General features: G+C 46.9%; 225 protein-coding genes, 3 tRNA genes, 1 rRNA gene, 1 other RNA gene, 3 pseudogenes, 1 riboswitch and 1 other annotated feature (1 of these 235 cut by a window edge). Of the genes and pseudogenes, 189 read left to right on the forward strand and 44 right to left on the reverse strand.

The features are described from left to right. The 26 genes from RWO08_RS03125 to dnaA form a co-directional block, all read right to left on the reverse strand. Positions 1-972 (reverse strand): 16S ribosomal RNA (locus RWO08_RS03125); the annotation flags it as partial. A 435-nt stretch (positions 973-1407) separates the two neighbouring features. Beyond that, positions 1408-2772, reverse strand: coding sequence for a D-alanyl-D-alanine carboxypeptidase family protein (locus RWO08_RS03130; RefSeq protein ID WP_306486126.1), 1365 nt, complete (start codon positions 2770-2772; stop codon positions 1408-1410). An 11-nt stretch (positions 2773-2783) separates the two neighbouring features. Then, complete coding sequence (locus RWO08_RS03135; protein WP_306486127.1) at positions 2784-3905, reverse strand: cell wall metabolism sensor histidine kinase WalK; 1122 nt, start codon at positions 3903-3905, stop codon at positions 2784-2786. Between the two features lie 28 nt (positions 3906-3933). Next, on the reverse strand, positions 3934-4632 hold the full coding sequence (locus RWO08_RS03140) for a response regulator transcription factor (protein ID WP_291430494.1): 699 nt from the start codon (positions 4630-4632) through the stop codon (positions 3934-3936). Positions 4633-4759: 127 nt separating this feature from the next. Continuing rightward, positions 4760-6238, reverse strand: coding sequence for an IMP dehydrogenase (gene guaB / locus RWO08_RS03145; protein ID WP_306486128.1), 1479 nt, complete (start codon positions 6236-6238; stop codon positions 4760-4762). A gap of 184 nt (positions 6239-6422) precedes the next feature. Next, positions 6423-7163: a DUF1129 domain-containing protein gene (locus RWO08_RS03150; RefSeq protein WP_083316328.1), complete on the reverse strand. Its 741-nt coding sequence runs from the start codon at positions 7161-7163 to the stop codon at positions 6423-6425. Positions 7164-7181: 18 nt separating this feature from the next. Next, positions 7182-8282, reverse strand: a complete 1101-nt coding sequence (ychF, locus tag RWO08_RS03155; RefSeq protein WP_070756487.1) for a redox-regulated ATPase YchF — start codon at positions 8280-8282, stop codon at positions 7182-7184. A 21-nt stretch (positions 8283-8303) separates the two neighbouring features. Continuing rightward, complete coding sequence (locus RWO08_RS03160; protein ID WP_023392593.1) at positions 8304-8504, reverse strand: DUF951 domain-containing protein; 201 nt, start codon at positions 8502-8504, stop codon at positions 8304-8306. A gap of 11 nt (positions 8505-8515) precedes the next feature. Then, positions 8516-9409, reverse strand: a complete 894-nt coding sequence (locus RWO08_RS03165; protein WP_070756482.1) for a ParB/RepB/Spo0J family partition protein — start codon at positions 9407-9409, stop codon at positions 8516-8518. After that, entirely contained in the window at positions 9402-10163 is a 762-nt protein-coding gene (locus RWO08_RS03170) for a ParA family protein (protein ID WP_023392591.1), read from the reverse strand. The genes RWO08_RS03165 and RWO08_RS03170 overlap by 8 nt, the downstream gene beginning before the upstream one ends. A 10-nt stretch (positions 10164-10173) precedes the next feature. Further along, the gene (rsmG, locus tag RWO08_RS03175; RefSeq protein WP_023392590.1) at positions 10174-10896 is read right to left on the reverse strand and encodes a 16S rRNA (guanine(527)-N(7))-methyltransferase RsmG; all 723 of its coding nucleotides are present in this window, start codon (positions 10894-10896) and stop codon (positions 10174-10176) included. Between the two features lie 184 nt (positions 10897-11080). Further along, on the reverse strand, positions 11081-11533 hold the full coding sequence (gene rplI / locus RWO08_RS03180) for a 50S ribosomal protein L9 (protein ID WP_306486131.1): 453 nt from the start codon (positions 11531-11533) through the stop codon (positions 11081-11083). Further along, positions 11533-13389 carry a DHH family phosphoesterase gene (locus RWO08_RS03185; RefSeq protein WP_314211217.1) on the reverse strand — a complete coding sequence of 619 codons (1857 nt, stop codon included), beginning with the start codon at positions 13387-13389 and terminating at the stop codon, positions 11533-11535. Before RWO08_RS03185 ends, rplI begins: the two co-directional genes overlap by 1 nt. 272 nt (positions 13390-13661) lie before the next feature. Next, entirely contained in the window at positions 13662-13907 is a 246-nt protein-coding gene (rpsR, locus tag RWO08_RS03190; protein ID WP_023392587.1) for a 30S ribosomal protein S18, read from the reverse strand. 22 nt (positions 13908-13929) lie between these two features. After that, positions 13930-14448 (reverse strand): single-stranded DNA-binding protein, encoded by a 519-nt coding sequence (gene ssb, locus RWO08_RS03195; RefSeq protein ID WP_314211218.1) that lies wholly within the window; start codon positions 14446-14448, stop codon positions 13930-13932. A 36-nt stretch (positions 14449-14484) separates the two neighbouring features. Beyond that, the gene (gene rpsF, locus RWO08_RS03200; RefSeq protein WP_070756477.1) at positions 14485-14784 is read right to left on the reverse strand and encodes a 30S ribosomal protein S6; all 300 of its coding nucleotides are present in this window, start codon (positions 14782-14784) and stop codon (positions 14485-14487) included. A gap of 386 nt (positions 14785-15170) precedes the next feature. Continuing rightward, the gene (locus RWO08_RS03205) at positions 15171-15902 is read right to left on the reverse strand and encodes a hypothetical protein (RefSeq protein ID WP_311468041.1); all 732 of its coding nucleotides are present in this window, start codon (positions 15900-15902) and stop codon (positions 15171-15173) included. After that, on the reverse strand, positions 15899-16753 hold the full coding sequence (locus tag RWO08_RS03210; protein WP_314211219.1) for an ABC transporter ATP-binding protein: 855 nt from the start codon (positions 16751-16753) through the stop codon (positions 15899-15901). Before RWO08_RS03210 ends, RWO08_RS03205 begins: the two co-directional genes overlap by 4 nt. A gap of 159 nt (positions 16754-16912) precedes the next feature. Further along, positions 16913-17914, reverse strand: coding sequence for a LytTR family DNA-binding domain-containing protein (locus RWO08_RS03215; protein WP_291454707.1), 1002 nt, complete (start codon positions 17912-17914; stop codon positions 16913-16915). 15 nt (positions 17915-17929) lie between these two features. Next, positions 17930-18655: an ABC transporter permease gene (locus tag RWO08_RS03220; RefSeq protein WP_291430485.1), complete on the reverse strand. Its 726-nt coding sequence runs from the start codon at positions 18653-18655 to the stop codon at positions 17930-17932. 134 nt (positions 18656-18789) lie between these two features. Beyond that, positions 18790-21306, reverse strand: a complete 2517-nt coding sequence (gene gyrA / locus RWO08_RS03225; RefSeq protein WP_311466450.1) for a DNA gyrase subunit A — start codon at positions 21304-21306, stop codon at positions 18790-18792. Positions 21307-21338: 32 nt separating this feature from the next. Beyond that, on the reverse strand, positions 21339-23261 hold the full coding sequence (gyrB, locus tag RWO08_RS03230) for a DNA topoisomerase (ATP-hydrolyzing) subunit B (RefSeq protein WP_070756471.1): 1923 nt from the start codon (positions 23259-23261) through the stop codon (positions 21339-21341). After that, on the reverse strand, positions 23227-24381 hold the full coding sequence (gene recF / locus RWO08_RS03235; protein WP_311466453.1) for a DNA replication/repair protein RecF: 1155 nt from the start codon (positions 24379-24381) through the stop codon (positions 23227-23229). Before recF ends, gyrB begins: the two co-directional genes overlap by 35 nt. Then, the gene (gene yaaA / locus RWO08_RS03240) at positions 24371-24601 is read right to left on the reverse strand and encodes a S4 domain-containing protein YaaA (RefSeq protein ID WP_023392577.1); all 231 of its coding nucleotides are present in this window, start codon (positions 24599-24601) and stop codon (positions 24371-24373) included. The genes recF and yaaA overlap by 11 nt, the downstream gene beginning before the upstream one ends. Positions 24602-24750: 149 nt before the next feature. Beyond that, a complete protein-coding gene (dnaN, locus tag RWO08_RS03245) occupies positions 24751-25902 on the reverse strand; it encodes a DNA polymerase III subunit beta (protein WP_291454894.1) in 1152 nt (383 codons plus the stop codon). Between the two features lie 173 nt (positions 25903-26075). Further along, positions 26076-27440 (reverse strand): chromosomal replication initiator protein DnaA, encoded by a 1365-nt coding sequence (gene dnaA, locus RWO08_RS03250; RefSeq protein WP_291454895.1) that lies wholly within the window; start codon positions 27438-27440, stop codon positions 26076-26078. Between the two features lie 488 nt (positions 27441-27928). Here dnaA and rpmH point away from each other — a divergent pair, with 488 nt between their 5' ends. From rpmH to RWO08_RS03265, 3 genes are all read left to right on the forward strand, one after another. Further along, positions 27929-28063 carry a 50S ribosomal protein L34 gene (gene rpmH / locus RWO08_RS03255; protein ID WP_023392574.1) on the forward strand — a complete coding sequence of 45 codons (135 nt, stop codon included), beginning with the start codon at positions 27929-27931 and terminating at the stop codon, positions 28061-28063. 85 nt (positions 28064-28148) lie between these two features. After that, positions 28149-28811, forward strand: a complete 663-nt coding sequence (locus RWO08_RS03260; protein WP_314211220.1) for an NAD(P)H-dependent oxidoreductase — start codon at positions 28149-28151, stop codon at positions 28809-28811. A gap of 27 nt (positions 28812-28838) precedes the next feature. Beyond that, positions 28839-29360, forward strand: coding sequence for a methyltransferase (locus RWO08_RS03265; RefSeq protein WP_314211221.1), 522 nt, complete (start codon positions 28839-28841; stop codon positions 29358-29360). A gap of 75 nt (positions 29361-29435) precedes the next feature. Here RWO08_RS03265 and RWO08_RS03270 read toward each other — a convergent pair whose 3' ends face one another. Then, on the reverse strand, positions 29436-30083 hold the full coding sequence (locus RWO08_RS03270) for a metal-binding protein ZinT (RefSeq protein ID WP_070756463.1): 648 nt from the start codon (positions 30081-30083) through the stop codon (positions 29436-29438). Positions 30084-30303: 220 nt separating this feature from the next. On the opposite strand from RWO08_RS03270, the gene rnpA reads away from it, so the two are divergent. From rnpA to treR, 7 genes are all read left to right on the forward strand, one after another. Then, positions 30304-30651, forward strand: coding sequence for a ribonuclease P protein component (rnpA, locus tag RWO08_RS03275; RefSeq protein WP_023392569.1), 348 nt, complete (start codon positions 30304-30306; stop codon positions 30649-30651). A 9-nt stretch (positions 30652-30660) separates the two neighbouring features. Continuing rightward, positions 30661-31482 carry a YidC/Oxa1 family membrane protein insertase gene (locus RWO08_RS03280; RefSeq protein ID WP_070756461.1) on the forward strand — a complete coding sequence of 274 codons (822 nt, stop codon included), beginning with the start codon at positions 30661-30663 and terminating at the stop codon, positions 31480-31482. 27 nt (positions 31483-31509) lie between these two features. After that, positions 31510-32325 (forward strand): RNA-binding cell elongation regulator Jag/EloR, encoded by an 816-nt coding sequence (jag, locus tag RWO08_RS03285; RefSeq protein ID WP_314211222.1) that lies wholly within the window; start codon positions 31510-31512, stop codon positions 32323-32325. Positions 32326-32503: 178 nt separating this feature from the next. Next, entirely contained in the window at positions 32504-34018 is a 1515-nt protein-coding gene (gene treP / locus RWO08_RS03290) for a PTS system trehalose-specific EIIBC component (RefSeq protein ID WP_291427623.1), read from the forward strand. A gap of 56 nt (positions 34019-34074) precedes the next feature. Then, positions 34075-35736: an alpha,alpha-phosphotrehalase gene (gene treC, locus RWO08_RS03295; RefSeq protein WP_314211223.1), complete on the forward strand. Its 1662-nt coding sequence runs from the start codon at positions 34075-34077 to the stop codon at positions 35734-35736. A gap of 212 nt (positions 35737-35948) precedes the next feature. Then, positions 35949-37043: a GerMN domain-containing protein gene (locus RWO08_RS03300; RefSeq protein ID WP_314211224.1), complete on the forward strand. Its 1095-nt coding sequence runs from the start codon at positions 35949-35951 to the stop codon at positions 37041-37043. Positions 37044-37119: 76 nt separating this feature from the next. Further along, positions 37120-37839 (forward strand): trehalose operon repressor, encoded by a 720-nt coding sequence (treR, locus tag RWO08_RS03305; protein WP_070756456.1) that lies wholly within the window; start codon positions 37120-37122, stop codon positions 37837-37839. A gap of 84 nt (positions 37840-37923) precedes the next feature. Here the strand turns inward: treR and mnmG are convergent, their stop codons facing one another. From mnmG to mnmE, 3 genes are read right to left on the reverse strand one after another with little or no spacing between them, the layout of a single operon-like run. Beyond that, positions 37924-39840, reverse strand: a complete 1917-nt coding sequence (mnmG, locus tag RWO08_RS03310; protein WP_314211225.1) for a tRNA uridine-5-carboxymethylaminomethyl(34) synthesis enzyme MnmG — start codon at positions 39838-39840, stop codon at positions 37924-37926. Between the two features lie 20 nt (positions 39841-39860). Continuing rightward, positions 39861-40337 (reverse strand): 8-oxo-dGTP diphosphatase, encoded by a 477-nt coding sequence (locus tag RWO08_RS03315; protein WP_314211226.1) that lies wholly within the window; start codon positions 40335-40337, stop codon positions 39861-39863. A gap of 12 nt (positions 40338-40349) precedes the next feature. Then, positions 40350-41732 (reverse strand): tRNA uridine-5-carboxymethylaminomethyl(34) synthesis GTPase MnmE, encoded by a 1383-nt coding sequence (gene mnmE, locus RWO08_RS03320; RefSeq protein WP_311467835.1) that lies wholly within the window; start codon positions 41730-41732, stop codon positions 40350-40352. 205 nt (positions 41733-41937) lie between these two features. On the opposite strand from mnmE, the gene dnaB reads away from it, so the two are divergent. After that, on the forward strand, positions 41938-43329 hold the full coding sequence (gene dnaB, locus RWO08_RS03325; protein WP_314211227.1) for a replicative DNA helicase: 1392 nt from the start codon (positions 41938-41940) through the stop codon (positions 43327-43329). Positions 43330-43463: 134 nt separating this feature from the next. Here dnaB and RWO08_RS03330 read toward each other — a convergent pair whose 3' ends face one another. Next, positions 43464-44921 carry an alpha-amylase gene (locus RWO08_RS03330; protein WP_314211228.1) on the reverse strand — a complete coding sequence of 486 codons (1458 nt, stop codon included), beginning with the start codon at positions 44919-44921 and terminating at the stop codon, positions 43464-43466. 187 nt (positions 44922-45108) lie between these two features. Further along, positions 45109-46221 (reverse strand): ABC transporter ATP-binding protein, encoded by a 1113-nt coding sequence (locus RWO08_RS03335; RefSeq protein WP_070756450.1) that lies wholly within the window; start codon positions 46219-46221, stop codon positions 45109-45111. A gap of 234 nt (positions 46222-46455) precedes the next feature. Between RWO08_RS03335 and RWO08_RS03340 the strand changes: the two genes are divergently transcribed. The 20 genes from RWO08_RS03340 to RWO08_RS03435 all read left to right on the forward strand — a co-directional run bounded on the left by RWO08_RS03340 (position 46456) and on the right by RWO08_RS03435 (position 63376). Next, on the forward strand, positions 46456-47022 hold the full coding sequence (locus tag RWO08_RS03340; RefSeq protein WP_314211229.1) for a dUTP diphosphatase: 567 nt from the start codon (positions 46456-46458) through the stop codon (positions 47020-47022). 36 nt (positions 47023-47058) lie between these two features. Beyond that, positions 47059-48447 (forward strand): DNA repair protein RadA, encoded by a 1389-nt coding sequence (gene radA, locus RWO08_RS03345; protein ID WP_314211230.1) that lies wholly within the window; start codon positions 47059-47061, stop codon positions 48445-48447. 40 nt (positions 48448-48487) lie between these two features. Then, positions 48488-49606, forward strand: coding sequence for a PIN/TRAM domain-containing protein (locus RWO08_RS03350; protein WP_314211231.1), 1119 nt, complete (start codon positions 48488-48490; stop codon positions 49604-49606). Positions 49607-49622: 16 nt separating this feature from the next. Beyond that, positions 49623-51095: a glutamate--tRNA ligase gene (gene gltX / locus RWO08_RS03355; RefSeq protein WP_314211232.1), complete on the forward strand. Its 1473-nt coding sequence runs from the start codon at positions 49623-49625 to the stop codon at positions 51093-51095. Between the two features lie 84 nt (positions 51096-51179). Next, complete coding sequence (locus tag RWO08_RS03360) at positions 51180-51833, forward strand: uracil-DNA glycosylase (protein ID WP_291454789.1); 654 nt, start codon at positions 51180-51182, stop codon at positions 51831-51833. Positions 51834-51869: 36 nt separating this feature from the next. Continuing rightward, on the forward strand, positions 51870-53294 hold the full coding sequence (gene cysS, locus RWO08_RS03365; protein WP_314211233.1) for a cysteine--tRNA ligase: 1425 nt from the start codon (positions 51870-51872) through the stop codon (positions 53292-53294). Next, entirely contained in the window at positions 53291-53686 is a 396-nt protein-coding gene (locus RWO08_RS03370) for a Mini-ribonuclease 3 (RefSeq protein WP_070756442.1), read from the forward strand. Before cysS ends, RWO08_RS03370 begins: the two co-directional genes overlap by 4 nt. Before the next feature lies 1 nt (position 53687). Further along, positions 53688-54533 carry a 23S rRNA (guanosine(2251)-2'-O)-methyltransferase RlmB gene (gene rlmB, locus RWO08_RS03375; protein WP_314211234.1) on the forward strand — a complete coding sequence of 282 codons (846 nt, stop codon included), beginning with the start codon at positions 53688-53690 and terminating at the stop codon, positions 54531-54533. A 12-nt stretch (positions 54534-54545) separates the two neighbouring features. Beyond that, positions 54546-55061, forward strand: coding sequence for an NYN domain-containing protein (locus RWO08_RS03380; protein WP_070756441.1), 516 nt, complete (start codon positions 54546-54548; stop codon positions 55059-55061). A gap of 61 nt (positions 55062-55122) precedes the next feature. Further along, the gene (locus tag RWO08_RS03385) at positions 55123-55749 is read left to right on the forward strand and encodes an RNA polymerase sigma factor (RefSeq protein WP_070756440.1); all 627 of its coding nucleotides are present in this window, start codon (positions 55123-55125) and stop codon (positions 55747-55749) included. 54 nt (positions 55750-55803) lie between these two features. Continuing rightward, positions 55804-55956: a 50S ribosomal protein L33 gene (gene rpmG / locus RWO08_RS03390; protein ID WP_070756439.1), complete on the forward strand. Its 153-nt coding sequence runs from the start codon at positions 55804-55806 to the stop codon at positions 55954-55956. A 14-nt stretch (positions 55957-55970) separates the two neighbouring features. After that, positions 55971-56144 (forward strand): preprotein translocase subunit SecE, encoded by a 174-nt coding sequence (gene secE, locus RWO08_RS03395; RefSeq protein ID WP_023392543.1) that lies wholly within the window; start codon positions 55971-55973, stop codon positions 56142-56144. Positions 56145-56241: 97 nt separating this feature from the next. After that, positions 56242-56739, forward strand: a complete 498-nt coding sequence (locus RWO08_RS03400; protein ID WP_070756438.1) for a phosphatidylglycerophosphatase A — start codon at positions 56242-56244, stop codon at positions 56737-56739. A 141-nt stretch (positions 56740-56880) separates the two neighbouring features. Next, positions 56881-57420 (forward strand): transcription termination/antitermination protein NusG, encoded by a 540-nt coding sequence (nusG, locus tag RWO08_RS03405; protein WP_023392541.1) that lies wholly within the window; start codon positions 56881-56883, stop codon positions 57418-57420. A gap of 246 nt (positions 57421-57666) precedes the next feature. Continuing rightward, the gene (locus RWO08_RS03410) at positions 57667-58989 is read left to right on the forward strand and encodes a uracil-xanthine permease family protein (RefSeq protein WP_306486152.1); all 1323 of its coding nucleotides are present in this window, start codon (positions 57667-57669) and stop codon (positions 58987-58989) included. Between the two features lie 222 nt (positions 58990-59211). Beyond that, on the forward strand, positions 59212-59637 hold the full coding sequence (gene rplK, locus RWO08_RS03415; RefSeq protein ID WP_035364969.1) for a 50S ribosomal protein L11: 426 nt from the start codon (positions 59212-59214) through the stop codon (positions 59635-59637). An 80-nt stretch (positions 59638-59717) separates the two neighbouring features. Next, positions 59718-60407, forward strand: a complete 690-nt coding sequence (gene rplA, locus RWO08_RS03420; protein ID WP_070756436.1) for a 50S ribosomal protein L1 — start codon at positions 59718-59720, stop codon at positions 60405-60407. 58 nt (positions 60408-60465) lie between these two features. Continuing rightward, positions 60466-60587: a sequence feature (ribosomal protein L10 leader region), on the forward strand. A 36-nt stretch (positions 60588-60623) separates the two neighbouring features. Next, positions 60624-61124, forward strand: coding sequence for a 50S ribosomal protein L10 (rplJ, locus tag RWO08_RS03425; RefSeq protein WP_070756435.1), 501 nt, complete (start codon positions 60624-60626; stop codon positions 61122-61124). Between the two features lie 35 nt (positions 61125-61159). After that, complete coding sequence (rplL, locus tag RWO08_RS03430) at positions 61160-61525, forward strand: 50S ribosomal protein L7/L12 (protein ID WP_023392535.1); 366 nt, start codon at positions 61160-61162, stop codon at positions 61523-61525. A gap of 252 nt (positions 61526-61777) precedes the next feature. Further along, positions 61778-63376: an ABC transporter ATP-binding protein gene (locus RWO08_RS03435; protein ID WP_314211235.1), complete on the forward strand. Its 1599-nt coding sequence runs from the start codon at positions 61778-61780 to the stop codon at positions 63374-63376. A 317-nt stretch (positions 63377-63693) separates the two neighbouring features. On the opposite strand, the gene RWO08_RS03440 is transcribed toward RWO08_RS03435, so the two are convergent. Then, entirely contained in the window at positions 63694-65091 is a 1398-nt protein-coding gene (locus RWO08_RS03440) for an HD domain-containing protein (RefSeq protein ID WP_314211236.1), read from the reverse strand. 12 nt (positions 65092-65103) lie between these two features. Further along, entirely contained in the window at positions 65104-65967 is an 864-nt protein-coding gene (locus RWO08_RS03445) for a lipoyl protein ligase domain-containing protein (protein ID WP_314211237.1), read from the reverse strand. Between the two features lie 161 nt (positions 65968-66128). Here RWO08_RS03445 and RWO08_RS03450 point away from each other — a divergent pair, with 161 nt between their 5' ends. From RWO08_RS03450 to RWO08_RS03470, 5 genes are all read left to right on the forward strand, one after another. Continuing rightward, on the forward strand, positions 66129-66563 hold the full coding sequence (locus RWO08_RS03450; RefSeq protein ID WP_314211238.1) for a DUF1934 domain-containing protein: 435 nt from the start codon (positions 66129-66131) through the stop codon (positions 66561-66563). A 43-nt stretch (positions 66564-66606) separates the two neighbouring features. Then, positions 66607-67284: a DNA-directed RNA polymerase subunit delta gene (rpoE, locus tag RWO08_RS03455; RefSeq protein WP_291427639.1), complete on the forward strand. Its 678-nt coding sequence runs from the start codon at positions 66607-66609 to the stop codon at positions 67282-67284. Positions 67285-67429: 145 nt separating this feature from the next. Then, positions 67430-69031, forward strand: coding sequence for a CTP synthase (locus tag RWO08_RS03460; RefSeq protein WP_291427640.1), 1602 nt, complete (start codon positions 67430-67432; stop codon positions 69029-69031). Positions 69032-69228: 197 nt separating this feature from the next. After that, on the forward strand, positions 69229-70086 hold the full coding sequence (gene fba / locus RWO08_RS03465; protein ID WP_070756429.1) for a class II fructose-1,6-bisphosphate aldolase: 858 nt from the start codon (positions 69229-69231) through the stop codon (positions 70084-70086). A gap of 179 nt (positions 70087-70265) precedes the next feature. After that, a complete protein-coding gene (locus tag RWO08_RS03470; RefSeq protein ID WP_314211239.1) occupies positions 70266-72245 on the forward strand; it encodes an acyltransferase family protein in 1980 nt (659 codons plus the stop codon). Between the two features lie 40 nt (positions 72246-72285). Here the strand turns inward: RWO08_RS03470 and RWO08_RS03475 are convergent, their stop codons facing one another. Continuing rightward, positions 72286-73002: a prepilin peptidase gene (locus RWO08_RS03475; RefSeq protein ID WP_314211240.1), complete on the reverse strand. Its 717-nt coding sequence runs from the start codon at positions 73000-73002 to the stop codon at positions 72286-72288. A 134-nt stretch (positions 73003-73136) separates the two neighbouring features. On the opposite strand from RWO08_RS03475, the gene RWO08_RS03480 reads away from it, so the two are divergent. The 25 genes from RWO08_RS03480 to trxB all read left to right on the forward strand — a co-directional run bounded on the left by RWO08_RS03480 (position 73137) and on the right by trxB (position 91888). Beyond that, positions 73137-73209, forward strand: a tRNA-Lys gene (locus RWO08_RS03480). Between the two features lie 22 nt (positions 73210-73231). Beyond that, a tRNA-Thr gene (locus tag RWO08_RS03485) sits at positions 73232-73304 on the forward strand. A gap of 10 nt (positions 73305-73314) precedes the next feature. After that, positions 73315-73386, forward strand: a tRNA-Gly gene (locus RWO08_RS03490). 187 nt (positions 73387-73573) lie between these two features. Next, positions 73574-73663, forward strand: an RNA gene (ffs, locus tag RWO08_RS03495) — signal recognition particle sRNA small type. A 293-nt stretch (positions 73664-73956) separates the two neighbouring features. Beyond that, on the forward strand, positions 73957-75927 hold the full coding sequence (dnaX, locus tag RWO08_RS03500) for a DNA polymerase III subunit gamma/tau (protein ID WP_314211241.1): 1971 nt from the start codon (positions 73957-73959) through the stop codon (positions 75925-75927). Between the two features lie 25 nt (positions 75928-75952). Then, the gene (locus tag RWO08_RS03505; RefSeq protein WP_211234432.1) at positions 75953-76276 is read left to right on the forward strand and encodes a YbaB/EbfC family nucleoid-associated protein; all 324 of its coding nucleotides are present in this window, start codon (positions 75953-75955) and stop codon (positions 76274-76276) included. A 31-nt stretch (positions 76277-76307) separates the two neighbouring features. Then, positions 76308-76904: a recombination mediator RecR gene (gene recR, locus RWO08_RS03510; RefSeq protein ID WP_070756424.1), complete on the forward strand. Its 597-nt coding sequence runs from the start codon at positions 76308-76310 to the stop codon at positions 76902-76904. A 25-nt stretch (positions 76905-76929) separates the two neighbouring features. Next, the gene (gene tmk, locus RWO08_RS03515; protein WP_070756423.1) at positions 76930-77562 is read left to right on the forward strand and encodes a dTMP kinase; all 633 of its coding nucleotides are present in this window, start codon (positions 76930-76932) and stop codon (positions 77560-77562) included. Between the two features lie 26 nt (positions 77563-77588). Next, on the forward strand, positions 77589-77918 hold the full coding sequence (locus RWO08_RS03520) for a cyclic-di-AMP receptor (RefSeq protein ID WP_035364067.1): 330 nt from the start codon (positions 77589-77591) through the stop codon (positions 77916-77918). 12 nt (positions 77919-77930) lie between these two features. Continuing rightward, positions 77931-78884 (forward strand): hypothetical protein, encoded by a 954-nt coding sequence (locus RWO08_RS03525; protein WP_314211242.1) that lies wholly within the window; start codon positions 77931-77933, stop codon positions 78882-78884. Positions 78885-78928: 44 nt separating this feature from the next. Then, positions 78929-79321 (forward strand): initiation control protein YabA, encoded by a 393-nt coding sequence (locus RWO08_RS03530; RefSeq protein ID WP_314211243.1) that lies wholly within the window; start codon positions 78929-78931, stop codon positions 79319-79321. A gap of 9 nt (positions 79322-79330) precedes the next feature. Then, complete coding sequence (locus tag RWO08_RS03535; protein ID WP_291428873.1) at positions 79331-80083, forward strand: tRNA1(Val) (adenine(37)-N6)-methyltransferase; 753 nt, start codon at positions 79331-79333, stop codon at positions 80081-80083. After that, positions 80073-80405, forward strand: coding sequence for a GIY-YIG nuclease family protein (locus RWO08_RS03540; protein ID WP_023391524.1), 333 nt, complete (start codon positions 80073-80075; stop codon positions 80403-80405). Before RWO08_RS03535 ends, RWO08_RS03540 begins: the two co-directional genes overlap by 11 nt. Further along, positions 80386-81258 (forward strand): 16S rRNA (cytidine(1402)-2'-O)-methyltransferase, encoded by an 873-nt coding sequence (gene rsmI, locus RWO08_RS03545; RefSeq protein ID WP_314211244.1) that lies wholly within the window; start codon positions 80386-80388, stop codon positions 81256-81258. Before RWO08_RS03540 ends, rsmI begins: the two co-directional genes overlap by 20 nt. 16 nt (positions 81259-81274) lie before the next feature. After that, a complete protein-coding gene (locus RWO08_RS03550) occupies positions 81275-81469 on the forward strand; it encodes a hypothetical protein (RefSeq protein WP_314211245.1) in 195 nt (64 codons plus the stop codon). Beyond that, entirely contained in the window at positions 81432-82022 is a 591-nt protein-coding gene (locus tag RWO08_RS03555) for a DNA-3-methyladenine glycosylase I (RefSeq protein WP_314211246.1), read from the forward strand. The genes RWO08_RS03550 and RWO08_RS03555 overlap by 38 nt, the downstream gene beginning before the upstream one ends. A 100-nt stretch (positions 82023-82122) precedes the next feature. Beyond that, complete coding sequence (uvrA, locus tag RWO08_RS03560) at positions 82123-84951, forward strand: excinuclease ABC subunit UvrA (protein WP_314211247.1); 2829 nt, start codon at positions 82123-82125, stop codon at positions 84949-84951. Between the two features lie 405 nt (positions 84952-85356). Further along, entirely contained in the window at positions 85357-87051 is a 1695-nt protein-coding gene (locus tag RWO08_RS03565) for a DUF4097 family beta strand repeat-containing protein (RefSeq protein ID WP_314211248.1), read from the forward strand. Between the two features lie 13 nt (positions 87052-87064). After that, positions 87065-87244, forward strand: a complete 180-nt coding sequence (locus RWO08_RS03570; RefSeq protein ID WP_156905288.1) for a PspC domain-containing protein — start codon at positions 87065-87067, stop codon at positions 87242-87244. Between the two features lie 30 nt (positions 87245-87274). Next, the gene (locus tag RWO08_RS03575) at positions 87275-87655 is read left to right on the forward strand and encodes a PspC domain-containing protein (RefSeq protein WP_291428867.1); all 381 of its coding nucleotides are present in this window, start codon (positions 87275-87277) and stop codon (positions 87653-87655) included. Next, a complete protein-coding gene (locus RWO08_RS03580; RefSeq protein WP_291428866.1) occupies positions 87655-87990 on the forward strand; it encodes a phage holin family protein in 336 nt (111 codons plus the stop codon). Before RWO08_RS03575 ends, RWO08_RS03580 begins: the two co-directional genes overlap by 1 nt. Positions 87991-88148: 158 nt before the next feature. Continuing rightward, complete coding sequence (hprK, locus tag RWO08_RS03585) at positions 88149-89084, forward strand: HPr(Ser) kinase/phosphatase (RefSeq protein WP_303823256.1); 936 nt, start codon at positions 88149-88151, stop codon at positions 89082-89084. Further along, positions 89085-89906 (forward strand): prolipoprotein diacylglyceryl transferase, encoded by an 822-nt coding sequence (gene lgt / locus RWO08_RS03590; protein ID WP_291428862.1) that lies wholly within the window; start codon positions 89085-89087, stop codon positions 89904-89906. Between the two features lie 4 nt (positions 89907-89910). Next, positions 89911-90939, forward strand: coding sequence for an NAD(P)H-dependent glycerol-3-phosphate dehydrogenase (locus RWO08_RS03595; RefSeq protein WP_314064586.1), 1029 nt, complete (start codon positions 89911-89913; stop codon positions 90937-90939). Between the two features lie 16 nt (positions 90940-90955). Beyond that, positions 90956-91888, forward strand: a complete 933-nt coding sequence (trxB, locus tag RWO08_RS03600) for a thioredoxin-disulfide reductase (RefSeq protein ID WP_314211249.1) — start codon at positions 90956-90958, stop codon at positions 91886-91888. A 467-nt stretch (positions 91889-92355) separates the two neighbouring features. On the opposite strand, the gene RWO08_RS03605 is transcribed toward trxB, so the two are convergent. Next, positions 92356-94077 carry a phospho-sugar mutase gene (locus RWO08_RS03605; RefSeq protein WP_314211250.1) on the reverse strand — a complete coding sequence of 574 codons (1722 nt, stop codon included), beginning with the start codon at positions 94075-94077 and terminating at the stop codon, positions 92356-92358. A gap of 318 nt (positions 94078-94395) precedes the next feature. Here RWO08_RS03605 and rapZ point away from each other — a divergent pair, with 318 nt between their 5' ends. The 66 genes and pseudogenes from rapZ (at position 94396) to RWO08_RS03935 (ending at position 164392) form a co-directional block, all read left to right on the forward strand. Then, positions 94396-95283: an RNase adapter RapZ gene (gene rapZ, locus RWO08_RS03610; RefSeq protein ID WP_314211251.1), complete on the forward strand. Its 888-nt coding sequence runs from the start codon at positions 94396-94398 to the stop codon at positions 95281-95283. Then, a complete protein-coding gene (gene yvcK / locus RWO08_RS03615; protein WP_291428854.1) occupies positions 95280-96305 on the forward strand; it encodes a YvcK family protein in 1026 nt (341 codons plus the stop codon). Before rapZ ends, yvcK begins: the two co-directional genes overlap by 4 nt. A gap of 34 nt (positions 96306-96339) precedes the next feature. Beyond that, the gene (whiA, locus tag RWO08_RS03620; RefSeq protein WP_268442500.1) at positions 96340-97266 is read left to right on the forward strand and encodes a DNA-binding protein WhiA; all 927 of its coding nucleotides are present in this window, start codon (positions 96340-96342) and stop codon (positions 97264-97266) included. Positions 97267-97496: 230 nt separating this feature from the next. After that, complete coding sequence (locus RWO08_RS03625; protein WP_314211252.1) at positions 97497-97949, forward strand: single-stranded DNA-binding protein; 453 nt, start codon at positions 97497-97499, stop codon at positions 97947-97949. Between the two features lie 115 nt (positions 97950-98064). After that, a complete protein-coding gene (locus RWO08_RS03630; RefSeq protein WP_268442498.1) occupies positions 98065-98781 on the forward strand; it encodes a response regulator transcription factor in 717 nt (238 codons plus the stop codon). After that, the gene (locus tag RWO08_RS03635) at positions 98781-100307 is read left to right on the forward strand and encodes a HAMP domain-containing sensor histidine kinase (protein ID WP_314211253.1); all 1527 of its coding nucleotides are present in this window, start codon (positions 98781-98783) and stop codon (positions 100305-100307) included. The genes RWO08_RS03630 and RWO08_RS03635 overlap by 1 nt, the downstream gene beginning before the upstream one ends. Positions 100308-100332: 25 nt before the next feature. Then, entirely contained in the window at positions 100333-101028 is a 696-nt protein-coding gene (locus RWO08_RS03640; protein ID WP_314211254.1) for an NAD(P)H-dependent oxidoreductase, read from the forward strand. Positions 101029-101034: 6 nt separating this feature from the next. Continuing rightward, on the forward strand, positions 101035-101208 hold the full coding sequence (locus RWO08_RS03645; protein ID WP_311467779.1) for a hypothetical protein: 174 nt from the start codon (positions 101035-101037) through the stop codon (positions 101206-101208). A gap of 196 nt (positions 101209-101404) precedes the next feature. Further along, positions 101405-102778, forward strand: coding sequence for an MBL fold metallo-hydrolase (locus tag RWO08_RS03650; RefSeq protein WP_311467777.1), 1374 nt, complete (start codon positions 101405-101407; stop codon positions 102776-102778). A 132-nt stretch (positions 102779-102910) separates the two neighbouring features. Further along, the gene (locus RWO08_RS03655; RefSeq protein ID WP_291454487.1) at positions 102911-103951 is read left to right on the forward strand and encodes an ABC transporter ATP-binding protein; all 1041 of its coding nucleotides are present in this window, start codon (positions 102911-102913) and stop codon (positions 103949-103951) included. Beyond that, complete coding sequence (locus tag RWO08_RS03660) at positions 103952-104857, forward strand: carbohydrate ABC transporter permease (RefSeq protein ID WP_070756395.1); 906 nt, start codon at positions 103952-103954, stop codon at positions 104855-104857. Between the two features lie 3 nt (positions 104858-104860). Beyond that, entirely contained in the window at positions 104861-105691 is an 831-nt protein-coding gene (locus tag RWO08_RS03665; protein ID WP_070756394.1) for a carbohydrate ABC transporter permease, read from the forward strand. Between the two features lie 42 nt (positions 105692-105733). Further along, positions 105734-107008 (forward strand): ABC transporter substrate-binding protein, encoded by a 1275-nt coding sequence (locus RWO08_RS03670; RefSeq protein ID WP_314211255.1) that lies wholly within the window; start codon positions 105734-105736, stop codon positions 107006-107008. 550 nt (positions 107009-107558) lie between these two features. Continuing rightward, positions 107559-110192, forward strand: coding sequence for a Spy0128 family protein (locus tag RWO08_RS03675; RefSeq protein ID WP_314211256.1), 2634 nt, complete (start codon positions 107559-107561; stop codon positions 110190-110192). Positions 110193-110475: 283 nt separating this feature from the next. Then, positions 110476-119511, forward strand: a complete 9036-nt coding sequence (locus RWO08_RS03680; RefSeq protein WP_314211257.1) for a MucBP domain-containing protein — start codon at positions 110476-110478, stop codon at positions 119509-119511. 320 nt (positions 119512-119831) lie between these two features. After that, positions 119832-125525, forward strand: a complete 5694-nt coding sequence (locus RWO08_RS03685) for a Spy0128 family protein (protein ID WP_314211258.1) — start codon at positions 119832-119834, stop codon at positions 125523-125525. Between the two features lie 607 nt (positions 125526-126132). After that, on the forward strand, positions 126133-128382 hold the full coding sequence (locus RWO08_RS03690; RefSeq protein ID WP_314211259.1) for a Spy0128 family protein: 2250 nt from the start codon (positions 126133-126135) through the stop codon (positions 128380-128382). 164 nt (positions 128383-128546) lie between these two features. Further along, a complete protein-coding gene (gene metG / locus RWO08_RS03695; RefSeq protein ID WP_314211260.1) occupies positions 128547-130571 on the forward strand; it encodes a methionine--tRNA ligase in 2025 nt (674 codons plus the stop codon). Positions 130572-130585: 14 nt separating this feature from the next. Continuing rightward, positions 130586-131374: a TatD family hydrolase gene (locus RWO08_RS03700; RefSeq protein ID WP_306486758.1), complete on the forward strand. Its 789-nt coding sequence runs from the start codon at positions 130586-130588 to the stop codon at positions 131372-131374. Then, a complete protein-coding gene (gene rnmV / locus RWO08_RS03705; protein ID WP_306486759.1) occupies positions 131371-131955 on the forward strand; it encodes a ribonuclease M5 in 585 nt (194 codons plus the stop codon). The genes RWO08_RS03700 and rnmV overlap by 4 nt, the downstream gene beginning before the upstream one ends. Then, the gene (gene rsmA, locus RWO08_RS03710; protein WP_291429181.1) at positions 131952-132842 is read left to right on the forward strand and encodes a 16S rRNA (adenine(1518)-N(6)/adenine(1519)-N(6))-dimethyltransferase RsmA; all 891 of its coding nucleotides are present in this window, start codon (positions 131952-131954) and stop codon (positions 132840-132842) included. The genes rnmV and rsmA overlap by 4 nt, the downstream gene beginning before the upstream one ends. Before the next feature lie 100 nt (positions 132843-132942). Further along, positions 132943-133179 (forward strand): Veg family protein, encoded by a 237-nt coding sequence (locus RWO08_RS03715; protein ID WP_070756164.1) that lies wholly within the window; start codon positions 132943-132945, stop codon positions 133177-133179. A gap of 397 nt (positions 133180-133576) precedes the next feature. After that, positions 133577-133885, forward strand: coding sequence for a 30S ribosomal protein S10 (gene rpsJ / locus RWO08_RS03720; RefSeq protein WP_023391485.1), 309 nt, complete (start codon positions 133577-133579; stop codon positions 133883-133885). 24 nt (positions 133886-133909) lie between these two features. Further along, entirely contained in the window at positions 133910-134545 is a 636-nt protein-coding gene (gene rplC, locus RWO08_RS03725; protein WP_023391484.1) for a 50S ribosomal protein L3, read from the forward strand. 23 nt (positions 134546-134568) lie between these two features. Further along, positions 134569-135192 carry a 50S ribosomal protein L4 gene (gene rplD, locus RWO08_RS03730; protein WP_023391483.1) on the forward strand — a complete coding sequence of 208 codons (624 nt, stop codon included), beginning with the start codon at positions 134569-134571 and terminating at the stop codon, positions 135190-135192. After that, the gene (gene rplW, locus RWO08_RS03735; protein WP_023391482.1) at positions 135192-135488 is read left to right on the forward strand and encodes a 50S ribosomal protein L23; all 297 of its coding nucleotides are present in this window, start codon (positions 135192-135194) and stop codon (positions 135486-135488) included. Before rplD ends, rplW begins: the two co-directional genes overlap by 1 nt. A gap of 35 nt (positions 135489-135523) precedes the next feature. Beyond that, positions 135524-136354 carry a 50S ribosomal protein L2 gene (gene rplB, locus RWO08_RS03740; protein WP_291431277.1) on the forward strand — a complete coding sequence of 277 codons (831 nt, stop codon included), beginning with the start codon at positions 135524-135526 and terminating at the stop codon, positions 136352-136354. A gap of 38 nt (positions 136355-136392) precedes the next feature. After that, positions 136393-136674, forward strand: a complete 282-nt coding sequence (rpsS, locus tag RWO08_RS03745; RefSeq protein WP_035364047.1) for a 30S ribosomal protein S19 — start codon at positions 136393-136395, stop codon at positions 136672-136674. A 19-nt stretch (positions 136675-136693) separates the two neighbouring features. Continuing rightward, a complete protein-coding gene (gene rplV, locus RWO08_RS03750) occupies positions 136694-137050 on the forward strand; it encodes a 50S ribosomal protein L22 (RefSeq protein WP_023391479.1) in 357 nt (118 codons plus the stop codon). Between the two features lie 3 nt (positions 137051-137053). After that, a complete protein-coding gene (gene rpsC, locus RWO08_RS03755; protein WP_023391478.1) occupies positions 137054-137710 on the forward strand; it encodes a 30S ribosomal protein S3 in 657 nt (218 codons plus the stop codon). Positions 137711-137713: 3 nt separating this feature from the next. Next, complete coding sequence (gene rplP / locus RWO08_RS03760) at positions 137714-138148, forward strand: 50S ribosomal protein L16 (protein ID WP_023391477.1); 435 nt, start codon at positions 137714-137716, stop codon at positions 138146-138148. Then, positions 138138-138344, forward strand: coding sequence for a 50S ribosomal protein L29 (rpmC, locus tag RWO08_RS03765; RefSeq protein WP_023391476.1), 207 nt, complete (start codon positions 138138-138140; stop codon positions 138342-138344). Before rplP ends, rpmC begins: the two co-directional genes overlap by 11 nt. 23 nt (positions 138345-138367) lie before the next feature. Next, positions 138368-138634: a 30S ribosomal protein S17 gene (gene rpsQ / locus RWO08_RS03770; protein ID WP_023391475.1), complete on the forward strand. Its 267-nt coding sequence runs from the start codon at positions 138368-138370 to the stop codon at positions 138632-138634. Positions 138635-138668: 34 nt separating this feature from the next. Next, positions 138669-139037, forward strand: coding sequence for a 50S ribosomal protein L14 (gene rplN / locus RWO08_RS03775; protein ID WP_023391474.1), 369 nt, complete (start codon positions 138669-138671; stop codon positions 139035-139037). Between the two features lie 28 nt (positions 139038-139065). Beyond that, positions 139066-139368 (forward strand): 50S ribosomal protein L24, encoded by a 303-nt coding sequence (gene rplX, locus RWO08_RS03780; RefSeq protein WP_291428063.1) that lies wholly within the window; start codon positions 139066-139068, stop codon positions 139366-139368. A 28-nt stretch (positions 139369-139396) separates the two neighbouring features. Then, positions 139397-139939, forward strand: coding sequence for a 50S ribosomal protein L5 (gene rplE / locus RWO08_RS03785; protein WP_023391472.1), 543 nt, complete (start codon positions 139397-139399; stop codon positions 139937-139939). Between the two features lie 20 nt (positions 139940-139959). After that, a complete protein-coding gene (locus RWO08_RS03790) occupies positions 139960-140145 on the forward strand; it encodes a type Z 30S ribosomal protein S14 (RefSeq protein WP_083316294.1) in 186 nt (61 codons plus the stop codon). A 32-nt stretch (positions 140146-140177) separates the two neighbouring features. Then, on the forward strand, positions 140178-140576 hold the full coding sequence (rpsH, locus tag RWO08_RS03795; RefSeq protein ID WP_023391471.1) for a 30S ribosomal protein S8: 399 nt from the start codon (positions 140178-140180) through the stop codon (positions 140574-140576). A gap of 55 nt (positions 140577-140631) precedes the next feature. Next, positions 140632-141168 carry a 50S ribosomal protein L6 gene (gene rplF, locus RWO08_RS03800; RefSeq protein WP_291428058.1) on the forward strand — a complete coding sequence of 179 codons (537 nt, stop codon included), beginning with the start codon at positions 140632-140634 and terminating at the stop codon, positions 141166-141168. A 42-nt stretch (positions 141169-141210) separates the two neighbouring features. After that, positions 141211-141573 carry a 50S ribosomal protein L18 gene (gene rplR, locus RWO08_RS03805; RefSeq protein WP_291428056.1) on the forward strand — a complete coding sequence of 121 codons (363 nt, stop codon included), beginning with the start codon at positions 141211-141213 and terminating at the stop codon, positions 141571-141573. Between the two features lie 20 nt (positions 141574-141593). Continuing rightward, positions 141594-142097: a 30S ribosomal protein S5 gene (gene rpsE, locus RWO08_RS03810; RefSeq protein ID WP_023391468.1), complete on the forward strand. Its 504-nt coding sequence runs from the start codon at positions 141594-141596 to the stop codon at positions 142095-142097. A gap of 13 nt (positions 142098-142110) precedes the next feature. Beyond that, positions 142111-142290 carry a 50S ribosomal protein L30 gene (rpmD, locus tag RWO08_RS03815; protein ID WP_023391467.1) on the forward strand — a complete coding sequence of 60 codons (180 nt, stop codon included), beginning with the start codon at positions 142111-142113 and terminating at the stop codon, positions 142288-142290. Positions 142291-142324: 34 nt separating this feature from the next. Further along, positions 142325-142765: a 50S ribosomal protein L15 gene (gene rplO, locus RWO08_RS03820; RefSeq protein WP_023391466.1), complete on the forward strand. Its 441-nt coding sequence runs from the start codon at positions 142325-142327 to the stop codon at positions 142763-142765. Then, a complete protein-coding gene (gene secY, locus RWO08_RS03825) occupies positions 142765-144054 on the forward strand; it encodes a preprotein translocase subunit SecY (RefSeq protein WP_070756167.1) in 1290 nt (429 codons plus the stop codon). The genes rplO and secY overlap by 1 nt, the downstream gene beginning before the upstream one ends. 35 nt (positions 144055-144089) lie before the next feature. Beyond that, positions 144090-144749: an adenylate kinase gene (locus RWO08_RS03830; protein WP_070756168.1), complete on the forward strand. Its 660-nt coding sequence runs from the start codon at positions 144090-144092 to the stop codon at positions 144747-144749. Between the two features lie 34 nt (positions 144750-144783). Next, complete coding sequence (infA, locus tag RWO08_RS03835) at positions 144784-145002, forward strand: translation initiation factor IF-1 (protein ID WP_023391463.1); 219 nt, start codon at positions 144784-144786, stop codon at positions 145000-145002. 38 nt (positions 145003-145040) lie between these two features. Next, positions 145041-145154, forward strand: coding sequence for a 50S ribosomal protein L36 (gene rpmJ / locus RWO08_RS03840; protein WP_083316295.1), 114 nt, complete (start codon positions 145041-145043; stop codon positions 145152-145154). A gap of 21 nt (positions 145155-145175) precedes the next feature. Continuing rightward, the gene (gene rpsM / locus RWO08_RS03845; protein ID WP_023391462.1) at positions 145176-145538 is read left to right on the forward strand and encodes a 30S ribosomal protein S13; all 363 of its coding nucleotides are present in this window, start codon (positions 145176-145178) and stop codon (positions 145536-145538) included. Positions 145539-145572: 34 nt separating this feature from the next. Beyond that, positions 145573-145968 carry a 30S ribosomal protein S11 gene (gene rpsK / locus RWO08_RS03850; protein WP_023391461.1) on the forward strand — a complete coding sequence of 132 codons (396 nt, stop codon included), beginning with the start codon at positions 145573-145575 and terminating at the stop codon, positions 145966-145968. Positions 145969-146038: 70 nt separating this feature from the next. Next, entirely contained in the window at positions 146039-146983 is a 945-nt protein-coding gene (locus tag RWO08_RS03855) for a DNA-directed RNA polymerase subunit alpha (RefSeq protein WP_070756169.1), read from the forward strand. Positions 146984-147025: 42 nt separating this feature from the next. Then, a complete protein-coding gene (rplQ, locus tag RWO08_RS03860; protein ID WP_023391459.1) occupies positions 147026-147406 on the forward strand; it encodes a 50S ribosomal protein L17 in 381 nt (126 codons plus the stop codon). Positions 147407-147694: 288 nt separating this feature from the next. Beyond that, entirely contained in the window at positions 147695-148534 is an 840-nt protein-coding gene (locus RWO08_RS03865; protein WP_070756170.1) for an energy-coupling factor ABC transporter ATP-binding protein, read from the forward strand. Beyond that, positions 148504-149400 carry an energy-coupling factor ABC transporter ATP-binding protein gene (locus RWO08_RS03870; RefSeq protein ID WP_314211261.1) on the forward strand — a complete coding sequence of 299 codons (897 nt, stop codon included), beginning with the start codon at positions 148504-148506 and terminating at the stop codon, positions 149398-149400. Before RWO08_RS03865 ends, RWO08_RS03870 begins: the two co-directional genes overlap by 31 nt. Next, the gene (locus RWO08_RS03875) at positions 149390-150199 is read left to right on the forward strand and encodes an energy-coupling factor transporter transmembrane protein EcfT (RefSeq protein WP_268442470.1); all 810 of its coding nucleotides are present in this window, start codon (positions 149390-149392) and stop codon (positions 150197-150199) included. Before RWO08_RS03870 ends, RWO08_RS03875 begins: the two co-directional genes overlap by 11 nt. Before the next feature lie 4 nt (positions 150200-150203). Further along, positions 150204-150977, forward strand: a complete 774-nt coding sequence (gene truA / locus RWO08_RS03880; RefSeq protein WP_291428038.1) for a tRNA pseudouridine(38-40) synthase TruA — start codon at positions 150204-150206, stop codon at positions 150975-150977. 122 nt (positions 150978-151099) lie between these two features. Continuing rightward, positions 151100-152713, forward strand: coding sequence for a peptide ABC transporter substrate-binding protein (locus RWO08_RS03885; RefSeq protein WP_314064511.1), 1614 nt, complete (start codon positions 151100-151102; stop codon positions 152711-152713). 310 nt (positions 152714-153023) lie between these two features. Next, a complete protein-coding gene (locus tag RWO08_RS03890; RefSeq protein ID WP_023391453.1) occupies positions 153024-153956 on the forward strand; it encodes an ABC transporter permease in 933 nt (310 codons plus the stop codon). Continuing rightward, entirely contained in the window at positions 153953-154873 is a 921-nt protein-coding gene (locus tag RWO08_RS03895; protein ID WP_291428033.1) for an ABC transporter permease, read from the forward strand. The genes RWO08_RS03890 and RWO08_RS03895 overlap by 4 nt, the downstream gene beginning before the upstream one ends. Before the next feature lie 9 nt (positions 154874-154882). Next, a pseudogene (locus RWO08_RS03900) lies at positions 154883-155944 on the forward strand (ABC transporter ATP-binding protein). Further along, a complete protein-coding gene (locus tag RWO08_RS03905; protein WP_268442457.1) occupies positions 155937-156851 on the forward strand; it encodes an ABC transporter ATP-binding protein in 915 nt (304 codons plus the stop codon). Before RWO08_RS03900 ends, RWO08_RS03905 begins: the two are co-directional and overlap by 8 nt. Positions 156852-157004: 153 nt before the next feature. Continuing rightward, positions 157005-157496, forward strand: a complete 492-nt coding sequence (locus tag RWO08_RS03910) for a GNAT family N-acetyltransferase (protein ID WP_070756178.1) — start codon at positions 157005-157007, stop codon at positions 157494-157496. A gap of 106 nt (positions 157497-157602) precedes the next feature. Continuing rightward, entirely contained in the window at positions 157603-159015 is a 1413-nt protein-coding gene (locus tag RWO08_RS03915) for an amino acid ABC transporter substrate-binding protein/permease (RefSeq protein ID WP_314211262.1), read from the forward strand. Between the two features lie 22 nt (positions 159016-159037). Beyond that, positions 159038-159769 carry an amino acid ABC transporter ATP-binding protein gene (locus RWO08_RS03920; protein ID WP_314211305.1) on the forward strand — a complete coding sequence of 244 codons (732 nt, stop codon included), beginning with the start codon at positions 159038-159040 and terminating at the stop codon, positions 159767-159769. A 257-nt stretch (positions 159770-160026) separates the two neighbouring features. After that, entirely contained in the window at positions 160027-160719 is a 693-nt protein-coding gene (locus RWO08_RS03925; RefSeq protein WP_314211263.1) for a hypothetical protein, read from the forward strand. After that, positions 160716-162455, forward strand: coding sequence for a serine hydrolase (locus tag RWO08_RS03930; RefSeq protein ID WP_314211264.1), 1740 nt, complete (start codon positions 160716-160718; stop codon positions 162453-162455). The genes RWO08_RS03925 and RWO08_RS03930 overlap by 4 nt, the downstream gene beginning before the upstream one ends. A gap of 359 nt (positions 162456-162814) precedes the next feature. After that, positions 162815-164392 (forward strand): ABC transporter ATP-binding protein, encoded by a 1578-nt coding sequence (locus RWO08_RS03935; protein WP_314211265.1) that lies wholly within the window; start codon positions 162815-162817, stop codon positions 164390-164392. A 227-nt stretch (positions 164393-164619) separates the two neighbouring features. On the opposite strand, the gene RWO08_RS03940 is transcribed toward RWO08_RS03935, so the two are convergent. The 4 genes from RWO08_RS03940 to RWO08_RS03955 all read right to left on the reverse strand — a co-directional run bounded on the left by RWO08_RS03940 (position 164620) and on the right by RWO08_RS03955 (position 169258). Beyond that, the gene (locus tag RWO08_RS03940; protein WP_306486778.1) at positions 164620-165801 is read right to left on the reverse strand and encodes an MFS transporter; all 1182 of its coding nucleotides are present in this window, start codon (positions 165799-165801) and stop codon (positions 164620-164622) included. Between the two features lie 179 nt (positions 165802-165980). Beyond that, positions 165981-166856 (reverse strand): helix-turn-helix domain-containing protein, encoded by an 876-nt coding sequence (locus RWO08_RS03945; protein ID WP_306486779.1) that lies wholly within the window; start codon positions 166854-166856, stop codon positions 165981-165983. Positions 166857-167046: 190 nt separating this feature from the next. After that, on the reverse strand, positions 167047-168678 hold the full coding sequence (locus RWO08_RS03950) for an ABC-F family ATP-binding cassette domain-containing protein (RefSeq protein ID WP_303886316.1): 1632 nt from the start codon (positions 168676-168678) through the stop codon (positions 167047-167049). Between the two features lie 88 nt (positions 168679-168766). After that, positions 168767-169258, reverse strand: coding sequence for a nucleoside 2-deoxyribosyltransferase (locus RWO08_RS03955; protein WP_070756186.1), 492 nt, complete (start codon positions 169256-169258; stop codon positions 168767-168769). A 192-nt stretch (positions 169259-169450) separates the two neighbouring features. On the opposite strand from RWO08_RS03955, the gene RWO08_RS03960 reads away from it, so the two are divergent. Then, complete coding sequence (locus RWO08_RS03960; protein WP_291428014.1) at positions 169451-170008, forward strand: QueT transporter family protein; 558 nt, start codon at positions 169451-169453, stop codon at positions 170006-170008. Between the two features lie 702 nt (positions 170009-170710). Here the strand turns inward: RWO08_RS03960 and RWO08_RS03965 are convergent. Beyond that, the gene (locus RWO08_RS03965) at positions 170711-171088 is read right to left on the reverse strand and encodes an HIT family protein (protein WP_314211266.1); all 378 of its coding nucleotides are present in this window, start codon (positions 171086-171088) and stop codon (positions 170711-170713) included. Positions 171089-171328: 240 nt separating this feature from the next. On the opposite strand from RWO08_RS03965, the pseudogene RWO08_RS03970 reads away from it, so the two are divergent. Continuing rightward, positions 171329-171598 (forward strand): annotated as a pseudogene (locus RWO08_RS03970) (ATP-binding cassette domain-containing protein); the annotation flags it as partial. On the opposite strand, the gene RWO08_RS03975 reads toward RWO08_RS03970, so the two are convergent. Next, the gene (locus RWO08_RS03975; RefSeq protein WP_314211306.1) at positions 171522-171755 is read right to left on the reverse strand and encodes a hypothetical protein; all 234 of its coding nucleotides are present in this window, start codon (positions 171753-171755) and stop codon (positions 171522-171524) included. The pseudogene RWO08_RS03970 and the gene RWO08_RS03975 sit on opposite strands and share 77 nt — an antisense overlap. A 329-nt stretch (positions 171756-172084) precedes the next feature. On the opposite strand from RWO08_RS03975, the gene RWO08_RS03980 reads away from it, so the two are divergent. The 46 genes and pseudogenes from RWO08_RS03980 to RWO08_RS04205 all read left to right on the forward strand — a co-directional run bounded on the left by RWO08_RS03980 (position 172085) and on the right by RWO08_RS04205 (position 215992). Further along, positions 172085-172660, forward strand: coding sequence for an NAD(P)H-dependent oxidoreductase (locus RWO08_RS03980; protein ID WP_314211267.1), 576 nt, complete (start codon positions 172085-172087; stop codon positions 172658-172660). A gap of 77 nt (positions 172661-172737) precedes the next feature. After that, complete coding sequence (gene coaBC / locus RWO08_RS03985; RefSeq protein WP_314211268.1) at positions 172738-173955, forward strand: bifunctional phosphopantothenoylcysteine decarboxylase/phosphopantothenate--cysteine ligase CoaBC; 1218 nt, start codon at positions 172738-172740, stop codon at positions 173953-173955. Next, positions 173952-174689 carry an ABC transporter ATP-binding protein gene (locus RWO08_RS03990; RefSeq protein ID WP_303766400.1) on the forward strand — a complete coding sequence of 246 codons (738 nt, stop codon included), beginning with the start codon at positions 173952-173954 and terminating at the stop codon, positions 174687-174689. The genes coaBC and RWO08_RS03990 overlap by 4 nt, the downstream gene beginning before the upstream one ends. Next, positions 174686-175942, forward strand: coding sequence for an ABC transporter permease (locus RWO08_RS03995; protein WP_314211269.1), 1257 nt, complete (start codon positions 174686-174688; stop codon positions 175940-175942). Before RWO08_RS03990 ends, RWO08_RS03995 begins: the two co-directional genes overlap by 4 nt. Before the next feature lie 491 nt (positions 175943-176433). Then, positions 176434-177915 carry a carbohydrate-binding domain-containing protein gene (locus RWO08_RS04000; protein ID WP_314211270.1) on the forward strand — a complete coding sequence of 494 codons (1482 nt, stop codon included), beginning with the start codon at positions 176434-176436 and terminating at the stop codon, positions 177913-177915. 26 nt (positions 177916-177941) lie between these two features. Next, positions 177942-178097: a hypothetical protein gene (locus RWO08_RS04005; protein WP_314211271.1), complete on the forward strand. Its 156-nt coding sequence runs from the start codon at positions 177942-177944 to the stop codon at positions 178095-178097. 151 nt (positions 178098-178248) lie between these two features. After that, a complete protein-coding gene (locus RWO08_RS04010) occupies positions 178249-178452 on the forward strand; it encodes a hypothetical protein (protein ID WP_291430282.1) in 204 nt (67 codons plus the stop codon). Between the two features lie 468 nt (positions 178453-178920). Beyond that, positions 178921-179901, forward strand: a complete 981-nt coding sequence (locus RWO08_RS04015) for a LacI family DNA-binding transcriptional regulator (protein ID WP_314211272.1) — start codon at positions 178921-178923, stop codon at positions 179899-179901. A gap of 149 nt (positions 179902-180050) precedes the next feature. Next, positions 180051-181427: pseudogene (locus RWO08_RS04020) on the forward strand (sucrose-specific PTS transporter subunit IIBC); the annotation flags it as partial. A 125-nt stretch (positions 181428-181552) separates the two neighbouring features. Next, positions 181553-182971, forward strand: a complete 1419-nt coding sequence (locus tag RWO08_RS04025) for a glycoside hydrolase family 32 protein (protein WP_314211273.1) — start codon at positions 181553-181555, stop codon at positions 182969-182971. A gap of 770 nt (positions 182972-183741) precedes the next feature. Beyond that, positions 183742-184896, forward strand: coding sequence for an ABC transporter substrate-binding protein (locus tag RWO08_RS04030; protein WP_291454241.1), 1155 nt, complete (start codon positions 183742-183744; stop codon positions 184894-184896). A 154-nt stretch (positions 184897-185050) separates the two neighbouring features. Then, a complete protein-coding gene (locus RWO08_RS04035) occupies positions 185051-185935 on the forward strand; it encodes a branched-chain amino acid ABC transporter permease (protein ID WP_311467571.1) in 885 nt (294 codons plus the stop codon). Between the two features lie 10 nt (positions 185936-185945). After that, on the forward strand, positions 185946-186905 hold the full coding sequence (locus RWO08_RS04040; RefSeq protein ID WP_311467573.1) for a branched-chain amino acid ABC transporter permease: 960 nt from the start codon (positions 185946-185948) through the stop codon (positions 186903-186905). Next, positions 186905-187681, forward strand: coding sequence for an ABC transporter ATP-binding protein (locus RWO08_RS04045; protein ID WP_023391421.1), 777 nt, complete (start codon positions 186905-186907; stop codon positions 187679-187681). The genes RWO08_RS04040 and RWO08_RS04045 overlap by 1 nt, the downstream gene beginning before the upstream one ends. Beyond that, a complete protein-coding gene (locus RWO08_RS04050; protein ID WP_070756321.1) occupies positions 187681-188385 on the forward strand; it encodes an ABC transporter ATP-binding protein in 705 nt (234 codons plus the stop codon). Before RWO08_RS04045 ends, RWO08_RS04050 begins: the two co-directional genes overlap by 1 nt. Positions 188386-188389: 4 nt before the next feature. Next, the gene (locus RWO08_RS04055; protein WP_070756322.1) at positions 188390-189034 is read left to right on the forward strand and encodes a CBS domain-containing protein; all 645 of its coding nucleotides are present in this window, start codon (positions 188390-188392) and stop codon (positions 189032-189034) included. A 194-nt stretch (positions 189035-189228) separates the two neighbouring features. After that, complete coding sequence (locus RWO08_RS04060) at positions 189229-189549, forward strand: hypothetical protein (RefSeq protein WP_070756323.1); 321 nt, start codon at positions 189229-189231, stop codon at positions 189547-189549. Between the two features lie 76 nt (positions 189550-189625). Continuing rightward, complete coding sequence (locus RWO08_RS04065; protein ID WP_314211274.1) at positions 189626-189982, forward strand: hypothetical protein; 357 nt, start codon at positions 189626-189628, stop codon at positions 189980-189982. Between the two features lie 37 nt (positions 189983-190019). Continuing rightward, entirely contained in the window at positions 190020-190361 is a 342-nt protein-coding gene (locus tag RWO08_RS04070; protein WP_311467579.1) for a hypothetical protein, read from the forward strand. A gap of 425 nt (positions 190362-190786) precedes the next feature. Continuing rightward, entirely contained in the window at positions 190787-191182 is a 396-nt protein-coding gene (locus tag RWO08_RS04075; RefSeq protein ID WP_314211275.1) for a DUF1310 family protein, read from the forward strand. A 162-nt stretch (positions 191183-191344) separates the two neighbouring features. Further along, positions 191345-191905 carry a hypothetical protein gene (locus tag RWO08_RS04080; protein ID WP_311467583.1) on the forward strand — a complete coding sequence of 187 codons (561 nt, stop codon included), beginning with the start codon at positions 191345-191347 and terminating at the stop codon, positions 191903-191905. Positions 191906-191942: 37 nt separating this feature from the next. Beyond that, on the forward strand, positions 191943-192494 hold the full coding sequence (locus RWO08_RS04085) for a hypothetical protein (protein ID WP_314211276.1): 552 nt from the start codon (positions 191943-191945) through the stop codon (positions 192492-192494). Positions 192495-192569: 75 nt separating this feature from the next. Further along, complete coding sequence (locus RWO08_RS04090; RefSeq protein WP_314211277.1) at positions 192570-192962, forward strand: DUF1310 family protein; 393 nt, start codon at positions 192570-192572, stop codon at positions 192960-192962. A 1-nt stretch (position 192963) separates the two neighbouring features. Beyond that, the gene (locus RWO08_RS04095) at positions 192964-194358 is read left to right on the forward strand and encodes a hypothetical protein (protein WP_314211278.1); all 1395 of its coding nucleotides are present in this window, start codon (positions 192964-192966) and stop codon (positions 194356-194358) included. Positions 194359-194370: 12 nt separating this feature from the next. Beyond that, positions 194371-194652: a hypothetical protein gene (locus tag RWO08_RS04100; protein ID WP_314211279.1), complete on the forward strand. Its 282-nt coding sequence runs from the start codon at positions 194371-194373 to the stop codon at positions 194650-194652. Between the two features lie 18 nt (positions 194653-194670). Then, positions 194671-194934, forward strand: coding sequence for a hypothetical protein (locus tag RWO08_RS04105; RefSeq protein ID WP_314211280.1), 264 nt, complete (start codon positions 194671-194673; stop codon positions 194932-194934). Between the two features lie 149 nt (positions 194935-195083). Continuing rightward, a riboswitch (TPP riboswitch) is annotated at positions 195084-195189 on the forward strand. A gap of 68 nt (positions 195190-195257) precedes the next feature. After that, complete coding sequence (locus RWO08_RS04110) at positions 195258-196073, forward strand: ABC transporter permease (RefSeq protein ID WP_291453839.1); 816 nt, start codon at positions 195258-195260, stop codon at positions 196071-196073. Between the two features lie 21 nt (positions 196074-196094). Beyond that, positions 196095-197096 carry an ABC transporter substrate-binding protein gene (locus RWO08_RS04115; RefSeq protein ID WP_311469093.1) on the forward strand — a complete coding sequence of 334 codons (1002 nt, stop codon included), beginning with the start codon at positions 196095-196097 and terminating at the stop codon, positions 197094-197096. 43 nt (positions 197097-197139) lie between these two features. Next, a complete protein-coding gene (locus RWO08_RS04120; RefSeq protein WP_311469096.1) occupies positions 197140-197853 on the forward strand; it encodes an ABC transporter ATP-binding protein in 714 nt (237 codons plus the stop codon). Beyond that, positions 197840-199333, forward strand: coding sequence for an amidase (locus RWO08_RS04125; RefSeq protein WP_314211281.1), 1494 nt, complete (start codon positions 197840-197842; stop codon positions 199331-199333). Before RWO08_RS04120 ends, RWO08_RS04125 begins: the two co-directional genes overlap by 14 nt. Before the next feature lie 109 nt (positions 199334-199442). Continuing rightward, positions 199443-200537 carry an aminopeptidase P family protein gene (locus RWO08_RS04130; protein WP_314211282.1) on the forward strand — a complete coding sequence of 365 codons (1095 nt, stop codon included), beginning with the start codon at positions 199443-199445 and terminating at the stop codon, positions 200535-200537. Positions 200538-200720: 183 nt separating this feature from the next. Next, positions 200721-201335 carry a TVP38/TMEM64 family protein gene (locus RWO08_RS04135; protein ID WP_291428270.1) on the forward strand — a complete coding sequence of 205 codons (615 nt, stop codon included), beginning with the start codon at positions 200721-200723 and terminating at the stop codon, positions 201333-201335. Between the two features lie 4 nt (positions 201336-201339). Continuing rightward, positions 201340-201633: a membrane protein insertion efficiency factor YidD gene (gene yidD / locus RWO08_RS04140; RefSeq protein ID WP_291430359.1), complete on the forward strand. Its 294-nt coding sequence runs from the start codon at positions 201340-201342 to the stop codon at positions 201631-201633. A 141-nt stretch (positions 201634-201774) separates the two neighbouring features. Then, the gene (locus RWO08_RS04145) at positions 201775-202809 is read left to right on the forward strand and encodes a PTS transporter subunit IIC (RefSeq protein ID WP_291453834.1); all 1035 of its coding nucleotides are present in this window, start codon (positions 201775-201777) and stop codon (positions 202807-202809) included. Between the two features lie 22 nt (positions 202810-202831). Further along, positions 202832-203764: a 2-dehydropantoate 2-reductase gene (locus tag RWO08_RS04150; RefSeq protein ID WP_306486245.1), complete on the forward strand. Its 933-nt coding sequence runs from the start codon at positions 202832-202834 to the stop codon at positions 203762-203764. A gap of 141 nt (positions 203765-203905) precedes the next feature. Next, a complete protein-coding gene (locus tag RWO08_RS04155) occupies positions 203906-205546 on the forward strand; it encodes a Na/Pi cotransporter family protein (RefSeq protein ID WP_314211283.1) in 1641 nt (546 codons plus the stop codon). A gap of 119 nt (positions 205547-205665) precedes the next feature. Then, positions 205666-207051 (forward strand): DEAD/DEAH box helicase, encoded by a 1386-nt coding sequence (locus RWO08_RS04160; protein ID WP_314211284.1) that lies wholly within the window; start codon positions 205666-205668, stop codon positions 207049-207051. A 12-nt stretch (positions 207052-207063) separates the two neighbouring features. After that, on the forward strand, positions 207064-207828 hold the full coding sequence (locus tag RWO08_RS04165; protein WP_314211285.1) for a ComF family protein: 765 nt from the start codon (positions 207064-207066) through the stop codon (positions 207826-207828). Between the two features lie 133 nt (positions 207829-207961). Then, positions 207962-208522, forward strand: a complete 561-nt coding sequence (gene hpf / locus RWO08_RS04170) for a ribosome hibernation-promoting factor, HPF/YfiA family (RefSeq protein ID WP_035364003.1) — start codon at positions 207962-207964, stop codon at positions 208520-208522. Positions 208523-208752: 230 nt separating this feature from the next. Further along, complete coding sequence (gene secA, locus RWO08_RS04175; protein ID WP_314211286.1) at positions 208753-211140, forward strand: preprotein translocase subunit SecA; 2388 nt, start codon at positions 208753-208755, stop codon at positions 211138-211140. 152 nt (positions 211141-211292) lie between these two features. Continuing rightward, positions 211293-211508 carry a helix-turn-helix transcriptional regulator gene (locus RWO08_RS04180; RefSeq protein WP_023391371.1) on the forward strand — a complete coding sequence of 72 codons (216 nt, stop codon included), beginning with the start codon at positions 211293-211295 and terminating at the stop codon, positions 211506-211508. Beyond that, positions 211486-212073 carry a DUF3278 domain-containing protein gene (locus tag RWO08_RS04185; RefSeq protein ID WP_314211287.1) on the forward strand — a complete coding sequence of 196 codons (588 nt, stop codon included), beginning with the start codon at positions 211486-211488 and terminating at the stop codon, positions 212071-212073. Before RWO08_RS04180 ends, RWO08_RS04185 begins: the two co-directional genes overlap by 23 nt. Beyond that, positions 212063-212260: a hypothetical protein gene (locus tag RWO08_RS04190; protein WP_291430375.1), complete on the forward strand. Its 198-nt coding sequence runs from the start codon at positions 212063-212065 to the stop codon at positions 212258-212260. The genes RWO08_RS04185 and RWO08_RS04190 overlap by 11 nt, the downstream gene beginning before the upstream one ends. Positions 212261-212284: 24 nt before the next feature. Next, positions 212285-213028 (forward strand): ABC transporter ATP-binding protein, encoded by a 744-nt coding sequence (locus RWO08_RS04195; protein ID WP_314211288.1) that lies wholly within the window; start codon positions 212285-212287, stop codon positions 213026-213028. Next, positions 213018-215348, forward strand: a complete 2331-nt coding sequence (locus RWO08_RS04200; protein WP_314211289.1) for a type II CAAX endopeptidase family protein — start codon at positions 213018-213020, stop codon at positions 215346-215348. The genes RWO08_RS04195 and RWO08_RS04200 overlap by 11 nt, the downstream gene beginning before the upstream one ends. Positions 215349-215458: 110 nt before the next feature. Further along, positions 215459-215992 carry a DUF1697 domain-containing protein gene (locus tag RWO08_RS04205; protein WP_023391366.1) on the forward strand — a complete coding sequence of 178 codons (534 nt, stop codon included), beginning with the start codon at positions 215459-215461 and terminating at the stop codon, positions 215990-215992. Between the two features lie 40 nt (positions 215993-216032). Here the strand turns inward: RWO08_RS04205 and RWO08_RS04210 are convergent, their stop codons facing one another. Then, a complete protein-coding gene (locus RWO08_RS04210; RefSeq protein ID WP_314211290.1) occupies positions 216033-216356 on the reverse strand; it encodes a hypothetical protein in 324 nt (107 codons plus the stop codon). Positions 216357-216433: 77 nt separating this feature from the next. Here RWO08_RS04210 and RWO08_RS04215 point away from each other — a divergent pair, with 77 nt between their 5' ends. From RWO08_RS04215 to ftsX, 4 genes are all read left to right on the forward strand, one after another. Beyond that, on the forward strand, positions 216434-216796 hold the full coding sequence (locus RWO08_RS04215; RefSeq protein WP_180363286.1) for a MerR family transcriptional regulator: 363 nt from the start codon (positions 216434-216436) through the stop codon (positions 216794-216796). A gap of 109 nt (positions 216797-216905) precedes the next feature. Further along, positions 216906-218019 (forward strand): peptide chain release factor 2 gene (gene prfB, locus RWO08_RS04220; protein ID WP_291430385.1). Its coding sequence is split into 2 segments (ribosomal slippage): positions 216906-216977 and positions 216979-218019, totalling 1113 coding nucleotides; the frame shifts between segments, so codons are not numbered across the junction. A gap of 95 nt (positions 218020-218114) precedes the next feature. After that, the gene (ftsE, locus tag RWO08_RS04225; RefSeq protein ID WP_268442382.1) at positions 218115-218801 is read left to right on the forward strand and encodes a cell division ATP-binding protein FtsE; all 687 of its coding nucleotides are present in this window, start codon (positions 218115-218117) and stop codon (positions 218799-218801) included. Then, the gene (gene ftsX / locus RWO08_RS04230) at positions 218788-219678 is read left to right on the forward strand and encodes a permease-like cell division protein FtsX (RefSeq protein WP_291430386.1); all 891 of its coding nucleotides are present in this window, start codon (positions 218788-218790) and stop codon (positions 219676-219678) included. The genes ftsE and ftsX overlap by 14 nt, the downstream gene beginning before the upstream one ends. A gap of 86 nt (positions 219679-219764) precedes the next feature. On the opposite strand, the gene RWO08_RS04235 is transcribed toward ftsX, so the two are convergent. After that, positions 219765-221021 carry an MFS transporter gene (locus RWO08_RS04235; protein ID WP_314211291.1) on the reverse strand — a complete coding sequence of 419 codons (1257 nt, stop codon included), beginning with the start codon at positions 221019-221021 and terminating at the stop codon, positions 219765-219767. Between the two features lie 205 nt (positions 221022-221226). Here RWO08_RS04235 and RWO08_RS04240 point away from each other — a divergent pair, with 205 nt between their 5' ends. The 10 genes from RWO08_RS04240 to pstA all read left to right on the forward strand — a co-directional run. Continuing rightward, the gene (locus RWO08_RS04240) at positions 221227-222057 is read left to right on the forward strand and encodes a phosphotransferase family protein (RefSeq protein WP_291430387.1); all 831 of its coding nucleotides are present in this window, start codon (positions 221227-221229) and stop codon (positions 222055-222057) included. Between the two features lie 3 nt (positions 222058-222060). Next, complete coding sequence (gene trmB, locus RWO08_RS04245) at positions 222061-222702, forward strand: tRNA (guanosine(46)-N7)-methyltransferase TrmB (RefSeq protein WP_303886842.1); 642 nt, start codon at positions 222061-222063, stop codon at positions 222700-222702. A 132-nt stretch (positions 222703-222834) separates the two neighbouring features. After that, positions 222835-223011, forward strand: a complete 177-nt coding sequence (locus RWO08_RS04250) for a hypothetical protein (protein ID WP_303823519.1) — start codon at positions 222835-222837, stop codon at positions 223009-223011. Between the two features lie 60 nt (positions 223012-223071). After that, positions 223072-223683, forward strand: a complete 612-nt coding sequence (locus RWO08_RS04255) for an NUDIX hydrolase N-terminal domain-containing protein (RefSeq protein WP_314211292.1) — start codon at positions 223072-223074, stop codon at positions 223681-223683. Positions 223684-223772: 89 nt separating this feature from the next. Continuing rightward, entirely contained in the window at positions 223773-225779 is a 2007-nt protein-coding gene (gene tkt, locus RWO08_RS04260; protein ID WP_314211293.1) for a transketolase, read from the forward strand. A 165-nt stretch (positions 225780-225944) separates the two neighbouring features. Beyond that, positions 225945-226577, forward strand: coding sequence for a sugar O-acetyltransferase (locus tag RWO08_RS04265; protein WP_314211294.1), 633 nt, complete (start codon positions 225945-225947; stop codon positions 226575-226577). Then, positions 226570-228117, forward strand: coding sequence for a cardiolipin synthase (gene cls, locus RWO08_RS04270; protein ID WP_314211295.1), 1548 nt, complete (start codon positions 226570-226572; stop codon positions 228115-228117). Before RWO08_RS04265 ends, cls begins: the two co-directional genes overlap by 8 nt. Before the next feature lie 39 nt (positions 228118-228156). After that, complete coding sequence (locus RWO08_RS04275; protein ID WP_314211296.1) at positions 228157-229605, forward strand: cell division site-positioning protein MapZ family protein; 1449 nt, start codon at positions 228157-228159, stop codon at positions 229603-229605. A gap of 161 nt (positions 229606-229766) precedes the next feature. Next, positions 229767-230627, forward strand: a complete 861-nt coding sequence (gene pstC / locus RWO08_RS04280) for a phosphate ABC transporter permease subunit PstC (protein WP_314211297.1) — start codon at positions 229767-229769, stop codon at positions 230625-230627. Continuing rightward, positions 230627-230686, forward strand: partial view of a phosphate ABC transporter permease PstA gene (pstA, locus tag RWO08_RS04285; protein WP_314211298.1) — the start only. It continues 759 nt past the right edge of the window; 60 of the gene's 819 nt are visible here — the first part of the coding sequence; the start codon lies at positions 230627-230629; its stop codon lies off the right edge, out of view. Before pstC ends, pstA begins: the two co-directional genes overlap by 1 nt.

The following is a 230686-nucleotide window of genomic DNA, read 5'->3' on the forward strand; positions in this document are numbered from 1 at the left end:
TTAAACCACATGCTCCACCGCTTGTGCGGGTCCCCGTCAATTCCTTTGAGTTTCAGCCTTGCGGCCGTACTCCCCAGGCGGAGTGCTTATTGCGTTAACTCCAGCACTGAAGGGTGGAACCCCTCCAACACTTAGCACTCATCGTTTACGGCGTGGACTACCAGGGTATCTAATCCTGTTTGCTCCCCACGCTTTCGAGCCTCAGCGTCAGTTACAGACCAGAGAGCCGCCTTCGCCACTGGTGTTCCTCCATATATCTACGCATTTCACCGCTACACATGGAATTCCGCTCTCCTCTTCTGCACTCAAGTCTCCCAGTTTCCAATGACCCTCCACGGTTGAGCCGTGGGCTTTCACATCAGACTTAAAAGACCGCCTACACTCCCTTTACGCCCAATAAATCCGGACAACGCTCGCCACCTACGTATTACCGCGGCTGCTGGCACGTAGTTAGCCGTGGCTTTCTGGTTAGATACCGTCACACGCATAACAGTTACTCTATGCGCTGTTCTTCTCTAACAACAGAGCTTTACGATCCGAAGACCTTCTTCACTCACGCGGCGTTGCTCCGTCAGACTTGCGTCCATTGCGGAAGATTCCCTACTGCTGCCTCCCGTAGGAGTTTGGGCCGTGTCTCAGTCCCAATGTGGCCGATCACCCTCTCAGGTCGGCTATGCATCATCGCCTTGGTAGGCCTTTACCCTACCAACTAGCTAATGCACCGCGGGTCCATCTCTTAGCGATAGCTTGCGCCACCTTTCCTCACGGAATCATGTGATTCCATGTCCTATGCGGTATTAGCAGTCGTTTCCGACTGTTATCCCCCACTATGAGGTAGGTTACCCACGTGTTACTCACCCGTTCGCCACTCACCTTGACTTAGTGCAAGCACTTAGTCGCGGTTCGTTCGACTTGCATGTATTAGGCACGCCGCCAGCGTTCGTCCTGAGCCAGGATCAAACTCTCATGAAAAATTTCATAAGTCTACTTGACTCATTTCTTTACTAGCTTGTTTTTTACCCAGCTTGTCTGCTGCTGAATTGTTGGTTGTTCATCAAGTTTACCTCGATGACCCTCACATTCTTGGTGTGTCTTTGTTTAGTTTTCAATGTGCTCGTTGCCACCACGTGACAACTTCTATATATTAGCATGAATCCTTCTCTTCGTCAATACTTTTCCTACATTTTTTTCGCCTTTTATTAACTTTTTCTCCACCTACTATATCTAGTAGTTTTAATTTTTAGTCTTCCCTAAATATAGTGCTATAATTCTTTTTTTCTTAACTACTTTGCCTTTGGCTCCGTATAGCTATTCTCTACATTTTATAGCTTAAGCCATTGTGTATTACCACAATATATTGCCTATTCAATATATTAAAGGGGAAGCCCTAAAGCTTCCCCTTCAAAATTAATTGAATAGTCTGGTAAAGAACTGCCGAATTCCTTCTGCTAGACCGCTGAAGAAACGGCCAAGCCCGCGCCAAAACTTGGTCATAAAACCTGCTTCCTTAATGTCATGGCTGAGCTTGACACTGACACGGTTGGTCTTACTTGTAGGAAGAAACTGCATAGCATGTTGCTTAATAACTGCCTGCACCTGTCCAATTGCTTGTCCACCCGCTTGCGGCGCCTGAATATTCCAACCATTGTCAATGGCTGTCACTAGGTTAGAATCTGGCTCAAAGAGATAATCAATGCGAGGCGTGGTATCAACAATAGGAATTGCGAGGTCTAAATTTTCGCCATAATAGGCCTGTACTTGCTCAGGTTCACCATCGTGAGCTAACAATTGAGTAATCTGCGTGACCGAATCTCCTGTAGAGATAACGCGTTTAAGCTGATAGGTCCCATATACATAATCTAACAGTTTCTTACTATCATGATAGCTTTGAGCTGACTCGCTATTTCCTAGTGTGAGAACAATAACGCGAAAATTATCGCGCGCCATGGTCTGGACCGTTCCATAGCCATCGTGAGCTGTCGAGGCACTTAGTAGCCCATCAACTTGGTCATATTCATAGGCTTGGCCGGCTAACATTTGGTTGCTGTTATGCATCTCAAACTGATCATCAGTCCCTTGGCGGAAGAGCTTAGCAGCTATTTTGGTATTGTCTAAGAGTTCAGGATGGCGACTGACTAATTGGTAGCTTATAGCTGCTAGAATGATAGCATTGAGCTTATTCTGCTGCTTGCTTGCCACACCTTCTTCTTGTTCTACAAGGCCCATTAGATTAACAAGCTCAGGAACTAGGGCCTGCCACTCTCCTCGGTCAACCTCATCAATCTTATCTGAATCCACTAGTATGGATTGAACCTTGGCTTGCATTAAGTCTTGGAAAGCTTCTTTGCTACCTGCTGTGTGCTCAGCTAGGGCTAGGAGAGCCCCGTTAGCAGAGCCAATTTCAACCGCCTCTAAAAGTTCGGCGACAGAGTAATCTAAGTCTTGTCGTAACGGTACATTGGACAATTCATAATTTTGACTCAGGGCATAAGCCTCATCAGATAGGGTCACACGATCATCTAAATGAATGCTTTCTTGGTCTAGCGCATCATAGATGATTAGCAAACTAAGCAGCTTGGTCAAATTCCCTACTTCTAATAGTGCCATTGGATTCTTCTGATATAAAATTTGCCCACTAGCAGCATCTACCGCAATCGCAGACTGAGCGTTGAGATTTGGCTCTGTCCCAACTGCTTGAATAGCAGTTGTGGCTATAGCCTGTAGACCTAGCCATAGACCTAAAAAGGCTAGGAAGAAATTACGTTTTTTCATAGTACACCTTATTATTGGGGGGATTTTTGGGGGATTTCAATAGTAAAAATTGTTTCTTTTCCTTCTACCGTGGCATAAACATGGCCATGGTGAAGTTCGACGATATTACGGACGATGGCTAACCCTAAGCCTGTTCCAGGTTGGTTAGCACTGCGTGACTGATCAGCTCGATAGCTTCTTTGAAAAATGTCTTCTAATTCAGTCTTATCAAGCGGTTGTCCGTCGTTTTTAACTTTAAAATAAATATAGTCTTCCTCTTGATAAGCTAATAACTCAATATAATGTGCGCCAGCACCATATTTAAGTGCATTGGATAAAAGGTTATGGAAAACGCGCGCCATCTTATCGACATCAAAGCTAGCAAGCAGGTTCTGCGGCCGGATATCCAAGCGTAGTTCAATGGCTTTTTCTCTGGCGTTAAGTTCGAAGTCAGCCACTAACTGTTCCATGAAACGTAGTACCTGAACCTGAACTGGTCTGATTTCCGTTGTCGTCTGACGAGTAGCTGTATAAGTAAAGAGGTCCTGAACCAAGCTCTGCATCTGCTGGGCCTTCCGATAGGCAACGTGGGCATAACGGGCTAGTTCTTCCTGACTATGATATTGTTGGTTCTCAATCAAACCTAGGTAACCTATGACAGAAGTCAAAGGCGTACGGATATCATGTCCGATATTAGTAATAAGCTCATCCTTCGACTTTTCAATCTTCCGTTCTTCTTCAATGGCCTTGACCGTGCTATCTACCAAATGATTGATTGAGCTGACCACTTCATCCATCTCACCTAAGTCTGTCTGAGGAATACGAATCTCATAGTGGCCTTGCGCAATATATTTAAGATAGTCCAGAATGTGGGCTAACTTCATTTGATTAATGCGTCGCTTGACCCGCCAATTGGTGACAAGGATAGCAACCACACAGGAGGCAAGAGAAAAAATATAGACGGAGACAATAATTTGCTGGCGTGTTAAGCCTAGCATATGGCGTAGCGTGGTATCTAGGCCAAAGAAGTTTAATTTATAATCAATGGCTTGGCGATAGATCAAGAGAGCGCTGAGATAGAGTAAGAAGATTAAACTCATGGTAATAATGGCTTCTACGATGAGTTCGCTCCGCTCGCTTCGTGTCAAGCGCATGCTGAGTCGTTGAGGCGATTTTTTATCCTTATCCTTCAATCTTATAACCTACTCCCCATACGGTCTGAATGACACGTTCACCTTCTGTGGCCGCTTCAATCTTATCCCGCAAATGGCTGACATGGACCATAACCGTCTTGGCTGACACAATACTTTCTTGGTTCCAAACGGCTTCAAATATTTCTTCGGCACTAAAGACTTGGTTGGGATGGCTAGCCAAAAGATATAGAATACCAAATTCTAAAGCCGTCAGCTGAATGTCCTTATCCGTTAAGGTCTTTACTTCGTGGGAAGCGCGTCGAATAATTAAAGGGCCTATCTCAATAACATCCGGCTCTGCTACTTCCTTCTGATAGGTGGACTGGCGACGCAAGATGGATTTGACCCGCGCAATAATTTCTAATGGGTTGAATGGCTTGGTGACATAGTCATCAGCCCCACTGGTCAGTCCTTGAATCTTGTCTTGATCTGAACTTTTGGCGCTCAACATTAAGACGGGTGTCTCATAGTTTGCGGCACGTAACTTATCCAGTACCTGCATTCCATCAATTTTTGGCATCATAATATCCAAAATGATTAGGCCAATTTCATGGTCCACATCGTTTTTAATGTAACTTAAGGCTTGATGGCCGTTATAGGCCTTAATTACGTCGTAACCTTCATTATGAAGATAAATATTGAGTAATTCAACAATTTCGCGATCGTCATCTGCTACCAAAATTCGCATCTTGCTGTCCTCACTTTCTTATCAAGTCTCCTTCATTATACATCAAACCAGATGCCCTGTGTCTTAAGTTTTATTAAAAGTTATAGACAAAGAAAAGATGCCCCTAGGGGCATCTCATTTATAATCTTTAGCTACGAGAGTAGTTAGGTGATTCCTTGGTGATTTGAACGTCGTGTGGGTGAGACTCAATCAAGCCTGCACCACTCATGCGGATGAATTGCGCATCTTCACGCAGGGATTGGAGATTTGGTGTTCCACAGTAGCCCATACCTGAGCGAAGGCCCCCAATCATTTGGAAAACAATATCTGCTACGCTTCCCTTGTAGGCAACGCGACCTTCAATCCCTTCAGGTACACGTTTGTTGGCTTCGTTGGTAGCTTGGAAGTAACGGTCGCTTGAACCTTTTTCCATTGAAGCTAAGCTACCCATACCACGATAAACCTTGAAACGACGGCCTTGGTAGATTTCAAATTCACCTGGTGACTCGTCCGTACCAGCCAACATGCTCCCTAGCATGACCGCATGGCCGCCAGCGGCAAGGGCTTTAACGATATCCCCTGAATATTTAATCCCACCATCTGCAATAATAGCCTTGCCGTATTCTTTGGCAGCTGTCGCACAGTCATAAATAGCAGTTAATTGAGGCACACCAACACCGGCTACAACCCGGGTAGTACAGATAGAACCTGGTCCAATCCCGACTTTAACGACATCTACCCCTACTTCAAAGAGGTCCCGAGTGGCTTGAGCAGTTGCCACGTTACCAGCGATGATGGTGACATCTGGAAAGGTCTCACGAATTTCCTTAATCTTACGAATAACCCCAGCACTGTGGCCATGGGCAGTATCAATGACCAAAGCATCTACTTGCTCAGCAATGAGGGCACTTGCACGATCGAAAGTATCACTGGTAATCCCTACAGCTGCCGCAACTAAAAGGCGACCGTGTTGATCCTTGGCAGAGTTAGGGAATTGAATGACTTTCTCAATATCTTTAATGGTGATTAAGCCGGATAGTCGACCTGATTCGTCGACAATTGGTAATTTTTCAATCCGGTGTTGATGAAGAATCTTTTCTGCCTCTTCTAGGGTCGTCCCAACCGGAGCAGTTACCAATTTTTCATGCGTCATGTATTCCACAATCTTATGGCTATAATCTGGAATGAAACGGAGGTCACGGTTGGTAATAATCCCGACTAACTTACGGCTTTCAAGGCTCTCTACAATCGGTACCCCACTAATCCGATAACGGCTCATTAATTCTTCCGCATCCTCAATCGTATTGTCAGGTGTTAAATAGAAAGGATCGATGATGACGCCATTTTCTGAACGTTTTACCTTACGAACTTCTTCAGCCTGTTCTTGAATGGACATGTTTTTATGGATGACACCCAGTCCACCTTGACGGGCCATAGCGATTGCCATGGTCGAATCCGTCACAGTATCCATGCTAGCACTAATAATTGGAACATTCAATTTTAGATTAGGCGCTAACTCAACTCTTAAATCCACATCATTTGGCAATACCTCGCTGCGCGCTGGCACCAGCAAGACATCGTCAAATGTGTATCCTTCACGTACAAATTTTGTTTCCCAACCTGACATTCTATTTCCTCCTTTGACTTCTCAGCAACAGTTATTTTTAATAAAATACCACTTTCGCCCCTTAGGAGCAAGCCTAAAGGCTCATTCTTTTTAAATTCTAATCTTGTTGCTTTACTCTAATCTCCTAGATCTTGCATACTAAAAAACCGACTCAGTTTACGACTGAATCGGTCTTTCAATTTTGTTAGAAAAGGCCACCCTTGATATTCCACCGCTTTTTGAGATAGAAGCGCAAGAGGAAGGTTAAGCCCCCTATAATGAAGTAGATATCATATGGAAAGACTGGGTTGATAGCCGTTGGGAAGATGACGCTCGAGATGCTGACAGCAACAATCCACCCTAGCATAGCCAGAGAAGACACAGAGAAGTATTTAAAGTAGCCGCGCTTACCTTTAGGCGCATCCATGTCTGGTAGCACCTTGGACACAATCAGCATGGCAATCCCTGCCACTAAGTAGTTAACGATTAAGGTGATTAAGCCCATATTGTTGATTGTTGCTTCACTATGTTCCCCTTGACGCATAAGCGAGAAGCCCGTAATCAAAGTAAAGACAGATCCTAATAGCAAGCCACCATCGAGGGCAATCTTCCAATCGGCCGAGCGCTCGCCTTCGTCATCACTAGGAAACTGTTGTTCTAAGATAACAGCCGTACATTCAGTCGGCGTGCCGTATAATTGACGGGCAGTCTGCCCGGTCTGTTGGCCTTCTTCCAAGGTTTCGCACATTTCTTGATAGATTTGTTGGCGAATGGACTCGGTTAGATTAGCAGCCGCTAAGTTTCTATCTAAAGTCAACATGTATTGTTGGTTGCGTTTGGTTAAACGGCCAAAAATTTCTGACTCTGTTAAGCTGGCAGAAGCCTCCTCAACTGCAACCTCTGCTTCCGTCTCTACTTGCTCTGTTTGTTTAATTTCTTCAGTCATGATTTTTCCTCCTATAGGCTATACGTTAAAGCGGAACAGCATAATGTCGCCGTCTTGTACAACGTATTCTTTACCTTCTGAACGTACACGACCTGCTTCTTTGGCGGCCTGCATACTTTGGTAAGTGACTAAATCTTGATAAGAAACCGTCTCAGCTCGGATAAAGCCACGTTCAAAGTCAGAGTGAATAATCCCAGCTGCTTGTGGCGCCTTCATACCTTGTTTGAAGGTCCAAGCTCGAACTTCTTGTTCCCCAGCCGTAAAGTAAGTGGCTAGTCCTAAGAGGCTATAGACATGTTGGATAAGACGGTCCAAACCAGATTCTTGCAAACCGAAGTCTTCCAAGAAGACAGCCTTCTCTTCATCATCCAATTCAGCAATTTCTTCTTCCAAACGCGCACAAATTGGTACGACATCTGCACCTTGGCTAGCCGCTAGCTCGCGCACCTGAGCTAAATATGGGTTATCCGAAGGATCCACCACTTCATCTTCACCAATATTGGCAACGTAAAGCATCTTTTTGCGTGTCAAGAGGAAGAGGTTGCGTACATAAGGTAGTTGTTCATCGTAGAAGTCAACAGAATTAGCCAGTTGATTGTCTTCTAGCGCAGCTTTTAACTTTTCTAGAACCTCTAATTCCGCTACTGCATCTTTATCTTTAGATTTAGCTAGTTTGGCTACACGTCCAATGCGCTTATCGATGGTTTCCAAATCGGCCAGAATCAATTCTAGGTTAATAGTCTCAATATCTGAAAGTGGGTCTACCTTACCTGAAACGTGCGTAATATTGCCATCGGCAAAACAACGGACCACGTGACAAATGGCGTCAACTTGGCGAATATGGCTTAAGAACTTGTTACCCAGCCCCTCACCACGGCTTGCACCTTTTACAATCCCTGCGATGTCAGTAAATTCAATCGCCGTTGGCACTGTCTTTTTAGGTTTAACAAGTTTGGTAATTTCAATCAGACGTTGATCAGGAACTTCAACAATCCCGACGTTTGGATCGATGGTAGCGAAGGGATAGTTAGCCGCTTCGACACCTGCTTTTGTAATTGCATTGAATAGGGTAGATTTCCCAACGTTAGGAAGACCTACAATACCGGCTGTTAATGCCAATGTCATTCACTCTTTCTTTAGCTAGATTTTTTCGGGCGCTTTTTCTTTGATTTTCTTAAGTCGTTTTTCAAAGTCGCGCCGGGTTAAGGTCACAATATGTCCGCAGTGACAGCATTTGATTCGGATGTCCATGCCCATACGGATAATCTGCCAACGGTTAGTTTGGCAAGCATGAGGCTTTTTCATCTCGATAATGTCATGAAGATCATAGTCTTTTTGCATATGGTTTCCTCCTAGGCTTGAATTTGTAGCAAATCTAGGATACGCATGAGGTCAGATTCATCCATGTATTCAATCTCAATCTTACCCTTGTCACCCCGCTGTTGAATCAAGGCCATGGTGCCAAAACGTTCTTGCAGTTTTTGCTCGCAAGCTAAGATATAAGATGGCTTTTTGTCTGCTTTCTTGGTCTTTTTGATTTGTTTGGCTTGGGACTTCTCATTGAGTTGTTGTACCAAGTCTTCTAACTGACGGACTGTTAGTTGTTCCTTGATGACACGTTGTGCTAGGGTCACCAACTGCTTCTTATCCTTAAGTGACAGCAGGGTTCTTGCTTGGCCCATAGATAGTGCTTCTTTTTGAACCAATTTCTTCACTTCATCTGGTAAAGTTAAGAGTCGTAGATAATTGGCAATATAAGGCCGACTCTTTCCCATACGTTCAGCCACTTCTGCCTGGGTCAAATTCAACTTGTTCATGAGCATGTCGTAGGCTTCCGCCTCTTCCAGTGGACTCAAGTCCTCCCGTTGCAAGTTTTCCAAAACGGCAATCTCAATCATAACCCGTTCATCAAGTTGACGGACAATGGCCGGAATGGTGGTGAGCCCCGCTAGACGACTAGCTCTAACCCGACGTTCGCCGGCTACTAGTTCATAGCCTTTGATGGCTGACTTACGGACGATGATAGGTTGGAAGACGCCATTATTCCGAATGGAGTCGGCCAATTCATTGAGGGCATCTTCATTGAAATGCTTACGCGGCTGATGAGGGTTAGGGCGAATAGCCTCTAAGCTGATTTCTTCAACTTGTTCAAACTCAGATGGCGTTTCTTCTAAAGGGGTAAATAAGGCATCCATGCCCCGACCCAAACCACTTCGTTTTTGCTTAGGTTTTGGTTTATTAGCCATTTGCAGCCACCTCCTTGGCTAAGTCCATATACATTTCAGCTCCACGAGATTTTGGATCATAGTCAATGACTGACTGACCATAGGATGGCGCTTCAGAGAGTCGGACATTACGTGTAATGATTGTCTGATAGACTTTTTCTTGGAAATATTTACGCACTTCTTCAACCACTTCATAACCCAAATTGGTTCGAGCATCCAACATGGTCAAGAGTACGCCTTCAATCCGAAAGTTCTTATTATAGGTACGTTGAACCAAGCGAATAGTGTTCAAGAGTTGGCTCAAACCTTCTAAGGCATAGTATTCGCACTGTACTGGAATCAAGATGGTATCACTCGCTGTAAATGCATTGAGCGATAACTGGCCGAGTGATGGTGGACAATCTACTAAAATATAATCGTAGTCAGCCTTAATAGGTTCAATAGCCTGTTTGAGCCTTGATTCGCGGTGGTCTGCTGTTGCCAGTTCAATCTCTGCCCCAGCTAATTGGAGGGTAGACGGTAAAATCCAGAGATTCTCGCGAGAAGTAGGCAAGATAGCTCCCGCTGCTTCAATTTGATCGACTAGGACTTCGTAGACGCTTTGCTTAACGTCAGCTCGTTCAATCCCTAAACCACTGGTTGCATTCCCCTGTGAGTCCATATCAATAATCAGGACTTTCTTGCCTTGGAAAGCCAGGGCAGCTCCCAAGTTGACGGTAGTCGTTGTTTTACCAACGCCACCCTTCTGATTTCCGATTGCAATCATTCTTCCCATAGCTTACCTCCTAGGCTTTTATTGGATTCTTCGCAGGTTTACCTGCCTTACGCGGATACTTATTAGGCGTCTCTTTTGTTTTTTGAATCAGAATATAACGGCGGTCTGCTGACTCAACGGGTAACTGGTCTTCCGTTACCTTGATTAGTTTAGCTCCCAGAATGCTGATAGCAGCCCTAGCTTCTTCTAATTCTTGGTCAGATTTCTGTGCTTTTAACGCTAAAAACTGGCCTCCAATCTTAACTAAAGGAAGGCAGTATTCTGCTAGAACATTGAGGCTTGCGACCGCACGAGCTGTTACTAAGTCAAACTGTCCTCGATAGACAGGATTTTGCCCTACATCTTCGGCACGTCCATGGACACAGGATACCCCTTCTAAACCAAGTTCCTCAGCCAAATGTTCAATGAAGGTTAGACGCTTTTGGAGCGAATCGACAATAGTCACTTGTAACTCTGGATGCGCGATTTTTAATGGGATACTTGGAAATCCTGCGCCGGCCCCAACATCACAGAGTTGGAGGGCGTAATTATCCAAGGGCATATTCCATAGAGCCATTAAGCAGTCATAAAAATGCTTGAGGTAGACTTCTTCACGTTGGGTAATGGCTGTTAAGTTCATCTTCTCATTCCACTCAACCAAGAGTTGAAAATAGCGCTCAAATTGGGCAATTTGCTGGTCATTCAGCACTAGTCCATGTGCGGCGCATTGGGCAATAAATGTCTCTGGATTCATGGATGAGAGCCTTCTTTCTTGTGAATAATCCGTGAAACAAAAAAGTTTCACAACCACTATTTACTTTACCGTATATCCGAAAAAATAGCAACTGATAGCTGCCCATTTTTGTCTCTAATTAGGTCGAATGTTTCACGTGAAACAATAAAGGGACTGACTAGGTCAGTCCCTTTAAGATGTAAACTTAGGCTTCAACAACATGAACATTAAGTTTGGCGGTCACGTCATGATGTAACTTAGCCGCTACATGGTGGTGGCCTAAGGAAGCTAAGTTTTGTTCTAGCTGAATCTTGCGTTTATCAATACTGAGGTTATACTGTTTTTTAAGTTCTTCAGCGATTTGTTTCGATGGGATGGTCCCAAAGAGACGACCATCTGCGCCTGACTTTGCTTTAATTACAATCACAGTTTTTTCATCTTCGAGTTTTTCTTTAAGGTCTTTTGCTTGAGACAATTCTTCAGCCTCTAAGCGAGCCTTAGCTTTATTTTCAGCATTTAATTGATTAACTGCAGCATTATCAGCAAGTTTAGCTAAGCCATTCTTGATTAAGAAGTTACGGCCATAGCCCTCCGATACTTCAATCAATTGACCCTTTTTTCCTTGTTTTTTTACGTCTTGTAGTAAGATTACTTTCATCAACTTTCCTCCTTATTACGTTGAATGGTCTCTACTAAGTCCTGATAGACTTGATCAAGACTTGATTCCTTTATTTGAGTTGCAGCAGTAGTCAAATGACCACCCCCACCCATTTCTTCCATCAAGGTCTGGACATTAAGCCTACCCATGGAACGGGCACTAATCCCGATTGTTTGATCAGGGCGCTCAAATATAACAAAAGAAGCTTCTACTTTTTTAAGTGTTAGCATGACATCCGCTGCTTGAGAGGCTGTCACATTGTCATAAACTTTTCCCTCTTGAGCCTTAGCTACAATAATATCTTCACCGATATAATGGGCCTGAGCTATAATCTCGTTGCGCTCTAACAATCGCTTAAGATCTTCCTTAAGCAACTGCTGAATTAAGTGTTCATTAGCACCACGAGACTTAAGATAACTTGCTGCATCAAAAGTTCTCGACCCTGTGCGACTGGCAAAGTTATTAGTGTCCACAATAATACCAGCTAAGAGAGCTGTTGCCTCTGTTTTGTTCAGTGTTTCGTGACTGTTCCGCATATAGATGAAGAATTCCGTAACTAATTCTGATGTTGATGAGGCATAAGGCTCAATGAAGGTTAGAACTGGCTTAGTAGGGAAATCTTCACTTCGGCGGTGATGATCAATGATGACCACCTCATGCTCATTCACTAGTGGGCCAGCAGCAGATAAGCTAGGTCTGTGGTGATCCACCATGACAACGAGAGTACGATTATCAACAATCTCTTGAGCTTCCTCTAAACTAATGAATAGATTGGAGGCCTCATTCTTGATTGCAGGAAATTCAAGAAGCTGAGCCACATCATCAGATAACTCCTGGCGATCAAGGATAATTCTAGCAAATTTACCCTGTTGGCTTACTATTTTATGAATTCCTAAGGCTGACGCAACAGCATCCATATCAGGATATTTATGGCCCGCAATAATCACACGGTTGGCTTGTTCGACAGAGGTCAGCAGGGCCTGATAAACCAATTTAGAACGTGTAATTGAGCGTTTTTGGTTAACGTTCAACTTACCACCATAAAAACGGGCTTGTCCGTTGTGTGAGCGAACTACAGTCTGATCACCCCCACGCGCTAAAGCTAACTCTACATTAAGTTGAGCTTGATTGGCTAGTTCATCAAGCCCATAATAGGTGTCCTCTGAGTATGCAAGCCCTACACTTATCGATACAGGGATCGACTGTTTAGCTTCTGTTTCTTTTATGCTTTCTAGCGTTTTGAATTTATCCTTCTCCAACACATCTAGGGCTGCTTGATTAGCTAATACTAAAAATCGATCATCTTCTAAACGTTTGAGATAAAGGTTGAATTGATTGGCCCATTCTCGCAAACCATTTAATAGTTTAGCATCAAAGAGCGAAGTCTCACTGTCATCCATGGACTGTACTAATTCATCGTATTCGTCAATGAGCAAGTAGCCAAAGACTATACGATCATACGCTCTTTGAGCTACCATCTCATGTTCGGGCGTTTGATCAATAAAGTAAATCGCCTGATAGGACGGCTGATGTAGATAACGGTAAAACTTTTGATTTATCTCAATAGTTTGCCATTGTTTTTCTGGATTTTCTTGGTTTATAATTTCACCTAAACCTGAATGTAACTTAGCAAGTGGCTGTCCCAGAAGTTGTAGATTCCCATAATGATGCTGAAACTCTGGGTTAACCCAGGCTACCTCGTGCTTATTATTGTAGATAAGCACCGCAATAGGAGCACGATACAAGGCATCTTCTTGCGCTAAGTGCAAGGTTGGTGCCACACTAGAGTACTGCTGTTCTAAATATTGCATGTAACCTTCAAAATGATTAAATCCAATCAGTATGAATAAGAACATTAACACTAGCATCAGAAGTGCTATCCAAGGCATATAAGCAAGCGTTGCTAGAATAATAGAGAGATAAAAGACGGTAAAAAACAATACTGGCCACTTCATTGAAGAGCGGTCCAACAGTTTTATAAACTGCCTTATTCTATCTTTTTTCACTGTCCACCTCCTAGTAGTTTTATTCTCCTCTATTTTACCACATTTATTCTAGTTTCTCTAGTTGGCGAGGAATGTTTCACGTGAAACAAAAAAGACTAGAACCGAAGTTCTAGTCAGTAAAATTAGTCTTGTACAGTAAATGGTAAAAGACCCATAATCCGTGCACGTTTAATAGCAACGGTTAAAGCACGTTGGTGCTTCGCGCAAGTCCCAGTTACACGACGTGGTAAGATTTTCCCTTTTTCAGAAATGAAACGTTTGAGTAAATCTACGTCTTTGTAGTCAGGATGATCGATATGGTTTGCGCAGAAGAAACATACTTTTCTACGACGGCGACGGCCGCCACGGCGTTGTTGTTGTTCAGCCATATGTCATACTCCTTATTAATTCTTAGAATGGTAAATCATCTTCAGAAATATCAATTGGGTGACCTTCATCCATAAATGGAGAAGTATTTGATGAAGAAAATGATTGATTATAGTTATTTTGATTCATTTGTGGCTGTGATTGGTATCCGCCTCCACCACCTACACCATAAGCACTTGCTTGATGATCAGTATTTGGACTAGAGACAGGGCGTTGCTCAGTCACAGAGCGAGATTCTAGCAAGTCGAAGTTGTTAACAACCACTTCGGTTACATATACTCGTTGGCCTTGTTGATTATCGTATGAACGTGTTTGAAGACGTCCATCAATAGCAATCAAGGAACCTTTACGCGTGAAGTTAGCTAAGTTTTCAGCTGCCTTCCGCCAAATCACACACGAAATGAAGTCCGCTTCACGTTCACCTTGTTGGTTAGTAAAATTACGGTTAACCGCAATGGTAAAAGAACCGACTGCAGTGCCAGATGAGGTAAAACGTAATTCAACATCACGGGTTAAACGTCCGACTAATTGTACAGTATTCATGTTGGTTCCTCCCTCAAGATGTTTCACGTGAAACAATTAAGCTTCGACTTTGACGATCATGTGACGTAAGATGTCACGGTTGATTTTCGCAAGACGGTCGAATTCGTTAATGCCTTGTGCGTTTTCAGCGACAACATTCACGATATGGTAAATACCTTCTTTGTAGTCGTTGATTTCGTAAGCAAAACGTTTTTTCGCCCAGTCTTTCGATTCAACAACTTCAGTACCGTTCTCAGTTAAGATTGAATTGAAACGCTCGACCAATTCTTTCTTAGCATCATCTGTTAAATCAGGACGGATGATGTACAAGATTTCGTATTTAGTTGCTTGACTCATTGACTGCACCTCCTTTTGGACTATTGGCTCATAAAGAGCAAGGAGAGTATGGAAATAGTCACATACTCACATCTATTAATTATACGCGAGCCTAGCAAGAATTGCAAGCTATAATCAGAAGAATCTCCCATAAGTCTATTAACAAAAATATCCCCCAAAAAGGGGGATGGAGTTACTTAGCATTCCTGACGACACAACTTATAGCAAAAGTTCCCAATGATGGCCATGGCGATGGCACGCTGCAAGTATGGATTTCCTAAAATGGATAACCAAAGGCTGGTGCTTGATCCTATCGTGACTTCTATCAAAAGACTTAAGAGAAGGACAACAAGTAAAACCATATTGATTAGCCGATTAGGACGAGTACATGACATAAGAGTTTCCCCCTATTCTTTTTCTAATCCATTGTGACGATAGAGTAGAACGAAAACCAGACTAAGACCTAACAACCAAGCTAAAGCTACTAAGACTTCTCGCAGAGGCAAGCTAGCATCAGCAAAGTTACGCGCCCAACTGAAGAAGAAGTTAGTGTATAGATAGGGCGCAACCTTAGCCAAAGGTTCACTAAACATGGAATAGAAAGGAACCAAGATTAAAATCATCAAAGGGAAAATACTGTAGGCTGTAGCCTCAGATGAATTTTTAGCAAAAATCCCTGAAATAAAGCCAATAATAGATCCAGAAACAATGGTTGATAAGCTGACAATCCCATACTTAAGAAGAGATAAATCAGAAAAACTCATACCTGATAAAGGAATTAAGAGGTAGCTGAGTAACATTAAGAGAACAACCGTTGGCAGTAGGGTAGCAATGAGAAATTCTAAGCTTGTTACCGTTGAAGTCATCAAAACCCGCAAGGTTTTCTTTTCCTTTTCCTCAACTAAGCTCATCATGCCAGTCATGGCACTTCCCATCCCTGCGATAAAGATGAAACCCATGGAAATAATCATGATACTACGTACATTTCCTTGAGCAAATTCATCCGTTCGAGGCAAGATAAAATTCATAGCAACCGGCATAATCATACCCATTAACAAAATAGGTAAAATCTGCATATTAACAACGATTTGGTAGATTTTGAATTTTGAAATAGTCCAGATTTTGTGTAAGTTCATCATAGTAATTCTCTCCCTGTCTTAGCAATAAATACTTCTTCTAACGTTGGTTCATTGGAATGGATGGTTTCGACTAAATCTTGACTTAACCATTCATTCAGTTGCGCAATCCCTGCCGAGTCCTGATTAATAACTACCTGACTCTTATCTCTTAAGCCTACTTCTAACTTGCGTTCTCGCTTAAAGTTTAAGCAAGTATTTCTTGGCGTATCGAGCGAAACAATCTTCCCATCATTGAGAAGAGCCACTCGATCACAGAGTTTAGTCGCTTCTTCCATATTATGTGTTGTGAGGAAGATGGTGGTGCCTTCAGCTTGCACTTCCTTCAGTAACTTATGAATGGCTTGAGCAGTTGCTGGATCCAAACCGGAAGTTGGTTCATCTAGGAAGAGCACCTTAGGCGAATGGAGAAGGGCACGGGCCAATACTAGACGCTGACGCATCCCTTTCGATAAACGGCGAGCAAGTTTCTTCTTATCTTGAGCCAATCCAACGCGTTCAAGTAAGAAGTCAATCCGCTTCTTATCAACTTTAAGTAAATCGGCGAAAAACTTCATATTACGATAGACAGAAACATTTTCGTAGAGACCTGAGTTATCCGTGACGATTCCGACTTCCTGATAGATATCTTGAGTCAGAGCATCAGTTGCTATTCCTAATAATTTAGTTTCACCTGAACTAGCTAGTAGTTGACCGGTTAAGATTTTAATGGTGGTTGTTTTACCTGCACCCGATGGTCCTAAAAATCCAAAAATTTCTCCAGATTCAACTGAAAAATCTAAATGATTGAGCGCGGTTTGATTTTTAAATTGTTTGACGAGGTCGCGTACCTCGATAACAGATGTGTGTGACATGTGACTGCCTCCTTCTGATATTTGCTTTGATGACTATAGTCTACACCGACTTTTGACTTTTGACGCAAAAAGTCGCCCAATTGTACGGCCAAAAAGTCAAAAAGAGGCCCACTCGGCCCAAGTGTGGAAAAAACGGGCTGAGTGGTACCTCAGAAATGGCTATAATTCAATTAATTGTCGCAAAGAGTCCAATCGACTACGCGACAGAGGTAAGAGTGTTTCTTTAGGTTTCTTGAGAATCAGGGTATAAGAATTCTTAGAATAGGACACCAATTCGTTAATTCGCTGGAGATTAACCAGGTAAGATCGATGACATCTGAAGAAGCCAAAGTGCTTCAACTTATCTTCTAAGTCAGACAAGGTCATGGCAGTCGGATAAGAATCACCATTAACTTGAACAGTCGATACGCTATTAATGCTTTCAATATAATCTATTTCATTTGGATTAAAGTAAACAGTTTTATCACTGAGTTTGCAGGCAACCTTAAAGACGCGGTTGAGTTCAGTCGCCGTTAATTCCTCTGCTTCCTTACCTTCTGAATCCGATTCTTCCTCTGAAACATCTACCAATTCTAATCCATCTTGAACCTGGTAACGATAGGTCACGATATTAAGGAGAACTAATTCTTCTAGCGAGGTAGCCGTTATCAAGAGGGTTAGGGGTAGAGACTTGAGATAATCCAAAGCCTTAAGATAGAGCCCCACACCGTCATGACTTAAGAGCGAAATGGGACTTTCTAGGTAGAGCAAATCTGGTTGCTTAAGAGTAGCTCGTAGCAACTGCAAGCGATGACGCTGATCAGACGTCAAATCCTTGATACGATAATTTACTAAATCCGATAAGGCGAAGGCCTCATAGAGCTCTGACAAATTTCCAGCATAGCCAGTCAAACGACTAAAAAGAGTGACAGCTACTTTAACTGTCTGACCTTCATAGACTCCGTCATCTAAGCGACAGCTTGCCATCGACTTAAAACTACGGTTGATTTGACCGCTAGTTGGTCGCTCGCGCTCCACCAAAAGCTCATAGAATATTTGCCGTTCATCTTGCGTGAACTTAATTCCTAGATGCTGCCTTGCTTCAATACTAAAATTCAAATCCTTGAGTAACATGCCATTCTGCGACTGCTTCATCACATCTTGCCATTCACATAACTTCATGGCCTCATCCTCCTTTTATAGATAGAGTCGATTCCGTTTTTGTCGATAAGAAATTGTCAAAACAATCAGACTAGCTAGTAGCCAAACGCCATAAACCAACAAATCTATCCCCAAACCACCATAATCTAAATGAAGTAACCAGGCATTGGCACGTCCAGTATAAAAATAAGGCATCAATCCTGCTAAATGGTCATTCATTCTACTAAATAAAGGAATAAAGGCTATGGCTAACATGGGGACTATACTTGCAGCATTTGCTGTTGCAGACCGATCAAAGATTAAACCAAAAATCAATCCCAAGATACTAGAAATTAGAAAGCACATACCAAAATGGAAAATCATGCCAAAAATAGAGCCTAAATACTGATAATCTAGGTTCATTAAAGGCAAGCTTATCATTACTGTCACCCACATAGTAATCTGTGTCATAATGACTAGGGACAGTAAATAAACCCAAGGCCTAACATGACTATCTAATAAAATACGTAAAGTTTTATGCTCCTTATCCTCAGTTAAATTCAACATAGCAAGCGTAATAGGAGACACGCTACCTAAAAAGGAAAAAAACATAATCATAACAAAGCCTTGTCGTTCTATAGAACTCACATCGTTTGGAAGAATAAAATTCATTATTACTGGATATAAAATCGTTATATATATCATAGGTGATATTTTGACAGACGCAAAACTCTGCTTAAATTTTACTCCAACCAGAGTCCAGACTTGTTGCCAAGTTTTCATGGGATAATCCCCCTCTCTCAAAACCTTTCTCTAAGTCTTAATCTTATCCCTTCTTAACTATCATGTCAAATTATGCTAAGACAACAAAAGAAGTTGGCTCCCAATAAAGGGACCCAACTTCTTGATTGAACTTCTTATTCTTCTTCAGAATCCGAGTCATCCTTGGCTTCTTCGGTATCTACTTCCGTTTCAGCCAGTTCTTGAGTTTCTTCACCTGTCTTCATGATCTTGGTAATAGAACTTACCTTAGCTCCATCATCTAGACGAATCATTTTGACCCCAAGGGTAGCGCGTGAAGTGACAGAGATGCTAGCAATATTGAAGCGGATTACAACCCCTTGATCTGTCATGACCATGAGGTCCTCATCGCCTTCGGTCGCTACGATACCAGCAAGCTGACCAGATTTAGCAGAAATATTAGAGGTCTTAATCCCTTTACCGCCTCGGTTCTTAACAGCATACTCGCTAGCTGGGGTTTGCTTACCATAACCACGCTCGGTTACAACTAAGACATTAGATTCAGGGTTTAAGACGGCAGCCCCAACGACATAGTCACCCTCACGCAGTTTCATCCCACGAACACCAGTCGCTGTCCGGCCCATGATACGGGCATCTGTTTCTGAGAAAGTCATAGCATAACCATTGTGACTTCCGATAATAATGTTTTGCTGACCATTCGTCACTAGGACGTTGATTAATTCATCGTCTTCGCGCATGTTAAGGGCAATCAAACCATTATTGCGGATGTTGGCATAGGCGTTAACGTCAGAACGCTTCACAATCCCATTCTTGGTTACAAAGAAGAGGTATTGATTTTCTTCACTTGGATGAAGGGCAATGATTTCCTTAACGTATTCTTCCTTCTCGATATTGAGGAGGTTGACCACTGGAATCCCCTTGGCAGTCCGACCATACTCAGGAATATCATAACCTTTACTTTGGTAGACCTTCCCTTTATTGGTGAAGAAGAGTAGGCTGTCGTGAGTCGAGCAAGAAACAAGGGTCTGGATATTATCATTATCACTCATACCCATACCTTTGACCCCACGGCCACCACGGTTTTGGACTTGGAATTCATCCTGGGTCATACGTTTGATGTAACCATTAGAGGTCAAGGCAATCAAGACATCTTCTTCCTCAATCAAGTCTTCATCTTCGATACTGGTTAATTCGCCAACACGTAATTCCGTCCGACGCTCACCTGGGAAGCGATTCTTGATATCTGCCAATTCGTCTTCAATAATGGCCATAATGTTAGCTTCTGAACTCAAAATTTCAGTTAAGCGACGAATTAATTCCATCAAATCGTTATATTCTGCTTCAATCTTCTCACGTTCCAAACCAGTCAAGCGAGCTAGACGCATGTCTAGGATCGCTTGGGCCTGAATTGGCGAGAATTCAAAACGTTCAATTAACTGAGCCTTGGCTACTTCTGTATCGTGAGAGCCACGAATAATGGCAATAATCTCATCAATGAAGTCTAATGCCTTACGCAAACCTTCTAAGATGTGAGCACGATCTTCGGCTTTGCGTTTTTCAAACTCAGTCCGACGACGAATAACTTCGATTTGGTATTCCAAATATTTGGTCAAGATTTCCTTGAGGCTCATAATCTTTGGAACACCTTTGTCAATGGCTAACATATTGAAGCCAAACGTAACTTGAAGGGCAGTGTATTTATAGAGATTGTTGAGCACGACATTGGCACTGGTGTCGCGTCTTACTTCTACGACAATCCGCATACCTTCACGGCCTGATTCATCGGCCACATAGGTAATCCCTTCAATTTTTTTCTCCCGAGCTAATTCGGCAATCCGTTCTACTAACTTAGCCTTGTTGACCCCATAGGGAATCTCGGTCACAACAATTCGTTCCTTGTCATGAGCCATTTGCTCGATTTCGACGCGACTGCGAACAATAATCTTGCCTTTACCAGTTTGATAGGCCTTGCGGATACCTGATTTACCCATGACAATCCCACCTGTTGGAAAGTCAGGTCCAGGTAAAGCTTCCATCAGCTCATTAACTGACACCTCTGGATTTTTCATCAAGAGGCTGAGGGCATCAATGGTTTCGCCTAAGTTATGAGGCGGAATATTGGTTGCCATCCCGACCGCAATCCCGGCTGCCCCGTTGACTAAGACGTTAGGGAAACGAGAGGGAAGAGTTACAGGTTCTTTTTCTTCTTGAGAATAGTTGTCCTTGAAATCAACGGTATCCTTATTGATATCTTTGAGCATTTCCATGGCAATCTTAGACATACGCGCTTCAGTATACCGCATCGCGGCTGCCCCGTCGCCATCGACAGAACCAAAGTTACCATGCCCATCAACTAGTAGTTCCCGATAACTAAAAGGTTGGGCCATCCGGACCATGGCTTCATAAATCGCCGAGTCCCCGTGTGGGTGATATTTACCCATAACGTCCCCGACGATACGAGCAGATTTCTTATAAGGTTTATCCGGAGTAACTCCCATTTCATTCATCCCGTAGAGAATACGGCGGTGAACCGGCTTAAGTCCGTCACGTACATCAGGCAAAGCCCGAGAAACGATGACGCTCATAGCATAATCTAGGAAGGAAGTCCGCATCTCGTTAGAGAGATTGACGACCTCATAATTATGCGGTGTATGATCAAAGCTTTCACTCATACTATTAGTTCCTTTCTCCTTGTCGCAGCCTGCTAGATATCAAGGTTTTCGACATAGACAGCATTATCTTCAATGAAGGCCCGCCGTGGTTCTACATCGTCACCCATCAACATTTCCAGGACGGCTTCCGCTTCAATAGCATCTTCCACCGTCACCTGTAACATACGGCGATTTTCTGGATTCATGGTTGTTTCCCATAATTGATCTTCGTTCATTTCCCCAAGACCCTTATAGCGCTGAATAGTGTAGCGCGCGTTAGGATTTTCTTCTTGCCACTCCTTGAGTTCTGCATCAGTATCTAGGTAAATAGCACGCTTACCTTGTTTAACTTGATAGAGCGGTGGTTTAGCAATATAAACATAACCTGCATCTAAAAGTGGACGCATATAGCGATAAATCAAGGTCAGGAGTAGGGTTCTGATGTGAGCCCCATCGACGTCCGCATCGGTCATAAGAATAAGTTTATGATAACGAGCTTTAGCGACATCGAATTCTCCCCCGAAGCCAGTCCCCATGGCAGTAAAGAGGGAACGAATTTCTTCGTTATTAAGGATTTTATCCATGGAGGCTTTTTCAACGTTAAGAATTTTACCACGAATAGGTAAAATGGCTTGGTACATACGCGAACGACCCTGCTTAGCCGAACCGCCGGCTGAGTCCCCCTCGACGATAAATAATTCGCAGAGTTCAGCTTCACGGCTAGAACAGTCAGCTAATTTACCAGGTAGGTTACTAATTTCCATGACTGACTTACGTCTTGTCATTTCCCGTGCACGCTTAGCCGCCATACGAGCCTTAGCCGCTAAAATCCCTTTATCGACAATAATGCGTGCCACTTTAGGATTTTCCATCAGGTAAACATCAAACCCATTGGAGAAGAGTCGGTCTGTGATAGCCCGTACTTCAGAGTTACCTAATTTTGTCTTGGTTTGCCCCTCAAATTGAGGATCTGGGTGTTTGATAGAGAGAACCAAGGTTAAGCCTTCACGGACATCTTCACCGGTTAGGTTCTCGTCATTATCCTTGATTAAGTTCATCTTACGGGCATAATCATTGATAACCCGCGTTAAACCAGTCTTAAAGCCGGCTTCATGAGACCCACCCTCATGGGTGTGAATATTGTTGGCAAAGGACAGAATGGTTGTATGATAACTATCCGTATACTGCATGGAAATTTCGACTTGGATATCATCGACTTCGCCTTCAATGTAAATTGGTTCTTCAAAAATTGGCGTCTTATGTTGATTAAGATGTTGTACATAGCTCTTAATCCCACCCTCATAGTGGAAGCTATCTTTTTCTTCTTGATCCAGACGCTTATCTTCAATGGTAATCCGCAAACCCTTGTTAAGAAAGGCTAACTCGCGAATCCGTTTCTTCAAACGATCATATTCAAAGACCGTTGTTTCAGTAAAGATAGCAGGGTCTGGTAAAAAGTTGACCTTGGTCCCTGTTTCTGTAGCTTGACCGATAACTTCGAGGTCGCCTTCAACGGCTCCACGGTGGTAACGTTGTTGATAGAGTTTCCCGTCACGCGAAACTTGAACGGTTAATTCAGTAGACAAGGCGTTTACGACAGATGCCCCCACACCGTGGAGACCACCCGACACCTTATAACCGCCACCGCCAAATTTACCACCGGCATGGAGGACCGTAAAAACTGTCTCAACCGCTGGACGGCCTGTTTGAGGTTGAATATCAACAGGAATCCCCCGCCCATTATCTTGAACGGTAATACTATTATTGGCTTCAATGGTTACTTCGATATGGTCACAATAACCAGCCAAGGCTTCGTCGATTGAGTTATCCACAATTTCCCAAACTAAATGGTGTAAACCAACAATCGAGGTAGACCCGATATACATACCGGGACGCTTGCGGACGGCTTCTAAACCTTCTAAGACCTGAATCTGACCCGCATCATACTGTTGGGGTGCTTGCATTTGTTCCGTCATAGTGTTCTCCTTTACTGATGTTACCTGCTGAGATATAGAAAATCTCGGCATGAGGCAACTGATGTAGTTTAAGGCCCTTAATCGTCGCAGTCGTCAGGATGGTTTGGACCTTATCTTTAATATAAGACATCAAAATATGTTGGCGATCGTCATCTAGCTCTGATAAGACATCATCTAAGAGTAGAACGGGATATTCGCCTCGTGCTTGTTTAATGAGCTCAATTTCAGCCAGTTTTAAACTCAAGACAATGGTACGTTGCTGACCCTGAGATCCGAAGAATTGGGCTTTTTTATCATTTACATAGGTCATAAAATCATCGCGGTGAGGCCCAAACAAGGTCGTTCCTTGATCACGCTCACGACTGGCATAAGTGCTAGCTTGATCGAGGAGTTGCTTGATTCTTTCCTCTAAGGTTAAAGGCTGATAAACTTGGCTACCATTGACATATTCAAGATGTAACTGGTCACGACCATTGGATAGATTCTGATGGATAGGACTAGCGATTTGCCCTAATTTTTCAAGAAATTCCATGCGATATTGAATCAAATGAGCACCTTCTTGGCATAGTTGCTCAGTCAAAATTTCAAAGAAGACTTGATCGAATTTCTTGCCTCGTCCCTCCTGCTTGAGGTAGCTATTGCGCTGTTTAAGCAAACGCTGGTAGGTTAAGAGGTGATTAAGATAAATGGGATTGGCCTGACCTAACTCGATATCTAGGAAACGACGCCGTAAATTAGGTGCCCCCTTGATTAGTTGCATATCTTCTGGCGCAAATAGCACCGTATTGAATTGCCCCACAAAATGGCTAAGCTTCGATTGATCTAAATAATTAACCTGAGCTACCTTGCCTTTTTTGGTCAAGGTTAAAGCCAGGGGAATTTCATAGTTCTTGGTTTCAATAACCGCTTCAATCCGCGCCTGTTCTTGGTCCCACTCAATCATTTCGCTATCATGATTCGTTCGGTGACTTTTAGCCAAGGACAAGAGAAAAATCGATTCTAAGAGGTTAGTCTTGCCCTGGGCATTTTCACCTGTCAGAATAGTTAAACCCGGTCCTAGGCAAAGCTCAATCCCTTGGTAATTCCGAAAATGGCTTAACTTTAAGGTCTTAAGCTTCATCTGCAACCATCAAGGCATCAAAATCCAAAGCCGGAATGGTGACCTGATCCCCTGGATAGAGCTTGCGCCCTCGGCGTGTTTCTTGCTCCTGATTCACCAAGACCTTTTCTTCTGACAGAAACCATTTGGCTTGGCCACCTGTTGCAATGATGCCTTCATTTTTCAATACCTGTCCTAGGGTAATGAAATCTGACTCAATGCTTATTTCTTGTCTTGCCATTTTATCACCTTAACCTATCTTGATTTTAGACCTTTACCCTCTAATTATACTCTTTTTTGTCGATTTAAGCAATTTTTCTGGCAAATAAGCCCAATAGTTAGCTAAATAAAAAAACGCCTAAAAAGGCGTTTTTTTTCAGTTTTAGATTTTTAAGCGTGGTGAGTACGGATTGGCGTTAAGAGTTGGATCAAGTCATTATGACCTTCTTCAACTTTATCTTCGCGGAGCAATAATGGCCGTTCACCTGAGATAAAGCCTAATTTAATGGTGGTATCACCAAATGATTTGACGGCATCACGCATGTAATCAGGGTTGAAGGCAATGGTTAAGTCGTCCCCTTCCAAGCTATCATAGCTTAACTCTTCGGTAGACTGACCAATTGAAATACCTTGTACTAGAAGCGCCACACTGCCTTGACTCATTTTGAGTTGAACCACATTAGACTTAGCCACATGAACTAAGAGCGCTGCCCGCTCCAAAGCCTGGCTGAAGGATTGGGTGTTGACGGTTAATTCTGTATTGTAAGTAGTTGGAATTAAGCGGCTAGTATCTGGGAAAGTTCCCTCTAGTAAACGAGAGTAAATGACTAGATTATCAAAATGGAAAACTAGTTGCTGAGCCATAACATAAAAAGTCACGTTAGTTTCGTCATCTAAGATACGAGTCAACTCAATCACTGTTTTTTTAGGAATGGTAATATTCAGCCCCTTGAGACTTGGATTTAGATCCTTAATTGGAATATCGCGTTTACTCAAACGATGACTATCAGTTGCGACCCCAGTCAAGTAACCATCATGGAAAGAAAGGTTCAAACCAGTTAAAATTGGACGGTTTTCTTGGTTAGAGGCAGAGAAGATAGTTTGGTTGATTAACTTCTTAAATAGTAGACCTGGTAAGGTGACAGGCTTATCTTCATCTGTTTCCGGTAAGACAGGGTATTGGCTACTGTCGACCCCTTGGATAGTAAAGACCGCTTTACCTGATGTTAATTGAACATTATAGTGGTCTTGAACTTCAATCTCTACCTGATTAGTTGGTAGCTTGCGCACAATATCAATGAAGAGGCGTGCTGATAAGACAATACTACCTAGTCTAGTAACTTGAAGTTGGGCTGCCTCTTGGCTTGTTTCAATGACACTTTCAATGGAAATGCTAGCGTCACTACCGGTTAAAATCAGACGATCTGATTTTAGTTCTAACTTCATACCAGTTAAGACAGGAATAGCTGCTTTACCTGGAATAGCTCGTGCTACATGGTTGAGTTGATTAATGAAGTAATCACGGTTAATCGAAAAATGCATGGTGGTCGACTCCTTTTATTCATAAATATAATAAGATAAATATATATAGTCTTCTTCATCATAAGGCTTGTGGATTCTGTGGAAGACTGTCTTGAGTGGGAAGATAAAGGGATTTTTACATGTGGAAAACCCTGTGCATAATTATCCACAAGTGTTTAGACTTATCAACAAGCTTACTGACCTAGTTTTTGTTTGAGTTCACTGAGCTCCTGTTTTAGTCGCGCATTATGTTGTAATTCGTCATTGATTTTCTCATAGGCATGGATAATAGTGGTGTGATTACGCTTGCCAAAGGCTTCGCCAATTTTTGGGAAGGAGACATCTGTTAATTCACGACAGAGATACATGGCAACTTGACGGGGATGAACAATTTCCTTGGTCCGTTTCTTGCCCTTTAATTCATCAATTTCGACATTATAGTAGCGACCCACTTGGGTGACAATCTCATCAATGGATAGCTTATCGCCTGTGGTTGGAGTCCCATTGAGGAGACTGGATAGGGCTTCAGCCGCTAAATTAGTTGTAATTTCACGGTTGTGGATAGTCGCATAGGCTGTGACCCGCGTCAAGGCACCCTCTAGTTCCCGGATATTGGTATTGACGTGGCTGGCGATATATTGTAAGGTATCGGCCGAGAATTCATTACTTGCCTTTTTGCGTAAGATGGCAATCCGCGTTTCAAAGTCTGGTGGCGTAATATCAATCTGCAAGCCCCAAGCAAAGCGACTAATCAGTCGATCTTCTAAACCACTTAAGGAACTTGGCAGGCGGTCACAGGTCATGACAATCTGCTTGCCGTGATTATAGAGTTCATTAAAGGTATGGAAGAACTCTTCGCGCGTCTTGTTCTTATTACTTAAAAACTGAATATCGTCAATCAAGAGGACATCAATCTTCCGGTACATATGGCGGAATTCCTCGATTGTATTTTTCTCTAAAGCCGTAATAAAGTCATTAGTGAAGGACTCTGTCGTGGCATACTTAATCTTAGCATGCGGTTGGCGGCTGAGAATTTCGTTCCCAATTGCCTGCATGAGGTGGGTTTTACCTAGCCCTACACCCCCATAAATCAGGTAAGGGTTGTAAGTCTCTCCCGGCGCATCACAGACGGTCAAGGCTGCTGCATGGGCCATTTTATTGGCCTCCCCGATGACAAAATTAGAGAAGGTATAGTTAGGATTTAATTGGGAGCGACTATAAGAACTCGGTTCATTGGGTTCCATCTCCAAGGGAGAAATATGGACTGGTGTTTGGACTACTGGAGTATTTACCTGCTGCTTAGAAGGAGATACCACATATTTGGCTTGGTACTGACGACCAAAGGTAGATAAGGAAAAATCTACTACGACATTCTTAAGCTTCCCCTGTTCCCAGAAATTGCGAATAAGACTATTGGGAACGCGCAGTTTAAAGGAGTTTTCTGTTAATTCCATGATGTCAGCACTAGAAACGAAAGCATCAAAAGTCTTTTCGTCTAAACCACCATAGTGGCGAATATATTCTAGGAGTTCTTGCCAAAAGAGCTCTTTCTCTTCCATTGACGGGGTCACCTCTTTCATAAGCAGAATCAATCACTTCTATTATAGCATAATTGGGTTATTTTCTCTAGTTTCTGTGGATAAGTCCCACTATCCACATATGAACGGAAACTTATCCACAGGTGCATGAAAAGTGTGGATAAAGTCCATTTAGAGAGAAAAACACAGCTAGATGTGCATAAGTGAAAGGAATACAAACCTTATTATATAAGCTTTCATGGCAATTATCAACTTATTTCTGTGCATAAGTCGCTATAATGTGCATAAGTTTTAAAATGTGGATAAATTAAAAATAGCTTGTGGATATAGTTAATACTTATGCACAAGTTATGATACTTATCCACACATTTGTGCACAGTACGTCGGATTCAGTGCCTACTTGTGACAGAGAAAGTTTAGCAAAAGTTACAAAAATCCTTGACTTTCAGCCCTAACTTCATTAAACTAATCTAGTACTCTACATAAGAATGCAGCAGGAGGTGGATCGCATGAAGAGAACTTACCAACCAAAGAAACGTACACGTAAAAAAGTGCATGGTTTCCGTAAACGTATGAGCACTAAAAACGGCCGTAACGTCTTAAAACGTCGCCGCCAAAAAGGACGCAAACGTCTGGCTCAATAATTATGAGACCTTAACAGGCCGCTTCTGAACCAGAAGCGGCCTTTCTTCTTATCTATAGTAAGCTACCTAAAGAAAGGACTTTATCATGACCCCAGAAGCTATTCGAGATTTACTGAAGCGACGTTATGCTTGTCGTGACTATGACCCTAATCGTAAGATTTCTGACCAGGATTTCCACTTGATTTTAGAAGCAGGCCAATTAGCTCCTAGTTCTTATGGTTTTGAGCCTTGGCACTTTTTAGTCATTGAATCGGAGTCACTCAAGCAAGCCTTGGCTCCTATCGCCCTAGGTGCTCAGAAAGCTTTAGCATCAGCTAGTCATTTTGTCATCATTTTATCGCGTACACAGGCAAGTTTGCGCTATGATGCGCCTTATATTAATTACATGATGCGGGAAGTTCAAGGACTGCCAGAGGACTTCTGTGAATTTAAGCAACAACGCTTCGAGACCTTCCAGAAGGAAGATTTTGACTTATTGAGCACTGAACGGGCCACTTTCGATTGGGCTAGCAAGCAATCCTATCTTGCACTAGCACAGATGATGCAGGTTGCAGCCTTGCGAGGCATTGATTCTCTGGCTATGGAAGGTTTCAATCGTCAGGCAGTGACTGATTTGTTAACTGAACGTGGCCTATTAGATCCTAGTGAATGGGGTGTCTCTGTCATGGTGTCTTTCGGCTATGGCCTTGGTTCAGTCCCTCAAAAAACTCGCCAGCCACTAGATCAGTTAGTGACTTGGGTTAAATAAATGATGAACTTTTGAGGAGAGATGATAATGGCTGGGATTTGGCTTTTGTTGCTATTCTTAATAGTAAGATTCGGGTTACTAGCAATCATAAAGAGAGAAGCGATACAGCGAGCTGCATATTTTGCTCCACTACAAAAATCAGAAAAAATAGCATATTACATTTATCAGGTGTCCAATATTGGATTGTGCATATGCTTAATAATGTCATCTGTAAAAATTGATGATTCACTTTTATTTTACTGTGGAATTGTCTTTTTTATAGTAGGTATCCTATTATGTGCAATTTCTGTTGTATGCTTCGCATTGCCAGATGTTAATGGGTTAAATATTAACGGTATTTATAAATTATCAAGAAATCCGATGTATGTGGCCTATTTTATTTGTTTCTTAGGAATGTCTTTCTTAACACAGTCTGTGCCAATGTTGATAACAGTCTTAATCTTCCAGATTTCGGCACATTGGATTATTCTCTCTGAAGAAAGATGGTGTCTAGCAAAGTTTGGAAAAAGCTACAAGGACTACATGAAAAGAGTCCGGCGCTATATTTAAATAATTCTGAGTTACTTAACTTAAGTAAAAAAGCCAGACCAAAGAGATATTTCTCCTTTAGTCTGGCTTTTTTAATTAATGGTGGGCAATCATTTCATCGATGATTTCATAGACATCAAGATCGCTTGGGTAGTAGGTTGGCCAATTTTCCATTTCTTCCAATAATTTTTCGTGGTCTTGGTCACCAGCAAAGATATGGAAGTGTTCGGCTTTGGTAGGCCCAATCTCATGGTCAGAGAATTGAATGTGTTTAGGTGCTCCTTGGCTGTCACCTTCGGCTGTGAAGAGGTAGCGGACCCCTTTTTTACCAGATTTATAGGTCAAAATCTTATAGCCATCGTAGCGGTAGGTTGCCGTGCTAGCTTGGTCACCTTTATAGAAAGTAATTTTGCCGCTATCGCCGTCAATCACGATTCGAGTGACATCTGTCTTGTAACCCGCTAGGTAGTATTCCTTATATTCTTCGAAAGTCTTGGTTGCGCCTTCTGCCTTAGACTTGTAGCGCATAACCATATCCAGTTCTCCGCTTTCCATGTAAGGATAGACAGATTGCCAGTCACCACTATAGTCACTTAAGGTCCGATCAGAGACTTGACTGTCTTCAAAAACCCCTTTTTGATGCGGTTTTACTTCATGGTGGGAATGGTTACCGTGGGCAAAAACAGAGACGGGGCTCACTGCTAGTGCAAAGAGACTCAGTAATAAAAATAAAGTACGTTTCATATTCTTCTCCTTTATAAAAGTAATGGTTACTTTTTATAGTATAAAGGATAAGTTTGTAAAAAGCAACCATTACGTTTTATAAACTTAAGTAAATAGCCATATGCTTACGAAAGATGAAAAGAAAAACCGCTCCAAAACACAATTATAGATGTAAAAGCTTGCAAAATACGGTATAATAGTAGGGAAATACTTTGCACCTGAGGCAGAATAAGGAGAGACCATGAAGAAAGCTTATCGAATCAAGAAAGAACGTGAATTTCAACATGTCTATCACCATGCCCAGACTTACGCCAACCGGCAGTTAGTGCTTTATGTCTATCCGAAACCTGAACAAGCACATTTTCGCGTCGGATTATCGGTTGGAAAACGTATCGGGAATGCTGTCATGCGCAATAAGGTCAAACGTTATCTCCGTCAATCCTTGCAGGATTTAGAGCATGAGATCCCCCACGAATATGATTATCTTCTCATTGCTCGACCTGATATTAAAGACAAGGATCAGGCTACGGTGCGTCAATCCTTGCGTCATGTCATGACCGTTGCAAAGTTATTATCATCCCATTCATAGGAGGTTTCAATGAAAAATTTATCGCGATGGATGAAAGCAGCCATGCTTTTGGCCTTGCCAATCTTCTTAGCGGGTTGCGGTGCCACATCAAATGTCGACGCCAACAGTAGTGGTGTCTGGGATGGCTACATCATCTACCCCCTCTCTCAATTCATTATTTGGTTATCCAATTTACTGGGAGGCAGTTACGGCTTAGGTATTATTCTCTTTACCATTATTATTTTGGTTGCGCTAACTCCTCTGACCAAGATGCAGATGGATTCGCAATTCCAAATGGCTGAAATCCAACCTGAAATTGAAGAACTGAAAAAACAATTCCCTAACCGAGATCGCGCGTCCATGGAAGCCCTCCAGCAGGCTCAACAGGATTTGATGAAAGAACGCGGTGTTAACCAATTTGCAGGATGTTTACCGCTTCTCATTCAATTGCCAGTCATGTTCGCCCTCTATCAGGTAATTGCTCGAACTGAAGTTTTACGGGATGGCCACTTCCTCTGGCTAGCCTTGGGTAAGGCAGACCCTTACTTCATCTTACCAATTTTGGCCGCAGTATTAACTTGGTATAGCTCATACCTAACAGTTAAGGCTAATCCTATCCAAAATGGCGCCAGCAAAGCCATGACTTATGTGGCACCTGCCATGATTCTCTTGGTATCCTTCAACTTCCCAGCAGCGGTTACCCTCTACTGGGTGGTATCCAATGCGGTACGGGTTGTCCAAACCTTTATCTTCTATAATCCATACAAGATTATTGCCCAAAGAGAAGCAAAACGCCAAGAAGAAAAAGCCCGTCAGCGTCGTTTACGTAAAGCGCTGAAGAAGGTTAAATAGTTAGTATAAGTAAAGGAGCGTTCTTTTATGTTAGATAACAGTGTTACGATTAAAGCACCTAGCGTGGAACAAGCAGTCAAAATCGGCTTATCAAAACTTAATATCACTGAAGATCAAGCGGTGGTAACTGTCATTAATGAAGGTAAGAAGGGTCTCTTCGGCTTTGGTAAACAAGATGCCATTGTTGAAATTAGTGCCAAAACTAAAATCTCGCTCAACGACTTAGCTGAAGAAACCAAAGAAGTTGAAGAAGTGACAGCAGCTGTAGCTCTTGAAAGTCAAGTAGTCGCGGAGCCAGTTGTGCCAAGCCAAGAAGTGAGTCCACTTGTTGAAGAAACTGTTCTTGTGGAAGAAACAGAAGAAGTGGTTGAGTCCGAAGAAAAAACCGAAGGTTCAGTTAGCCTCGAAGCAGTGGCACGTTACCTTGAAGATGTCATTAAGGCTTTTGGCGCTGAAGCAAAGGTTAGTGTAGAAGCAAGTTCCCGCGAAGTACATTTCAATATTGAAACAGACAAATCTGGTTTGATTATCGGGAAACATGGTAAAATCATTGATGCCTTGCAATCCTTGGCTCAAGTAATGGTTCACCGTGGGCATCACCGTCGTGTAGCAGTTCTACTTAATGTGGGCGACTACCGCGATCGTCGTGCAGGCATCTTAGAAAGTATTGCAGAACGTACGGCACGCCAAGTCCTTAAGACTAAGCAAGCAGTAATCTTAGATCCTCTACCAGCTTTCGAGCGTAAGCAAATTCACTCTCATCTCAGTCAAATCGAACATGTTAAGACCCACTCTGAAGGGGTTGAACCTAACCGATATTTAGTGGTTGAGTATGAAAACTAAATGAAAATAATAAAGTAAAATCAGCTGTAATTGACTCATAAGTCAGTTACAGCTGATTTATTATGGAAGTATGCTTTCACAATAAGAAAACTCTTACAAAAAAGGCTTGCATTCACTGTGATAAGTGATACAATGAAATTATAAATTTGTACAGACAAGTTTAAAAGGAGGAAAAAGGATGTCAAACTTCAAACAAGATGCGACGCAATTATTGTCCTTAATTGGTGGCAAGGAAAACATCTCAGCAGTGACCCACTGTGCAACACGGATGCGTTTTGCCTTGGTCGACCCTAGTCAGGCAGATGTCAAAGCAATCGAAGCGCTAGCATCTGTCAAAGGTAGCTTTACTCAAGCGGGCCAATTCCAGGTCATTATTGGTAATGCGGTATCTGAATTCTACAAAGAATTCCAAGCGGTTTCTGGTGTAGGTGAAGCCAGCAAGGATGAAGTCAAGGCTGCTGCTAAGAAGAACCAAAGTCTCTTACAGCGAGCTATGACGACTATGGCAGAGATCTTCGCCCCAATTATTCCAGCCATTATCGTAGGTGGCTTGATTTTAGGTTTTCGTAACATCCTAGGAAATGTGCCACTTGAATTTTTAGGACAGAAATTTGTGCATGGACAAGCACAATTTAATCCAGATGGCACTATACTCTATAACACAATTGTCAATGTTTCCCAGTTTTGGAGTGGGGTTAATCACTTTTTATGGTTACCGGGTGAAGCTATCTTCCACTTTTTACCGGTAGGGATTGTCTGGTCGGTGACGCGTAAGATGGGTACCACCCAAATTCTGGGGATTGTCCTTGGGATTACCCTTGTATCACCAAATCTGTTAACTAGTGCTTACGATTATGTTCAGGCATCAAAAGACCAAACCCTTAAATTCTGGGATTTTGGATTCTTTAAACTTAATGCAATTGGTTATCAAGCTCAAGTCATTCCGGCTATTTTAGCAGGTTTGGCCCTATCTTATCTTGAAATCTTCTGGCGTAAAGTGGTGCCTGAAGTTCTGTCCATGATTCTGGTGCCCTTCTTAGCCCTAGTTCCTGCAGTAATCTTGGCTCATACAGTTTTAGGTCCAATTGGTTGGACAATTGGTGACTGGATTTCACAGGTTGTTAGAGCAGGGTTGACCGGCACTTTCTCTTGGCTCTTTGGTGCTATTTTTGGTGCTTTCTATGCGCCGCTTGTTATCACCGGTCTTCATCACATGACTAACGCGATTGACTCAGAACTCATCGCTCGTTTCAATGGGACAGGTCTCTGGCCAATGATTGCCCTCTCTAACATTGCCCAAGGTTCCGCTGTTTTAGCTGTCTGGTGGTTGACACGTAAGGACGAAGAGCAAAACCAAATTACAGTGCCGTCTACTATTTCATGTTACTTAGGAGTTACTGAGCCAGCCCTCTTTGGGGTTAACCTGAAGTATCTCTATCCATTTCTTGCCGGCATGATTGGCTCTAGTATTGCGGGTTTGATTGCAACGACTTATAAGGTCACATCTAACGCTATTGGGGTTGGCGGTCTACCAGGATTCCTCGCAATTCAACCGGGATCTATGGCTATGTTCTTTGTCTGCATGGCAGTCGCTTTAGTGGTCCCATTTGTTGTAACACTCTTCTTCAATCGTCAATTCAAGTTCTTGGATAACAAGGCTCTTGACTTTGATATTCCATTCTTTAACAAGTAAAAGTAGAGGCTATGGGGCTAGGATAATCATCTTAGCCCTTTTGAAAGGAGGTTCTTATGCGTTTATCGAAAAAGGTTGTCTATCAACTCTATCCTAAATCCTTCAAAGATACGACAGGGAATGGGATGGGGGACCTACGTGGTATCATCGAAAAACTAGACTACTTAGCGGGTCTAGGTATTGATTTAATATGGTTGAACCCTTTTTACCCTTCCCCACAACATGATAATGGCTACGACATTTCGGATTATTGTGCCATTGACCCGGCCTTTGGGACTATGGCAGATTTTGAAGAGTTAGTGGCGGAAGCTGGCAAACGAGATATTGGACTCATGCTCGACATGGTCTTAAACCATGTCTCGACAGAACATGAATGGTTCAAAAAAGCCTTGGTTGGGGACCCTAAGTATCAAGCTTACTTCTATTTAAGACCTGCTAAGGCTGACGGTAGTTTGCCAACCAACTGGGAGTCTAAGTTTGGCGGCCCTGCCTGGGAAAGGTTTGGCAAGACTGACTTATATTATTTACATCTTTATGATGTAACGCAAGCAGATTTAGATTGGCACAATCCTCAGGTTCGGCAAGAACTCCACCAAGTGGTGAATTTCTGGCGTAAAAAAGGGGTAAAGGGTTTCCGATTCGATGTTTTGAATGTTATTGGCAAGTCAGAAGAATTGGTTGATAGCCAAGCTCCTGGTTCTAGTCAGGAGAAGTCCCTCTATACAGATACGCCTATTGTGCATACTTGGATTCGGGAATTGAACCAAGCTACTTTTGGGCAGGATCAAGAAATCGTCACAGTTGGGGAGATGTCTTCTACTACAATTGAAAATGGGATTAGCTATACTAACCCTAAAGATCAAGAACTGTCTATGATTTTCTCCTTCCATCATCTCAAGGTGGATTACGAAAATGGGGAAAAATGGTCCAATCCAGCTTTTGATTTCTTAGAGCTTAAGCGGATTTTAGATGAGTGGCAAACAGGCATGTCTGACGGACAGGGATGGAATGCCCTCTTCTTCAATAATCATGACCAACCTCGATCTAACAACCGTTTTGGAGATGTGGTAAATTATCCTTATCAAACCCAAACCTTGCTTGCAACAGTTACCCATTTATTGCGTGGGACGCCTTATATCTACCAAGGTGAAGAAATTGGCATGACTAACCCAGGCTACCAAGAATTGGCTCAATACAATGATGTGGAGACGCACAATAACTATCAAATCATGCGGGATAAGGGTTATTCCCATGAAAAAGCCATGACCATCATTCAGGCTAAATCCCGCGACAACAGTCGCACACCTATGCAATGGGATGGGACAACCCATGCAGGCTTTACCAAGGCCACGCCATGGCTAGAAGTTGCAGCTAACTATCCTACTATTAATGTTGAGCAGGAATTGGCGGAAGGTAAGATTTATACCTATTATCAAGAGCTCATTCGCTTGCGCAAGGACTATGATGTGATTTCGGATGGGACTTACGGTGGTTTATTCTTGGATCATCCTAGCATCATGGCCTTTGTAAGAGAATATGAAGGGCAACAATTACTGGTTCTAGGACATTTTTATGACGGAAATGTAGAAATTGAATTACCTCAGGCCTTTCGTGGTCGAACAGCGACTAAGTTGATTGGCAATGGACCAGTCCAATATGCTGATAGATTGACTTTAGGAGCTTATGAAGCTGTTGCTTTCTTATTTGAAACAGAATAAGCTAAGTGTTAAAGGACAAATTCCCAGGAATTTGTCCTTTTTATCTGCCAGGTGGGATTAGATAGAAATGAAGAATGGTAAAATCCTTTCTAGCATGGTAAAATAAGACGAATATGCTAGAGAAAAACATAAAAGAAAGGGGCAGCAGCATGAAAAGAGGGATTCTTCTTGTTGGATTTGTATTGCTATTAAGTGCTTGCAAGCAAGAACCTATGATTCACATTAGTCCAGATGTTCAGGCATCAATAGACAAGAAAGCTGCTGACCGCCAAGGGACAGCAACGAACGAATCGTCTGAAACTAGCTCTACTGTTGCAGAGAACACAGGAGAATTCGACACGTCATCATGGCACAAAGCACCGGATGGAACACAATATGAGATAAGTCATTATGCGCCTAATGGTATCAATCAACTTAAAGAGTTTGATACGCGTGATGGTTTACAAATAGTGTACACAGATTATGTAGACACTAACCGTCAACTATGGCAAGTGCGGACCCTCTTACCTAATGGTCGGGCCAACGTGTCAGTTTATCAGCTAACAAAGGAAGGCTGGCAGATATCTTGGCAAGCCCAGGATACTTTGGATACTAGCAACCATCTAGAACAAATTAGTCACACCCACCGTATCCCTTATTTGATGGCTCCCCTTCAAGTGGGAACGATGTGGCAAGATAGCCAAGGAAGTCGTTCCACTATTACTAATCTCTACCAATCAGCCACAATAGGTTCTAGCAATTATGAAGATGTTATTGAGGTAACGACTTTTCAATCTGACCAAGAGTTACATACCTACTATGCCAAGAATCAAGGGTTGATTATGTCTAGTCAGAAAGCCATTAATAGTGGTGGGGAAAATATTACGCTCACACTTAAGTCTAACCAACATCAGGTTAGCATCACGCAACCTATCAATATAGCTAAGCCAAGTAATCAGATGAATCCAATTTTGACCAAGGGGACGGGTCGCTTAACTTGGCAGACTAATCAGAATCCAGGTAAAACTTTTACAGAATTGTTCCGCAAAGAAGGATGGATTAATTCATCTGTTGAAGTCAAAGATATAAAAATTGAATCGCAAACTGCCCTCGTAGACTTTACTCCTGGTATCGTAGCAGCCATGAATCAGCATACAGCACGAGAAACGGCTGTTTTACCGGCTATTGTCCAAACAATCGCTGATTATTATGGGGTCAAACAGGTGAAGCTGACTGTAGGCGGACTTATTTTAACGCCAGATACCTTGCCAATGCCTGATAATGGTATTTGGGAAGTAAATCCGAACTGGTTAGGGACAAATCCTTAAAAAAATGCGAAAAAAAACTGGATATACTCTTTCACAAAGTAACAGATTATGCTAGAATACGTATCGAGGTGTAAAAATGAATAAATTTGAAAGAGTCTATCTAGACATCAAACAAAAAATTGAAAATGGGACCTACCCCATTGGTGAACTAATCCCAACAGAACATGAACTAGCAGAAACCTATGATGTATCCCGTGAAACTATCCGTAAAGCACAAAAACTCCTATTGGAAAATGGCTTTATTCATAAGAAACAAGGTCGTGGTTCTACCGTTTTAGACTTTAACCGTTTTGTCTTTCCATTTTCGGGTTTGGTCAGTTTCAAAGAGTTACAAGCTGATCAAAATATGAAAGCTGAAACACGGGTAATCCGTAATGAAATCGTGAAGGCGCCAGACTTTCTTATTGGTAAAGAAGGCGTGACTGAGAATGAACGCTTTATTTACTTATTGCGTACGCGGATTATCGCTGGCGAAGTCATGATTATTGATGAAGACTGGTTCCGTTGCAGCGTGGTGCCATCTATCCCAAGCCGCGTGGCTAAAAACTCCGTCTATGAGTACCTAGAAGGTCAGTTAGACTTAGATATTAGCTATGCTACCAAGGATATGCGAGCTGAGATTGTTTCTGAGCTAGGCTTGGAACTCATGAAGTTAACACCTATGGACTATGTCATTAAGACAGACAGCTTTGTTTACTTGGAAGACACTACCTTCTTCCAATACAGTATTTCTCATACGCGACTGGAGAAGTTTCACTTCCAAGAATTCGCACGTCGTAGACACTCAATTAAATAATGAGAAAAGAGACAGGATTTATGCCCTGTCTTTTTACTATATTATTTATATAGAAGAAAAAAGCCCCTTTCAGGGGCTTTTCTTTTAGTCTTGAGATGGACGGTCTTGTAGGCGAGCAATCTTGCCTTGTTGGATGTAGACTGACAAGATGGCAATGTCTGCAGGGTTAACACCACTGACCCGACTAGCTTGTGCAAGAGTAGTCGGCTGAATTAATTTTAGGCGGTCACGCGCCTCGTTAGCCAAATTCAAGATAGCGTCGTAGTCAATATCTTCAGGAATGCGTTTTTCTTCCATGGCCTTGACTTTTTCGACTTTTTCGATGGCCTTTTGGATATAGCCTTCATACTTGATTTGAATTTCAACTTGTTCAGCTTCTTGGCGTTCCAATGGCCCTTCTGGTCGCGGAATGATAGTCACTAAATCTAAGTAGCGAATCTCTGGTCGCTTGAGCAGATTGAAGGCGCTGATTCCGTCTAAGAGGGACGAAGAGCCTACACGCTCAAAGAGTTCCTGAAGGCCGGGCGTCTTAGGTGTCAGGGTGATTTTCTTCAAGCGTTTGATTTCAGCGTCAACCAGGGCTTTCTTAGCTAGATAGGCTTCATAGCGTTGGCCATCGACCAAGCCAATTTGGTGGCCAATTTCAGTCAGTCGCAAATCAGCATTATCGTGGCGTAGCAAGAGACGATACTCTGCCCGAGAAGTTAAGAGACGATAAGGTTCTGTGGTCCCTTTGGTAACTAAGTCATCAATCATAACGCCAATATAGCCGTCACTCCGTTTGATGATAAGTGGATCTTGTCCTTGAACTTGGCGGGCTGCGTTAATGCCAGCAATAAGGCCTTGGCCGGCCGCTTCTTCGTAGCCGCTAGTCCCGTTCATTTGGCCAGCTGTATAGAGGCCACGTACTAATTTGGTTTCTAAGCTAGCACGCAATTGATGCGGGATGACCACGTCGTATTCAATGGCGTAGCCTGGTCGCATGAGTTTGGCATTTTCTAGGCCCGCTACGGAATGTAGCATCTGAAGTTGCACATCTTCAGGCATAGAGGTGGATAGGCCTTGAATATACATCTCATCAGTCGTTAGACCTTCTGGTTCAACGAAAATTTGATGGCGTGGCTTATCGCTGAAGCGCACAATCTTGTCTTCGATAGAAGGACAATAACGTGCCCCTACCCCTTCCACGATGCCGGTAAACATAGGCGCGCGATGCAGGTTAGCCTTGATAACTTCATGGGTATCTTGGCTGGTATGGGTCAGCCAACAAGGGACGAAGTCAGGTCGGTAGTCAGCATCTGGTGTTAGGAAGGAAAAATGGTTGGGTTGGCTATCACCAGGTTGAATCTCCATGGCTTCATAGTTAATGCTAGATTTGTGGATACGCATTGGCGTCCCAGTTTTGAAACGGGCTAACTCAAAGCCCAGTTCCAAAAGGTGTTCAGAGAGTTTCTGTGATGGCAAGGTATTGTTGGGGCCAGATGAATACTTAAGTTCACCAATAATGATTTGGCCGCGTGAAGAGGTACCAGCAGTTAGGACAACGGCATCAGCACTATAGCGGGCGCCAGTCGAAGTGACAACGCCACGGACTTGCCCTTCTTCTACTACTAGTCGGTCAACTAGGCCTTGTTTGAGGTCTAGGTTAGGGCAGGCTTCAATGGTTTGTTTCATGGCGGTCGCATAAGCATGTTTGTCTGCCTGGGCACGTAGAGCTTGGACGGCTGGTCCCTTCCCAGTGTTGAGCATGCGCATTTGGATGTAGGTCTTATCAATATTGCGGCCCATTTCGCCACCGAGGGCATCGATTTCGCGAACGACAACACCCTTGGCAGGCCCTCCTACAGAAGGGTTACAGGGCATAAAGGCTACCATTTCTAAGCTAATGGTTAAGAGCAGGGTGCGACAGCCCATACGAGCTGCTGCCAATGCGGCTTCTGAACCTGCATGTCCAGCACCGACAACAATGACCTCGTAGTGGCCAGCAGAGAATTCTTGCATGGTTTTGACTCCTTTGTAGTTTATGGATGATTATAAAAAATAACGTCGTGATCAAGTAGGCGATTATCAGGGGAATAGCTGAATTTGGCTGAAAAGAAGGGTCTCTGCTCTAAAATCCAAGTTAAGAAAATATGATCCCCTTCCCAACTAGGCCGGCTAAGGACTTGGTCGTAGGGTACCCACTCTAGGGTACCTTCATTGCAGTCAATGACTTGGCCCTCAAAATGACGGGCTCGAAAGACATAAGTGTACCAGTCATGGCCAGGCGTAAATTCCGGGAAGACGATAATGCCCACTAATTGCGGCTGATGGAGGGTCAGGCCGGTTTCTTCCTTGGATTCGCGAATAACGCATTCCTCTGGGCTTTCACCGGCTTCTAATTTGCCGCCGACGCCAATCCATTTGCCTTCATGGACATCATTGGGCTTCTTGTTGCGGTGGAGCAATAGCAGAGAGTGGCCATTGTCGATATAACAGATAGTGGCGAGTTTTGGCATGATGTATCCTCCTTATTTACCTAAGCAGAATTGGCTAAAGAGCTTGGTTAAGAGCTCATCTTGAACACTGTCACCAGTGATTTCGCCCAGGGCATCCCAGGCACGGGTATAGTCTATCTGAATGAGATCCACTGGTAGGCTCATGGCACAAGACTGGATGACTTCATCTAAACTGGCTAAGGCTTGGTTGAGCAGATGGGTGTGGCGACTGTTCAAGAGATAGTTGAGGTCGGTAGACTGGAGATTACCGGATAAGAAGCGTGCTGAAATAGCATCTTCAAGGGCGGTTAAGCCGTCCTCAGTTAGGACAGAGGTTTTAATAATGTCCGAATCATCTTGCAGATAACTTGCTAAGTCTTCAATGGTCCATTGGTTAGGTAAATCTTGCTTATTTAAGAGGATGATGCGGGCCTTATTTTGTGTCAGCTCTAAAAGTTCTAAATCCATTGGATCTAGGGCTTGGGCCTGATTCAAAATAAGGAGAATCAGGTCTGCCGATTCGATCATGGCGCGGCTCTTTTCTACCCCGATTTGCTCGACTACTTCATCCGTATGGCGAATACCGGCCGTATCGATAATATGGAGGGGGACACCTTTAATAGAAATATATTCTTCGATGGTGTCACGAGTGGTGCCTGCAATATCGGTGACAATGGCTTTATCTTCGCCAATTAAGTAATTAAGAAGACTGGATTTACCAACATTAGGACGGCCAATGATAGCAGTTTTAATCCCTTCACGGAAAAGCTTGCCTTGGGTGGCCTGGCGTAAAATCGCGCGGACTTCGCTTTGCACCAATTCTGCTGTGGAGGCCAGTTGCTGGAGAGAAAGTTCCTCAACATCATCGTATTCTGGATAATCGATGGTGACTTCGACCTGTGCCAAGGTGTTAAGCATGGTGTCGCGTAGCTGACGAATTTTGTGTTTGAGGCTACCTTGAAGCTGGCTCATAGCTGCATCTTTGGCACGACTAGTCTTGGCGCTGATTAAATCCATGATGGCTTCAGCCTGAGATAGGTCAATCCGGCCATTGAGGAAGGCGCGCTGGGTAAATTCCCCGGCTTCAGCTAGGCGAGCTCCTTGGGCTAAGCAAGCATTGAGGATGGATTGGATGGCAACAATCCCGCCGTGGCCGTTGATTTCGACGACATCTTCTGTCGTATAAGAACGTGGGGCTTTCATGACGCTGGTCATGACTTCATCCAAGACTTGGCCTGACTGGGGATCTTGGATATGGCCATAGTGAATGGTGTGACTAGCCACTTGACTGAGGTCCTTTTCTGGAAAGAGCCGGTTGGCGATGGCGATGGCTTCTGGTCCAGACAGGCGGACTAGGCCGATAGCGCCCTCGCCTAGGGCAGTTGAGATGGCGACAATGGTATCTTGGGTGTACATGGCGGGCTCCTTTCTCTTGTCACAAAAAAAGTGCCTAGACTACCCCCTTGGATACGGCCAGTTGGGGTAGTAAGCACTTTGACTGCTACTATCAATTCATCTGTATTATATAGAATTTAAGGGGATTTTGCAAGGGTATATCGCCCTACTTGAAAAGGGCTAAGACATTTAGTAAACTACATATGAGTAGAAAGAAGGGAACCTAGTGACAGAATTAAATCTTAATGAGCAACGAATAATGCCTCATAATATTGAAGCTGAACGTGCGGTGCTAGGTGCTTTATTCCTAGATCCACGTAAAATCGGGACCGTCCAAGCCATTATCAGTGAAGATGACTTCTATAAACGATCCCACCAATTGATTTTTAATGCCATTGATGTGGTATTTGACCGCAACGGGGCCTTGGACTTCGTCATGGTGGTCAACCAACTGGAAGCCTATGATGCCCTAGAAAATGCGGGAGGCGCCAGCTATCTGGCAGAATTAATCGAAGCGACACCAACGGCAGAACACGTGGAGTATTATGCCAATATTGTCAAACAAAAATCGACCTTGCGACGTCTGATTGCGGCCACCACAACCATTAGTTCGGAAGCCTATGATGAGTCTGATAGCGTTGAAAATATTGTAGATCGCAGTGAGAAGCTGATTCTCTCAATCGGGGAAGGTAGCCAAGTCAATAAGCCAAAAGAAATGCGCCACCTAGTGGTGGAAGCCTATGACCGTGTGGTTAAGCTTTCGGAAGAAAAACGCGACATTACGGGACTAGCTACGGGCTATCATGATTTGGACAAGATGACTTCAGGTTTCCAAGGCGATCAGTTAATTATTATCGCCGCCCGTCCTTCAGTAGGTAAGACGGCCTTTGCCCTCAATATCGCCCAGAATGTGGCTACCAAATCCAAGGTGCCGGTTGCCATCTTCTCACTAGAAATGGGGGCGATTGACTTAGTCTATCGGATGGTCTGCGCAGAGGGAAATATCTTTGCATCCAACATGAAGACGGGTCAACTAACCGAAGATGAGTGGTCTAGCTTCACTATTGCAACCGACACCCTTAAGAATGCCAAGATTTTCATCGATGATTCAGCGGGGATTAAGGTCTCCGAAATTCGGGCCAAATGTCGCCGACTCAAACAGGAAAATCCTGACTTGGGCTTGATTGTCATCGACTACCTGCAATTGATTGAAGGGAACGGTCGTGAAAACCGCCAACAAGAAGTTTCTGAGATTTCACGCCAACTCAAAAAATTAGCCAAGGAATTGCATGTGCCTGTGATTGCCTTGTCCCAGCTCTCACGGGGCTTGGAACAGCGGCAAAACAAGCGGCCAATTTTAAGTGATATCCGGGAATCCGGGTCTATTGAGCAAGATGCGGATATCGTGGCCTTCCTCTATCGTCACGATTATCACCGTCATGACGAGCCGGGCGACGAGCCAGACCATGACGATTCCTTGCCAGATAACACGATTGAAGTTATTCTGGCTAAGAACCGGTCAGGGGCCCGGGACACCGTCAACTTACTCTTTAAGAAAGAGTATAACAAGTTTTCTAACTTGTCTTATCGCCTAGAAGATCAAGTAAATTATCAATAAAAAATAAGGCTGAGACTCAAGTCTCAGCCTTTTGCTTTCCCATTATATCATATATGATATAATGGGAAATTTATCTAGCGAAAGTCAAAAGGACGAAGTCAGCCTCGTCCTTTGATTTATCTACTATTAATTGCTTAATCAGCTAAAATCCAAGCAGAGACAGAGCCGCCATGAACTGGGAAATCAGCCCAACCGTCTTCTTCGATGGTGATGCTGGCTTCATGATGTTCTAAGCCATCGCGGAAAGTACGGCCAGCCCATTCAGGACCTAAGAAGAGGCGCTTGCTGGTCTCGTCTTTGTTGGAGAGAATAACTGCCAATGGCCGGCCATCATTTTCTTCATTACCAGCCCGAGTCCAAGCAATACAGTTAGGATCATCGAGATAGTCAGTTTCTTGACCATAGGCATGGTAAAGCCGTAGGTTGAGCAATTTATCGATGACTTCCTGGAAGGATTCTTGGGCAAAGTCCCCTTGGATACCCAGGTAGTCGCCATAGAAGACACAAGGTAAACCGGATTGGCGCAAGAGAATCATGGCATAAGCCAGAGGTTTGAACCATTCTGCTACGGTCGATTCAAGGGCTTGACCCCGTTGGGTATCGTGGTTATCAACGAAGGTAACTGCCGATTCTGGGTAGTTTTGCATGAGAGTTTGGTCGAAAATCTTACTTAAGTCGTAATCTGCCCCGGCTTGACCGGCATCAAAGAAGTTCTGGTGGAGCTTGACGTCTACCAAGTCATAGTGGAAGTCGGTTTTCTCCAAATATTGGCTATTGGCTTCTTCGTCGCCATTCCAGAATTCACCGAAGACATAGAAATCATCGCTATAGTGTTCGGTTAAGTCCCGGATAAAGTTCTTCATGAAGAAGGAATCGATGTGTTTAACGGCATCTAGGCGGAAGCCCCGAACTCCGGTTGTTTCAATAAACCAATGGGCCCAATCATAGAGATGTTGGACCACTTCCGGATGCTTGAAGTCGATGTCATCATACATAAGATAGTCATAGTTACCGTTCTCGTCGTCAACGAGCGTGTCGTCAGCCCAACCCTTATTATCCCCTTGAATCAGATAAATACCGGATCGGTTACGGCCAGCGTCATAGTCGGTCCCTGTAAAGTGATACCAGTGCCAGGTGAAATCATTGTAGGCTTTCTGGCGACCATCGAAGGTGAAGCAAGTCCAACCCTCAATTTCGAAGGGTTCAGAAATGGCTTCTTGACGATTGTTAGGATTCATCTCAATGACCGTAAAGCGTTCCTTGTGGTCGGCGCCGGCCTTGTGGTTGAGGACGATATCAGCGATGGGGTCAATCCCATTAGCTTTTAAAGTTTCAATTAGAGCGAGATAGTCGTCTTTAGTTCCGTATTTAGTAGGAATAGTTCCCTTCTGGTCGAATTCTCCCAAGTCAAACAAGTCATAGACGCCATAGCCGACGTCGTCTTTGTTGGTGCCTTTGAAGGCAGGTGGGAGCCAGATTTTCCGAATGCCCTTGGCAGCTAATTCTGGAGCTAGTTGGGCAAGTCGATTCCAGTGCTGGTGGTCACTCGGCAGATACCATTCAAAAGCTTGCATTAAAGTCTGGTTTTGCATGGTGCGAGCCTCCTTTTACAATTTGTATGGCTCTATTCTAGGACGATGGCAGGCAAAAAGCAACTGATACCGGTCCCTAAATGACGGATGTTAGGGACTTGTCACAGATTTGAGGTGCAATTGTCGTCAGATAGACGCCAAAAACCCTCCTCAGATGAGGAGGGCCGGAGCGGTAGACGAGTTAAGCTTAAGCTTCTTCGCGAATTACTAATTCGGTTTCTGGATCGAAGAAGTGAGCCTTGTTCATGTTGAAACCGAGTTCTACGGTTTCACCTGGGTTGTGGTAGTCACGTGCATCCACACGAGCGATGAATTCAGTGTCCCCAACTTTAGAGTAAAGCATAGTTTCTGCCCCTAATAATTCAGATACGACAACTTCTGAACGAACTACTGATTTTGGATAGGAGTCTAAGAAGATTTGTTCAGATTGAATGTCTTCTGGACGAATACCAAAGATGACTTCCTTGCCTTCGTAGCCACGTTCTACTAAGTAACGACGTTGTGGATCTGTTACTTCTAAGGTTAAGTCGTGGCCATTGCTAATCATGCCGTTTTCGAATTTAACTTTGAAGAAGTTCATGGCAGGAGAGCCGATAAAGCCAGCAACGAAGACGTTGTTTGGAGTATCGTAAACTTCTTGTGGGCTACCGATTTGTTGGATAATCCCATCTTTCATGATGACAATCCGGCTAGCCATGGTCATAGCTTCGGTTTGGTCGTGAGTTACGTAGATGGTAGTGGTGTTCAAGCGTTGGTGTAATTTTGCAATTTCAGCACGCATTTGTACACGGAGTTTAGCATCCAAGTTAGAGAGCGGTTCGTCCATGAGGAAGACTTTAGCGTCGCGGACAATGGCACGGCCCAAGGCAACACGTTGACGTTGACCACCAGACAAAGCAGCTGGTTTGCGGTCTAAGTATTGAGACAAGCCTAAGATTTCAGCTGCGTTCTCTACACGTTGTTTGATTTCTTCTTTTGGATATTTACGAAGTTTCAAACCGAAGGCCATGTTGTCGAAGACAGTCATGTGTGGGTAGAGGGCGTAGTTTTGGAATACCATGGCGATGTCGCGGTCTTTAGGTGCCACGTCGTTCATGAGGCGGTCGCCAATCCATAATTCCCCTTCAGAAATATCTTCCAAACCGGCAATCATACGTAATGTAGTAGACTTACCACAACCAGAAGGACCAACGAAGACGATGAATTCGCGGTCTGCGATGTCTAAGTTAAAGTCAGTAACGGAATAGAAGTCGGCATTATCATATTTTTTGTGGATGCCTTTTAATTTCATTTCTACCATAGGAAAATTCGCTCCTTATTGATTGATTTTATTGACATCTATAGTGTAAATGAAAACGGTTTACAATTCCATTGACAAACTGCACAAATTTCTTCGGCAGATTGTACAAAAAGTAAAAGGTTTTCTAAAAAGAGTAAGAAAGTGTGATTTTTCAAGCACTTTTATTGCTTTTATTACCCTATTGGCCGGGAAATTTGGTAAAATAGAGATGATTCAGTAGAAAAGGGGTGTCTTATGACCCAGGAAAGAAAACGTGGCTTTGAAGTCATCACTAGCTACCAAGATAAAGCCATCCAACTGCCGCAACGAGCGACCCATCATGCTGCAGGTTATGATTTGGAAGCGGCAGAAACCATTGTGGTTCCGTCTTACTGGCGACAAGTTTTCCGCTATTTAGCCATGGAAATGAAACAATGGATTCATGCCAAACCAACTCAAAAGGAGCCAGCAGAGGATCCACAGCGCTTGTTGAAACCAACCCTTGTGCCTACTGGGCTTAAGGTTTATATGCAGGACGACGAATACTTACAAATTGTCAACCGTTCTAGTAACCCGCTCAAGCGTTTCTTACAGGTGCCTAACGGAGTGGGTGTCATTGACGCAGACTACTATAATAACCCGAGTAATGAAGGGCATGTCTACGTTCAACTTAGCAACTTTGGGCTCTTTGACCAAACCATCCAAAAAGGTGAGCGCATTGCCCAAGCCATCTTCTTGCCTTTCTTGAAGGCAGATGGCGACCATGGTGGGCAGGCTGCCCGCGAAGGAGGCTTTGGCTCCTCTGGTCATCACCAACAATAGGCTCTAAGAACTAGAGCCAAAGAAAGAAGGAAAGCTATGGCCAAGAAAAAAGTAAGCTACGAATGTATGGCCTGTGGCTATGAATCGGCCAAGTATCTGGGCAAGTGCCCTAATTGTGGCGCCTGGAATCAGATGGAAGAGCAGATTGTCCAATCGACCATCAAGACCGAGAAAAGTCAGTTCAAGGTTTTGACTCAGCGTGGCGAAGACGTCAACCGGGCCCAACGCTTAGAAGAAATTACCTACAAGGCTGAAACGCGGACCCATACCAACTTCCAAGAGTTCGACCGAGTCTTGGGGGGCGGAGTGGTAGCCGGCAGTTTGGTTCTGATTGGGGGCGATCCTGGGATTGGTAAGTCTACCCTCTTGCTCCAGGTCTCGATTCAACTGGCTAATCTAGGTCAGACCGTCCTCTATGTTTCTGGGGAAGAGAGTCTCTCCCAAATTAAAATGCGGGCGGAACGCCTATCACTCAAGGACAGTCATTTCTATCTCTTATCGGAGACGGACTTAGCAGTCATTGCTGGCGAGGTTCAGCGCATTGCGCCAGATATTTTGATTATTGACTCTATTCAGACCATGCAACTGGCAGATCATACTGGGGTGGCAGGAAGTGTTTCCCAATTGCGGGAAGCCACCGCTATCTTAATGCGGATTGCCAAGGATAATAATATTGCGACCTTTATTGTTGGTCACGTGACCAAGGAGGGCAATATTGCGGGGCCTCGGATGTTGGAACACATGGTGGATACCGTGCTTTATTTTGAGGGCGAGCGCCATAATCGTTTCCGGGTCTTGCGAGCCGTAAAAAACCGGTTTGGCTCCACGCATGAGCTAGGCGTTTTCGAAATGCTGGAAGCAGGCTTGGAAGAAGTAACCAACCCTTCAGAGCTCTTCTTGGAAGAGCGTTTGGCTGGCGCGACGGGTTCGACTGTTGTGGCTTCCATTGAAGGAACGCGACCAATTTTGGCGGAAATCCAGTCTCTGATGACTCCAACTGTCTATGGGACAGCCAAACGCACCTCGTCGGGGATTGACTATCAACGCGTGTCACTGCTCTTGGCAGTTATGGAAAAGCACTGCGGTCTGCTGGTACAAAATCAGGATGCCTTCTTCAAGATTACAGGCGGCGTTAAATTAGACGAGCCAGCTATTGATTTGGCCATTGCCGTCAGCATCGCGTCTAGTTATTGGAATCAGGCCACCAATATCGAAGATTGCTTTATCGGCGAAATTGGTCTGACGGGGGAAATCCGACGGGTTAGCCAAATCAAGGAGCGCCTCAAGGAAGCTGCCAAACTGGGCTTTAAGCGAGCCTATATTCCCAAAAATAATCTAGCAGGTCTGGATCAGAAGCTGGCAATTGAGATTGTGCCAGTGGCCACTATCCAGGAAGCCATTCATAAGGTCTTCCCCCGCCAATAGGGGGAGGCCATCATTAAAAAAATAGGAAAGGAGGAAGGTTATGTTTAAACGTATTGTCTTAATGGTTTCAGCCATTATCGGACTGAGTTTTGGCGTGTCCTTTGGGGCTTCTATCTGGCCGTGGTTACATCTAACGCAAGATTTCTTGCTGAATACCTACTTTAACGGTTTATTATTCGCAATTATTTTCGCCCTCTTGGGAAATCTCGCCTCACCTTTGTTAGCTCGTTGGATTCGCAAGACACAAGAAATCTTAAACAAACAAACCACCTCAACCATTTTCTTCGGGACTATTGGTGGGGTTGTCGGTCTGATTATCGGCTATCTCATCTCACTCCCCTTCTCTAATTTGCAAATTCCCTTTATCTCTAACGCCCTGCCCTTGGTTTTATCAGTCATCCTATCCATTGTTGGCTATCAGACTGCAACCAGTCGGCAGGATGAATGGCGGACGATTTTTAGTCGTTCGGCTAGCAAGCGGGAAAAACAGGAAAGCCGTATCTTAGAGCGCAAGGCTGGTGAGAATTTCCACCGCTACAAACTTTTAGATACTAGCGTGATTATTGATGGTCGGATTGCCGACATTGCTAAGACCCACTTCTTAGAAGGGGTACTGGTGATTCCTAACTTTGTGCTTAAGGAATTGCAATTCATCGCGGATTCAGCAGATTCGCTCAAGCGTGCTCGTGGCCGCCGAGGGCTGGATATTCTCAACAGTTTACAAAAAGAATCGCTCATCCCAATCGAATTTTATGATGGGGATTTTGACGATGTGCCAGAGGTTGACAGCAAATTAATCCGTTTGGCAAAATTAATTGATGCAGCCGTGGTCACAAACGATTATAATTTAAATAAGGTCTGTGAATTTCAGAATGTCACCGTCTTTAACATCAATGCCTTGGCCCTAGCAGTCAAACCCGTCGTGATTCCTGGCGAAATCATGGAAGTCACGGTGGTTAAGTCCGGGACTGAGCGCAAACAAGGGGTTGCCTATTTAGATGATGGGACCATGATTGTGGTCGAAGACGGGCAACATTATATGAATGAGCGACTGAAAGTCATTGTTACTAGCGCCCTTCAAACTAGCGCTGGGCGTATGATTTTCGCTAAGCCCGCTCACTCGCAAGATAAAATCGAAACCAAGCAGTCACATTACTAAGGAAAGAGGAAACTACATGACTTCAAAAGTACGTGTGCGTTATGCACCAAGCCCAACAGGAGAATTACACATCGGGAATGCGCGGACAGCGCTCTTCAACTATCTTTTTGCGCGCCACTATGGCGGGGACTTCGTTATTCGGATTGAAGATACCGACTTAAAACGTAATCTTGAGCATGGCGAGAAGAGCCAGCTAGATAACTTAACCTGGTTGGGGATGGACTGGGATGAAGCGCCTAATAAGCCAGGCCAAGTGGGTCCTTACCGTCAGTCAGAGCGTCTGCATATTTACAACCCACTGATTGACCAACTCTTAGCAGAAGGCAAGGCCTACAAGTGCTACATGACGGAAGAAGAACTAGAAGCAGAACGTGAAGCCCAACAAGCCCGTGGCGAAATGCCACACTATGGTGGCCAACATGCTCACCTAACGCCTGAAGAAGAAGCTGCCTTTGAAGCAGAAGGTCGTGTGCCGGTTATTCGTTTCCGTGTACCAGAAGATGTGACTTATGAATTTGAAGATCTGGTTAAGGGTCCGATTACCTTCGAATCACGCAGTGTCTCTGGTGACTGGGTGATCCGCAAGCGCGACGGCATGCCAACTTATAACTTTGCGGTAACGGTCGACGACCACCTTATGGGCATTACCCACGTACTGCGGGGGGACGACCACATCGCTAATACACCTAAGCAAATGATGATTTATGGTGCTTTCGGTTGGGACTACCCACGTTTTGGTCACATGACCTTAATCGTTAATGCTGAGACTCATAAGAAACTCAGCAAACGTGACGGTGCTATCTTGCAATTTATCGAACAATACCGTAACCTGGGCTATTTACCAGAAGCTATCTTCAACTTTATCGCTCTTTTGGGTTGGTCTCCAGTTGGTGAAGAGGAAATTTTCGGTCGTGACCAGTTGATTGAACTCTTCGACTATGAACGTTTGTCTACTTCACCTGCTTCCTTCGATACCAAGAAATTGGAATGGATTAACAATACCTATATGAAGCAAGCGAGTCTTGAAGACGTGACGGCTCTAGCCTTGCCACATCTGATTGAGGCAGGTCGTGTATCGGCTAATCCATCAGAAGAAGAGTTAGCTTGGGTGACCAAGGTCGTCTCGCTTTTCCACGAACAAATGTCTTACGGGGCAGAAATCGTATCTCTGTCTAGCCTCTTCTTCAACGATAGTTTGACGATTGACGAAGAAAGTCGTGAGGTTTTAGCAGGCGAACAAGTGCCGGCTGTCTTGGCGGCGGTTCGCGAGAAGTTAGCGAACTTAGAAGACTTTGAGGCTGCAAACATTAAAGCTTGCATCAAGGAAGTGCAGAAGGAAACAGGCGCCAAAGGGCGTGGCCTCTTCATGCCAATCCGGATTGCTGTGAGTGGCCAAATGCATGGGCCAGAATTACCTGCATTAATCGAAGTCTTAGGCAAAGAAAAAGTCCTATCCCACATTGACCAAGTAGTAGCGCTCTTGGCATAAAATTCAAGATGACTATAAGAGGCTGGGGCACTTGCCTCAACCTCTTTTGTTTTTAGGCATCTGCTATCTAAGGAGGCTCCCTATATGTCACACTCTGCCTGGCATCAAGCCATTAAGGAAGAACTACCCGTAGGTTATTTCAGCCAAATAAATCATTTCATGGACCAAGTTTACGGCCAAGGAAGGATCTATCCGCCGCGTGACCGGGTCTTTAATGCCATCCAAACGACCCCCTTAGAGGATGTCAAGGTGGTTATTCTGGGGCAAGATCCCTACCACGGGCCAGGTCAGGCACAAGGATTAAGCTTTTCTGTACCTAATGATTTGCCTGCTCCCCCTTCTCTTCAGAATATTCTCAAAGAATTAGCGGATGACATTGGCGTCAAGCCCAATCATGACTTAACGGCCTGGGCCCAACAAGGCGTCTTGCTGCTAAATGCCTGTTTGACCGTTCCAGCCGGTATGGCTAACGGCCATGCAGGTCAGATTTGGGAGCCATTTACCGACGCCATCATTCGGGTCGTCAATCAACAGGAGCAGCCGGTTGTCTTCATCCTGTGGGGTGCCTATGCCCGCAAGAAGAAGGCTTTGATTACCGCTAGCCAGCACTTGGTAATTGAATCGGCGCACCCTAGCCCCCTATCTGCCTATCGCGGTTTCTTTGGCAGTCGACCTTTTTCACGAGCCAATGCCTTTTTAGAGGCGCAGGGTCAGACACCAATTAATTGGCTTAGCTAGAGCCTTTTTACTATTTTAACGCAAAGGAGCAATACTATGGCAATACAAGTCTATAATACCTTGACACGACAGAAGGAAGTTTTCCGTCCTATTAAAGAGGGGCAAGTAGCTTTCTATGTCTGCGGTCCGACCGTCTATAACTATATCCATATCGGCAACGCCCGTAGCGCGGTAGCCTTTGACACTATTCGGCGTTACTTCCAGTATCGAGGTTATCAAGTCAATTATGTCAGCAACTTTACTGACGTCGATGACAAAATTATCAAGGCAGCGATTGCCGAAGGTTCAACTCCCGAAGCCATTGCTGATAAATATATCGCGGCTTTCAAGGAAGATACCGGGCAACTCAATATTCAACCGGCGACCGTTCATCCACGAGTTATGGAAAATATTGAGGAAATTATTGCTTTCGTCCAGACCTTGATTGAAAAAGGCCATGCCTATGAATCTGAAGGCGATGTTTACTTCAAGACAGAATCCTTCAAGGACTATGGCCATTTATCTGACCAATCGCTAGAGGATCTACTAGTAGGCGCAAGCGAACGTTTGGATCAGGTAGTTGCAGAACGCAAGGCCAATCCTCTGGACTTCGCCCTCTGGAAGACTGCCAAGCCTGGGGAAATCGCCTGGGATTCGCCGTGGGGACCGGGCCGTCCTGGCTGGCATATTGAATGTTCAGTTATGGCCACTAAGTACCTAGGTGATACCATTGATATTCACGGGGGCGGGCAAGACCTCACCTTCCCTCACCATGAGAATGAGATTGCCCAGTCTGAAGCTTGCACCGGCCATACTTTTGCCCATTACTGGCTCCACAATGGCTTTGTGACCATTGGGAAGCAAGATGAGAAAATGAGTAAATCCCTGGGGAACTTTGTCCTTTTGCGCGACTTGTTAGGAGACTACGACCCTATGGTCATTCGCTACATGTTGGCGACAACCCACTACCGTCGTCCTTTGCGCTATGATGAGGCTGTGATTACGGAAGCTCAAGCTAATGTCAACAAATTACGGGAAGCAATTCGTCGACTTAAGCACCGTCAGGAGCAAGCTAGCGCAGACCTTGAAGATCATGAGACTTGGTTAACGGAGATTAATGGCATTCAAGAGCAATTTGTGATCGCTATGGATGATGACTTTAATGCTTCTAATGGGATTACAGCTCTCTTTGATTTGGTCAAGTCCCTGAACCGCTACCTGGAGCTAGAAGTAACTAGCCAGGGTGTTCTGTCACTTTATGACAAAGTCCTACATGATTTATTAGCAGTATTTGGCTTGGATTTAGAAGATAAAAGCAATAGTATTGATCAGGAAATTGAGGCGCTGATTGAGGAACGCCGTCAAGCCCGGGCCAACAAGGATTTCGCCCGTAGCGATGCGATTCGTGATCAACTCAAAGAGCAAGGCATTCTCTTAGATGATACGCCTCAAGGTACGGTTTGGAAGCGAGTGAATCGATGAATCAAGTGGATCAATTAAATGGGGCTGCTCTAGCCTATATTGGGGATGCTATCTATGAGGTTTATGTCAGACAGCATGTCATTGCCTCTGGCTTGACCCAGCCCAATCGTCTGCATCGGGCAGCGACCCGCTATGTAGAGGCCAAGGGCCAGGCCTATGCCATGCAGTGTCTGCGGGACCAAGAGACCTTAAATGAAGAGGAATTAACCATCTATAAACGGGGGCGTAATCATAAGGCTAATACCAAGGCTAAGAATGCTAGCATTGGCGATTACCGCCAGGCAACAGGCTTTGAAGCCCTACTTGGCTGGCTTCATCTCTCCGGGCAAAGTCAGCGTTTGGAGGAGTTGATTGCCCAGTCTCTAGCCCTGATCGATCAGAGAGGACAATAGAATGAAATATGAGACAAGTCGGTCGCGCAAATCAACTAGCAAGCGACAAACGCATAAAAAGAAATATGATGAAACAACAGACAAGAAAATAGAAAATAATCAAGAAGTATCTTCCCAAGAGGAAATTATCTTTGGCAAACACGCGGTAATGGAAACCCTTAAAAAAAATAAGGGAATAAATAAACTTTTTTATCAAAAAGGGCTGGCAGATTCTAAAATAAGTAGTATAATAGAATTAGTAAAAAACCACGGCGGAATTTTTCAAGAAGTTCCGAAAAGTAAACTGGATGAATTGACCCAAGGTGCTAACCACCAAGGGTTGGTTCTCACCGTGCCTCCTTTTGATTATCAGACCATAGAAGACTGCCTTGCCTTGGCCGAAAGTAAAGGTCAGCCTCCTTTCCTACTGATTCTTGATGGGATTGAAGATCCTCATAATTTGGGGTCCATTCTTCGCACGGCGGATGCTTTTGGTGTCCACGGAATCATCATTCCTAAGCGTCGCGCAGTCGGTTTAACAGGCATTGTTGCCAAGACATCCACAGGGGCTATCGAACATGTGCCCGTTGTTCGTGTTGCAAATATCGCTCAGACCATTGAACTGCTACAAAATCAAGGGATCTGGGTCTTCGCCACGGATATGGCGGGAGAAGATGTGCGCCAGTGGAATAGTCAAGGGCCTTTAGCGATTGTCATTGGAAATGAAGGTCAAGGGGTCTCTCCTCTTGTGAAGCAAAAAGCAGACGGTATTGTCACCATCCCAATGGTGGGACATGTCCAAAGTCTTAATGCTAGCGTGGCAGCAGGCGTATTGGTTTATGAAGTTGCCCGGCATCGGATGAATTAGGGGAATCACTAGATGAAAAGACAGGCCTACCTTTTGGTGGATGGCTACAATATGATTGGTGCGTGGCCACACCTGTCGCGTCTTCAAGTGGTTAATATCCAAGAAGCGCGGGATCGACTAATAGCTGAACTGGCCAGTTATGCCAGGGTGAGACAGGTTCAGGTGATTGTGGTCTTTGATGCCCAATTAGTGCCTGGACGAGCGACAAGGCTTGAGCAGTCTGGAGTGCAAGTGGTTTTTACCGAGGAGAACGAAACGGCAGACTCGTATATTGAGAGGGGAGTAGGAGCCTATATTCATCCGTTGAACCGCGTGACGGTGGCAACGAGTGATATGGCTGAGCAATGGACTATTTTTCAACAGGGAGCCCTTCGTATGTCGGCTCAAGAATTATGGCTTGATTTGAAGTTAGCCAAGGAAGAAATGACTGCAGATGTCGAACGTTACTATAGTAGACGGCTCCGCCGGCACAGCCCGTGGAGCGCAAAACAATTGGCGAAACTCGATCAATTGCGCAAAACACTTTAAACATATGGGATAAACCTTTTCCTTCTCCCCTATAATAACCTTTATAGAGGAGGAAACACCCATGGATTTTCATCAGTACGAAGACACAGAGTTGCCAGCACTAGATCAAGCAGTTGCAGCACTCAAGGCAGATTTTGATGGCCAACAATTTGAACAATTGTTGCGCCAGTTCAGTCCTTTGATTAGAAGTTGTTATTTGATGAGTAAGTCTGCCTATCTTGATTATGCAGACTTCCAACAAGAAGCTAGAGTTACTTTGTGGAAGGCCATCTTCACTTATAATGGTGGAATTCCCTTCAAGAGTTACTTTAAAATTGTCCTTATCCGACATTTTAGCCATTTATATCGTTATGAATCGGCTCATAAACGTGTTCAAGCATCCGATTGTGTTTCTCTGGATGTGGATGACTATGTGAGAGAACAACTAGAGGCACATTTCGATCCTTTGAGTCCCCTAGCCCAAGGTCATGATGTGGCACCAGAAGATTGGTGTCTGGCACGTGAAGCCTCCGATGGTTATTTTTCAAGTTTGTCTGATTGGGAAAAAGAGGTTCTCTTAGCTTGCCTAGATGGCATGAGTGTCGAGGAGATGTCTCAGGTCAAGGGCAAGTCCCAACGTTCTTGTCAAAGTGCCCTAAGCCGCTGTCGTAAAAAACTAGAAGATTTCTGCAAGAGGCTTGACAAATAGCTGGGAACTGCCTATCATTAAAAGATGATATAGCATCAAAAGGAGGTAGTTGCCTTGGCTCAAAAGAAAGGTGCCTTAGCCTGTAGTGAATGTGGTCAACGTAATTACCACATGACACCCACGCAGATGGGACAGTCGCAACGCTTAGAAATCAAGAAATTCTGCAAGTATTGCAACAAGCATACCTTGCATAAAGAAACTAAATAGAAGGGTATTAGAGCATGGGATACATTAAGAACGTCGGAAAAGAAATGAAACGTGTGACTTGGCCAAGCTTAGGTGAAGTCAACAAATATACATGGACAGTCATCATTATGGTCGTTTTATTAGGCCTCTACTTCGGTGGCATCGACTTTGGCTTGTCCAACTTACTCAATTACTTCTACGCCCTCTAAGCGAGCGAGAGGTAGGCACTTAGATAGAAAAGCTCAATCCGCTTGGAGAATCTCTCTAGGCGGATTGATTTACTTTAGGGAAAAGGACGGTGGTTTCATGACACACGATGAACGCTTAGAACAACATATGTATGCTCTCTTAAGCCAACGAGGCGTGACTATTAAGGATATTGCCCACATTGTCTACGACTTACAAGTAGATTATGTGCCCCATATTACCATTGAGCAATGCCAAGCCCACGTTCAAGAAGTCCTCAAGAAACGCGAGGTTCAGCACGCAGTAGTCACTGGTATTGAGTTAGATATGGCGGTAGAAGCGGGCCACTTCTCGCCTATTTTGCGAGACATTATTGCCCGCGATGCGGGTCTTTATGGTATTGATGAGATTCTGGCCCTGTCCATTGTCAACGTCTACGGATCGATTGGCCTGACCAACTTTGGCTATGTAGATAAAATGAAGACCGGCATCGTTAAAGAGTTGGATTCCAAGACACCTGGCCGTGTCAATACTTTCATTGATGACTTGGTAGGTGCCATTGCAGCGGCAGCAGCTGCCCGGATTGCCCATGCAGGTTTGGAGAGAAATCAAGACTAGCCACTAGGCCAAATGCCCAGGGAAATTCCTTGGGCCGGGTCTTGTCTCAGTGGCCGCCCTTATGTTATACTAAGGCTAACGATAGCGACCTACCCAATGTAGGTTTTTTATTTTGCCGGTTCAAATAAAAGGAGTAGACAGATGAGTAAAGAATGGTATGTATTACACACGTACTCAGGGTACGAAAACAAGGTCAAAGAAAATATCGAGATGCGGACGGAAAGCATGAACATGCAAGACCACATCTTCCGTATTGCGGTGCCTGAAGAAGAAGTGGTTGAGAAGACCGATGGCGTAGAGAAGAAAAAAGTCGAAAAGACCTTCCCTGGCTATGTCCTAGTAGAGATGGAAATGTCTGATGAGGCTTGGTTTATTGTTCGTAATACACCAGGTGTAACTGGTTTTGTTGGCTCTCATGGTGCCGGCTCAAAACCATCCCCACTCTTGCCAGAAGAAATTGCGGCTATCTTGGGTGATGCGCCAATGCCAAGTCAACGTGTAGAACTCAATGTAGAAGAAGGCGATTACGTGTCCATTATCGACGGGGCTTTCTCTGGCCTATCTGGTCAAATCGAGGAAATCGACCGTGATCATGACAAACTCAAAGTAGTGATTGAAATGTTTGGTCGTGAGACAGTGGCGGAATTAGACTTCGTGCAAGTTAAAAAAGAAGATATTTAATCAAGGTAGAGACTAGGAAATAAGCTTCCTAGTCTCTTTTTGTGGGGCGAGTAATGAAGTCTTAACAAAATTTGATAAATGTCCAGCTGAGACTCGTCAAAGAGCCTCACGTATGCTATACTATCTCCCAATAAGGGCTTTTAATTCCATCCCGTGAGGTGGAGAAGGCTAAATCACTTTACCGAGCCCTTGGAATAAATTCAGAGGGCTCTTTGTCATGTCTTGGAGCCCGGAAAAGAGGTTATGATGGAACTACAAACGTCCAAAGTCCGCATGCTGCTTGATGTCGAGCAGAAGCCGCCTTTCCTACAAGGGCTCTTGTTGAGCGCCCAACACGTCTTTGCTATGTTTGGGGCGACCGTTCTGGTGCCCCTGATTCTGGGGATGCCGGTTTCGGTGGCGCTCTTTGCCTCAGGGATTGGGACCCTCATCTACATGGTCTCGACCCAGTTCAAGGTGCCGGTCTACCTAGGGTCGTCCTTCGCCTTTATCCAGGCCATGTCCTTCGCTAATAGTCAGATGAATGGCGATGTCTCTGCTGCCCAAACCGGGGTGGTGCTAGTTGGGCTAGTCTATGTTGGAATGGCCCTCTTGATTCGGGCAATTGGAACTACTTGGATTGATCGCTTGCTGCCGCCTATTGTGATTGGGCCCATGATTATGGTAATCGGTTTGGGCTTAGCCAACTCAGCAGTTAAGAATGCTGGTTTTGTGGAGGGGGGCGACATCAAACATATCCTGGTCGCCCTTGTTACCTTCTTAATCACGGCCTTCATCAATACCAAAGCCAAGGGTTTTCTCAAAATCATCCCCTTCCTCTTTGGGATTATTGGGGGCTACTTGGTGGCCGTTGTCTTTGGTTTGGTAGACTTTAAGCCAGTCCTAGAGGCAGCTTGGTTTGAAGTGCCACATCTCTATTTGCCATTTGAAACTGGGGGCTTCTTCAGTCGCTATCACCTCTACTTTGGGCCAGAGACTTGGGCGATTTTGCCGGTAGCGGTCGTGACCATTGCAGAACATATTGGGGACCATACAGTGTTGGGGCAAATCTGTGGCCGTAAGTTCTTGGAAAAACCAGGCCTCCATCGGACCTTGATTGGGGATGGGGTGGCGACCGCTGTGTCAGCCTTTATTGGTGGCCCGGCCAATACCACTTATGGCGAGAATACTGGGGTGGTAGGGATGACCCGTATCGCTTCCGTCTCTGTCATTCGCAATGCCGCCCTCTTTGCTATCGGGCTTAGCTTTATGGGCAAATTCACGGCCATCATCTCCACCATTCCTAAACCCGTATTAGGTGGTATGGCCATCCTACTCTATGGGGTCATTGCTTCTAACGGTTTGAAAGTGCTGATTGAGAAGCAAGTCGACTTCCACCAAGTCCGCAACTTGATTATCGCCAGTTCCATGCTAGTGCTAGGCTTGGGCGGCGCGGTTCTCAAATTAGGACCGGTGACCTTATCCGGTACTGCCCTCTGCGCCTTGGCTGGCGTCCTGCTCAACTTAATCTTGCCACACGAAGAAAAATTCCAAGACCAGAAGGTTGAAGAATTACTTGGTGAAGCGTAAATAAGGAGCTCCCTTTCCAGGGGGCTTTTCTTGTGCGGAAAAAGCTAAGCATGAGCAGAATCTTGCAGAGCAAAAAAATCTCTCGAAATCAGGCCTTAAGGCATTGCATATTTGCTGGAGTATGCTATAATAGTACGGTGCGCAAAGTACGCACACTGAGTGGGAGGAGGCTTAGGCTTCCATGAACCACATCACGAACCAAAAATTAAGGAGGAATGTTTCGTGGCTAAAAAAGTCGTAAAACAAGTTAAATTACAAATCCCAGCCGGCAAAGCAAGCCCTGCTCCACCAGTAGGTCCAGCGCTCGGTCAAGCACAAGTAAACATCATGGGGTTCTGTAAAGAGTTCAACGCTCGTACACAAGATCAAGCAGGCTTGATTATTCCTGTTGTTATCTCTGTATACGAAGACCGTTCATTTACTTTCATCACCAAAACTCCACCAGCTCCAGTATTGTTACTGAAAGCTGCTAAAGTTGACAAAGGTTCAGGTGTACCTAACAAAACTAAGGTTGCCACTGTAACCAAAGATCAAGTACGAGAAATCGCAGAAACTAAAATGCCAGACTTAAATGCAGCCAATGTTGAAGCTGCAATGCGCATGGTTGAAGGTACTGCTCGCTCAATGGGGATTACAGTCCAAGACTAAGCACAATGTAGCTTCTCAACCCGAATTCTATCGGGTGTGGGAGGTCAAACCGTTATAACCACAACATAGGAGGAAGAAAAATGGCTAAAAAGAGCAAAAACTTACAAGCGGCTCTTGCAAAAGTAGACCGCAACAAAAAATACGAAGCTAACGAAGCTGTTACCTTAGCAAAAGAAATCGACTTCGCTAAGTTCGACGCTACCGTTGAAGTTTCTTACAACTTAAACATCGACGTTAAGAAAGCTGACCAACAAATCCGTGGCGCAATGGTATTGCCACACGGGACTGGTAAAACCAGCCGTGTAGTTGTAATCGCGCGTGGCGAAAAAGCTAAAGAAGCGGAAGCAGCAGGTGCTGACTTTGTTGGTGAAGCAGACTTAATCCAAAAGATTTCTGACGGTTGGTTAGAATTCGACGTGATGGTCGCTACCCCTGACATGATGGGTCAAGTGGGTCGCCTTGGTCGTGTCTTAGGGCCAAAAGGCTTGATGCCAAACCCTAAAACCGGGACTGTTACCATGGACGTAACCAAAGCAGTTAACGACATCAAAGCTGGTCAAGTCACTTACCGTGCTGACAAAGCTGGTATCGTGAACGTGCCAATCGGTAAAGTATCTTTTGAAGACAACAAATTGGTTGAAAACCTCAAGGCGCTTCACGAGCAAATCTTGCGTGTGAAACCAGCTGCTGCTAAAGGTACTTACATCAACAACTTGACTTTGAGCACTACTTTTGGTCCTGGGATCAAGTTGGATGTTACTTCTCTCTAATTTTTAGCGAGAAATCCGCGAAGAGGCTTGACATGATGGCCCTTCTTCGCTACAATAACATACGTTAATATAACGACCGAAGACAGTAAGTGGCGCAGGCCTTAATTTCTTACCGAGGAAGTTCCACGAATGGAAGCTATCTCTATGTCTAAGGTGACATAGAGATTTTTTATGACAACATAAAAATCTCTATATCAAACTAGCGGAGGTGAAATTATGACAAAAGCAATTCTCTTGAAAAAGCAAGAAGAAGTTTCAAAAGTTGCTGAAGAACTCAAATCTGCAGCATCTGTAGTCGTTGTTGACTACTTAGGCTTAACCGTTGAACAAGTGACTAACTTACGTAAAGAGTTACGTGATAACGGCGTGCAAATGAAGGTTGTGAAAAACACCATCTTACGTCGTGCTGCTGCTCAAGCTGAAATCGAAGGCTTGGATGCTCACTTTGTAGGCCCAACTGCTATCGTGTTCAGCGAATCAGAAGTTGTAGCGCCAGCGAAAGTTATCGCAGAATTCGCTAAGAAAGCTGAAAAGCTTGAAATCAAAGGTGGCTTAATCGAAGGGAAAGCAGCTTCAGCAGAAGACGTGAAGGCTCTTGCAGCTCTTCCAGACCGCGACGGCATGCTCTCTATGCTCCTTTCTGTACTGCAAGCCCCAGTACGCAACACTGCATTGGCTATTAAAGCTGTTGCAGAAGCAAAAGAAAGTGCAGCTTAATTACACAATACTAAACTTAATGGAGGAAATTAATCATGGCATTAAACATTGAAAACATTATTGCTGAAATCAAAGAAGCAACAATCATCGAATTAAACGATTTAGTAAAAGCAATCGAAGAAGAATTTGGCGTAACTGCAGCAGCTCCTGTAGCAGTAGCAGCAGGTCCAGCAGCAGCAGCTGAAGAGAAAACTGAATTTGACGTTGAATTAACTAACGCAGGTGCAGGTAAGATCAAAGTTATCAAGGTTGTCCGTGAAGCAACTGGCTTAGGCTTGAAAGAAGCTAAAGAATTAGTTGACGGCGCACCATCTGTAGTCAAGGAAGGCGCTTCTAAAGAAGACGCAGAAGCTTTGAAAGCTGCCTTAGAAGAAGTTGGCGCAACTGTAACCTTGAAGTAATTTTCAAGCTAAGAAATAAAGCTAGAAACTCCGTTTTATCGGAGTCTCTAGCTTTTTTTTGTTTTGTCCGTGAATACGTTAATGAATAGCTTGCCCCTGGTTACATACGCTTAAGAGAATTTATGAATTCAAAATGACCCCTTTACTATCTTTTTATGGATATTGACAAACGGGAGTTTTAAGGATAAAATGCAAAACAAGATATCGCACTAAATTTATATGGGGCCTTATTAGGAAAGGGCGGGGTGACAGATGAGGAAAATAAGTAAATTGTTTGTTGGAAAGTTTAATTTAGTTTTGGCTTGCATCCTATTTTCTATTTTACTTTCCTTCGATGGTATCGGGGGACCATACTTTTTAGGGCGTTTTACCGACTTTCTGACAGTGGGAGATTACGTTTCCGGGACTTGGACAACAGTGCAGTGGCTTGCTTTTCTCATGCTAATTGCCCTTTCGCAGGCCTTACAGCGTTACTTCCTAGCTAAAATTCGGACCCAAGTTAGGATTGAGTTAAAAGCGCAAGAATTGACTAAGGCCAGTGCTAGACCGCGATTGGGCGCTGCTAGTGGCTATCTGGCTAGTATTACGACCGAGGTGACGCAGATTGATGAGCGGATAGTCGCTAGCCTCTTGACATTTGTCTACTGTCTTTTGCAGACGGCGGTTACTTTTAGCTTCTTAATGATGCTTGATGTACCAGTAGGGCTGATTTTTGTTGGGCTAGGATTTATACCTGTCTTGGTACCGCGCCTCAGCGCCAAGTGGCTCAAAGAGGCCACTGTAAACTGGCAAGGAGAAAACCAGCGCTTCGTCAATCAATTGGATGATTTTCTTAAAGGGCGTAAACTCTTAAGTCGCTTTCAGGCACTACTACCGGGACAAACGCGTGTTATGTCCCAATTGAATCATTCAGAGTCAGCCTATCTCCAAATGGAGCTCAAGCAACAAATAGCCAATACCTTGGTTAGTTTACTCTATGTTGGTGCCCTTTTGGTGGGTTTGCTACTAGGCATTCAATCTGTCATGGCAGGTCGTCTAACGGTGGGGGCGCTGATTACCATTTACATGGCGGCAGATCGGGTGATTTCTCCCCTAATGACCTGTATTCAACTTTATAATAATATGTCCGCAACACAGCCACTCCTAGACAAGATAATGCAACCAGTTCAAGCCGAAAAGTCGCACCTAGAGTTAGTGCGTGGTGAAAAGCAAACATTGATTCAGGTGCAGGATGGGACAGTTGGTTATCCAAATCGTCCTTTGATTAAAGGCTTGAATCTCCAGTTGAACTTGGGAGAAAAAATCCTCCTGCAGGCGCCATCAGGTTCGGGTAAGTCAACCCTTATCCAGACTCTGATGGGCGAAATCCCACTGCTGGAAGGCAAAGTGAGTCTGAATCGAGATGCATTACCATCGGATGAAGGATCTTGGTTTGGTATGGTGGAACAAGCACCCTTTGTTTTTAATCTGACTTTAGGAGAAAATTTAAGTTTAGGACTAGATTACGCGTCAGAGGAAATGGAAATGGCCTTACAAGCTGTAGGATTGGCGAAGTTTGCTGATCCAGAATCTTTGGCTAGAGTTTTGGGTGGCGACCAACAAATTTTGTCAGGCGGTGAACTCAAGCGATTAGAGGTTGCACGTGCGCTTCTCTTCAAAAAGCCTATTTTGCTAGTGGATGAGGCTCTTTCAGGACTTGATGCTCAGGCTGCAAACGCCTTAAACCAAGTTTTACGTCAGTATCCCGGCTTGGTTATTGATATTGAGCACCATATTACGCCAGACCTCATTTCCCAATACGACCGCGTCCTTACCATACGCGATGGATACTTAGAAGAAATTAGCGCATAGAAAAAACCCATTATATCATATATGATATAATGGGTTTTTTGTGTGTGGATTATTTTTTTGTACTGTGAGAGGATAGCTTTTAGCCTTGAAGCTAGGTGAATAACTGTAGTCGCGTCAAACATCATGCCATTGGAAGGTTGAGGATGGCAGGCGTATGAGAAGCGCTTGGAGCGTCGCGACTTAGCGATTCCATAGCCTGACAAGGCGGAAGACTGGCAGATAGCCAGGCTAAAGCCGGTCCCCTTCCATGGGCATGATGTTTGCTTGAGCGAATACAGTTATTCACCGTTTGAAAAGCTAGTATCTATTTCTAATCCTTAGAACAGTCGTTGTTGAATATTCTGGGTAACGTCGTTGCGCTCATTGTAATAAGCCGCTAGCAAGGTGGTCTGGTTCTCATTGACCTGGTCGGCCGCCGTATCCTCGGCTGTGGTCAAAATTTCTTTAGGGAAGTAGAGACGCAAATCGCCACGCTGCTTGCCGGCTAGGGAATTGACTAAGGGACTAACTTGAGATAGCTCAACAATCTGCCCCATCTTGGTAATGAGCTCAATCTGGGTGCGTTTGCTAATCTGACCTACACGATAATAGTCATAAGGCAGGTCAAAACTAGAATTCTCCGCGAAATAATAGTAAGGGTCATAGCCCAGACGGACCAACTCTTGGTCGATGGCAATGGTCAGCTCAGTCTTCTCTTCGGGACTAGTCAGGACGGATTTGAAAGGTTTGCGGGTTAGGAAGCGATTAGCCAAATCTGCCAGCAAGATATCCTCTTCGTCTAGCCAGTGGTTGAAGTAGCTGCTGAGGATGTGGTCGTCCAAGCGCAAGTAATCAGATAGGAGCCAATCCCCTCGTAGGAAGGGCTCTAGGAAGCTGATTTGGGTCTTCATCTGGTCCGCTTTTTCCAGATAACAGGTCTTAGCGCGGGTCAGTAGGCTGTGGAGGACCATTTCCATGCCGCGGGAGACGGAGTGGAAGTAGACCTGCATATACATTTGATAGCGACTAACGATATAGTCTTCAATGGCGTGCATACCCGAGAAGTCGAATACAATGCCGTTTTTGAAGGGGCGAATCACCCGCAAAATCCGCGTCAAATCGAAAGTGCCGTAGGAGACGCCAGCATAGTAGGCATCGCGAAGCAGATAGTCCATGCGATCGGCATCAATCTGGCTACTAATCAGCTGGACTACCTGTTGATTAGGATAGGTCTTATTAATGACACTGGCGACCTTAGCCGGAAATTCTGGGCCAAGTTGTAGCAAGACCTGATGAATTTCAGTTTCAGGCGAGGTGATAATACGTTGAGTAATCTCCTCATGGTTGGTATGGAAGATTCCTTCAAAGGCATGGGAGAAGGGGCCATGACCGATGTCATGGAGTAAGGCAGCGCAGAGGGCGACCAAGCGCTCGGAGGCCTGCCAAAGGCCGTCACCCGGCGTTTGGGACAGGTATTGGCGTTCGAATTTGTCGACTATGAGGCGTGTAATTTCATAGACACCTAGGGAGTGACCGAAGCGCGAATGTTCGGCCCCGTGGAAGGTGTAGACGGAACCGCCCAATTGCTTAATACGGCGCAGGCGTTGGAATTCTCGCGTGTTAATCAGATCTAAAATAATCTGGTCTTGGATATGGATATAGCCATGTACCGGGTCGCGGAAGACCTTCTCACGGCTGAGTTTTTGGGCCGCAACGGCCCCATCAAAGTTAAACATGGCATAACCTCCTTAGCTATCTTGCTTGCTATTTACTTCTGCTTTTAGTGATTGGGTACGGGCCAAGGAAACTTGGCGCATTTTGGTAAAGATAGGCACTAGGTCAGGATCTTGATAGTCACCTGGCGCTAGTTTCTGATAGCGGCTAATCAGCTGGATCAACTCTTCTTGGTAGGTCTGGCGGTCAAGTGGTTGACCACAAGCATGAGCCAGAGTCGTCATAACTGCAGGGTCTACCTTAGGATAGCTGTCGTCTGCTCCAGCTGCCTGGTAAAAGCCCGCCATGAGTTGGGCGCGAGCAGCTTGGTCGCCCGCCACACTGATATAAGCCGCAGTTGTCAGACCAGTCTTAAAGCGACGTTGGGCAATGCCACCGATTTTTTGTCCGCCCACGACCAAGTCATAGGTGCCGGGGCAGTAGGATTGGGCGATTTCATAGGCTTCAAGCTTAAGGCCATAAGGCATCAGGGACAGTCCAATCAGGGCCACCATCTGTTCATAGGCGGCATCAATGGATAGGGGGAAGTGGGTCAGGTCGCTTGCCAAGCCAATATTCAGGATGCCTGGATCACAGACCACACCCAAACCACCATGGGGCCGGAGGGCATAGTCGAAGCCTTGCTCTTCTAGGTAGGCCAAACCAGCCGCTAAGTTAGGCAGACGGCTATCTTTGGCGCCCAAGAGGACAGTGGGACGATCAATGGAATAAAAGTGAACGAGGCCTTGAGGCTGGTCCCCTTGTAAATGAGGTAGCCAACGAATGAAGCTGTCCTGATAGGCCAAACTATCGCTTGCCGCTAGCGCCGGAACATGGCTAGCATCGTCGAAGTAACGCCATTCATGCTGTGATAAATACGGAAATTGCGGCAATGCCATTCTGCCCTCCCCCTTTCTTATCAAAGCTGCGCTCCTAAATGCAGATGAGAGCGATTGCTATGGTGTTATTATAGCACGATTTGCGGTATAATGACTATATAGAACCATTCGAGAGGCCCATCTTGTGACAGAAAGTGAACAAGTGGCCAGAAAGGAGCTTCATGAGACGTGTAAGCATTGACCTTCAGGTCGAACAACAAATTATTTATCCCGATAGTCAGCAGGTAGAACGTTATGACCACAAGACCCGGGCGGTCCTCTTAGAGCTAGAATCTTTTACCAAGCTGACCTATCAAAACCTCAATCAAGAACCTGTTGAAGTCAAATGGCTACCCCAAGCTGATGGAAGCACCCAGATTCAAGTCAGTCAGGCCCAGGGGGTGCTGCTCTTTGTGCCAGACCAAGAAACCATGACCAGCTACCAGACTCCTCAGGGTAGCTGGCCTTTGAGTGTCCATACCCAGCACTTGCACTGGCATTTTGAGCCGGCAGATCAAGCAGGAAAAATCCGCTATGCCTTGACCGTCGATTATCAATTAAAAAATGACCAAGAATTGCTAGGAAACTATCGTTTTCGATTGATTTATGTCGCTTAAATAGGTAATATATAAGAGTATACTAGGGAGGGTGTGTCAAACCATGATTTTGAAACAATTTGAAGGACAAGACCGCAAAGATTTATCCATGATTGAAGTTGCTCACGCAATTTTAGAACAAAAAGGTGATGTGGTAGACTTTACGGAATTACTGATTGAAATCCAAAACTACTTGGAATTATCAGAGTTAGAGCTAGAAAGCCGTATGGTCCGCTTCTATACTGACTTAAATATCGATGGCCGTTTTATCTCCTTGGGGGAGAATCGTTGGGGCTTGCGTGGCTGGTACCCAATCGATGCAATCGATGAAGAAATTATCTCTAGCGCTGAAGCTGAAGATGATCGTCCAGTTAGCCGTCGTAAGAAACGTAAATACAATGCCTTCTCTGAAGGAGACGACATGATCGACTACAACGATGATGATCCAGAAGATGCAGATGATATCTACGATACTGATTTAGACGATTACGGTGATGTGGATGAGGAAGATGAGGATGACGACGATACTCGTGGTCTAACCCTCATTGAAGACGATGCCGTTGACTTAGACGACGACGAAAGTCAAGAGTTGGGCGAATACGCTTCTGACCTCTCTGATTTCGGCGACGATGACCTAGATTTAGACGGTGATGCTTCCTTCGAGGCTGAAGATGATGAAGCCGATGACTTCGAATCAGAAGACGAAGAATACGAAGAAGAGTTACAAGACGAAGAAGAATAAACTTGACGCGGTCAGAGCTTTAGCGTAATATTTTATGTGGGCCCCCTAAAGCTTTTTAGGGGCAACTGACCGAGTGAGCGCTCCCTGTTCCTAGAACGGGGAGCGATTTTCATTTAGTAAATAGACAAGGAAAAGGAGTAGTGACATGACAAAGTATATTTTTGTAACGGGTGGGGTAGTTTCCTCAATTGGTAAAGGGATTGTAGCAGCTTCCTTAGGCCGTCTGCTCAAGAATCGTGGTCTCAAAGTAGCCATCCAAAAATTCGATCCTTATATCAATGTGGACCCCGGCACCATGAGTCCTTACCAACACGGGGAAGTCTTTGTCACCGATGACGGGACCGAGACTGACTTGGACTTAGGTCACTATGAGCGTTTCATCGACATTAACTTGAACCAATATTCCAATGTCACTACCGGTAAGGTCTATTCCGAAGTGCTCAAGAAAGAACGTCGGGGTGACTATCTCGGGGCAACGGTTCAGGTGATTCCGCACATCACTAACGAAATCAAAGATAAAATCCGTCGTGCAGGTGAATTAACCGATGCCGATATTGTCATCACTGAAGTAGGGGGGACAGTAGGGGATATTGAGTCCCTACCATTCCTTGAAGCCTTGCGCCAAATGAAGGCCGACATGGGCGCCAACAATGTGCTCTATATTCACACTACCCTCATCCCTTACCTCAAAGCGGCAGGTGAGCTCAAGACCAAGCCAACTCAACACAGCGTCAAGGAACTGCGGAGCTTGGGGATTCAGCCTAATATCTTGGTAGTCCGTACCGAAGAAGAGTTACCAAGTGGTATTAAGGACAAGTTAGCCCTCTTCTGTGACGTTAAACCTAATGCTGTGATTGAGTCTCGCGACGTCGAGACCCTCTATACGATTCCGCTTAATCTTCAAGCGCAAGGCATGGATGATTTGGTACTGGACCACTTTGGTATCCAATGTCCAGAAGCAGATATGACCGATTGGCGTGCGCTAGAAAATAAGGTGCTCAATCTTAAGGGTAAGGTCACGGTCGGTCTAGTCGGTAAATACGTGTCCTTGCCAGATGCTTACCTATCCATTGTGGAAGCACTCAAGCATGCAGGTTATGCACACGATACTGAGATTGACATTCGTTGGATTGATGCCGAAGAAGTGGATGATCAGAATGTCGCGGACTACTTGGCTGATGTCGATGGCGTCTTAGTACCAGGTGGCTTCGGTAGCCGAGGCCTAATCGGAAAAATCGCAGCCATTCGCTATGCTCGCGAACACAAATTACCATTCTTCGGGATTTGCTTGGGTATGCAATTGGCCTGCATCGAGTTTGCCCGTAATGTGGTAGGCATCCATGATGCGGATACAGGTGAAGAAAATCCAGCTTGCCCACACAAAATTATCGATCTCCTGCCTGACCAAGAGGCAGAAGGCGACTTGGGCGGCACGCTGCGTTTGGGTCTCTACCCTTGCCGCTTAGTAGAAGGGACCTTGGCTCATCAACTTTATGGCCAAGAGGTGGTTCAAGAACGCCACCGTCACCGTTATGAGTTTAATAATGCCTACCGTGAGCGTTTAGCAGCAGCAGGCTTGACTTTCTCAGGCCTGAGCCCAGATGGTCGCTTGGTGGAAATTGTCGAAATTAAAGACCACCCATTCTTTATTGCGGCGCAATTCCATCCGGAATTTATTTCTCGTCCTAACCGACCACAAGCTATTTTTGATGGTTTCGTGGCAGCCTGCCAAGCGCAACAAGCATAGTCAAGGACCGCACAAGTTTTCAGAGCTTGTGCGGTTTTTGTCTGAAGATGCGCGGTGCCTGACTAGACAAGAGGCGAACTTGTGAATAAAACGCTATGGCGCAGTTTCTGGCCAGGGCTAGGGGGAAAGACTAGCCAAGGCAGTGAAAATGGAGTATAATAAAAACATAAAATAATCCAATTCAAGGAGGCATAAACATGAGTCGTTTAGTAAGTATGACGGAAATGTTGAAGAAAGCAAAAGAAGGTCATTACGCTGTTGGTCAATTCAACATCAACAACTTAGAATGGACCCAAGCGGTATTACAAGCTGCCGTAGAAAACAATTCACCAATTATCTTAGGGGTTTCTGAAGGTGCTGGTAAGTACATGGGTGGCCCTGTTGCTGTTGTCGGCATGGTAAATGGTTTGTTGGAAGCAATGGATGTAAAAGTACCAGTTGCTTTGCACTTAGACCACGGTTCATCTGTTGATGTATGTAAACAATACATCGATGCAGGTTTCTCTTCCGTAATGTTCGACCACTCTCACTACCCAATCGATGAAAACATCGCTTTAACCAAAGAAGTAGTGGCTTATGCTCATCCTAAGAATGTTTCTGTAGAAGCAGAAGTTGGTACAGTTGGTGGTACTGAAGATGGCGTAACCGGCGGGATCAAATACGCTGACTTAGAAGAATGCAAACGCATGGTTTCTGAAGGTCAAATCGACGCTTTAGCTGCTGCTTTAGGTTCAGTTCACGGGACTTACGCTGGCGAACCTGTATTAGGTTTTGATGAAATGCTTGCTATCTCTGAAGCAACTGGTGCTCCACTTGTACTCCACGGTGGTTCAGGGATTCCAGAATTCCAAATCAAGAAAGCAATCGAACGTGGTCACGCTAAAATCAACGTGAACACTGAATTGCAACAACAATGGACAGCAGCTGTTCGTGCTAAATTAGCAGCTGACTCAGAAGTCTATGATCCACGTAAAGTCATCGCACCTGGTAAAGAAGCCATTGTGAAGACAACTAAAGAAATCATGGACATGTTTGGTTCAACAGGCAAAGCCTAAGACCAGTAAGTATCATGTAGGGACTGGGATTTCGATTCCAGTCTCTTTTTTGCTGATAGGGCAAGGAGACACGGGTTCATTTGTTGCCGGAAAGCCCTAAGAACGTAATCTGATTGTTACGGTATAGGGCTAAGATTTCCCTTATAATAATAAAATAACAAGTACAAGTAGGTGGCAAGATGAAAGGACAACATATACGAGGCCTGAATGGCATAAAGGGTTTGGCTATTCTGATGGTCATTAGCTATCACCTCTTTCCGAGCGTGACCAGCGGTGGCTTTCTCTGGGTCAATAGTTTCTTTGTCCTAGGGGGCTTCTTCCTTGCGCGAAGCATGGAGAAAATCCAAGAAGGTAATCGGCCACATGCCCTGAGAAACTATGTCTTAAAAACAGTCCAACGGCTTTGGTGGCCACTCTTGGTCTTTATTTTAATCCTATTGGCCTATCTGCTAGCCTTTGATCGACGAGAGCTGACTTATGACCGAAGCGACATTCTATCTAGTCTCTTCTTCTTCAATAATTACTTCCAGATTAGCGCCGGCCGGTCCTACTTTACTCAGATGGCTGGGACCTCGCCATTTACCCACCTCTGGTATAATTCGCTTTATGTCCAGTCTTTCCTTGTCGGAGTGGCTGGTATCTGGGTGACCCAGAAAGCCTACTTTTCGGCCTACTATAAGGCAGCCTTTTGGCTGGCTCTGATGAGTCTCAGTCACACATTGACCTTCTATCTCTACCAACCATCAGGGGATCCCTCTCTGGTTTATTATGGTTTGGTGACCCGCTTTGCTAGTGTAGCGGGTGGGATTGCCCTGGCTTACTTATTGCCAATTTTCCTTAACGCTTGCTATCGCTATCAGCACAAGCAAGTCATGCTCAATATTCTGGCTTTAGTGTCAATTGCGCTCATGCTAGTGCTTAGCTTTACTGCATCAGACCAGTCAGGCATTACCTACTATCTCTGGTTACCAGCCTTCAACGCCCTGACCATGTTACTAGTGCTGGCCTTAGTGGGGGGCGCAACCCTAGGGCGTTTGGTCTTTGATTGGGGCTTTTTGACCCATTTTGGTCGCCGTTCTTACTCCTTCTACCTCTGGTACTATCCGCTCCTGACCGGCCTACTCAAGGCGCTACCTCATACCGCCTGGACAGCTATCCTGGTCTTATTGGTTATCCTACTGGCTAGCGAAATCTTCTATTGGCTAGTTGAAGGCCGCGCGCCTCAGCCTGTCTGGACTTGGGGTCGTCGTTTTAAGACCGCCTGGACGCGTTTGAGACAAGGCGCGTGGCGCTGGCCAGACTGGCGTAAGGCTAGCCTAGGGCTAGTGGGAGCCATTGTTTTAGTAGTCGGCCTCTTGCTAGCAGCTGACTATCAACGCTTTGCCTTGTTTGAATTGGAGTACTTGGCCTTTACTAACAAGACCCATGTTCAAAAAGCCATTTATCCTGGGACTGAAGCTATGGATGCCCTACAGACCGATCTCAAGGCAGTGGACACGACTTTTAAAACCGACTATGTAACGCCACAGTCACACCAAACTATCCTTGATAAGGCCATTAAAGCCAGTCAGGTCAATGCCGAAATGCAAGACTTTTTTGAGGAGAACAAGGAAGTTTTAGAGCAAGCCGCTGCCCTTAATCCAGAGCTTGTGGCCATGCTGTCACCAGTTGAAATCATCTATGCGACCACTCAAGAAGTATCGCTCTTTGGTGACTCGGTGGCCTTGCTTAACTCATCGACTTTCTCTGATATCTTCTGGCAAGGCAATACCTACGGTAAGGTCAGCCTGTCCGTCTATAACGGAGCGCAAGAAATTCTACAGGACCGTGTCTGGTCGGGTCTAGTTAAACCTAAAGTGGTCATCCAGCTGGGTGTCAATGGTGGCTTAGATACTGATTCCATGGATCAGCTTATGGCGATTTTACAGGGTAGAGAAGTCTATTTTGTAACCGTCCATAACGCGGATGGTGAGGACACGGAAGTGAATAGCTATATTAAAGACACTGCCCGTCGCTATCCAAATGCCCATGTAATTGATTGGCAAGCCTATCAAGTGGGACATCCGGAATGGTATGTGTCGGATGGTGTCCATCACAACGAAGTAGGCACCCTGCACTATGTGGCCTTTATCGCTCGTAGTCTCTATCAACAACGTTAAGACTCATCTAACCAAGCTGTCTTCTGTACAGCTTGGTTTTTTATGTGAGCCATGGCAAGAGGGCTAAGACTAGATAGTAGGCGAGGGCAATGGCTGGGACAAAGGGAATAGGTTGGTGCCAGCGCCTAGGCCGACTGCCAACCATCAAAAGACCAAGCCCGGTTGCCAGTCCCAAGAGCCAAGCTAGCGCCCTGAGTGGAAGAGACAGCCAGAGCAGGCCCAGTAATTTGATATCAGCTCCGCCAAGCCAATGGGGATGCAAAATTTGGAGTAAGATGAGAAAGCCCAAGGCAAGGACAATCACCAGCATCTTCCAGCCATCCCAAGTTTGATAAAAGGCAAGAAAGAAACTAAAAGGTAGGCAAGCAAGCTGTAAGATATCCGGCACCCAGTAAGCCCAGAGGTCGCAAGCAGCCATCACAGCAAGCAAGACGAGTAAGATACTATATAAGCAGATTCGAGTAGGAGACCAGGCCTGATAAGCAGCCATCAAGACCACGCCGATAGCTAAGCTGCCTCCCACCAACTCGCTTTGCCAGTAAATCGATGAGATTACTTGGTGACAGTAAGGGCAACGGGAATGGAGGCGGGCTTGGGAAATCAGGGGGATGAGCTCTTTCCAGGAGAGAGGATGATGGCAATAATCGCAAGAGGAGCGAGCTCGCCAATCAAAATGGTCAAAAACCAGTTGGTGGGCCAAACAAGGCACAAAAGAACCTAGGCAAGCTCCCAAACAAAAGGCTAAGATAAATCGCATATAGAGCACCTCCTTATATACTATATAGACTGAAAATAGAATGAAACACTAAAACTCATCAAAAATTCTGAAAAAATTTAGGCTATGACTTGACTAAAAAGCAAATCTAAGCTATGATATATGAGTCGTTACAAGAGTCATTAGCTCAGTTGGTAGAGCATCTGACTTTTAATCAGAGGGTCACAGGTTCGAGCCCTGTATGACTCATTCTTGCTTTTAGCAAGCTGTAGCCGGCTTAGCTCAGTTGGTAGAGCATCTGAATCGTAATCAGAGGGTCGAGGGTTCAAATCCTTTAGCCGGCATCGCCAACTTGCGGAAATAGTTCAGAGGTAGAACATCACCTTGCCAAGGTGGGGGTCGCGGGTTCGAATCCCGTTTTCCGCTTATGATAAGGCTAGAATCTTCTAGCAAAGCCCAGAGTACCGTCTTGTATGGTGCTCTGTTTTTGTTTGCTGGATTAGGGTATAAGGAAAGGAGCCAAGGGGCTGCCAGGCCAGCGCTCGTGCAAGCCAAGAAGTCGCGACTGAGCTTTGGTTCGTCCATCTTGCTTTTTGAGTCAGCTTTTGCTAGAATAAGAGTAGGCAATGGCGGCGTCATGAATCGAGTCAGGACCGGAAGGTAGCAGCTATAAGTGACAAAGCCATGTGCTTATTTTTTACCCATCAAATACTATCAAAATCGCCCATTATATCATATATGATATAATGGGTTTTCTTTTAACCTGACAGTAGTTACATTTAAGGCACAAATCATGAATTTAGTGTCCAAAATATCACGTATTTTGACCAACTTCTACCCTATTTATCTATAGAATAGATAAATAGGGAAAGGAGTTTTAGTGCTAGGCAGATTTAAGCAAGTTGCCTTGATTTTCTAGGGCCATGCCTAGCGAATCAAGGGCTACTTATGCTATAATAGATAGGAAATATCTGTGCCCAAAAAGGAGGGTGGACAATGAGTTATCAAGCCTTATATCGGGTCTGGCGGCCCCAAAGTTTTGACGAGTTAGTGGGGCAACCCCTAATTGCCGAAACCCTAAAAAATGCGGTCAAGAACCAGCAATTAAGCCACGCCTATTTGTTCACCGGGCCACGGGGAACAGGGAAGACTTCTGCGGCCAAAATTCTGGCCAAGGCAGTCAATTGCCCACATCAGACAGATGGCAATCCCTGCAACCAGTGTGAACTTTGCAAGGCCATCACAGCTGGCCAATTGAGCGACGTTATTGAGATTGACGCGGCCTCCAACAACGGGGTCGAAGAAATCCGTGACCTACGGGACAAGGTGCGCTATGCGCCCAGTCAAGCGACCTACAAGGTCTATATCATCGACGAGGTCCATATGCTGACTACCGGAGCCTTTAATGCCCTGCTCAAAACCCTGGAAGAACCACCAGCTCAGGTTCTCTTCATCCTAGCGACGACGGAACCCCATAAGATTCCAGCCACCATTATCTCGCGGACTCAACGCTTCGACTTTGGGCGGATTAGTCAGGCTGATTTAGTCGGCCGCATGCAGTATATTCTGGAACAAGACGGGATTGACTTTGAAGCCGAAGCCCTGGCAGTGATTGCGCGGGCCGCCAATGGTGGGATGCGGGATAGCCTGAGTTTGCTGGACCAAGCCCTATCCTATAACCGTTCAGCGGTGACCGTTCAATCGGCCTTGGAAGTGACGGGGTCCTTGTCTCAGCTCGTCTATATCGATTACCTGACTGCCCTCCAAGCCCACGATGGGCCTAAGGCCTTGAGCATTTTACAGGCCAGTCTTCAAGAAGGCAAGCAGGCCAACCGCTTTGTGGAGGAGTTAATCCTCTTCTGTCGGGATCTCTTGTTGACCTTGAATTCCAAAGACAACTTCACCCTCCTGACCCAAGCAGAACTCAAGCCTCTGCGTCAGGCTGGGGACAACCGCTTCTATTACAATCTAATTGAAAGACTTAATCAGGCCTTAAACCAAATGCGTTTTGCTACGCAGGCAGACCTCTTCGTGGAAGTGGCTACCATTGAATTGGCTCAAGAGGTCTCAAATCAGCCGGTAGCTACTGGTCCTGAATCGGGTGCCCTAGCCGAGCTTGTGCGTCAGGTGCAAGCCCTAGAGGCCAAGGTTAGCCAACTGGAAGTCCAGTTGCGAGCAGGAGCACCTGCTCAAGTAGCAGCTCCTAGCCCTCAAGCCCCAGCGGAGGATGACCAACCACGGGTGCCACGCGAGCGCCCTGCAGGTCAGCGTCAAGCCTATCATTTGGACACGGATGCCGTCTATGCCGTCCTCAATGAAGCCACACGTCAAGACGTCAGCCAGCTCAAAAGCGGCTGGGCTACTTGGCTAGAATCCCTGCCACCACAAGACCGCGTGCGCTTGACGGGAGCAGAGATACTGGCAGCAGGCCCTGAACGTATTCTCTTGTCCTTCAAGAGCCAGGACTTCTGTGGTCGAGTCCAGCAAGATGCTGACTTCGTCCAAGAGCTTAGTCGCCAACTGGCTCGCCACTTTGACCGGCCGGTCGCTCTGGCCTTTGTCTTACAGAGTGAATGGAGTCAGGTGCGCCAGACCTATAAGGTCCTCTATGACCAAGCGGGCGGCCCTATCAAAATTGGTGCCGTGGCAGAACCTATTAGGTTAGCCCCAGAGTCGGAACCTCTAGAAACTGAACAAGCTAACCCGCAGTTAGACGACTTCCAAAGCCTAGAGCAAGTCATGATGGACTTGCCAGAAGCGCCAGAGGCAAGTGAGCCAGGCACCGATTTGTTTGGCCTGCCAATGGAAGCGCCAGAGCCCGCTCAGCCACTAGCGGACCAGGAGGACTTGCCGACGGTTGACCCTGTCTTCGCACAGGCACCAGATCAGGATAACCTCCCACCTGTTGTCAGCCAAGCCTTGGCCCTCTTTGGTCAAGATGTGGTCGACATTGATTACGAAAAATAAAGCAAGCATTAAAGGAGATATAAAGATGCGTGGAATGGGAAATATGGGCAACATGCAAGGCATGATGCAAAAAATCCAAAAAATGCAAAAAGAAATGACCAAGGAGCAAGCAGCTATTGAAGCTACTATCTTCCAAGCCCAAGATGTTAACCAACTAGTAACGGTTAAAGTCAACGGCAAGAAAGAATTAGTAGAATTGGACCTAGCGCCAGACTTGGTAGATCCAGATGATATCGAGATGTTACAAGATTTAGTGATTGCAACAGTTAACGATGCTTTGAAGCAAGTAGACCAAGCGACGGAATCACGCCTGGGTAAATACACCCAAGGCATGAACCTACCCTTCTAGCCTATAAACCATCAAAGGAGGTGGCCACCCAGTGCAATACCCTGCACCTATCGCGAAGTTAATCAATAGTTTTACCAAATTACCGGGTATTGGAGCCAAGACAGCGGCTCGGTTGGCCTTCTATGTCCTTGACATGAAAGAATCCGACGTGACCGAGTTCGCCCAAGCCCTGATTCAAGTCAAACGCGACTTGCGCTTCTGCCCGACTTGCGGCAATATCACGGACAGCGAGCTCTGCGTCATCTGTTCCGATCAAAGTCGTGACAGCAAGACGGTCCTCGTAGTAGAAGATGCTCGGGATGTCATGTCCATGGAGCGAATGCATGAATATCATGGCCTCTACCATGTCCTTCATGGAGTCTTATCACCCATGGAAGGCACGGGGCCAGAAGATTTGAATATTCCTTCGCTCCTACGTCGTTTGCAGGAGACGGAGATTGAAGAAGTCATTGTAGCCACCAATGCCACGGCTGAAGGGGAAGCGACCGCCATGTACTTAGCCCGCTTGCTTAAACCAGCTGGCATTAAGGTGACCCGCCTAGCTCATGGTTTGGCGGTAGGCAGTGACATTGAATACGCCGATGAGATGACCCTCTTCCGGGCCATTGAAGGGCGACGTGAATTATAGTGGAAAGACAAAGTGAGGAGAAGGCATGTTTCCAGGAAAGTTTATAACCCTTGAAGGTCCTGATGGGGCCGGCAAGAGCAGTGTGATTGCGGAGTTGACCGCCTATTTAGAGGGCCAGGGCCATCAAGTCCTGACCACTCGTGAGCCAGGGGGCGTGCCCATTGCGGAGGAGATTAGACGGGTTATTCTAGATGTGGATCACACTGCCATGGACCCGCGGACTGAGGCCCTCTTGTTTGCGGCAGCCCGTCGTCAACACTTGGTCGAAGTGATTTTACCGGCCTTGCGTCAAGGCAAAATCGTCCTCTGTGACCGCTTCGTGGATTCGTCCTTGGCTTACCAAGGCATGGCCCGCGATATTCCGGTGGATCTGATCTGGTCCATTAACCAATTTGCGGTAGAAGATCAACTGCCGGCTCTGACCCTCTTAATCGATGTGCCAGCTGAGGTGGGCCTAGCCCGCATTCATCAGGCTCGTGGTCAGCGCCAGTATGACCGCCTAGACCAAGAATCCCTGGACTTCCATAACCGGGTCCGCCAGGCCTTTCTAGATTTAGCCCAAGCCTCGCCAGAGCGCATTAAGGTCATTGACGGCCAAGCGCCACTAGACCAGGTCGTGGCTGCTTGTATTGACGTTCTACATCAACATGCCCTCTAGAGACAGAGAGGAGAAGGAGTATCATGATGAAATTAATTATTGCTATTGTTCAAGATCAAGACCAAAACGAATTGAGCCGCGCTTTCTATGATGCCAATGTCCGTGCCACTAAGTTATCTACCACCGGTGGTTTCTTACGGGCCGGCAACACTACCTTTATGATTGGGATTGAGGAAGAACGGATTGAGGAAGTCTTGAAGATTATTGACCAATGTTCTAAGGCGCGTGAACAATATGTCAGCGCTCCGCTCCATTTGGATATGGGACTAGACTCAGCTGTTAACCTACCTGTTAAAGTTGAAGTAGGGGGCGCGACCGTCTTCGTCTTACCAATCGAAAGCTTCCACCAATTCTAGGCGGCGACTGGTATGGCTACCTATAGCGTCGAAGCCCTCAAGGCTTATTTTGCCCAGCAGGTTCAGGAAGGCCACCTAGCTCATGCCTACCTGCTGACAGGTGGGGACATAATTAGCAAGCGAGCCGTCATAACGGCCCTAGCCCAAGATTATTTCTCTAGGGATAGCGCTGGCGACCCAACGACCATCCGCCAACGGATTGCCGATAACCAGTATGCCGATGTCTATTACTTAGAGGCTCAAGGCCAGACCCTCAAGGTCGACCAGGTCCGCGAGCTCAAGGAATGGTTGGGGCAGAGCCCGCTAGAAGGGCGTGGTAAGTTTGCTATCATTGAGCAGGCCGAGCGCCTCAATGCCTCTTCGGCCAATGCCCTCTTGACCGTCTTGGAGGAGCCGGTGGACAATGTCTATCTCTTCCTCTGGAGTCCAAGTGCTAACTTGCTCCTGCCGACTATTTTGTCACGGGTTCAAGTCCTGCATCTGGAGGCGCCAGACCGCCAAGCCCAGGCAGCGGACTGGGAGGCTCACGGCGTCTTGCCTGTTCACGCCCAGATTCTGGCGGGCTTCAGAGAGGAAACGGTGGCCCGCTGGACGAGCGACTATGAGGCGACCCAGTTTGAGCAGGCCATCAAGACCTGGAACGGCTGGTATCGCCAGCTAGTGATGGGCGACCCTATGGCCTTTGTGGTTCTGCAGACCCGTCTCAAGGGAGACCTGACTCAGCAGGGTGGCTTGGACCTGGCAGATTATTGCCTGCGTCTGACCCATCAGCTCTTAACCAAGGCAGCAGCCTATGATTTCCAGGGGCATTTCTTGACCGAATTGGCCAAACAAGGCCTGCCTAGCCAGGCTGACCTCTTGCGGCTTAATCAGCTCTTGCTAGAGGCTAAGCAGCGGATTTTGGCTAATGTATCCCCTCAGTTGGCTTTAGAACAGTGCGTCTTACGCTTTAAGGCGGGGCGCTAAGCAAGCCAATTCACTCTTATTGATAATGAAAGGATGTTGTGCTAATGGATGAGTCAAACTTGACCCAGATTCTGGCCCAAATGGACAGTCAGTTTAGCCAATTAAGTGATACCATGGCGCAACTCAAGCACCAGGTAACAGAACTTTCCCATGAAAATAACCGTCTTCGCATGGCCAATGCCCAGTTAGCATCGGTCGTCAGCGAAGCCAGCCCGCCCCTGACGGATTTGCCCCCAGAGCAAGAAGACAAGCATGAGGAGGAGACTAGTCAGGCGGTGCCAGCCAAGCGGCAACAGGCGGGGCGCGAGCGCCTGCAGACCTTCTACCAGGAAGGCATCCACATCTGCCATACCTTCTATGGTATGAAGCGAGAGCCAGGGGAAGAGTGTATCTTCTGTCAGAATCTCCTGGATAGTTTCCAGCGCGACAACCACTAGGAGGTCCCTATGACAGACGCGACTGACTTGCTTAAGCCCGGCGAGCGCCTAGACTATCTAGCCCGCGAGAACTTGTCGATTATTCAAAATCCAGACTACTTTGCCTTCTCAGTCGATGCCATCCTCTTGGCCCATTTTGCCAAGGTGCCACGACGCCAGACGGCCAGAATTCTGGATCTCTGTAGTGGGACAGGGGTCATTCCCTTCCTGCTCAGTGCCAAAACAGCCGGTCACATAGATGCGATTGAACTGCAAGAGGCCCTAGTGGATATGGCCCAGCGCTCTTGCCAGCTCAATAATCTGACGGACCGGCTGACTTTTCGCCAAGGGGATGTCAAAACCATGGCGGCGGCGCGTCCCCTCTATGATGTTGTGACTTGCAATCCCCCTTATTTCTCGGTCACTAACAAACAGACCCAACACCACCTGACCTCCCATGCCATTGCCCGGCATGAGGTCTACTTGACCCTGGAACAATGGGTGGCCCAGGCCAAGCGCCAGCTCAAGACCCGGGGCAAGCTCTTTTGTGTCTATCGGCCAGACCGCCTAGATGACTTGATGGAGACCTTGCTAGGGGCGGGCTTTAGTGTTCACCGTCTGCAATTTGCCTATGGCAAGGCCGACCAGGTGGCCAAAGTGGTGCTGGTCGAAGCCATTTACGCAGGGGGACGCCAAGGCCTGAAGGTGGAGCCGCCGATTGTCATTTATGGGTCGGATCAGCAATACACCCCAGAAATGAAGGCAATATATTATGGCGACTAAACAGTATTTTTTCTATGTGCTCTACTGCGCAGACCATACTCTCTATACCGGCTATACGGTGGACTTAGAGGCGCGGACTGCCAGTCATAATGCTGGCAAGGGCGCCAAATATACCCAACAAGCCAAGCGCCGGCCAGTTCGCCTGCTCTATGCTGAAGAGCGGCCTAGCCGGTCTCTGGCCATGCGAGCAGAGGCGCGTTTTAAGCGCCTGACCCGGGCCCAGAAAGAAGACTATCTCTTCCGCCATGGCTTGACGTCCTTATCGGCTAGCCAACCCTTAATTATTCCCTTGGAGGTGCAAGATGGAACAACGGAGCTTTGAGTCCCGGGCGGGGGGCACCCTCTACTTGGTGCCAACGCCGATTGGTAACTTAGAAGACATGACCTTCCGGGCCATTCGCCATCTCAAGGAAGCGGATTTGATTCTGGCGGAAGATACCCGCAATACCATTAAACTCTTAAACCATTTTGAGATTGAGACGCCTATGCAGAGCTTCCATGAGCATAGCCAGGCTGACCGTCTCCAGCCCTTGTTAGAACGTTTGGTGCAGGGTCAGGATCTGGCCTTGGTGTCAGATGCCGGCATGCCCCTGATTAACGACCCGGGTCATCCCTTGGTGGATGCCGCCCTTAGCCAGGGCTTAGCAGTAGTGGCTCTGCCGGGTGCCAATGCCGCCCTGACGGCCTTGATTGCTTCGGGCTTATCCTGCCAGACCTTCACCTATTACGGCTTCTTCCCACGGGATAAGAAAGGCCAGGTCGCTGTCTTAGACCTAGTGGCTGGCCAGGAGGCGACGGCTATTTTCTATGAGTCGCCCCACCGAATCAAGCAGGCTCTGCAGGTCATTCGCCAGGAATTGGGGCCGGACCGAGCTGTGGTCATAGCGCGGGAGTTAACCAAGCGATATGAGACCTATATTCGGGGTGAGGTACATCAAGTGCTCATGAGCCTAGCCGACCAGGAAATCAAGGGCGAATGCGTCCTCTTGGTCGCTGGCGGGGGCAAGGTCGAGACGGGCCCTGAGCTAACGGCAGAGACCGACCTCAAGGCCTTGGTCCAAGACCTCATGGCTCAAGAAGGCCTCAACGCCAAGCAAGCCATTAAGCAAGTGGCCAAGACTTACGGACTGAAAAAACAAAGCGTCTATCAGGCCTATCACGACCTGATCGATTAATAGAGGAGGAAGATTTATGGCATTAAAAGATGAAGATTTCTTATTGAAAAATGATAAAGACTTAGAGGCTGCCATGGCCAAATTAGGCCTGGTCCTAGATGAAGAAGAGAAGGAATTCGTCGATCCTACCTACCAATTCGCCTTTGACCCAAGCGCCTTAGAAGATGACCAGGATGACCAAGCCAAAGGCAAGGACCATGGACGCAAGTAAAAAACGTTGCGCCTGGGCCACCAATATGCCGGATTATTATCAGGCCTACCATGACCAGGTTTGGGGCGTGCCCCAGCACCAGGATTTAGACCTCTTCAAATGGCTAGTCCTAGAATCCTTCCATGTGGGCTTGTCCTGGCGCTTGGTCCTATCCAAAGAGGCCAACTTTGCCCGTGCCTTGGAAGACTATGACTATGGCCGTATCGCCCAGTATCAGGAAGAGGATGTCGAACGCCTAGCCCAGGATGCGGGCATTATCCGCCATCGGGGCAAGATTCGAGCGACCATTGCTAACGCCCAGGCCTTTCTCAAGGTGCAGGCCGAATGGGATAGCTTCGACGCCTATATCTGGCACTTTACGGAGGGGCAGGTGGTCTTTCCGCCCCACGGGGAGCGGCCGACCCGAAGCGACTTGAGCGATCGCATTACCAAAGACCTTAAGAAGCGTGGCTTCAAGTTTTTAGGCAGTGTGACGGTCTATTCCTATCTACAAGCTATCGGCATGGTCAATGACCACGAGCCAGAATGTTTCTGTTATCAAGCAGTGCGCTAGCCCTTGAGGGTCGGCGCTTTTTTTGCGAACAAATTTTCGCACCTAGGAGACTAAGTGTGCTATAATGGGTAAGGTAAGATTGAACCAGAGGAGAAAGACAATGGCCAAAGATAAAATCGTAATCAAAGGGGCACGGTCCCATAACTTAAAAAATATTAACCTAGAGATTCCTCGTGACCAGCTGGTCGTAGTGACGGGTCTATCCGGATCAGGTAAGAGCTCCCTGGCCTTTGACACTCTCTATGCAGAGGGCCAACGCCGCTATGTGGAGAGCCTGTCGGCCTATGCCCGCCAGTTCCTAGGTCAAATGGATAAGCCGGATGTGGACTCCATCGAGGGTTTGAGCCCGGCCATTTCCATCGACCAGAAGACTACTAGCCACAATCCGCGCTCAACGGTCGGGACGGTAACTGAAATTAACGACTACCTGCGTTTGCTCTACGCTCGCGTGGGGGTACCTTACTGTCCCCATCATCATATTCCCATTCAACGTCAATCTGTTGAGCAGATGGTCAACCAGGTCCTAGACCTACCTGAGCGTACACGTATCCAAATTCTGTCCCCTCTGATTCGTAATCAAAAAGGCCAGCATCAGAAGACCCTAGAGAAGATTAATAAGGACGGTTTTGTCCGGGTGCGAGTGGATGGTCAGATTTATGATGTTACCGAAGTGCCTGAACTAGCTAAGAATAACAAGCATAATATCGACGTCGTGGTGGACCGGGTCGTCATCAAGGATGGCGTCCGCTCCCGCCTCTTCGATTCCATGGAGACCGCCCTCAAACTATCTGAAGGCTATGTCATCATCGATGTCATTGACGGTCAGGAATTGCGTTTTAATGAACACTTTGCCTGCCCGCACGGCGACTTCCAGATGGGCGAGTTGGAGCCCCGTCTCTTCTCCTTCAATGCGCCTTTTGGTGCCTGCCCAAGCTGTGATGGTCTGGGTTCCCGTTTAGTAGTAGATGAGGCCTTGGCTATTCCTGACGAAAATCTCAGCTTGGAAGAAGGCGCCTTTGTCGCCTGGAATCCGATCAGTTCCAACTACTATATGTCCATGATGCGCCAATTCTGTGAACAGGAAGGCATTCCCATGGATGTTCCTTATAAGAAGCTCAAAAAGTCCCAGCAAGCAGACCTCAAGTATGGGGTCAAAGACGGTCGCAGCTTCAAATTCACCTACACCCCAATGTCGGGCACCGGCACGCGGACGGTCGATACGGTCTTCGAAGGGGTCATTACCAATATGGAACGCCGCTACAACGATACGGGTTCCGACTATACCAAGGAAGTCATGCGCCAGTACATGGTCGAACATATCTGCCCGGCCTGCCAGGGCCAACGTCTCAACCCAACGGCCTTGTCAGTTCGGGTAGGGGACCTCAATATCGCTCAAGCGACTGAATTGTCTATTAGTGATGCCTTGGCTCACTTCAAGAGCTTGACTTTTGGCCCAGCGGATGAAGTCATTGCCAAGCCAATTATCAAGGAAGTGACCGATCGCCTAACCTTCCTCAATAATGTGGGGTTAGATTACCTGACCCTGAGTCGGGTGGCTGGTTCCTTGTCAGGTGGGGAAGCGCAACGTATTCGTCTGGCTACCCAAATTGGCTCCAACCTTAGTGGGGTCCTCTATATCTTGGATGAGCCTTCGATCGGTCTCCACCAACGCGATAACTCCCGTCTGATTCAGTCTCTGACACAGATGCGGGACTTGGGTAATACCCTGATTGTGGTGGAACACGATGAAGAAACCATGATGACGGCCGACTATATTATTGATATTGGGCCGGGTGCCGGCGAGCACGGTGGCCAAGTGGTTGCATGTGGGACGCCGGAAGAGGTCATGAAGAACCCTAATTCCTTAACAGGTAAATACCTGTCGGGTAAGGAGAAAATCGCCTTGCCAGCCAGCCGTCGTCAGGAAGACAAGGGCTGGGTAACCGTTACGGGAGCTAGCGAGAACAACCTGCAGAATGTCACCGCCAAATTCCCATTAGGGCGCTTTGTAGCAGTGACGGGGGTTTCGGGTTCAGGTAAATCCAGTTTGGTCAATGCCATCCTTAAGCAAGCCTTGCTCAAGGAGCTGACTAAGGCTAAGACCCGTCCGGGTAAGTTTAAGTCGATCAAGGGCTACGAAAGCTTAGACAAGATTATCGACATTGACCAGAGTCCGATTGGCCGGACGCCACGCAGTAACCCGGCTACCTATACAGGAGTCTTTGACGATATACGGGATCTATTTGCCAAGACCAATGAAGCCAAGTTGCGCGGTTATAACAAGGGGCGCTTCAGCTTCAATATCAAGGGCGGGCGTTGTGAAGCCTGTGCCGGTGGCGGGATTAACAAGATTGAGATGCACTTCCTGCCAGACGTCTATGTGCCTTGTGAGGTCTGTGGTGGCCGCCGCTATAATTCTGAGACCCTGGAAATTAAGTACAAGGGGCTTAACATCACCGAAGTGCTGGACCTAACCGTTGAAGAAGCGGTGGAGTTCTTTGCCGCCATTCCGAAAATCAAGCGTAAACTCCAAACCTTGCTAGATGTTGGTTTAGGCTACATTAGCCTGGGTCAGTCTGCTACCACCCTGTCAGGTGGGGAAGCTCAACGCATGAAGTTGGCTGCCGAATTGCAGCGGGTTTCGACCGGCAACACCTTCTATGTCTTGGATGAACCAACGACCGGGCTTCACGCCCACGACATCCGTAAGTTGCTAGAGGTCATCGACCGCCTCGTCCAAGCCGGCAATACCGTAGTGGTGATTGAACATAATTTGGATGTCATTAAGACCGCCGACTATGTCATCGACCTTGGGCCAGAAGGTGGGGTTCGCGGTGGTCAGATTATCGCTACCGGGACACCGGAAGAAGTAGCCAAAGTCAAGGGCTCCTTCACCGGCCAGTACCTCAAACCATTATTGAAAAAATAAAATAAGACTGGGACGAGCGTCCCAGTCTTATTTGCTTATTTAATGTTCCCTATTTATTAGTTACACTAATAAATAGGGTTTAGCGCCATGATTTTTACGGTCTCTCTTAGTCTTTTTTCACAAAGTCGGGCGAATTTCACAAGAACGTTCGTCTTTTGACTGAAAAATCCTGATTTAATAGGCTTTTGCTTGGCGGGCTCGTCATATCTTCAATATATAATAATTTATATTTTTCCTTATAACTTAGAATAAGTCATGCGCTTAAAGCGGCTGAGACCTGTCAGGCGCTCTTTTCATCCCTAGGTCCGAGCAAATATCGGTCCTAGGCCCTATGTCAAACGAGTGGAAAACTGGCATAATAAGGGTGTAGTTAAGAAACAAGCCCTCATTTAAGGAGTGAGAGATATGAATGAGAAAGAAAGAATCATTGAATTAGTCAAACAACAAGTCATTACCATGGATGAAGCCCTTCGCCTCCTCGAAGCTTCGGCCCAAGCAAAATCAGCTGACCAAGCAGAGGAGCCAGCCGACGCTCAAGACCAAGACCTAGTGGCGGACCAGGAAGCTCCAAGCAAGCAAGAAGCGCCAGCTGACCAAGAGCCTGAGCAGGACAAGAAGGCGGGCTTCGACCCAGAACAACTCAAGGCTACCGTCCAAGAAGCCATCGACAAGAGCCTCAAATTTGGCCAAGAAATCATCTATAGCGTCCAACAAAGCCTTGATGACAAACAAGAAAATAAGCCTGAAGACAGCAAGTCAGCAGAGCCAACCCAAGAAGCCTCTCAACCAGAAGCTTCCATCAGCCAGGAAGAGGCAGAAGCAGCGGCGGCCAAGCGCCAAGAATTAGAGGAAAGCCTGGAAAAAGAAGGCCAAGCCCTCCTAATCGCTAAGCAACGCTTAAGAGAGTTCGAGATTCTAGCAGAATTAGACGAGCTCAGTGAAGAACTCCAAGCCCAAAAAGCCCAAGTGGCAGCAGAAGTCCTGGAGCGCGGCCAAAAGATTGACCAGCTCCAAGAAGAACTCAAGGCCTACAAGCCAGAAAGTTCGGCTTCAGAGCCCTTCAGCCAACGACTCAACGATTTCGTTCGCCAAGTCAATGAAGGCGGCCAACGGGCAGCCGACCACGTCAGTCGAGCAGCGAATCAATTCGGTCAGAAAGCAGACCGCGCTGGCCAACGTATCGATAATGAAGCCAACCGCCTAGGCCAGGTCATTGGACAAGTGGTGAGCACAGCCTTTAAGGCAGCGCGTGAAGGCATTCGTGTAGGTGTGAGAGCCTACGGCCGTTTGGGCAATGAATGGGAGCATACCTTTAACTTTGACGCTAAGGACCTAAAGGTGTTAGACTTTAAGTTATCACGAGGCGATGTCAAAGTCACTCGCGCCCATGTAGATCAAGTCTCAGTCAATGTCAAGGCAAGCTTCTTCGGTAAGATTCCAAATCCTAACCTAGAAGATTTCCAAGCCCACAGTATCCTCTCCCTAGACGACGGCAACTTGCTCTTGCAAGTAACTGACGACCATATGTCAGCGGATATTGAAGTGACCCTGCCAGACCAAGACTTAGAAACTGTTCGGATTGAGACTACCCAAGGGGATATTGAGCTAGACGGTGTCCAAGCTAAGGAAATCTATCTGACGACTGTCAATGGAGATGTCGACCTGTCCGATGTGGTAGCAGACTTATTAGACTACCATTCAACCAATGGGGATTTAGACTACCGCCTAGCAGAGGTCAAACGCCTCAACCTAGAGACAACCAACGGCGATTGCCGCGTAGTGGGAGCCATTGGCGATGTAGCCGCTAGCCTGATTAGTGGCGACCTGCTCTTAACCAAGCGCGATGAGACGCCGGCTGCCATGAAGGTCAGCACAGTCAGTGGCGATGTCAAGATCGCCATTCCGGCTAACTTAAGCCTAGAAGGCAGCGCCCAATCTAGCTCAGGCGACGTGGAACACCGTATTGGCCACCTAGACGTTGAAACCCACCGTCATCACAGCCTGGAATTTCAACGACTGATGACCAACCAAGAACGCCCCGTTCATTTAGAAGTTAACACCGTATCAGGCGACATCCGCCTCAAAGATACCGATTTATAGGAGGAAATTTATCATGAAACGATTAACTCGTAATAGCCGTGAAGGAATGTTTTTAGGCGTTTGCGCCGGTATTGCTGATTATTTTGGTATAGACCCAACGCTTGTGCGCGTAGTCTGGGTGATTTCCGGTCTTTTAGGTGGCGTAGGCTTGTTCGGCTACTTGATTGCGGCTTTTATCATGCCAGAAGCCTAAGCTTAAGTAAGGTAGAAAGAAGGAACGACCATGAAACGACTATATAAATCTACCCGTGACCGTAAAGTAATGGGGGTCTGCGGGGGGCTGGGAGAATATCTAGGCATTGACCCTACTTTCCTTCGCCTAGTGTGGTTTGTCCTCATCTGGCCAGGTTGGGGGACACCTTTCCTCATTTATTTGGTCTTGGGGATTATTCTGCCAAGTGACTATACGGTTGCCAATGGCCCTACCAGTCGCTCTAGCCGCCGCGAACAGGAAAGAGACCGCTATCGCCAACAGGCTAACCGGGCAAGAGAGGAACTTAATGATTTCCTACGTCGCTATCAAAAAGGCGCAGCAGGTCGCGATGTTAAGGCAGAGCCTAAGCGACGTGATGTGACGCCTAAGGATGACTGGAGTGATTTCTAATGCGTCGGATTTTATTGAATACCTTACTCTTTATGGGCCTGGCCCATGTTATGCCGGGTGTCAAAGTTACGGGCTTTGGCGGGGCCTTAATATCAGCCTTTGTCTTCGCCCTCTTAAGCGTGACGGTAAAGCCAGTCCTAGAATTCTTTGCCTGGCCCCTTAACTTCTTGAGTTTGGGCTTGGTCAACTGGTTGATTGCCGGCTTTATCCTGCTTTTAGCTAGCTGGTTGCCGGGTGGCCTTACCATTAGCTCTATCTGGAGCGCTATGTTGGTGGCCGTTGCCCTTTCCCTAGGCCAAAGCCTAGTTGGCCTGGACAGTCCCTATCACGATTAAGCCCCATAAAAGACCGCAGACCGGATGGCTGCGGTCTTTTGCTTAGGGTGGTAAATTCAGCCTTTTCAAGGGTCTGTCCGGGCAAACGAAAAGATAGGAATTCTCCGCCGTCTATGTTAAGATTAGGAGGTAAAAGTCAATGAGGAGGCAACATTTTCATGTCCAGCAGTGTAACCGTCAATGAACTCGTAAAAACCTTAAAAATTCAATATGCTTTTGGGGAAGATTATGGTTCTCGTCAAATATATACTAGTGAAGTATCCCGGCCAGGTCTGGCCCTAACAGGTTTTGTGGAGGACTATCCTTTCGAGCGAATCCAGTTGCTTGGGCGGACAGAGCTCCTCTATCTCGCGAGTCTGCCAGAGGAGCAGCGCCTTTTAGCCTATGAGTCCCTCTGTAATGAGGAGACACCCGCTATCATCTTCGCACGTGACATGGCGGTGCCTGAAGATATCTTCGCCGTAGCAGATAAATATCATGTGCCAATCTTGGTGGCACGCTCTAAGACCACCCGGGTCTTAGCCAACTTGACTAACTTTTTGGAAGGGCGTTTAGCTGAACGTTTGGCTAAGCACGGCGTCTTCGTGGAAGTATTCGGGATGGGGGTCCTCCTGACCGGGGGGAGCGGTGTCGGTAAGTCTGAAACGGCTCTAGAATTGGTCCAACGCGGCCACCGTCTGATTGCCGACGACCGGGTTGAACTCTTTATGATTGACGAATTGACCCTAGTCGGTGAAGCTCCTGAAATTCTCCAAAACCTCTTAGAAATCCGTGGTTTAGGCATTATCGATGTCATGTCTCTTTACGGGGTCGCGGCCATCCGTCGCTCCAAGCGTCTAGAATTGATTATTAATCTCGTGCTAGATGATGGCCAAACCGAATATGACCGTCTAGGCTCACAACGTGAATATGAACAAATCTTTGAAGTCAACGTGCCACGTATCCGCATTCCGGTTAAGACCGGGCGGAACTTGTCAGCCATTGTTGAGTCGGCAGCCATGAACTTCCGGGCTAACCAAATGGGTTATGATGCGACCACTACTTTCAATCGTAAACTAGACGCCCTCATCAAGAAGAATCGGGTTGATAACTAGATGCCAATTTTAGCCATTGATCCTATTGCCTTCCGTTTGCTGGGCTGGCCCGTCCATTGGTATGGCCTTTTGATTGGCTTAGGTATGGTCCTATCCTATCTCTTAGTCATGCGCGAGGGGCGCCGCAAGGGCCTGTCGGAAGATTATCTGTCGGATGCTTACTTCTGGACCATTATCTTAGGCCTGTTGGGGGCGCGCGCCTACTATGTGCTCTTCCGTTTGGACTACTACCTGGCCCATCCCGACCAAATCATTCAGATTTGGCATGGTGGGGGTGCCATCTATGGAGCTATCTTGCTAGGGACAGCCACCATTATCTATGTGGCAAGGCGCTATCAGCAAGACCTGATCCTGACCTTGGATGTGGCAGCGCCAGGCATTATGTTGGCCCAAGCCATCGGGCGTTGGGGCAACTTCGTTAACCAAGAGGCCTATGGACCAGAAACCAGCCGTGCCTTTCTAGAAGGCTTGCATTTGCCGGCCTGGCTCATTGATCAAATGCAGATTCAAGGCCATTATTACCAGCCCACTTTCCTGTATGAGTCCTTGTGGAACTTACTTGGTTTGGCCCTGATCTTAATCTTGCGACGACAAAAAGGCTTACTCAAACGTGGTGAATTAGCGGCCGGCTACTTCGTCTGGTACGGCCTAGGTCGCTTCTTCATTGAAGGTCTACGGACTGATAGTTTATACTTGGGTCCCTTGCGCATTTCGCAGGGGGTGTCCGCCGTCATGGTAGTGCTGGGCCTAGCCTGGATAATCATCAGACGGCGAGCAGGTCACAGTGTGGCCTATTCAGATTTCCAATTAGAAAAGAGGTAAGGACATGAAAATTGCGGTATTAGGTTCAGGTTCCTGGGGGACTGCCCTAGGCCAGGTCTTGGCTGAAAATGGTCATGAGGTGGTCTTATGGGGACGTGAAGACTACATCGCGGACGAAATTAACCAAGCCCATACCAACAGCCACTTCCTGCCAGGCATTAACCTGCCAGCGACCATTGTGGCGACAACGGACTTGAAAGCAGCCTTGGATCAAGCCGCGGTCTTACTCTTCGTCTTACCAACCAAGGCTATTCGCTCAGTTGCCCGTCAGGTAGCGAGCTATCTCAGTCAGTCAGATGCTCAACCCCTCCTGGTCCATGCCACTAAAGGGCTGGAGCAGGGGACTCATTTGCGGGTCAGCCAGATGATTGAAGAGGAAATTCCGCGTCAAGCTTACCAAGACCTAGTGGTCTTGTCAGGTCCAAGTCATGCCGAGGAAGTAGCCCGCCATGACCTGACGACTGTAACGGCCGCTTGTCCTAATTTACAAGCAGCTGAGAAGGTGCAGGCCCTCTTTAAGAATCACTACTTCCGCATTTATACCAATACCGATGTGGTAGGCGTGGAAATGGGCGCGGCCCTCAAGAATATTATTGCCCTAGGGGCCGGTGTCCTAGCGGGTGCTGGCTACGGCGACAATGCCAAGGCTGCGCTAGTAACGCGTGGTCTGGCTGAAATTTCCCGTATGGGCATTAAGTTGGGGGCAGACCCGCTGACTTTCGTTGGCTTGAGCGGGGTAGGCGACCTAGTGGTCACCTGTACCAGTCCCCACTCCCGTAACTGGCAGGCAGGGAATCTGCTAGCCAAAGGTTACAGCAAGGAAGCCATCGAAGAAGAAATTCAAATGGTAGTCGAAGGGATTGCTACTTGCCAGTCAGCCTATGAGCTGGCCAAGGAATCCGGTATCGAAATGCCAATTACCGAGGCCCTCTATGGTCTCATTTATGAAGGTGCGCAGGTCAAGGAAGGCCTGCTTCGCTTGATGACGCGCGACGGCAAGCAAGAAGCCTCCCTGTCTCAAGCGCATTATTAAGAGAGTGAATGATAGAATGGAAAAAGAATTAATTGTAACAGATGTCGTCGTGATTGGCGCTGGGCCTGCTGGCATGACCGCCGCCCTCTACGCTTCACGAGCCAATCTCAAGACCCATATGATCGAAAAAGGCGTTCCCGGTGGGGAAGTCAACAACACGGCAGATGTGGAAAACTATCCTGGTTTTTCACTGGTTTCCGGCCCAGAATTGGCTCAACACATGTACCAAGGGGCTATGCGATTTGACGCGGTCCATGACTACGGCGATGTGAGCCATATTGAAGTAGCAGGTGACCTTAAGCGAGTGCATACCAGCTCCAAGGTTTATGAGGCCAAGGCAGTCATTGTGGCGACCGGTTCTTTCCACCGCCATCTTGGTGTGCCGGGGGAAGAAGAATTGGCTGGCCGTGGCGTGTCCTACTGTGCGGTCTGTGACGGTTTCTTCTTCCACGATAAGGAAATTATCGTGGTCGGCGGGGGTGACTCGGCCGTTGAAGAGGCCCATTACCTGACTCAATTTGCTAGCAAGGTCACGGTCATTCACCGTCGTGACGAGCTCCGGGCGCAGAAAGTCCTGCAAGACCGGGCCTTTGCCAATCCTAAGATTGAATTTATCTGGGATAGCGTGGTGGAGGAAATTCTAGGGACGGATGCGGTTGAAGGCGTGCAAATTAAGAACGTCAAGACTGGCCAAACTAGCCGCGTAGATGCCCAAGGGGTCTTTATCTATGTTGGTTTAGTGCCTAACTCAGAAGCAGTTAAAGATTTGGGAATTACCGACCAAGAAGGCTGGATCATCACGGATGATCATATGGCCACTAGCCTGCCAGGCGTTTTTGCAGCCGGCGACGTGCGTCAAAAGCACCTGCGTCAGATCGTAACAGCCACCGGCGATGGCGGCACGGCTGGTTTCCAAGCCTACCAATACATTGAAAGCCTTAAAGACTAAGCTAAAAAGCCCTGCACTGATAGACAGTGCAGGGCTTTTGTTTGAGCTAGTGCTCTACTCCGGAAAGTGGACCACTGGCTCCCGGGAAATCGCCGAAAATGGGTCAAAAGCTAGGAAAGGCTTCGAGCCAGTGGCCCACTCTGTCAAGTGGACCACTAGCTCCCGGGAAATCACCAGAAACGGGTCAAAAGCTAGGAAAAGCTTCGAGCCAGTGGCCCACTCCGGAAAGTGGACCACTAGCTCCTAGGAAATCGTCGGAAACGGGTCAAAAGCTAGGAAAAGCTTCGAGCCAGTGGTCTACTCTGGAAAGTGGACCACTGGCTCGCTCAAAAGATAGGGCTTGGGGCAGATTTCATGATATCCCGAGCTGTCTCAGCCAAAAACCTAGGCCTAGAGCCGCTAGCTCTCCATTAACCAAACCACACAAAAAAGGACTGGTCGTCAATCCCAGTCCTTTTGCCTTAGTCTTAGGCGGTTAATTTAGCGATGTCTGCTTCAATCTTAGCAGCCTTAGCTTCTACTTCTTCATGCGAAGCGCCTTGGGTACCCAGATAGAGCTTGATTTTTGGCTCGGTGCCACTTGGACGGAAAGCCACCCAGCTACCGTCTTCCAAGACATACTTGAGGGCGTCAGATGGTGGGAAGGTCAAGCTTTCAACCGTGCCGTCAGCCAGAGTGCGTGTGCCAGCTAAGTAGTCAGCCGCGCTGACCACTTTGAGGCCACCCATTTCCTTGATCCCTTCGGTCCGGATTTGTTGCATGATGGCAGCCATCTTAGCTTGCCCAGAGAGACCTGGGAAGTCCACTGCGATAGTCTTTTCATAGAAGTAGCCGTATTTTTCGTACATGCTTTCTAAGACATCAGCCAAGGTACGGCCCGCTTTCTTGTGGTAGGCGGTCAATTCAGCCAAGACTACCAAGGCTTGGATGGCATCTTTGTCGCGAACGAATGGCTTAATGAGGTAACCGTAAGATTCTTCAAAGCCCATGAGGAAGGTCTTAGAACCTGTTTCTTCATATTCTTGAATCTTTTCAGCGATAAATTTGAAGCCAGTCAGTACTTCTACCGCTTCTAAGCCATAGTGAGATAAAATAGCGTTAGCAAAGTTAGTCGATACGATAGACTTAACCGCTACCCCGTTCTTAGGCAGTTGGTTGAGTTCTAACTTAGCGTTCAAGATGTAGTCCAACATGAGAGAAGCGATTTGGTTCCCGGTCAAGAGTTGGTAGTCACCCTTGCTAGTGCGAACCTTAGCGCCGAGACGGTCAGCGTCTGGGTCAGTCCCTAAGAGAATATCCGCTTCTACCTTCTTAGCTAATTGCTCAGCTAAATCAAAGGCAGCGGCAGATTCAGGGTTAGGAGACTTAACAGTTGGGAAGTCACCGTCTGCTTTGGCTTGTTCTTCTACCACATGAATGGTGTTGAAGCCTGCTTGGTTGAGGGCTTTGAGACCTAGATACATACCAGTCCCGTGAAGTGGCGTGAAGACGATGCTGACTTGGTCCGCCATTTCCTTGACTAATTCAGGGTTGATGGTGACAGCCTTCATTTCTTCTAGGTAGGCTTGGTCCACACGGTCACCGATGATTTCTACAAGGCCGCTACCTAATAATTCGGTCTTGTCGCCTACTTCAACCGTTAGTGGGTTTTCCACTGCGCGCACAAATTCTGTTAATTTATCTGCATCTTCTGGTGGCATTTGCCCGCCGTCTTCGCCGTAAACCTTGTAGCCGTTGTAGGCTGCTGGGTTGTGGCTGGCAGTAATCATAATCCCAGCGTAGGTGTTGAGATAACGCACGGCAAAGGATAATTCAGGTGTTGGCCGTAGGCTCTCAAAGACATAGCTCTTGATGCCGTGACGGCCCAAGACCAAGGCAGCTTCCATGGCGAATTCAGGTGAATAATGCCGTGAGTCATAGGAAATCGCAACCCCGCGGTCTTTAGCCGCTTGGCCGGCTTCTTCAATTAATTGGGCTAAGCCTTCCGTTGCTTGGCGAACGGTGTAGACGTTCATGCGGTTAGGACCTGCCCCTAAGACACCACGCATACCTGCCGTCCCGAAGCTGAGATTAGCGCCAAAGGCATCCTTTAAGGCTTCCTCGTCTTGATTGTTGTCTAACTCTTCCTTGAGAACTGGATCAAGGGCGTCGTAATTTTTCCAGAGGTTTAATGTTTCTTGCCATGTCATAGCATTACCACCTTTCAGTATTGCGTCATAAGAGAAATGAAACCCAGTGAGAGGCTCCTCACTTTATGCTAATATTCTACCATGAAATGTAGAGGGTTACTAGTGGGGGTAGGAATTTGAAACGAAGATTTAGCGATAGCACTAAGTTAAATGTCCGGGTCTAGCAGGAGGTTAGCACCCAGAAAGTTTTGTAAATCCCCCCTAAATGCCCCAAGACCGGCAGAATGGAGCGCTTGGCTCCTAGGTCGCTTTTCCCGCCTAAGCGTGGTATACTAAGATGGAATATAGCGATGATTCCACAAAGAAAGAGGCGATGATATGGCAGACACACTCGAACTAGTCATTATTACAGGGATGAGCGGCGCCGGTAAGACGGTTGCGGTCCAAAGTTTTGAAGATTTAGGCTATTTCTGTATCGATAATATGCCCCCAACCCTGCTCCCGACCTTTTGGGAACTGGTCAAGGAATCGGGCAAAATCAGCCGGATTGCGCTTGTCATCGACTTGCGGAGCCGGGACTTCTTTAAGGAAGTCGACAGCCTGATTGCAACTTTAGATAATACTCAGTTAGTGACAACCCGCATTATTTTCTTAGATTCTAGCGATTCGGTCTTAGTATCTCGCTATAAGGAGACCCGCCGGAATCACCCACTGGCCCCAGATGGCCGGGTATCTGAAGGGATTGCCAAGGAACGTGAGTTGCTCATGGACTTGCGCACCCGCGCCCAAATTATCATTGATACTTCCGATATTTCTCCACGTCAGTTGCGTGAGCGCCTGATTAAGGACTTCGCCACTAAGGATTATCAGACCTTCCATGTGGAAGTCATGTCCTTTGGCTTCAAGTACGGGGTGCCGATTGATGCCGATATTATCTGGGATGTGCGCTTCCTACCTAACCCGCACTATATTCCGGAATTGCGCCCGCAGACTGGGATGGATGCGCCGGTTTATGACTATGTCATGAAGCAACCCGAAACCCAGGCCTTCTACAGCAAGCTCATTGATGTCATTGAGTTCTGCCTACCAGGTTACAAGAAGGAAGGCAAATCCAGTGTGACCATCGCCATTGGTTGTACCGGCGGTAAACACCGGTCTGTGGCCATTGCTGAGCGAATTGCCAACCACCTTAAGACAGATAATTATGCGGTTAATATTTCCCACCGTGATTATAAGAAGAAGAAAGAGACCGTGAACCGGTCATGAGCGAGACCAAATCGCACCGCTATAAGGTAGCAGTCATCGGTGGTGGGACCGGATTGCCTGTTATCTTGCGGGGACTCAAACGAATTGACGCCGACATTACAGCCGTTGTAACCGTGGCGGATGATGGTGGTAGCTCAGGCGCCATTCGCGACTATATTGATGTCGTCCCTCCGGGCGATATTCGTAACTGTATGGTGGCCTTATCCGATGCCGACGAGCTACTACTGGACGTCTTCCAGTATCGTTTTAACACGGATGATGACTTCTTGGCCGGCCACGCCATCGGTAACTTACTGATTGCCGCCTTGAAAGAAATGCGAGGCTCCTTGACCGAGTCCTTAGATATTCTGTCCAACTATATGAAGGTTCAAGGCCAAATTCTGCCGGCAGCGACCGAGCCCTTGGTCTTACACGCCCTCTTCGAGGACGGGACCATCGCGGTCGGCGAGTCTAAGATTGCCCGTCATCGTAAGAAGATTCAACAAGTCTTAGTGACCACCATGCAAGGGGAGCCAGCCATTCAGGCGACACCCCATGTCGTGGAAGCTATTGAACAGGCAGATTTGATTGTTCTGGGGCCAGGTAGCCTCTATTCCAGCATCCTGCCTAATCTTATGATTGAAGAAATCGGCCAGGCCATCAAACGGACCCAGGCTGAAGTCGTCTATATTTGTAACATCATGACCCAGTTGGGTGAGACCGAGCAATTCTCGGATGCTGACCATGTCCGGGTCTTGCATGAACATTTGGGCCAGGCCTTTATCGACACGGTCCTCGTGAACATTGCCGAGGTGCCTCAGGATTACATTGACAATCAGCCTAATGAAGAGTACCTACTTCAAGTCCGCCATGACTTTGAAGGCATGCGTAAATTGGGTTGCCGCGTCATTTCCAATAGCTTCCTCAGCATGAAAAATGGCGGTGCCTACCATGACACCGAATTAGTGGTGGAAGAACTCCGCCATCTCATGGAAACGATTAAGCTTAACCGTCGCCTCAAACATCAGGCGGCACAAGTCTAAGGTAAGCTAAGTCCAAGCAGAAAGGAGGGTTCTCATGACCTTCGCATCAGAAGTTAAGAAGGAATGTACCCTCTTAGAGGTCCACAAGGAACACGCTAAGGCGGAGCTTGCGGCCCTGATTCGGATGAATGGGGCAGTCAGCCTCTACCAACAGAAGTTTATTCTCAATGTTCAGAGCGAAAATGCGGCCATTGCCCGCCGACTCTACAGCCTACTCAAGCAGTTCTATCACACTGAGAGTGAGCTCATGGTCAGACGCAAGATGAAGCTTAAGAAGAATAATGTCTATATCGTCCGTTGCCGCCAGAATGTGCGGGATATCTTGGAGGACTTAGGCATCTTCGACGGGCTCATGATTAACCACCATATCGCGCCTGACATTATGAATAATGAACAGAAGGAGCGCTCCTATTTGCGGGGTGCCTTCCTAGCAGCTGGTTCCGTCAACAATCCGGAGAATAGTCGCTATCACTTGGAAATCTATTCCAACTACGAGGAGCACAATGAGGACATCTGCAAGATGATGAATCATTTCCACCTCAATGCTCGGACCATCGTCCGGCGCAACGGCTATATTACCTACCTTAAGGAAGCTGAGAAAATTGCCGAGTTTCTGGCCATTATCGGTGCCAACCGGGCTATGTTGCGCTTCGAAGATATTCGCATTGTTCGTGACATGCGTAACTCCGTTAACCGTCTGGTCAACTGTGAGACGGCCAACCTCAACAAGCAAATCGATGCCTCGCAACGGCAGATTGAAGCCATTCGTTACCTAGCCGACACGCGGGGGCTGGATAGCCTACCTGATAAGTTGCGGATTATGGCGGAATTCCGTCTAGATCACCCCGACCTCAGTTTGGGTGAGTTAGGCCAATTAATTCCAGGTGGTCCTATTTCCAAGTCGGGTGTCAACCATCGTCTCCGCAAGTTAGTGGAACTAGCGGAAAGTCATGCTTTATAGCAATCTACCCCTATCCTAGCGATAGGGGCTTTTCTTTTGCGGACTAGCTGAGACTAGTCTATTTTTATATATAAAATCCTATATATGCCCTTTGCAAGGCAAGTCCGCTAAATCTACGCTAGTTTGTAAGCAACATAATATTTCAACTTTTTATCTCCAAAACCAGTAAAAAACCGAGTCCCAAAGCCTATATATCTATGAAAGGCAAATTATTTTCTGGAGGAATACCTATGAATCAATTGTTGCTTGTTGGACGTTTGACTCGTCCTGTTGAAGACCGCCAAGTGGGCGACCATCGGGTGGTCAATAATTGCCTAGCCGTCTCCCGCCGCCATCGCGACCGCAATGGTGAGCTGCAGACCGACTTCATTCCCATTGTGGCCTGGGACTATCTAGCCGACTTACTAGTTAAATACGCCCAAAAAGGCCACCGCATCGGGGTGGTAGGGCGAATGGAATCCCGCCACTACACCAATAATCAAGACCAAAAAGTCTACATCCTGGAATGCCATGTCCAAGATATTACCCTACTTGAGAGTAAGAATGGCAGTGCCGGCAAGGCGAGTGGCCAGAATCATAGCACACCTAAGGGCCAGGAAGACTACGACGCTATTCGGCGCCAGTATGAAGTGCCCAGCCAAGAACAATTGGATATGCGCCAGCTAACGGGTTTTAAGGCTTAAGACCTCAGATTACGCCAGTCTTTATGACAATTTTGCGACTAGGTAAGCTCTACCATTACATTTGCTAACTTTTGGTATATAATAGGAGTGAAACCAAGAGTTAGGAGGTCGTCGAATGAACGTATTAATGATTGAAGATAACGAATCTGTCTGCGAAATGATGTCCATGTTTTTCGAGAAGGAGCAATTCCAAGGCCACTTCTACCATGATGGATTAGAAGGGTACAACGCCTATGCGGAGTCTCCAAGTAAGTGGGACATTGTCTTGCTAGACATTAACTTGCCGTCTATGGATGGCATCACCATTTGCCGGAATATCCGCAAAATTTCTAAGGAAACACCGATTATTATGCTGACTGCTCAAGATTCAGAGAGTGACCAAGTTATTGGCTTGGAAATGGGGGCTGACGATTACGTCACCAAGCCTTTTAGCCCCTTGACCTTGATGGCTCGCATGAAGGCCCTCTACCGTCGTAGTCAAATTCCTGGTAGTGACCACAGTCAAACTCAGGAAGAAGAAGGCTTCGATGTAGTGACCAAGAGCGTCAAGATCAATACCGTAACGCGGGAAGCCTACTATAATAACCAGTTGATTGAGAACTTGACGCCTAAGGAGTTTGATTTGTTGCTGACCTTTGTGCGCTCGCCTAAGCGGGTCTTCAACCGTGAGCAGTTGCTTAAGCAGCTTTGGGAAGATCCTTTCTATGGCGACGAGCGGACCGTCGATGCCCATATTAAGAAATTACGGCAGAAGATTGAAGTGATTGGGCCGCAAATTATTCAGACTGTCTGGGGTGTCGGCTACAAGTACGAAGATCCAGGTGATCATTAATGCGATTTAGATTTCTCTGGCAATTAATTGCCGGATTTCTGCTGGTCATGCTGGTGACCTTGGCCCTATCGGCCTCACGGATTAGTAACTATATGAATCAGCAAATCCACAGTGAAGTCGAGACGCGCCTATTGAATTACGGTAGCAACATTGTCAGCAATAACTTTTCCCGTGAGGATATTAAGAAAGTAGACCAACTACTGGCTTCGGACAATATCTCTATTCAGGTCTACCTTGCCAATGGGAGCATCATCTACCCAACCTACCGCCAGGAGTACCGGGCTAATCTGACAGATAGTGAGTTGCGGGCCATTCGCCAAGGGCAGAACCTGCCTTTGCGTGTGACCTATCGCCCAGACCAAGGGAAAATCACGCGTCTGGCCACCGTCTATTTGCCGCTCAACCGCCAGGCTAGCGACAGTGCCCAATTTCCGGCCGGTTTTATCAGCCTGAGCGAGCCGATTGAGAACCTGGAGACTCGTCAGCAAGAAGTCTACAACAATATTATCTTCTCCTTCGGGATTGCAACCGCCATTGGTTTGGGGATCAGTGTGGCCTATGCCCTCTTCCAGACTCGCAAGATTCGGCGCTTGCAACAAGCCACTCGCCAGATTACGGCGGGCAACTATGATGTTCAGCTTAATATTAGTAATAAGAGCCGAGACGAGTTCGGTGACTTGGCCCATGATTTCCAAGTCATGACGGATTCCTTGGCAAAATCTCGCGAAGAGATTAAGCGCCAAGAAACCTTAAGACGCCAATTTATGATGGATGCGGCCCACGAGATGCGGACGCCGCTGACTACCATGAGTGGGGTCATCGAAGGGCTCCAGTATGATATTTTCCCTGAGCCCCAGCGCAAACGTAGCCTAGAATTGCTGGCCACCGAGACCCAACGGCTCATTCGTCTAGTTAACGAGAACCTGGACTACGAGAAAATTCGGACCAACCAGATTAGCCTTAACAAGCAGACGCTCAAGGCCTATGATTTGCTTTGCCAGATTCGGACCCAGCTAACCGCTAAGGCCCAAGAAAAGGGCGACCGCATAGTACTGGATGCGCCTGAGGATCTTCTGATTTACGGGGACCGAGACCGGTTGGTTCAGATTATCATTAACCTAGTGACCAATGCCATCCAGTTCTCAGAGAATAGTGATATCACCCTCTGGGGGCGCCAAGACGGAGGCTTTACCGAGCTCCGCATTATGGACCAGGGGATTGGGATTGATGCCAAGCAGATTGAAGATATCTGGGAGCGATTCTACAAGGTAGACATTTCCCGTAAGAATACCAAGTTCGGTGAATCCGGGATTGGTTTAGCAGTCGTTAAGTCCCTAGTCGAAGCCCACGGCGGCACCATTCGGGTCGAAAGTGAGCTAGGTCAGGGTTCGACCTTCAATATTCGCCTACCGCTAGAAGCAGCGGAATCCGGAGAACAGGCCCAAGAGCCAGCTCCAAACAAAGTCAAGAAAAATCTGGGGAGCTTCCTGATTGGTAACAAAAAGGCTAAGTCAGAAGACAAGTAAGTTCCCTACAGAAAGGAAGTCTGTTGTGACTAAGACCATCGTCTATCTGGCCCACCCTGATGTGGCCGGCTCTAGTAGCCAACAATTTTTACAACAATCAGGTTTGGCCCTGACTGAGGTCAGCTATGTCGATTTGCAGGCGGAATATGAGGCCAATGGCCAGAACTTCGATGCCAGCGTGGAATTGGCACGTCTGACTCGCTATGACCGGGTGATTTTCCAGTTCCAACTCTACTGGTACCAGGCGCCAGCCATCCTCAAAATCTGGCTGGATAGCGTCTTCGATATGTCCAAGGCCATGCAGGCCGCCATGCCTCGCCTCGCTCAGATGGAAATGGGCTTGGTGGTCATTGCAGGCGTTAAGGCTAGCCGCTATCAAGTCGGGGGCCGGGAAGGCTTTAGCCTGTCTTCGCTCTTGTCGCCTTATTATGCCTGGGCCAAGCATTTTGGTTTAGCGCCCTTGGCTTATTTTCCGGTTCATCAGTTCCACTATCTGACCGAGCCCCAGAAGAAGCAGCTGCTAGTTCACTACTCCTGCTACCTTGAGACGGGTAAGGTGGATGACTTCGATGCCTTGCAGACCTTTGTCTTGGATCGACTAGCCGACTTGGACATGTCCCTGTCGCTTGAAAGCCAAGCAGTCTATGACCAGTTCCGTGAGGACTTGAGTCAAAATCGAGATGAAATCCAGGAGCTGCAGGCCCTGAATAAGGAGGGTTAGCTTCTTATGAATCCCTATCAAGACTATATCCAGGACTGGCAGGAACAGGCTTCTGACTATCCCAGTCAAGCCTTGCTGCAAGTCGCTAGCGACCTCTACCAACAACAAGAAGACCGTCTGCGCCAGCTAGAAGGCCAATTAGACGGTAGCATGTGGAGTCCTAAGGACTGGCAAAATTAAGTTAAGCCCTAGCCCCGCCCCTTGACCAGAAGGAGGCGGGGCTTTTGCTATTCTCCTAAGCGTCAGGCGACCGAGTGCTGACCTGATCACAAGTTGTCACTCCTGACCTGAGAACCTTTCCCCAAGACTTGCGACAGGGGGGCTTTTGGTGGTATGATGGACTGTGGCACAAAATGCAATGAAGGAGACAGACAACATGACACAAGAAATCACGACCCAGGTAAGATTTTGGGGAGGACTTGATACCATAGGTGGTAATATTGTCAGTCTAGAAGCGGGTAACTACCGTATTCTGACAGATTTTGGCGCCTTATTTGGAGCGAGCTTGGATGAATTGAAGCAAGTCGACTTGACCTCAAGCCTGCTAGAAAAGGGGCACCTGCCGGCCATTGACGGCCTCTACACCCGCCAACAACTAGGCGCAAGTGACCTAGCAAGCTATGAGGAGACCGATATTAAGACCATCGTCTGCCTATCACACCTCCATCTAGACCATATTGGGGGCTTCGGTCAGTTGCCTGAGGACCTAGCCATCTATGCGCTAGAAGACAGTGTTTCCTTCTACAAACGTCTAGCAAGCGACGGCTTGTTGCCTGACTTCAAGGTTAATTGGCAAGCCGTTCAATCAGAGGCACCTTTCCAATTTGGACCTTTCACTATTGAGTTTGTGGTCAGCGACCATGACACCATTGGGGCAGCTAGCATCTTCATCACCGGGCCAGACCTTAAGGTGGTTAACTCTGGTGACTTCCGTTTAACTGGTTTCCATCCAGAACGCGTCTTACACTGGGCGCAAAAAGCCCGGGCCTTCCAGCCTGACCTCTTCTTAGTTGAAGGGACGACCTTCAGCTTTGAACCAGGATCACGCGATGATCGGATGCAACTGCCAGAGGACTTGGCTGCTCGCGTAGCCTCAATTTCAGCAGGCAACGAAGCCAAGTTCCTCAAGGACTTTACCCAAGTGGTTGAGCAAGCTGGCAATCAGTTAGTGGCGCTTAACGTCTATCCACAAAATATTGAACGTCTAGTCTATATGGCGCAAGCGCTCAATCGTGCAGGACGGACTCTGGTCTTAGAGCCTAACTACTACCGTCTCTTGCGGCCTTACATGGCGCCAGAGGCAGCCTTGGCAACCATCAACTGGGATGGCGACAGCAAGCTGCCAGCTCAAGATGTCTTGACCTGGGACCAAGTGCAGGCAGCACCAGCGCAATACGCCGTTCAAGTTGATTATGAGCAACACCATGACTATATCTTCAGCCTATCGGAAGGTATCTACATCCACTCCAACGGGGTGCCGTTAGGTGCCTATGATGCGCGTTACCAACCTTGGTTGGAAGGCATCGTCAAAGCAGGCTGGCAATTCTATCATGGCCATGTGTCTGGCCACGCTTCTACTCAAGACCTCTGCTTGGTCAACTATGTGGTAGGTGCTAAGCTGGTTGTGCCATGGCACAGCTTTAAGCCAGAACGTTATGCGGAAGCCTTAGTCGATTTAGGGCTGACCCCATGGTTACCAAGTCTAGAGACGACTTACTCTGCTGAACAGATTAAGAGCCTAGCTGACTAAAAAAGCTTTTATTAGAATAGCATGAAAAACGCAAAAATTGAGGGAAATATGATGCGATTTATGCTATAATTTACGCTAGAGCTGTAAGCTCCCTAGCACTTATTAAGACTGATAAAAATGAGGAGAATCAACGTGCAAGTTAGATTTGAAGACGTGACCATGCAGTTCGAACAGAAGACTGTTTTGGACCGGATTAATTTTACATTGCCTAGCCAGCAACTTATTTCCTTCTTAGGACCTTCTGGCTGTGGTAAATCTACAACATTATACTTAATTTCAGGGTTACTGAACGCAACATCAGGTAAGATTTTCTTCGACGATAAAGATGTAACTAAATTAGACCCAGTTAAGCGTCGGGTAGGCTTAGTCTTCCAATCCTATGCCCTCTATCCACACTTGACGGTCTTGGAAAACATCATGTTCCCGCTCAAAATGGAAAAAATGCCAAAAGCTGAGCGCCGCGAACGTGCCATCGAAATGGCAAAATTAACGCAAATTCAAGACCAGTTAGATAAGTACCCACGCCAGTTGTCAGGGGGACAACAGCAACGGGTGGCCATCAGCCGGGCTATGGCTAAATCACCTTCCATCCTACTTATGGACGAGCCTTTATCTAACTTAGATGCTCGCCTCCGGATTGAGATGCGTGAAGAAATTCGCCGTATCCAACAAGAGACAGGGGTTACCACTGTCTTCGTTACCCACGACCAAGAAGAAGCTTTGTCTATCGCGGACAGTGTCATGGTCTTGGAAAAAGGCGAGATTCAACAAGTAGCGGACCCAGTCAGCCTCTACCAAACACCTAGCAACCTCTTCGTGGCTCGCTTCATCGGGTCACCAATCATCAACACCTTTGCTAAGGGCTCTGCAGCCCTTAACCCTAACAGTGCCTTCTCAGAATTGAACTGGGCAACTATCGGAGTCCGTTCCGAGCACTTCCGTCCTGGGACAGCCGATAACTACTTAGTCCGCGGGAAAGTAGTCCGTGTGGAAGCAGTAGGTAAGGATATTACCGTTCACTTGGAATGGGAAGGCGAACGCTTCGTCGTTTCCAACTTAGACGGCGATTTAGAAGTAGGCCAAGAAGTTTACTTGCAAGTGCCTGCTGAACGCCTACTCTTCTTCCAAGAAGACCAACGTCGCATTCTGTCAGAAAGCGAGCGTGAGGGCTAGATGAACCGCAAACCTACTCTCAAGAGTAGCCTCCAGGCCCTACTCTATTTAGCGCCGGCCTTGGTGTTCATGACAACCTTCACCATTATTCCGATTATCCGCTCCTTCATGATGAGTTTCTATGAAAACTACAAGTTGCGGAATATTACTAAGAACAAGCCAGTGGTCTGGTCTCTGGATAACTTCCAGAAGATTCTGGCGGATCCTAAGTTCTACCTAGCGCTACAAAATACGGCAACCTACGTTTTCTGGGTGGTACTCTGTTCCATCACAATTTCCGTAACGGTTGCGGTCTTACTCAATCAGATTCCAGTCCTCAAAGGCCTCTTCCGAACCGCCTACTTCTTGCCATTCGTTACCTCAACGGTGGCCATCTCCGTGGTCTGGTCTTGGCTCTATCACTCAGAGTACGGGCTACTCAACTACCTCTTAGGTTTAGTAGGGATTGACCGTATCAACTGGCTTAATGATCCTAAGACAGCCATGACGGCCGTCATTATCATGGCCATCTGGAAGAGCCTGGGCTTCAATATCCTGCTGACCCTGGTCGGCTTGGGTAACATCAACGAGACCTACTACAAGGCAGCTCAAGTTGATGGGGCCAACGCCTGGAAGAGATTCACCAATATTACCTTACCGCTCTTACGACCAACCCTCTTCCTCTTGTCAACAGTCGGCATCATCAACGGCTTCAAGGTCTTCGATGAAGTCTTCGCCCTCTTCAATGGGCGTCCTGGACCAGGTGGTTCAGCCATGACCGTTGTCTACTATCTCTTCGATCAGTTCTATGTTCAATTTAACTACGGGATGGCAGCTGCGACCGGGATTATCCTCTTCGCCATTGTCCTCGTTATTACCGTCTTCCAGAACATAGGCAACAAATACTTCGAGAAGCGGGGAGGTTAAGACATGGCACGCACAAAACGCATTCAAACAATTCTGCTCTATGTCATCTTGACCTTGGGCGCGCTGGTCATGATTCTGCCATTCTACTGGATGGTGGCGACCAGTCTGAAGTCAGGGTCCGAAGCAATCTCCGTACCGCCAACTTGGCTACCACGGAACTGGCTCTTCTCTAACTATGGCCAAGCCCTGGAGAAAGCCCCATTCGGCCGCTACTTCCTTAACTCGGTCTTTGTTACAACTGTGACGACCGCCGGGGAACTCTTCACCTCAATCCTAGCAGCTTATGCCTTCGCTAAGCTCAAATTCTGGGGTAAAGACATCCTCTTCTTACTCTTATTGGCAACCATGATGGTGCCAGGGGAATTGATGACCATTCCAAACTTCGTGACCTTGTCAAGTTGGAAATTAGTCAACACCTACTGGGCCTTGATTATTCCTTGGTTCGCCTCTGTCTTCTCGGTTTTCACCTTGAAGCAAAACATTCAGACGATTCCAGACGAGCTCTACTATGCTGCCAAGACGGATGGCGCCAGCGACTGGCAATTCCTCTGGGAAATGGTTGTGCCACTGTCTAAATCATCCATTATCGCCGTGATGATTCTCAAGGTCATCGGTTCATGGAACTCCTTCCTCTGGCCAATGATCGTCACCAACTCGGCACCTGACTTACGGACTTTACCTGTTGGACTCCAAGCCTTTACCACTGAAGCCGGCACCCAATTCGAACTCTTGATGGCGGCGTCGACCCTGGTAATCTTGCCAATGGTGATTATTTACTTATTGTTGCAGAAATACATTATTCAAGGTATTTCGCGTTCAGGCTTGAAGGGCTAGCCCCTCAATGCTTTCCCATTAACTATTTGGAGGTAACATCTAGTGAAAAAAATCAAAGTGCTTTTCGCATTATTACTCACAGTAGTCTTAGCATTCAGTGCTTACGCACCATCTGCTCAGGCTGCTGAAAAGGTTAAAGTAACTTTCTGGCATGCAATGAACGGTCCTCATGCTGAGGAATTAACCAAACTCGTTAAGGCCTTCAACGAATCTCAAGACAAGTATGAAGTTGAAGAAACTAGCCAAGGGAACTACAAAGCCCTACAACAAGGGGTGATGGCTGCGGCTGCCTCTGGCGACCTACCAACCATGACTCAATTAACTGCATCTAGCTTCTCTGGCTTCAAGTCAGAAGGCCTCTTAGCTCCATTAGATGAATTCTTAACTGCTGACAATGGCTTCACTGAAGAACTTAAGAAGGACATCTACCCAGGTTTCTTAAAAGGCGTAACCGTTGAAGACAAGATCTACGCATTACCATTTTCTAAATCTGTACGTCTCATGTTCGTTAACCAAGACATGCTCAAACAAGCAGGTAAAGAAGTACCTAAGACTTGGGCTGAAGTCAAAGAATTAGCAGCTGCCCTCAAAGAAAAAGGCGTTGATAAGCCAGCCTTAGGTTTGGAAAATGGTCTGTCTATCGAAGTGGAAACCATGGCTCGCCAAAACGGCGCAACTTGGGTTTCTGACGACTTGAAGACAGTTGACCTCACTTCTGACAAAGCCATCGAACCTATCCAATTCATCAAAGACATGGTCAAAGACGGTTCAGCACGTTTGGCCGGTGAAGACAAGTACATGTCAGGTCCATTCGCAGCTGGCGGTTCTGCAATCTACATTGGCTCATCTGCGGGCTTACCTTACGTAGTCAAGGGTGTGCAAGAATCAGGTATCAACATTACCACTGCGCCAGTTCCAACTTTCGGTCAAGGCAAGCAAATGACCCTCTTAGCAGGGAACGACTTAGGGGTCTTCGAAGATGCTTCTGATGAAGAAAAAGCAGGGGCTGTAGCCTTCATGTCCTTCCTCCTCAAGGCGGAGAACACTGCAACTTGGGCATCTAAGACTGGTTACCTACCAATCACTAAGTCTGGGACTAACTCAGAAATCTGGACTAACTATGTCAAAGAAAACCCACTTGTTAAGGCAGCATCTGACGAATTAGAGTACGGCTTTACGGCTCCAATCTATGAAGGTTCTGCTAAAGTCTTCGCTGACTCAGAATTAGCCTTGGAAAACATCGTCGTTAACGATGCGGACATCAAGACTGAAATGAAGAAGTTAGAAGATCTAATCAAGGGCTACTTACACCTATAATCAGCCTGATCAATACAATAAGTAAATAAGTCAAACGAGAGACTGGGACTAACTTCCTAGTCTCTTTTTTATGTGTTACTGGCAGTATCATCCCAGGTAGAGATTTGCATATTATAATAGTAGAAAGAAATGATGGCAGCATCTTCCATCAATGGCCTAGGGCCAGCTAGTGGGTTTGCGGGATTAGGTAGCTTGCTAGTAATAGGAATCGTCTTATATTGCTTCATATATGCTAGAACTGGTCGCCGGTCCCAAGCAACTTTTTTAGTGGTCTATGTAAGTCAGATACTAGATGGCACAGACTATGAAAACCGCTAGTAATAGGCGTTGGCTTGCTTAGCATGTCATAAAAAAAAAGACATGACGTGACATTGTTAACAATATGCGAATGATTCTGAAAATATCGCAATTTCCTCTATACAAATGAATCTCGGTTTGATAGAATATACTTGGTACTAAATGCCATAAAAACATCCTAAAAAAGCATTGTCTTCCCTTGAGTAAGTAGCGTCTAGAGGGAGGGTGTGATTTAGGGGATAGGAGTGATAAATTGAATAAACGTAAGCTACATAATCTTCTGATTGTCTTACTGATGGTTCTACAAGTCTTTGTTAGCCCACTTTCTGCTTTTGCGCAAGATGCGGCAACACCAGTAGCACCAGCGGCAACAGAAGCAGTCCAACCGGCAACAGAGAACGGGGAGGAAAAACAGGAGGCGCCTGCCAAAGAAACTGAACCAGCTGCAACAGCTGATCCAGAGGCAGAGCCAGAACAACATTTCCCACAAGCACAAGTTCAACCAGCTCAATATGAGTTGACTACTGGCTTTACCATTAACACTAACCCGGTTAAAAATGACGCTAAATACGGGGAAGGTAAATTCTATATTGCCCCAAGTTACAAAATTCCAAACAGCGTAACCTTGAAGAATGGCGACACCATTGTTTATACAGTGCCAAGTACCTTCAAAGTTGAGCAAACTGGCCCAACTAACATTACCGCTGGGGGCGAAGTTGTAGGGACTTTGGTAACAGATCCAGCTACCAATACTGCAACTATCACTATCACTAACGAAGCTTATTACGCAAAACTCAACGAAGACAAGAGAATTGCTGTCCAATTCACGGCAGTTTGGGCGGATAGCGTGCCAAAAAATGTTCCACAAACCTTTGAAATGCCAGGTGCTGGGACTTACACCTTGACACGTATCGTTGTCGATGAAGACCCAACTGGTTACACCAAGTGGGGGGTACAAAACAAAGACAACCCAGAATTGGTTGACTGGCGTATTCGTATTAACCGCTACGCTAAACCAGGCGTAACTAATGCGGTTATCAAAGACACTATCCCTGAAGGCCAAGAATTTGTTGGCCCAATGACTGGTTACTACTTCAGTGACTGGGAAAATGGGACTCGGGTAGACTCCTTTGACGGGACTACGATTACAAATGAAGATGACAACCACTTCACAGTTATCCCTAACAAGGGTGGTAGCTTAGATGGCCGTGGTCTCTTCTTAATCTACCAAACTCGTGTCACTGAACCGGTTGACCCAGTAACTAAACGTGTTAAAAACCATGTAAATTTCTCTTCTGATACAGATAAGCAAGATTTCGACGGTTTCGCACCATTGACAACTACCGATGGTATCGGTACTGGTGCTCGTTCTGACGAAGTAATCTTCCAAGTTAACAAGAAATTGGAAGGTCGTGCTCTGAAAGCTGAAGAATTCGAGTTCGAATTAGTAAACTCAGCAGACAACTCAGTAGTTGCAAAAGCTAAGAACGACGAAAACGGTCTTGTTAAATTCAAGAAAGTTAAGTTCAAGAATGCAGGTGACTTCACCTACAAGATTCGCGAAGTAAAAGGCACTTTGGCAGGTGTCACTTATGACCAAAACCCAATCACAGCAACTGTTAAGGTAGTTAACAATGCAGGTGCTAAGACTGCCACAGTTACTTATGACCGTGAAGCCTTCACTAACACTTATAAAGCAGCATCTGCAAGCCTAGTAGTGAAAGCTACTAAGACATTGACTGGCGGCACTTTAGCAGCTGATCAATTCACCTTCGAATTAGTAGACAAAGCTACTGGTTCAGTAGTTCAAACCGCTAAGAACAAAGCAGATGGTACTGTTGAGTTTCCAGCAGTAAGCTTCGATGCAGCAGGCAACTACACTTACACTATTCGTGAGAAGAATGAAGGCGCAGCAGGCTACACTTATGACGCAACCGAATTTGATGTAGCAGTAGCAGTTACAGACAACGGTAAAGGTCAATTAGAAGCAAAAGCAACTTACGCTAAAGAAGCAGCTTTCTCTAACACTTATAAAGCAGCAGCAGCAAGCGTTGTAGTGAAAGCAAGCAAGACATTGGCAGGTGCTAATTTAGCAGCTGATCAATTCACTTTCGAATTAGTAGACCAAAACGGTAAAGTTGTTGGCACTGCTAAGAACAAGGCAGACGGTTCTGTTGAATTCGAAGCTGTAAGCTTCGATGCAGCGGGTGACTACAAGTTCAAGATTCGTGAGAAGAATGAAGGCGCAGCAGGCTACACTTATGACTCAACCGAATTCGATGTAGCAGTAGCAGTTACAGACAATGGTAAAGGTCAATTAGAAGCAAAAGCAACTTACGCTAAAGAAGCAGCCTTCTCTAACACTTACAAGGCAGCTCCAACTAGCGTTGTTGTAGATGCAACTTCAGTCCTCAAAAAAGGCGACAAAGATCAGCCAATCAAAGCAGGTGATTTCACTATTGAATTACTTGATAAAGATGGCAAAGTCATCAGCGAACTTAAGACTGATGAAAAAGGTCATGTAGCCTTCCCAGCATTGACATACGATGCGCCAGGTACTTACACTTACACTCTTCGTCAGAAGAAAGGTGATAAGTCAGAGATCACTTACGATGAAAAGACTTACCCAGTAACGGTAGAAGTTACTGACAACGGTCAAGGTCAATTAGTAGTTTCTAAGAAAGAAAATGCAAGTGGCGTGGTCTTCGTTAACACCCTTGCAGATAACACTTCAGCTCATGACCCAGGCAAGCCAGGAGAGAAGAAAGAAGAGAAGAAATTACCAAAAACTGGTGAATCTAGCTCATTCTTACTAATCGGCTTAGGTTTTGTATTGGTAATCGCAGCAGTAGTTGTGTTGTTTACTCGCAAGAATGCTAGAAACTAATCAAACCACTGATGTGAAATAGATGAAATATGCGATCGAGATTTCTCGGTCGCATATTTTTGTGCAGAAAATCAGGAGTAACGTTCGCCTTTTATCCCCTTATGTCTAGGCAATTCTTTTAGTTTGATGTCCAAACAATCATGCAAAATATGTATTTAAATAATATATCGGAGGATATCATATGATTTACAAAAAACCATGTGAATTTTGCGCAATTAGATTGACTTTCGCCTATAAATCTAGTTAAATAGACAATGGACAAATATTGAAAGGAATTACCGGCATGCGTCACAAAACCCAAAGAGCCCTTGCGCTCAGCGCTATCTTCTGTTTAGCGTTCCCCACACAAATATTACAAGTCTTTTCTCAGGGAGAACAGACCACTGTAAATTATCATTTCGTCAATCAGGCGGATCTTACACCTGAACAACTCCAGCAAGTGGTGAAAGAGAATCCGACTGGTACGGCGACAACAGATGTGGCGGATTATCAATTGGTTTATGAGCAAGATGCAAGCTCAAAACCTCAACCACCTAGTCAATCCGATGAATCTTCAGCATCATCGGAAGAGTCCTCTGAATCTGAGAGTTCGTCCTCTTCAGAGTCCGAGAGCTCCTCTTCCTCAGAATCTGAGTCCTCCAGCTCATCAGATTCCGAGAGTTCCGAATCGTCTAGCTCGTCAGAGTCCGATTCCCAGAGTTCCAGTTCATCAGAATCTTCTTCTGTACCTGGAGACCCAGAACCATCCAAACCGCAAAACCCAGGCTCACTTCCTAAGACGGGTGAGTTGAATGCGGTCATCCTGCAGTGGCTCATTAGTGCACTCCTATTGATTCTAGGGACACTGCTAGCATGGTCTTTCCGTAAGCAAAACGGCTCTTGGAAATTCTGGTTGCTATTAGTTATCGGTTTATCCGGTTTAGGCGCTGGTCGTGGTGCTCTGGCGCAAATGAATTATTTGCGCGCTAGCGAGACCCAGACGGTAACCAAGGGGCAAACTTATCAATATACGCCGCCTAAAATCGATGGCTTCACTTATGTCGGTTATATCCACACAAGCTCTAACAAGCCAAAAGTAGAAGGTACCGTAACAGCTCGTTATCTAACCGAGAAGCAAGACAAATTAGCAGACGATCTCGTAACAACCGGTACCGTGGGAAGTGACTTTACATTAGAAGAGAAAACTTTCCAAGGTTACGAGCTTGCACGTATTGAAGGGAAGATTTCTGGTCAGTACCAAACCGAACCACAAGTCACGACCTTCATCTATACACCAAAAGAATCACAATCCTCAGCTAAGGAATCTGGACGCGTCCAAGTAACTTACGTTGATGAGAAAGACGCTCAGTTGGCAGATCCAGTTACCTTAGAAGGTGAAGTGGATGCAAGTTATACAACTGAGAAGAAAGAAATCACAGGCTATAACTTCTTGCGAGTGGAAGGCCCAGTTACTGGCACCTTCAAGTCCGAAGTTCAGAATGTTAAGTACATCTACCAAGCCATTCCGAAACCACGCGGAACGGTGAATGTTACATACGTAGACGAGCAAGACGCAAAATTGTCCGACCCAGTTACCTTGGAAGGCGAAGTGGACGCAAGTTATACAACTGAGAAGAAAGAAATCACAGGTTATAACTTCTTACGAGTAGAAGGTCCAGAAACTGGCACCTTCAAGACAGAAGTCCAAAACGTTAAGTACATCTACCAAGCAATTCCAAAACCACGTGGAACGGTAAACGTAACTTACGTGGACGAGCAAGACGCAAAATTGGCAGATCCAGTTACCTTAGAAGGTGAAGTGGATGCCGCCTACGCAACTGAGAAGAAAGAAATCACAGGCTACAACTTCTTGCGAGTGGAAGGCCCAGAGACAGGTGCTTTCAAAGTAGAAGCCCAAAACGTCAAGTATATCTACCAAGCAATTCCAAAACCACGCGGAACAGTTCTTGTGACTTACGTAGACGAGCAAGATGCTAAATTGGCAGATTCAGTCACCTTAGAAGGTGAAGTGGACGCAGCCTATACAGCTGAGAAGAAAGAAATTTCAGGTTATAACTTCCTGCGAGCGGATGGTCCAGAGACAGGCACTTTCAAAGCAGAAGTCCAAAACGTTAAGTACATCTATCAAGCCATTCCGAAACCACGCGGAACGGTTAATGTCACTTACGTTGACGAGCAAGACACCAAATTGGCAGATCCGGTCACTTTAGAGGGTGAAGTGGATGCAACTTATGCTACTGAGAAGAAAGAAATCACAGGTTACAACTTCTTACGAGTAGAGGGTCCTGCTACTGGCACCTTCAAGTCCGAAGTTCAGAATGTTAAGTACATCTACCAAGCCATTCCAAAACCACGCGGAACAGTGAATGTGACTTACGTTGACGAGCAAGATGCTAAATTGGCAGATCCAGAAACTTTGGAAGGCGAAGTGGACGCAGCCTACGTGGCCCAGAAGAAAGAAGTATCTGGCTATAACTTCTTGCGAGTGGAAGGCCCAGAGACAGGTACTTTCAAAGTAGAAGCCCAAAACGTCAAGTATATCTACCAAGCCATTCCAAAACCACGTGGAACAGTGAATGTAACTTACGTGGACGAGCAAGACGCCAAATTGGCAGATCCGGTCACTTTAGAAGGTGAAGTGGATGCAACTTATGTTGCTGAAAAGAAAGAAATCACAGGTTACAACTTCCTGCGAGTGGAGGGTCCAGAAACTGGTACCTTCAAGACAGAAGTTCAAAATGTTAAGTACATCTACCAAGTAATTCCAAAACCACGCGGAACAGTGAATGTAACTTACGTGGACGAACAAGACGCAAAATTGTCAGATCCAGTTACCTTGGAAGGCGAAGTGGACGCAGCCTATACAGCCGAGAAGAAAGAAATTTCAGGTTATAACTTCTTACGAGTAGAAGGTCCAGAGACTGGCACTTTCAAATCAGAAGCCCAAAACGTCAAGTATATCTACCAAGCCATTCCGAAACCACGTGGAACAGTTCTTGTGACTTACGTAGACGAGCAAGATGCTAAATTGGCAGATTCAGTCACCTTAGAAGGTGAAGTGGACGCAGCCTATACAGCTGAGAAGAAAGAAATTTCAGGTTATAACTTCCTGCGAGCGGATGGTCCAGAGACAGGCACTTTCAAAGCAGAAGTCCAAAACGTTAAGTACATCTATCAAGCCATTCCGAAACCACGCGGAACGGTTAATGTCACTTACGTTGACGAGCAAGACACCAAATTGGCAGATCCGGTCACTTTAGAGGGTGAAGTGGATGCAACTTATGCTACTGAGAAGAAAGAAATCACAGGTTACAACTTCTTACGAGTAGAGGGTCCTGCTACTGGTACCTTCAAGTCCGAAGTTCAGAACGTTAAGTACATCTATCAAGCCATTCCGAAGCCGCGAGGAACAGTTCTTGTGACTTACGTGGATGAGCAAGATGCGCAAGTAGCAGATCCGGTCACTTTAGAAGGCGAAGTGGATACGGCCTATACAACTGAGAAGAAAGAAATCACAGGTTACAACTTCTTACGAGTAGAGGGTCCTGCTACTGGTACCTTCAAGTCCGAAGTTCAGAACGTTAAGTACATCTATCAAGCCATTCCGAAGCCGCGAGGAACAGTTCTTGTGACTTACGTGGATGAGCAAGATGCGCAAGTAGCAGATCCTGAGACTTTGGAAGGTGAAGTGGACGCAGCCTACACGGCGCAGAAGAAGGAAGTAACAGGTTATAACTTCCTACGCGTAGACGGCTCAGAGACCGGAACCTTCAAGGCTGAGATCCAAAAAGTTAAGTACATCTACCAAGCCACTCCGAAGCCGCGAGGAACAGTGAATGTCACTTACGTAGACGAGCAAGATGCGCAAGTAGCAGATCCAGAAACTTTGGAGGGCGAAGTGGACGCAGCCTACACGGCGCAGAAGAAGGAAGTATCTGGTTATAACTTCTTGCGAGTAGAGGGCCCAGAAACAGGCACCTTCAAGACAGAAGCCCAAAACGTCAAGTACATCTACCAAGCCATTCCGAAGCCGCGAGGAACAGTGAATGTCACTTACGTAGACGAGCAAGATGAGCAAGTAGCAAATCCAGAAACTTTGGAGGGCGAAGTGGATGCAGCCTACACGGCCCAGAAGAAAGAAGTATCTGGCTATAACTTCTTGCGAGTGGAGGGTTCAGAGACTGGCACCTTCAAGATAGAAGTTCAGAATGTCAAGTACATCTACCAAGCAATTCCAAAACCACGCGGAACAGTGAATGTGACTTACGTAGACGAGCAAGACGCTCAGTTGGCAGATCCAGTTACCTTAGAAGGTGAAGTGGATGCAAGTTATACAACTGAGAAGAAAGAAATCACAGGCTATAACTTCTTACGAGTAGAAGGTCCAGAGACTGGCACTTTCAAAGCAGAAGTCCAAAACGTTAAGTACATCTACCAAGCAATTCCAAAACCGCGAGGAACAGTAAACGTAACTTACGTTGACGAGCAAGACGCCAAATTGGCAGATCCAGAAACTCTGGAAGGCGAAGTAGACGCAGCCTACACGACCCAGAAGAAAGAAGTAGCAGGCTACAACTTCTTGCGAGTGGAGGGCCCAGAAACAGGCACCTTCAAGACAGAAGCCCAAAACGTCAAGTATATCTACCAAGCCATTCCGAAACCACGCGGCACAGTGAATGTGACTTACGTTGACGAGCAAGACGCCAAATTGGCAGATCCAGTTACCTTAGAAGGTGAAGTGGATGCAAGTTATACAACTGAGAAGAAAGAAATCACAGGCTACAACTTCTTACGAGTAGAGGGTCCTGCTACTGGTACCTTCAAGACAGAAGTCCAAAACGTGAAATATATTTACCAAGCCATTCCGAAGCCGCGAGGAACAGTCAACGTAACCTACGTTGACGATCAGGACGCTAAGTTGGCAGATCCAGTTACCTTAGAAGGTGAAGTGGATGCAAGTTATGCAACTGAGAAGAAAGAAATCACAGGTTACAACTTCCTACAAGTAGAAGGCCCAGCGACTGGCACCTTCAAGACAGAAGTTCAGAATGTTAAGTACATCTATCAAGCTATTCCGAAGCCACGTGGTACAGTTAATGTCACCTACGTAGACGAGCAAGATGCGCAAGTAGCAGATCCTGAGACTTTGGAAGGTGAAGTAGACGCAGCCTACACGGCGCAGAAGAAGGAAGTAACAGGTTATAACTTCCTACGCGTAGACGGCTCAGAGACCGGAACCTTCAAGGCTGAAATCCAAAAAGTTAAGTACATCTACCAAGCCATTCCAAAACCACGCGGAACAGTCAATGTCTTATATGTGGACGAAGCGGATCAGCCTGTGGCTGATGCCGAGACCTTAGAAGGCGAAGTAGACACTGCCTATACAGCTACTCAGAAAGAAGTGAGAGAATATAACTTCTTGAGAGTTGAGGGAGATCGCCAAGGGACATTCGCAACGGAAGCCAAGACCGTTAAGTTTGTCTATCAACCAGCCAATTTACCGCCAAATAATGGTGCAGTAAATGTCCGCTATGTTGATGAGACAAACGATGATTTGCTTCCTCCAGTGGATATGGCAGGGTTACTGGGAGATAGCTACCAGACTGAAGAGAAGGCAGTTGAAGGCTATCGTCTATCTTATGTGTCTGGGGAGACCCAAGGGACCTATGCTAGCCAAAAACATTATGTCACCTATGTCTATGCTAGTCCTCGAACCAAGGCTCGAGGGAAAGTCGTTGTACGATATAAGACCGTCAAGGGTGAAACCCTACATCCTGATGTCGTGACAACAGGATATGTGGGGACTGATGCCCCGATCGAAATCAAAAAATTTGAAAACTACTTCTATCAAGGGTGGGAAGGATATCCTCCTCGTGTCACTTACCAAGAAGGGACACAGGTCGTCATTCTCTTATACTCAACTAAAGAATATAAGAAGGAAGAAAGTGGCTGGGGGTATGCGAATGCAAAGTATGTCGATGAAAATGGCAAAGAGCTTAAGCCAAGTGTCTATACTGATGGACGACCAGGCGCATCCTATGAATTCGATACATTAGATATTGAAAACTATATTCTCATTCGTACCGAGGGTGAGAAAAAAGGGAAGTATATCTCAGGCCAGACTCAAAGGGTGGACTTTGTTTATCGCCGGATTGCAAGAGTCGTGACCTCTAAAGTAATTGTTTATTACCGCAACGAGGCTGATGTTGATTTAGGACCAGCTGAAGAAATCAAAGGGGCCGTTGGTGATTACTATACTACCACTCAGAAACACTTCGCAAATCATCGTTTTACTAGAGTTGACGGTGAAACAGAGGGGCAAATAACCGAAGAGCCTCAGAAGGTTATCTACTATTATGAAAGACTTCGAGGAGATTTGACTGTCAAGTATGAAGATGAAGCGGGTGAAGAACTTGCACAGCCGAAGTATCTGACAGACTATGTGGGACTACCTTATCAAGAAAAGGCGAGAAGCTTTGACAACTATGAACTCGTTCGAGTTGATGGGCCAGAGATGGGCTTCTATACAGAAGAGGCACAAACGATTACCTATGTCTATCGGAAGTCAATTGGCTATGTTAAGGTGAATTACCAAGATACGGATGGGCATAGCATTTGGCCAAGCATTAATCTCTCTGGTCAGGTAGATACTGCCTATAGCACAGAGAAAAAGGAAATCGAAGGTTATGTCTTCGATCATGTCGATGGTGCTGAGACAGGTAACTATAGCCTAGAAACTCAGACGGTGACTTATGTCTATCGCAAAGGCACTGACCAGGAGTTGCCAGGGATTGTGCGGGTACGTTATCAGGATGACCAAGGAATGCTACTCATCCCGGAAATTGTGATGAAAGGCGAGCTGGGTAAGAACTACTATACTCGTCAAAAAGAATTCAACAATTACGTATTCGTCCAAGTTAACGGTGAAGAATTCGGCCAGTATAGTGAGCAAGAACAAGTGGTTACTTATATTTATAGAGTAGTGAATATCACTAAAGATAAAGAAGGCACTTTGATTGTGCGTTATGTGGATGAGGCTAACGAAGACTTAGCCCCACCAATTCGTAGCTATAAACCTTTTGGCACACCATATCAGACAGAGCAGAAGCAGTTTGATAACTTTACTTTCCTCACGGTTCTAGGGAATACGACCGGGACTTATCAACTAGAAGATCAGGTTGTCACTTATGTCTATCGCTCTGTTTATCCAGATCCGGGTAAGGTAATCGTAGATTATGTAGATGACAGAGGGAATTATCTAGCCGAGCGTGTCATCTTACATGGGGCGGTCGGGACGCAATATGTGACGGAGAAGAAGAATATTGAATACTATCGATATGTCGGTGTCCAAGGAGAGGTAACAGGTAAATATGCTGGCTATGAAAAACACGTCATCTACTATTATCAAGCAACGGCCCCAGGACTGGAGTTATTTGGAAAAGTAGGAAATACTCTCCGAGAAGATCCTCGGCAAACAGATAGACAGTTTACTATCTCGGGGACAGTGGGAATGCCTATTTCTACTTTGATACCTCGGAATCCTTATCCTGACCTCTATGATTTCCTAGGTCATGACGTGAACTATGACAACTTGAGGTCTCAACCTAGTGTATTTGAAATTAGAAATTCTAGAGATGGGCGTGGGGAAGTAGAGGTTTACTACCGTCGTCGGATTCTGCCAGGGATCATCCGAGTTAACTTCTTGGACGAGGCTGGCGAAAAGCTCGAAGTTAGTGAGATACACGATGGTTTAGTTGGGGAAACATATGATCTAAGTTCCAAGCACTATATCTCCAAGGGCGACAAAAAATACGAGCTTGCTAGTGATGAAAGTGAGTTCAAAGGTCAATTTGAAGACAGTCCAAAAGTTGTCAATTTGAGATATAAACGAACTACCGCAACCGTCACCTTGAAGTATGTAGATGAGGCAGGACAAGACCTTGACCAATATGTTGCTGAATATCAGAAACATATTGAAGTACCTATGGGAGTAGAGACTACCATCCGACCAGCGGATCTTTCTCAACAACAGTATGCTCTGAAGAGAACAGGACAGTCTTTGTTTGCTACTTTCAATGAAGATACCACCATCACCCTAACTTATCGACATTTCGACAAGTTCCATACAGCAACAGCGCGCTATGTCGATGAAGAAGGGCATGAGATTGGAAGCGAAACGGTGAAAGGGCATGCTGAGACCCCTTACTACTTAGTGCCTAATCCTGTTCCTGGCTATGTCTACAGCCACACTCAAGGACAAGCGTCTGGCTTCTTAGAGGCGGAAGAAACGATTGTAACCTTCGTCTATAATTCTAATCCTAAGCATCGAGTTATCGTGCGATACATTAATGACAAAACGGGAGAGGTTATAAAATTAATCGAGCATGTAGCATTAGAGGGTAAGCCTTTCAGGTCTGAATTTGAACCTGCCATTCGTGAAGAAGGGGAGTTTAATGCAGATAATTATCGGATGGTACGAAAAAACACCAATTATGCTTACCATACCTTTAGTAGCGAAGATCCTGAGACAGTCTATATCGATTACTACTACAATCCAATTCATCGAGTGACAAAAACTGTTAAACATGTAACCGTGTCAGGTGAAGAGTTGGCGCAAACAAGGACAGATAGGGTAGAGGTTGGAACAGAGTATGAGAAGGAAACTCAGGGTGACTTTCCTGACTATGAACTGACGTCCGTTCCAGAGAATGCCCAGGGCACGGTACCTGATCATGACTTTGAAATAGTCTTTGTCTATCGCCGAGTAACGAAGCTGTACATTGAATACTATAACGATGATTCTATCGAAGGCTTCCCAGTGCGAGTTCATCTAGAGGAACGTACCGTCACCCAAGGTGAGCCATACACGGTAACACCTGAAGAGAATTTATGGAGCTGGCTTGTGTACGACTACAGTGATGATCCGCTATCTGGGACAGTTGGCGATAAACCAATCGTCGTAAAATTACATTACCGAGTTCCAAGTTATGAAGAGAAGACGGTTATCACCTTGCGGCATGTCACGGAGGATGGCCAGGAGATTCACGAGCCAACGACTTTAAGTGCGTGGCCAAATCGTTACGTCATTCCAAAACCAGTGACGGTTGCTAACTACAAGTATAGCTACCTACGCAAGAATGGGGAGACGCTAGACGGTATTAATGTCTATGAAGAAGCGGAGACTTACGAGTTGGTTTACACCAGAGAAGAGACGGTCGTGCCAGTGATGCCAGCGGAGGCTGCCAATCAGGCTTCGTCAGTATCGAGTGCTCAGGGAACAGAATCAACAGCTAGTCGCAAAGATGAGACGCATGACTAAGCATGCACATATACATACCTAAGTTGGTCCCTGATTCACTAGGACCAGAATAGGGTATATATAATAGAAGGAAACGTGTGAGTTTCGCCAGATATAGGCGATTCTCACGCGTTTTTCTTATGTTAGGGAAGGGACAGATGTTATCGATTTGTAATGACATTTCGATTTTATGAGATAGAGAGGAAATGAAACTTTTCTTTTGTGATTGAGTGTGATAAAATAGTCTTGGTATAGTAATATACACAATATCAAGCGTTAAGAAAGTCAGGGCATATGTAGCGGTAGGCCTGGCTTTTGTAGCGTGAGAGAGGGGAAGCAAAGTGAAAAAGCAGAAGCTAGCGAACTTGCTAATCGCACTCTTATTAGTGCTGCAAGTTTTTATTAGCCCGCTATCTACCTTTGCGCAAGAAGCGAATGCTGGTGTAGCAACACCTGCTACTGAGCAAACGCAAGAAGCCAAAGAGACAGGGGGACAAGAAGCTGATGGTGGGCAAGCGGCCCAGCCGGCAGCAGAGGAGGATCGGGCGGCTAAGCCCAATGCGGATGGTCAAGACTCAGGGAAAACTGATGAAGCTGAGGCAACTCAGCACTATCCACAAGCGCCGATTCAAGAAGCGCAATATACCATGACAACGGACTTCAAGATTAATAACAACCCAGTCCAAAACCCTGGTAAATATGGGGAAGGGAAATTCTACATTATCCCAACCTATAAATTTGCGGATAACGCTACACTCCAAAATGGCGACACCTTGACCTATACAGTGCCAAGTGTCTTCCGAGTGGAACAAAGTGGTCCGGTTGAAATTAAAGCGGGGGACAATGTCACAACTGTTGCATCTTTAACAACTAACCCAGCGAATAATACAGCCACCATCACAATCACCAACGCAGAGTACTATGCTCATCTGAATGAGAACAAATCATTGACAGCACTCTTCACGGCGGTATGGGCTGATAGCACACCTAAGAACATCGAGCAGACTTTCGATTTGCCAGGTGCTGGCGAATACAAGTTAATGCGTATCGTACCTGACGTAGACCCAACGGGTTATACTAAATGGGGGAACCAAGACCGGGACAACCCTGAGTTGGTTAACTGGCGTATTCGTATTAACCGTTATGCTAAACCAGGTATAGTCAACGCTATGGTGAGAGATACGATTCCAGAGGGTCAAGAAGTTGTACCTGATTCATTTAGTGGTTACTACTTTACTGACTGGGAAGCGGCTCAAAACGGTGGGACAGCCGGTGGCCGTGTGGCTTATACGGGCGGCGAAGTTAACATTGAAGATGACAACCACTTCACCATTACGCCAAGCAATGGTGGGAGCCTAGATGGGCGTGGTTTGTTAATCATCTTCCAAACCCGTATCACTGCGCCTGTTGACTTAGTAACTAAAAAAGTCTTCAACAATTATACATTTACTTCCGCTACACATAGTGAAGACGTTAATGGTTTTGCTGCCTTGACTACCACTGATGGGGTCGGGACAGGGGCTCGTCCTGATGAGATTATCTTTGAAGTGAACAAGACATTGAATGGACGTTCATTGAATCAAGGTGAGTTCAGCTTTGAATTAGTTGACAGTAGCAATCAGGTAGTAGCAACTGCTACTAACGATGAGAACGGTGTTGTTAAGTTTAAGAAGATGAAGTTCCGTACAGCGGGGAACTTTACTTATAAGATTCGCGAAGTTAACAACAACTTGCCAGGTGTTACCTATGACAAGAACATCATTACAGCGACTGTTACGGTAACCGATAATGGTGGGGCTAAGACTGCAGCCGTTACCTATACTAAGCCTGGCTTTACCAACACTTATAAGGCAGCTTCAGTCACTAAGGTCTTGAAGGCAACTAAAGCCTTGGTAGGTGCTAACCTAGTAGACGACCAATTCACTTTCGAGTTGGTAAACAAGGAAACAGGTCAAGTTGCCCAAACTGCTAAGAGCAAGGCAGACGGGACCGTAACCTTCCCAGCTGAAACCTATACAGCTGTAGGTAACTACACTTACATTATTCGTGAGAAGAATGACGGCGCTAAGGGTTATACCTATGATACTAAGGCTCCAGAAGTAACCGTAGCAGTTACTGACAACGGCCAAGGTCAATTGGTAGCGACTGAAACTTATGCTACTCCAGCTGAGTTTACTAACAACTACCAAGCTTTATCAACGACTGCAGCCTTCAGCTTCACTAAGAAGTTGACCGGTCGTGCTCAAAAGGCTGGCGAGTTCAGTTTCGACTTGACTGCGCCAGAAGCAAAAGACAACCAAACTAAAGCAACTGCGGATGAGAACGGGACCGTTAATTTCGATCCAATTACTTATACGCAAGCAGGTGTCTATGAATACACTGTTAAAGAACAAAATGGTAAGCTTGGTGGGATTACTTACGATGAGAAGGCCTACAAGGTTAAAGTTACTGTCACAGATAAGGCAGGTCAATTAGAAGCTACGGTAGAATACCCAGATGGGCAAGAAATTTCTAACACTTACCAAGCAGCGTCAGTAAGCAAAGTCTTGAAAGCTAGCAAGGCGCTGACAGGTGCTAACTTAGCAGATGACCAATTCACCTTCGAGTTGGTTAACAAAGCTACTGACCAAGTAGTTCAAACCGCTAAGAATAAGGCAGACGGGACTGTAACCTTCCCAGCTGAAACTTATACAGAAGTAGGTAACCACACTTACATCATCCGTGAGAAGAATGATGGTTCTAAGGGTTATACCTATGACGATAAGACGGTTGAAGTAACGGTAGCAGTTACCGACAACGGCCAAGGTCAATTAGTGGCAACTGAGACTTACGCTACACCAGCTGAGTTCTCTAACAACTACCAAGCTTTATCAACGACTGCAAGCTTCAGCTTCACTAAGAAGTTGACTGGTCGTGCACAAGTAGCGGGTGAGTTTAGCTTTGACTTAACTGCTCCAGAAGCAAAAGACAACCAAACTAAAGCAACTGCGGATGAGAACGGGACCGTTAATTTCGACCCAATCACTTATACGCAAACAGGCGTCTATGAATACACTGTTAAAGAACAAAATGGTAAGCTTGGTGGGGTCACTTATGACGATAAGACTTACCGCATTAAAGTTACTGTCACAGATAAGGCAGGTCAATTAGAAGCTGCGGTAGAATACCCAGATGGTCAAGAGATTACTAACGTTTACCAAGCGGGATCAGTAAGCAAAGTCTTAAAGGCAACTAAAGCCTTGACTGGTAAAAACTTAGCAGATGACCAATTCACTTTCGAGTTGGTTAACAAGGAAACAGGTCAAGTTGCCCAAACTGCTAAGAGCAAGGCAGACGGGACTGTAACCTTCCCAGCTGAAACCTATACAGCTGTAGGTAACTACACTTACATTATTCGTGAGAAGAATGACGGCGCTAAGGGTTATACCTATGATACTAAGGCTCCAGAAGTAACCGTAGCAGTTACTGACAACGGCCAAGGTCAATTGGTAGCGACTGAAACTTATGCTACTCCAGCTGAGTTTACTAACAACTACCAAGCTTTATCAACGACTGCAGCCTTCAGCTTCACTAAGAAGTTGACCGGTCGTGCTCAAAAGGCTGGCGAGTTCAGTTTCGACTTGACTGCGCCAGAAGCAAAAGACAACCAAACTAAAGCAACTGCGGATGAGAACGGGACCGTTAATTTCGATCCAATTACTTATACGCAAGCAGGTGTCTATGAATACACTGTTAAAGAACAAAATGGTAAGCTTGGTGGGATTACTTACGATGAGAAGGCCTACAAGGTTAAAGTTACTGTCACAGATAAGGCAGGTCAATTAGAAGCTACGGTAGAATACCCAGATGGGCAAGAAATTTCTAACACTTACCAAGCAGCGTCAGTAAGCAAAGTCTTGAAAGCTAGCAAGGCGCTGACAGGTGCTAACTTAGCAGATGACCAATTCACCTTCGAGTTGGTTAACAAAGCTACTGACCAAGTAGTTCAAACCGCTAAGAATAAGGCAGACGGGACTGTAACCTTCCCAGCTGAAACTTATACAGAAGTAGGGAACCACACTTACATTATTCGTGAGAAGAATGATGGTTCTAAGGGTTATACCTATGACGGTAAGAATGTTGAAGTTACCGTAGCGGTAACTGACAACGGCCAAGGGGAATTGGTAGCAACTGAAACTTATGCTACGCCAGCTTCGTTTACTAACAACTATCAAGCTTTATCAACAAGTGCAGCTATTAGTGTGACAAAAGCCTTAACTGGCCGTCCACAAAAGGCAGGCGAATTCAGCTTCGACTTAATCGAAGAAGGAGCTACAAGTGCAGCGCAAACTAAAGTCAACGCTGAGAACGGTAGTGTAGCCTTCGACGCGATTACTTACACCAAACCAGGTACTTATAAGTACACGGTTAAGGAGCAAGCGGGGAATGTTGCTGGGGTGACTTACAGCACTCAAGTATTGAACGTAACCGTAAAAGTAACTGACAATGCCGGCCAATTAGAAGCTACGGTAGAATACCCAGACGGGCAAACCATTACCAATGCTTATAAAGCAGCCGCTGCTGATGTCACCATCAAAGCTAAGAAAGTCTTGAAAGGTAAAGCGTTAGTAGCTAATGCCTTCACCTTCGAATTAGTAGATGCTTCAACCAACAAAGTTGTTGACACTGCTAAGAACGATGCAAATGGGGATGTTACCTTCAAGGCACAAAGTCTCTCAAGCGCTGGTGCCTACACTTACTCTGTTCGTGAAAAACTAGACGCTAATGATAAAGGGATGACCTATGACTCAAGCAATATCTTGGTACACGTCCGTGTAACAGATAACCTTGCGGGTCAATTAGAAGCAACTGTAACGCCAGATAAGGAATTAACATTCACCAACAGCTACAAGCCATTGGATCAAAATGTTACCCTTATGGCAACTAAACGCATGGAAGGTCGCGCGCTTCAAGCTAACGAATTTAACTTCGTCTTGAAAGACGCTGACGGCAAAGAACTACAACGTGTCGCTAACGATGCGACAGGTAAGGTAAGCTTTGAACCAATTACTTATTCAGCAGTTGGGACTTACACTTACACTATCGCAGAAGTTTCAGGCGATGCTAAAGGTGTTACTTATGACGCTAAAGAAGTGAAAGTAACTGTTGAGGTCAAAGACGACAATGGCCAATTAGTAGCGACACCAAGCTATGAACAAGAGCCAGTCTTTACTAACCGTTACGCAGCAGCTTCAACCAAGCAAGCATTAAGCGTTAAGAAAGTTTTAGAAGGTCGTGCTTTAGAAGCAGGCGAGTTCGAGTTCGAATTATTAGACGAACAAGGCACTAAGTTGGCAAGTGCTAAGAACGACGCAGAGGGCAATGTAACCTTCGAAGAACAAACTTATAGCAAAGTAGGGACTAGAAAGTATCGTATTCAAGAAGTGAATAACGGCTTGAAGAACGTTACTTACGATACCAAAGTAGTAGAAGCAACTGTTGAAGTGGTTGATAACCAAGCACAATTAACCCCTTCAGTTACTTACACTCACGATGCTACCTTCACTAACACCTATAAGGCAGTAGATCCAGGGCAACCAAGCTTCAGCGTAGACGCTATGAAAGAATTGGAAGGCCGTGAAATGAAGGCAGATGAATTCCAATTCAATCTCCTCGATTCAAATGGCAACCTGGTTGCTACCGCTAAAAACGATGCATCAGGTAAGATTCATTTGGAACATACCATCACAAACCCAAGTGAAGGTACCTTTACTTACAAAGTCGTAGAAAAAGACTTGGGCGACAAAGAAATCACTTATGACAAAACTGTTCATGAGGTTTCTGTAACTGTAAGTAAGGACAGCGAAGGCAAGTTCCAAGCAAAAGTGGATAGTGCCAAATCTATTGTCTTTAAGAACACTTACAAACCAGTGAAAGAAGAGAAAAAATTACCTAAGACCGGTGAAGCTGAAGTTGTTTGGTTGACTGCTTTGGCTAGCATGATGGTAATGGGCGCAATTGCAGTTCTCCTTCTTGACAAAAAAGCAAGATCTTAGGCTACTTTATTAGTAGTTGGCAAAGCCTAAAGTATGCAGAAAAGCCCCAGAGTTTATAAACTCTGGGGCTTTTCTCTATCAAAAAAAGAGGCTGAATGGTAGAATTCAGCCTCTTTGTCCTAGGGAGCATTAAGTAGCGGCTAGCTCCCTAGCCAGATCCTATAAAAAATAGGATGGACGACTATTACTATATTATCCAGAAAATAGTAGGCCGTCAGAGTTATTTTCTAAATATAGAGGGGAAGTCTAATTTGAAAATAAATCAGTAAGCTCTAGGAAAATTACTAATTATCCTAGCGGAGGTCCGACCTCCAGACTATAGTATACAATATTCATCTGAAATTGTCACTACAAAAAAACGATATTATGGGCTTTTTTGGGCAAATGACTGGTCAAATCCAATCAATAGTATCAATAATTAGCAAAAATTATCTTCAATTAAGTTTGGAAATTAGGTGTTAAACTTGATTCCACTAAAAGAACTGTACAAATAGCAAGTGGTGTGATATACTATATATGGTATTAAATTGCCGATATCCAGAAAATTAGGGTGCTATTTAGTAGCGCAAAAGATAGTGGCACCCGAAACTAAGGAGGGGAAATTTTTATGGATAAGCGTAAGTTTTTTAACTTGCTTATTTCACTCTTAATGGTTCTGAGCATTTTTGTCGGACCGATCAATGCATTAGCTCAAGAAGCGCCTGCAGGCGCAGAGCCAGCGACAGCGGCACCCGCGGTTGCATCAGAATCAAGTACTAGTGACAACGCAGGTGGGGTAGCAGCACCAGCAAGTCCTAGTGAGAACCAGCCGGCAGCTAATCCAGAAGCAGCCGCAACATCAGCCAGTCAAGCGGCGCAGTTGGTATCAACTGAGTTCTTGATTAATAACAACCCAGTTGTGGATGGGGCTAAGTATGGTGAGGGTAAATTCTATATTAAGCCAACTTACCAAATTCCGGATTCAGCAACAGTAAAAAATGGTGATACTTTTGTCTACCAAGTGCCAGCACAATTGGCGGTAGAGAAAACTGAACCAAAAGAAATTAAAGCAGCTAACGGTACGACAGTTGCTACGTTGACTACTGATCCAGCTACTAACACCGCAACTATTACAATCACTAACGAAGCCTACTATCGCTTCATGAACGAAAGTCGTACTGTCAGTGCTTTGTTCACAGCAGTATGGGCTGAATCTGTTGCGGTTGATGAGACAGTAACTATGACGTTACCTGGCGCCGGCTCTTATACACTTACCCGTATTGTACCGATGGAAGATTCCACTGGGTACTTCAAGTGGGGCGTTCAAGATAAAGACGACCCAAGCATGATCAGATGGCAAGTGTTGGTTAACCGTTTGGCCGCTAAGGACGTAACGGGCGTAAGCATTGCTGACACTATTCCAGAAGGTCAAGAATTAGTTGGCGAAGTAACAGGTTACTACTTTACTGAATGGGGTAAGGAAGAAGGTCACCCAGCCCTTGATAGTGCAGGTGTCAAAGTAACAGACAAAAACCACTTCGCGGTTACGCCAGAAAATGGTGATTTGAGTGGTCGTGGCTTGTACTTGCGTTATTCTACAAAATTAACAAGTCCAGTTGACAACGCAACTAAAAAAGTATTCAACGCTATCGTTGTAAAAACTGCTAAAGAAGTTCATAATGTTGAGGGATTTGCTCCACTAACCACTACTGAGGGTGGCGCATCAGCTAGCCGTTCAGACGAAGTGATTTTCAAAGTGACCAAGAAATTAGATGGCCGTGCTTTGAAAGCTGGCGAATTCCAATTCCAATTAATCAACACAGCTGATAACTCAGTTGTTCAAACTGTAAGTAACGATGCTCAAGGCAATGTAACTTTTGCTAAAGTGAAATTTTCTCAAGCTGGCGACTTTGTTTACAAAATTAAAGAAGTAAACAATGCTGTCCCAGGTGTTACTTACGATGAAGCAGAGCTAACTGCCAACGTTAAAGTAGTAGACGAGAACGGTGAGAAGAAAGCAACTGTTACCTATGATCAAGCTCAGTTTGCTAACAGCTATAAAGCTGCTAAAACTAGCCAAGAAATCGTAGTGAAGAAGCAATTAGAAGGCCGTGCACTTAAGGCAGATGAGTTCGAGTTCCAATTGCAAGATGCACAAGGTAAAGTATTACAAACCGTGAAGAATGCCCAAGATGGAACTGTTAAGTTCGCTTCAGTTGAATTCGAACAAGCCGGCACTTACAACTATAAAGTTGTAGAAAAAGCAGGTAGCGATGAAACCGTAACCTACGATACCAAAGCGGTTGATGTAGTGGTAACTGTTGTGGACAATGGCGCAGGCCAATTAGAAGCAAGCGCTAGTTACACTAACCAAGCGACCTTTGTTAACAAAGCAGCGACTAACTTACCAAACTCTTCTGACCCTGCACCTGCTGCAGTTGACTTCACAGTAGCAGCTAAGAAAGTATTAGTTGGTCGTCAACTAAAAGATAAAGAGTTCAAATTTGAATTAGTAGACAGCATGGGCAAAGTTTTAGCAACTGCAAGCAATGACGCTTCAGGTGCGATTAGCTTAACTTCTTCTTATGCACAAGAAGGGACCTATAAGTTAACCGTACGCGAAGTTGCTGGGCAAGATTCAGCTATCAGCTACGACAAGACTAAGTTCAACGTAACGGTTGCTGTAACGAAGGATGCTAATGGCAAGCTTAAAGCAGAAGTTGCGACAGAGAAGGAACTTGTATTCTACAATGCCTTCAATGCTAAGAATCCATCTTTACCAAGCACTGGTGAAATGAACTTCATCTGGTTGGCTCTTGTCTTAGCCTTAATTTCTGCAGTATTACTCTTGGCTAACAAGCCACATCATGTAGACTAATTTAGTTTTACACCTCAAAAATAGACTGGTGCTAGCCTCTGGCTGGCGCCAGTTTTTTTCTATCTTGTGCACCTTGCTTAACAAGTTTGCCATTCCTACTGTCAGGGGCCTACAATTATGTTATAATAGAAGTAATTTGAAGAAATAGAAAGGGGCACTCATTCGTGACCACGCAAAAACCTACCTATTATATTACAACGCCGATCTACTACCCAAGTGGTAAGTTACATATCGGGAACTCCTATTCCACCCTAGCCTGCGACGCTATGACGCGCTATAAGCGTCTACAAGGCTTCGATGCTTTCTTCCTAACTGGGACCGATGAGCACGGTCAGAAGATTGAACGGACAGCTGAGGGTCTAGGCGTAAGTCCTAAGCAATACGTCGACGAGATGGCCGACATCATTAAGAAGCTTTGGGCTCTATTAGATATTGACTATTCTCACTTTATCCGGACTACGGATGACTACCATGAGAAGGCAGTGCAAGATGCCTTTGAGCAACTCTTGGCCCAAGATGACATCTATCTAGGCGAGTATAGTGGTTGGTATTCCGTCAGTGACGAAGAATTCTTCACCGAGAGTCAATTGGTTGAAGTTTACCGCGATGCAGATGGGAATGTGACCGGTGGGATTGCCCCAACTGGTAACGAAGTAACCTTAGTCAAGGAAGAGTCCTATTTCTTCCGTATGAGCAAGTATGCAGACCGTCTGGTGCAATACTATGAAGATCACGCTGACTTCTTGGAGCCTGCCTTCCGTAAGACCGAAATGATTAACAACTTCATTAAGCCTGGCTTGGAAGATTTGGCGGTATCTCGGACTACCTTCACCTGGGGTGTGCCAGTTAAGTCCAATCCAAAGCATGTCATCTATGTCTGGATTGATGCACTCTTAAACTATATTACGGCTTTAGGTTACGGTTCCGACGATACTAGCCGCTACAACAAGTACTGGCCAGCAGATGCCCATGTCATCGGTAAGGATATTTCCCGTTTCCACATGATTTACTGGCCAACCATTCTCATGGCCCTGGGCTTACCATTGCCTAAGAAGATTTTCGCTCACGGCTGGTACCTCATGAAGGAAGGGAAGATGTCAAAGTCTAAGGGGAATGTCATCTACCCAGAGACTTTAGTTGAACGCTATGGCTTAGATGCTACTCGTTTCTATCTCTTGCATGAAATGGGTGTTGGTAACGACGCGGTCTTCACGCCAGAAGGCTTTGTCCAATTAGTCAACTCCGAATTAGCCAATGACTTGGGGAACCTACTCAACCGGACGGTTGCTATGATGAATAAGTATTTCCAAGGCCAAGTGCCAACCGAAGACTTAGAGGCGACAGCTGTAGATGCCGACTATGATGCTTATGTTAAGGAGCAAATGGCGGCCTACTATCAAGCTATGGATGCTATGAGCCTGAGCGCGGCCTTGAGCCATGTTATGGCCATTGTGTCCCGAACCAACAAGTACATCGATGAAACCATGCCTTGGGTCTTGGTGAAAGAAGAAGCGACCCTGGGTCAACTACGGTCTGTCATGAACCATTTAGCAGAGGCTTTACGCCTTGTGGCCCATCTGTCACGTCCATTCATGACCCAAGCGCCAGCTAAGATTTTCGAGCAATTAGGTTTGGGCGACCAAATGGATTTAGACTTCACGCAATTAGTCTATGGGGCCTTCCCAGCAGGTGCAAGCGTAGTGGCTAAGGGGACTCCAATCTTCCCACGCTTGGATGCAGAGGCAGAAGTGACCTATATTCAGGAAGCCATGGCAGCTGGCAAGCCAGGTGCTAGCCAAGCTAAGGTTGACGACCCTAACTGGGATCCAGAAGCGACTGAGTTAGTGCACCGTGAAGTGGCCGAAGCCGAATTCGATGACTTCTTGAAGATTGAAATGAAGGTGGCAGAGGTCCTGGATGTTCAACTAGTCAAGGGCTCTAATAAGCTATTACGCTTCCGCCTGGATGCAGGTGATAAGGGCCACCGCCAAATTCTGTCCGGGATTGCTAAATTCTATCCAAATCCGGAAGAATTAATCGGCCGTAAGGTCTGCATCGTCTCTAACCTCAAGCCGCGTAAGATGATGGGCTATGTCAGCCAGGGCATGATTCTGTCCTCTGAACAGGACGGCCAACTCCATCTCTTAGCAGCAGATCCAAATGCAGCAAATGGCGCTTGGATTGGCTAGACGAGGTGACCAAGATGCCTTTATTTGATACGCACACGCACTTGAACGCCCAGCAATTTGCGGGCCAGGAGGCAGATTATATTGCCCGAGCCCTAGCGGCGGACGTGGGCTATCTAGCAGTGGTGGGATTTGATGATCCCACCATTGAGCGTAGTTTGGCCTTAAGTGCGGCCTACGATAACATTATTTCGGTAGTGGGTTGGCATCCGACTGAGGCCCACACCTACAATGACCAGGTGGAGCGTCGCCTGGAAGAATGGCTAGAATTGACTAAGGTTAAGATGCTAGGCGAGATTGGCTTGGACTACTATTGGGATACTGCCCCTTGGGATGTGCAAGCCCAGGTCTTCCGGCGCCAGATTGCCATTGCCAAGTCACACGGTCTGCCCATTACCATTCATAATCGTGATGCAACCGAAGACACCTACCGCATACTCAAGCAAGAAGGTCTGCCGGCTGCGGGTGGCATTATGCATAGCTTTGGTGGGACAGCTGAAGAAGCCATGCGTTTTGTAGACCTTGGCATGCATATTAGCTTCAGTGGGGTCTTGACCTTTAAAAAATCCGAGGCAGTTCGTCAAGCAGCGGCCCTAGTGCCGGCAGAGCGTCTCTTGGTTGAGACCGATGCCCCTTATCTGGCGCCAGTGCCTAAGCGTGGCAAGCAAAATGAGCCAGCCTATGTCCGCTATGTGGCGGAGTGCCTGGCCCAGGTGCGAGACATGAGTCTGGAAGAGCTAGCCAAATTAACAACGGGCAATGCCTGCCGTCTCTTCCGGTGGTGGCCTGAGGGGTGGGACCAATGAGTCAAGCCATGCCCCAAGAGGTTATTGTGGTCGAAGGGCGCGATGATACCAAACGCCTGATTGAGACCTTTGGCCCAACGATCAAAACCATTGAGACGGGCGGCTCTGCCCTAGAAGCGCCGGTCTTGGCACAAATTGTAGAAGCTGCTAGGACCCATGGCATTATCGTCTTGACGGACCCCGACTACCAAGGTGAGCGTCTCAGACGACTGGTGACCCAGGCGGTGCCAAGCGCTAAGCAAGCCCATATTAGTCGGACGGCTGCCTTTGGTGGCCAAGGCAAGAGCCTGGGGGTGGAACATGCGAGTCCCCAAGAGATTCGTCAAGCCCTAAATCAGGTTATGACGCCGGCTGAGGGAGACTTAGTGGCTTTAATTCCCATGGGCAGCCTGGCCCAGTGGGGGCTGACCGCAGGTCCGGGCTCCAAGGCGCGTCGTCAGGCCGTCAGTCAGCACTTTAATTTAGGTTATACCAACGCCAAGCAATTGCAGCGCCAACTGCAACGCTATGGCATCGACCAGGCTGGCTTGGGTGAATTCGTCCAAGTCCTAGATCAAGCCCAAGGAGGGACCCGAGAATGAGAGAATTCCGGCCAATTGCGACGCCGACCCGTACGGTTGAGATCATGCGTCGCTTCGATATTCAAATGAAAAAGAGTCTGGGTCAGAACTTTCTAATCGAGCCCCGGATGTTAGAGAAGATGATTGAAGCTGGCCAAGTCGATGCAGATACCACAGTCATCGAGATTGGCCCTGGCATTGGTGCCTTGACCCAATACCTGGCTCACCATGCTAAGCAAGTCTTGGCCTTCGAGATTGACCAGCGTTTTGTGGGCATCCTGCAGGAAACCCTAGCAGACTGTGATAATGTCCAAGTGGTCCATCAAGATATCCTGTCTGTGGATTTCGCTAGCCCAGAATATGCCTGGCTACACGACCAGTCCCGACTGGTCGTGGTGGCAAATCTTCCTTATTATATAACCACGCCTATCATCATGCGCCTGATTGAGAGCAATCTGCCCTTCCAGTCCTTAGTCATGATGATGCAAAAGGAAGTCGCAGAGCGGATGACGGCGGCTGTGGGCACCAAGGCCTATGGTTCACTGTCAGTGGCCATTCAATTGGATATGGAAAGCGAGATTGCCTTCATTGTACCTAAGAATGTCTTTATCCCTAAGCCAAATGTGGATTCTGCCGTGCTCAAGTTGACTCGCCGGCCAGCGCCCTTGGTCCAAGTTAGCGATAAGGAAGCCTTTCAAGCCTTTGTCCAAGCAGGCTTCAAGCAACGCCGCAAGACCTTATGGAACAACCTCAAGTCGGCCTATGTGCCAGACCTGCTCAGTGAAGACAGCTTGCGTCAGGTCTTCGACCAGGCGGGCATTGAGCCTAATCGCCGAGCTGAGAGCCTCAGCCTTATGGATTTTGCTGACTTAGAGGCCGCCTTTGAGGCTCATAAGGCTAAAAATTAGCAAAAGGCGAACGTTGTCAGCTTTTTTCAGGATAAGTTGCCGACCTTTCCTAGGTTAGTCTACCTAACTGTGTTATAATAGTAGGAAAGAGGTGAGGCTTATGCCAAAAGAAATTGCCGAGATTAAATCCCTCATGGATCAAAATATCGGCGAAAAAGTAATTATCACCGTCCAACTCGGTCGTAACAAGAAGCGTACGCGCCGAGGCGTCCTGAAAGAAACCTATCGTTCTGTCTTCGTTGTTGATTTAGAGCAAGAGGCCAACACCCTAGCGTGTGTCTCCTATAGCTACTGCGATGTTCTGACCAAGGCCATCGACGTAGATTTTGCGGAATAGCCATTATTATTTTTAGCCAAGTGCTCCTGAGAGGGACTTGGCTATTTTTGTGTCCAAAAGGCCAAAAAATCGGACGAAACATCACCTAAAAAGTGAAGTGTTATCGACCGGGTAACAGAGAAATCGTCATCATCCGACATGAAAACGAAAACATGCAAAAAGGCCAAAAAAACTTGAGAAAAGCCTTGATTTACAAGTGTTCCTACGCTATAATAATGATTGTGCCTTAATGGGTACCAGTGTGCCCATCGCAGGACATGCCCCCTCTTAGAGGCGGGAAAGACAGCTATGAAGCGAGAGGTTGCGACACACCCGGGCGCTTTGCCACGGGCGGGTGAGGTTGGAAATTCTTGTGGAGCAAGTCATTTTATCAAAATTGACGAAGGAGGAAATCTAAATGGCAAACAAAAAAATTCGGATTCGCTTGAAGGCTTACGAGCATCGTGCATTGGATTTAGCAGCAAGCAAAATCGTAGAATCAGCACAAAGAACAGGAGCGAAGACAGCGGGGCCAATCCCACTGCCAACTGAGCGTTCTTTATATACCGTGATTCGTGCGACTCACAAATACAAAGACTCTCGCGAACAATTCGAAATGCGTACACACAAACGTTTAATCGACATCTTAGAACCAACTAACAAAACAGTTGATGCTTTGATGAAATTAGACTTACCTAGTGGTGTAGACGTAGAAATCAAATTATAATTTTAGAAAAATGGAGGTGTACTCATGACCAAAGGAATCTTAGGTAAAAAAGTAGGGATGACTCAATTCTTCACTGAGAACGGTGAATTGGTACCTGTAACTGTTATCGAAGCTACTCCAAACGTGGTATTACAAGTTAAAACCATGGAAAACGATGGCTACGAAGCGGTTCAATTAGGCTTCCAAGACTTGCGTGAAGTATTGTCAAACAAACCTGCTAAAGGTCATGTAGCAAAAGCAAATGCTACTCCTAAGCGCTTCATTCGCGAGTTCCGCGAAGTTGAGCTTGGAGAATATCAAGTAGGACAAGAAATCACAGTGGAAACTTTCGCAGCTGGCGACATCGTCGATGTGACGGGTACATCCAAGGGTAAAGGATTCCAAGGTGCGATCAAGCGTCATGGCCAATCACGTGGTCCAATGGCTCACGGTTCTCGTTACCACCGTCGTCCAGGTTCGATGGGTGGGGCTTCGTTCCCATCACGCGTCTTCAAGGGTAAAGGCCTTCCAGGTCAAACCGGTGGCGAACGCGTAACCATCCAAAACTTGGAAGTTGTAGCGGTTGACGTAGAAAACAACGTAATCTTGATCAAGGGTAATGTCCCAGGTGCCAAGAAATCACTCGTTGAAATCAAACAAGCAATTAAAACAGTTAAATAATTCGAGGAAGGAGGAACGAGTAAATGACAAAAGTAAGTTTATTTAAACAAGACGGTTCACAAATCGGCGAAATCGAATTGAACGCAGCTGTATTTGGGGTTGAACCTAACGAAGACGTGATCTTCGACGCAGTAATCATGCAACGTGCATCTTTACGTCAAGGGACTCACGCGGTGAAGAACCGTTCCGCTGTACGCGGTGGTGGCCGTAAGCCATGGAGACAAAAAGGGACTGGCCGTGCACGTCAAGGTTCTATCCGTTCACCACAATGGGTTGGTGGGGGTACCGTATTTGGTCCAACACCTCGTTCATACAGTTATAAATTACCAAAGAAAGTACGCCGCTTAGCGTTACAATCTGTATTATCTCAGAAAGTATTAGAAGGCAAGTTAGTAGTTGTTGATGAACTCAGCTTTGCAGCTCCATCAACTAAGGAATTCAAGTCAGTATTGAACAACCTTAAAGTAGATGCGAAAACTCTCTTAGTATTAGAAGGGACTAACGCCAACGCTTACTTCTCAGCACGTAACTTAGCTAACGTGAAAGTGATCGACGAAGGCAACGTGAACGTATTAGACGTTGTAAACTACGACACACTTGTCATCACTAAAGCAGCACTTTCAACCGTAGAGGAGGCTTTAGCATAATGCAATTATCAGAAGTAGTATTACGCCCAGTCATCACTGAACAATCAGTTGCTGGTTTAGACGAGAAAAAATACACGTTCGAAGTAGACCGTCGTGCTAACAAAACTCACATCAAACAAGCGGTTGAAGCAATGTTTGAAGGGGTTAAAGTTAAGAAAGTTAACACGATCAACGTTGACGGCAAAGCAAAACGCATGGGCCGTTACGCTGGTTTCACTCGTAAGTACAAGAAAGCAGTCGTAACCTTGACTGCTGAATCAAAAGACATCGAATTATTCGCTAACGAAGCTGAATAATCACCTAGAAAATGAGTAAGTAGGAGGGAATAAGAGTGGCGATTAAAAAGTACAAACCAACCTCTAACGGTCGTCGTAACATGACTGGTTATGATTTCAGCGAAATCACTGCATCAAAACCAGAGAAGACATTGTTATCTTCACAAAAACAAAAAGCCGGCCGTAACAACCAAGGTAAAATCACTGTTCGTCATCAAGGTGGCGGTAACAAACGCGCTTACCGTATCATCGATTTCAAACGTAACAAAGACAACGTAGTAGGGACTGTCGCAACCATCGAGTACGATCCAAACCGTACCGCTAACATCGCGTTGGTACACTACGAAGACGGGATCAAGACTTACATCTTGGCACCAAAAGGCTTGAAAGTAGGCCAAAAAATTGAATCTGGTGAACATGCCGACATCCAAATCGGGAACGCATTGCCATTAGCAAACATCCCTGAAGGTACTGTAATCCACAACATCGAATTAAAACCAGGTAAAGGCGGTCAATTAATCCGTTCTGCTGGTACTAGCGCTCAAGTATTGGGTCACGAAGGTAAATACACTTTAGTTCGTTTGAACTCTGGTGAAGTTCGTATGATCTTATCAACTTGCCGTGCAACTATCGGGGTTGTTGGTAACGAACAACACGAATTAGTAAACATCGGTAAAGCCGGTCGTGCACGTTGGATGAGCAAACGTCCTGAAGTTCGTGGTTCCGTAATGAACCCTAACGATCACCCACACGGTGGTGGTGAAGGTCGTGCACCAATCGGGCGTAAATCTCCGATGTCTCCATGGGGTAAACCAACACTTGGTAAGAAAACCCGCTCTAAGAAAGCTAAATCTAGCAAGTTAATCATCCGCGGCCGTAAGAAATAATAGGCGCCGGTAACAAATAATCGAAGGGAGGCTTCATTGTGAGTCGTAGTTTGAAAAAAGGACCTTTCTGTGATGCGCACTTAATGAAAAAAGTGGAAGAGCAAGCAGAAAGCACAAAGAAACAAGTTATTAAAACCTGGTCACGTCGTTCAACCATCTTCCCTAACTTCATTGGTTTAACCATTGCCGTTTATGATGGCCGCAAGCACGTGCCTGTATATGTTCAAGAAGATATGGTAGGTCACAAATTAGGTGAATTCGTACCAACTCGTACTTATAAAGGTCACGCAGCTGACGACAAGAAATCTAAGAAACGCTAATTTATAGGAGGAAAACAAGATGTCTAACCAAGTTACATCTGCAAAAGCAGTTGCAAGAACAGTTCGCATTGCGCCTCGTAAAGTTCGCTTAGTCTTAGATCTTATCCGAGGTAAAAAAGTTGGCGAAGCAATTGCCATCTTAAAATTCACACCTAAAGCAGGTGCCCCAATCGTTGAGAAAGTGTTGATGTCTGCTATTGCTAACGCGGACCACAACTACGATCTTGACTTGGAAAACTTATACGTGAGTGAAGCATTCGCTAACGAAGGCCCAACCATGAAACGGTTCCGCCCACGTGCGAAAGGTTCAGCTTCACCAATCAACAAACGTACAAGCCACATCACTGTTGTGGTATCTGAGAAAGAGGAGGCTTAATCAATGGGTCAAAAAGTACATCCAATTGGTATGCGTGTCGGCGTCATCCGCGACTGGGACGCTAAATGGTATGCAGACAAGAACTTTGCTGAATACTTACACGAAGATTTAGCTATCCGCAAATTCTTATACAAGAAATTAAAAGAAGCATCAGTTTCTAACATCCAAATCGAACGTGCTGCTAACCGTGTGATTGTATCTGTTCACACTGCTAAGCCAGGTATGGTCATCGGTAAAGGTGGTTCCGAAATCGATGCAGTCCGTGCGGAATTAAGCAAATTAACCGGCAAGAAAGTCTTTATCAACGTTGTAGAAATCAAAGAACCAAGCTTAGACGCTAAATTGGTTGCTGAAGATATCGCACGTCAATTAGAAAACCGTGTGGCTTTCCGCCGTGCTCAAAAGCAAGCTATCCAACGTACTATGAAAGCTGGCGCTCAAGGGATTAAAACCATGGTATCTGGCCGTTTGAACGGTGCTGATATTGCGCGTAGCGAAGCATACTCTGAAGGTACTGTGCCACTCCATACCTTACGTAGCGATATCGACTACGCATGGGAAGAAGCGGACACTACTTACGGTAAGTTAGGAGTTAAAGTTTGGATCTGCCGTGGCCAAGTATTGCCACAAAAGAAAAACTCTGAGAAAGGAGGGAACTAATCAATGTTAGTACCAAAACGTGTAAAACACCGTCGTGAATTCCGTGGTAAAATGCGCGGAGAAGCTAAAGGTGGTAAACAAGTTGATTTCGGTGAATACGGCTTACGAGCTACTGAATCTCACTGGATCACAAACCGTCAAATCGAAGCAGCCCGTATTGCGATGACTCGTTATATGAAACGTGGTGGGAAAGTATGGATTAAAATCTTCCCTCACAAATCATATACTGCAAAAGCTATCGGGGTTCGTATGGGTTCTGGTAAAGGGGCACCTGAAGGTTGGGTAGCACCAGTTAAGCGTGGCAAGATTATGTTTGAAGTAGCGGGTGTATCTGAAGAAATCGCACGTGAAGCATTACGTTTAGCATCGCATAAACTACCAGTTAAGACCAAGTTCGTAAAACGTGAAGAATATGGTGGTGAATCGAATGAAAACTAATGAATTTAAAGCGTTAATCAAAGGGTTATCCACTGCTGAGTTGCTTGAACGTGAAGCTGAGTTGAAGAAAGAACTCTTCAACCTTCGATTCCAATTAGCAACAGGACAATTAGAAGATACAGCACGTTTACGCACTGTACGTAAATCTATCGCACGTATCAAAACTGCTTTACGCGAGCAAGAATTGTCTAAATAAACCAGCAAAGGAGGCTAACATCAATGACGACAGAACGCAACCAACGTAAAGTTTACCAAGGTCGTGTCGTGAGCGACAAAATGGACAAAACCATCACGGTTTTAGTCGAAACTCGTAAGACTCACCCTAAATACGGTAAACGCGTTAAATATTCTAAGAAATATAAAGCACATGATGAAGAAAACCGTGCAAAAGAAGGCGACATCGTGCGCATTATGGAAACTCGTCCATTATCAGCTACGAAACGCTTCCGTTTATTAGAGATTGTTGAAGAAGCAGTCATTATCTAATTAACCAAGTATATCTCGGAAGGAGGACATCGAAATGATTCAAACAGAAAGTCGATTAAAAGTTGCTGACAACTCTGGCGCACGTGAAGTATTAACAATCCGTGTATTAGGTGGTTCTAACCGCAAAACTGCTAACATCGGGGATGTTATCGTTGCAACGGTTAAACAAGCAACGCCAGGTGGAGTTGTTAAAAAAGGTGACGTCGTAAAAGCAGTAATCGTACGTTCTAAATCAGGAGCTCGCCGTAAAGATGGTTCTTATATCAAGTTTGACGAAAATGCTTGCGTCATCATCCGTGACGATAAGAGCCCTCGTGGTACGCGTATCTTTGGACCAGTTGCACGTGAATTGCGTGATAACAACTACATGAAGATTGTTTCATTAGCTCCAGAAGTTTTATAAGAAATATTAACGAAGGAGGAAACTATTCATGCGTATCAAAACAGGCGATACAGTTAAAGTAATTGCAGGTAAAGATAAAGGTAAAACAGGGACTGTTTTACGTACTTTACCAAAAGAAGACCGCGTAGTCGTAGAAGGCTTGAACATTGCTAAAAAGCACGTTAAACCTTCTCAAGCAGGTCAAGGCGGGATCGAAGAATTCCCAGCACCAATCCACGTGTCTAACGTTAAACTCGTTGATCCTAAATCAGGGGAAGCAACACGTGTGGGTTATCGTTTCGAAGACGGCAAGAAAGTCCGTTTCGCGAAGAAATCTAACGAAACCATCTAATCAATAGCGAGAGGAGGATTAACACTACATGGAAAATCGTTTAAAAGCTAAATACTCAAACGAAGTAACTAAAAAATTGATCGAGCAATTCAACTACACTTCTGTAATGCAAGTACCTAAAGTTGAAAAGATCGTCATCAACATGGGTGTGGGTGACGCAGTAGCTAACGCTAAGAACTTAGAAAAAGCTGTTGACGAACTCACTTTATTATCTGGTCAAAAGCCAGTGATTACCAAAGCTAAGAAATCCATCGCGGGCTTCCGTCTCCGTGAAGGTATGCCAATCGGGTGTAAAGTGACCCTACGTGGTGCGCGTATGTACGACTTCTTAGACAAGTTAGTCACTGTATCTTTACCGCGTGTTCGTGACTTCCACGGTGTCAGCAACAAAGCCTTCGATGGCCGCGGGAACTACACCTTGGGGATCAAAGAACAACTTATCTTCCCTGAAGTGAACTATGATAACGTTGATAAAGTCCGCGGGATGGACATCGTTATCGTAACAACTGCGAAATCTGACGAAGAGGCACATGCTTTACTTAAAGAATTAGGCATGCCTTTCCAAAAATAAGACAAGGAGGCGAATGAACATTGGCTAAAAAATCAATGATTGCAAAAAACAAGCGGTCACCTAAATTCAAAGTTCAAGAGTATACGCGCTGCGAGCGTTGCGGACGTCCACACTCCGTATATCGTAAATTCAAACTTTGCCGTATTTGCTTCCGCGAACTTGCTTACAAAGGACAAATCCCTGGCGTGAAGAAAGCCAGCTGGTAATCCATACTGAACAAAGAGGAGGTAAATACAACATGGTTATGACAGATCCAATTGCTGATTTCTTAACTCGTATCCGTAACGCTAACAGCGTAGGACACAAGACTGTATCAGCACCATCTTCAAAAATCAAAGTAGCGATTGCTGAAATCTTGAAACAAGAAGGTTTCATCAAAAACTATGAAGTCGCAGAAGACGACAAACAAGGTGAAATCACCATCTTCTTGAAGTACGGCCGTAACAACGAAAAAGTTATCACTGGCATCAAGCGTATTTCAAAACCTGGTTTGCGTATCTACACCAAATCAGAAGACCTACCTAAGGTATTAAACGGCTTAGGGATCGCCATCATCTCAACTTCTAACGGTGTTGTGACTGACAAACAAGCTCGTCAAGCTGGTGTCGGTGGCGAAGTATTAGCTTACGTTTGGTAATCTAATCTATTCATATTCAAGATAACTAGAAATAAGAAAGAGGAGGTGCAGCCCTGTGAGTCGTATCGGTAAAAAACCAGTCGTGATTCCAGCAGGCGTAACCGTCGAAGTAAAAGGTCATACAGTGACTGTAAAAGGCCCTAAAGGTACTTTGACACGTGACTTCCACCCAAACATTGCGTTGGAAGTTCAAGAGAATGAAGTAGTCTTCACTCGTCCAAATGATTCAAAAGAAAACCGTTCATTACACGGGACTATGCGTTCTGTCTTCAGCAACATGGTTGAAGGTGTAGCGAATGGCTTCAAGAAAGAATTAGACCTTATCGGGGTCGGTTACCGTGCTCAAAAACAAGGTAACAAATTAGTGTTGAACGTGGGTCTTTCTCACCCAGTTGAATTCGAACCACTTGAAGGTGCTGACTTTGAAGTTCCTTCAAACACTAAAATTATCGTAGAAGGTTACGATAAAGAGAAAGTCGGCGCATTAGCAGCCAACATCCGTGGCGTACGTCCACCAGAACCATATAAAGGTAAAGGGATTCGTTACACTGACGAATATGTACGTCGTAAAGAAGGTAAGACTGGTAAGTAATAGACCGGTCCTGATCTTCTCCTATAACTTAAACTTAAAGAGGTGAAAATTGTGATTACAAAACCAGATAAAAACAAAGTACGTCGTAAAAGACATGCTCGCGTAAGAAACAAAATCTCTGGTACTGCTGAGTGCCCACGCTTGAACGTGTTCCGTTCCAACACGCACATCTACGCTCAATTAATTGATGACGTAGCGGGTGTGACGCTTGCAAGTGCCTCTAGTAATGACAAATCAGTAACAGGGACCAAAGTTGAACAAGCTTCAACTGTTGGTAAATTAGTTGCTGAACGTGCGGTAGCAAAAGGCTTCAAAAAAGTTGTCTTTGACCGCGGTGGGTACCTATATCACGGTCGTGTGAAAGCTTTGGCTGAAGCAGCTCGTGAAAACGGCCTAGAATTTTAATAGAAGGAGGACACTAGTTCATGGTTCACATCAATCCAAATACCTTGGAAAACATCGAAGAACGCGTTGTGACGATTAACCGTGTTACCAAAGTTGTTAAGGGTGGACGTCGTCTACGTTTCTCAGCTTTAGTAGTTGTCGGTGACAAGAACGGTCACGTTGGCTTTGGTACGGGTAAAGCTCAAGAAGTTCCAGAAGCAATCCGTAAAGCTATCGAAGATGCGAAGAAAAACTTAATCGAAGTACCATTGACCGGAACCACAATTCCTCACGAAGCAATTGGCGAATTCTGTGGTGGTCGTGTCTTAATCAAACCAGCACCAGCCGGTTCTGGGGTTGCAGCAGGTGGTCCTGTTCGTGCCGTAATGGAATTAGCAGGGGTAGCTGACGTAACAAGTAAGTCTCTTGGTTCTAACACACCAATCAACATGGTGCGTGCGACTGTAGAAGGCTTGAAACAATTGAAAGTAGCTGAAGAAGTTGCTGCTTTACGTGGCAAATCAGTCGAAGAAATTTTAGGCTAAGGAGGACAATCAAATGGCGAACTTACAAATCCAATTGAAACGCAGCTTGATCGGTCGTCCTAAAAATCAAATCCAAACTGCTAAGGCGTTAGGTTTAACTAAGACTTACAAGACCGTTGTTAAACCAGACAACGAAGCAGTTCGTGGGATGATCAATACGATCAGTCACTTAGTTGAAGTAAAAGAAGCATAAAAATTAGAGACTAATACAAGGAGGTGCCACAGGAATGAAACTTCATACATTAAAACCTGCTGAAGGTTCACGTCAAGAACGTAACCGTGTCGGTCGTGGTCAAGGTTCCGGTAACGGTAAAACTGCTGGTCGCGGTCAAAAAGGTCAAAAAGCCCGTTCTGGCGGTGGCGTACGTTTAGGTTTCGAAGGTGGACAAACTCAATTGTTCCGTCGTTTACCAAAACGTGGATTCAACAACATCAACCGTAAAGAATATGCAGTCGTTAACTTGGAAGCTCTCAACCGCTTCGAAGACGGTACGACAGTTACACCAGCTCTCTTAGTTGAAGCAGGTGTCGTTAAGAAAGAATTATCAGGAGTAAAAATCTTAGGTAATGGTCAACTTGAAAGAAAATTAACTGTTCAAGCAGCCAAATTCTCTAAAGGTGCAGAGCAAGCAATTACTGCAGCTGGTGGATCAATCGAGGTGATCTAATGTTTACCTTTATTAAAAATGCATTTGCGGATAAAGATACGCGTCGTCGCATCTTTTTCACGCTCTTCGTTTTTGCGGTATTCCGATTAGGCTCACATATTCCTGTACCTGGGGTTCGGGTTTCAGCGATTAACACTTTCGCTGAGAGCGGCCTCTTAGGCTTATTAAACACTTTCGGTGGCGGGGCCTTGAAGCGCTTCTCGCTCTTCGCCATGGGGGTTTCTCCATACATTACCGCCTCAATCATCATTCAGTTATTACAAATGGACATCGTGCCTAAGTTTACTGAATGGGCTAAGCAAGGGGAAGTTGGGCGTCGTAAGCTCAACCAATGGACCACTTATGTTGCCATTGCCCTTGGTTTAGTACAATCTTACGGTATCGCCCTCGGTTTTAACCGGATGGCGCGTCTGGGCTTGATTGCCAACCCAACGACAATGCGTTACCTGACGATTGCCCTTATCTTAACAGCTGGTTCCATGTTCTTGGTCTGGTTGGGTGAGATGATTACCCGAAGCGGTGTCGGTAACGGTTTGTCCATGATTATCATGGCCGGGATTGTTGCGGAAGTGCCTAAGGAATTGATGGGTTATCTCCAACGCCATCTGGTAAATGGTGGAGATCATGCTATGACCAACATGCTGTCATTGGCAGCCATTATCTTGGTCATCGTCATCTTAATTGTGATTATCGTTTTAATGGAACGGGCTCAATTGCGTATCCCAATCCATTATTCTAAGAAAGCGTCAGGGGCGCGCTACTCAGCTCACCTCCCGCTTAAAATTAACTCAGCTGGGGTTATTCCAGTAATTTTCGCTAGCTCGTTCATTACAACACCTCAGATGATATTCTCGTTTGTGACAGTCGATCGGACGAACCCATGGATGGACTTCCTGGTACAACTCTTCGACTACCAAACACTCTACGGTGTAATCTTCTACACTGTCCTATTAATTGCGTTTACTTATTTCTATTCATTGATTCAAGTGAATCCGGAGAAAGTTGCCGAGAACTTGCAGAAGTCGAGCGGGTACATTCCAAGCGTACGTCCTGGGAAAGATACCGAAACTTACTTAACCAAAGTTATCAACCGCTTGAGCGGAGTAGGCGCACTTTACTTGACTTTGATTGCGGTATTACCGATTGTGGCAGGGTTCTTCTGGAACTTAACGTCACGTATCTCACTCAGCGGGACTAGCTTGCTGATTGTGGTCGGGGTTGCCATTGAGACTGCTAAGCAGGTCGAAGGGCGCGTTATCAAACGCCGTTATCAAGGATTCATTCAATAATCATGTGTCAAATAGAAGTAAAGGGAAGATACAAGATGAATATTTTATTAATGGGTTTGCCTGGTGCCGGTAAAGGGACACAGAGTGAACGTCTAGTAAAAGATTATCAAATCGTACATATTGCAACTGGGGACATTTTCCGTGCTGCGATTCAGAACGAAACCCCACTTGGGCTCCAAGCCAAGGCTTACACTGACAACGGGAACCTGGTTCCTGATGAAGTGACCAACGCCATTGTACGTGAACGTTTAGCCCAAGACGACGTGAAAGCCCAAGGCTTCATGTTGGATGGCTACCCACGTACAAGCGCACAAGCTCAAGCGCTTGATCAAAACTTGGTGGAGTTAAACTCTCCAATCCATGCCGTTATCTATATCGATGTAGATCCAGAAGTCCTTAAGGATCGCTTGAGTGGCCGAATCATCTGCCGCAACTGTGGGGCAACCTACCACAAACTCTACAACCCACCGAAGGTTGAAGGTGTCTGTGACAACTGTGGTGCCAGTGATTTCTACCAACGTGAAGATGACAAGCCTGAGAAAGTTGCATATCGTATCAATCTCCAAATGGAATCAATTCGACCAATACTGGATTATTATGAGGAGCGTGGGCTTCTTCACCGAGTGGATGGTCAACAAGCCATCGACAAGGTCTACGAAGATATCCGCCAGATTTTGTCCTCAGTGGCACAATAGCCTAACAGTAAGTTGGTAAGAGGAGGAAGTATGAATGGCTAAAGATGATGTAATTGAAGTTGAAGGTACAGTCATTGAAACTTTACCAAATGCAATGTTTAAGGTTGAATTAGAGAATGGGCATGAAATACTGGCTCACGTTTCAGGTAAAATCCGGATGAACTACATCCGCATCTTACCAGGAGATAAGGTAACGATTGAATTATCTCCTTACGATTTGACACGTGGTCGTATTACCTACCGCTTTAAGTAAACCTTTCCGTTTCGAATTTAAGGAGGGAATTAGTTAAGATGAAAGTTAGAGCATCTGTAAAGCCAATTTGCGAAAAATGTAAAATCATTCGTCGCAACGGCAATGTGATGGTAATTTGCGAAAATCCAAAACATAAACAACGTCAAGGTTAATAAGAAGGAGGTGCCAGATAAATGGCTCGTATTGCTGGAGTAGATATTCCGCGTGAAAAACGTGTAGTAATCTCATTAACATACATCTACGGTATTGGTTTGAAAACTGCACAACAAGTATTAAAACAAGCAAACGTTTCTGAAGACACTCGCGTTAAGGACTTATCAAACGATGAGCTCGACCGTATCCGTGAAATCATTGACGGCCTCAAAGTTGAAGGGGACTTACGTCGTGAAATTAGCTTGAACATCAAGCGTCTCCAAGAAATCGGTTCTTACCGTGGCTTACGTCACCGTCGTGGCTTGCCAGTTCGTGGTCAAAACACCAAGAACAACGCTCGTACACGTAAAGGACCTAAGAAAATGGTCACTGGTAAAAAATAATACTCGAATATAGAATGAAGGAGGTATAAACTTCATGGCAAAGAAAAAACAAGTTGCACGTCGTCGCCGTCGTGTTAGAAAAAATGTCGAGAAAGGTGTAGCACACATTCGCTCTACATTCAACAACACTATTGTTATGATCACTGACGTGAATGGTAATGCTATTTCATGGTCATCCGCAGGTTCATTAGGTTTCCGTGGTTCTAAGAAATCTACCCCATTCGCTGCACAAATGGCTTCAGAAGTGGCTGCTAAAGGTGCTATGGATCACGGGATGAAGACTGTTGAAGTAACAGTAAAAGGCCCAGGTTCAGGTCGTGAGTCAGCAATTCGTTCATTGCAAGCTACAGGTTTAGAAGTAACCGCCATCCGCGACGTTACCCCTATTCCTCACAACGGTTGCCGTCCTCCAAAACGTCGCCGCGTATAATCTAGATGACTCAAGCAACTGTGAAGCGCGTTATTACCAAGACTAACGTTTTGAAAGGGGAATATAATCGATGATCGAAATTGAAAAGCCAGAAATTAAAACGATTGAAGTCAGTGACGATGCCAAATTTGGTAAAATTGTCGTTGAACCACTTGAACGTGGATATGGAACAACCCTTGGAAATTCATTACGTCGTATTTTATTATCTTCATTACCTGGTTCCGCTGTTACTAGCATCCAGATTGATGGAGTACTGCATGAATTTGCTACAGTTGAAGGTGTCGTGGAAGATGTTCCAACGATTATCTTGAACTTGAAGAAATTAGCATTGAAACTTCACACTCAAGAGTCAAAAGTAATTGAATTAAACGTCACCGGTCCAAAAGTTGTGACCGCAGCTGATATTATGCATGATAACGATGTGCAAATCCTCAACCCTGAGCTCTACATTTGCACCCTGGCTGATGGCGCTGAATTGAAGATGCGTCTCAACGTAGCCAACGGTCGTGGTTATGTACGGAGCGAACACAACAAACGGGAAGACATGCCAATCGGCGTCTTGCCAATCGATTCGATCTATACCCCAATTAAGAAGGTAAACTATCAAGTCGAAAACACCCGTATCGGGCAAAAGAACGTTTATGATAAATTAACTTTAGATATTTGGACCGACGGTTCAATTAGTCCTGAAAAATCATTAAGTTTAGCCGCTAAAATCTTAACGGAGCACTTGAATATCTTCGTTAACCTCAACGATGAAGCGCGTCAAACTGAAATTATGGTTGAGAAGGAAGAAGCTGAAAAAGAGAAAATGTTAATCATGACGATTGAAGAGTTAGACTTATCCGTTCGTTCATACAACTGTTTGAAACGCGCGGGCATCAACACGATTCAAGAGTTGACTAACAAATCAGAAGCAGAAATGATTAAAGTACGTAACCTTGGCCGTAAATCATTAGAGGAAGTCAAACAAAAATTGGCTAACCTTGAGTTGAGCTTACGCCAAGACGACTAGTATAGGATATTTCATATTCAAAGCAAAGGAGGAAACTGAATAATGGCATACCGCAAATTAGGACGTAAGAGCGCACAACGTAACGCATTATTGCGTGACTTAACTACTGATGTGATCGTATACGGCCGTATCGAAACCACAGAAACTCGTGCCAAAGAAGTACGTAAATTCGTTGATCAAATGATTACCTTAGGTAAAAAAGGTGACTTAGCATCACGCCGTCGTGCTGCAGCATTCTTGCGTAACGAGATTGCTAGCGCAACCGTTGAAGGGGATCAAGTCGTTGTTGAACGTGTCTTGACTCGTTTGTTCGGAGAGTACGCTGAGCGCTACGCTGATCGCCAAGGTGGCTACACCCGTGTCTTGAAGACCGGCCCACGTCGTGGTGATGGCGCCCCAATGGCAATCATCGAATTAGTATAATAGAGTGAGAATTCGCTTTATGATGAGGAGTGTGACGATTCTGTAGCCTTGCTAACCAACTACAGGGTCTAGCTCTATAGCACGATTGGGGGAGCCCTGCTTCCCCAATCGCTAGCTATCATCGTAAAAGTGATTTTTTTTTGGTCTTATACTCAAATTCTTGAAAGTGACGCCCCCAGGTGGTAGAGTAAGGGGGTGAGTTGCTTTCATAGCTAAGGCTAGACAGGAGACTGGCTTTAGCTATGAAAGTAGCAAGGAGGCCCCAGAGGCAGAGAGGATGAAACAGACATGGCAGCAAGCGTTGTAAAACTATCGCATATCGATTTTCGTTACTATGGTAGCGAGGTCAATTCCCTGACCGATGTCTCCCTAGAAATCAAGGAAGGCGAATGGGTGGCTATTATTGGGCCAAACGGCTCAGGCAAGTCTACCCTAGCCAAAATTATGAATGGCCTCCTCGTGCCTGCGGCAGGCCAGGTAACCATTAAGGATTTAACCATTGACGAAGAGACCGTTTGGGAGGCTCGTCGCTCAGTTGGCATGGTCTTCCAGAACCCAGACAACCAATTTGTTGGTTCGACGGTAGAAGATGATGTGGCCTTTGGCTTGGAGAATAATGGAGTGCCACGTCAGGAGATGATTAGCCGGATTGAAGAGGCGCTGGCTGAGGTTCGGATGTCAGAATTTAAGGACAAGGAGCCTGCCCGCCTATCAGGGGGTCAGAAGCAACGGGTAGCCCTGGCTAGCATCTTGGCTTTGCGACCTGACATTATTATCTTGGATGAAGCGACTTCTATGTTGGACCCTAACGGTCGTCAAGAAGTGATTGCCGCCATCCGTAAGATTAAGGAACGCTTCAACCTGACGGTTATTTCCATTACCCATGATTTGGACGAAGCTAGCTTAGCTGACCGTATCCTCATGATGCAGGGCGGTCGCCTAGTTCAAGACAAGAAACCAGAAGAAATCTTCCTAATGGGTGAGCAATTAGTGGAACAAGGCTTGGATGTGCCTTTTTCACAGAAACTCAAGGACGCCCTAGCTGCCCGCGGACTGGATGTGCCGGATAACTATCTCGATGAGGAGGCCTTATTGACATGGATCACACCATTGTATTCGACAAAGTAAGTTACCATTACAATGCCAATACGCCTTTTGAGGTAGCGGCCCTCTTCGACGTTAATTTAACCATTCCAGCCCACCAAGTGACTGCCGTCATCGGCCATACGGGTTCAGGTAAGTCGACTCTGATTCAACACCTTAATGTTTTGATTAAGCCAACCAAGGGCTCAGTACGCCTAGGGGATGTCTTGGTCACATCCACGGCCAAGCTGCCCTCGCTTAAACCCTTGCGTAAGCAAGTTGGGGTCGTCTTCCAATTCCCGGAGGCCCAGCTCTTTGAAGAGACGGTCCTCAAGGATGTCATGTTTGGACCTTTGAATTTTGGTGTCTCGGAAGAGGACGCGCTCGCCATTGCTAAGGAAAAATTATCCCTGGTCGGCATCAGTCCGGACCTCTATGAGCGCTCGCCTTTCGATCTCAGTGGAGGCCAAATGCGACGGGTGGCCATTGCCGGCGTTCTGGCCTTAGAACCGCAAGTGTTGGTCTTAGACGAGCCAACTGCCGGCCTAGACCCACTGGGTCAAGCCCAAATGCTGGACATGTTCATGCGCCTCCAAAAAGAGGATAAGTTGACCCTGGTCTTAATCAGTCACCAAATGGATGACGTTGCCCGCTATGCCGATCATGTCATTGTCATGGAAGGGGGCACGGTGGCTAAGACGGGGACGCCTGAACAGGTCTTCAGCCAGACGGATTGGTTGCGCCAACGGCGCTTAGATGTGCCACGCTCCATGCAGTTTCTGGAGAAATTACAGGAGCGCTTAGGGGACCAGGCCCTAGCTATCGACCAGGCGCCCCTGACCGTTGAAGCCTTAGCCGACTTGCTCATGGCCCATCTTCCAGCTAAGGAGGGGACCGGCCATGTTGGATAAAATGTTACTGGGACGCTATATCAATATGGATTCCTGGGTCCATCGACTGGATCCACGGACCAAGTTGCTAGCTTCTTTCTACTTTATTTTTGCGGTCTTCTTAGCCGATTCCTGGTTGGGTTACGCCATTTTGGCGCTCTTTACCCTCTTGGCTATTAAGTTGACCGGTCTTTCCTTTAAGTTCTTTATTAATGGGGTCAAGCCCATGATTTGGCTGATTCTCTTTACCGTGGTCTTTCAGATTCTCTTCACTAATGGGGGCCATGTCTTCTGGCAGTGGGGACCCTTTGTCCTCTCGACTGGTGGTTTGGAGAGTGGGGCCTTTATCTTCATGCGTCTGGTCCTCATTATTATGATGTCTACTATTCTAACCTTAACGACAGCGCCCCTGGAGCTAACGGATGGGATTGAACATCTCTTGCGGCCACTGACTCGCTTTGGCTTCCCTGCCCACGAGTTGGCCCTCATGCTGGCTATCGCCTTGCGCTATGTGCCAACCCTCATGGATGAAGCCCAGAAAATCATGAACGCCCAGCGCTCGCGTGGGGTAGAGTTCGATCAAGGTAGCCTCATGCAGAGAATGAAGGCTGTCGTACCAATTCTGGTGCCCCTTTTCATCTCTGCCTTCAACCGGGCCGAAGAAATGGCAACCGCCATGGAAGCGCGGGGCTATCGCGGAGCAGAAGGCCGTACCAAGTATCGCCAGTTGGCCTATAGCCCAGCTGATAGACAAGTGCGTTGGGCCTTGCTAGTCCTGACCTTAGCCTTGCTAGCTAGCCGTTTCTGGCCAGTGGGGTGAGGCCATGCCACGTTATGCCATTCAACTCGCTTATGACGGGAGTCGCTTCGTCGGCTACCAAGTCCAACCCAATGGCCCTTCTATTCAGGCCAATCTAGACGCGGCTCTAATCAAAATGGCAAAGTGCCCAGAAGGCGTGACCATTCCCACAGTGGCGTCAGGCCGGACTGATTCGGGTGTCCATGCCTTGGGCCAAGTAGTACATTTTGATTATCCTGCCCCTATGCCTCAACAAGCCATGCAAAGAGCTCTCAATGCCCTCTTGGACCCGGCGATTAAGGTAGTGGCAGTGGCTCGGGTGGCCGATGATTTCCATGCCCGCTACCATGCCATCGGTAAAGAGTATCGTTATCGGGTGGATATAGGTGCCTATGCCAATCCCTTCAAACGTCTCTACAGTCTCCACCATCCTTATCGCTATGACTTAGATCGAATCAATCAAGCCTTGGAGGCAGTGGTGGGAACCCACGACTTCACTAGCTTCTGTTCGACCAAGACCGATAAGGAAAACAAGGTGCGGACCGTTCATATGGCCCGAGTCTGGCAAGATCAGGACCAGCAGGAACTGGTCTTCCAGTTCCAGGGGACAGGTTTCCTCTATAATATGATTCGGATTCTGGTCGGTACTAGCCTGCAAATCGGGGATGGGTTGCGTCCTGTTAATGAACTGGAGCGTTTGATTAAGGTTCAGAACCGCAAGGAAGCAGGGCCGACGGCGCCACCACAGGGACTCTATCTCCAGCAAGTTTTCTATGAGCTCTCGCCATTTACTAAATGATTGACCAAGCTCTCTTGCCTAGCAAGGGGGCTTGATCTTTGCTATTAAAAAAACATTGACATTCGTTCAGAGTTCCCTTAAAATTAACTCATGTGATTTTAATTTTACTAAGGAGGATACTTATGAAACAAGTACTCAAGAAATCCTTGTTAGCCGGCGCTGCCTTTTTAGCCTTGGCTGCAAGCTTACCAACACCTTTACCGGCACACGCTCAAGGTAAAGAAGTCAACACCGTTGTGTCTTCAGAAATGGCAAGCATCGACCCAGCCAAAGCGTCTGATGCGCCAAGCGGCAACATCATCCATAACGTCTTCGAAGGCTTGACCCGTGAATCGCAAGACTTCAAGAGCCAAGTGCCTGGTGTGGCTGAATCTTGGCAAGTCAGCGAAGATGGCAAGACCTATACCTTTAAGCTTCGTTCAGATGCTAAATGGTCTAACGGTGACCCTGTTACAGCGGGTGACTTTGAATATGCCTGGAAACGTGTCATCAACCCTGAAACAGGGGCTGACTACGCAGGGCTCTTCTTCGTCATCGAAGGGGCGCAAGCCTACAACGAGGGCAAAGGTAGCGCAGACCAAGTTGGGGTCAAAGCGCTCGACGACACTACCTTAGAAGTTAAGTTGGTCAACCCAACTGCTTACTTCTTAAGCTTAACTTCTTTCTATGCCTTTGCACCAGTTAACAAGAAGGTGGTAGAAGCTAACGCTGACTGGGCTGACGACTTAAGCGACAAGTACGTCACTAACGGGGCCTTCAAGTTAGCTGAGTGGAACCACAATGCGGACCTAGCCTTAGAAAAGAATGACCAATACTGGGATAAGGACAATGTCAAGGTTGACCGTGTTAACGCTCAAATCGTTGAGTCTGACTCAACCGTCACCAAGATGTTCCAATCTGGTGAGATTGACTTCGTCAGCGCACCATTCGGGACCTTGTCTTTAGATTCTTTTGAAGGCTTCAAGAAACAAGGGATTCTTAAGGTTACACCACAGTCAGCTATCTACGTCTACAAAATCAACACCAAGGACTCTGTAATGTCTAATGTCAATATCCGTAAGGCTTTGGCTTTAGCTATTGACCGTCAAGGTTTGGTAACTAACATTACCAAGGCTGAACAAAAACCTGCTAAGGGGATTGTGCCAGCTTCAGTTACTGGCTTCGAAGCAGATGCTAACTACTTCAAGGATGCCGACTATGAAGGCGCCAAAGAATACTTGGCTAAAGGTTTACAAGAATTAGGTCTCAAGGACCCAAGTGAATTGACTGTTAAGATTTCTATGAACACTAGTGAAGCTCACGCAGCTATCGCTCAATACATCCAAGAAGGTTGGTCTAAGAACTTAGGGATCAAGGTAGAATTGGACAACTCTGAGTTCCAAGTTTACTTAGATCGTCTCAAGACCGGTGACTTCCAAGTGGCGCGTTTAGGTTGGTCTGGTGACTTCAACGATGCCTTAACCTTCTTAGATCAATACCGTAGCGCTGATGCGGGTAACAACTACACTGGTTGGGAAAATGCAGACTACGCTAAGTACCTGGAAGAAGCAGCCAAAGAAACTGACGCTAACAAACGTTTAGAAATTCTGAAGAAGGCTGAAAAAGTCTTAATGGACGAAATGCCAGTTATTCCAATCTATGACTACACTCAAGTAAGTGTTAAGAAAGACAACATCAAGGGCCTAGCAACATCGCCTCTTGGTAAGATTGACTTGAAATACTTAGAAGTAGAATAGTCTTCCATGAATTAGGGCTGATTCCTAGTATCCCCTTGCTTAGCAAGGGGATATTTTTGTGTCATGAAAACGCTCATTGTCGGAAAAAATATTGACAAGTGGTGAATTTAAGATTAAAATTAATTCATGTGTTTTTAATCTTTCGGGTGATTTTTTGGTCAGCTATGGGCAAAAAAGCTGGCAGAAGGTCATCCTCACGCTTAGTAAGTCAAATCTTAAGCCGTGATTTTAATGAGAGAATAGAAGTAGCAAATAAGAGGTCGGGTTTATACTGATCCCCCGCCCTTAAATTATTAGAGGAGGAGTAGACATGCGCAAATATATCTTCAAGCGCCTAATTTATATGGTCATTGCCTTATTCTGTATTATCACTTTGACCTTCTTCCTGATGCGAATTGCACCAGGGAACCCATTTGCCAGCGAGAAGGCCTTGCCGGCTAACATTCAAGCCCAGCTCAACAAGCAGTATGGCCTGAGCAACCCTTGGTATATCCAGTTCAGAGATTACCTAGTGGGCATTCTCAAGTTCGACTTCGGTTATTCCATGAAGTACCGGGGCCGTTCAACCAACGACATCATCTTTTCTAGTTTCCCAGTATCCTTAGCCCTAGGGATGCAAGCCTTGGTCATCGCCGTTGGTTTGGGGACGACTTTAGGGGTTATTTCTGCCACCTACCATAACAAGGTGCGCGACTATGCCGCGACTGTAGTGGCGGTACTAGGGATTTCTGTGCCTTCCTTTATCTTGGCGGGCTTAATCCAATACCTCTTCGCCGTACAATTGGGCTGGTTCCCAGTGTCTGGTTGGAAAGGATTCAACTACACCATTCTGCCATCCTTGGCTCTCGGCTTAGGTTTCATGGGGAATATTGCCAAATTAACCCGGTCTAGTATGTTGGAACAGAATACCTCCGAGTATGTCAAGCTAGCCAAGGCCAAAGGCCTCAGCAAGTGGAAGATTGTCTTCAAGCACACCTTGCGTAATGCCCTCTTGCCAGTTGTGTCCTACTTAGGGCCACTCTTGGCTGGGGTTGTCACAGGTTCCTTCATTGTCGAAAACATCTTCGCCATTCCAGGTTTGGGTGGCCAGTTCGTTAAGTCCATTACCAACCGTGACTACACGGTCATTATGGGGACCACGGTCTTTTATTCCATCCTGCTCTTATTTGCAGTTTTAGTGGTGGATATTGTCTATATGTGGATTGATCCACGTATTAAGTTAGAAGGAGGCGAGTCAGCGTGAGCCAAGTAGAATATACAGCCCAAGATTTTGAGTTGGTCGGGATCAAAGAAGACCAGACTGACGTCTTAAGCCAGAAGACTACTTCCTTCTGGGGCCAAGTCTTCCATACCTTTGCCCGTAACAAGTTGGCCCTCTTCAGCGTGGCCTTGCTGGTAGTCATTGCCCTTTTAGCTATTTTCGTGCCTATGTTCTGGCCAATTAGCTTTAGTGATCAAACGGGCTCTTACAATACGGCCCCAAATGCCACCTACCTCTTCGGGACCGACAACCTGGGACGGGATGTCTTCGTCCGTGTCTGGGTGGGTGCTCGCATCTCCCTCTTCATCGGCTTGATTGCAGCGGTCATTGACCTAGTAATTGGCGTCCTATGGGGCGCGACAGCTGGCGTCCTAGGGGGACGTGTGGACGATGTCATGATGCGGATTGCCGACGTCTTAACCGCGCTACCTTATCTCTTGGTCGTGGTCCTAGTCATGGTGGTCCTGGACAAGGGCTTGCTACCAATGATTGTGGCCCTATCCTTGACTGGTTGGGTACGTATGGCCCGGATTGTGCGGGGGGAAGTTCTATCTATTAAGAACCAGGAGTATGTCTTAGCTTCTCGGACTTTGGGGGCTAGCACCTGGCACCTAATCCGTCGCCACTTGATTCCAAATGCCTTGGGTGGCATCATCGTCACCATGACCTTATCAATTCCGGGGGCAATCTTTACCGAGTCCTTCCTAAGCTACCTTGGTTTGGGGGTTACCCAACCTATGGCCAGCTGGGGGACCATGGCCTCCGAAGGGAACGAAGCCTTGGCAACAGCCCCATGGCGTCTTATCTTCCCAGCCTTGCTCATCTCCATTACCATCTTCGCCTTCAATACCATTGGCGATGGCTTGCGGGATGCCTTGGATCCAAAATTAAGAAAGTAGGGAGATCTCATGACTGAACCATTGTTAGAAGTAAAGAATCTCCGCATTAATTTCAAGACTTATGCCGGTCTAGTACAGGCAGTACGGGGTGTAGACTTCACCTTGGCCAAGGGTGAGACCCTGGCTATTGTAGGGGAGTCTGGCTCAGGTAAGAGTGTAACCTCTAATGCCTTGATGCGCCTTATTCCGCAGCCTGCTGGTCGTTATGAAGATGGCCAAATCCTCTTCGAGGGCAAGGACCTGCTCAAATTATCTGAACGGGAAATGGAAAGTATCCGCGGTAATGAAATCGCCATGATCTTCCAAGACCCTATGACGGCCCTTAACCCTACCATGCGAGTAGGAAAGCAAATCATGGAAGTTATTCTGACCCACAAGAAAGGGGTCAGCAAGGAAGCTGCTAAGCAACGGGCTATTGAGCTCCTAGCAGAAGTAGGGATTCCAGATCCAGAACGTCGCTTTAAGCAGTATCCTCACGAGTTTTCTGGTGGGATGCGGCAACGGGTGGTCATCGCTATTGCCTTGGCCGCTGAGCCTAAGATCTTGATTGCGGATGAACCAACCACTGCCTTAGACGTGACCATCTAGGCGCAAATCCTGGAACTCATGAAGAAAATTCAAGAGAAGAACGGCAATGCCATTATCTTTATCACCCACGACTTGGGTGTAGTAGCCAATGTGGCTGACCGCGTGGCGGTTATGTATGCCGGCCAAATCGTCGAGTATGGCTCTTCTCATGACATTTTCTATAATCCTAAACATCCTTATACTTGGGGCCTATTGGGCTCTATGCCAGACTTGGATAGTGAAGATAGCGAGGAGCTCTATACCATTCCAGGTGCGCCACCTAACTTGATTAATCCACCACTAGGGGACGCTTTTGCGCCACGTAACCCTTACGCCCTGGCAATTGATTACAAGGCAGAACCACCTTTCTATGAGGTGAGTCCTGGCCACTATGCCAAAACATGGCTACTCCATCCTGAGGCGCCTAAGGTAGAACTACCTGAGGTGATTCGCCACCGGATTGAATCTTATCAAGCGCGTAGAGAAGAGGTGCCACATGCCTAAGAAGTTATTAGAAGTTCAAAACCTAGTCCAACACTTTGGCAAGAAGTCAGCGCCTATTAAGGCCGTTGACGGCATTAGCTTCGATGTCTATGAAGGGGAGACCCTAGGCTTGGTTGGGGAGTCAGGTTGTGGTAAGTCGACGACGGGTCGTTCCATTATTGGCCTCTATGACATCACTGATGGTCAAATCATCTTCGACGGCAAGCCAGTATCAGACCTTAAGTCTCAGGCTCAACGTCAAGCCTTCGCTCGCGACGTGCAAATGATCTTCCAAGATCCTTATGCTTCCCTCAACCCGCGGATGACCGCCGGGGAAATTATTGCCGAAGGTTTTGATATTCATGGCCTCTATCGCAATAAGCAGGAGCGGGCAGACCGCATTGCTGAATTACTGGAAGCAGTGGGTCTCAACCGCGAGCATGCCAACCGCTATGCTCACGAGTTTTCAGGGGGTCAACGTCAACGGCTAGGGATTGCCCGGGCCTTGGCGCTCAAGCCGCGCTTTATCATTGCCGATGAGCCCATTTCAGCCTTGGACGTGTCCATTCAAGCTCAGGTGGTTAACCTGCTCAAACGCCTGCAGAAGGAACGTGGCCTGACCTATCTCTTCATTGCCCACGACCTGTCCATGGTCAAGTACATTAGTGACCGCATTGCGGTGATGTACGCAGGTAAAATCGTCGAAGTAGGCCCAGCCCACGATCTCTATCATTCACCTGTCCACCCTTATACCCGCTCCCTCCTATCAGCGGTTCCTCAACCGGACCCAATTAGTGAGAGCACACGTGTGCGTCAGCCTTATCAACATGAGGCAACCGATGCGCCCCTAAGTCAACATCAAGTAGCAGAGGGCCACTATGTCTATGCCAGCGATGAGCAATTCCAACGCTGGATGCAAGCCCGTTAAGCTAGCTTTTAAGGCTGAGATTGAAATCTCAGCCTTTTTTGGTTACAGCCAGGTTACTATTGTGTAAGCTGAGGCCACCTGGCTTGCATTTAAGAGGCCTGGATGGCACAATAGAAGGAACTTTAGCCAGAGAGTGCAGAGAGGATGTCCGCCATGTCAATCGTTATTCGGTCCGCCAACCCACAAGATGCCCCAAGCCTGAGAGCCATTTACCGGCCTTATGTGGAGCGGACGGTGATTTCCTTCGAGTATGAAGTGCCCTCTGTGTCAGATTTTCGTCAGCGGATTAAGCAGACCCTGGCCCACTATCCCTACTTGGTGGCGGAATTGGAGGGAGAAGTAGTGGGCTATGCCTATGGCTCGGCCTTCCATCCCAGAGCAGCCTACCAGTATGTGGCCGAAGTCTCTGTCTATCTCAAGCGCTCAGTCCGGGGTCAGGGCATCGGGGCCAAGCTCTATGCGGCTCTAGAAGAAGCCTTGCGCCAGCAAGGTATTCGGCGGGTGACCGCCTGTGTGGCCTATCCTGGTGAGGGTAGTGTGGAGTTCCACCTCAAGCAAGGCTATCACCAAGTGGCCTTATTCGAGAAGGTGGGTTATAAATTTGATGCTTGGCAGGATGTGGCCTGGTTCCAGAAAGACCTTTAAGTGGCATCCTATGTTAGATAATCTAACATAACTTGTTACCTCTTCCTTGCAATGTCTGGGACCGTCCTCTATACTGTTGGAGTATATAAAAGGAGTGAACCAGTTTATGAAAGATATGATTAAAAGGCTTATGCTGGTCTTGGTGGTCTTCTTAGGCCTACAAGTACCAAGTGTTAAGGCCGCTGAACATTATGTGATTGCGACGGATACAACCTTTGCACCCTTCGAATTCCAAGACTCCTCAGGCAATTATGTGGGGATTGATATGGACTTACTAGCAGCCATTGCGGAAGCAGAAGGCTTCACCTATGAAATCAAGCCCCTGGGCTTTGCTGCGGCTGTTCAAGCCTTGGAGAGTGACCAAGTAGATGGCGCCATTGCCGGTATGACCATTACCGATGCTCGTAAGGCCAGCTTCGACTTCTCTGATAACTACTATGAGTCCGGTCTCCAATTCGCGGTAGCCGCTGACAGCAAGATTTCGGATCTAGAAGGCTTGCGTGGCAAGAAAATCGCAGTTAAAACTGGGACCGCCGGAGCCGACTTGGCTAACAAGTTGAAGGACGACTACAAGTTCACTGTGGTGACCTTCAAGGATTCGGCTAATATGTATGAAGATGTCTTAACGGGTAACAGTGACGCGACCATCGAAGATGCGCCCGTCATTGCCTATGCCATTAAGAACGGGAATCTCCGCCTCAAGCTTATTGGCGAAAAATTAGAAACCAGCCAAACCGGTTTTGCGGTTAAAAAAGGCAAGAATGCTGAGCTCTTGGCAGCCTTCAACCGTGGCTTGGCTAGCCTCAAATCTTCTGGTAAATACCAAAGTATTTTAGATAAGTATATTGGGGAGGATGCGGAAGCTAGTGCTCAAAACTCCTTCTTCGGTCAAGTGGCTGAGAATGGTCCTGCCCTCTTGTCAGGTTTAGGCACCACCTTGTGGATTGCCTTCATCTCAGTGGCACTAGCCCTCATCTTAGGGATTATCCTAGGCCTATTGCGCGTCCAAGCCAACCCTTGGTTGAGTGGGATTGCCGCAGTCTATGTCGACCTTATGCGTGGGGTGCCCTTGATTGTCCTATCCTTCTTCATCTACTTCGGGATTCCACAAATGACTGGCGTGCGTTTCAGTTCGGCGGCAGCAGGAATCATGACTCTTAGTCTCAACGCGGCGGCCTATGTAGCGGAAATTGTCCGCGGGGGGATTCAAGCCATTGACAAGGGCCAGATGGAAGCCAGCCGCAGTCTAGGGCTCTCTTATGGTAAGACTATGCAGAAGATTATCCTGCCTCAAGCCATCAAGCTCATGATTCCATCCTTCATCAACCAATTCGTCATTACCCTTAAGGACACTTCGATTCTGTCGGTTATCGGCTTGGTCGAATTGACCCAAACCGGGAGCGTCATTATCGCGCGTACCTACCAATCTGGCTCTATGTGGTTGATTGTCGGCCTCATCTACCTGATTGTCATTACGGCCTTAACACGCCTATCCAAACGTCTAGAAGGAGGGAAGTAAGATGACAGAACTCAGCCAAGAAATGCCAAAAGTCCTGGTTCGCGGACTTAAGAAACAATACGGCGATAATGTGGTGCTTAAGTCTATCGACTTAACCATTCAACCGGGGGAAGTAGTCTGTGTCATCGGCCCTTCCGGTTCTGGCAAGTCTACCATGTTACGCTGCCTCAACCGTATGGAAGAAATTAACGGGGGCAAGGTCTTCGTGGATGGGGTAGACATCACAGACCCTAAGGAAGACATCAACAAGATTCGTCAGAATATTGGCATGGTCTTCCAACACTTCAACCTCTTCCCACACTTAAGTGTCTTGGACAATATCACCCTAGCACCTATCGAGCTCAAAGGCCTATCCAAGGTTGAAGCCGAGTCCCTGGCCCTCTATCTCTTAGAGTCAGTTGGCTTGGCCGACAAGGCCCATGTAGCGCCTAACTCCCTGTCCGGGGGACAAAAGCAACGGGTGGCCATCGCCCGAGCCCTGGCTATGCAACCAGATGTCCTGCTCTTCGATGAGCCAACTTCCGCCCTGGACCCTGAGATGGTCGGCGATGTTCTAGACGTTATGAAGCGCTTAGCCGAAGACGGCATGACCATGATTGTGGTCACACACGAAATGGGCTTCGCTCGTGAAGTGGCCGACCGCGTCATCTTCATGGATGGTGGCTTCATCGTCGAAGAAAACGTGCCTGAAGAACTCTTCAGCCATCCAAGCCATGAACGGACCCAAAGCTTCCTGAATAAGGTGCTTCATTAATTAAGCTAACCAGTAAAACCTAGCCACTGCATGGCTAGGTTTTTGCTTACCCTATTTATCTATTACATAGATAAATAGGGTCTGAGTCAGCAAAATTACGTGCTCCATTGGACACAAATTATGGGGCCAGAGCCAATGGGGCTGCTACTAGCCCTTTAATAAAGTGATTGACCGGCCTTTTTAGTCAAAAATCCTTGCTAAATCCGGGAAAATTTGCCACAATGGTAAAGTGAATTCAGAACAGAGGAGACTTATCCATGAACCAAGTCAGTCATTACCTGCCAATCACTGCCTTGCAGGTGCCCGACTATTACTTTGATATCCATTTACCTTCTTGGGAAGAGGTGGCCCGCGTCTTTATCCATCAAGTCGCTAAGCAAGCCTATCCTGAGCTAGCTCAACCAGAGACCAGCCTGACGGACCAGCAGGTGGCAGAACTAGGCTTGCAAGGGGTCAGTAACCTGACCGACCTCAAGCACTATGCTATGGACCTCTTCCGCCAAAGCCAGATCCAGACCCGCTTCTATCAACATATCCTGCCTTTCCTAGCCTCTTATATTGCGGAGACGGCTCAATATGTCCTAGATGCTGAAGATATGGCAACGACCGTCTACAGCCAACTCAAGGAAATGACAGAAGAAGACCCTGATATCGACCAAGACGCCCTTCGGGAAAGCCTAGAGGAAGACTATATCTTCCGCCTAGTAGCTGGCCAGTGGTATGCTGACCAAGGGGGAGGCCTGACCGAGTTAGACTATGACGCCTATATCGTGTCCAGTGCCGTCAACCAGGGGGCGGATGAGATTGCCCTACGGGAACGTTTCTCCTATCCGGACTTCCAAGCCATGATGCCGACTTTAGCCTACACTGAGGCCCTCTTCCAGCACTTCCTGCCACGCTTCCGCTTTGTGATTGCGCCGGCTAATCAAGAAGGGGGGCAGCCAGCTTGAGTCAACCAGCACGGACTCAGTACCATTCCGATCATAAGGGCCAGAAAGCACCTAAGAAGACGCGGACAGAGCAGACGCCTGGCTCCTATAAGCATTACTATTTATTAGCCCTAGGCCTGGTGGCAGGTCTGGTGCTAGTGGCAGCGGCCTTTTTCCTATGGCTCATGCCGCAAATGAAGCAATCGACCGAGCGCTCGCACTTGGCGCGGGCGGCCAACTGGGTGGATACCTATACGGTGGACCTGGATCCCCAGCGGGAGGTATTGGTTGAGGACCTGCGTCAGGTCGACATTCAACCTGAAAACCAAGCGCCTAGCGCCCAGTATTTTACTAAGCAAGAATTAGATAAACGTACCGAGACCTCCTTCGCCCGACGGGTTCGTCAGGTGACCGATACGGATGCCAATGGCTTCGCCTGGTATTGGGGCCAAAAGCAGGAGGAATACCTCTATCGCCATGGCCGGCCTTATACGGGCTGGTTTGGCCAACCTGGTAGTGAGTGGACCTACTATAAGGATGGCCGCCTAGACCAGCAGGCAACCATCGACAAGGAAACGGCTCGCCTACGGGCTGATGAGGCGACCTTTATCCAGTCCTTCGTGCCGAGTTACCAAGCCCGCTTTGTCTACCTCAAGGCTAAGAGTGAACCCATGTATTACGTGGACCGCCAGTCCATTCGTTATTCCATTCTCAACCGCGGTCGGGATGGGCTCTTACTATCTAACTTCCCAGGCCAGCCTAATTCCTACTTCCTAGCCAATACCAACAAGTATGCGGATATTCCTATGGAAGTGACTGAGGAAGCTGTAGTTGATAACCAGACCTGGCTCCATGTGGCCATCGGCTACCAAGACTTGGGCTGGATTCGTCAGGATTTGACCTATCAAGACTATGTCTTAACCAACTATAGCGAGCGTAAGCTCATTGACACCGTCCAGCAAATTATGCGCGAGGAAATCGACAGCATGGGCATTATGGCGGGGGCTTCCTTCGTCGATAATGAGACCATGGCCCAAGTGGATGTGGATAATCAAATCTTCTTCCCTGCCAGCACGCAGAAAATCTATGTCTTGACCGAGCTTTACCGCCAGTACAAGGAAGGCAAGCTCCAGCCAAGCCAGACCATGGCCATGGAAGGTTCTAACATTGTGCCAGGTGCCGGCCATATTAATGAGTCACCGGCAGGGACGGTTTACAGCCTAGATGAGCTGGTCGACTATGTGGCCATCTATAGTGATAACACGGCGGCTAATATGCTGATTGAAGCCGTGGGTGGCGGGGGCATCGTGACCCAGCACGCCCATGAGTTGGGCATGTTGGATACCTATCTGGAAGGTAAATACTACCAGAATGATAATGGCCGCTTCCAGACCACCCCAGATAATGCGGCGCGTCTCTTCGCTAAATTGGCCAACCATGAGCTCAATGGCGAGCCATGGGATTCCATGTTGATTGACAAGTTGCGACTCAACAGCCATTCCTTCCTGCGGACCTATCTCTATGAGACAGATTCCTGGAACAAGTCAGGTCTAGGTGCCCCAGAGCAAAATGATGTGGCCACCTTCGTGACCCAGTACGGCAGCTATTCCATTGCCGTCTACACCAACTCCTGGAGTGACTATGATGCGCGCTTCGACCAAGTAGGCCGCCTGTCCCAACGGGTTTATGAGGCCTTCAACCAGATTCGTTCCGACCTCTGGCACCCTTATGACCCAGAGCAAGGCTTCTATCGTTAAAAATGAAAAAGTCCCAATATATCATATATGATATATTGGGACTTTTCTTTGTGGGTAAAAGGAGAGGGCTGTTAGGCGTGACTGGTTAATTTTGACACTGCATTATAAATGAGTATTGCATATAGTCTATTGTGTGGCCAAGATTGATAGATGTAACCTTAACAGGTATAATTAAACCGAACTCTTTTTTCTAGTAGACATTTTGCCTAGTTAAAACTATGCCTCATATATTTTGGTTAACCAAAGCGATAAAATACCCTGCGGTATATTAGAATGGGAAAGAGAATTAAACTCAGTGGGTCTTACCACAAAAAATATCTGCCACCTGATACATCGAGCCATCACAAGAGGGGGACAAAATGAAACATAAGTATTTATGGTCGACCTTAGTCTGTATCACGTTAGTAGCAGTGCTGAATATTGTATTCAATTACCGTATTCAGTACATTCTTAATGCAGTGGTCGCGCAAGATTATGGGAAGTTTTCTTATCAGATAATGGTGACAGCCATCATTATTTTGGGGATGTTATTGGTTGAATATGGGAGACAAGTTTTGAACGCTCGCTATCTAAATAGTCAAGGATTTAGGTTGCATGGAACCTTGCTATCACGTATTTTGACTTTGAGACCACGAGCGATTGAACAAGATGTGGCCCACTACCTCTCACAAGTGACGAATGATATTGAAGAGGTCAAGAGCCTCCATTATGATACGCTCTTATCTGTTTACCAAGGGACGATCTCATTTTTGATTGCTGCTGTCGCTTTGCTCAGTCTAAACTGGGTGACGGCTGTATGGATTTTCATTGCCTCTGTGGTTCCACTTGTGCTACCGCTATTGTTCAAACGGCTAAGAGCTAGAATAGAACAAGACTATCTGTCCCGTAAATCAGCTTATAGCCGGCGTTTCGTTAATTATTTACAGAATTTCGGTCTCCTGCGTAACCACCAAAGCGAACGGGAATATGCAGAAGATCTGACCCGTGACTATGCTAATATAAATCGTATTGCTAATACAAAATCATCCTATAGTGCACTCGTGAATGTCCTAGCAGGATTAGGGTTTTACGCAACGACCTTGGTAATCTTGTGGATTGGTGGGCTTCAAGTGTTGGAGGGGCAGTTGACTGTAGGCGGGCTGACGTCCATATATAGTATTTCGCTCGAATTGGTATTACCCATCCAGTTGTTGATTAGTGCCTTGAGCGACTTATCAGCGATACAAGATACCAAGCATCAGCTCGAGCAGGAACCAGTCATGGAAACGGTCGTGGTTGAATGTTCAGCCAATCAACCTGTGGTGGCAGTGCGCCAGCTTGAACAGCCGCCACTCTTCCAAGGGCTTAACCTAACCCTTCAACCGGGTAAGCGCTACTTATTAACGGGGAAAAGCGGTATTGGAAAGACCAGCTTAGTGGCTCTTTTGACAGGAGACGTAATCGCTCCTACAGGGACGGTCTGGTTAGATAAGTGTTCCTTAGACCAGTTGACTTACGAGCAAATTCAACATTACATTGCCTATGTACCACAAAAAGCTCAGATGTTATGGGGGAGTATGTGGGATAACATTACGCTACGTCAGATGTGTGATGAAGAAGAAGTCATGCGACTCATTCAAGCCTTCGGGTTAGGCGACCGCTTCCCTGACGTGAGCCACCTTAAGCAAGAGCAATATAACGAAGAAAGTGCCTTGTCGGGTGGACAGAAGCAACGTATCGCCTTAATCCGAGCACTTTTGCAGCATAAGCCGATTTTAATTGTGGATGAGGGACTATCGGCCTTGGATCCAGAGTCATTTAAGCAAGCAGAAAATCTCTTGTTAGGCTGGCCTAGGCTCACCTTGTTACACATCTCTCATCACTCAGATGAAACGAGTGCTCATCGCTATGATGCGGTATTCGTGCTAGAGGATGGGCAGATTGTGCGCTCTAGATAAGGCGTTGAGTTCTTAAGGCGCATGATGGGTAATCAGTGACTCTGGTTGGGCGCCTTCGAGACGACAAGCAAGCCCTACTGACACAGTGTGTCAGTAGGGCTTCTATCGTTAAAAATGAAAAAGTCCCAATATATCATATATGATATATTGGGACTTTTCTTTGTGGGGAAAAGGAGAGGGCTAGCGCAATTGCAATTTTCTCTAAGGTTAATGTGTTTGGGAAGGCTTTAGAGTATTTGTGACTTAAGATGTGGGAAAACAAGTATATAAATCAATGAAATAAGCATATAGGATAAGCCAAAAATCATAAAAAAGGCATGAGTAGGAATATAGTTTGCTAAAGCCCCCCACGCTAGAGAGGCTAGCGGCATAATACCCACTGCTATAGTACTTTTTGCCGACAAGACTCGTCCCAAGAATTGTTCAGGAACAAACTCTAAAATTAATGGATTATGGACGGTGTAGTTAAATCCTAAGAAGACAGAAGATAAGCCTACCATAAAGAGTAGTGCGATAGGATTTTTTGTTAGAAGACTTGCTAAGAACATAAAAATGCCATAGAATAACGAGCCTAAAATCATCTTGGTTGAACGCGAATAGGAGTCCAATGCTTTTGTGGTGATTAAAGCACTACCGATTACGACTCCTATGGAAGTGCAGACCCCGAAAAAACCTAAGAAAACAGGGTCATTCCATTCTTCTGCAAGCTGCACTATGTAAATAGATAGACCAGAAAACATGATATTTGCAATTGTCTCTCCAAGCATAAGCCAGAGAGGCATCTGATATTTTTTAAGTAACTTAAAACCTTCTAGCCAATCGATTTTTGATTCAGAATCTACTTTTGGGATTTCTTCATCAATAGCAATAGTGTTAAAAATACTTGCAGATCCTACAAAGGAGGCAACAGAGGTGGCTATTAGGAATAAAGGATGGATAACTTTGAGAGCAAAACCAATCAAACCATTAAATAAGTAATCAGACATTTGATAAGCCATTATCATGTATGATTGAGACTTATCCATATCTTCTTTAGCAACCAGGAGTGGTAAAAATGCGTCTTGCGTCGTATAGGTATTCATCCCAAATAAGCTGCATAGAAAGGCAGAAATACATAATAATAGAGGGAAGTCTATATTAAGTAGTAACAATAAAAAGAGTAACAAAGAGCCAAAGGCTTGCCCGATTTCTAATGCGATAAGAAGGGTCTTTTTCTTATGGCGGTCAACAATATGTCCAACTAGGAATTCGAAGAGTGTAGGTAAGTATATGAGGGCATTTAATACCCCCACCCAGAAAATCTCATGAGTGGCTTGTATGAGATACCATGATACAGTTAGTGAGTATATACTATCGCCAAAATTACTTAATAGTCGGCCTGCCCATAGCTTCTTGAAATTACGATTCATGAGGCGCCTCCAGTATCTATGAATTAGTACTAATAGGATTGATTTTCCCATCATATTTCTTAGGTTGCCTATTTTATGATTAAATAGTTTTAAGTGATAGAAACAGTATACTGAAGGTCTTAGGAGAAGAGGGAATTTTTTGCCTATATGATAAACGAAAGAAAAACGCTAAGGTATTTTTATCTCTCAATGTATTGACCTAGGAAATCCTTGTATTCACGTGCTAAATCCGGTCTACGCATCTGATTAAGAATGGAAATAGCCTGTTGAGAAATAGAGAGTCCTTTATCGTAGTTGCCTTGAATTAGTAGGTAGATTCCCTTATAAAAATTAATGCGATTAATTTCTGCAAAACTGTCCGTCCCACTTAATAGGTTTTCTGCTTGGATAAATAAATTATTTAGGCCGTCAAAGTGTTCATTTTCGATGAGCGTATGGATGATATTGCCGATGATAATACTTAGTTCATTAACGTGCTTTGGAGATTTGGAAAACATAGCTGAGCGATTAATAGCAATTTTGCTCAGATTATACATTTTCTCAATAGGAATAAAATTTAGGCTATTGCCAAATAAGACAAGCTCATATTCTCCCCACTCCTCCACCCGGTAAAGATAATCAGTGATTTTCTTAATTTTATGTGGCTCAAATGGTAAGCCGTTCAAGAGATTGATGTACTGGCTAATTATAATGAGATTATGTTCGAATCGACTATCACTATACTGCTTCAAAAGTATCTTTTGGTCATCGTATAGTTGATTGAGTAGTGCGAGATCATTATTTACTAGAGCGGTGCTTAATTGTTGAAGAAATGCCGTCTGAGAATATCCCTCTAAATGGCCTAATATTAATTCGAATTCTCGGTAGGAAATGTTGAGGCGAGATAGTAAACGTATGAACTTGTTAGAAGTAATTTCGTGTTCACCGCGCTCAAACTTTGATAAGAAGGGCAAAGATACAATCCCTTTAGATGCTTCTTCAAGGGTCATTCCTTTCGATAGTCTTAGTTCTCTAAAGATAGTTCCTAGTTGCTGAGGGCAAACATTTTTCTTCATTATTCTCATCACCTTATTTTGATTTAATGTAAACGAAAATATACAGAACTTGCTTGAATATATTATAAGCCAAAAAGAGTGCGGTTTCAACGAAGTGAAGATGATATTCTTTTTTGATTTTGCGTGTTTGGGACCTATATTTTTGCGATTAAAAAAGGGCTGGCATCACGCCAGCCCTTTTTTAAATTGCTTATTTACCTTGGTACAAGTCATTGACGCGTTGTTGCACGTCCTTGTTTTCCAAGTATTCTTCATAGGTGGTGTCAATTCGGTCGAAGGCCCCGTTAGGTGTCAACTCGATGACCCGGTTACAGGTGGTGTTGAGTACCTCGTAGTCGTGGGAAGCCATGAGGATGGCGCCCTTGAACTTAATCAGGCCGTCGTTAAGTGCGGTGATAGATTCCAAGTCTAAGTGGTTGGTTGGTTGGTCCAATACCAAGACGTTAGCCTTAGATAGCATCATCTTAGATAACATACAGCGAACTTTCTCGCCCCCGGATAGGACATTGACTTCCTTCATCACGTCTTCGCCAGAGAAGAGCATGCGGCCTAGGAAGCTACGCAAGAAGGTGTTGTCGCTCTCTTCCTTGCTAGCGTATTGACGGAGCCAGTCCACGATACTTAAGTGCACGCCGTCAAATTCGTCGCCAGAGTTCTTAGGTAGGTAGGTTTGGCTAGTCGTCACACCCCACTCGAAGCTACCGCTGTCTGCTTCCATCTTGCCCATGATAATGTCGAAGAAGGCAGAGAGGGCGATGTCGTTACGGCTGAGGAAGGCCACCTTGTCATCACGTCGGAGAGTGAAGGTAATGTTGTCTAAGACCTTCTCGCCATCGATGGTTTTGCTGAGGCCTTCTACCCGTAGTAAGTCATTCCCGATTTCGCGTTCTGGCGTGAAGCCTACGAATGGGTAACGACGGGAGGATGGTTGAATGTCATCCAGGGTAATCTTATCCAGCATCTTCTTACGGGAAGTCGCTTGTTTGGATTTAGAAGCGTTAGCTGAGAAGCGGGCGATGAAGGCTTGGAGTTCCTTAATCTTCTCTTCCTTCTTAGCGTTTTGGTCAGCGGCCATCTTAGCAGCCAATTGGCTGGATTGGAGCCAGAAGTCGTAGTTACCGACATAGAGCTTGATTTTCCCGAAGTCTACATCGGCCATGTGGGTGCAGACTGTGTTCAAGAAGTGACGGTCGTGGGAAACCACGATGACCGTGTTAGGGAAGTTCAAGATAAAATCGCTCAGCCATTCGATAGCGGCTGCGTCCAGACCGTTGGTCGGCTCGTCTAAGAGTAAGTTGTCTGGCTTGCCAAAGAGGGCTTGGGCCAAGAGCACCTTAATCTTGTCGGCTTCAATCAGCTCACGCATGTAGCTATAGTGAAGATCCTTGCCAAGACCTAAGCCTTGCAGCATGTTGCTAGCTTCGGCTTCAGCTTCCCAACCGCCCATTTCAGCAAAGGCAGCTTCCAGTTCGCCGGCGCGGACACCGTCTTCATCGCTGAAGTCTTCCTTAGCGTAGATGGCGTCTTTTTCTTTCATAATGTCATAGAGTTCCTTGTGGCCCATCATCACGGTCTCGATAACAGTGAAGTCTTCGAAACCATAGTGGTTCTGGCTGAGGACCGCTAGGCGCTCATGGGGATCCATGGAGACATTTCCGGTAGTTGGCGCGATATCGCCGGCCAAGATTTTCAGGAAGGTAGATTTACCTGCCCCGTTGGCCCCAATAACCCCGTAGCAGTTGCCAGGGGTGAAGGTAATATTCACATCGTCGAATAATTTACGATCTGAAAAGAGTAAGCTCACGTTTGAAACGTTGATCATTTAAGTGTTTCCTCCTTGGTTCATGTTGGGTCAAGTCAGCTTGACGCATACCCTACTATCATACCATATTTTAGCGGGCTTGGCTCATTTATTTGGCAACTTGAGCCAGTTGACGTTGGACGGCGGCCGGTAGGTCAGCAGAAGCCGTCACAATCTCGCCTCTTAGCTTAATGAGGCCAGTCGTGTAGAGGTTGACATAGCTAAATTGAGACTCGGCCACGTCTTGTAAGGCCTTGAGTTTTTCAGGGTGGCTGCCCCCTTGCTGGCGAACATCGGTATAGAGGCCTACAACCGGGATGCCAGCTTGGTAGGCAATGCCGATTTCAGAGGCTACGCCTGGGTCGATAATCTGACCATCTAGAACAGCCACCAGGACATCGCTCTTGAGGACGGCTTCCGTATCGTAGCGGGCAATCATTTGGGAATCGGCGTAGGCATTTTTATCGTTAATGGCTTCTTGCTCTTGGGGCAGGAAGACAGTTAGGTCAGGAACTTGGGCACGTAGATTAGCAACCACTTGGGCGTTGAAGGCACGCTCCATTTCGGTGAAGAGGGGGCTGGCAAAGTATAGATGGGGCATAATGACTCCTCCTTGGGCATTGATACCTACATTATAACGGAGATTGTGTCAATTAGCTATTGCAAAATCACCAGAAAATGGTAGACTAGATAGGGTCGCTGTCATGATGGGACAGCCCCCTGCGACACTTAGCATCCTTTGGTCGCAGTAAGTACTAGTCGGCCTGAGCCGGACTATAAAGGAGGAACTTATATGAATAACCATCTTAAACCTAGTTGGCTAAGCTGGCCCAACTGGAAGGACAGCCGTGAGCTGACCCGCGCAGGCTTAGTCGCCGGCCTCTATATCGTTTTGACTTTCCTGACCCTGCCTTATTCTTTTGGCTTGATTCAATTCCGCTTGGCAGAGACGCTTAACTTCACCAGTCTCTATAACAAGCGCTATGTTTACGCCTTGACCTTAGGGGTCTTCATCGTCAACGCCTATCAATATGGACCTGTTGACATGATCGTCGGCTCCTTGCAGACCTTACTCTTCCTCTGGCTAGCACGCTGGATTGGGGACTTGGTTGTGGCGTTTTTTGCCAAAGGGGCATCCACTAAGATCCAAACCATTATACGTTACGCTGTCTTGACTCTGGTCTTCTCCCTATCCATGTTTGTCATTGCCTTAGAGATGGTGGTGGTAGGCGTAGCAGAAGCTGGCTTCTGGGCAGCCTACACACAACTCTTCACTAGCGAATTGGTTATGTTGACACTAGGCTCCGTTATCATGTACTATGTCAGCCAACGTGTGGATCTTGAACGCTAATTAACCTTGAGACGAGGACTTGTCCTCGTCTTTTTTGTGTAAATTGTGCTCTTTTGGACACGTAATTTGGCGGCCCTGCCCCCTATTTATCTATGTAATAGATAAATAGGGGAGTGATAGCAAGGCTAAGAAGCTAGCGCCCAAAAGCTACTAAAACAGAGCCTAAGCCGCGAGCTAGTGGCCCACTCCGCCAAGTGGACCACTAGCTGAGCTGGCAAGTGCTCAAAAGCGACTAAAAGTGTTCAAAAGCCGCGAGCCAGTGGTCCACTCCGCCAAGTGGACCACTAGCTGGCTTGGCAAGTGTCCAAAAGCGACTAAAAGAGCGGAAAAGTTGTGAGCCAGTGGCCCACTCTGCCGAGTGGACCACTAGCTAAGCCGGTAAGTGTCCGAAAACGACTATAAGGAACCCATTCTGATAAGAATCCCTTCACCGAAAAATTTGTAAAAAGTTGCACGTCTAATCGTTGCAACTTCACAAATTTCGCCCACCTTGATATTTTCAAACTTCTCAATGATAAGGAAACAGAGGACTTTACAGCTCAAGCTTTACCAAAAATCAATCCATTGAAGATCAAGGAAAAAATGGAAAAACTCGTTGCTGTTGCGAACGAAATTCTAGATCTTCCAGACTATTATCAGGAAAAATGGGAAAATCAGTAATCCCTAGTAAGAGCACATGAAAAGCAAGCGTCGGGTTGATTTTTATAATGCTTTGAGAAAAGCATTCAGGTCCAACTCCACTTTTGCAAGCGAAATCTGGTCCCAGAAGCCGTCTGTTTGTAAGCGTGGAATCAGGTGGACATGGAAATGGGTGCCAGCGTCGAACAAGCAATCATTGCAAGCTATGGTTACCCCGTCGATAGCTAATGTTTGACAGAGCTTTTCAGTCAAAAAGACTTCTAAGTCTGATAATTCGTAGCGAACAGCAGTGCTAAGCTGACTAAGTTGTTGGTAATGGTCCTTACTAATGATAAGCAAGTGTCCAGTTTGAATGGGGTCAATGTCCCACACAACCTTGAAATGCTCCGTCTGGTAGAGAATATCTTCTTCTTTGAGTTGATGACAAAAAATGCAGGTCATATCTTTTCTCCTATCGTTCTTCTGTTAAGAGTAGAGTCAGTGCCGCTTTGATATATTCTTTGGTTTGGGTAGCTCGTTTTTGTGTATTGGTCATCGTTTCTCCTTAAATCAACAGTGTTTGAAATTTTGATTATAGCTTTCTTTCTAGGTCTAGCATATATCAATAAAGCGCTTTAATCAACATGTTGTTCATTTAGTTTGGTTTGTTTGAATAAAAATAGCAAAATTGTTGAGGAGAATATGGCTTATATTGAAGTAAAGCACAGCTATAATCCTTATCATCTTGGAGAAACAGAAATCGTCACCAACAATGATATTAACTTTGAAATTGAAAAAGTAGAACTGGTTATCATCTTAGGTTCATCTGGTGCAGGAAAATCGACCGTCTTGAATATTTGAGGTGGAATAGACACCAATGATGAAGGAAATGTCATTATTGATGGTACAGATATTTCAGACTACAATGCTCATCAGTTGACCAAATACCGCCGTGAAGATGTGGGACTTGTAATTTAAGGGTACCGATGGATAAGATCCATTGGCGTTCTTCTTCCATGTAGGCATTAAAGACGGTAATCGCCAGCGACTTCATGAGCGTGTTCATGTCACTGTTTAAAACTGCCTCTGTTAATTCTTCAAGTTTTAGGTTAATATTAAGGTAAGTCATGGTAATCTCCTCTTTCAATGTTGTCGGACAACTACATTGTACCAGAGATTACCTGGCTTTTTCTTTTTACACAATTATAGGGACTTAATCCCGAAACTAGGCCAAAAGCCCGAAAAGCCGTGAGCCAGTGGACCACTAGCTAGCATGGTAAGTGATCAAAAACGACTAAAATGGCGCAAAAGTTGCGAGCCAGTGGCCCACTCCGTCGAGTGGACCACTAGCTCCACCGGTCACCTCCCCCCCCTACCTAGCCACCTCACTTAATATCAGCCTCAAAATATGTTACAATATGGAAAACCCTACCAAACTCAGAGAAAGGACGTGCTAAGATGACTATGCAAACGACCATTGTTTACGCCCACCCCTATGAGGGCAGTCTCAACCATGCTATTTTGGAGCGCCTAGTCGCCACCCTAGAAGCCAAGGGCCACTCGGTGACCGTACTCGACCTCTATGCTGATCAGTTCAATCCGGTTCTGTCGGCCGCGGACTTAGCCGTCTATGGGGAAGGCAAGACGACCGATCCCCAGGTAGAACGCTACGTCCAAATATTGGACCAGACAGAGCAAATTATCTTCATTTATCCTATTTGGTGGTATGACATGCCTGCCATTATGCGGGGCTTCCTGGATAAGGTGCTGCTGCCTAAGTCGGCCTTCGAGACCGAAAATCAACGCCTCCTAGCCAGTCGCCAGGTGCGCAAGACCTACATTTTCACGACTTCAGCCGCTTCTACAGAAGACCTGGAGCAGGTCTTTGGCGACCCCATTCGGGGCACGACCATGGCTGGCACCTTCAAGGATGTGGGCTTCCTCAATCCTATTTGGTACAACCTGGGCGGCATCGGCCATATCAGCCAGGAGGAGATTGACGTCTATCTGGCAACCTTGTCCAGTCGCGTTTAAGGAGGAGAGGCCTGGCCCTCTCTTTTTTTGCTGGAATGTGCTAAAATAAGAAGGAAAATGATTGGAGGTGGCTCCGCGTGTTAGAAAATGTAAAAATCGGTGTCTTTGTCATGGGGGGCATCGCGGCCTATAAGGTACCAGAACTGGTCCGCCAGTTAATTAAAAAGGGTGCCCAAGTTCAGGTGGCCATGACTCAGTCGGCCCAGGAATTTGTGACGCCGCTGACCTTGCAGGTCCTGACCAAACGTCCGGTCCTTACCCATACTTTTGACGAGCGGGAGCCCAGCCAAGTCCAACATGTGGCCATGGCCGACTGGTGCGACCTAGCCCTGGTGGTGCCAGCCACAGCCAATGGTCTGGCCAAGATGGCGCACGGCTTAGCAGATGATGTGGTGACCACTACCCTCTTGGCCGTGACGGCCCCTGTTCTGGTGGTGCCGGCCATGAATGTCCACATGTACGAGAACCCCGCGACCCAGCGCAACCTGGCCCAGCTGCGAGCAGATGGGCTGACCATTATGGAGCCTGACACAGGTTTCTTAGCGGAAGGCTATGAAGGCAAAGGCCGCCTACCTGAACTCCATCGCATTGTGGCCCAAGTCGAGCGCCTCTATGCCCGGACCCATTTGCCTCAAAGTTTAGCCGGCAAGCAGGTCATTGTCTCGGCTGGTGGCACCCGTGAGCGCATTGACCCAGTCCGTTACATCAGCAACGATTCGTCTGGCAAAATGGGCTATGCCATGGCCCAGGCGGCTGACTGGTTGGGCGGGACCGTTACCTTAGTCTCCACCACCCAAAGCCTCCTGCCACCAGAAGGTGTCCAAGTCCAAGAGGTGGCGTCAGCCCAAGAATTGGCCCAGGCTATGACCGCTCACTATGACCAAATGGACTATGTCGTCATGGCTGCAGCCGTCAGCGACTATCGGGTCAAGCAGCCCCATGATCAGAAGATTAAGAAAGTGGCCGGTCAGACGGACTGGCAACTAGACCTAGTCCAAAACCCAGATATTTTGGCCCAACTAGGCCAGACCAAGCGCCAACAAGTCCTCATCGGCTTTGCGGCGGAAACCCAGAATTTGCTAGAACATGCCCGAGCTAAGTTAAGCAAGAAAGGGGCCGACTGGCTCATCGCCAATGATGTGTCCAACCCGGCTATCGGCTTCAACTCTGACAAGAACCAGGTCTATGTCCTGGGGGCTCAGGGTCAGGAAGTTCTCCTGCCCCAACAGTCCAAGACCAGCCTAGCCTTGGCAGCCTGGCAAGTGATTCTAGCTGAAGGAGAAGAGACACTATGACAATTCGTGTAGCCGGATTGGCCAGTGGTTACCGCCAGGTGCCGGTCATCCAAGACATTAACTTCCAGATTGAGTGGGGCCAAATTGTAGCCCTAATTGGGCTCAATGGGGCGGGTAAATCCACCCTGCTCAAGACCATCTTGGGTCTGCTCAAGCCCCAGGCCGGGACGGTTACCCTGGATGGCCTCAGCCTGCAGGAAAACCACCAGGCCTTTGCCAGCCAGCTGGCCTATGTGCCTGAGACGCCCATTCTCTATGAAGCGCTGACCTTGCGCGAGCATCTGGAACTGACGGCCCTGGGCTATGGCCTGGACCCGGCAGTCGTGATGGAGCGGGCTCAACCCCTACTCAAGCTCTTCCGTTTGGACAAGCAGTTGGATTGGTTTCCGACCCACTTTTCTAAGGGCATGAAGCAAAAGGTCATGATTGTCTGCGCCTTGGTCTCCGATGCCAAATTCCTGATTATTGACGAACCTTTCTTGGGCTTGGACCCCTTGGCCATTCAACAATTCAAGGACATTCTCCAGGCCCGCGCCCAAGCCGGCTGCGCCATCCTCTTGACCACTCACGTTCTAGGTTTGGTGGAAAATCTAGCCGACTCCTACCTCATGATGCAGGCAGGTCGCCTCTATGCTCAGGGTACCCTAGAGGACTTGCAAGAAGCCCTAGAAGCGCCCGGTGCTAGTCTGGATCAACTCTATATCCAAATGGCCAGTCGCGAGGTGACGGCATGAAGGATTTGAACAGTCTCTGGCAGGGGCGTCTGCGCGACTTTGCCAAGACCATGAGCCGCTACAGCCGGCTCATTCTCAACGACCACATGGCCCTCATTCTCTTGGTGGCCTTTGGTTTCTTCAGTATCTATTACCAACAATTATTGACTTCCCTCCAAAGCCAGCCACCCCAAGGCTTGGGACTGATGATGACAGCGGTCTGCTTGCTAGTCTGGTGGGCAGGCCTGGCTTGGGGTCGGCCCTTGCTCCTGACCTACGAGCCGGACAAGAGCTATCTCTTCGCCCGGGGTTATCAATGGCATGCTGTCTGGAAATGGGGCGTCTGGTTGGGTGCTCTGGCTCCTAGTCTAGTCTTGGCTGTCTTAACCTTGTTACTGGCGCCACTGATTAGTTTGGGCTTTGGTTGGTCCTTGGGTCAGGCCCTCTGTCTGATTGTCTATGTAGTGGCCGCCAAGTTCTTAGTGGCTTGGGCCGGCTATCTAGGTTTTTATAGCGGCTTGCTGCCAAAAGCTTTGTCTGGTTCTTTGTTAGCTCTGGCCTTGGCAGGACTGGGAGCGGGGAGCTTGTGGCTGCCGGCTAACCTGGCTTTGGGACTTTTAGCCTTGCTGCTGATTCTAGGTGCTGCCTTTCTCTGCTGGACCTGCCGTAAACTAGACCAACATTGGATTGAGTTTGAAGCCTTAGTAGCCCAAGAGCAGGCCCGTCGCGCCAGCCTCTACCGTTGGTTGGCCCTCTTTGCAGAAGTGCCCCAACAGATTCCACCCATTAAGCGACGAGCTTATTTGGATGGCATCCTCAAGAGTCTGTCTGGCCGTTTGGGCAACCGCTACGCCTACCTCTACCTGCGCCATCTAGTGCGCAATACCGCCTATTCAGGAATCTGGCTACGGGTGATGATTTTCTTCAGCCTGGTCATCGTCAGCAGTCAACAAGTCTGGCTCTGGGCAGCAGCCGGTGCATTGAGTACGGTCTTGACCCTAGTTCAGCTCATGCCCCTAGCTCTAGAGCCTCTGCGCCATCCGCTAGAGCGCCTCTATCCGGTTGGTCAGCAGGCCCTAGTACCAGCCTTGCGCCCGGTACTGGCCATGATTCTAGTCCTGCAGTTGCTAGTCTATAGCCTATTGCTTGCTGTTCTAGCTCAGGGTAACTGGCCTCACTTGGGCCTCTGCCTCTTGATTTGGCTAGCCGTCGCAGCACTAGGCCTCCTAGTTTACCTACCATTTTGGATTGGCCGCCATAGCCAAGCAAATTAATCAAGTTTACTCCCTCTTTCAATAGCTTATTGAAAGAGGGCTTTTTGTATAGTCTGAAAAGCCCCTGCCTTCGCTAAGCGCCAGTGGTCCACTCCGCCGAGTGGACCACTAGCTCAGGGTGAAAAGGCGGAAAAAGGACAAAACCAGGGAGTTCCAGGAGAGCCAGTGGTCCACTTTGTCGAGTGGACCACTGGCTCGGGGTGAAAGGACGGAAAGAGGCTAAGAACAAGGGATTCAAGCAGAGCTAGTGGACTACTTTAAAGAGTGGACCACTAGCTAGGGAAAATCGCGGAAAACACGTTTCCTAGCACAAGTCAGACCACGACTTCCCCTAACCTAAAAAATACCTTCAGCATTTTAAGTAAATTTTAACTAGGACCTCTATACTGAAATCAAGTTAAGTGATAGAGGGGACGTCTGACTATCACTTAACCTACTATTAAAACAATCCAAGATTACTACACGCAAGACCAATAAGGGAGGTCCATATCATGAGAAAAAGTATTACGATCGCCACCCTCATCAGCCTGACCGCCAGTATGTCCCTGGCTTATCCAGCCTTAGCACAGTCGGGCGCGCAGGAAAGTCAGTCAGTAACCAGTTTCCAGGCCCAAACGAGCTATGATGAGAGTCATGCTACTCAAATAACCTTGGCTGACCAAACGGCCACCGTCACAGGGCAAGGCGCCAGCTTCAGCGACCAAACGGTGACAATTACCCAAGCTGGCACCTACGTCCTAACCGGTAGCGGCAAGAACATCAAGCTAGTGGTAGAGGCAGCTGACACTGACCAGGTCCACTTGGTCTTTCAAAGCCTGACCCTGGAAGGGGAGGGCACCCTGCTGCAAGTTAACAAGGCCCAAGAAGTCGTCATCAGTCTAGTGGAAGGCAGTCAGAATGCTTTGACAGAAAGCCAGGCCAGCGACGATGATGAAGAGGTCAAAGCCACTATCCACAGTCAGGTGCCTCTGACCCTGAATGGGACAGGCAACTTGACCCTCACGGCTCTTACCAAGAATGCCTTAGAGGTGGAGGACGACCTCAAGGTGTTAGGCGGGACCTATACCGTCAAAGCCGCCAACCATGGCTTCAAGGCCGAGGGCGCCCTTGATATTGAGGCGGCCACTTTAACCATTGAAGCAGGCAAAGACGGTCTCCTTGCTGAGCATGACGAAACGACCGAACGAGCTAACATTAGCCTCAATCCGACTCAATTAAGTATTGCGGCCACCGAAGATGGGGTGGACGCCGGCAATGAATTGACTATCAAAGGCGGGACGATTACCGTGAGCCAAAGTGAGGAAGGCCTAGAAGCCCGTGTCATTCGTCAACTAGGCGGCGATGTCACCATCAAGAGTAGCGATGACGGGGTCAACGCTTCGGCCGGTTCCTCTAGCAAAACTACGGACACGAGCGCCACAAGCAAGACCACAGACGCTAGCGCCACAAGTAATACAGCTGACACCAGCTCTTCTGCAGGCCATGCTACTACTGATTCAGGCACCACTAGCTCTTCCGCTAGCCAGGCCACTGCCGACCCAGCAGCTACCAGTCAGGCTGACCAAGCCAACAAGGACAAGAATGCAACCCCACCGTCACCACCGGCTGGCCAAGCGCCGCCACAAGGCGGCCAGCCACCGCAAAATGGACAAGGGCCTGGCGGCATGCCACCAGGTGGCCAGGAAGAAAGTGACCCAAGCCTGCAAATCATCCTTGAAGGTGGGACCCTCACCATTGATGCAGAAGGCGACGGCATTGATTCCAACGGGACGGTCAGCATTAGTGGTGGTAGCCTGGTCGTCAATGGCTCAGTCCAAGGCGGTAATGGCCCCCTTGATGCAGCGGGCGACATTACTATCACTGGCGGCACGGTCTGGGCCTTAGGGACCTCCGATATGTTGCAAGGTTTCGCCCAAGGTTCCACCCAGGCTTCCATTACTGCTAACATAGCAGGGCCGCAGGCCAAACTCTGATTATTCTCGATGCCAATGGCAAGGAAGTGACACGTCAGACGGCCAGCAAGGATTTCCAAGCGGTCATTATGTCCAGTGCCGACCTAGTAGACGGTCAAACCTACACCATCCAGGTGGAAGGGACGATCCAAACTGCCACGGCAGCCCTTGTCACCCCGGTGACCGGTGGCTTTCATCCCTAAGTATTAGGGTCATTCTCCTCTGCGAAGCTAAGTGCCGGCACTTAGCTTCGTATTTTTTTAGATGGGATAAGGCCTGGCAGCTGACTCGAGAAGATACTTGTAAAAGCAAGATAAATGTGCCATAATAATAGTGTAAAGGTAGCGGTTTCTGATGGAACTAGTTCCAAAATTGAAACTGCAATATCTTGAATACTCATCACGAGAAGGGGAGGATGTGACCGGTGTTAGTCATAATACCTGTCTATCCCAAGCACCCTACCCCTGTGAGCTAGTGGATAACTTGCCCAGTCTGACCAACCAATGGCAGACAGTAACCCAGTCCAATGGGGTGGCGCCGGATAGATATGCTGATTAAGCGAGAGGGCCCGCTTAGGCCCAAAACGGCACAAGTTAAAGGGGTGAGGACCGCAATCAAGTAAGTGAAGAGTGTTGACGCAACTGATGAATCGTGAGAATTTGACGTTGGTCCCCAGGGACTTGCGTGTGGATGAAAGGAAGCGTTTATAACGAACAAATCTGATCACAAGCCATAGAGCTAGTGGGCGGGTTTCTAAGTCATAAAACGAATTCAAGCACGGTAAATAGGCGTCAAAAGTTTGTGGGCAGGGCATTATACACAATCTTTTGACATTTTTTTGTATTTTCCGTTTGGATTCAATTGGATTTAATGTAAGATAATGTTGAATTATGTAAGTGAAGCAAGCGTAAGAGATTTTTAGTAAGATACAGTCCAGACGCCCTTGGGGCGGTCTAAGACGCACTTGTCATAAGCTCTATGCTACTCACTACCAGCGAAGGCTAGATAATCGCTAGGAGGGTAACAATGACAACGATTAATGATATTGCAAAATTAGCAGGTGTTGCCAAAAGTACGGTTTCTAGACATTTGAACGGGGGTTCTGTCAGCCGGAAAACAGCTGCTAAGATTGAGGCAGTGATTAAGCAAACCGGCTACGTACCTAATTCTTTTGCCCAAAGCTTGAAAGCCAAGGAGAGCCGTATGATTGGCGTGATCATACCGCGACTTGATAGTTTTTCAGCCAACTGTATCCTGAGTGAAATTGACGAAGTTTTCCGTCAGCACAACTATCAGGTTTTAATTATTAATTCTAATTTCTCGGTCAGCCGGGAAGAAGAGGCCCTCAGAACCTTCCAAGTTAATAAGATGGACGGGGTCATCTTCCTCATGTCTCACACCGACAACCGGATTATTGAACTGCTTGAGAATGTCCAGGTGCCAATCGTGACCATTGGTCAAGAATTCTTGGACGAGAATACCATTTACTATGACGAGGAGAGTGCGGGCCGCCAGCTGGCCGACTACCTCTATGCCATGGGCCATCGGGATATGGACTTCTTAACGGTGACCACAACCGACCCAGCCGTGGGCATTAAGCGCCGAGATGCCATTAAGCGGGAATTTCTCAAATACGGTGATACCAGCTTCCGCGAGTACAGCTGTGGCTTCAACCTCATGGATGGCTACCAAGTGACGCGGGATCAAGTGCTGCTCAATAAGCCTCGCCTGATTGTGGGGGCGACCGATATTATTGCCATTGGTGCCATGCGGGCTTGCCTAGAGGCAGGCTATCAGGTGCCAGAGCAAATTAACTTTGCTGGTTTTGGCAATAATGTCCTAGGCTCTTCTATCTATCCTGGCTTGACGACGGTGGAATATCCTTATCGCCATGCTGGCTATGTTGCTACCAAAATGTTACTAGATAGAATTCAAGGCCAAGGCACGGTTACTAAACGTAAGTTAGAAACTTCCCTTGTTATCAGACAGTCTGTTACGGCTGTCTAACCCAATTTGAAAGCTCGACGATTTCATTTTCACATTTAATTATATTGACACCGGTTCTATTCCAAGTATAATAAGGCTTAGAGGAGAACCGGTTTCTTTTCTACAGGCAATTATTGTTTTAGTCTCATCTGCATGAAGGAGGAACACATATGGGATTTAAAGAAATCGCACAAGATGTTGTCAAATACCTAGGTGGTAAGGAAAACATCTCTAGCGTCGCACACTGCGCAACTCGTCTACGTGTTATGGTCAAAGACGAAGCCAAAATTGATAAGGAAGCCATCGAAAATACCGACAAGGTCATGGGGGCTTTCTTCAACTCCGGTCAATACCAAATCATTTTTGGAACCGGTACGGTCAACAAGGTCTATGAAGAAGTATCAGCCTTGGGCGTTAACGCTGTAACCAAGTCCGACCAAAAAGAAGAAGTTAAACCACAAGGTAATATCTTACAACGTATGATTCGGACCTTCGGGGACGTCTTCGTACCAATCATCCCAGTCTTGGTGGCAACCGGTCTCTTCATGGGGGTTCGGGGTGTCCTTACTCGTCCAGAAGTGATTGGCCTCTTCGGCTTAACCGATCCTAAACAAATCGACCAAAACTTCTTACTCTATACACAAATCTTAACCGATACTGCCTTTGCCTTCTTGCCAGCCTTAGTTGCTTGGTCTAGCTTCAAGGTCTTCGGCGGCAACCCTGTCTTAGGGATTGTCCTCGGTTTAATGATGGTCAACCCTGCCTTGCCTAACGCTTATGCAGTAGCGAGTGGGGATGCGCAAGCCTTAACTTTCTTCGGCTTTATCCCAGTCGTAGGTTATCAAGGGACTGTCTTGCCAGCCTTCTTCGTCGGTTTAATCGGGGCTAAACTTGAAAAATGGCTCCACGACCACGTTAAGGATACCTTCGACTTAATCGTGACACCATTCTTAACCTTCTTGGTAATGTCTATCTTGGGTCTCTTCGCTATTGGGCCAGTCTTCCACTCCTTGGAAACAGTCGTACTGGACGTAACCAAGCAGATCTTGACCTTGCCATTTGGTTTAGCGGGTCTCATCGTCGGTGGGGTCCAACAAATCATCGTGGTTACCGGGATTCACCACATCTTCAACTTCTTAGAGTTACAATTATTGACTAACGGCGACAAGACTAACCCACTGAATGCTTACTTCACTGCTGCCATGGCAGGGCAAGCAGGGGCAACCTTCGCTGTAGGTTACAAGACAGTCAACAGCAAAGTTCGTGCCTTGGCATACTCTTCAGGGATTTCTTGCTTGCTGGGGATTACCGAACCAGCTATCTTCGGGGTTAACCTCCGTTATGGTAAGCCATTCGTGATGGGTCTCGTTGCCGGGGCTGCGGGTGGTTGGTTAGCAGGCCTCTTCAAATTGGCAGCGACTGGTATGTCTGTCACTGTTTTACCAGGGGTCTTACTCTACCTCAACAATATCTTTGCTTACCTCTTGGTGCTGGTAGTCAGCTTCGGGATCGGGTTCGGCTTGACCTACGCCTTCGGTTACAAAGAAGACAAACAAGCTTAAGCACAAGCATGACTTATGACAGGACGGGGCAACTCGTCCTGTTTTCATAGGTGCCTGCTGGCAGCTATGCTATAATGAAGTTAGCCTATAATCAAAAAGGAGGACCAGCCATGACAAGCCGCAACAAAGGGCCTTACGCCCAACACTTCCACCTGACGCCTGAGCAGGGGCTACTCAATGACCCCAACGGGCTCTGCTATTTCCAGGGTTACTATCATATTTTCTATCAATATAACCCGCATGCGACCGACCACTCTACCAAATACTGGGGTCATGTCCGGACCAAGGACTTCGTGACCTATGAGCAGTTGCCGGTAGCCCTCAAGTCCGATGACTGGTTCGATAAAAACGGGGTCTACTCAGGTGGCGCCATCGTCCACGAGGACACCCTCTACCTCTTCTATACCGGCAATACCAAGGATGAGGCAGGACGCCGGACTAGCTACCAATGTATTGCCACTTCGACAGACGGCATTCATTTTACCAAATTAGGCCCTGTGACTGAGCAGTTGCAGGACTATACCGGCCATGTGCGGGATCCTAAGGTCTGGTATGATGCGTCCGTCCAAGGTTGGTGGATGTTACTGGGGACTCAGCGCTTAGATAAGACCGGCGACACCGTGGCCTTCTTCTCTAAAGACCTTAAAGACTGGGACTACCGCGGTTCTATCTTCCAATTTGATCAGCCCCTGGGCTATATGTGGGAGTGCCCGGATATGGTCTTCTTGACGGACGAGGTGACAGGCCAGGACAAGGCCATCTTCATCTTCTCACCTCAAGGGGTCGACCCAATTGGGGATAACTACCATAATATCTTTAACACCACTTACTTAGTCGGGACCTGGGATAGTCAGGCTGGTCGCTTCCTACCGGATAATGCGGACTTTGCGGATATGCAGGAATGTGACCGCGGCTTTGAATACTATGCGCCTCAGTCCTTTGTGGCGCCTGATGGCCGGGTCATCCAATACTCTTGGATGGGCATTACCTGGCCTGACCAAGAGGCCGCCATCCCAACCCGTCAAGACGACTGGATTCATCACCTGACCATTCCGCGCCACTTACGCCTAGTAGACGGCAAACTCTATCAGACGCCGATTGCGGAATTGGCAGGCCTAGCAGGAGCTAGCCAGCCGCTAGCTTGGACCTCGGCAGACTTCCGCCTAGATTTGTCGGGCCGGGCGCAAAGAGTGCAAGTGGACTTTGAGACTTTAGCAGATTGGGAACTCTTCTTAGATGATAACGTGACAGTCAAATACCAGGACGGTCAAGGCCGTCTAAGTTTAGCTCGCTTCAACTGGCTAACCGGCCTGCAAGAATGGCGCCATATGCAGCTAGAAGAAGGGCTCAAGCATTTAGACCTTTGGCTCGATGCTAGCTCACTAGAAGTCTTTGTTAACGGCGGGCAAGTGGTTGCCTCCCTCCGTTACTTCGCCAAGGAGCCCCTGACGCGCCTAGAAGGCAAGGCCAGCGCCGGCCTCCAGGCTAAGCTAGTAGCTACTCAGTTGGCCGCTCATCAATATATATAGGAAGAAAAAGGGGCACCCGCCCCTTTTTTGTTTAGTTTTGGACACGTAATTTTGCTAACTCGTACCCTATTTATCTATGTAATAGATAAATAGGGGAGCTAAGTTTACTAGCCAGCAAATCCTCTCAAATAAGTCGCCCCATAGCCAGGAAACTCTCTAAGCAACCGCCGAAAACAGGGCAAAAGCTAGGAAAAGCTCCGAGCCAGTGGCCCACTCCGTCGAGTGGACCACTAGCTCCAGGGAAATCGTTGAAAACGGGCCAGAATCTAGGAAAAGTGTCGAGCTAGTGGCCCACTTTAAAGAGTGGACCACTAGCTCCCAGGAAATCGCCGAAAACGGGTCAAAACCCAGGAAAAGTGTCGAGCCAGTGGTCCACTTTGAAGAGTGGACCACTAGCTCCCGGGAAAAGGCCGGAAACAGGCCGAAAACCAGGAAAAGTCCCGAGCCAGTGGTCCACTTTGGAGAGTGGACCACTAGCTCCTCAGAAAAGGCCGAAAACGGGCCAAAATCCAGGAAAAGCTCCGCGCCAGTGGCCCACTCCGTCGAGTGGACCACTAGCTCCCCAACACCCCGCCCAAAACAGGCCACAATCCAGAAATCCCCCTCACGCCAGCCCTGCAAAACGGCACCGATTCCGTGCCGCATAAGGCCTAGACAAGAAAATGAGCAAAAGATTAAAAAACTTTAATAAAAGCATTGTAAAATGAGCCGGAGTAGTGTATACTTTTCTCATCATCATGATTTAGGAACCATATTTTAGGAGGTACACTATGAATTTTAAAAAGTTAGGAACAGCACTCTTCGCGGGTCTCTTGCTCGCATCCCCATTGGCTACTGTCTCAGCCCAAGACACCGTTAAAGTCGGCGGTAACTTCGAGCTCTCAGGGGCGGCTGCCGCTTACGGGACGCCAATGGCTAGTGGTTTGAAATTAGCTGTTAAGCAATACAATGAAGAACACGGCGGCGTTAACGGCAAGAAAGTCGAAGCGCAAGTCGAAGACAACAAGTCTGATAAGACAGAAGCCGCTGCGGCTGCAACCAAATTAGTCGCTGCCGGCGTGGCAGGGATTGTAGGTCCTGCAACTACCGGGGATGCCTTAGCAGAAATTCCAGTCGCTAACGACGGCAAAACACCAGCTATCTTCCCTGCTGCAACTGGTAACGGGATTACCCTCGACTCTGCAGGCAAAGTCTACGACTACATCTACCGTGTCTGCTTCGAAGATTCCTTCCAAGGGGTGGCCGCTGCTAACTACTTAGCGGATACTCAAGGTTACAAGAAAGTGGTTCTCTTGGTTGACCAAGCTAACGACTACTCACAAGGTTTGGCTGATAGCTTCGTTAAGCAATTTGAAGCTAAAGGCGGGACCATCGTAGCCAAAGAATCTTACCAAACTAACGATACTGACTTCTTAACTGTCTTGACTAACATCTCTACTCAAGACTTCGACGCCCTCTACGTACCAGGTTACTATACTGAAGCTGGTTTGATCATCAAGCAAGCGCGTGAACTCGGGATCGACAAGCCAATCGTTGGTGGTGACGGTTTTGCTAACGACACCTTGGTTGAATTAGCAGGTAAAGACAACCTTAACAACGTCTTCTACACTTCTCACTACTCTGACAAGAGCGATGACCCAGCAGTTAAGAAATTCGTAGAAGCCTATGAAAAAGAATACGGCAAGAAGCCAGATACTTTCGCAGCTCTTTCTTACGATGCGACTAACGTGCTCTTGCAAGCTATCAAGGATGCAGGCTCAACTGACCCACAAGAAGTTAACAAAGCCTTGGCTAAAATCAAAGACTTCAAAGGGGTAACCGGGACCTTCTCATTTGACGAAAAACACAACCCAGTGAAGACAGCGGTAATGCTCCACTTCGAAAAAGGTGAAGTTACCGAAGCTGTGAACGTGTCAGCTGAGTAATCGACAGCAGACTCCCTCATGCTAGTGTCGTATTGTTGCTTGGACATCCAGTCATAGCACAATACGACCTTTTTCATGAGGAAGTATGGCGCCTTAGCCTTAGGACTGCTATACTTAATTTGTAGCCATCATACACAGAAAGGAGCTTATGCCTATGAACCTCCAGTGGTTCTTACAACAACTTTTTAACGGCTTGTCGACGGGGAGTATCTACGCCTTGATCGCCTTGGGTTATACCATGGTCTATGGGACCATCCGCTTGATTAACTTCGCCCACGGGGACATCCTCATGATGGGGGCCTTCTTCGGTTTCTATCTGGTTAATGTCCAGGGCATGGACTTCTACTTATCCTTAGCTTTAACCATGGTCTTTACCTCCGTCTTAGGGGTGACTATTGAAAGGGTGGCCTACAAGCCCCTACGTAAATCGACTCGGGTAGCCGCCCTTATCACCGCGATTGGGGTCTCCTTCCTCCTAGAAAATGCCATGATCTATTTCTTCGGTCCGGAAGTTAAGGCCTATCCAACTAGCTTTAAGACCACCACCTTCAAAGTTATGGGAGCGGTCATTAACTCCAAACAAATCTTAATCTTCGTGACAACTATCCTTTTAATGGTAGCTCTACAATTTATTGTTAAGTACACCAAGATGGGGAAAGCCATGCGGGCGGTAGCGGTCGATGAAGAAGCAGCTCAACTCATGGGGATTAACGTTGACGCGGTGATTTCCTTTACCTTTGCGCTAGGGTCTGGCCTAGCAGGGGTAGCCGGCGTCCTCTACGGTCTCTACTCCAACCAAATGGCGGCCACCATGGGCTTGACGCCAGGGCTTAAGGCCTTCGTCGCTGCCGTTGTCGGTGGGATTGGCTCCATTCCGGGTGCCATGGTCGGGGGTTACCTAATCGGTCTCTTGGAGACCTTCGTCTCTGCCTTCGGGGGTTCAGCCTTCAAGGATGCGGCCGTATATGCCCTCTTAATTGTTATCTTGCTCGTCTTGCCGGCAGGTCTCTTCGGTAAGAACGTCAAAGAGAAAGTGTAGGTGAAGCCACATGCAACGATTCCATCAACGCAACCTGATTTGGTTGACGGCAGCCCTCTTGGGTTATGGCCTCTTGTGGCTCTTAACGTCGACTAACTTAATCGATTCCTACTACCAAATCACCTTAATCAAAATTATGATTGATGTCATCTATGCCATCGGGCTCAACCTGGTCTTAGGGGTAGCCGGCCAGTTCTCGCTGGGGCATGCGGCCTTTATCGCTGTGGGGGCTTACTCAGGTGCCATCTTCGCAACACGTCATGCAGACCTAGGGGGTCTCTGGACTGGGATGCTAGTCGGTGCGGTTGTGGCTGCTGTCTTGGCTGTCTTAGTCGGGATTCCAACCTTGCGCCTACGCGGGGACTACTTGGCCATCGCCACCCTGGGTGTTTCTGAAATCATCCGGGTCGTCATCACCAACTACAAGACCCTAACCAACGGACCTCAAGGGATTAACGCCATTCCTAAAGTGGCAACCTGGCCATTAGTTTACTTCTTCATGGTTGTGACCACTATCTTGATTCTCAACTACTTCTACTCCAGTGCGGGCCGGGCAACCTATGCCATCGAGCAAGATGAGATTGCCGCAGAGTCCATGGGGGTTAACGTGACTAAGTACAAGGTGATCGCCTTCGTCTTAGGTGCCATTACTGCCGCTATCGGCGGTGCACTCTATGCTGGTAACATCGGGGTCGTCACCCCAGGGGACTTCACCTTCAACAAGTCCATTGATGTCCTCATTATCGTCGTATTCGGCGGGATTGGGAGTTTCACCGGTTCCTTCGTGGCAGCCGTGGTCTTAGGGATTCTCAATACCCTCTTACAACCTTATGGGCAGCTTCGTATGGTCATCTATGCCATCGCCCTCATCCTAATCATGATCTTCAGACCGGGTGGTCTCCTAGGAACCTGGGAATTACGTCTAGGCTCCCTCTTAACCAAGAATAAAGCGAAGAAAGGAGCAGTCTAATGGCCTTACTAGAAGTCAATCAACTTACTAAAAACTTTGGCGGTTTGGCAGCCGTGTCCAACGTCTCCCTCAAGTTAGAAGAGCAAGAGCTTGTAGGCCTTATCGGTCCTAACGGGGCCGGCAAGACCACCTTCTTCAACCTCTTAACAGGCGTCTACGAGCCAACAGAAGGGACTGTCACCTTATCCACTGCTGATGGGGTCAAGACCTTGAACGGCATGGCACCTTATAAGATTAACCAACTAGGCTTGGCGCGGACCTTCCAAAACATTCGCCTCTTCAAAGACCAAAGCGTCTTGGAAAACGTCATGGTAGCCATGCACGGGCACAATCATGATGCCATCTGGTCCAGCATTTTCCGGACCAAGGCCTACTATGAGACAGAAGCTAAGATGAAGGCTAAAGCCTTAGAACTCTTGGAAATCTTCGACCTAGCCCAATACGCTCAAGACAAGGCTAAGAACTTGGCCTACGGTCAACAACGTCGTCTGGAAATCGTCCGGGCCCTGGCCACTGAACCTAAGATTCTCTTCTTAGACGAGCCAGCAGCCGGCATGAACCCAGCAGAAACCGCTGAGTTAACCGCCTTAATCGAACAGATTCGCCAACAATTTGGCTTGACCATCGTGCTAATCGAACACGATATGGCCTTGGTTATGGAAATCTGCCAACGCATCTATGTCTTGGAATACGGCCGACTCTTGGCCCAAGGCACGCCAGAAGAAATTCGTCAGAACCCAGATGTTATCCGGGCCTACCTAGGAGGTGACGCCTAATGTTACGTGTTGAGAACTTAGCCGTCAACTACGGCATGATTAATGCAGTCCGTGGCGTTAACTTCGAGGTTAACCAAGGGGAGATTGTCTCCCTGATTGGGGCCAACGGGGCTGGTAAGTCGACCATCCTACGGACTATCTCTGGTTTGATTAAGCCCGCTTCCGGGACTCTGACCTATGAAGGCCAGAACATTACCAAAACCAACGCCCAGAAGATTGTCCAGTTAGGGATTTCCCACGTGCCTGAAGGCCGTCACGTCTTCAAAGGCCTGTCTGTCCGCGAAAACTTGGAAATGGGCGCCTTCTTACGCAAGGACCGCGCCAATATCGAAGAAGATATACAAGCCGTTTATGACCGCTTCCCAGTCTTGGGCGAGCGTCAGAAGCAGGATGCTTCCACCCTATCAGGTGGGGAGCAACAGATGCTAGCTATGGGCCGGGCCCTCATGTCCAAGCCTAAGCTACTTTTACTGGATGAGCCATCCATGGGCTTGGCGCCAATCTTCATCCAAGAAATCTTCAACATTATTCAACAGATTCAAGCTCAAGGGACCACCGTCCTCTTGATTGAACAAAATGCCAAGATGGCCCTGTCCATTGCTAGTCGGGGTTACGTCTTGGAAACCGGTAAGATCGTTCTGAGCGGGACCGGCCAAGAGCTCCTCGAGAGCGACGCCGTCCAAAAAGCATACTTAGGAGGTTAAGCAAATGTACGTTAAAAACTATATGTCAACCGACTTGGTGACCATCACGCCAGATACCACTGTCATTAAGGCGCTGGACTTGATGCGCCAACACGACATTCACCGTTTGCCAGTCGTAGTCAAAGGCCAATTGGTAGGGCTCTTAACAGAGTCTGTCATTGCCAAGAACTCGCCTTCTACCGCGACCAGCCTGAGCGTGCATGAACTCAACTACTTGCTCAACAAGACGACAGCGGCAGACATTATGATTCGCCGCGTCATTACCACAAGCCCAGATGCCCTCTTGGAGCAAGCCGCTTCTGAGATGCGCAATATGGACGTCGGTGTCCTGGTTGTCATGGACCACGCCCAATTAGTGGGGATTATCACTGACAAGGACATCTTCGAAGCCTTCATTGACATCAATGGCTACTACACCCCAGGGACTCGTTTCGTGGTAGAAGTAGTCGATGACAAGGCAGGTATTCTAGAGGACATCGGTGAGACCACCGCTAAGCACAACTGGAGCATCACCCAAATGAACGTCTACCACTTGGACGACAAGACCAATGTGGTGGTTCATGTAGATACTCAAGATTCTGAGGAAGTCGCGCGCGTCTTCCAAGAAAAAGGCTACAAAGTGTCTGGTGTCTTCGTGAAGCCGGAATAAAGCTAAGAACTAGGGAACAGGCTGAGTTTCATCTCAGCCTGTTTTTTTGTATGCTGATATCAAGGGAGTAAAGTAGATACAAAAAATGAAGCGCTTGCACCATTGGTTGTGAAGGACTATAATAAGGTTGTAGGGTGGTATTGTAGGCAGATACCATCAATTTTATGCCTAGAAATATAGTGGGAGGTATCCTTATGTTTGTTGAAAATGACTATATCTTACGCCAAATTAAGCAGATAATTCGAAATTTGGCTAGTTTAACGAATTTGCAGACCGTTTTTGATTTGCTGAGTGATACCATCAATGTACAGGATGAGGCCACTGTTCTTAAGGTGACAAATGCCTACTACGCAGAATTAATACGTATCAAATTGCAAAGCAAAGATAGTGAGTACATGGAGAGGTTGAGTCATAATTCTGGCCTGCCGCTTCATGCCCTAAATAAAATGGTAAGCGGGGAAGAAATGCTAAATAAAGAACAAGTCGAATTATTAAAAGCCTATTTTGGAGACTAAAGATAAGGTTGAGTGGGAAAAACTTAGGATTAAAATAAGCTTGTTGGCTACTAGCATACTTGAGTAGGTGATGATAATGAAGTCATTCAGAAAGATAATCTGGATTATTGTGGCCATACAATTTGTCTTTACTACTATATGTTTTGTCTTTGTCGCACCTGAAACAGTCATTACCCACTTCGGATTTAAGGGGATTGATTCAGTGGGGCCTCGTTATATGCTGTTTTTGGAGCCGATTTGTACCGTAATTAGTGGTCTTTTGATAATATGGGTAGCAAAAGTTAGACGGCGTGAGAATGGAATTAAGGAAAATCTGGATGTGATTATGCCTGCTGAAGGAATGTTGTTAACGGGACACTTGTTGATTGCTGTCATCATGTCAGTTTTGATATTAGATCAAATAGGGCTGACGAATATCTTACAACTTTATTAAATGATGCCTAATCAGAGAAGGGGAGGGGTGAGCGGGTATGAGAACCTTTAGAAAAGTCCTATGGGCCCTAGTGGTGGCTCAGCTCTTGTTTACGCTTGTCTGTTACCTAGTGATAGCGCCTCAGCCAGTCGGCTTATTTAGTGTGGATGCGCTCAGTTCTAACTACCGGCTCTTCTTAGAGCCTTTCGCTGTCGTCTCTTGTGGCCTAGGCTTGAGCTGGTTGGCAAGATGCTATCGACACAGGAAGGGGATTAAAGCCACCTTCCCGGGACTAGTGCCTTTTGAGACCTATTTGTTGCTGGGCATGTTGGTCTATTGCCTCTTTATGTCCTTCCTGGTTCTAGATTATAGTGGCATCATGCGGATGCTGCTGGGCTAGTCAAATCATAATAGAAGTGTTGCTAGCGTGACTAGCAACACTTTTTTATTTTGGGAAGGGTGGAGTGTGGCGAGCCAGTAGCCTAGCTGGCAATGTATGGCTTACTAACTAACTTTTTCTATAATAATTAGTTGTCGTTTCCTGCTGTATAAATTATGAAATAAAGACACCGAAAATATCTGTTGCGCTTACAAATGCTGATAAAATAATAATTCAGTGTTTACTCAATGTAACAAAATCCCAATTTCTATTGTATTTCTTAGAGGATAAGTAGTATAATATAGGAGTAACAAGATAGGGTGAAGCGCACGCTATCGACTGCTAAGTAAGGACTGTGGAGGCTGGTGGGACCCGGCCTCTTTTTGCATATATAATCGGATATAGACTTTAATACTAATGGAAATGCAAACGAAAGGGAGAAATATATGCGAGTTATCAGAACCTCGTTCATTATTGTTTTTTGTATAGCAGGCGCTCTATTTTTAGCTTATCAAGGTGTATACTGGATGGTCCAGAATAATAAGAAGGCTCAATACGCAGAGCTTGTCAGCTTCTTTGATTCGCAGGAAGTAAGGTCTGAAATAGAGCAAGTCATTAAATCCGAAGATCCGCAGGCCTTCACGGAGGCAGGGGTAATAAAAAAGTATGAATTAGATTATGATAGCATGGGTGTGCGAACCGGTAGAAGTATTCGCGTTCTTATAAATGATGATCCTAGTATCTATATAGGTGTTAAATATATATTTGTAAACAACAAATGGCAAATGAGCATAGTGACTGTTTCCAATAAACTACATGTACTGCTTAAGTCAAAAGAGTAAAGGACTATTTCGTTTTAGATCAAAGTTTCTTTCGGAATGGTTTATTGGAACTGATTCGGGCGGAATAGGGGTTAGTATTAACAGGGAAAGAAAGGATTGTTGATGAGGCAACCCCTAGACGTGTTCTAAATATCAGATTAATGAATAAGGGAGAGTAGTTTTATGGAAAAAGGAAAGATAATTAAAATTTTTCTTGTCTTTGTGGCGCTTAGTTTTCTTAGCTATATAGGAAGTCAATATCAAAAAATACAGTCTCAGCTACCTGACCCTGTGACCGTTCCTGGTGAGATTGTAGCAAGCTTCGATAACGGGGATGGAACAGAAAACCATATTTTGAAAAACGATACAATTTTGCAGGTAGAGATTAATTATCCAACTCCCCATAAAGACAGTCGCTATTTCTATGGGTTTAAAAATTTATTTGATTATCGAGCAACTCGGTGGTTTGATTTGAACCTACCTAATCAGCATTTTGAAGCTAACTTCGACGTCTATCTCAGTGAGTGGAGCAAGATTCATAAAGCATTAAAAGCAGGGAATAGCCAAAATAAAACACCTTTGGCAGGTGCTGCGACAAATGAGGCTTTTAAACAATTAAAAATCAATGGCCAACGAGTTGATGAAGTCAAAGAGTATGTCGATGCAGAAGGTAACACTTGGTATTTATGGTACTTTAAGGATATACAACTCAAGTTTTCAGGCAATACAGCGACATTTGAATGAGAAGTAATACTGACGAGGTTACAAAGGAGAGCAAAAAATGAACAAGAAGAAACTAATTAAAATACTAGTCATCCTCGGTATCCTTTATGCCTTGGCTGAACTAGGGCGTTATGTCACCGGTAATGATGCGGATACCAATGCTCGCGTGAAAGAGCCTGGCGAGATTGTCGCGACTTTTGACAATGGAGACGGGACTTCGGATTACATCCGTCGTAATGGGCGCGTCTTTCAATTAGAAGTGAACTATCCTGGAGGCGGTGTCGACAACAAGGTTATGATGAGCATTCGCAATCAGTTTGATTATGGGGCAGTGCATGGTTTTGATAAAGATGTAACCAGTAATCACTTCTTGAGGAATTTCCAGGCCTATCTTGCTGTCCGCTTCTCATCGGGTGGCTTTGGGTCCGATAGATCGCGTTATCCTTTCGCGGGGGCGGCGACTAATCCCATTTTCACGAAACTCAAGATTAATGATCAAGCCGCAGATGCGGTGCGGGAGTACACAGACTCGGATGGTAAGACCTGGTATCTCTGGTATTACCGAGACTTGAAACTACAACTTGGCAATAATGAAGTTAGCTTTGAATGATGAGTGGGAGTTTGAACAGTATAATTATTCAATTGAATACGGAAGAGATCCTATTAACTTCTAGGAGGTTATAAGATGAAAAAGTGTAAGCAATTCATAAAGAAATGGTATCCCTTCTTGATCGTTATCGGGATGATTGTCGGCCCAATTGTCTATCACGTAGTGGCGGTTCAGGTGGAAATACATAATCTAGTCTACGGTCAGGAATTAAAAGACAAACTGGATACTTATTTCACCAAAAGAGATCAGCATGCCTTTACGTCAGAAGGGACTATACAATCTTATGCAATTAACCCGAAAACAGTGGAACGTACTCCCATGGGCGGTGTAAGAATTAGTGTATCGGTTAATGGTGATGAATCAGCGCAAGTGAGGTTTATTGTGACTAGATTTATGCCGAGTAGGGAAATATCGCTAGGTGCAATTGTAGAATCTCAAGAATTTAAAAACCTATTGGAGGGGAAGTAATATGACTGCTAACTTCTCGGACAAAGATCTTCGACTTAATTCAGAAATACAATATCAAAATGGTTATAAACCAGGACAAGAAGTAGGATTTGAAAATAGCAATGGAGAATGGGAGCGCGTTGGATATCTGTATCAAACTATCGATAATAGGGATACTGGTTTGTATACATACATAGTGACAGACCGACCGGTTTCAAGTGAAGCGGATTTTGAACAAGTAAAGTCAGTACATGTATTCTATCGAGGTTCTGAAGGGTTTCTCTCACTCATTACCGATAATGCTGCGTTTAAAAAAGATTGGTATGAGAATGACTTTCCTACCGCTTGGCAGATACTAAATAAAGTTAAAGAAGAATATACACCGCAATTAATAGATGCTTCGAATGTGCTCAATGAGTCTATGAAACAATTTCCAAATGCGTATTTTGACTTAGATGGTCACTCTTTAGGAGGAATGGATGGGCAATTTGCAGTATCGGAGGTTGAAGAGCCTGAGCGAATTAGATCTGCAGTATTTATGAATGCTCCAGGCTTGGGACCGATTCTGACACCGGAAAAAATGAAGTGGGCTCAACAGGTTAAAAATCGTACAGTTCAATTCTATGACCGTTACGATATTGTACAGAAATTTGGTAATCTCGAGTTGTATGGTCTTGATAGTCATTATTCGAATCTGAAAACGTTGGCTATGAATCCGAGAGCATCGGGGTATATTAGAAATCGGTTACTGGAAGAACAATGGGAAAAATACACACGTCCTATGGATACAGTAGGCAGATTAGTTATGATAGACGCTAAAAGAGTGGATGTTGTCTCTCAACATATTTATGGTGGACAACAATATGACTCATACGGACGTTTATTATTAAGCAATACAATACAGAACGACGACCTAATATTGAAAGAGTGGAGAAAGTCGGTTGAATTATATGATCAACTTTATGCAAAAGGAGTGATTAAGAAAATTGCCCAACTACGCAGAAAATACCGAGCGTATTCTGAGATATCTCCGGGCAATGCAAAAATTTATTTGGATTTAGGTATTGCTTCGGGTTTAATTGATGGCGTTAAAGCGTTATTGTCTGATAACGTTCAAAGGATACACTTGGATCTAGATAGAATGCTTGCTCAAGCAGAAGAAATTTGGGCTGAAACTCAAGCGCAATTAGTCCAATTTGCTCCCACTCTTGGGATTATGGAGGCGAATGCATATTTAAGTGGTTGTGGTTCTAGTTATAGTTCAGTAGTTGGCCCAATTCAGGAGTTTGTTGATAAACAAAAGCAAGTATTATTGTCCTTGGAAATAGAATATATGGAGTTATTAACTAGTATCAAGAATAATGCAACTGAGTTGTGGCAAACTGATAGCAATAATGCCGCTAAAATAAAATTTTAGGAAGGAGATAGAATGAGAAAAATAAGCTCACAGTTTAGCAGTTGTGACATTGACAAGGAACGTATACTTCTGCAAACACAATTAGAAGATATAAAGCAGCATAAGAAGAAGATGGTAGATTATTATTTAGATGTTATTGTGCAGCTAAGTAGTAAGTTCAATCAAGATGAGGTATATCGTCTGCACTACGAGAATACCATCAATAAAATAGAAGAAAGAAATGAACAGTACATTGAAAATCTAGATTCAGAGCTAGAAACAATCAAACTGAAATATGCGATATTGATGGAATGAAGGTAAGGGGGGAGTACAATGAGTATTGAATTACAACAAATAGAAGAAAAGAAAGCAATTGAAAGGCAAATTATTGAGGGTATTATTGCGCCTGGTTGTATTGGCAAAATGCAAGCTTTGTTGCAGCAGGCAACTGTAAATACTAAACAATCATATGCAAATATGTCTCGTGAAATATCTGATGTAAAGAATGAGCTGGGTGTCTATATAGTAGGGGAGTTTGGGGAATCTGTTAGTCAGAAGTTGGAAGAGCAGGCTCTGAACCTGCTAAATAAACCCTAGCTAATCGAATTTATTCCGGTGATTAATTGATTAAAGTTTCAGCGCCAAGGCGCGCGCCTGTAGCCACCTTGCCACTTTTTCCCCCACCTCTGATCCCCATCCCCCAAGCACCGCAATTGCATTCTTACATCAACTTGCATATAATATAGAGGTAACACAAGGGGTGCCGCGATTGCGGCTGAGATGGGGCTTTGCCTCGGACCCTCATAACCTGATGAAGTTAATACTTACGTAGGGATGTGGCAAGTTGAATCTGATTGATGGACTCATCCTGCGCGTCATGCCGGGATGGGTCTTTTTTTATCGAGTCCAAACGCAAGTGGGTGTTACGTATTCTCAATAGAAAGGAGACGGTAACCATTAAACAGAGAGTGCATCGCTGGTTTGAATCAAGTGTGGCTTGGCTGACAGGCTTAGGACTCCTGGCCTTGTGGGAAGTGACGGCTCGACTGGGTATGCTGCCGCGTTTTATCATTCCGGCTCCGTCGGCGGTTCTAGCGGCTATCTGGCAAGATGCCCCTAACCTCTGGCGCAATAGTCGGGTAACCCTAATCCAGGCCTTTATCGGGCTGGGCATTGGGATTGTCTTGGCCTTTATTCTGGCGGTCATCATGGACCGCTTCAAATGGGTCCACCGGGCCCTCTACCCACTCTTAATCGTATCTCAGACTGTGCCGACGGTGGCCATTGCCCCGATTTTGGTTTTGGCCCTGGGCTATGAGATGACGCCTAAGATTGTCTTGGTGGTCTTAACTACGATTTTTCCCATTATCATGAGTATCTTAAGTGGCTTCGCCCATTGTGACCAGGATGCCTTGCAGTTGCTGAACATGATGGGAGCCAGTCATTGGCAGACCTTGCGCTATGTTAAGATACCGACCAGCCTACACTTCTTCTTTTCCGGGCTTAAGGTCAGTGTCTCATACGCCTTCGTGAGTTCGGTTGTGGCGGAATGGCTAGGGGGATTCGAGGGTCTGGGTGTCTATATGATCCAGACCAAGAAGGCCTTCGCCTACGACAAGATGTTCGCGGTCATTTTCCTCATTTCAGCACTGAGTTTGATATTCATGGGGCTAGTTGCCCTCATTGAACGACTCGCCTTGCCTTGGCGCTCAAGCAAGGCCCCCCATATTTCCTAAGATTAGAGGAGTGACACACACATGCAAAAATGGATGAAAAAATTCGCGGCTTTGCTTGCCGGCCTATCTTTGGCTGGAACCACATTACCAAGCGTAGCCGCTCAAACAGGTGATGACAACAAGGTAGACCTGATTCTAGACTGGGTACCTAACACCAACCATACCGGGCTATATGTCGCCCAAGCCAAGGGCTACTTCAAGGAAGTGGGCGTGGAAGTCGATATCAAACGTCCACCTGAAGGCTCAACCACCGAATTAGTGGGGCTAGGTAAGGCGGCCTTCGGGATTGCCTTCCAAGATTCTTTGGCTAAGCGATTTGCGGGTGGCTTGCCAGTAACGGCGGTAGCGGCTATTATTGAACACAATACCTCCGGTATTATTGCTAAGGAAGAAGCCGGCATCAAGGATCCTAAAGGTCTGGAAGGGCACAAGTACGGCACTTGGAATGACCCAATTGAGTTGAAGATGATGGAATACATGACTAAGAAGGCCGGCGGGGACTTCTCCAAGACAAGTCTAGTGCCAAATGATGGCGACAACTCCATTATCGGCTTGGCCAATAACCAATTCGACGCAGCCTGGGTTTACTATGCTTGGGATGGGATTTTGGCAGGCTTCCAGAAGGTGTCCACCACTTTCTTCCAAATTCGGGACATCGCGCCAGAATTGGACTTCTACTCACCAGTTATTATTGCCAACAACGATTACCTCAAAGCCCACCCAGATCAAGCCAAGAAGGTCTTGGCAGCTATCAAGAAGGGCTATCAATATGCTATGGAACATCCAGAAGAAGCGGCCGACATTCTGATTGAAGCGGCCCCAGAATTGAAGGACCAACGTGATTTCGTCGTGGCTTCCCAAAAATGGTTGAGCGAGCGTTACGCTAGCGATCCAGCCAAATGGGGCCAGTTCGATCCAGCGCGTTGGAATGCCTTCTATCAATGGCTCTACGACAACAAACTGGTCGAAAGCGACCTAACTAAGGGCCAATACTTTAGCAATGAATATTTAGGAGCGGAGTAAGGTGCTAGAAATTCGGGATTTAGCCTACGGCTACGACCAGCAAATGGTCATCCAAGATGTTAATCTTCAGGTGGTAGCGGGCCAGACCGTGGCTATCCTGGGTCGAAGCGGGGTCGGGAAGACCACCCTCTTTAATTTAATCGCTGGCATCTTGCCGGTCCAGTCAGGCTCCATTAGCCTAGCGGGACAGCCCTTGGAACCCGGTCAGGTCAGCTACATGCTGCAAAAGGACATGCTTTTCGAGCACCTGACCCTAGTGGATAATGTGGCCCTGCCCCTAGTGGTGTCTGGGGTCAAGAAGTCTCAGGCCCGTGCCGAGGCCAAGCAGCTACTAGAAGAATTCAAGCTAGCGCCTTGGGCCCAGCACTATCCCAAGTCTCTGTCAGGGGGCATGCGCCAGCGGGCAGCCTTCCTGCGGACGGCCTGCTTCAAGCGCCAATGGGTCCTCTTGGATGAGGCCTTTGGTGCCTTGGACGCGGTGACCCGGCGCCAGCTGCATCAGTGGTTCCTCCACTACAAGCAGCAGATGGGCTGGTCGACTCTGCTCATCACCCACGATGTGGATGAGGCCTTGATTTTAGCCGACAAGGTCTATGTCATGGGTGGCAAGCCAGGGACCCTGCAAGCTGTCCACGACATTCAACTGGATAAGTCGGACTTCGAAGCCATTGGCTTTAGTCCAGAATTTCTTCATTACAAACGCCAACTACTCGATGATTTAGCCAAAGGAGTGCTGCCAGAAGATGCCCTTATTTAAGCAAGATGCGACTTACTACGCGCAAGAAGTCAAGGCCGGTCGTTTGACGGCCAGCCAATTGGTGGACTGGGCCCTCGAAAATATCCAGGCCCTCAATCCTAGCCTACATGCGGTGGCTCATGTCCAAGCCGAGAGTGCGCGGGCCCAAGCTCAGGCTCATGACCAACTCTGGCGTCAGCTGTCAGAGTCAGAACGTCAGGAATTGCCTGCCTTCTTTGGGGTGCCTATTCTGCTCAAGGACTTGGGCCAACTCCAAGCTGGGGAGCCTTCCTATGCGGGCGCCCAGCTTATGGCCGACTATGTAGCCAACCAGACTTCTTATTTCGTAGAACGCATCCAGGCTTTGGGCTTTATCGTGGTAGGCCGGACCAATGTGCCGGAATTTGGCTTTAAGAATATTAGCGATGCCCAGTTTACCGGAGCAGTCAGCTATCCCGGGGATCTAACCCGCAATGCGGGCGGGTCCAGTGGTGGGGCAGCGGCTGCGCTCAAGGCGGGCATGGTGCCAATTGTCACAGCCAGTGACGGCGGGGGCTCTATCCGGATTCCCGCTAGCTTCTGTGGTCTGATTGGCCTCAAGCCTTCCCGTGGCCGGGTGCCAGTTGGCCCCGACGGCTATCGGGGCTGGCAGGGGGCATCGGTACATTTTGCTTTGACCAAGTCGGTCCGGGATACCTGGACCTTATTGGAGGGGCTGCAGGTGGAACAGTGGGCTGCACCTTACATGGTGCCTCAAATGAGTCCTGGTCCCCTGACCTTGCCTCAGCGTCCGCTCAGAATCGCCTATCTGCTGGATTCGCCCCTAACACCTCAAGTTCGCTTAGATGTGGCCAACTTGTTGCGCCAGACGGTAGAACGATTGGCAGGCATGGGTCATGAGCTAGTCGCAGTTGACTTCCCAGTGGATGTCATAGCGGCGGCGCGTGATTATACCACCATGAATGCAGTTGAGACGGTTGCCATGATGCGAGGATTTGAGGCTAGTCTGGGTCGCGCCTTGACGCCAGACGATATGGAGCCAATGACCTGGGGCATCTACCAGGCCGGCTTGCCTTGGGATGCTGCCGATTACAGCCAGCTGCTGGGCCGTTGGGATCAGCTAGCGGCTGATTTGGAGAATTTCTTCCAGGACTATGATATACTTTTGACGCCTGGGACCAACGGGCCGGCGCCCCTGCATGGGTGCTTTGCGGCTTCGGCGGAGATGGCTCAGCGCCTCTTGAATCAGGAGGGCTTAGCCAAGGAGGCTCGCACCGACCTCATTATGGAGCGTTGGCGGGAAAGTTGGGCTTACACGCCTTGGACCTTCCTCCAGAACCTGGCTGGTCAACCGGCCATCATGTTGCCTCTTGGCAAATCGTCAGAAGGCCTACCGCTGGGTGTCCAGCTTTGGGCCGGCAAGGGCCAGGAACGGGTTCTCTGCCAGTTGGCGGCGGCTTTTGAAGCAGCAGGTGTCCTAAAGACAGAAATTATCGAATAGACAGCTCTGAGGCTGGGACGAGTTCCCAGCCTTTTCTTATGGCTTTGTCTTGGGTCCCAGCAAATCCCTGTGCTATAATAGAAGGGAAAGAAGAAGGGAGCGCGTATACATGCAAGCTGAACGATTAGAAGCCCTAGTTAAGGGCATCAAGGTAGCAGGGGTTGCCCAACAATTAGTGACTGACCCGTCAAGTATTGCTTATTTGATTGGCTATGAGACCCAGCCGGGAGAGCGGCTCTTACTGCTCAAGGTGGCAGCTGACGGTCGTCATCAACTCTATCTCAACCAACTCTTCCCACAGGCTAGTGACTTAGCAGACGACTTAGAGATTGTGACCTATCGTGATGGGGAGCCAGTTATCAGCTGGTTGGCCCAAAGTCTGGCGCCCGGTAAAACGGGGATTGATAAGGTTTGGCCAAGTCATTTTCTCTTGGATCTGATGGCGGCCCGCCAAGATTTGAAGCCAGTGAATGCTGCTTATTTGGTGGATGACCTGCGGGCCATCAAGTCACCTGAGGAGCAAGAACTGATGCGGGAGGCGTCTGCCCTTAACGATCAGGCCACCCTAGCCCTCATTAACTTGGTGGCGGATGGCTTGCCAGAATCTGAAATGGTCAGCGAATTGGCTGGCATCTATCAGCGTTTGGGTTGCCAAGGCTTCTCCTTTGAACCGATTATTGCCTACGGGGCCAATGGGGCGGATCCCCACCACGAAACTAATGACGACCGCCCTCAACCGGGTGATTCAGTGGTAATTGACATCGGCTCTTCTTACAAGGGCTACTGTTCGGATATGACCCGGACCGTCTTCTATGGGGAGCCGGATGAGGAGTCGCGGCGGGTCTATGAGACCGTGCGTCAGGCCCAAGAAGTGGCCATTAAGGCAGTCCGTCCAGGTGTGACCTTGGCTAGCATAGACCGGGCGGCGCGCCAGGTTATTGAGGAGGCTGGCTATGGGGAATACTTCACCCACCGGACCGGCCACTTTATCGGGCGGGAAGTCCACGAAGCAGGGGACGTTTCCGAGTTCAACCAAGCCAAGGCCCAAGTCGGCCAAATCTTCTCTATCGAGCCAGGTATTTACCTGCCAGGCAAGGTCGGGGTGCGGATTGAAGACTTAGTCTTGGTGACAGAGACCGGTTGCCAAGTCCTCAACCAGGTCAGCAAGGATCTGATTGTGGTAGAACCACACTTGAAATTCTAATAGCTTAGTGGCCAGAGCGAGGTGAGTTCTGGCTACTTTTTGTTTAGGGGAGTCAGTACTTTGACATCAAATCCTAAAAAAGAGTTAACATTACTGACATAATAAGATTTTTAGTGTATAGTAGACTTGTTGACGGTCTTTCCAAGGGACAACCGTGAGACATGACTTAAAGGAGTAGACGCTATGAGCAAGCTATCGCTCGAGAAAAAACGGAAGCTGATTCAAATTCTCACCGTAGTGGGTTTGGTTCTGACCGTTACGGGCTCAGTCTTTATTGCCAGTTCGCCTTATTTTAAGGAAGGTGGCGGCTTTGGAGAACTGCTTAAAAGTATGGGGATATTCGGTCCCTTACTCTTCCTCTTATTACAAATTTCCCAGACAATTTATCCCATTATTCCTGGTGGCCTACACAATGTCATTGGTGACGTGATCTATGGTCACTTTGGTGGCTTCCTGCTCAACTGTACGGGCATGGTCATCGGTTCCTGCATTAACTTCTTCCTAGGCAAACGCTTCGGATCTAGTTTCATCAAGGCCTTCTTGTCAGACAAGCAATACGACCACTATATCGCCAAAATGAATGATGGCCCGGGCTTCCGTCGCCTACTTAAAATCGGCTTCGTGGCGCCCATCTTCCCGGACGATATCTTCTGTATGATTACCGGTATGTCCAACATCACTTTCAAAGAATTCGTCAAGATGGTACTGCTCTACCGGCCGGCTTCCCTCTTCTTCTTCACCTTCCTGTCCAGTGAGATCATTCAGTGGCTCTTCCGGACCTTCCTTCAGAAGGGGTGATAGGATGTTTCGTTGGATCTTCATTAAGCTAGTGCGTTTCTATCAGTTGGCCCTATCGCCACTCTTCCCACCTAGTTGCCGTTATAGTCCGACCTGTTCCACCTATACTATCCATGCCATTGAAAAACATGGCGCCTTCAAAGGCCTCATCATGGGCTTGGCGCGGATTAGTCGCTGCCATCCCTTTGTGGCAGGGGGCAAGGACCCGGTGCCGGACTACTTTACCTTAAGACGCTCAACCCTAGCAGATGGCAGTCCTAAGCCCCATCCCAAGGGTTGTTGTCACCACCATCACTAACAATAAGCGATTAAGCTAGGACCTCCAGGTCCTAGTTTATTTTTGTGCCTGAAGGTGTTTATGAGACCTGCCTCTTTTTTTGTGGTCTTGCTTAGGGTATACTAGTACTTGTAAACTTGATGAAAGCGAGGAAATCCTATGATGAAATCCTTCAAATCATTCCTAATGAATGTCTTAAATGGCTCCGCCCTAGGGGTCATCGCTGCCTTGATTCCCGGGGCTCTCCTAGGAGAACTCTTCAAGGCCCTAACGCCAAGTTTCCCTGACTTGGCCTTCATGACCCAGATTGTCAGTGCCACCAATACTTTTGTTGGCTTTGCGATTGGGGTGGCGGTTGCCATTCGTTTCGCCTTCAATCCCCTAGAGACTATCACGGTCGGCATGACCACCATGTTGGCAGGTGGCTCCCTTCAATTCCTAGAGTCTGGCCTTCAGCTTAAGGGGACGGGGGACATTATCACCATGTGTGTGACGGCCGGTCTGGCGGTGGCAGTCATCCAATTCTTGCGCCCACTGGTGGGGGCTTACGCTATTCTGGTCATTCCAACCTTGACCGTCATTGTGGCCGGTGGCTTAGGCCGTGTGCTCTATCCATACTTTATCCTCATTACCGGTAAGATTGGGGAATTTATCGCCCATCTCTTGACCTTAGAGCAGACCACTCTCTGCATCTGTCTAGCCATTATTTTTGCCTTGATTATTGTATCGCCTATTTCTTCAGTCGGCATCGGGATTGCCATTTCCTTGGCGGGCGTCGGTTCAGGGGCGGCCAACCTAGGGATCGTGGCTTGTGGTTTCGCCTTGGCCATTGCGGGACGTCGGGTTAACTCACTAGGGACCTGTATCGCCCACTTCATCGGCTCGCCTAAGTTGTCCATGCCTAACATTATCAGCCATCCTAAACTCTTGTTACCAATCTGTCTCAATGCAGGCATTATGGGACTCTTGGCCTCCGTCTTCTATATTCAGGGGACGCCGCTATCAGCAGGCTTTGGCCTGAGTGGTTTAGTAGGTCCCGTCAACCACCTCAATATCGTGGGTTGGACAGCCGGGAATGGCCTAGTAACAGTCTTACTCTTCGTTGTGGCCCCAATTGTTTTGGGCTTCGCTAGCGACTACCTCTTCGTCACCCGTCTGGGCTGGATTGACCCAGAAAACTATCGTATTACCATCTAATTCAAGAAAAGGAGACAAAACTATGAAATTTGCAATTGCTGGTGCCGGCGCTATGGGCTGCCGTTTTGCCTATCAACTTAAACAAAGTGGCCAGGAGGTTATCTTAATCGACCGCTGGCCGGCTCATATTGATGCCATCCGCCAAAATGGTCTGCATGTCGACTGGAATGGCCAGGAAGTGGTGGAGCAATTCCCTATCTACTACCCAGAAGAAGTGACCGAACAAGTGGACGTGGTCATCGTCTTCACCAAGGCCATGCAGTTGGCGGACATGTTATCAGCCATTCAACCAGTCTTCGGACCTGACACCGCGGTGGTCTGCCTACTCAATGGATTAGGCCACGAGTTAGTCATGAAGCAATATGTGGCCGAAGAGAACCTAGTCATGGGCTCTACCATTTGGTCAGCCGCTCTGGATGGACCAGGCCGGGCAGTTCTGCATGGCGTGGGTAGCCTGTCCCTGCAAAACTTTGTCGATACACCAAGTGCTCGTGCTAAGACCCAAGCCATTGTGGCAGCCTTAGATGCGGCGGGCTTGCAAGCTAGCTACAGCGAAAATGTCAAGGCAGCCATTTGGCGCAAAGCCTGCGTTAATGCCTGCGGTAACGCGCCAACTGCCTTGTTGGAATGCGACCTCGGTGGCTTCTTCGACAATCCTTATACAGAGGAATTAGTGTCTGCCATTGCCCAGGAATTTACAGCGGTAGCCGCAACCCAAGGGGTGGAATTTGACCCAGCAGAACTGACTCAATTCATTATCTCTGCTTCCCTTAAGATTCGTGAGCACCATGCTTCCATGTACCAAGATTTGATTATCAACCGTCGTTTGACTGAGGTGGATTACATCAACGGAGCCGTAACCCGAATTGGTGAAGCAGCTGGTATCCCAACACCTGTTAACCGCACCATCACCCAACTGGTTCATATGAAGGAATTACTCTTGGGTGCCCAATAAAGACAGAAAGTGTCGTTTGCTTGTGGAGTAAGCGACACTTCATTGTGTCGCTCTTAATTTCTTCTTTTTTTTCCCAACAAGTCTTGCTATACTATAGTTAGTTGAAATCATCGTGTCTATTGAAAGAAAGGGAATTATCACATGGCATTAACGAATATTTTCGGCCTCTTGGGTGGTTTAGGGCTCTTCCTCTTCGGGATGACCCTCATGTCACAAGGGCTAGAAACGGCTGCCGGCAGTCGTCTCAAGCAGATTCTGGAGAAATTGACCGCTAACCGCTTCATCGGGGTAGGGGTCGGTGCCTTAGTCGCTGCCTTGACTCAATCTTCTTCCGCGACCACAGTTATGGCCATTGGGTTCGTTAACTCAGGTTTAATGGACCTCAAAAGCGCGGTCTGGATTATCATGGGTGCCAATATCGGGACCACCATTACCGGGCAGTTGATTGCCTTGAATTTCTCGGCCTATGCGCCGCTTATTCTCTTCGCTGGGGTTCTCTTAGCTATGTTTGCAGCCAAAGGGCGCTCCGCAGCTGCAGGACAAGTCCTAATCGGGCTTGGCATGCTCTTCATGGGGCTGGAGCACATGTCCCAATCCATGGAGCCGCTCCGCTATATGCCAGAATTTACCGGGCTCTTGGCTAAATTCGAGAACCCCTTGCTAGGGATTGCGGTCGGGGCCATCTTTACCGCGGTCATTCAGTCCAGTTCAGCCTCAGTCGGGATTTTGCAGACCTTGGCCCTCAGCGGGGTTGTTACCTTGCCAAGTGCCATTTATGTCCTCTTCGGGCAAAACATCGGGACCTGTATTACAGCCATTCTGGCTTCGATTGGCTCCGAGCGTAATGCCAAGCGGGCGACCTTAATCCACCTCTTATTTAACGTCATTGGGACGGTCATCTTCGTGGCTATTAGTATGACAACACCATTTGTTCACTGGATGGAAGGCCTGACGCCAGGCAATGTCCCAGTCCAAATCGCCAACGTTCATACTATCTTCAACGTGGTGACTACCTTCCTGCTCTTGCCATTCGGGGCTCAATTGGTGCGTCTGACTTATGTCTTCTTGCCAATCTTACCAGAAGCACCAACACCAAGTGTGGTGCATCACTTAGATTTCAATATCTTTAATCAAGAATACCATGTCGGTTTAACCACTATGATGGGGGCGCAACTCTACAAGGAAGTCATGAATATGTTGGGCCTAGTACGCCAAAATGTGGCCTTGGCTTTCAGCCTCTATAATGCATCCGATATTGAAGACAAGGTAGCGGAATTAAAGAATCGCGAGCAAGATATCGACGAGCTCAACCAACAGATTGTTCAATATGCGGCCATGTCTCTGACTCATGACGCCAACTTGCAGAGTGGTGAATATGTCAAGATTGCCTCTGACCTGGAGCGGCTAGGCGACCACGCCACTAACATTATGGAGCGTCTGCTCCTAATTCATGACAGCAAGCACGACCTGTCTGAAGAAGCGCGGGAAGAATTGACTACCATGTCACGCTTGGCCCTAGAAATCTTAGACCAGCTCAAGGAGACCGTAGGTGACAACCTGGAAGAAGTCAACAACCAGGAACAATTAATCGACCAAGCCTACGAAACCTTCGAACGCATGCAAATTCAACGGCTGAAGAGCAAGGTCTGTGGGACTAGCAACAGCGTACACTTTGCTAAGATTCTGACCGACTTCGAGCGCATTGGCGACCACTGTCTCAACATCGCACAAGAAATGAACACCATCCACCCAAGTTGGAAATTCGTTGAACAACAAGACTAAAATAATCAAGGCTAGGACCTAAGGGTTCTAGTCTTTTTGTTTTGTCATCAAAATGTTAGAAGTAAAAAAGTGCCAAGGCTCCCTCTTTTGGGTATTTATTTATAGAGGGAGGGATAGAAATGCAAGTTCAGGATTATCTAGCAGGTCGCTGTTTGACCCAGACAGAAGTCCAAGAAGTGTGGAAGTCGACGGATGCAAGGGGACAAAAGCTGGAAACTTGGCTAGCTAGTCTGCCTTCAAAGCCAGCCTTAACGGGACCGCCCTGGGTCTGCGGCCGTTGTGGTAACCAGGATCCACGTCAGTTTTGGACCTTCCAGGGGCTGGACGGTCAGCCTAGGACCTATTGTCTGGACTGCCTATCTCTGGGCCGCGTCATGTCGGGTCAACGACTTTATTGTCAGCCAGCTCCAGCGGGACGGCCCCTGAGCCAGTCTCCGCTGACTTGGCAGGGGGAATTGACGCCAAGTCAGGCTGAAATTGCCCAGAAGCTAGTCGCAGCTTGGCGGGGCAAGGAACGGCGACCTCAATTAGTTTGGGCGGTCACAGGCGCCGGCAAGACCGAGTTGGTTTTCCCTTTGTTGGAACGGGTGCTCATGGATGGTGGCCGAGTCTGTCTGGCCTCGCCCCGAATTGATGTCTGCTTAGAGCTCGCGCCTCGGGTTAAGGCAGCCTTTGCTGGCTTAGACTGTCAGGTTCTCTATGGGGGGAGCCAGGATAGATATGAGCTCAAGCCGCTAACACTGGCGACAACCCACCAACTGCTACGTGCTTATCAGGCCTTTGACTGCCTGATTGTGGATGAGGTAGATGCCTTTCCCTATGTGGATTCTCGTGCCTTGCATGAGGCAGTACGGCGAGCCCTTAAGCCGGGAGGTTTATTAGTTTATCTGACCGCCACACCGGATGATCGGCTCTTGTTGGACTGGGAGGCGGGGCGCTTGGTCTGCCAACAATTGCCGGCTCGCTATCATGGTCATCCCTTACCTCTGCCGCAGTTGCAGTGGGTAGGGGACTGGCCTAAGGGCTTAGCAGCCGGTCGCTTGATTCGGCCGCTTAAGCAGATTTTGCAGCGCTTCGGCCACCTAGAGGGGCCCAAATTACTCTTTGTGCCCCATATTCCCCAGGCCCAGGCCTGTGCCAAGCTCTTGAAACCCTTGTTGCCTAGTCTGGCGCTAACTTCAGTTCATGCAAGTGACCCCAAGCGCCAGGACAAGATTATGGCGCTAAGGCAAGGTAAGCTAGATTTGTTGGTGACCACGACCATTCTAGAGCGGGGGGTGACCCTGCCCCATTGTCAGGTCTGTATTCTGGGGGCGGATGATGAGCTCTATACGCGGGCCAGTCTCATGCAAATGAGCGGTCGGGTGGGGCGGAGCGCCGACCAGCCAACAGGGGCTCTTTGGTGGTTGCATCAGGGGCAAAGTCTTGCCATGCGCCAGGCCATCCAGCAACTTGGGGCCCTCAATCAGACGGCTCAGGCGCGCGGGCTCTTGCGGGTCAACTAGGAGGTGGAAAGTTTGAAGTGTATCATGTGCCAAGAAGCCTGCCATCAGGGGCCGGCCATCTGGGACTACCTAGCTTGGGGGCCCTTGCCTGAGTCAGTTCTCTGTCGCACCTGCCAAGACCTCTGGCAGACTAAGATTGAAGGCCAGGTCATTTGCTGGGGCTGTGGTCGGGCCTTGTCCCAGGAGGCCCAGGATCCCTATCATGCCGTGGCTATCTGGAAGGATCAACATGCCTATTGTCAAGAATGCCAGGCCTGGCTCAGCCACTATCCCATCGACTTAATCCATCACCAGGCCCTCTGTCCCTATCAAGGAGCCCTTCGCCAGTGGCTCCACAGCTACAAATACTTAGGGGATATTCGTCAGGCCCAGGCTCCTGCTCAGCGCCTAAGGGACTTTGCCAGTCAACATCCAAAGGCCCATTGGTTGGTCTTGCCCTCGTCGCCAGCCAGTTTGGCCCAACGCCAATTTCATGCCACGCGCCAGCTCTTAGAAGTGGCGGGTTTGAAGGTTGTTTGTCCTTTTGACTATGTGGGGGATGGAGTCAAGCAAGCTAGCAAGAGCCGTCAGCAACGTCTGGCTCTAGGCCAAGTTTTTGCCCTCAAGGAACAAGTATTAGCTCACTTGCCTAGGGGCGAATGGTGGCTCTTTGATGATGTTTACACGACCGGAAGCACCCTCTTGCGGGCCAAATCCTTGTTGTATCCTGTAGCAAAAATTCGGCAAATCCCCCTCTATTCCTTTTCTTTATTCCGTGAAGGGCGTGCAGAAAAATAATTGAGTGTTTCCGCTTTCAATCTTAGGATGGGTATGCTATAATAAGCATAAGCAGAAGATAAACTGCTTGACAATAGGATTAAGATCCCGGGATTAACCCTATTAATCACCAACAGAAATGAGGGATTCGGTTATGTTTAACTATAATGTACGCGGAGAAAATATTGAAGTGACCAAAGCCATCCGTGACTATGCAGAGAAGAAAGTCAGCAAGTTAGAGCGTTTCTTCGACAATGCCCCAGATGCGACGGCTTATGTTAACCTCAAGGTATATCCCGACAAGACAGCTAAAGCCGAAGTGACCATTCCGCTCTCCTTCCTAGTGTTGCGTGCGGAAGAAACCAACCCAGATTTATATGCAAGTATTGACCTGGTGGTGGATAAACTCGAACGCCAAGTGCGTAAACATAAAACAAAAATTCACCGTAAATATCGCGAAGTTCATGGTGATGCAGGGGCTTATGATGCGCTCCTCAACCAGGCAAGTGAACCTGCTAGCGAAGAACCTGAGCTAGATATCGTGCGGTCAAAACGCATTAGCCTCAAACCAATGAGCAGCGAAGAAGCGGTATTACAAATGAACATGCTGGGCCATGACTTCTTCGTCTACACAGACGCAGAAACAGAAGAATTCAGCATTGTCTATCGTCGTAAAGATGGCCGCTATGGTCTGATTGAGACGGCAGAACTCTAAGCTAAAGTTGATTATGAAAAGGCGAGACCCTGGTCTCGCCTTTCTTGTTTGGCTGCATACTGACGGGCCATTATTTAGGGAGCTAGATCCAATCCTTGCAGGAAAGAAGCCCAACCGGGCTTTTTTTCATTTTTTAGTATAAAAACATTCAAATTCTGCACGAATTCTGCTATAATAGAATAGATGCATTAGGCATAACTTATGATGTAGATAAACAAAGGAGATTATTAATGGCTAATTTTCTAAGAAACCTCGTTGAAAACGATAAAGCAGAATTGCGCCGGACAGGTCGTATTGCCGACCAAGTCATGGCGTTAGAAGACAAATACAAGGCCATGAGCGATGAAGAATTACGCGCCCAAACGGCTGAATTTAAGAAACGCCTGGAAGCAGGTACTAAATTAGACGACCTCTTGGTAGAAGCTTTCGCTGTTGTGCGTGAAGCGGACCGTCGTGTCTTGGGTCTCTTCCCATACCGCGTCCAAATCCAAGGTGGGATTGTCATCCATGGCGGTAACATTGCTGAAATGCGTACCGGGGAAGGGAAAACCTTGACCGAAACCATGCCGGTATACCTCAATGCCCTAACTGGCAAAGGGGTTCACGTCGTGACCGTTAACGAATACTTAGCAACTCGTGACTCCAAGGAAATGGGGGCTGTCTACGAGTTCCTAGGCTTGACTGTCGGGCTTAACCTCAACAGCATGTCATCTGCTGAGAAGCGTGAAGCTTACAACTGTGACATCACTTATTCTACTAACAACGAATTAGGCTTTGACTACCTCCGTGATAACATGGTGGTTTACAAGGAGCAAATGGTACAACGTCCATTGCACTTTGCGGTAGTCGATGAAGTGGACTCCATCTTAGTCGATGAAGCTCGTACGCCACTGATTATCTCTGGTCAAGCTGAGAAATCAACCGCCCTCTACACTCGGGCAGACTACTTTGCAAAAGGCTTGAAGGCTGAAGAAGACTACACCATTGACTTGACTTCTAAGACCATCGCCTTGACTGACCAAGGGGTTGACAAGGCTGAACGTGTCTTCCGTCTAGAAAACCTCTACGATGTCAACAACTCTGTCTTAGTTCACCACATTGACCAAGCTTTGCGTGCTAACTACATTATGTTGCACGACATCGACTACGTAGTTGACGAAGGTAAGGTTAAGATTGTCGATCCATTTACGGGTCGTATCATGGACGGTCGTCGTTACTCTGACGGTCTCCACCAAGCCATCGAAGCTAAGGAAAACGTTGAAATCGAAGACGAGTCTAAGACTATGGCGACCATCACCTTCCAAAACTACTTCCGTATGTATGAGAAGTTGTCAGGGATGACCGGGACAGCCAAGACCGAGGAAGAAGAATTCCGCGAAATCTATGGCATGAACGTAGTCGTGATTCCAACCAACCGTCCAGTACAACGGGTGGATGCGCCAGACCAACTCTATCCAAGTCTTAAATCTAAATTCAAGGCAGTGGTGGCTGACATTAAGGAACGCCACAGCAAGGGCCAACCAATCTTGGTTGGTACGGTTGCCGTTGAAACCTCAGAATACCTGTCTAATCTCTTGACCAAGGAAGGCATTCCTCACGAAGTCCTCAACGCTAAGAACCACTTCAAGGAAGCGGAAATCGTTATGCAAGCGGGCCAACGTGGCGCCGTTACCATCGCGACCAACATGGCCGGTCGTGGTACTGACATTAAGTTAGGTCACGGCGTTAAGGAATTAGGTGGTCTCTGCGTTATCGGGACTGAACGTCACGAATCTCGTCGTATTGATAACCAGCTCCGTGGTCGTTCAGGTCGTCAAGGGGACCCAGGTGCTTCCCAATTCTACCTATCTCTAGAAGATGACCTCATGCGTCGTTTCGGTTCTGACCGAATCAAAGCTATGTGGGAACGTCTCAATGTGACGGATGAAGAGATGGAAGATATGGCTATTACCAGCCGTTTCCTCTCCCGCCAAGTAGAATCTGCGCAAAAACGCGTCGAAGGGAACAACTACGATACACGTAAGAACGTCTTGGAATATGACGAAGTAATGCGTGAGCAACGTGAAGTTATCTATAGCCAACGTCAACAAGTCATCAACGAAACTGACAACTTAACTGACGCAGTCAAAGGCATGATCAAACGTACCATTATCCGTGAAGTGGAAGCCGTGACTGAAGGCGACAAGAAAGACTGGAACTACCGTGGCCTCTTAGACTACGCCCACGCTAACCTAGTCAACCCAGAACAATTAACCCTTCAAGACCTAGAAGGCAAATCTGCTAAGGAATTAGTAGAAACCCTCTACGGCACAGCTATGAAGGTCTTCCAAGAAAAACTCGACATGCTCTATGGTCCAGAGCAAGTCTTGGAATTTGAGAAAGTGATTATCCTACGTGTGGTAGACAGCAAGTGGACAGATCACATCGACATGATGGATCACCTACGACAAGGGGTCGGCTTACGGGCTTACGCTCAAACCAACCCATTGACTGAATACCAAACGGAAGGTTACGAACGTTTCCAAGAAATGATTGCTGAAATCGAGTTTGACGTGACACGCTTCATTATGAAGTCACAAATCCGTCAAAACTTGGAGCGCGAACAAGTTAACGCATAATCAAAAATCCCATTATATCATATATGATATAATGGGATTTTTTTGCTTGTTTGGCCTAACTTCAAAAAAGTGTCATATATAGTTGACATCCTCTCCCAAAAGGACTATACTATGTGTAACATATATGTGACACACAAGAAAGAAGGCGTGCTATGAACCGCGTGCGAGAATTACGTCAGAGCCGGAAACTCTCACAATTAGCCCTAGCCAAAGAGGTTGGGGTCGCCCGACAAACCATTAACCTAATCGAAAATGACAAGTACAATCCATCCTTGGATCTCTGCCTCAAACTAGCCTATGCGCTCGAGACAGATTTGAATACCTTATTCTGGGAGGTCGAATTGCATGAATCAACCACACAAGCATAAGAAATTTAGTTGGGAGAACTGGATCCGCCGCTTTTACGGGGTACAGAACTTAGACGAATATCGCATGGCCGAAATCAATAAGATTGGCAACAAGGCCTATCTGATCTTGCTGCCCTATCTTGGCTTGGCCAACGTCGTAGCCTATTTTGTCTGGTACTTCCAACCCGAGTGGGCCTTTTGGGGCATGCTGGGATGTAATCTCTTGGTTCTATTAGGGCTCAACACCTATGTGGCGACCAAGGTTCATCGCCTTAAGCTAGATGCCTTAGAAGTCGAACCTAATAAGGTCCAGCAAGCCCTCAAAGACTTAGTCTGGTCAGCCCTTAAGGCGGGAATCTTCTTCGCTGTTTGGATGCACTTTTCCCTAGCGGCCATCGGGGCCCTCTTGGGGGAAGATGGCATGGCTCATCTGATCCAGTGGCGCTACATTATCATTAATGCCTTAGGAGGGGTCTTCTTCGGGATTGTGACCTACATAGTAGGACGTCGGCGCTTGCGAGATGGCCAAGCTGGCCTAGAAGAAGACCTAGAGTCGAGTCAAGAGGAGGATGACCATGAAAACTAACTATCTAAGATGGCTAGCCGTTCTGGCAGGTATGGGCTTGATTGCCATCGCCCTGTCTCGTGGCATGGGCTACTGGCAGGAATCCCTCATTCAGATGGATTCGACCCTGCGAATTAGCATTGGCCTCATTCTAGGCCTTAGTTTCTTCGTATTTGTTTATTGGCAACAGAGAAAAAATAAGAAGTAATCAGCAGATTAGGAGGTAATTCCCATGATTGAATTCCAAGACGTCTCTAAAACTTACGGGGCCACTCAAGCCCTCAAAGACCTCAATCTTAGCATCCAAGAAGGCCAAATTGTCGGCCTAATCGGCCATAATGGGGCCGGTAAATCCACTACCATCAAATCCCTGGTATCTGTTATTAACCCGACTGCAGGCAAAATCCTAGTCGATGGCTTAGACTTGGCTAGCAACCGGCTAAGAATCAAGCAAAAGATTGGCTATGTAGCCGATTCACCAGACCTCTTCCTACGCCTGACGGCTCAGGAATTCTGGGACTTGGTGGCTGCCTCTTATGGCCTAAACAAGCAGGATTATGAAAATCGACTAGTAGATCTGCTTGGTCTCTTTGATTTTGCCGACCACCGTTATGAAGTCATTGAGACCTTCTCGCACGGTATGCGGCAGAAAGTTTTCGTCATTGGAGCTCTCTTGTCTGACCCTGATATTTGGGTGCTCGATGAACCTATGACCGGTTTGGATCCTCAGGCTGCTTTTGATCTCAAGCAACTCATGCGGGCCCATGCCGATAAGGGCAAAACGGTTCTCTTTTCTACCCACGTGCTAGAAGTAGCCGAGCAGCTCTGTGACCGCCTGGCCATCCTTAAGAAGGGGGAATTAATCTTCTATGGGACCGTGGCGGAACTCAAGGCGGAACATCCCGACCAAAGCCTGGAAGCCATCTATTTGAATTTGGCAGGGCGTAAGGAAGAAGGCGAGTCTTATGCGTCTTAAAATGATATGGCAATTGATGCGGGTCAATATCCTCTATGCCGGGCAGGCTGGTGCCCTCGTGCGTTATCGCCAAAGACAGGCGGCTAACCCTAATAAGAAGCTAGACGTACCTATGATTCTCATCCGTCAGTACCTACTGGTAGGGGCCATGTATGTCTTTCTCTTTTGCTTTATGAATGGCTTCTTCCAACTGGCAGGGGCACCCATTCGATTTACGGTGATTGTTTCCGTCTTCGTGCTCATGATGCTGGGACAGGGCTTTATGACCTTCTACAATGTCTTCTATGAAAGTGGCGACCTACAAGCCTATCGGCCCTACGCCTATACCGAGGGCGAAATTATGCTGGCCAAGCTCTTGTCGGCTCTGATGGTCATTCTCTTTACCATCTTGCCAGTCCTCTGTTACTTTATTCTCTTAGCCATTCAGAGTCCCGGCTTGTTGGTCTTGACCTTGCCGCTAGCCCTGCTAGGCTTTAGTCTGATTCTGGCCACCATCATTTCTTTACTGATTGTGCTAGCCCATTATTTGACCAAAACAACAATTTTCCGTCAACATAAGCAACTAGCCTCCAATCTGCTCATGGCTTTGGTGATGATTATCACCTTCTGGGCGGTCTTCCAAATCAATGGCAGCCGGGATGATTTTAGTAATCTATCTGGCATGGCACAGATTTTTATGCCCTTCTATGACCTGGTGATGAATCCAGGACAAATCAATGCCTGGCTGGGGCTCTTGCCTTGGCTAGCCGTCTTAGGGGCGCTCCAAATCCTGCTAAGACTTCAAGTAGTGCCACAATTTTACGAAGCAGCTCTGACAACTTCCAGCCAATCCGGCGTTGGTCAGCGTAAGAGCCGCATCTATCATTTTGGTAGCCAAGGTCGTCTAGCCTGGGTCAAAACCTACATTTGGCGTCTGGTAAGTGAGGGGTCAGTTCTCATGCAGGCCATCCTGATGAGTAGCATCTTCCCTTATATCTTCCTGATAGCCATTCTAGGGGGCTTGTCAGAAAAACCAGAACTGCTAAGGGAATTGGTGCAAGCTCACTACCTAGCGCCCCTCATGCTCCTGGTAATCTTTATCGCTGGCTTTAACGCCGGCTATGGTGGCCTAGCCATGATGGGCCATTCCCTGGAAAGGGACAATCTGGCCTATATCAAGACCCTGCCAATGGATTTAATGGGCTATCTCAAGAAAAAATTCTGGTTATTAGTTGGTCTGCAAAGCCCGCTAGCGCTGGCCATATTGATTGGCCTCTGCCTCTTCTTAGGCATGGAGTGGTGGGTCATCGGCTGCCTAATCTTAACCTGGCTGGTGGTCAGCCTAGCTTGGTCTAGCTGGTCCTACAGCAAGGATTATCTGGAGCCTGTTACCCAATGGTCTAATGTCTCCGAACTCTATAGTCGAGGCAGCACCTGGGTACGGAGCATGCTGATGCTGTTGGCTTATATTGTGACCATTGGTCTGGTCGTGGGAGAGTATGTGCTCTTGATGAATCTGCCTGAGGAAACCGGCTATCTTCACGCCCTCTTCCTGACCGCTATCTTGCTAGCAGTCGCGGCTATGATTGGGATAGTGGCCTGGCATCGCCTAGCTGTCCAAGTCCGTGGATCCGAGGCAGTTGGCCTGTTAAGACATAAATGGTATTACTGGCCACCGGCCATTGTCCTGGGCTTCCTAGCTATTATGTTCAGCTTGTTACCACAGGTTGTCGTCTTCAATTTAATGGCTCAAGTCGTGGGGAATCAACAGACTTACTTGATGTTGGCTGCCTTAGCAGGTGGGATTATCTTCACTGCTATCAGTCTCAAGTTCTATTACAAGCTTTCCGGTGAACGTCTCAAGTTTGGCTGGAAAGACTTGGGAATTGCGCTTGTCTCTACTATTGCTATGCGGATAGTGATTATCCTGGTCTACAGTATGATGCAAGCTTATCAACAAAAAACGGCCAATGATGTGTCCTTAGGCAACGTATTAGGATTAGCCACTGAACCCAGCCTATGGATTGCCTATTTCGTTATTTCGGTAATTGGACCGATTAGCGAAGAACTCGCCTTCCGTGGCTACTTCAAGAAACTTTTCTGTAGTAAGGGGTATTTTGGTTGGTTGGCTGGCCTGGTGTCGTCTGTGATATTTGGTTATTTACATGGCTCTAGCACCTTCTTCGAATGGGCTATCTATGGTGGCATGGGCTTTATTTTCTACCTCAGCTTCCGTCGTCGGAATCAGCTAATCGATTCCATCGCCCTCCATATTGGGAATAACCTATTCGTTAGTGTCATACAGCTGCTAATGTATTATGGTATCTTGCAACTGCAATAAGAGAAAACCTCGCTCCTGAGACTTAGGAGCGAGGTTTTTATGCGCATAATAGACTTCCAAGCTCTAAAGTATGCTATAATAGGAGCCAGATAGGGAGTGACTTGAAATTTATGAAATACCTTTTATTACTTCGTGGAATCAATGTGGGTGGCAAGAACAAAGTGGTCATGAGTGAACTTAGAGCTCAGATTGAGGCTTTGGGTTATGAAGCAGTCACTACCTACATTAATAGTGGGAATGCCTTTTTCGAGACAGAGGAGCCTCTGGAGCGCATCAAGGCTAAGATTGGCGATATGTTGGCGACTTATCCTTTTACCATTTATCATGTGGTCTTAAGTCGCGATGCTTACTTGGCGGATGCAGCGCAAGTACCTGACTGGTGGCAGGAGCCCTTGGCGCGTCGCGACGTCCTCTTCTACACCGATCAGGTGGATTATGAGCATATGAAGGCTCGCATTCAGGCCATGCCCCTACACGATGAAGTGGTTCATTTTGGCGACCGGGCGGTCTTCTGGGGCAAATACACGGAAAGTGAATACCTCAAGACTTCCTACCACAAGTACCTGCTCAAGGAGGACTTCTATCCGCAGATTACCATCCGTAATGGCAAGACCTTCGATAAATTGCGGGACTTGCTAGGTTAAGACCAAAAAAGAGCCGGACCCCTAAGGTCGGCTCTTTTGCTTAGCTGAGCCAGTAGGCTAGCCAGAGGATTAGAGACAAGCCGCCACGAATGAGGAGATGACGTGCCTGTATTCTGCCTAGTAGATAATGGCCGTTGAGCAGGGCGCAGATCATCAGGCTGAATAGCGCCAAACCTAGCCAAAAACAGGCCGGGCCATGGGCTAGCCAGCCCAAGCAGGTGGCTAGGCTGGCTGCTATAAGACTCAAGGCGCAGAAGACATTAAATCCGGTCAGCCAAGCCAGACCGGGGCGCCGGCTATAAAGACTGGCGCCTAGCATGGCTAGGGCATAGAGGGCTAAAAGTGTTAGTAAGATAATTTTCATGATAGGGCCTCCTTGTAGGTTACTATCTCTAGTAAAACCTGAGGGGCTAAGCCCCTGTCAAGAGGAGGAACCCAAAAATGTTACAGACAGGTCAGATTGAAGCCAAATACCAGGTCAGTCGCGACACTCTGAGATTCTATATTGAAGAGGGTCTCGTAGTACCTGATAAGGTGGCCGGCAAGTATCAGTGGTTGCCGGAACATGAGGCGGCTTTGACCAATATTTTGGAACTGCGAGCCCTGGGCTTATCAGTCAAAGCCATTAAACGCATCAAGGAATTGCATGAGACGGCTTGCGGGACCGAGATTCAATGGCGGGAGAATTTGGCGGTTGTGGAGGAAGAGCTGGCAGATTTAGATCGCCAACAAGCTGACTTGGACCGTCGCCGGGCTTCCTTGGGCGCTTTGGCCGAGCAGTTGCGTCAGCGCTTAGAAGTTTAAAACTAGGCACAATTCAAGTCATAGGCCCCCTGGAGGGGACTTTTACCATTGTCCCACTAAGTTTTGCGTGGTACAATAAGGTGATTGACTAAACGAAGGAGCGTTGATTATGGAATTATATGAAATTCGTCAATTCATTGACAAAGCCAATAACCAATTAGCTAGCTTCAGGGGGTCTCTTTGACTTAGAGGCTTTAGAAGCAGATATTGCCGACTACGAACATCAGATGTCGGCACCTGATTTCTGGGATGATAATGAAAAGGCTCAGAAAATTATTAGCCAACTTAACCTAGCGAAGGAGACTTACTCGACCATTCATGCCTTGGAAGAAGGTGTGGCGGACATTGAAGTGGCCCTTGAGCTCTATGAAGAGACAGAAGATGCCGATATCTTGGCTGAAGCGGAAGGACAGGTCGCCCAAGTCCAAGCGGACCTGGATGCCTACGAGATGAAGTTGCTCCTATCGGGACCTCATGATGCCAATAATGCCATTCTGGAAATTCATCCAGGGGCCGGCGGGACCGAGTCCCAGGACTGGGGCAGTATGCTCTTACGTATGTACCAGCGCTGGGCGGATAAGCAGGGTTTCAAGGTAACGGTCTTGGATTATCAAGACGGGGAAGAAGCAGGTATTAAGAGTGTGACTTTGGAAATCGAAGGCCACAATGCCTATGGCTACCTCAAGTCAGAGAAAGGTGTGCACCGCTTGGTGCGGATTTCGCCTTTTGACTCCAACAGCCGGCGCCATACTTCCTTCGCTTCGGTAGAAGTGACGCCTATGTTGGATGATACCATTGAGATTGACATCAACCCCGATGATTTGCGGATTGATACCTATCGGGCTTCAGGGGCTGGGGGTCAGCACATCAACAAGACTTCCTCAGCTATTCGGATTACCCATATTCCGACCGGCATTGTGACTCAGAGTCAGTCCCAGCGTTCCCAGTTCCAGAACCGGGATTTAGCCATGGCCATGCTTAAGGCCAAGCTCTACCAATTAGAGGAAGAGAACAAGGCCAAGGAATTAGCCGCCCTCAAAGGGGAGCAGAAAGACATTGCCTGGGGGTCACAGATTCGCTCCTATGTCTTCCACCCTTACGCCATGGTCAAGGATCACCGGACTAGTTACGAAGTCGGGAATACCGGGGCCGTTATGGACGGCGACCTCAACGGCTTTATCGATGCCTATCTCAAATGGCAAATGGGTGACTCAGCCTCCTGATACACAATTGACATCTCCTTGTGACCCAGTGGACGAGGGAATGTGGTAGACTTAGAGTGACCAATTTTAGAAAAAGAGAGAAAGAAGGTGACCAGATGATTCAATTACAACGTGTCAGCAAACAATATGACAAGGGGACTATTGCCTTACGTGATATCAACCTCTTTATTGACAAAGGGGAGTTTGTCTACTTGATTGGACCAAGTGGCTCAGGTAAGTCGACCCTGATGAAGTTACTTTATCGTGAAGAAATGCAGACCCGCGGGACTATCCGGGTAGGGGACTTTAACCTCAACAAGCTTAAAGAACGGCAAGTGCCACACTTGCGCCGGACAGTAGGGGTAGTCTTCCAGGACTTCAAGTTGCTGCCTAAATTGAACGTCTACGAAAATATCGCCTATGCCCTAGAGGTAACGGGCGAGAGTGGCCGGACTATTAAAGCCCGGGTCAAGGAAGTTTTAGAATTAGTGGGCCTAGCCCATAAGGCCAAATCCTATCCAAATCAATTATCAGGTGGGGAACAACAACGGGTGGCCATTGCTCGGGCTATTGCCAACCGTCCAGCTATCTTGATTGCGGACGAGCCAACTGGTAACTTGGACCCTGAGACAGCCATGGGCATTCATCGTGTCCTAGAATCCATTCATCGCCGGGGAACCACTATCTTGATGGGGACCCATAACGATACCCTGGTGGACCACTTCCAACACCGGGTAGTGGTGCTAGAAGGTGGTCGGATTGTCCGCGATGACCGGAAGGGGGATTACCATGAGAGCCATTAGAAGTTTCTTCCGTCATATTCGTGACGGTTTCCGTAACCTCTTCCGTAACGGACTCATGACCTTGGTGTCCATCTTCACCATGACCTTAACCTTGATTATGATTGGGAGCTTCGTCCTAATTTGGACTAACATTAATGAAGCGACTCGAAATATCGAACAGACCTTCCAAGTACGTGTGATGATTGACCGCATTGCGACGGCAGAAGAAGAAGCCACACTCAAGACGCAGATTCAGGGCCTTGAGCACGTCACAGATGTGGTCTATCGCAGCAAGGATGAGGAACTAGAGCACTATAAGAAGACCATTACCTCTGACTTCGATGTCATTGAAGGGGATAAGAACCCCCTCAATAACGTTTATGTAGTCTCAGTGGATAAGGGTGAGAACCTAGACAAGGTAGCTCAAGATATTCGTAAGCTAGCCAAGGTAGAAGCTGCCAATTATGGTTCTACAGATGTTGAGACCATTCTGGGCAACATCAATGCCGTGCGGATTGTCCTAGCAGTACTGGCCTCTATCTTCGTCGTCTTTGCGGTACTCCTGGTGTCAAACACTATTCGTCTGACTATTTTGGCCCGCCGCACAGAAATCGAGATTATGCGCCTAGTAGGGGCAACCAAGCGTTATATTCGCGCGCCTTTCAAATATGAAGGGGCCTATATTGGCTTGATTTCGGGCCTTCTGGCCTTTGGTGCCTTGTATGGCATCTATGAAGGAGCCCATAGCTACTTGCCAGGATTCTTAGGTCTAGCTAATCTCCAGCTGGTAGCCACCATGCCGATTATGGCTTATGTTGGAGCAGGACTCCTGGTGATTGGGATTGTCTTAGGTCGCCTAGGGGCAGGCCGCTCAATCCGTCGTTTCTTAGATATATAAGAGCCTAAAGGACTGGAAGATATTTCCAGTCCTTTTTGATATGAAAAAACCACTAGCTTGGCTAGTGGCTTGGTCTTAGTTTGATGTTAGTCTTCTAATTGGTTGCTCAAGATGTTGACCTTGCAGAAGCGAGGCCAGTAGGCGGTCACGCCTACCATAATGGCGCCGCATAAGAGGAAGAGCAGGCTAGCTGGCAAGTAGTCAAAGCCGATGGAGAAGGCCACCATCCCGAGGGGTGTTAGGAGTTGGGTAGTGGTCGTAACAATATTGAAAATCCGGCCTTGATAGTGAGTCGGTACTACCTGAGTGATCCAGGTCATCATAGGAATGTTAATGGCTGTTGAGAAGCCACCAAAGATTAGATTGATCAGAAGGAAGATGGCAAAGAAGGCATCTGTCGACAGGGGTAGCAAGAGAACAGCGCCCGTCAGAGTAATCAAACCACCTATGATCATGATGGATTTCCAGGCTAACCGAAGTGGGTAAGAGACCGCTTTGCGGGTGGAGAGATAAATCCCCACCAAGATAAAGCCTAGGCTGAGGGCGGCTTCTGAGATGCCATAATAAAAATCCGAGAAATTGAGGACTTTGACTTGGACATAAGGCATACCCACGATAACCCCTGTAATCAGGAGGTTAATGAACATGAAGAGAGCTACAGTATGTTGGAATTTCTTGTGGGCCTTGATAAAGTCCAGCCCTTCCTTGAAGAGGCTGAAGAGAGAGGCTTGGGCATCCGCCTGATGATGCGCAACGAGGCGGAAGTTAAGGGTTAGAGTAATGATAATGACCAAGGCTTCTAAGCAAATCTCTAAGCCTACTAGATACTCGAGGGGAAGGCTGGCATAGAGGGTGACCCCAGCAATAGGGGCGATAAATTGAGATAGGGCGCCGATGGTCTGTTCGATTGACTTGAGTTTATGGACGTGCTCCTCGACAACTAGGTTGGTAGCGGCTGCCATCGAAGCAGTGGACAGGAATTGGTCGGAAATCTTGAGGGCAATCAAGAGCAAGAAGACCATAAGCAGATTACTAGTCAGATGTGTGGTAGCAATAAAACCGGCGAAGAGCCCCAAGGCTAGGATACTGAGACCTTGAGCCCAAACAATGATGTGTTGTTTGTTGTATTTATCAACTAGGCTACCGGTAAAGGGCAGCAGCAGCAGGGAAACCACCGGTCCTACTGCCTGGGACAGGCCGAAGTAGAGGGCTGAGTCACTGTGCTTGAGGATAATCAAGCCGATGACGAAGGTTAGGATGGCCGATCCGAGCGTACCGGCTAGGTTGGATACGATCAGTTTACTGAGTTGTTTATTGGATGCTTGGGTGAGTCTAGCTTCCATAGGAATCACTCCTTTCTTAATCGATTCTAGTCTAACATAGGAGCTGGTGGCTGCCATCGGCCTTAGGACTGAAATTTGAGTGTAAGCTTAGTGATTGAACTCTAGAAGGGAACCGCTTACATCAACTATTTAGTGGAAAAGTGTTTTACCTGGGTCCATTCCATGGTAAAATGGACTGTATGCTTATGAGAGAGGAGGCGCCTAGATGCGCGGTGGACAAGAACAGGACTGGCAAATGACCCCCATCGGGGGCGCTAGTGGCGACGCCTATATGGGTGTTAAGAATAACGAACGCGTCTTCTTCAAGCGCAACTCCTCACCTTTCTTGGCGGCCTTGTCAGCCCAAGGGATTACCCCTAAGCTCATGTGGACCCAGCGGACCTATTCAGGAGATCTCCTAGTGGCCCAAGAATGGAAGGATGGCCGACTCCTTAGTCGAGAAGACATGGGCCAAGAAAAGGTTATTCAATTAATCCGTTCCATTCATCAATCCGACTACCTGCTCATGATGCTTAAACGCAGTGAAGACCAACTCTTCTATCCCTTGGACTTTATTGCCCTCTATCTCAAAGATCTGCCAGCAGCGCTTTGTCAACATCATTTTTTCAATGAAGTCATTCATTCTCTGGAAGATGCCTTGGATGACGACTTCTATAATGTTAACTACTGTGTCTGCCATGGGGACTTGCATCACCTTAATTTCTTGGAAGCAGAAGATGGCCAGCTCTACCTAGTAGACTGGGAGAATGTCCGCATTGCCGATCCGCTTAGTGACCTCAGCCGTTTACTCTGTGAGTATTACCGGCCAAGCGACTGGACTCAATGGCTGAAGACCTATGGCCTGCGCTTTGATGCCACCACCTACAAACGGGTCCAGTGGTATAGCCAGATTAACTGTCTGCTCATTATCAAACACTATTACCAGGAGAATCGCTTCGACCGCATGAACGAGTTGGTGCTACTCTTGAAGTCTATCTACCAAGGGGCGCAAGCTGATAAGCGTCGCCTCGCCCATCAACCAAAGGAGTTTTTCTAAGTTATGAGATTACGTCATAAACCTTGGGCCCAGGAAAAGCTGGATGCCCATCCTCAGTATGTGCCTCAGCAAGCGGAGACACTCCGTGGCCAGTGGCAGACCCGTTTCGCCAAGGAACAGCCTATTCATATCGAAGTCGGTTCTGGTAAGGGACGCTTTATCGTGGAAATGGCTAAGCGCCATCCTGAAATTAACTACATCAGTATTGAAATTCAAACCAGTGTCATCGTGACGGTCTTGGAACATCAAATTCGGGAAGATTTGCCTAACTTGCAGATTCTTCACGCTGATGGCCGCAATCTCAACCAGTACTTCGCGCCAGGTGAAGTATCCTTGGTCTACCTCAACTTCAGCGATCCTTGGCCTAAGAAAAAACATGCCAAGCGTCGTCTGACCTCGCCTGATTTTCTGGCTCAATACCAAGAGATTTTGGTGCCAGAAGGGGAGATTCACTTCAAGACCGACAACCAAGGCCTTTTCGAGTATTCCTTGGCTAGCATGTCCCAGTATGGGCTCTACTTCAAACAGGTCTGGTTAGACTTGCACCAGTCGGACTTCCCTGATAATGTCATGACTGAATATGAGGAGAAATTCTCTTCGCGTGGTCACCGTATTTATCGCATGGAAGCCAAATTTAGAAAATAAGACTCAGGGGCAGGAAGGTGACTTCCTGTCCCTTTTTGATTGGGCCTGGCTAGTTTGGATTAAGCGTGTCTCTATACAAGGCCTGATAAATTTGGTATAATAGCGTTATCAAAAGCAACCGGAGGCGGTATTATGGTAAAAGATAATCCATTAGAAATCGAAAACATCGAAGACGAAGAATTGGCCGCACAAGACCATGCGGATGGTCATTGTGGCGTAGGGTGCTGCAGCACATCCTTCCACGTAGTTGATTCTGAAGAAGCCTTCCAAGAACTTCTTCGGGGTTTGCAAGACGACGGTTCATTCTAATCTTGCAAGACCCTGAGGCCCTTGGGGCCTCTTTTTTCGTAGAGAGGGAGGAGAAGGTGTATGGATGAACTGGTCTTGTTAAAGGAACTCATTGCCATTGGCTTGGCAGGTGTCTTCTATTCTAAGGATGTCTTCGACACCGAGCGCTATGAGCGGATTCAAGTCATCGCCAAGCAACTGATTGCCCAAAGGTCTAATTTGACCCGGGAGCAGCTGGACCTAGGCTTTGATGGCGAATATGGCTATCAGACGCCTAAGGTCGATACCCGAGCGGTGGTCTGGCGCGACGGAAAGATACTGCTAGTTCAGGAAGCCGACGGACGCTGGGCCTTGCCGGGTGGCTGGATGGATGTGACGGAGACTTTGACTTCTAATGCTCTCAAGGAACTTTGGGAGGAGGCCGGTGTCGTCGGTCAGGCTAAGCGTCTGGTTATGATTCAAGACCGTAATCTGCATAATCCAGGTCATAATCCCTTCACTATTCTCAAGTGCTTCATCGAGTGTGACTACCAGTCCCAAAACTTCCAGGCCAATGTCGAGACCCAGGCAGCGGAATTTTTCGCTCCGGATGACTTGCCGGAACTCTTTGAAGCCAAAAGCTCCTACCAACAAATCGCACTCTGCCACGAGGCTTATCAGGCGGGTGAGCGTTGGCAGGTGTTAATCGATTGATTTTTGAGCATTCGAACATTTAATTTGTTCGATTTTCGACCGATTCGTGTTACAATAAAGGCAAGCAACAAAGCAAAGGAGATATGCGCATGTTTAATGAAAAAGACTTACTCGCCGTCAATACCTTACGGACCCTGAGTGTAGACCAAATTGAGGCTGCTAATTCAGGTCACCCAGGTTTACCAATGGGGGCGGCACCGATGGCTTATGCCTTGTGGGCAGGCCACTTGAATGTTAACGCTAAGGATTCTGACTGGCTCAACCGCGACCGTTTTATCCTCAGTGCAGGCCACGGTTCAGCCTTACTATACAGCCTGTTGCATACCGCTGGCTTTGATGTAAGCATTGATGACTTGAAGAACTTCCGCCAATTAGGCAGCAAGACCCCTGGTCACCCAGAAGTGGGTCACACGCATGGGGTAGAAGCGACTTCTGGTCCTTTAGGTCAAGGGATTGCGACAGCTGTCGGCATGGCCATGGCTGAAGCCCACTTAGGCGCGACTTACAACACGCCTGACTTCCCAGTGATCGACCACTACACCTATGCCCTCTGTGGTGACGGGGACTTAATGGAAGGGGTAGCCTATGAAGCCTGCTCCTTAGCCGGTAAGCTCCAATTAGGTAAATTAGTAGTGCTCTACGATTCTAACGATATTTCCTTGGACGGGGACCTATCTCAAGCCTTCGTAGAAAATGTTAAAGACCGTTTTGAAGCACAAGGCTGGCACTATCTCCGCGTGGAAGACGGTAACGACTTGAATGCTATTTCCGCTGCCATTGAAGCAGCTAAGGCTCACACTAGCCAACCAACGATTATCGAAATCAAGACCGTGATCGGCTTCGGTTCTAAGAACGAAGGGACTGCTAAGGTTCACGGGGCACCTTTAGGCTCAGAAGATTGGGCAGCAACCAAGGCTAAATACGGCTGGAACTACCCTGCCTTCACTGTGCCAGAAGAAGCCGCACAACTCTTCGCTGAGAAAGTTCAAGCGCGTGGTGCCAAAGCCAATGAGGCTTGGAACCAGTTATTCGAAGCTTACAAGGCTACTCACCCTGAAAAGGCTGCTGCCTTAGTGGCTGCCTTCCAAGGCAAATTGCCTGAAGGCTATGATGCGGGCCTGAAACTAGTTGGTCCAGAAACAGCGGCTGACGCAAGCCGTAACTCAAGCTTCAAGGCCATTCAAGCCTTAGGCCAAGGCGTGCCTTTCCTATGGGGTGGCTCTGCTGACTTATCTGGTTCTAACAAGACTATGAACAGCCAAGAGCAAGACTTCATGCCTGATAACTACGCAGGCCGCAACATCTGGTTTGGGGTACGTGAATTTGGCATGGCGGCTGCCATGAACGGGGTAGCCCTCCATGGTGGTTCTAAGATTTACGGTGGGACCTTCTTCGTCTTCACTGACTACCTCAAGGCTGCCGTACGTTTGGCTGCTTTATCTCAATTGCCAGTAATCTATGTCATGACACATGACTCAATCGCAGTTGGGGAAGACGGCCCAACCCACGAACCAATTGAACAATTGGCTGCTTTCCGTGCCTTACCTAACCTCAACGTCTTCCGTCCAGCAGACGTTAACGAGACTTATGTTGCTTGGAAGGTTGCGTTAGAAGAACAAACTCGTCCAAGTATGTTAGTCTTAACGCGTCAAAACCTGCCAGTCTTGGCTAATAGCCAGTCCTTGGCAGAAGAAGGCGTACGTAAAGGGGCTTACGTGGTATCTCCAGCTCAAGGTCAAGTGCCTGCTGGTTTACTCCTGGCTTCTGGTTCTGAAGTAGCCTTAGCGGTTGCAGCTCAAGCTAAATTACGTGAAGAACACGGTGTGGATGTATCCGTTGTATCCTTCCCAGCCTTCAACCGCTTCGACGAGCAAGATGCAGCTTACAAGGAATCTGTCTTGCCAAATGCCGTTCGCAACCGTCTGTCTCTTGAAATGGCCTCAACCTTCGGTTGGCAAAAATATGTCGGCTTAGACGGCGTCACGGTGGGGATTGATGGCTTCGGGGCATCAGGTCCAGCTGACCAAGTTATGGCTCAATTCGGCTTCACAGTAGAAAACGTGGTGGCACGTTACTTAGAAGCTTTCGGTAAATAAGCTAAAAAATTAAGAGGGTTGGAAGGTAACTTCCAGCCCTTTTTTCTATGGTGAGAGAGGGGTAAAAGTGTGCATTTAAGCGCACATTTTTGGTATTTAGAGTTGTTTCAAAGGGGCGTCATCGGGTATAATAGAAGGGAGTAGCTTAAGAAGGGGGATACTACTATGCGCGAATATGAACGAATGATTTCTGGGCAAGCTTATGATCCATCAGACATGGAGTTGCGTCAATTGGGCCTCAAGGGGCGGTTGGCAATGGAAGGCTATAACGCCTTGTCGCGGACGGAAAAGGAAGCTCGTTATCAGATTCTCAAAGATACCTTCGCGGCAATTGGCCAGCGTTGTCATATTGAGTCTCCCTTCTATGTGGACTATGGTTGCAATATCTCAGTGGGCGAGTATTTCTATGCCAACTTTGATTGTATTATGTTGGACGTGGCGCCGATTACTATTGGTCGCAATGTCATGTTTGGGCCTCGGGTCAGTCTCTATACGGCGACTCATCCCTTGGATGCTGGGGTCCGCAACCGCGTGATTGAACTGGCTAAGCCCATCACCATTGGCGATGAGTGCTGGCTAGGTGGCAATGTGGTGGTCAATCCTGGCGTGACGATTGGGCCTCGCACGGTCGTGGCTTCAGGTTCGATCGTGACCAAGGACCTACCGGCTGATGTGCTAGCAGCAGGCAACCCAGCCCGTATTATCCGAACCTTAGGTCAGGAGGAGCGCCTGCATTGGGAGGCGGTCGAGGCTGACTACTTTGCTAGCAAGGCAACAGAGGAGGGGGACCGTGATTAAAAAACTCCGCGGTCGTTTTACTACTGGGCGGGCCCTGGTAACGACCCTTCTGATTCTGATTCAGTTAGTCTGGTTTGCCACGGTCTTTCTCAACATCATCGATTACTCCTTGGTACTGGATGCCTTGCTACGGGTCTTTACTGTTATTATGACCTTATACCTGATTCGTAAGAATGAGAACCCGGCCTATCGTATGAGCTGGATTATCTTAATGGGCCTTTTGCCTATCTTCGGTGGGCTCTTCTATGCCCTCTTCGGTAACAAGCGGCCTAGCCGACACATGGCAGCCCAGGTAGCCAATCAGGTGGCCAAAGATTACGGCCAAGCTGTGTCAGGGGCATATCCTCACTTGTTAGAGCAGGACTCCCGGCTGGCCAGCCTCAGCTATTATATAGAACAGACCTCTAATTTACCGGTCTATGGTGACACCCAAGTGGATTACTACGCCGCGGGTGAGTTGGCCTTGGAGCCTCTTTTGGAGGCTTTGCGGTCGGCGGAACGCTATATATTGCTTGAATTTTTCATTATGAATCCAGGCCTCTTCATGGATCAGGTCTTCGAAGTCTTAGCGCAAAAGGCTGACCAAGGCGTGGAGGTTCGGGTGATTTATGATGACTTTGGTTGCTTGACCACCCTGCCTAGTGACTTTGTCGCGCAAATGGAGGCCATTGGTATTAAGTGCCTGCAGTTTAATCCCTTTACGCCGGTGATTTCGCTGGCCGTTAACAACCGTGACCACCGTAAAATTGTGGTCGTCGACGGCAAAGTGGGCTTTACAGGTGGTATGAACCTAGCCGATGAATATATTAATGAAATCGAACGTTTTGGCTATTGGAAGGATAATCTGATTCGTCTGGAGGGGCCGGGTGTTTGGAGTCTGGCCACGCTCTTCCTAGATATGTGGAATGCCTTCTATCCTAAGAAGGACATTAACTATGAAACCTTCAAAGATGACACCCTAGCGGAGCGGGCGTTAACACTAGCCGATCCTTCTCAGGGCTTTGTCCAAGTATATGGCGACACGCCTTTGGACAATGAGCCTCTAGGTGAGAATGTCTATCGTGATATGCTCAATATTGCCCAGGATTATGTCTATATCTATACGCCATATCTGGTTATTTCCTATGAATTGCAGACGGCTATGACCTTGGCGGCAAGACGTGGGGTGGATGTGCGTCTTATGACACCGGGGATTCCGGACAAGAAGATGGTCTTCCGCATGACCCGTTCTTACTATCGTCCCTTGATTGAAGCAGGGGTTAAAATCTATGAATTCAGCCCTGGCTTCCTCCATGCCAAGACCTTTGTGGCAGACGATCGTCTGGCCAGTGTGGGGACCATTAACCTGGACTACCGCTCCCTTTATCTGCACTTTGAGTTGAGCGCTATGTTATACGATCATCCAGTTATTCCAACCATCAAGGCGGACTTCCTGGCCACTCAAGCCCAAGCTCGCCAAATCACCCTGGCAGATACCCGTAATACCTTGACTGGTATGCTATGGGATGCTGTCTTACGGATTGTTGCACCATTTGTATAAAATAAGTCAAAAATTATTGTTGAAGAGGACGGATTTGACATGTCAGACCAAGAACAAGTAAGCAAGCAAGATCCAATTAAACCTTCAGAAGAGCCCGGTCATAGCCCTGCCAGTGACCCAGCGGCCTTGAGAAAACGGGCAACCTGGACAGGCTTGACCCTCTTAGCAGGGACTATAGCAGTGCTAGTGCTGGCCTGGGTGGCTTTCCCTCTTATTCGTGGGGGTTCAAGCCAGAGCATCCAAGCAGCCGAGAGCGCCATTCAGGACCTCTACCTCAGTCCGCAACGAGACTTCTTGGCTCAAGATATCTCGACCAGCAAGTTAGAGGCGGCCAAGTCTAAGGTCCAAGCCTTAGGAGGTTGGTCTGGTTACCGACTTATGCAGGACTACCAAGCAGCAGAAGCCCGTTACCAAGCCATTCAAGCCCTGAGCCAGCTCTATTCTAGCGACCAAGCCCTCATTCAAGGTAACCAAGTCAACCACAAGGCCAAATTAGCTGAGGGTGTGACGGCTGAGACAGTTAAGACCGTGGCTGGCAATGAATCGGTGACTAAGGTAGGTAAGCAAGATGCCCTAGGGCAAGCCATCCAAGAACTGATTGCGGAGGCTGATCAAGTCTTTACTTTGAAAGATAAGGTGACGGCGGCGATTAGCGACTTGTCCTTGGGGACGACCGTCGACCAAGCGACGGTAGATACTAACGTGGCCATTCTTCAGGCCATCGAGCAAGATATCCAAAAGATTGAGGCCCATACCGATGCCCAGGACTTGAGCGACCAACTCAAGGATAAGGCTAAAGACTTCGCCAAGGCAGTAGCTAAAAATGCCACCGACGATAACTTATCCAAGGAAAGCATTGAGGCCCTCTGGTCTTGTGCTAGCCTAGCAGACGGCTTGTCAGGCTCTGCCATTGACCACCGTAAACTAATCAGTCTAACTTTTGACGATGGTCCTAACCCAGAAGTGACAGAGAAGTTATTGGCAGTCTTAGATAAGCACCAGGTGAAGGCTACCTTCTTCATGATGGGGGGCTTCGTCGAGAAGTATCCTGAGATTGCCCGTAAGGTGCGAGATGCCGGCCACCAAATCGGCAACCACACCTATACCCACCCGGACATGGCCAAGGAGTCAGATGAAGGGGTTAAGAAGCAAATTCAATACGCCCAAGAAGCCATTCAAGAAGCGACGGGTGTTACGCCAACCCTCTATCGCCTACCATTCGGGAGTGGGGGTAAGCGTGTAGTAGACCTTCTACAACCTATGACGTCGATTGTCTGGAACGTGGATTCCGAAGACTGGAAGAGCCACGACAAGGACATGATTATCGAGCAGGTCTTGAGCCACTTGCAACCTAAGTCAGTGATCCTCATGCACGATACCCACATCTCAACGGTGGAAGCCATTGATGTCCTCATTCCTATCTTCAAGGAGAAAGGCTATCACTTCGTCATGCCACAGCAGAACGATCTAGGTTATTACTATTACTAAGCCAAAGGACCGGAAGGTAGTTTCCGGTCCTTTTCTTGTGCTGACTTAAGCACAACTTGCTTCGTCCCGCTAGGCAAGCTAGCGCAAGTTTGTGTATAATGGAGAAGAGTTAGCATGTCTAGACCTCGCATATTTGAATTAATACTATAGGAGTTACCACTATGCAACGTGATGTACGTGAGACCGTCATGAAGTATGTCTTCTTGATTTCGGCATTAATCTCGGTCTTATCTATTATCCTGATCTTTTACTTTATTTTCTCCGGCGGTCTGCCCTTTATTCTGCAGCAGGGAATCTGGGAATTTCTGACCGGGACCAACTGGCGGCCAACGGCCAGTCAGCCTGAATTTGGCATTCTGCCCATGATTGTGGGGTCCCTGATTGTCACAGGAGGCGCTATCCTGATTGGGGTGCCCATTGGGGTTTTAACGGCCGTCTATATGGTCTTCTACTGTCCTGAACGTTACTATCGCTATGCCAAGTCGGCTATTAATCTGATGGCAGCCATCCCTTCCATTGTCTATGGCTTCTTCGCCCTCCAAATCTTCGTGCCTTTCTTCCGGATTATGGGCCGGTCGGGCATGAACATGGTGACCGCCTCGCTCCTGCTAGGCATTATGATCCTGCCGACTATTATCGGGTTATCGGAATCAGCCATTCGTAATGTCCCTAAGTCCTATTATCAAGGAGCCATCGGCCTAGGAACCACCCACGAGCGGGCCATCCTGACGGTCGTGGTGCCAGCTGCTAAAAACGGCATTTTGTCAGCCATTATCCTAGGGATTGGCCGGGCCATTGGGGAAACCATGGCCGTCATCCTGGTGGCGGGGAACCAACCAAGGATTCCAACAGAACTCAACCAAGGGGTTCGGACCTTGACGACCAACATCGTCATGGAAATGGCCTATGCAACCGGCCAGCACCGGGAAGCCTTAATCGCCACAGCCGTGGTCCTCTTCGTCTTCATTCTGATTATTAACCTCTTCTTCACCCGGGTTAAAAACAAAGGGGGTAAACGCTAATGTCTAAGCTTACTTGGGTTAAGTGGCTGATCTATGCTTCGGCTGCCTTCACCTTGGGC

Origin of the sequence: uncultured Abiotrophia sp., assembly GCF_963520105.1 — a bacterium.
GTDB lineage: Bacteria > Bacillota > Bacilli > Lactobacillales > Aerococcaceae > Abiotrophia.

Coding starts and splice junctions, on each gene's coding strand:
- RWO08_RS03130 (WP_306486126.1), bottom strand. CDS start 2,772: ATGAAAAAACGTAATTTCTTCCTAGCCTTTTTAGGTCTATGGCTAGGT.
- RWO08_RS03135 (WP_306486127.1), bottom strand. CDS start 3,905: ATGCGCTTGACACGAAGCGAGCGGAGCGAACTCATCGTAGAAGCCATT.
- RWO08_RS03140 (WP_291430494.1), bottom strand. CDS start 4,632: ATGCGAATTTTGGTAGCAGATGACGATCGCGAAATTGTTGAATTACTC.
- guaB (WP_306486128.1), bottom strand. CDS start 6,238: ATGTCAGGTTGGGAAACAAAATTTGTACGTGAAGGATACACATTTGAC.
- RWO08_RS03150 (WP_083316328.1), bottom strand. CDS start 7,163: ATGACTGAAGAAATTAAACAAACAGAGCAAGTAGAGACGGAAGCAGAG.
- RWO08_RS03160 (WP_023392593.1), bottom strand. CDS start 8,504: ATGCAAAAAGACTATGATCTTCATGACATTATCGAGATGAAAAAGCCT.
- RWO08_RS03165 (WP_070756482.1), bottom strand. CDS start 9,409: ATGGCTAATAAACCAAAACCTAAGCAAAAACGAAGTGGTTTGGGTCGG.
- RWO08_RS03170 (WP_023392591.1), bottom strand. CDS start 10,163: ATGGGAAGAATGATTGCAATCGGAAATCAGAAGGGTGGCGTTGGTAAA.
- rsmG (WP_023392590.1), bottom strand. CDS start 10,896: ATGAATCCAGAGACATTTATTGCCCAATGCGCCGCACATGGACTAGTG.
- rplI (WP_306486131.1), bottom strand. CDS start 11,533: ATGAAAGTAATCTTACTACAAGACGTAAAAAAACAAGGAAAAAAGGGT.
- RWO08_RS03185 (WP_314211217.1), bottom strand. CDS start 13,389: ATGTTCTTATTCATACTGATTGGATTTAATCATTTTGAAGGTTACATG.
- rpsR (WP_023392587.1), bottom strand. CDS start 13,907: ATGGCTGAACAACAACAACGCCGTGGCGGCCGTCGCCGTCGTAGAAAA.
- ssb (WP_314211218.1), bottom strand. CDS start 14,448: ATGAATACTGTACAATTAGTCGGACGTTTAACCCGTGATGTTGAATTA.
- rpsF (WP_070756477.1), bottom strand. CDS start 14,784: ATGAGTCAAGCAACTAAATACGAAATCTTGTACATCATCCGTCCTGAT.
- RWO08_RS03205 (WP_311468041.1), bottom strand. CDS start 15,902: ATGATGAACTTACACAAAATCTGGACTATTTCAAAATTCAAAATCTAC.
- RWO08_RS03210 (WP_314211219.1), bottom strand. CDS start 16,753: ATGTCACACACATCTGTTATCGAGGTACGCGACCTCGTCAAACAATTT.
- RWO08_RS03215 (WP_291454707.1), bottom strand. CDS start 17,914: ATGAAGTTATGTGAATGGCAAGATGTGATGAAGCAGTCGCAGAATGGC.
- RWO08_RS03220 (WP_291430485.1), bottom strand. CDS start 18,655: ATGAAAACTTGGCAACAAGTCTGGACTCTGGTTGGAGTAAAATTTAAG.
- gyrA (WP_311466450.1), bottom strand. CDS start 21,306: ATGAGTGAAAGCTTTGATCATACACCGCATAATTATGAGGTCGTCAAT.
- gyrB (WP_070756471.1), bottom strand. CDS start 23,261: ATGACGGAACAAATGCAAGCACCCCAACAGTATGATGCGGGTCAGATT.
- recF (WP_311466453.1), bottom strand. CDS start 24,381: ATGAAGCTTAAGACCTTAAAGTTAAGCCATTTTCGGAATTACCAAGGG.
- yaaA (WP_023392577.1), bottom strand. CDS start 24,601: ATGGCAAGACAAGAAATAAGCATTGAGTCAGATTTCATTACCCTAGGA.
- dnaN (WP_291454894.1), bottom strand. CDS start 25,902: ATGCATTTTTCGATTAACCGTGATTACTTCATTAATCAACTCAACCAT.
- dnaA (WP_291454895.1), bottom strand. CDS start 27,440: ATGGAAGAGAAAGAGCTCTTTTGGCAAGAACTCCTAGAATATATTCGC.
- rpmH (WP_023392574.1), top strand. CDS start 27,929: ATGAAGAGAACTTACCAACCAAAGAAACGTACACGTAAAAAAGTGCAT.
- RWO08_RS03260 (WP_314211220.1), top strand. CDS start 28,149: ATGACCCCAGAAGCTATTCGAGATTTACTGAAGCGACGTTATGCTTGT.
- RWO08_RS03265 (WP_314211221.1), top strand. CDS start 28,839: ATGGCTGGGATTTGGCTTTTGTTGCTATTCTTAATAGTAAGATTCGGG.
- RWO08_RS03270 (WP_070756463.1), bottom strand. CDS start 30,083: ATGAAACGTACTTTATTTTTATTACTGAGTCTCTTTGCACTAGCAGTG.
- rnpA (WP_023392569.1), top strand. CDS start 30,304: ATGAAGAAAGCTTATCGAATCAAGAAAGAACGTGAATTTCAACATGTC.
- RWO08_RS03280 (WP_070756461.1), top strand. CDS start 30,661: ATGAAAAATTTATCGCGATGGATGAAAGCAGCCATGCTTTTGGCCTTG.
- jag (WP_314211222.1), top strand. CDS start 31,510: ATGTTAGATAACAGTGTTACGATTAAAGCACCTAGCGTGGAACAAGCA.
- treP (WP_291427623.1), top strand. CDS start 32,504: ATGTCAAACTTCAAACAAGATGCGACGCAATTATTGTCCTTAATTGGT.
- treC (WP_314211223.1), top strand. CDS start 34,075: ATGCGTTTATCGAAAAAGGTTGTCTATCAACTCTATCCTAAATCCTTC.
- RWO08_RS03300 (WP_314211224.1), top strand. CDS start 35,949: ATGATTCACATTAGTCCAGATGTTCAGGCATCAATAGACAAGAAAGCT.
- treR (WP_070756456.1), top strand. CDS start 37,120: ATGAATAAATTTGAAAGAGTCTATCTAGACATCAAACAAAAAATTGAA.
- mnmG (WP_314211225.1), bottom strand. CDS start 39,840: ATGCAAGAATTCTCTGCTGGCCACTACGAGGTCATTGTTGTCGGTGCT.
- RWO08_RS03315 (WP_314211226.1), bottom strand. CDS start 40,337: ATGCCAAAACTCGCCACTATCTGTTATATCGACAATGGCCACTCTCTG.
- mnmE (WP_311467835.1), bottom strand. CDS start 41,732: ATGTACACCCAAGATACCATTGTCGCCATCTCAACTGCCCTAGGCGAG.
- RWO08_RS03330 (WP_314211228.1), bottom strand. CDS start 44,921: ATGCAAAACCAGACTTTAATGCAAGCTTTTGAATGGTATCTGCCGAGT.
- RWO08_RS03335 (WP_070756450.1), bottom strand. CDS start 46,221: ATGGTAGAAATGAAATTAAAAGGCATCCACAAAAAATATGATAATGCC.
- RWO08_RS03340 (WP_314211229.1), top strand. CDS start 46,456: ATGACCCAGGAAAGAAAACGTGGCTTTGAAGTCATCACTAGCTACCAA.
- radA (WP_314211230.1), top strand. CDS start 47,059: ATGGCCAAGAAAAAAGTAAGCTACGAATGTATGGCCTGTGGCTATGAA.
- RWO08_RS03350 (WP_314211231.1), top strand. CDS start 48,488: ATGTTTAAACGTATTGTCTTAATGGTTTCAGCCATTATCGGACTGAGT.
- gltX (WP_314211232.1), top strand. CDS start 49,623: ATGACTTCAAAAGTACGTGTGCGTTATGCACCAAGCCCAACAGGAGAA.
- RWO08_RS03360 (WP_291454789.1), top strand. CDS start 51,180: ATGTCACACTCTGCCTGGCATCAAGCCATTAAGGAAGAACTACCCGTA.
- cysS (WP_314211233.1), top strand. CDS start 51,870: ATGGCAATACAAGTCTATAATACCTTGACACGACAGAAGGAAGTTTTC.
- RWO08_RS03370 (WP_070756442.1), top strand. CDS start 53,291: ATGAATCAAGTGGATCAATTAAATGGGGCTGCTCTAGCCTATATTGGG.
- rlmB (WP_314211234.1), top strand. CDS start 53,688: ATGAAATATGAGACAAGTCGGTCGCGCAAATCAACTAGCAAGCGACAA.
- RWO08_RS03380 (WP_070756441.1), top strand. CDS start 54,546: ATGAAAAGACAGGCCTACCTTTTGGTGGATGGCTACAATATGATTGGT.
- RWO08_RS03385 (WP_070756440.1), top strand. CDS start 55,123: ATGGATTTTCATCAGTACGAAGACACAGAGTTGCCAGCACTAGATCAA.
- secE (WP_023392543.1), top strand. CDS start 55,971: ATGGGATACATTAAGAACGTCGGAAAAGAAATGAAACGTGTGACTTGG.
- RWO08_RS03400 (WP_070756438.1), top strand. CDS start 56,242: ATGACACACGATGAACGCTTAGAACAACATATGTATGCTCTCTTAAGC.
- nusG (WP_023392541.1), top strand. CDS start 56,881: ATGAGTAAAGAATGGTATGTATTACACACGTACTCAGGGTACGAAAAC.
- RWO08_RS03410 (WP_306486152.1), top strand. CDS start 57,667: ATGGAACTACAAACGTCCAAAGTCCGCATGCTGCTTGATGTCGAGCAG.
- rplA (WP_070756436.1), top strand. CDS start 59,718: ATGGCTAAAAAGAGCAAAAACTTACAAGCGGCTCTTGCAAAAGTAGAC.
- rplJ (WP_070756435.1), top strand. CDS start 60,624: ATGACAAAAGCAATTCTCTTGAAAAAGCAAGAAGAAGTTTCAAAAGTT.
- rplL (WP_023392535.1), top strand. CDS start 61,160: ATGGCATTAAACATTGAAAACATTATTGCTGAAATCAAAGAAGCAACA.
- RWO08_RS03435 (WP_314211235.1), top strand. CDS start 61,778: ATGAGGAAAATAAGTAAATTGTTTGTTGGAAAGTTTAATTTAGTTTTG.
- RWO08_RS03440 (WP_314211236.1), bottom strand. CDS start 65,091: ATGTTTAACTTTGATGGGGCCGTTGCGGCCCAAAAACTCAGCCGTGAG.
- RWO08_RS03445 (WP_314211237.1), bottom strand. CDS start 65,967: ATGGCATTGCCGCAATTTCCGTATTTATCACAGCATGAATGGCGTTAC.
- RWO08_RS03450 (WP_314211238.1), top strand. CDS start 66,129: ATGAGACGTGTAAGCATTGACCTTCAGGTCGAACAACAAATTATTTAT.
- rpoE (WP_291427639.1), top strand. CDS start 66,607: ATGATTTTGAAACAATTTGAAGGACAAGACCGCAAAGATTTATCCATG.
- RWO08_RS03460 (WP_291427640.1), top strand. CDS start 67,430: ATGACAAAGTATATTTTTGTAACGGGTGGGGTAGTTTCCTCAATTGGT.
- fba (WP_070756429.1), top strand. CDS start 69,229: ATGAGTCGTTTAGTAAGTATGACGGAAATGTTGAAGAAAGCAAAAGAA.
- RWO08_RS03470 (WP_314211239.1), top strand. CDS start 70,266: ATGAAAGGACAACATATACGAGGCCTGAATGGCATAAAGGGTTTGGCT.
- RWO08_RS03475 (WP_314211240.1), bottom strand. CDS start 73,002: ATGCGATTTATCTTAGCCTTTTGTTTGGGAGCTTGCCTAGGTTCTTTT.
- dnaX (WP_314211241.1), top strand. CDS start 73,957: ATGAGTTATCAAGCCTTATATCGGGTCTGGCGGCCCCAAAGTTTTGAC.
- RWO08_RS03505 (WP_211234432.1), top strand. CDS start 75,953: ATGCGTGGAATGGGAAATATGGGCAACATGCAAGGCATGATGCAAAAA.
- tmk (WP_070756423.1), top strand. CDS start 76,930: ATGTTTCCAGGAAAGTTTATAACCCTTGAAGGTCCTGATGGGGCCGGC.
- RWO08_RS03520 (WP_035364067.1), top strand. CDS start 77,589: ATGAAATTAATTATTGCTATTGTTCAAGATCAAGACCAAAACGAATTG.
- RWO08_RS03525 (WP_314211242.1), top strand. CDS start 77,931: ATGGCTACCTATAGCGTCGAAGCCCTCAAGGCTTATTTTGCCCAGCAG.
- RWO08_RS03530 (WP_314211243.1), top strand. CDS start 78,929: ATGGATGAGTCAAACTTGACCCAGATTCTGGCCCAAATGGACAGTCAG.
- RWO08_RS03535 (WP_291428873.1), top strand. CDS start 79,331: ATGACAGACGCGACTGACTTGCTTAAGCCCGGCGAGCGCCTAGACTAT.
- RWO08_RS03540 (WP_023391524.1), top strand. CDS start 80,073: ATGGCGACTAAACAGTATTTTTTCTATGTGCTCTACTGCGCAGACCAT.
- rsmI (WP_314211244.1), top strand. CDS start 80,386: ATGGAACAACGGAGCTTTGAGTCCCGGGCGGGGGGCACCCTCTACTTG.
- RWO08_RS03550 (WP_314211245.1), top strand. CDS start 81,275: ATGGCATTAAAAGATGAAGATTTCTTATTGAAAAATGATAAAGACTTA.
- RWO08_RS03555 (WP_314211246.1), top strand. CDS start 81,432: ATGACCAAGCCAAAGGCAAGGACCATGGACGCAAGTAAAAAACGTTGC.
- uvrA (WP_314211247.1), top strand. CDS start 82,123: ATGGCCAAAGATAAAATCGTAATCAAAGGGGCACGGTCCCATAACTTA.
- RWO08_RS03565 (WP_314211248.1), top strand. CDS start 85,357: ATGAATGAGAAAGAAAGAATCATTGAATTAGTCAAACAACAAGTCATT.
- RWO08_RS03570 (WP_156905288.1), top strand. CDS start 87,065: ATGAAACGATTAACTCGTAATAGCCGTGAAGGAATGTTTTTAGGCGTT.
- RWO08_RS03575 (WP_291428867.1), top strand. CDS start 87,275: ATGAAACGACTATATAAATCTACCCGTGACCGTAAAGTAATGGGGGTC.
- RWO08_RS03580 (WP_291428866.1), top strand. CDS start 87,655: ATGCGTCGGATTTTATTGAATACCTTACTCTTTATGGGCCTGGCCCAT.
- hprK (WP_303823256.1), top strand. CDS start 88,149: ATGTCCAGCAGTGTAACCGTCAATGAACTCGTAAAAACCTTAAAAATT.
- lgt (WP_291428862.1), top strand. CDS start 89,085: ATGCCAATTTTAGCCATTGATCCTATTGCCTTCCGTTTGCTGGGCTGG.
- RWO08_RS03595 (WP_314064586.1), top strand. CDS start 89,911: ATGAAAATTGCGGTATTAGGTTCAGGTTCCTGGGGGACTGCCCTAGGC.
- trxB (WP_314211249.1), top strand. CDS start 90,956: ATGGAAAAAGAATTAATTGTAACAGATGTCGTCGTGATTGGCGCTGGG.
- RWO08_RS03605 (WP_314211250.1), bottom strand. CDS start 94,077: ATGACATGGCAAGAAACATTAAACCTCTGGAAAAATTACGACGCCCTT.
- rapZ (WP_314211251.1), top strand. CDS start 94,396: ATGGCAGACACACTCGAACTAGTCATTATTACAGGGATGAGCGGCGCC.
- yvcK (WP_291428854.1), top strand. CDS start 95,280: ATGAGCGAGACCAAATCGCACCGCTATAAGGTAGCAGTCATCGGTGGT.
- whiA (WP_268442500.1), top strand. CDS start 96,340: ATGACCTTCGCATCAGAAGTTAAGAAGGAATGTACCCTCTTAGAGGTC.
- RWO08_RS03625 (WP_314211252.1), top strand. CDS start 97,497: ATGAATCAATTGTTGCTTGTTGGACGTTTGACTCGTCCTGTTGAAGAC.
- RWO08_RS03630 (WP_268442498.1), top strand. CDS start 98,065: ATGAACGTATTAATGATTGAAGATAACGAATCTGTCTGCGAAATGATG.
- RWO08_RS03635 (WP_314211253.1), top strand. CDS start 98,781: ATGCGATTTAGATTTCTCTGGCAATTAATTGCCGGATTTCTGCTGGTC.
- RWO08_RS03645 (WP_311467779.1), top strand. CDS start 101,035: ATGAATCCCTATCAAGACTATATCCAGGACTGGCAGGAACAGGCTTCT.
- RWO08_RS03650 (WP_311467777.1), top strand. CDS start 101,405: ATGACACAAGAAATCACGACCCAGGTAAGATTTTGGGGAGGACTTGAT.
- RWO08_RS03660 (WP_070756395.1), top strand. CDS start 103,952: ATGAACCGCAAACCTACTCTCAAGAGTAGCCTCCAGGCCCTACTCTAT.
- RWO08_RS03665 (WP_070756394.1), top strand. CDS start 104,861: ATGGCACGCACAAAACGCATTCAAACAATTCTGCTCTATGTCATCTTG.
- RWO08_RS03680 (WP_314211257.1), top strand. CDS start 110,476: ATGCGTCACAAAACCCAAAGAGCCCTTGCGCTCAGCGCTATCTTCTGT.
- RWO08_RS03690 (WP_314211259.1), top strand. CDS start 126,133: ATGGATAAGCGTAAGTTTTTTAACTTGCTTATTTCACTCTTAATGGTT.
- RWO08_RS03700 (WP_306486758.1), top strand. CDS start 130,586: ATGCCTTTATTTGATACGCACACGCACTTGAACGCCCAGCAATTTGCG.
- rnmV (WP_306486759.1), top strand. CDS start 131,371: ATGAGTCAAGCCATGCCCCAAGAGGTTATTGTGGTCGAAGGGCGCGAT.
- rsmA (WP_291429181.1), top strand. CDS start 131,952: ATGAGAGAATTCCGGCCAATTGCGACGCCGACCCGTACGGTTGAGATC.
- RWO08_RS03715 (WP_070756164.1), top strand. CDS start 132,943: ATGCCAAAAGAAATTGCCGAGATTAAATCCCTCATGGATCAAAATATC.
- rpsJ (WP_023391485.1), top strand. CDS start 133,577: ATGGCAAACAAAAAAATTCGGATTCGCTTGAAGGCTTACGAGCATCGT.
- rplC (WP_023391484.1), top strand. CDS start 133,910: ATGACCAAAGGAATCTTAGGTAAAAAAGTAGGGATGACTCAATTCTTC.
- rplD (WP_023391483.1), top strand. CDS start 134,569: ATGACAAAAGTAAGTTTATTTAAACAAGACGGTTCACAAATCGGCGAA.
- rplW (WP_023391482.1), top strand. CDS start 135,192: ATGCAATTATCAGAAGTAGTATTACGCCCAGTCATCACTGAACAATCA.
- rplV (WP_023391479.1), top strand. CDS start 136,694: ATGTCTAACCAAGTTACATCTGCAAAAGCAGTTGCAAGAACAGTTCGC.
- rpsC (WP_023391478.1), top strand. CDS start 137,054: ATGGGTCAAAAAGTACATCCAATTGGTATGCGTGTCGGCGTCATCCGC.
- rplP (WP_023391477.1), top strand. CDS start 137,714: ATGTTAGTACCAAAACGTGTAAAACACCGTCGTGAATTCCGTGGTAAA.
- rpmC (WP_023391476.1), top strand. CDS start 138,138: ATGAAAACTAATGAATTTAAAGCGTTAATCAAAGGGTTATCCACTGCT.
- rpsQ (WP_023391475.1), top strand. CDS start 138,368: ATGACGACAGAACGCAACCAACGTAAAGTTTACCAAGGTCGTGTCGTG.
- rplN (WP_023391474.1), top strand. CDS start 138,669: ATGATTCAAACAGAAAGTCGATTAAAAGTTGCTGACAACTCTGGCGCA.
- rplX (WP_291428063.1), top strand. CDS start 139,066: ATGCGTATCAAAACAGGCGATACAGTTAAAGTAATTGCAGGTAAAGAT.
- rplE (WP_023391472.1), top strand. CDS start 139,397: ATGGAAAATCGTTTAAAAGCTAAATACTCAAACGAAGTAACTAAAAAA.
- rpsH (WP_023391471.1), top strand. CDS start 140,178: ATGGTTATGACAGATCCAATTGCTGATTTCTTAACTCGTATCCGTAAC.
- rpsE (WP_023391468.1), top strand. CDS start 141,594: ATGGTTCACATCAATCCAAATACCTTGGAAAACATCGAAGAACGCGTT.
- rpmD (WP_023391467.1), top strand. CDS start 142,111: ATGGCGAACTTACAAATCCAATTGAAACGCAGCTTGATCGGTCGTCCT.
- rplO (WP_023391466.1), top strand. CDS start 142,325: ATGAAACTTCATACATTAAAACCTGCTGAAGGTTCACGTCAAGAACGT.
- secY (WP_070756167.1), top strand. CDS start 142,765: ATGTTTACCTTTATTAAAAATGCATTTGCGGATAAAGATACGCGTCGT.
- RWO08_RS03830 (WP_070756168.1), top strand. CDS start 144,090: ATGAATATTTTATTAATGGGTTTGCCTGGTGCCGGTAAAGGGACACAG.
- infA (WP_023391463.1), top strand. CDS start 144,784: ATGGCTAAAGATGATGTAATTGAAGTTGAAGGTACAGTCATTGAAACT.
- rpmJ (WP_083316295.1), top strand. CDS start 145,041: ATGAAAGTTAGAGCATCTGTAAAGCCAATTTGCGAAAAATGTAAAATC.
- rpsM (WP_023391462.1), top strand. CDS start 145,176: ATGGCTCGTATTGCTGGAGTAGATATTCCGCGTGAAAAACGTGTAGTA.
- rpsK (WP_023391461.1), top strand. CDS start 145,573: ATGGCAAAGAAAAAACAAGTTGCACGTCGTCGCCGTCGTGTTAGAAAA.
- RWO08_RS03855 (WP_070756169.1), top strand. CDS start 146,039: ATGATCGAAATTGAAAAGCCAGAAATTAAAACGATTGAAGTCAGTGAC.
- rplQ (WP_023391459.1), top strand. CDS start 147,026: ATGGCATACCGCAAATTAGGACGTAAGAGCGCACAACGTAACGCATTA.
- RWO08_RS03865 (WP_070756170.1), top strand. CDS start 147,695: ATGGCAGCAAGCGTTGTAAAACTATCGCATATCGATTTTCGTTACTAT.
- RWO08_RS03870 (WP_314211261.1), top strand. CDS start 148,504: ATGGATCACACCATTGTATTCGACAAAGTAAGTTACCATTACAATGCC.
- RWO08_RS03875 (WP_268442470.1), top strand. CDS start 149,390: ATGTTGGATAAAATGTTACTGGGACGCTATATCAATATGGATTCCTGG.
- truA (WP_291428038.1), top strand. CDS start 150,204: ATGCCACGTTATGCCATTCAACTCGCTTATGACGGGAGTCGCTTCGTC.
- RWO08_RS03885 (WP_314064511.1), top strand. CDS start 151,100: ATGAAACAAGTACTCAAGAAATCCTTGTTAGCCGGCGCTGCCTTTTTA.
- RWO08_RS03890 (WP_023391453.1), top strand. CDS start 153,024: ATGCGCAAATATATCTTCAAGCGCCTAATTTATATGGTCATTGCCTTA.
- RWO08_RS03905 (WP_268442457.1), top strand. CDS start 155,937: ATGCCTAAGAAGTTATTAGAAGTTCAAAACCTAGTCCAACACTTTGGC.
- RWO08_RS03910 (WP_070756178.1), top strand. CDS start 157,005: ATGTCAATCGTTATTCGGTCCGCCAACCCACAAGATGCCCCAAGCCTG.
- RWO08_RS03915 (WP_314211262.1), top strand. CDS start 157,603: ATGAAAGATATGATTAAAAGGCTTATGCTGGTCTTGGTGGTCTTCTTA.
- RWO08_RS03920 (WP_314211305.1), top strand. CDS start 159,038: ATGCCAAAAGTCCTGGTTCGCGGACTTAAGAAACAATACGGCGATAAT.
- RWO08_RS03925 (WP_314211263.1), top strand. CDS start 160,027: ATGAACCAAGTCAGTCATTACCTGCCAATCACTGCCTTGCAGGTGCCC.
- RWO08_RS03935 (WP_314211265.1), top strand. CDS start 162,815: ATGAAACATAAGTATTTATGGTCGACCTTAGTCTGTATCACGTTAGTA.
- RWO08_RS03940 (WP_306486778.1), bottom strand. CDS start 165,801: ATGAATCGTAATTTCAAGAAGCTATGGGCAGGCCGACTATTAAGTAAT.
- RWO08_RS03945 (WP_306486779.1), bottom strand. CDS start 166,856: ATGAAGAAAAATGTTTGCCCTCAGCAACTAGGAACTATCTTTAGAGAA.
- RWO08_RS03950 (WP_303886316.1), bottom strand. CDS start 168,678: ATGATCAACGTTTCAAACGTGAGCTTACTCTTTTCAGATCGTAAATTA.
- RWO08_RS03955 (WP_070756186.1), bottom strand. CDS start 169,258: ATGCCCCATCTATACTTTGCCAGCCCCCTCTTCACCGAAATGGAGCGT.
- RWO08_RS03960 (WP_291428014.1), top strand. CDS start 169,451: ATGAATAACCATCTTAAACCTAGTTGGCTAAGCTGGCCCAACTGGAAG.
- RWO08_RS03965 (WP_314211266.1), bottom strand. CDS start 171,088: ATGACCTGCATTTTTTGTCATCAACTCAAAGAAGAAGATATTCTCTAC.
- RWO08_RS03975 (WP_314211306.1), bottom strand. CDS start 171,755: ATGACTTACCTTAATATTAACCTAAAACTTGAAGAATTAACAGAGGCA.
- RWO08_RS03980 (WP_314211267.1), top strand. CDS start 172,085: ATGACTATGCAAACGACCATTGTTTACGCCCACCCCTATGAGGGCAGT.
- RWO08_RS03990 (WP_303766400.1), top strand. CDS start 173,952: ATGACAATTCGTGTAGCCGGATTGGCCAGTGGTTACCGCCAGGTGCCG.
- RWO08_RS03995 (WP_314211269.1), top strand. CDS start 174,686: ATGAAGGATTTGAACAGTCTCTGGCAGGGGCGTCTGCGCGACTTTGCC.
- RWO08_RS04000 (WP_314211270.1), top strand. CDS start 176,434: ATGAGAAAAAGTATTACGATCGCCACCCTCATCAGCCTGACCGCCAGT.
- RWO08_RS04010 (WP_291430282.1), top strand. CDS start 178,249: ATGGAACTAGTTCCAAAATTGAAACTGCAATATCTTGAATACTCATCA.
- RWO08_RS04015 (WP_314211272.1), top strand. CDS start 178,921: ATGACAACGATTAATGATATTGCAAAATTAGCAGGTGTTGCCAAAAGT.
- RWO08_RS04025 (WP_314211273.1), top strand. CDS start 181,553: ATGACAAGCCGCAACAAAGGGCCTTACGCCCAACACTTCCACCTGACG.
- RWO08_RS04030 (WP_291454241.1), top strand. CDS start 183,742: ATGAATTTTAAAAAGTTAGGAACAGCACTCTTCGCGGGTCTCTTGCTC.
- RWO08_RS04035 (WP_311467571.1), top strand. CDS start 185,051: ATGAACCTCCAGTGGTTCTTACAACAACTTTTTAACGGCTTGTCGACG.
- RWO08_RS04040 (WP_311467573.1), top strand. CDS start 185,946: ATGCAACGATTCCATCAACGCAACCTGATTTGGTTGACGGCAGCCCTC.
- RWO08_RS04045 (WP_023391421.1), top strand. CDS start 186,905: ATGGCCTTACTAGAAGTCAATCAACTTACTAAAAACTTTGGCGGTTTG.
- RWO08_RS04050 (WP_070756321.1), top strand. CDS start 187,681: ATGTTACGTGTTGAGAACTTAGCCGTCAACTACGGCATGATTAATGCA.
- RWO08_RS04055 (WP_070756322.1), top strand. CDS start 188,390: ATGTACGTTAAAAACTATATGTCAACCGACTTGGTGACCATCACGCCA.
- RWO08_RS04060 (WP_070756323.1), top strand. CDS start 189,229: ATGTTTGTTGAAAATGACTATATCTTACGCCAAATTAAGCAGATAATT.
- RWO08_RS04065 (WP_314211274.1), top strand. CDS start 189,626: ATGAAGTCATTCAGAAAGATAATCTGGATTATTGTGGCCATACAATTT.
- RWO08_RS04070 (WP_311467579.1), top strand. CDS start 190,020: ATGAGAACCTTTAGAAAAGTCCTATGGGCCCTAGTGGTGGCTCAGCTC.
- RWO08_RS04075 (WP_314211275.1), top strand. CDS start 190,787: ATGCGAGTTATCAGAACCTCGTTCATTATTGTTTTTTGTATAGCAGGC.
- RWO08_RS04080 (WP_311467583.1), top strand. CDS start 191,345: ATGGAAAAAGGAAAGATAATTAAAATTTTTCTTGTCTTTGTGGCGCTT.
- RWO08_RS04085 (WP_314211276.1), top strand. CDS start 191,943: ATGAACAAGAAGAAACTAATTAAAATACTAGTCATCCTCGGTATCCTT.
- RWO08_RS04090 (WP_314211277.1), top strand. CDS start 192,570: ATGAAAAAGTGTAAGCAATTCATAAAGAAATGGTATCCCTTCTTGATC.
- RWO08_RS04095 (WP_314211278.1), top strand. CDS start 192,964: ATGACTGCTAACTTCTCGGACAAAGATCTTCGACTTAATTCAGAAATA.
- RWO08_RS04100 (WP_314211279.1), top strand. CDS start 194,371: ATGAGAAAAATAAGCTCACAGTTTAGCAGTTGTGACATTGACAAGGAA.
- RWO08_RS04105 (WP_314211280.1), top strand. CDS start 194,671: ATGAGTATTGAATTACAACAAATAGAAGAAAAGAAAGCAATTGAAAGG.
- RWO08_RS04115 (WP_311469093.1), top strand. CDS start 196,095: ATGCAAAAATGGATGAAAAAATTCGCGGCTTTGCTTGCCGGCCTATCT.
- RWO08_RS04120 (WP_311469096.1), top strand. CDS start 197,140: ATGGTCATCCAAGATGTTAATCTTCAGGTGGTAGCGGGCCAGACCGTG.
- RWO08_RS04125 (WP_314211281.1), top strand. CDS start 197,840: ATGCCCTTATTTAAGCAAGATGCGACTTACTACGCGCAAGAAGTCAAG.
- RWO08_RS04130 (WP_314211282.1), top strand. CDS start 199,443: ATGCAAGCTGAACGATTAGAAGCCCTAGTTAAGGGCATCAAGGTAGCA.
- RWO08_RS04135 (WP_291428270.1), top strand. CDS start 200,721: ATGAGCAAGCTATCGCTCGAGAAAAAACGGAAGCTGATTCAAATTCTC.
- yidD (WP_291430359.1), top strand. CDS start 201,340: ATGTTTCGTTGGATCTTCATTAAGCTAGTGCGTTTCTATCAGTTGGCC.
- RWO08_RS04145 (WP_291453834.1), top strand. CDS start 201,775: ATGAAATCCTTCAAATCATTCCTAATGAATGTCTTAAATGGCTCCGCC.
- RWO08_RS04150 (WP_306486245.1), top strand. CDS start 202,832: ATGAAATTTGCAATTGCTGGTGCCGGCGCTATGGGCTGCCGTTTTGCC.
- RWO08_RS04155 (WP_314211283.1), top strand. CDS start 203,906: ATGGCATTAACGAATATTTTCGGCCTCTTGGGTGGTTTAGGGCTCTTC.
- RWO08_RS04160 (WP_314211284.1), top strand. CDS start 205,666: ATGCAAGTTCAGGATTATCTAGCAGGTCGCTGTTTGACCCAGACAGAA.
- hpf (WP_035364003.1), top strand. CDS start 207,962: ATGTTTAACTATAATGTACGCGGAGAAAATATTGAAGTGACCAAAGCC.
- secA (WP_314211286.1), top strand. CDS start 208,753: ATGGCTAATTTTCTAAGAAACCTCGTTGAAAACGATAAAGCAGAATTG.
- RWO08_RS04180 (WP_023391371.1), top strand. CDS start 211,293: ATGAACCGCGTGCGAGAATTACGTCAGAGCCGGAAACTCTCACAATTA.
- RWO08_RS04185 (WP_314211287.1), top strand. CDS start 211,486: ATGAATCAACCACACAAGCATAAGAAATTTAGTTGGGAGAACTGGATC.
- RWO08_RS04190 (WP_291430375.1), top strand. CDS start 212,063: ATGAAAACTAACTATCTAAGATGGCTAGCCGTTCTGGCAGGTATGGGC.
- RWO08_RS04195 (WP_314211288.1), top strand. CDS start 212,285: ATGATTGAATTCCAAGACGTCTCTAAAACTTACGGGGCCACTCAAGCC.
- RWO08_RS04200 (WP_314211289.1), top strand. CDS start 213,018: ATGCGTCTTAAAATGATATGGCAATTGATGCGGGTCAATATCCTCTAT.
- RWO08_RS04205 (WP_023391366.1), top strand. CDS start 215,459: ATGAAATACCTTTTATTACTTCGTGGAATCAATGTGGGTGGCAAGAAC.
- RWO08_RS04210 (WP_314211290.1), bottom strand. CDS start 216,356: ATGAAAATTATCTTACTAACACTTTTAGCCCTCTATGCCCTAGCCATG.
- RWO08_RS04215 (WP_180363286.1), top strand. CDS start 216,434: ATGTTACAGACAGGTCAGATTGAAGCCAAATACCAGGTCAGTCGCGAC.
- ftsE (WP_268442382.1), top strand. CDS start 218,115: ATGATTCAATTACAACGTGTCAGCAAACAATATGACAAGGGGACTATT.
- ftsX (WP_291430386.1), top strand. CDS start 218,788: ATGAGAGCCATTAGAAGTTTCTTCCGTCATATTCGTGACGGTTTCCGT.
- RWO08_RS04235 (WP_314211291.1), bottom strand. CDS start 221,021: ATGGAAGCTAGACTCACCCAAGCATCCAATAAACAACTCAGTAAACTG.
- RWO08_RS04240 (WP_291430387.1), top strand. CDS start 221,227: ATGCGCGGTGGACAAGAACAGGACTGGCAAATGACCCCCATCGGGGGC.
- trmB (WP_303886842.1), top strand. CDS start 222,061: ATGAGATTACGTCATAAACCTTGGGCCCAGGAAAAGCTGGATGCCCAT.
- RWO08_RS04250 (WP_303823519.1), top strand. CDS start 222,835: ATGGTAAAAGATAATCCATTAGAAATCGAAAACATCGAAGACGAAGAA.
- RWO08_RS04255 (WP_314211292.1), top strand. CDS start 223,072: ATGGATGAACTGGTCTTGTTAAAGGAACTCATTGCCATTGGCTTGGCA.
- tkt (WP_314211293.1), top strand. CDS start 223,773: ATGTTTAATGAAAAAGACTTACTCGCCGTCAATACCTTACGGACCCTG.
- RWO08_RS04265 (WP_314211294.1), top strand. CDS start 225,945: ATGCGCGAATATGAACGAATGATTTCTGGGCAAGCTTATGATCCATCA.
- RWO08_RS04275 (WP_314211296.1), top strand. CDS start 228,157: ATGTCAGACCAAGAACAAGTAAGCAAGCAAGATCCAATTAAACCTTCA.
- pstC (WP_314211297.1), top strand. CDS start 229,767: ATGCAACGTGATGTACGTGAGACCGTCATGAAGTATGTCTTCTTGATT.